Below are 230,686 nucleotides of genomic sequence, written 5' to 3' on the forward strand. Positions count from 1 at the left end.
TCTTCCAGGGTTCAAATCGCGCTCGGGAGTCTTTTCACTGCTCACTTCGGTCGCAAGAAAATGCCGCCTCCCGGATTTGAACCGGGGACAGCTCGATCTTCAGTCGAGTGCTCTCCCAGTCTGAGCTAAGGCGGCGCATATCCAGAGATGACGAGGGGCGAAAAAAGGATTTCGAAAGCCGGCGGCGGTCCGTTACTCGTCGGCGAGCCCTTCGATCAGGAACTCAGCGGAGGTACGGGTCGTCGCCATGGGCGTGTCGTGGACGTCACAGATGCGGAGTAGTGCTGTGATGTCGGGTTCGTGGGGCTGGGCGGTCAACGGGTCGCGAAGGAAGACGATGCCGTCCAGTGCTTCGTCGGCCACTTCCGCACCGATCTGGGTGTCGCCGCCCAGTGGCCCGGACTGCTTGCGCTCGACGTCCAGACCAGTTTCTTCCATGATCCGCTTGCCGGTCGTGCCAGTGGCGACGAGGTCGAACCCCGAGAGGATGTCCTCGTGGGTGCGGACGAAGTCGATCATCTCGGGCTTCTCGTCGTCGTGGGCGATGAGTGCGATCCGGGTCATACCTCACGTCTCGACCCCTGGGATAAAGACGTTGAGGAAATCCTCGGGAGACTCGCGGGCTCTCGGCGCGCCAGCACACAATCCACGTCCGAATCTTGCACTCCCGTCGCTGATCGTCTGGGAGCACTCTGGAGCGGTCGCTCGGCGACACGCCGGTCCTGATCAGACTTCGACGTCGACCTCACCGGTTTCATAGACGGTCACGTCGAGATCCTCGACAGCAAAAGAGAGGTCGGTCGTGTCGGTGTCATCCTCGAAGAGGGCGACCAGTTCATCGAGGTCGACATACGACGAGAGTCCGTCGAGGTCGTCTTCGTCGTACTCGGAGTGCTCGATGACTGCGTCGAGGACGAGATCGTCGACAGGCTGCGGGCGCACCCATTCGTCGTCCGCACCCTCGGGAATGACATAGTATTCCCCTGAATTCATATACTGGAAGGAACGGGCGACGCATATAAATGAACACCTACCAGTTTCGCGCCCTGAAAGAACGCATGCTCGCCGGACTGTCGCGTGTGTCGCGTCCGTGTGACGTCGATCTTTCCCGATGTCGGGTCTCCGACGGGCCGTGAATGCCGGGGTCGTTGCTGGCCCGCTGGCCCGTTCAACACGACCCACAGTCTTCGTTTGTGTCGTCTTCACAGACCGTGTTCGAGACGAGCTTCCAGAGGCCACGGCGGAGTCGTTCGGAGGCGGCCTGTTGTGAGATTTCGAGTTCACAAGCGAGTTCAGACAGTGACGTGTCCCGGGGGATCGAGAAGTAGCCGCGATCCCAGGCGAGCGAGAGCAGCTCCCGCTGGGAGGTCGTAAGCCCGAACTCGTCGTCGAGGGTGGCTGCATCCCGATCCCTGATCGAGACCACGGAGACGCCGATACCGAGCTGTTCACATCGGTCACATAGCATCGACAGCTCTTCCCGATCAGGGATCCGCAGTCGCACGTTCCAGCCATCGCCGTCGCTCGTCGCCGCGAGCACCAGCGCGTCGTGCTCGATCGCGGCGTTGTAGACGGCGACCGACGGGAGGCCTGCGTGGTGAATCGACCGGTACAGCGTTCCGGACGGCGTCGTCGAGAGCCGGTCGACCGTCGCCACGGTCCGGTCCGACCGAAGCGTCGCATCGAGTTTCGCCGGGGAAACACCGTGGGCCCAGAAGACGAGGCGGAGTGGGACCGCCCGCCCGGCGTCGATTCCTTCGACAGTGACCGACAGCTCGGCGTGCTCCTCGAACGTCGGGCCCAACAGATCGGCGTCGAACGTACAGCAGGCAATCATTGGACGGGACCCCCTTCGTGTCGGCTGGTCGTATCGATGAGGCATAAAACGCGCGGTTCGAACGAGACCGGGGTGTGAACGGCCGTGTCACTGGTCGATCGTTCCCAGAGAAGGGTAGGACCGCTTCAGGGTGCCCCCCTTTCCCAGACGGTGTCGACTGCCGGAGCAGGTGAATATGTCAGAGGCACGGGCTCCGGTCGGTCGGTATCGCGCCGACACCGTATCTCATGTCCGGTGGCCTGGAGTATAATGCTGTTACTTGTATATTCATGCACTATATACCGCGGTGGTGAGGCCGGTCCCGTTCAGGAGACGTTTTCGCCCTGGTAGTCGCCCGCGTAGGTGCCCGAGTGGTCGGCATCCGCGAGGACGAGCTGGGCGATGCGCGCGCCTGCCTCGAGTTCGATCTCGTGGTGGACTTCGAGCAGTCCTTCCCCTCGTCCCTCGTAGCCGGCGTCCCAGACGGCGGTGTCGAGCATACAGGCGTTCCGGAGCAGCGACGATCGCGGGAGCAGAAAGCCGACGTGGTTCTCGGGGATACGAACGGTCTCGGCGTACCGGACCACGTACCCACCCGGTGAGAGGCGATACCACCCGTCGTCGGGATCGATCGGTTCACGCTTGCCGATCGACTTGCCGTCCCGGCCGATCCGACCCGGCGATGTCTGTTCGAATACGGCCTCCAGGGTCAGGTCGACGCCGTTGGGCTGGCGTTGGTCGTCCCGGAGGTCGTCGAGTTGTGCGGCGACGAAGTCTCCACTTTTGAACATTATCCACGGGAATGTGAGGAAGGGAAAAGAGGGTTCCGTTCGCGGGTCTGGACGCAGCGGTTGGACGACCTGCATACTGGATATCACAGCTGTCGGTTCTATTGAGTCTTCATCCGTATTGTGTTACATATTCGTCATAGCGTTTAACATCTCCGAACACACACATGAACTGTGACGGGTGCTGCACTCGGCGACGTCCTGTACGGGTTTACCGGTGCAGTATTGGGCGTTTCAGATATCTATCCGGGAGTCGTTGCTCTCGCCGGGCTGATTACGGCCGGGCTGACCGTCGTCGGGGTACAGTATCGCGACGTCCCGGGCGGCGAGTGGTTTGCAGCGACGATGGGTTTGTCGAACGTCTGGATCGCCGGGGCACTGGTGACGGTCTTGAGCAGTAATCGGACGGCGCTAGTCCTCGCCGAAATCGTGATGACGGGGTGCAGTCTCGTCGTCCCCGTCGCCTGGACCGCGTTCGTGATCACGTACGTCGGTCTCGACTGGATGTCACAGAGCTGGCGACTGGCCGCATTGTTCGTCCCGCCGCTGGTCGGCATTGCCGCGATAGCGGCCACGCCGCTGACGAAGCTGTACTTCGCCGACGTCGCCGTCGTCCATCGGCCCGACGGCATCTCCGTCGTGAGCACGCCGCCGGGTATCCTGGCCTGGCTCGTGTTGGCGTACGTCTTCGTGTTGCTCGTCGTCGGCCTGGTGTTGATCGCACGATTGATCCTGCTGCGTGGGCTGTTCTCCCGGCAAGCGTCGTGGTTGTTGATCGGGACGATGCCGCCGTTCGTGACGGTGATGCTCGAACCCGCTGGGGTGGTCGGTGAGGAACACCTCCCGCTGGCTCCCATCGGGTTCGCCCTGATGGGCCTTGCCTATGGGTACGGGCTGTTCTATCACCGGCTGTTCGATCTCTCGCCCGGCACCTGGCGACTCGGGACCGGCGTTGCCTTCGAGGGGCTGTCCGAGGGACTGGTGATCGTCGACACACACGGCGACGTGCTGGGATGCAACCGGAGTGCCTGTGAGCGCTTCGGCTGGGAGCGATCCACAGTGTTCGGTCGGAACATCGCCGAATTCGACGCCCAGTTGAGCGGGGCAATCGGCAGGTCCGAGCCGACCGAGTTCCGGATGGACGGCCAGTGGTACGAGGTCAACAGCTCGCCGATAACGGACGCCCGGGATCGGGAGGTCGGGCACGTCCTGGTCATCAGGGACGTGACCGAGCGCCACGAACGCCGCCAGCAACTGGAGGTACTCAACCGCGCACTCAGACACAACCTCCGTAACGACATGATGGTCGTCTCCTCACGGGCGCAGGCGCTCGAAGATCGGTACGACGACCCCATGGCGCGGACGATCGTCGATACGGCCACGGATATCGTCGAAATGGCCGACAAGGCGCGAGCGGTCGAAGAGAGCTTGCGTGAGACCGAGGGGGAAACACAAGACGTCGACGTCGGTCCATTCCTCGGCCGGCTGATTGAGAACGTCTGTGGGGGAGACCAGGATGCTCCAGTCGCGATCGACGTCGAGCCGGGCCTCTCAGTGCGGACTGACGAATCCCTGCTCATGATCGTAGTGGCCAATCTGGTCGAGAACGCGATCGAACACGGCATCCGTGACGGGATGGACGCCGACCGGGCGCCCGTTCGAATCAGTGCCGACCGGGTCCTGGACGGTGTCGCCATCGAGGTCGCCGACGACGGTCCCGGGATCCCCCAGTCCGAACTCGACGTGATCGAACGGGGCACCGAGACCCCGACCAGCCACGGGCGCGGCATCGGACTCTGGCTCGTAACCTGGGGGGCCACTCGACTCAACGCGGACGTGACGTTCGACACTGACGACGGGACGACCGCCCGACTGGTCGTTCCCGATCGATGATTTCGCGTGTGGGCTCCCGATCGATGATTTCGCGTGTGGGCTCCCGATCGATGATTTCGCGTGTGGGCTCCCGATCGATGATTTCGCGTGTGGGCTCCCGATCGATGATTTCGCGTGTCGGTCCTCGTTCGGCGATGGCGTCTGCCATGGACGATCATCGCAATACGACGGAATCACGGGACGGCGAACCCGCAGCATTCGCGCCAACACCGGGGATTTATGTCCGTGCGTGGCCTGTCTCCGGACGATATGGGACAGACGCTCACAGAGAAGATTCTCGACGACCACCTCGTCGACGGGGAACTCGTCCCCGGCGAGGAGATCGGGATCGAGATCGATCAGGCACTCACACAGGACACGACGGGGACGCTCGTCTGGCTGCAGTTCGAGGCGCTGGACCTCGAAGAGGCCCAGACCGAGCTTGCCGCCCAATACTGTGACCACCAGACGTATCAATTCGACTTCAAAAACACCGACGACCACCGATTCCTGCGGTCTGCGGCCGGCAAGTACGGCGCGTATTTCTCGCGGCCGGGCAACGGGATCTGTCACCAGGTACACAAGGAGCACTTCGCCAAGCCCGGCAAGACGATGCTGGGCTCGGACAGTCACACGCCGACGCCCGGCGGGCTGGGCGAGCTGGCGATCGGTGCCGGCGGGCTCGATCTGGCGGTCGCGATGGGTGGCGGGGCCTACTACATCGAGATGCCGGAGATCGTCAACGTCCGGCTTGAGGGCGAGTTGCCCTCGTGGGCGACTGCCAAGGACGTCATCCTTGAGTTGCTCCGCCGACTCACCGTCAAGGGCGGCGTCGGCAAGGTCCTGGAGTTCAGCGGGCCGGGCGTCGAGTCGCTGACGGTCCCCGAGCGGACGACGATCACCAACATGGGGACGGAACTCGGCGCGACGACGTCGATCTTCCCGACCGACGAGGAGACCAAAGACTACCTCGAACGCCTCGGCCGCGGCGAGGACTACGTCGAGATCGGCCCGGACGAGGACGCCGAGTACGCCGACCAGATCACGGTCGATCTTTCGGATCTCGAACCGCTGATCGCGACGCCGTCGATGCCCGACAACATCGTCCCGGTGCGGGAGGTCGCGGGCGAGGACGTCGAGCAGGTCATCATCGGCTCGTGTACCAACGGGGCCTACGAGGACATCCTCCCGTCGGCGAAGATGCTGGAGGGTCGCGAGATCGACCCGACCACGGAGATGATCGTCGCACCCGGCTCCAAACAGGCTTCAGAGATGCTCGCCCGCGAGGGGTGGGCCTCCGAGATGATGGCCGCCGGCGTCAACTTCTCCGAATCGACCTGCGGGGCCTGTATCGGCATCGGCCACGTCCCCGCAAGCGATTCAGTCAGCCTGCGGACGTTCAACCGCAACTTCGAGGGCCGGTCGGGCCTGGAAGACGACAAGGTCTACCTCTGCTCGCCCGAGGTCGCCACCGCGGCGGCCATCGCCGGCGAGATCGTCGATCCGCGCGACCTCGCTGACGAACTCGGGATGGACGATCCCGGCTTCGAACTCCCCGAGGAGTACTACGGTGCGGACACGGACATCATCGAGCCCGAGAACGCGGTCGACGACGAACTCATCAAGGGGCCGAACATCGGCGAGGTGCCGCTGAAGGATCCGATGGACGAACGGCTCGAAGGGTCGGCGCTGCTCAAGATGGACGACAACATCACGACCGACCACATCATCCCGGCGACCCAGGACATCCTGATGTACCGGTCGAACGTCCCGAAGCTCTCGGAGTTCACCCTCTCGCGGGTCGACGAGACCTTCGCCGACCGCGCCCTGGAAGCCGACGGCGGCTTCCTCGTCGCCGGCGAGAACTACGGACAGGGCTCCTCACGTGAGCACGCCGCTCTCTGCCCGATGTATCTCGGCGTCGAGGGCGTCCTCGCTCAGAGCTTCGCGCGAATCCACAAGGCGAACCTGTTCAACTTCGGGCTCCTGCCCTTAGAGATCGACGAGGAAACGTACGAGAAGATCGAGCAGGGCGACGACATCGAGATCGTCGAGGACGTCGCCGGTGCCGTCCGGTCGGGTGCCGAGGAGTTCACGGTTCGCGTCAACGACGAGTGGGAGGCCACGGCGACGCTCGACGCCTCCGACCGCGAACGTGAGATTCTGGCCGACGGTGGCAAGCTGCCACACACGAAAATGAAGTACGCGGATGCGGGTAGCGACGGGACGCCGGCCGACGACTGAACCCTCCGCCCTTCGAACAACGCCGTGCTGATCTCCTCATTTGGCCTCGTGGACGCGACCATTTTCGCGGGAGTGTTGTCGGATTTATAGCAATCGAATCGGGACGGCGAGTGGTAGCGTATCTTCGAGTCCATATGTAGCTCACTGAGCGGTGTTTGAAGCGGTATGTACGAGTGATGACCCACAGCCATCAGCAAGAGCTCCCCGGAATAGCAGACGGTCTCAGAGCTGTCGGTTCCACTCGGCAGTGTCGAACTGCTCTTCGACGAGTTTCTGTGCGCTCGCGAGCTCGTCCTCAGTAAGCGCGCGCTTGGTCGCGCCTGCCTGCTCGCGGACCTCCCGTTTCAGTGCCCCGACGACGTCCGAACGCGTGGCGTCGGCGTGATCGGCGATTTTGGCGACGCGCTTCTCGGCAGAACTGATCGCCTTATCGGAAACTTTCTGTTCACCGATCCGGAGGACCCGGAGCATCTCCGCGATGTCGAGGTCGTAACTCATCGTCGTGTGATGCAGGACAGCACCGTCGGTTCGACGCTGTGCCGAGCCACCGATCTTGCCCTCGGCATGAGCGATGTCGTTCAGTGGCTCGTGGGCGGCGTGGACGCCCAGGTTTCGGAGCGCGTCGATAGCCCACCGGTCGAGGTCGGCATAGCTCCCCCGGATGTCGTCGCTCACCATCTCGGCGGGCAGGTACAGCGAGTAGGTGACGACCGCCCCCGGCTGGACGAACATCGCGCCGCCGCCGGTGATCCGCCGGACGACGTCGATCCCCTCGCGTTCGACGTACGCGGGGGCGACCTCGTCGGCGTAGGCCTGGAAGCGCCCGAGCGCTACCGCCGGCGAGTCGCGATACCAGATCCGTAGCGTCGGCCCGATATCGCCGCTTGCGACGCGGTCGAGCAGGACGCGTTCGAGCGCCTGCTGGGTGGCCTCGCTGTAGGTCCCCGAGTCGATAATCGTCCAGGGCTCGTCGGTCTGGCGTGCCCCAGCCGTAGATTCCTCAGTCATCGAGAGCCTCCATCGTCAGGTCGGCGACGTCAGCGGCCGAGAAGCCGATTAGCGTCGCGTCGACGCCTTCGACGGCCGCCAGGATCGTCTCGCGGTCGACGTCGACGGGATGGCCCTCGATCGCGGTTTCGATGTCGGCGCGCGCCGCGGGCGGTTCGACGAAGAAGTCGCCGGTGACTCGGACGTCGTCGATCCGGTTCTCGGCCTCGACGTCGACGCGGACGAGTTTGCCGTCGGGTACTTTCTTCGAAGCTCGTGGTGGCATAGTGGGGAGAGTGATGTGGGCAGAGTCAGTCCGCGGTGTGGATCGCCTCGCCACGGGCGTTCGCGGCGGCCTCCATGACGGCTTCCGAGAGCGTCGGGTGGGTGTGGACGGTTTCGGCGATGTCGGACAGGCGGGCGTCCATCTCGATGGCGAGAGCGACCTCGGCGATCAACTCGGAGGCGTTCGGGCCGACGATCTGTGCGCCCAGGATCAATTCCGTGCGTCGGTCGGCGACGATGCGGACGAAGCCTTCTGTGTCGCCAAGTGTTAGCGCCCGGCCGTTGCTCGCGAGGGGCATCCGGCCCACGACGGGGTAATACCCGTCGTCGCGGGCGTCGTTTTCGGACATACCGACAGTCGCGACCTCGGGGTCGGTGAAGACGACGGCAGGCATCGCCTGATAGTCCAGGACGGACGGTTCACCGGCGATGGCTTCGGCGGCCACTTCGCCCTCGCGGCTGGCCTTGTGGGCGAGCATGGGTTCGCCGACGACGTCGCCGATCGCGAAGATGCGCTCGCAGGTCGTCCGGCCCTGGGCGTCGGTCTTGACGAAGCCGTCGTCGTCGAGTTCGATCCCGGCCGCTTGGAGGTTCGCGGTGTCGGTGACGGGTTCGCGACCGCCGACAACGAAGACCTTCTCGGCCTCCAGGGAGTGACGATCGCCGTCCTCGTCTTCCGTGTGGACGACGATACCGTCGTCAGTCTCTTCCCAGCTCGCGGCCATCTCGCCGAACCGAAAGTCGATGCCGAACTCGGCGGCGCGCTCCCGGACGAGCCGTGAGATGTCGTCGTCGTAGCCGCTGAGCACGTCGTCGAACATCTCGACGACCGTGACGTCGGTCCCGAGCTTTTCGAAGACCGTCGAAAGCTCCATGCCGATGTAACCCGCGCCGATGACGACCAGCGAATCGGGCCGCTCGTCCAGGGCGAGGGCGTCACGCGAATCGAGGACGTACTCGCTGTCGAAGGGGAAGTCCGGAATCTCGATCGGCCGGCTCCCCGTCGCGACGATCGCGTTCCCGAAGTCGATGGCCGTCTCACCGTCGTCAGTCGTGATCGTCGCCCGCCGGTTGTTGACGAACTCGGCGACGCCATCGACGACGGTGACGCCCTGTGCGTGACAGAGTTGCTCGACGCCACCGGTAAGCTGGTCGACGACGTCGTCCTTCCAGCCCGTCAGCTGGTCGATATCGACCGTCGGGTCGGCGCTGACCCCGAGGTGTTCGGCGTTTGCGGCCTCGTAGGCGATGTCCGCGCCGTGGATGAGCGCCTTCGAGGGGATACATCCGTAGTTGAGACAGGTCCCACCGACGGCGTCGTCTTCGACCAGCGTCACGTCCAGGCCGAGTTGCCCGGCGCGGATGGCCGCGACGTAGCCACCGGGACCGGCACCGATGATGAGGACGTCGGTCTGTTCGGGGACGCCCTCGACGCTGCCCGGACTCGGGACGTCCGCCGGGGTGCCCTCGCCGACGGGTCGGACCGTCCGTTCGGACGCACCGCCCGTCAGCTGGCTGGCCCCACCGACAGCGTCGGCGGAGTCGTCGTCGGGTTCCGACGGTCCGTCCTCGGTGGGTTCCGGCGGTTCGGCGGGTTCGCCACCCTCGCCGTCTCCACTCTCGGAGGGGTCGTCGGGATCGGCGGCCTCGTAAGTGAACAGCGTCTCGCCGACTTCGACGTCTTCGCCCTCCGCGGCGTCGCACGCTTCGATCGCCATCGTCTCAGGGGCGGTTACCTCGACGATCGACTTGTCGGTCTCGACCTCGGCGAGAAGCGTGCCCTCGGCGACCGTCTCGCCGGCCGCGACCTCGAGGGCGACGAGTCGGCCCTCCGTGGCCCCGTCACCGAGATCAGGGACTGCAAAGGCTGTTGACATCTGAAATAATGGAGGGGAGTCCTCAGGCGTCCTTTTCGGCTTCTAGTTCCTCGAGGATCTCGTAGGCCTCGATCGCGTAGGTCATCGCCGGACCGCCGCCCATCAGGACGGCGACTTCGAGCGTCTCGATGACCTCCTCGCGGGTCGCACCGGCCTCGAGCGCGCCGTCCATGTGCCAGAGGACGCAGTGTTCACACCGCGCCACACACCCGACAGCCAGGGACATGAGTTCCTTGGCCTTCGTATCGAGCGCCCCCGGGCTCTCTGTGGCTTCGACGTAGCCAGCGAACCCTTCGAGGTTCTCGGCTTCGCCAACGAGTTGGTGGAGACTTTGCTTCATCTCGGCGAGTTCGTCGGATTTCGACATCACATATATATTCGACTGTAGCGGCATAAATTACTCGAAATATGGCGTTAGAGCGCCTAATACGCGTGAAATCGGCACATACTGGTGACTGTTGGCCCCGCCCCGATCGACGATATCGCGTTCGATCCGCGGGGGCACTCCCACGCCGACGCCATCCCACTGGTCGCGACCAGCAATTCGCCGTCGGGCTTGGACCCGTCGTCCGGCGTGACGATCGCATTGGCCGCGGTATCGATTGCCCGCTCTCTTCTCTGGTGGGCGAGGTCGCGCTTGCTATCCCACGTCTCAGTCGTGGACGCGACGGCGCATGCCGGTAGGGCTGCTTCGACGGTCTTGTCTTATTCGACCATTACTATGGGTTGGATACGTATAAATATAGGCGTAACACCGTTAGGACGCCCTCAAAATAGCTACTCTTGGTGACAGGGTCCTGCGTATCCTTGTAACATACGTACAACAGCCAGGCTCGGAAACTGGTGGCATTCCGACGCTCGCGCCCGGTGCGGTGGGCCACAAGCACTTATACCCGACCTGTCGCCTCCGGGAGAGACGATTCAACCGTTCGACGATACCCGCACCGTCGTTGCTCGTGCCGGTGTCTTTCGTTCCTGATTGTTTGTAGCTGATTTACTGATCGGAATCCTTATCCGTATTATTGGGTAGTATTTGGATGAATACACAAGACCATGAGCGCATCGACGACACGGACCGGACGGACGGAGTCGCGGCTGGCCGGTATCCCGGAGTACTTTGGACCGCAGTGGTTCGGTTCGACGATGGGGACCGGTGCCTTGGGTGTGGCCCTTGCGCTGGTCGCTGCCGAGTACTCGCTCGGGCCGGTCGCCACGCTTGCACAGTTTTTCGTCGTGTTGACGGCCATTCTGACGACCGTCTTCACCATCCCCTGGGTACTCCGAATCGTGACCCACCCGGATCAGGTCCGGACGGATCTGTCACATCCGATCCGGAGTCAGTTCTTCCCGACGATGCCGATTACGCTGATCGTTCTCGGTGTTGGCATTGCTCGGACGATGCAGGGTGTTCTTCCGGCCCCTGTTCTCGAATCAGTGCTGGTCGGGTTGTTCGTGACTGGCAGTATCGGTATCTTTGGGTTCGGACTCCTGTTGGTCACGATCATGTTTGTCAATAATAATATCGGCACCCACCACGGTGTATTCGCGTGGTATATTCCACCAGTTTCGCATCTCGTGATCCCGCTGTTGGGGTTCTGGCTGGTCGAAAACTACTACGCCGGGAGTGCACTCGGCCAGTTCATCTTCGTCGTCTCATTGATGGCGCTCGGCGTCGGGAGCTTCATGTTCATTTTCTTCGGCTCGATCATCCTCCATCGCTACGCCTACGAGTCGTTGCCGGAGGAGAAACTCGCGCCGACGTTCGTGATCGGGCTCGCGCCGACGGCCGTCCTGGTCATTGCCATCGGACGGTTCATCCGTGCCCTCCAGGCGGGCGTCGGATTCGACCTCGCCGTCGAGCCCATCGTCGCGAGCATGAAACTGCTCGCGATCGTTCTCTGGGGCTTTTCAGCCTGGTGGTTCCTGTTGACGGTTGCGGTCCTGGCTTATTACCTCAGCCGTCGCGATCATCCGTTTTTCTTCACCTGGTGGGCCTACACGTTCCCGACTGGTGCCTTTGCGATCTCGGCGGGTGTGATGGGCCACCTCCTTGAGGTTGCGGCCTTTGAAGCGATCCTGGCCGGTGTCACCGGGCTGCTCGTGATCGTCTGGACCGTCACGGCCCTTTTTACCACCCGGATGATCCTCCGTGGGCACGCCTTCACACCGGAGTGACATCCTTCGTGCCCGCCACAACGATCAACCGAACAGCAGCATCGACGCGAGCAAGGAGAGCAAGCTCACGACGAGCAGCGACGAGAAGACGACCAACACTGGTTTGATCCCGACCGACCGCATCTTCCGGAGGTCGATCTCCATGCCGAGACCGACGAACGCCACGAGGAACAACCCCTGGTAGCCCGACGTGAGGAGTGCAACGTCGTCCGAAGAAAGCAACCCGAGACTCGCGATTCCTGCCATTGCGAGAAAGCCGATGACGAACTTGGGAAACTCCTCCCAGAGGTATCGCCAACTGGCACCGCCGGCCTGTCCGGTATCGCGTTGTCGGGCATAATACACCGCATAGAGGACGGCGACGACCCCGATGAAGACGTTCCGGCCGAGTTTCGTCACGGTGGCCCACTCTCCGGCCTGTGGCGAATAGGCGAAACCGGCTGCGATGACGGGCCCCGTCGAAACCATACTGACTCCGGCCCAGGTGCCAAAGACGATGTCCGGTAACTCGAGGCGGCGACCGATGATCGGATAGACCGCCAGCGTGGCGGCATCGAACAGCAGAATCGTCGCGACGGCGTAGGCGATCTGCTCGCTTTTGGCGCGGACGCTGCCGGAGACGGCGACGATGGCTGAAACCCCACACACGGCGTACCCGGCCGCCAACAGCGACCCCAACCGCTCGTTGATCCGGAAGACATTGCGTGCGATCGCCTCACCGATCACAAGGCTGATCGTCAGAAACCCGACGACGAACACCAGCAGTGACGGCCCGACGCTGAACAGCTGTCCGATCGCGATCCGTGCGCCCATGAGGACGATACCGGTTTCCAGCCAGAGCTTGTGCGTTGCGATGCCGCCTTTCGCCCAGGCCGGAGTGCCGACCGTATTGGCGAGGAGTGCACCGAGCCCAACCGCCACGATCAATTCATTGATCGGCACGACTGTCCCCGCAAGCAACTGTGCGAGCCCACCGCCGAGTGCGAGCAACACTATGCCGGGAAACACCCGAGCGACTGATCGTCTCATCGTCTACTACAGATTGTGTACTCTCTATTATGTTACAAATCGGCTAGAAAACGATGACAAAGGTGACGACAATCATACCCAATAAAACGGCTTTCCAGCCCCGTTCAAGCGATTTCCACCCTCTGCTGAGTTGGCCGAACTGTGGACGCCGGACAAAATTGGATTCACTCATGCTGACAACAGCCTATAGAAGCGTCATAGATACCGGAAATATTTATATAATTGGTTCGGCAAACCCTGCTAAAAATACTGATAAATCGGCTTCGTCACGCCGGAACGACACGCCGAAACGGCGGCGGCCAGACGCGTCTTCGGGAACGTCGAGAACTGGTTCGACGGGGCTGAGTAGAGTGCGTCGCGCTGGAGTTGCCTGCGAGGCTACTGCTCGGAGAGGGTAAACCACCAGTCGTACTGCTCGTAGCCCTCGTCGTCGGCCTCGCTCTCGCGCTGTTCGACTGCCCCGCGACTCCCCGGCGGCGGCAGGAGGACGCGATCGTCGAAGCGGTCGTTTTCGGGCCAGTTCGCCGGCGTGGCGACGCCCTCGTCGTCGCTCTTCTGGAGGGCGTCCAGCGAACGCAGGATCTCGTCGATGTTGCGGCCGATCTCCTCGGGGTAGTACAGCACCTGCCGGACGACGCCATCGGGATCGACGACGAAGACGGCCCGGACAGTACTCGTCCCGGCACCGGACTGGATCATGCCGAGTTGTTCGCCGACCCGGCCGCTCTCGTCGGCAATGATCGGGAAGCCGATCTCGACGCCGATCTCTTCTTCGATCCAGTCGACCCACTTGAGGTGAGAGTGGACGCGATCGACCGAGAGGCCGATCAGATTGGCATCGCGTTGCTCGAACTCCTCGCGTCGGTCCTCGAAGGCGACGAACTCTGTCGTACAGACCGGCGTGAAGTCGCCCGGATGGCTGAAGAGCACGACCCACTCGCCCGCGTAATCGTCAGGGAGGTCGATCTCCCCGTGCGTCGTCTCGACTGCAAGGTGGGGGAACTCATCGCCAATCAACGGGATACCGCTCGCGTCATCTGTCTCGGATTCCATTGCATTATCTTGTACTGGATTCACAATATTAAAAACTTCGATTCGATTTCAGAAGGATATTTTGCTGAAGTACAAATCATTGCTTACTACCTGTCGAATTCGCCATCTCGATTGTGGCTCCCCGGACGATGGAGGCGGCGACCATCGTGGCGAACAACACCAAGGCGAATCGCCACCCGAAGTATGCGAGGAACGCAGGCAACACTGGGAGTTCGATCGCACGGTTGTACCGGAAGACGGCGATCACTCCGTCCGAGAGGCCCTGGTCGCGCAGGTCGGCGAGAAGCGCATTCCAGGCGTAGGCGGGGCCGTGGCTGCGTGTTCCAGCTACGGTCGCGACGAGATAGCCGGTCGGCGTGTGCCGACTCGACAGTCACGGCGATCGGATCGCGGGCGAGCAAGACGTGGCTGAGCGCGAGGGCAACCCGGATGACCACGAGAACAGGGGCGATTCGACCCAGGGTGGTACCACTTTTCGCGAGGGCCGCGCTCGGAAGCGACGACGGCGCGTGCAGCGTACGTGACGGCGACGACTCCCAGCAAGCCATAATCCAACCGGGACCCGCGTTGGGACGCACCCCCGGATCGATCGCCGGGGCGGCCCCGAACGCCGACTCAAATTGGGCTGGCGTCACGATGGTCCGAAGCAGGCCGACCAGCAAAACGACGGTCAGCATGATCGGTGCGGCATTGCGGAGGCTCTTCGACGCACGTCGCCCGGCCGCACGGAGCTGGTCGGCCCAGGTCCCGTCGCTCATCGTCCGGCCTCGCCCTTACCCCGCTGCTCGTCCGTCCAGTGGGCGGTTCCCGAAACGAGTCACTGCCGCGTTCACCCCATCGCGAGCGCTTGCCATAGAAGGAAAATCGCCCCCGCGCCCGAAAGCGTGCTCGCCACGGCGTACTGCCGAACTCGGTGGATATTTCGCGAACACTGGATCGTCCCATGACCGCTGGAATCGGCATGTGAGCCGACATGGGAACACTCCGGCAACATGTCGATCGCGACGTGAGCGAACACACCCGTCGAAACCCCATAGAACACTGCCTGGACAACAGCCGAGAGGTCCGGCGTCAGAATCGACAGCGGGATCGCCGCGATCGCAACTGCCGAGGCGGGGACGATCATCACGATCCGCGGGATTCCGGACTGTTTGAGTGCTTCCGACCCAGTGAAGCCGGCCGGGAACTTGTGAGCGAGGATCCCAAAGCCAAACAGCGCCGAGAGATCAGGTAGGGACCCGTAGACGACGCCCATGATCGACCCTGCCGCGAGGGCGTGTAACGTGAGTTCACTCACGGCGGCGTTCAACGGAAGGTCGTAGTGACTGAGGAGGTGGCCGAGTTCGTGGCCGGCGTACCCCAGGAGGTATCCCAGCGCGATGGCGAATCCGCCGTACTGCGGGTGGCGGCCGATGGCTTTCGGCGCGAGCAGTGCTGCGGCGCTCGCGAGCATCGCGCCGCTGGCGAGGCCGTAGGCCCAGACCTGTCGTTCCGGCGTACTGAAATCCACAAATAGACTGATCGTCACGCCCGCGACCATCGCGAGGAAGCCGAAAGCGACGACGAGGACGAGCGTCGTGCGTTCGGTCATGCTCCCGGCCGCCAGCACGCCGGCGAAGATGATCGCAGTGACAGCGCTGACGGCCAATGCATTGCGATCCCGTCGTGTTTGTCCGGTTTTCGTTCCTGTCATGGTGTGTCTGTCTCGGTCGAACCGTCTCTTGGTCGGTGGTTCGGCAAGTCACTAATAACTCTGGATCAGATATTAATAAGAATTACTATCTATATTTGATTTTTTGCTAATCTGCCCTTGGTCGCCGACCCGGACTTTGTCGGGAAGTTCCGTAGCGACGTCGAGGGGCCGCACGAGCGTGTATGGCCTACAACGACGGGTGTCTCGGTGGCGTGAAGTCCGGTGGAGAACTAGGTGTTTGACCAACCCGGCCGTCGGTCGTGACGTGGATCTGCAGGTCGACCCCGCCCGACAGACGCGGGCGTTCGCGGTCGGCGGCGACGCCAACGGCCGCGAGCCGATTCTCCACGTTTCGAAACACCAGGCCGCGACTGCCGCCGAGAACGTCCTCGCCCATCGCGACGGGGACGCGCTCGAGACCTACCAGCCCGTCCACCATCACGTCATGTTCTCCGGGCTGGGACGGCTCCCGTTCGTCCGGGTCGGTCACGTCCACGCAGTACCGGCCCGCACTCTTTTCGAAAAAAGACCTGTTTCAGTCGGAAGCGATCGGCGACGCAGCCGTGACGTCCGCGAGCCCGTCGAACGTTGGCGCGAGGAGTTCGCCCGCCCGCCCCTGGACACGTCGACCGCTCGCCGTGAGTTCTTTCAGCGGCTGGAGCACGGAGAGGTCCCCGATCAGGACGCCGCCGACGAGCATGCCGTCCCGGAAGGCCAGCCGTCGCCACTCCGTCTCGCCGTACGTGCGTTCGCGGTAGGTCTCCCCGAGGCCCGGGTGGCCAAAGGAGGCCATCGGGAACGAGAAGTGCGTCACCGTATAGGAGGGGACGAACTCGAAGTGCTCGCCGGCCCCGGCGGGGGCAAGCATGTTCTCGGCCGCGTGTTCGCCCTGTGCGGCGGCGCTGCCCCACGAGCCGTTCTTGACCGGCCGACCGAGCCGTCGGTCGTGGTACTGTGCGACGTCACCCGCCGCGTAGACGTCGGGGTCGTCCGTCTGGAGACGACCGTCGACGAGGACGCCGTCGTCGACCGGTATCGGCGTCCCCTCGAGGAACGCGGTGTTGGACTCGGTTCCGATGGCGACGCCGACGCAGTCGCTGTCGTAGACGTCACCCTCGGAGTCGACCGTCGCGACGACGTGGCCGTCGTCGTCGGTCTCGAAGTGATCGACGGTGGTCTCGAGGACGGGTGTGACCCCGCGTTCGTCGAGGGCGTCGTGGACGATTGCAGCGCCGGTCTCGGACATCGCTCGCGAGAACCACCGGTCCTCGCGGATCAGGTAGCTCGCGTCGACGTCCTGGGCGGCCGCGATCGCGGCGTAGTCGATGCCAAGCAGGCCGCCGCCGACGATCGTCCCGGTCTCGGCGGCCGCCGCCTTCTCCCGAATCCGGCGTGCGTCCTCGATCGTCCAGAACGACGTCACGCCCTCGGCGTCGGCGTTGGGCACGGGCAGCGACCGCGGTGTCCCGCCCGTCGCCACGAGGAGTTTGTCGTAGTGGTAGCGCTCGCCCGCCGCAGTCACGACCGCGTTGTCGTCGGTTTCGATCGTGCTCACGCGTGTATCGAGTTCGAGGTCGATGTCGCGCTCGTCGTACCACGCCTGGTCGTGGATCTGGACTGTCTCCTCGGGGACGGTCCCTTTGGCGTACTCCTTGATGAGGATGCGGTTGTACAGCGGCTCGCTCTCGGCAGTCAGGACGGTGATCGAAGCGTCGTCGGTCTGCTCGGCCAGGACGTCGGCCGCGGAACTCCCGGCGACGCCGTCGCCGATGATGACGTAGCTGTCGTCGCGATCCTCTCGAATGGACTGTGATGTCATGGTGGGTGTGTGGAAGGCGGTGTGATGCGTGCCGGCGGAACCGGCAGTGTTGTTTGGTACATGCATAATTAGGGGTTGTATACACATAAATCTGTGCGTAATAAATAACACGAAGGTTGAGTAGTAATGTATATTGGTGACAGAATATGGCGGATTTGACGACTCTAGTCTACAATAATTCGGATTACACTCGGTGTGTCGGGGCTGTTCGCCACCCGGCCGATACACTGGGCGCGGGCGCAGCAGTATTGTGCTGAAGTGGAAAACAAGCGTGGGATCAGTCCCCGTCGGCGTCGACTGCCGGCGCGCTCGCGCCGATGCTGCCCTCGGGGACGCCGACATCCGCTGTGACGACGTCACATTTCATCATAAACAGGACGTAGATCGGTGCGTCGACGTTCCTGCACAGCTCGTAGTTACCCTGGCCCTTGCTGAGGATGACGTCGGCGGCTTCGAGACCGCGTTGCCGGCGATCGCGAGTCGCAGGGCCGCCGAAAGCGGTCGTCGGCCGCGTCGGTCGCCTGTCGCAGCATGCACGGCCCGTAGTCGAGGTTCGCGTCCATACTGGATGTCTCTCTGGTCGTAAACGATAATACTGACGACCGTCTCGCGATTGCCGCCACCGCTGACGCTCAGATCTCTTTGATCGTCGGAATGAGGCTCGTCCGGGTCTGTTCGGAGACGGATTTGATCTGTTCGAGCTGTTCGGGCGTGAAGGGGACCTCGACATCGTCGGTCTCGATCGCGACCGAGTCCGAGCGCTCGCCGCGCAGGGTGAGTCGACCGTCGTCCATCTCGGTCACGAGCACGGTATCGGAGGCGTCCTCGACGCGGGCGATCTGGTCTTCGAAGGCCGACGTGCTGACGGTAAAGAGGTACGTGTTCTCGTCGTCGCGTTCGATCGTCTCGAGGAACGCCGCGAGACTGTCCTCGCCGTAGGTCGGCGAGAACAGGAAGAGGTTCAGGGCCGTCCCGAAGACGAGTGTCCCGGGTCCGTCACCGTCGACGCGGTCGGTCGCTCGCGAGAGCGCCGCGTCCCAGACGTCCGGTTCGAGCAGGTTCGCCCGGATCGGCCCGTCCGCGTCGTCGTCGATCGCCTCGACCGTCGGTTCGCGGTCGGGGTCGAAGTCGACGAACGTCAGCCGGTCGCCGACGTCGTCGACGTCGAAGTCGTAGAGTTCGGCCATCGTCTCGGCGACGAACGCCTTCCCGGAGTTAGTCAGCAAGAAGACCACGCTCCCGCCCCGATCGAGCCAGGACTCGACGACGGCAAAGCCGGTCAGCGGCTTGCCCGACCCGCCCGGGCCAGAGACAGTCGTCGTCTCGCCGAGGGGTAGTCCCTCGGGTAGCACTTCCCCAAACCAGTCGTGAGCCGGCTCGAACGTCGCTCCCATCAGGTTGGCTAGCCGATAGAGAATCAAAATCCTCTCGGGCGTTGACTCAATCTTGGGACCACTCCGAGAACAGGGACGGCGTGGCCTCCAACAACGGCCACGAACGTGATCGAGCGTCTCGCCGCACGTGACGCTTACTCGGGGACTGCGAGCTGGTCGTCGTGTTCGAGTCGGTCGATCAGTACGTCGCGCATCAGTTCCATGCTCGTCGCGACTCGCTCGTCGCTCAGCGTGTAGTAGCTGTGGACGCCGTCGTTGCGCTTTGTTACCACTCCCTGATCGCGCATCAACTTTAGATGCCGTGAGACGGTTGATTGTGGGATCCCGGTCGCCTCTTGGAGTTCGGTGACTGTTCGTTCGCTGTCGTCCATGAGCAGATCGAGCAGTTTGAGTCGCTTCGCGTTAGAGAATACCGTACAGAGATCCGCTTGCTGCTCGTACAGCGAATCTTCCGTGTGCTCGATCATCGGTGACCCGCCTACGCCCGTGAGACTGATACGTGTTTCTCCCCGCTGAATCGATCGCCGAGCGGTACTTGCCCATCTCTCTGTGACGGCGGTTTGTGCTAGGCTCCGTCTATACTCTTCATATCCGAATATTCGGAAAACCAAATACTAAGTGTGAGAAGGTGATAGTCTCGATGATGGCACAGACATTCCAGGAGATAGTGGTCACCGAGGCGACTGCGGATCGGGCGCTCGAACGCATCTTCGGGCTGAACACATCCGAACAGGCCGTCTATCGGGCGTTGCTCGCAGCGGCGGAGCCACTGAGTGCCGAAGCACTCGCTGCGGAACTGGACTGTGCGCTCGCGACTGCCTACCGGTATCTCGAGACGCTGGAGGAACACAAACTTATCACTGAGGTCACAACCCGGACAGGCACCCAGCAACCGGCTGTCTACGAGGCCGTCGGTCCTGATCGAGTGGCAGAGCGCATGGAGAACTGTCTCGAGCGCGCCTATCAACAGTTCTCGGCGGAAATCGACTCTGTTGTCCTGGCTGATGAAGGCTGTCCGCCCCTGGACTTCCCCACCGTCTGAGGCTTCCGTTCTCCGACGAAATCAGACCGACAGCTTACAGTTCGATTTGTGAGCCGACGCCGATGCGACGGTAGTCCTCGCCGAAGGCGTCTTCGAGTGCTCGCTCGGCCACGTGACCAGTACAGTGCGTCGGCGCGATCCGCTCGATCCGACCGTCGAGCCACTCCACGATAGCTTCGATCGTCTCGGGGTCGGGCGACCGGAGATGAGTCCCACCGACGACCGTCCGGACAGGGTCCTCAAGCACAGCCTCGGCATGGGCGATCGTGTTCCGGAGGCCAGCGTGACAGCAGCCGAGGACGAGACTGATGCCGTCTTCACCCTCGACCGCCAGCGCCTGGTCGTCCCGGACCGGGTCCTCGACGCGCTGGCCGCCCTCGTCGACTCGTTCTCCCGTTCTACTATCGGGGTACTCCCGCGGAATCTCCCCGAGCGCGACGATTCCGTCCGCCACCTCAATTGGGTCTGTGTGGGTGGTGATGTCGGCGTGGGTTTCGAGCCATTCGCGGGTGTAGGGGAGCCCGATCGACTCCTCGCCATGGTATTTCGCCTCGAAGGCGTCGGGGTGGACGTAGATCTCCCTGAGTTCTTCGACGAACGCCGGCAGTCCCTTCGTGTGATCGTAGTGGCCGTGGCTCAGTACCGCCGTCTCGAAGGGGCCGACGCCGAGCTTGCGGGCGTTTGCGGCGGCGATTCCCGACTGTCCGGCATCGAACAGGCGGTCGCCGACCGCCGCCGAGAACCCCCACTCGGCGCGGATCCCCTTCGGCCGCGAGCCGCTGACTCTGTTGTCCGCCAGTATCGTGACGGTGGTCATACGTCGTGGTGGTCGTCTCCGTCGTGGTCGTGATCGCCGTCGCTGTGGCTGTGACCGCCACCGCCGTGTCCGTGCCCGCCGTCCTCGTCATGATGGCCACCGCCTTCGTGGTCACATCCGTCGTCGTCCGGCCCGACCGGTGTCAACTCGCCGTCCCGGAGTGCCTCGATGGCGTCCCCGACCGTTCCGTCGGCGTCACAGTAGACGTCGATCCCCATCGCGTCGAAGCGCTCGGCGGCCTTCCCGCCGAGATTGCCACAGATCAGCGTCTCCGCGCCCGTCTCGGCGACGACGTTCGGCGGGGATTTATCGCCGCCGTGGTGGTGGCTGTCGTTGTCGACGACGTCGACTGTCTCCGCGTCGGGGTCGTACACCGCGAAGGCGGGTGCGCGACCGAAGTGATGGGATACTGATGCGTCGAGACCGTCACCGTCGGTGATCGGCATGCAGATTGTCATGTGTTGTTGGTTCGAATTGCTGGTGTCGCGATGGTTCGTCGTTTGATTCACTGTTCGTCTCCGCCGACCTCCCGCGCCCGTCCATCACGGTCGGCGCTGGGACCCTCGATTCGGCCACCGTGATTCTCGCGGCGGTCGGCCACATGGTCGGGTCGATCGAAGTTGGGCGCGTATGGCTTGATGTCGAGCACCGGCGTCCCGTCGATGGCGTCGAGTCCGTGAACCCGCAATTCCCGACCCTCGCGTTCCAGCAACTCGACGGTAGTCGTCCCGATCGGGCTCGGGCGATTCGGACTCCGGCAGGCGAAGATCCCACGTTCGGTTCCGTAGCGTCGCGGCCCTCGAAGGCTCGGCTCGCCGGATTCGTGGAGGTACCACAGGACAGTGACGTAGTCGTTGTCCTCGATACGGTACAGCCCCTCGGCGTAGTCTTCGTCGATGACGATCGTACTCTCGTGATCGGCCATCTCCTCGGGACCGACAGGTGTCTCGAAATCGTTGCGTACCGTGCCGATCTGTGTCACTTCGAATGTCATGGCCAGGTGATCGGTTTCAGTCGTCGGTCGATGCTGGTTGGCGCTGTCGGGCAGACTGTTCCGCAGTGTGGGTTTTCTCGGCCGGCGCTTCGGGCACGATCAACTGCCGGTCGCGGTGCCCGCGGACGGACGCCTCGACGCCGTAGACCGTCCGGATCGTCTCGGGTGTCAGGACTTCGGGCGGCCCGACGGCGTGGATCTCGCCGTCTGCGAGCAGCGCGATCCGATCGCAGTACCGGGCGGCGAGGTTGAGGTCGTGAATCGCGACGATGCCGGCCACTTCGCTGGCTCGAATGTGCTCGACGACGAGGTCCATCACCTCTAACTGGTGGCGGAGGTCCAGCGCACTCGTCGGCTCGTCCAGCAACGTGACCGACGGATCGCCGACCAGTGCCCGCCCGAGACGGACCTTCTGGCGCTGGCCACCGCTGAGCTCGCTGACCTGGCGATCGGCGAGATTCCCGATGTCGAGCCGATCGAGGACGCTCGCCGTTGCCTCTCGGTCGCGTGCGCTCGGCGACCACCCACCGTGGGGTCGTCGGCCCTGCATCACGGTCTCGAAGACGGTCGCCGGGAACGCACCCGACTCGGCCTGCGGGACGTAACTGCACCGCCGGGCGCGCTCGTCGCTGGTCAGTTTCGCCACTGGATCACCGTCGATCCGTACCGTTCCCGCGTCCGGCTCCAGAATCCCGTTGAGACACTGCAACAGCGTGCTTTTGCCCGAGCCGTTGGGGCCAAGCAGTCCGAGCAGTTCACCCGACTCGACCGAGAGATCAACGGCCGAGAGGACCGGCTCGGCGTCGTAGCTGAACCGCAGGTCTGCGATCGTGAGTGTCACCAGTAGTCCCTCCCCTCGATCACGAGGTAGATGAACAGGGGCGCGCCCAGAAACGAGGTCAGGATCGAGACTGGCAGGACGACCGGCGCGACGATCGTCCGGGCAACGGTGTCGGCGACGACCAGCAGCGTCGCGCCGACCAGCGCCGAGGCCCCGAGCAGATATCGCTCGTTGCCGCCGATCACCATTCGGACGAGGTGCGGGGCGACCAACCCGACGAACCCGATGATACCGACGAAGGAAATGATGGTTGCGGTCACGACCGAGGCCAGCGCCATCCCGCGGATCCGCACCGATTCGACGTCGACGCCCAGGCTGGTCGCGGTTTCGGTCCCGGCGTCGAGAACGTCGTAGTTCCAGGCGTTGCGGAGGAAATAGGCGAACCCGGGCACGACGACGGCGGCCATCAGCCCGACCTGGGGCCAGCTCGCCCGGCCCACGTCGCCGAAGGTCCAGTAGACGATGGTCGCGACCTCGGTGTCGCTGGCGAAGTACTGGATCGTCGTCATCCCGGCGGTGAACAGCGACCCGAGCGCGACGCCGGTCAGGATCATCGTCTCGGGGGTCGCCCGGCGGTAGGTCACCAACAGGAGGATGACGCCGGTCGAGACCATCGCCGCGACAAAGGCCGCGATCGTCGTCAGATAGGGCCCCAAAGAGCCGACTTTGGAGAGGCCATCCGCGCCGGTCCCGATCAGGACGATCGAGGCGGCCGCGCCGAAGGCAGCAGCCTGGGAGATCCCCAGTGTGTACGGCGCACCCAGCGGGTTCCGGAGGACCGTTTGCATCGCCGCGCCCGCGATCGCCAGCCCGCCGCCGGCGACGACCGCCGTGAGCACCCGGGGCACTCGGACGTTCCAGACGATCGAACGCGCGAGATCGCTCTCACCGCCAACCAGGGCACTGCAGACGTCCACGAGTGGGAGCGAGACTGAGCCGATCGCGAGTCCGGCAAGTGACGCGATCACCAGCAACCCCACTGAGACACCGAGAAACCCGAGTCGCCGGGCGGTCGATTCGCGGTGGGCCGCCAGGGCTGGTTCAGTCACGTCAGATCACCGTTCCATCGATCCCGTTGCATCACGTCAGATCACCGTCTCGTAGGCCGGGTACGCTTCGAGCAGCGATTCGTACAGTGGAGCGCCGAGCATCGTCTCGAAGATCGTCTCGACGGTCGATTCGAAATCCACGTCGCCGAAGCGATCCGGGTACAGCGTTTGCCCGACGAAGTAGGCGTTCGCCAGGATCGACCCGTAGTTGTGATGGTAACTCGCGTGGGGGAGGATCGTATAGATCTCGCCATTCACCGCCGCCGAGAGGTCCTGATACGCCGGGTTGGCTTCGAGATCCTCGACGGCGAGCCCGAGATTGTCGGCGGCGACGAACATCCGCGCGGGATCCCATGCCAGCAGTTGCTCCTCGCTCACCTGGACCGAGGCGGCGTCGGTGTCGATCTCGCCGGCGACGTTTTCGACCCCAGCGAACCGAAATGGCGGGAATCGCTTGCGAGTCGTCTCGATCCCGTGGCTCCCCTTGTAACTGATCGCGCCGACGTAGGCCTGCTCGGCCTCGCTGTCGGCCAGATCGGCCGCCCGGTCGGTCAGATCGGCGACCGTCTCTTCGACGAACGTGATCACTGCCTCGGCGCGATCGGCTTTGTCGAGGATCTCGCCGAGGAGCCGCCAGGTGTCGAACATCGTCTCGCGGGCCGCGTTGTCGACGATATCGACGATTTCGAGCCCAACTACTGGCGTCTCGGTCTGCCTCTGTAGCGTCTCGGCTCTCGATGGATCGCCGTAGTAGCAGATCACGTCCGGGTCAACCGCAAGGATCGCTTCCGGGTTACCGCCGGCGTTCGGCCCAGCCGAGCCGATAACTGGCCGCTCCTGGAGGCCCGGATTCGCCAGGTTGTACGGGGCCGACAGCATCGACTCGGTCTCGTCCTCGACGCCAACGACACGATCGGTCGCATCGAGATAGGCGAGTTGCCTGAGTGCGCCCGGGCCGACGCCGACGATATCCTCGACCGTCCCGGGGACGGCCACCGTCCGGCCGTAGCCATCGGTAATCTCGTTTGCGTCAGCCTGCGTGCCAGCGCCCGATGCTCCCAATCCGCCCGTACAGCCTGCCAGCCCCACCAACGAACCGGCACCGATCGTCTGAAGCACGCCTCGTCGTGTCACCATTACCTGTCGAAGCGGTAATCGATGCCGGAATAATACTTTTTCGGATTTGAATAATACTACTGGGGGCTGGCGCTACCCAATTACTTTTTACACTGCTGGGGTAGGTTCCCCCATGGGGTCCGGTGTCTCGGAAACGCCGTCGTCGTCCGATACCGCTCGCGGGCCGCGCCGTCGAGGCGCTGATTTTTGCTCGCGTCGGCCAGATGACCTTCGGGAAGACCGTGCGGTAACGCCCGTCGTATCCAACGTGTTGCTGGTCGCGATCGCGATCATTCTGGGCGTGACCGTCTCCGTATTCGCGCTCGGTCTCGTCGAGCAGTTCGAGCAAGCGCCGCCGACGGCCGTTTTCGAGACCGACTATAGCGCCGACAACGGTATCGTTCTCCAGCACCGGGGTGGTGATGTCCTCACTGTCGACGGACTGTCGGTTCAGTTGGGCGACCGGTCGTACCCGGTGACGGATTACGTATCGAGCCAGCGCCTCAACGCGGGTGCCGACGTCGGCCCGCTGTATCCTGCTGACGCCGCGGAGGCTCGTCTCGTCTGGGAACAAGATAGCTCTTCGTCAATCGTCTATACGGCGACACCACCTCGGGAGGGCACCGTTCCGTCGTATCTCCGCTTCGACACAGCGACCGTCCAGTCCTACGGCAGCGGCCAGGACTACGATGACGAGTTCATCTACACGACGGGCGCGCGAGAAGCAGTCCTGACAAACAATACCTGGAAGCTGGTCGAGTTCGACCACAACGTCACCGAGCAGACCGTGCTGGAATTCGACTTCCGGTCGAGCACCGAGGGCGAGATCCACGGGATCGGGCTCGAAACCGGTACATCGATCTCCGACGACCGGATCTTCAAGCTGTTCGGAAACCAGTCCTGGGGTATCGAGTACGACGAGGTGGACTACGCGACGACGGACGGGTGGGTTCACTACGAGATCCCCGTCGGCCAACTCTACGGGCCGTCCCAGTACGGGCAAGCCGACTATCTCGCGCTCGTCAACGACATTGACGACACGGACATCGCGACCGACTCGCAGTTCCGGAACATCCGGGCCTACGACGCCCCCGACCTCGGTTCGTCGATCCAGTTCGAATTCAGCGTCAACGGCACCACCACGACCGAACCCGTGCAGAGTTACGGGTCCCAGGACAAGGACTTCGGCGTCACCACGACCGACGGCAACGCTACGATGCGACTCTCGAACAACACGTGGGCCTCCGTCCCGATCAACAATACCGTCACCGCGGACACCGTCCTCTCTGTGGAGTTCAACGCCACGAACAAAGGAGAAATCCAGGGCATCGGCCTCGAAACCGGCGATTCAGAGGCTGAATCGCGGTTCGTGCGCTTCTACGGAAATCAGTCGTGGGCGCAAGCGGCTACCCCGTATTACTCGGATGGCGACGGCTGGGTCACCTACGAGATCGACGCTTCCTCACTCGTGTCTGCCGGCACGGATGTCTCCCATCTCGTGTTCGTCAACGACGACGATAGCGACGCCAGCGGCGTCTCCCGCTTCCGGAACGTCACGATCGACGAGGATCCCTGACCACCTTTTTCTCCTCGGGTTGTGCTCACTCCGTTCGCACACCACTCGTCGAAAAAGCTGGACCAAAAAGGCGGAGTCTCGCGTCTTCGCCGCTCGACTCCGTTGAAACGCGGCCATAGTACTTCACACATGAGTTGAATATTGGAGAGTGGGAAGCCCACGCCCGCTCGGTTCGGGGGACTCGCTGCGCTCCTCACTCACTGCGTTCGCTGCGGTGCTTACTTCGTCCACCGTCCCCGAGCGGGCGTCCCCTTCCATTCCCACCCGTTTCGGCCGCTCAGTGGGGCGGTTCGGGTGGGACTGAAAGGGGCGGCTCGCTGGAGGAAGGCGGCCGACGCAAGCACTGGACCGAGCGAAGCGAGGGAAGCGCACAGCGAGGCCCCCGACTCCAGCGAGCCGGGGCTTTCAATTTCCCAATTCAATTCAATCGTTCTCTGTTTCACTAAGGCCGCGTATGCTTCTCAGCCGTCGGAATCAGACTTCTTCGATCGCGATTTCCGCTTCGATACCTTCGATCCCGCCACCACCTTTTTCTCCTCGGGTTGTGCTCACTCCGTTCGCACACCACTCGTCGAAAAACGTGGGCGAAAAACTGTTCGCTCGTCCCTCGCGAGCAGCAACTCAGACTTCCTCGACCGCGATCTCGGCTGCGACACCCTCGATCTCCCAGGTCTTGCGGTGGCCATCTCCAACCGATCCGAACGCATCGGCCCTGACCTCTTCGGCGATCAGGTCCTCACGTTCTTCGACTAGTTCGGCCACGCGATCGTCCGCGATATCGTACTCGACGGTAATCCGAGCGTCCATCGCCAGGTCGAGATCTTTCCGCATCTCCTGGACGCGCCGGACGACCTCGCGGGCGTAGCCCTCGCTCTCGATGTCCTCGGTCAGCGTGGTATCGACGTAGACGACCCCGCCCCCATCCAGGGCCTCGAACTCCGTACTCGCGACGCCGTCGGGCGTGTTGCGGACGAACTCGACCATTTCCGCCGTGAGATCGACGCCCCGACCCAACTCGCTCGCGACGGCCGATTCGAGGGCCTCGATCGAGGGCTTGGCGACGCTGGCGTCGTTGAGCGCGTTCATGATGGCTCCCGCTTCGTCACCGAAGGCCGGGCCGAGTTTGCTCATGTCAGCCTCGGCACTGTAGGTGAGTTCGCCCCACGCCTCGTCGGGGGCGACGACTTCGATTTCGCGGGCGTTCAGGCGGTCGGCCAGCAGTTCGGCCTGCAACTCTATCGAGCCGCCGACCTCCTGGTCGTCGACGTCGACGACGACGCGCTTGACCGGCCAGCGGAGTTTCCGCTCGGCCTGCTGGCGGGCGTTCGAGCCCGCCTCCTCGACCGCCCGGACGACGCTGATCTCGTTTTCGAGGCTGACATCCCGCAACGTGTCGTCGGGTTCCGGCCAGTCGCACATGTGGACCGTGTCGTAGCCGGCGTCGCCGGTCAGGTACTGGTAGATTTCATCGGCGATGAATGGGGTAAAGGGCGCCAGGAGTGCGACGGTCTCCTCCAGGACACGATAGAGCGTCGCGTAGGCGGCCGTCTTCGAGCCGTCCTCGCCCTCTGCCCAGACGCGATCGCGGACCGCCTGGACGTAAAAGCGGGAGACGTCCTCGACGACGAAGTCCATCAGCCCCTGGATGGCCCGATCCTGGCGGCGATCCTCGAAGTGTTCGCCCATCTCGCTTTCGACGGTCTGGAGCCGGGAGAGCACCCACTCGTCGATCTGTTCGAGTTCGACGTCCTCGACGGTGGTTTCATCGGGCGAGAAGTCGTCCATCCGCATGTACGGCAGCGGGAACCGGAAGACGTTCCAGAGGATGTTGAGGTTGCGCTGCATCGAGTCCATCCCGTCCCAGGAGAAGCGCATGTCCTCGCCCTGGGGGTTCTGGGAGAGCAGGAACGCCCGCATCGGGTCCGCGCCGCCCTCGGCGATGGCCTCCTGTGGCTCGACGGTGATGCCCTTGGATTTGGACATCCCGCGACCGTCGGGCATCATCGCGTAGCCGTGCATCAACACCTCGTCGTATGGGATCTCGCCGACTGCCGCGGTCCCCATGCCGAGTTGGGACCAGAACCACCCGCGAGTCTGGTCGTGGGCCTCCATGATGAGGTCTGCCGGCCATAGCTCCTCGAAGTCCTCAGTCTGTTCGGGATAGTCCAGCGTCCCCCAGGAGGCAACTGAGGAGTCGAGCCAGACGTCGAAGACGTCCGGCACGCGCTCGTAGGTCCGGCCGTCTTCGGTGATCGTCAGGTCGTCGACGGTGCCCTTGTGGAGGTCGACAGCATCGGGCTCGATATCCTGATCGACGCGCTCGGCGAGTTCTTCGCGGTCGCCGATCACGATGGCGTCGTCCATGGAGCCATCCCAGTCCTCCGCAGTCCAGATCGGGATCGGGATCCCCCAGTAGCGCTGCCGGGAGACGTTCCAGTCGGGTGCCTCCTCGACGAAGTCCTGGAAGCGATTGTCCCGCGCCCAGTCGGGGTGCCACTCGCTGTCCGCGATGTTGTCCAGCATCTCGTCCTTGATGTCCGTCACCGTGATGAACCACTGGTCGGTGACGATCTGGATGATCCCCGTGTCACACCGCCAGCAGTGCCCGTAACTGTGGTGGGTGGTGTCCCGCGAGAGGAGGTTGCCGTTCGCGTCGAGGTCGTCCATGATCGCCGCGTCGGCGTCCTTGACGAATTCACCGGCGTATTTGCCAGCGGTGTCATCGTAGACGCCGTCGCCACCGACGGGACAGAACACGTCCAGCCCCAACTCCTGGCCGCGCTCGAAGTCCTCCTCACCGTGGCCCGGCGCGGAGTGGACCAGCCCGGTCCGGTCGGCCTCGACGTAGTCGGCGGTGTAGACCTGCAGGGCGTCCTTGCCTTCGGGCGCGTCGGGGACTTCCTCGCGAAGCGGGTGCTCGTATTCCCAGCCGACCATCTCCTCGCCAGTCGCCTCGTCGACGATCTCGTAGTCGTCGTACCGACCCTTCGAGAGGACGTCCTCGATGCAGGACTCGGCGATCCAGAGTACTTCAGTCTCGCCGTCTTTGGTCGCTTCGACGCCCTGGTAGGTCAAGTCCTCCTCGACCGCGACGAAGGTGTTGGCGGGGATCGTCCAGGGCGTCGTCGTCCAGATGACGAGGCTGCCTTCCCGATCCGTCAGGGAGAACTTCACGTAGATGGATGGGTCAGAAACGTCCTCGTACTCGACCTCGTTGTTGGCGATGGCAGTCTCACACCGGGGACATTGGGAGATCGAGCGTTTGCCCTGTTCGACCAGTCCCTTCTCGTGGGCCTGCTCGAAACCCCACCAGGCGGCCTCCATGTACTCGGGGCTGAGCGTCTTGTAGGGATCGTCCCAGTCCATCCAGACGCCGAAGGACTTGAAGTCTTCCTGGAGCCCCTCCAGTTGCTGCTCGGCGAAGTCCTTACACTCGTCGATGAAGTTTTCCTCGCCGAATTCCTGGATATCCTTCTTGTTCTCGAAGCCGAGTTTCTCCTCGACTTTCGTCTCGATCGGCAGGCCGTGCATGTCATAGCCCGGCCGGTCGGTGACGTCGTAGCCCTGCATGCGGAGATACCGAATGTAGGCGTCCTTCAGCGTCTTGTTCCAGGTCGTCCCCATGTGGGCCGCCCCGGAGGTGTAGGGGGGCCCGTCGACGAAGAAGAAGTCCTCGCCGTCGGCGCGGTGGTCCTTGGTCTGCTCGTAGGCGTCGACGGCGTCCCAGTGGGCGAACACCCGCTCGCGGACGCTGTCGGGGTCGTACTGGTCTGCCACCTCGCCGAAGCGCTCGTACGTCGGCGGATCGCGATCCTCAACGTCTGTCATACTTCTTCACTCCATCGCCGGGATTAAAGGCAAATCGATCCCGTCATGGGGAACGTTCACGTTGGGATTGCTTCTTGGGATGTAGGCTGCGTTGGAAGCGCGGTTGTAAACAGCAAGAAAGCCCCCGCTCGCTCGACTGTCCGGGACTCGCTGCGGTCCTCGGCTTATCGCCTGCGGTCCTTGGCTTCGTCCGGGCCAGGTCGAGCGAGCGGCCCCTTTCAGTCCCACCCTTGTCGGCTGTGTCACAATCGAAGCGGGTGGGACTGAAAGGGGCTGCGCGTTCCGGGAAGGCGGGCGAAGTAAGTAGCGAGGGACCGCAGGTCCCTCGGACCATGCGAATAGCGTGGGAGCAAGCTCCCACGGACAGTGCGAGCGGGCCGCAGGCTGGAAGCCGAGGACCGCAGCGAGCGCGTGGCCGAGCAGAGCGAGGCCACGTATACTCGAGCGGCGACCCACGGGAGCCGTGAGAGCCCCTCGACTGGAACGCGCAGGGGCTTTCGAGCTGTAGACGACGGAATAGCACTATTCAGCCGTCATGGGCGAATCTGGTCACCGCTCAACCCCCGGATTTTTCGCGCCGGGGTTCGACAGTCGACGCATGGAGTACCGAACTCTCGGATCGACCGACGTCGACGTTTCGGCGGTCGGTCTCGGCACGTGGAACGTCGGTCCTGTCTGGAACGACGTCAGCGACGAACAGGCCAAAGAAGCCATCCGCACGGCACTCGAGGCGGGCGTCAACCTGATCGACACCGCCGAGGTCTACGGCGGCGGGCGCGCCGAGCGACTCATCGGGGAGGTGCTCGAGGAACGCGGCCGCGAGGGGGTCTTCGTCCCGACGAAGGCCGCCCCGGACGAGGACGGCGGCCACTCCGAAGACGGCCTCCGTGAGTCCATCGCCGGCTCGAAAGAGCGGCTGGGCGTCGAGACGCTCGATCTCGTGCAGTTGCACTGCCCCGAGACACAGGCCTTCTACAACCCAGACACCTTCGAGACGCTGGAAGACCTCCGTGCGGAGGGTGAGATCGACCACGCGGGCGTCAGCGTCGAGAAGGTCGAGGAGGCGACGAAGGCCATCGAGTACGACGTCGTCGAGACGGTCCAGATCATCTTCAACCCGTTCCGACACCGCCCCGCAGAGCGGTTCTTCGAGCGCGCGGCTGCAGCGGACGTCGGCATCATCGTCCGCGTCCCGCTGGCCTCCGGGCTGCTCGCCGACGCCTTCGACGGCATCGAGGACTTCGACGAAGGCGACCACCGCAAGAGCGCCGCCGAGGGCGGCGTCGATGCCGGGATCGGTCGCGCCGGCGGGGAGACGTTCGCCGGCGTGCCCTTCGAGGCCGGCCTCGACGCCGTGGATGACCTGCGGCCGTACGTCCCCGAGGAGATGTCGATGGCGCAGTTCACCCTCCGGTGGATCCTCGACTTTGACGCCGTCTCGACGGTCATCCCCGGTTCGACGTCGCCCGCGCACGTCGAGGCCAACGCCGCCGCGGCCGACCTTCCCGAACTCTCCCACGAGACTCACGGCGCGGTCCGGGACATCTACGAGGCACACCTCTACGACCACGTTCACCATCGGTGGTGAGGCCGTCGTTCCGTCGTGCAGGGAAACCAGCTGACCAGCGTCGTCGGCCAACGTTTTAGCCGCCGCCGACCCCAGCAAGGATATGGAACCGACCGACGCCCACCGGGCGACGTTCGAACTCGGGATCAAGTTCGGCGCGCTCTACCACCAGTTCGCCGGGACGCCGATCAGCCCCGCGAGCGCCGCCGAGCTCGCGAGTGCCATCGAGAGCGCGATCGAGAATCAGCCACACTGCGAAGAGGTGTCCGTCGGGATGAAGACCGAAGCCATCGAGACGGCGGTCGACCCGGACGTTGGTTACACAGAGTTCACCGGCGAGTTCGCCGACGTGGAGATTCTCGTGGACTACGAGGGACTGGAGGCGAGGGGTGTCATGGAGATGGACGACGGCTACCCCCGGATGCGACTGGTCGGGATCGACGATACGGCGTGATGGCCTTCTGACGGCCGTTCCGTGTATAATACCCTCTCGAATCTGTTTTCAGGTGTGGTTGAAACGACCGGGACGGGAGTTGCGTGCAGCGAACGACTACGGCTTCGTCCGTCAATACTGACTGCTGAAAACTATTTCATAGCTAGCCCACAGTCGACTCACGCCCATTGCAATCGACCCGACCAAAGACTATTTGGGCCTAATGGTCATTGAAACACTATGAACCGCCGACAGGCGCTTGCGGCTATTACCACGAGCACACTGTCGCTGGCCGGCTGTCTCGCAAGCCAGACGACCGGGCCGGCAGGTGCGGCGGGCACGGCAACCCCACCGCCACCCCCTGCTGATCTTCCGCCAGCCAACACGGGCCTGCGTGGTGATTTCGACCCGGAAACAACGTACCGGGAGATCGAGGTGGGCAGTCGGGACGGCGTTGATGAGGACTATGTCCCCCACGAACTCCTCATCTGGAATGCGACCGCCGGCCAGCGGACTGTCAATCTCCGGATTCTCGACCGGGTGGCAGAGGAATCAGTCCACCGAGAAGCGTATACGATACCGGCAGCGGAAGCACTCAGAACCACGCTGTTGGAGCCATCGCAATACTTTGTCCAGCTTTGGGGCCCCGCCATCGACACCGAGACGCTGCTGGTGCCATGTATCATCTTCGACTGCAACTACAGCACCACCAGCATCAGTCTCTACGAGGACGGGCATGTTGGATCGGTCGTCTCCTCGACACTGGCCGGCTGTCCGTCGTATGACTGCGACGCTCCTATCCCTGAGTAGATCGGGTCGCCTGTTTTCGGAGAGTACGCAACGCCGTGTTGCGTGGTTTCTGACTCTCTCGACGGCCTAGAGCTAAGTCACGTGAGGGCGGAATCCACCTATGGCCCTCGCAGCGATCGACCGCATCGACGACGCCGTCGACATGACCCGCTCGTTTCTCTTCCCGTTCGACGGTGGGCGGTGGCTCCGTCTCGCCGTCATCACTTTCTTCTTGGTCGGCGGCAGCGGCGGTGGGAGCGTCTTCTCGACGACAGGTAACGTTCCCGCAAGTACGGGCTCGACTACTGGCGGATCGATCCCGGAATTCAGCGTCGAGCTCCCCGAGTTCACGGCGACTGCGGTCGCTGTCGCCCTCGGTGTCATCGCAGTACTCGTCCTTCTCGGGCTGATCGTCGGCGCGATCGGCGCGATCGTGGAGTTCGTCTTCGTCGAGTCGCTGTCGAGCAACGAGGTCAACATTCGGGCGTACTTCGGCCGCTATCTCGGTCGCGGACTCCGGCTGTTCGCCTTCCGGCTCGTCCTCGGAGCCGTCACGTTCGCAATTTTCGGCGGGGCGTTCTTGCTACTGTTCGGTGACGTGATCGCGGCACTGTTCGCGGGCGAAGCCGTCTCGCCGTCGATCGCCCGGATCGTCGCTGGCGTCCTTCTCTTGTTCCTGCTTGGCCTCGTCGTCGGGATTCCAGTCGCACTGGCCAACGGCTTCACCACCGAGTTCGTCGTCCCGATCATGCTCCGTGAAGATCGTGGCGTGCTCGCGGCCTGGCGGCGCTTCTGGCCGACGCTCACCGAGCAGTGGACCGAGTATGGCGCGTACGTGTTGGTCGCCTTCGGCCTCCACATTGTCACCGGAATCGCCGGGAGTATCGTTCTGGGGCTCGTCGCTGTCGCGTTATTGGTTCCGTTCGCTATCGTCGCCGTGCTGGTCGGTGTCGGTGTATTGCAGGGCGGGGTGCTCACGGCCGCGTCGATCGCGGTCCTGGCCGGCTTGCTGATTGCATACCTGTTGGTGGTCTTCGTGGCAGCGGCCGTGATCTACGTCCCGATCCGGGTGTTCCACCGCCAGTTTGCGCTGCTGGTGCTCGGGGACACCAACGCCGAGTTCGATGTCCTCGCCGACCGTCGCCCCTCGGGCGCTGATTGAGGGAATATCACCCCGAATTTCGGGCAATCTTTTAACCGAGAGCGTGTGAAGTGGTGGCTATGAGTCAATCGACGCTCGATGACGACGATCTCTTCGGCGAGGCAGCCAATGAAATGCGCAGCGATGTCGAGGAACATCTCGAAGCGGCTCGGGACGAACTTCCGGATCCCGACGCGATCTGGGATGTCGAGGCCGACAACACGCTTGGCGTCCTCAACGCCCTCCGGTCGGAGCTGGACCCGGGTGAAGCTGAGACCCACCTTCGGGACGCCAAGAAGTGGTACACGATGGGTGAGCGGGCCGATGCCTTCGACGATGCCGGCGATCTGGAGGACGAAATCGACGCTGTCGAGGGGGTCATCACCGATCTCTCGGCCGCTCGCGAGCAGGTGAGCGACCTGGCGGGCACCGTTCCCGAGATCCGAAGCGCACTGGAATCCGCAGACGAGGAGAGCGAAAGCGACGAATAGGGACTTACGCCTTCGGGCGGTCGCGCTCGGCCACGTCTTCGAGCAGTGTTACCAGCTCGTCCCGGGCCGAACGGAGGAGTTTCTCGCCGCGTTCGGCGTCCGCCACAGTCGGATCGCCGACGACGCCGTTGGGCGCGAATTCCTCGACATCGTAGGCGAGATTCACGCCGCCCGTCCACTCGCCCCAGCGCTCGGCGGCTTCCTCGCGGGCTGTTTCCATCTTTTCTTCATCAATGAGATCGGGCGCGACTTCTTCGAGTACGCTGGTCTCCATCGGCCCGGCGTGTCCCATCGAGATGTCCCCGGGATCGACCGCTTCGAACCAGGTGAACGGGACTGCGTAGGCGTCGTCGTGGCGGGAAATCCGGGCACAGACTTCCCGGAGTGGGTTGACGTTGCCGCCGTGGCCGTTGACGATCACGACGCGGTCCCAGCCGTGGTGGGCGAGACTGGCGACGGTCTCGCGGACGGTCGCCCGGAAGGTGTCCTCGCTGACCCACAGCGAGCCGGGGAAGGCACGGTGTTCCTCGCTGACGCCGACGGTGATCGGTGGGGCAACGACGGCGTCTCCGGGATAGGCCTCGACCCCTGCGTCGGCGACGGCCTCGGCAATGATGGCATCGGTTCCGAGGGGTGCGTGCGGGCCGTGTTGTTCGGTGCTTCCGACCGGGAGGATGGCGAGATCTGTCTCGATGGCTTCCGCCTGGGCCCAGGTCGATTCGGCAAGGCGCATGCTCCTATGGCGCGTGCGCTACGTGAAATTCGCTTCGGGTGCGAAGCGAGACCCAGTAAGTCCAATCGATCTCACGGGCGGACCGATTCGGGGATCGAGACGTGATCTCCAGTTTCGATGCCAGTTTCATTGGTCCAGCCGAACGGTACTTCGAGCACGTACTGGCCCTCTCCCCAGTATTGTTGCTGTGGGTCGCTGGGATCTGCTGGCAACTCGGCGTGATGGATCGTCGTGATCGTCCCGTTGGTATCGATGAAGACGATGTCGATCGGGAACGCCATGTTTCGCATTACGTAGGGATAGGTGCCGGATTCGGCGTGGACGAACAGCATCCCCTCACCGTCCGAAAGGGACTCGGTCCGGCTCAGACCGATATAGCGTTCGCGGTCGGTATCGGCGACCCGAACGTCGACGGTTGCGAGTTCGGTGCCGTTCTCGTCGCTGATCGAGATCGTCGGCTCCTCGTAGGACAACGGCGATAGAATGGGGGCAAGCGGGCTCGTGGGGCCAGTGAGCGAAAGCACTGTCGCCAGAGCAAGCAGCACGACGACGAGTACGTCGACGAGTCGACTGTAGTCCACGTCCCACTGGACGGGCGCGAGGTGTGAAAGCGTTTGGATTAGAATCTGACACTCGTTCTGAACTGCGCGGTGACGCCTTCTCTTTGCCCCTTCGTAAGGGTTATTTCGCCGTACACAGTTCCTTCGGATGCGGGTCCGTGGTCTAGGTTGGTTATGACGTGGCCTTTACAAGGCCGAGGTCGGTGGTTCAAATCCGCCCGGACCCATTCTGCGACGAACGGACGTGAGGAGCGAATGGCATGGCGGTTTGAGCCCAGAGGACGAGCGAAGTGAAGTCCTCGTGGTTCAAATCCGCCCGGACCCACTTCTGACGGCGACTGCGACGAGTGAAACGAGGAGCCAGCGCCGTTTGTGTGGTTACAAGGATTTGAAAGAGAGAACACGCAGCGCGAACGTAGTGAGCGACCGTGTTCGCGTGGTTCAAATCCGCCCGGACCCATTTTGCGGCGAACAATTCGTGAGCCGCAAATGCGGTGATACGGATTTGAAGTAGACCACGAGCGAGTGAAACGAGCGACGTGGGCGTGGTTCAAATCCGCCCGGACCCACTGAGTTTTCGCGGCGCTCATTTACGAGCGCCGGGTATGCGAGGCGGCCGGCGGATTAGAAGCAGACGAGTCGCGCGCAGCGAGAGCGAGACGTGACCGGAGGGAGCGTCTCGAAATGGCGAGCGGTGTAACCGCGAGCGAAGCGAGCACGTCTCGGCGTGGTTCAAATCCGCTGAGAGAGCACAGCTCTCTCAAGCCGTGCTTCACGTTGTTCGGCACGACGCCGAGAGAGCGGAGCTCTCTCGAGCCCTCGTTCACTCCGTTCACGAGGACGCCCGGACCCACCGCTGACGGTGACCGCACCATCGAGTCACCACGAAATTTCAGAGTTCCGTGTCCCGCACCCAGAAAAGTGTTATACGGCCGTCGCGTACGGTCGGTAGATGCTGCTGGTCCTGTGCGTGGATCTCGACGACGACATCGGCCGGAAGACCGGCATCGAAACGCCGGTCGTGGGTCGCGACGCCGTCGAGAGCGCCGCAGTCGAGTTCGCGACGGCCGATCCAGAGGACAGTGACCTCAACGTGTTGTTCGAGGGGATCCACCTCTACGACGAACTCGATCGCGCCGGCGAGTCCGTCGAAGTCGCTGCTGTGACCGGGATCGAGGGCAGTGACGTCGCTGCCAATCGGGCCGTCGGTGTGGAGATCGACACCGTCCTCGCGGGATTGACGACCGGCGAGGACGTCCGTGCGGTCATCGTCACCGATGGCGCACAGGACGAAAGCGTCGTGCCCGTGATCCGTTCGCGGGTCGACATCGACGGCGTCCGTCGGGTCGTCGTCCGCCAGGCCCAGGATCTGGAATCGATGTACTACACCATCAAACAGGTGCTCAACGACCCCGAGACTCGGGGGACGATCCTGGTCCCGCTCGGGATCCTGTTGCTCATCTATCCGCTCGCCGTCATCGCGAACTTCCTCGGCATGCCCGGCGACGTGTTCGGGCTTGCGTCGGGGTTGCTCGGCATCTACATCCTCTCGCGGGGACTCGGACTCGGGGACGCCGTCGACGGCGTCGTCGATCGAGCTCGATCCGGGCTGTACGCTGGCCGGGTGACGATTGTCACCTACGTGGTTGCCGGGGTGTTGCTGGCGATCGGTGGCGCGAGCGGGTTGGAGATGCTCGACACCGTCCGCGGCGGGCTGGAATCTGCGACGCTGGGTGCGACTCAGGCTGTGGCCGCGGTGCTCGCGGGGGCGATCCACTGGCTCGCCGCCGCCGGGATCACTAGCAGCCTCGGCCAGGTGACCGACGAATATCTTGCCGGACGATTCCGGTGGCGATATCTCAACGCCCCGTTCTACATTCTCGCCATCGCCGGTGTCATCCACGCCGTCAGTCTGTACGTCCTCGGCCGGGTCTCCCTTTCGTATCTCGCGGCGATGCTCACCGCCGGGACGCTGTTGGGACTGTTCAGCACGCTCGCGTTCGCCATTGCCGAGGATCGCCTCGAGAGCGCCGAGTCCCAGGCTAGCGCGTGAGTCCGTCGTCAATCCGGGTTCTTTTTGTCATCCTTCCCGTCATACCCTCACGGGGGCACGTAGCTCAGTCCGGACAGAGCGTCGGACTTCTAATCCGACGGTTCGTGGGTTCGAATCCCACCGTGCCCGTCCATCTTTTTACTTCGTCGGGTTCGCTCGCTCCGCTCGCGAACCGCTCCTCGCAAAAAGCTGGGCCAAAAACGACCCGAGCGGTCGCTTCGCTCCCGCTCGGTGAACCGGCTCGCTTCGCTCGCCGGATGCGCTACCGCTCCGATCATACGCTTGGCAGACGGTTTCATTGTTCGCGCTCGTTCGCTGGCCCCGCTGCTGGCCGTGCGTTCTCTACAGAGATTGTCCGTGTCCCCATTCGACACCAGTGATCTCGGACAGTTGGCGTTCGTGTGGCATCGCTGTGTCTGTCGGTGAACCCTGGCTTTGTCTGGGAACTATTCGTCATATTTTTCCGGACCTGAATACTCGCTCCGTTTTCCATATTTGAGAATGGAAGTTACATTTACATATGTGCCGTTCATCTACCCGTCTGGGTCAGGACATGACCCCGTCACTGGCTCCACCCACCAAGCCTCGATAACTTGCGGAAGGTTTCCGTTTCATCATGGCTTCTCGCCATGGTGAATTCGAACGATGCTCTCGTTCGATGCCACACATTGCTCCATCCGGACCTCCCCCGGTCCGGTATTCTCCCATCCCGAACAACGGAGGTACTAATCCGCGTTGTGAGGCCGCAAGAATAGCGGATTTCGTGTTTGGTTTCGATCGCCTGACTGAACTCCAGTGGGCTGCCGATCCGTTATTCCTCGAAGACGAACGTCCCGTCTTCCTGAACCACTTCACCGTCGACTTCGATGAATGAGTCCTCGCTCATGTCGACGATCATGTCGACCGACCTTTTTCTTCGTCGGGTTTCCTCGGGTAGCGGCGCTACCCTGCGGGAACCTCTCCTCGAAAATGCTCGACTAAAAAAACCGAACGCTCACTCCGTTCGCGTTCGGCAATTATCCCTTGAAGCCGTCTTCGAACACGAACGTCCCGTCTTCCTGAACCACTTCACCGTCGACTTCGATGAATGAGTCCTCGCTCATGTCGACGATCATGTCGACGTGTTGGGCCGACTCGTTTTGCTCGTTGCCAACGCCGACGTTGTCCTCGTAGGCGCGGCCGACGGCCATGTGGACGGTGTCGCCCATCTTCTCGTCGAAGAGCATGTTGTAGGTGAAGCGGTCGATATCGCGGTTCATCCCGATCCCGAGTTCGCCCAGGCGGCGGGCTCCCTCGTCGGTGTCGAGAATGCTCGTCAGCAGCTCCTCGTTCTTCGAGGCGCTGTGCTCGACGACTTCGCCGTCTTCGAAGACGAGTCGTGCGTCGGTAATCTCCCGCCCACGGCGATAGACGGGCTTGTCGAAGAGGACGTCACCTTCGACGCTGTCGGGGATCGGGGCGGTGAACACCTCGCCGCCGGGGAGGTTGTGCGTGTCCGTGTCGTTGATGACGTGGTTGCCGTCGACGGACATGGTGACGTCGGTGGTGTCGCCGCTCGCGATCCTGACCTCGCTGGCGTCCTCGAGGATCTCGACCAACTGAGCCTGGAACTCGCGTTGTTCGTCCCAGTCTTTGAGGATCGCATCGTAGACGAAGTTCTCGTAGGCTTCGGTGCTCATCTCGGCGAGTTGGGCGTCGGCGGGCGTGGGATGCTGGGTGAGCGTCCAGCGGTCGGTCAGCCGCTCGTTGAGAATCGGCTGGTGGGCCTTCTCGTAATCGGAGTTGACCTCGGGAGCGACGTCCTCCAGTTCGGTGACGTTTACGTGAGAGCGAATGACGGCGTGACAGTCGGCCGCCTCGACCAGGGCCTGTTCGTGGGCCGGTGTCTCGAAGTCGACGTCGGCGGCGTCGGCCGCCTGGAGATAGCTTCGGATGGCCCGTCCGCTTCGATTGGTACGCATCGAAACGGGGTGTGCGCCGCGATCACCGGCGATCTCGTAGAGTGCAACAACCAAATCCTCGGCGGCGGGCTCGCTCTTGATGAGCAGGTTGTCGCCCTCGCTCAGATCGAGCGCGTCGGCGACCAGCTGTGCGTGTTCGCGGATGCGTGGGTCCATGACGGCAGGGACTTCTCGACCGCCGGCCAAACCAGTTTCGTCCCGTGGCTGGGCCGGTTACCCACCGCGCTTGCCTTCACGCATGCCCTGGCTGAAGCCGGTCGCGATCCGGCGGACGAACAGGTAGACGAAGAAGACGAACGCGAGGACGACGACGACGATGCCGACGAGAACCGGGTCAACCATGACTCGCGGTTTCATCTCGGCGATAATAGATGTTTCGTCGTTTGTTGTCATGTGATCGTCGTCGGCACGCCGTTCGATCCCCTGGGTTTGCGGTCGCACCGCCCGACGGCGCGATGCCTGGCTGTGTCCAACAATGGGTTCGGACGGGAAGTCAAACGAGCGTTTGACCTTCCGGTGTTCACTTTAGCCGTCCGGCCGTTGGTCGATGTGCGTTACTCCCGCTTCGGCCCTCACCCTGCGATCGACCCACTCACTCCCCAGCGACGCGCCGTCGCTCGATGATTTTCCCCGTCGGCTCCCGGAGTTCGATCACCACGTCACCCGTTTCCTGGCGAAGTTCGGCGTACGACGGCGCGCTCGCCCGCGGATCGGTGTGACTTCCCGGATTGAGGACGTGGAGATCCCCGAGTCGCTCGATCGCTGGTCGGTGGGTGTGTCCGGTGATAACGAGATCGGCACCTCGCTCCCGAGCGAGCAACGGCAGCGACGTCGGCGTGTGTTCGTGTCCGTGAATGAGAAGCAGTTCTCGGTCGTTCCATTCGATCGTCTCGACGGCAGGCAATCGATCCCGAAGTGGAGCCGCGTCACTGTTGCCGTGGACGGCGATCAACTCGGAAGTTCGGGCCTCGAAGGCCTCGTAGACCGCCGCCGTCGTGAAGTCTCCCGCATGGAGCACTCTCTCGGCATCAGCGAGTGCATTGGCTGCCCGTCCGGCGAGCTGTAGGTCGTCAGTCCCGTGGGTGTCTGCGAAGACGGCGATCATAGCCGGCTATCGGGACGGACGAGCGAAAACGATCCCGGAACCGATCGCTCGCTTAGCGCTTGCGTCGGAGCCAACTCAGAGATCCCGTCGCTGGAACCAGTACTGGCTGAGGCCGACTGCCAGGACCGCACCGGCCAGTAGCAGGCCCGCCCCGGCGACATCGTAGGTCCCCTGGACGAGGACACCCGACGGGTCGAAATATCGCATCGGTGAGAGCCCGCCGAGCCACTCGTAATCGGTCGTCGAGATGATCGACTCCGCGAGCCAGCCGAAAAAGACCAGCGCGAGCGCGACCCGCCCGGCAGTTCGACCTCGGCGGACGACCACCCCGAGCAACAGGCCAATCGCACTCCAGAAGAGGAGATACGGGATGGAGAAGGCGTGGACGATCGCGAGATCGGCGAGCGGAAGCGTCTGGTCGATAGCCACCGATGCCACGTACAGCACGACCGGGACGACGGCGTTGAGGACGAGGATCGGGACGAGAAGCGCGAGGTACTTCCCGAGGAGGACGCTTCGCCTGGCCACGGGGGCGGCCACCAGTGTGTCCATCCGCTCGTCCCGGAGGTCGCCGGCGACCGTCCCGGCGGCGGTATAGGCGAGATAGCCCCCGAGACCGACGATCCAGCCGAGCGTGTAGAACTCGCTGGCGAGGAGTCCTTCGATCGACTCCAGGCTCTCGAAGCCGAACAGTTCGGTGACGACCGGTGGCATCGCGTCGATCAACTCCGAGAACCCGGCCTCGATCATCTGCGGGCCGAGCCAGACGTACATGAGGCCGAACAGCGTGAACAGCACGGCGATGACGCCCGTCACCCGGAGTCGATTGCGCCCCTCGAAGCGGGCGACCACGAGCAGCGGGTTGTCGTCGGGTTCGCGGGTCGCGGGCCCCGCTCTCTCGGTACTCATTGCACGTCGACCTCCCCGAACAGCCAGGCACTCCCGGCCAGGAGCACGACCGCGGCGGAAACGAGGATCGCTCCCCCGGCGGGATCGTACGTGCTCTCGGTGAGGATCGCCAGGGGATCGTAGTATCGCATCGGCGCGATACCACCCAGCCACGCGAGATCCGTGTTGCTGAGGAGCATCTCGAAGAGGAACGTTCCGATGATCGTGCCGGCCGCCACGCCCTCGGCGAGAATGCGGCGCGGCGCGGCGACGGAGACGAGCATGCCGAACGCACCACACGCAAGCAAGTAGGGGATCGACAGCACGTGGACCGCGACGAGGTCGGCAACGGGAATCGTCTCCTCGATCACCTGCACCGCTCCCGTCACACCCACAAAGACGACGACGTTGACGACGACGATGGGCGTCAGCAGTGCGAGGTATTTCTCGACGAGCAGTCGCCACCGGGCGATCGGCGCGGCGAGTAGCGTGTCCATCCGCCCGGTCTCGACGTCACCCGCGATCGAGCCGGCCGCGGTGTAGGCGACGTACGCCCCGAGGCCGAGCAGCCAGACGTACTCGTAGAGTTCGAGTGCGATGAAGCCCTCGATGGTCCCCATGTGTCCCAGCCCCATCTCCTCGACCATCACGGACGGGTACTGCTCAAGCAGGGCCGCGATATCGACGTCCCCGAGGATGCCGGGGGCGATAAGCGTCATCATCCCGCCGAAGGCCGCAAGCCCCAGCCCGATGACCGCCGAAGCGGGAACCAGCCGTTCGGACTCGAAACGCGCGGTCTCAAACATCGGCCTCCTCCGCCCCTTCCTCGATCTCGCTGTCGACGGGCTTGCCGTTCTCGACTGCTTCGACACGCTCGGCCGGGTTCTCCCCATAAAATCGCATGAACACGTCTTCGAGTGGGGCCTCCTCGATCGTCAGATCGAAGATTTCGTACTCGAGTAGCTGCCGGAGCATGGGTTCGTAAGCCCCAGTGTACGTGAACGTGACGCTCGTCGCCTCACTCTTTGCAATGGCCGTTTCGCCGTCGCCTTCGTCCCCATCTTCACTCCCGTCGCTGCTGACCTCGATATCGTGGACGCCGTCCAGAGCCAGCGCGTCGGGGTCGAGATCGCCACTCAGCCGCGCCCGGACGATCTTCCCACTGCGATCCAGCAGCGACTCGACGTCTTCGAGTTCGACGAGATGGCCGTCTCGAATGATCGCTACTCGATCGCAGACTTTCCGGACCTCGCTCAGAATGTGCGAGGAGAAAAAGAACGTCTTCCCGCGTTGCTGTTCGGTGCGGATGAACTCCAGGAGTTGTTCCTGCTTCAAGGGATCAAGTCCGGAGGTGGGCTCGTCCATGATGAGCACATCCGGGTCGTGCATGAACGCCATGACAATGGCGAGCATCTGCTTGTTGCCGCGGGAGTACTCCCGCACCTTCCGGTCCAGCGGCGGATCGAACAGTTCGAGCATCTCGTCGCTTCGGATGTCTCCACGGAGCGACCCGTGATAGTCGAGCAAGCGGCGACCGGTCACGTTCTCGTTGAAACTCGGCTCGCTCGGCAGGTAGCCCACGTCCGCGCGAACCTCCCGGAGCGCCGCCCCGTCTCTAATGTCGGCTCCCAGAACGGTCGCCGTCCCGCCGGTTGGCGACTGAAACCCCATCAGCGTCCGGATGGTCGTCGTCTTCCCCGCGCCGTTCGGGCCGAGAAACCCGAAGACTTCACCCTCCTCGACGGCGAAGGAGAGATCCTCGACGCCCCGTACGTCGCCGTAATACTTCGTCAATTCGCTGGTCTGGATGGGCGGCATGTGTATTGTTTGGACCACTGACGGCTGGAGTATAAATCTAGTACTTGACGGTGTGCTTTCAGGCTCCTTCTAGGACGTCCACGTTGTAGGAATACTGTTTGAGCTGGTGCTTTTCAGCGTGCGTTGAGAGTGCCGCCGGTGGAATCTGGTCGTCTTCCAGTTGTGTCGCATAGACTACAGTTACTGCCTTCTCGCTCGAACTGTCGGTACGGCTGACCACGACAGCCTCGTCGGGGTCGTCGTGGTTGGCGTTGACCACGCGATCTCCTGGGACGAACGGGTTCTCGGCGAAGTCCAGATTCGTGTGCTTATACGTATACAGCTTGAGGTCTTGATCGTCACAGTACGACGAGAGGAGCGCCGCGTCGATGTCGCGCCAGTCACCCGGGCCTTCGTCGAGGGTGCTCGGAAACGCAACCCGGACAGCCTCCCCATCCATCGACTGCCCGTAGATCCCGACCTCCGTTTCGGGGGGAAGCACCTCGACCACGACCGCGACCGACGCGTCCGAATCGGCGGCTTTCACGACGCGGTCGCCGGGAGAAAACGGGTTCTCCGGCTTTTGATTCATGTGAGCCGTGTTCGGCCCGAGATCCATCAGCTCGTTCATCGGCCGCGATGAGAGGTGATCGAGTTTCTCCGGTTCCGTCCCCGAATACGATTCCTGCGTGGTCACTTTCGATTCGAGTGTCTCGACTCGCTCCCACCCGAGGAGGATCAGGCCGTCCTCGTTGTCCCGGTGCCACACCATGACGATAATGTCGTCGTCGGGATCCTGATCGAGTAAGTGGGAGGGACGGAACGCGGAAACGTCTCGGGAAGTCTTCACATCGACTTCGTAGCCGAACACCTCGAAGTCGTACGCTGCGTAGCTCTCGGGATTGCACTTTCGAAGTGGCTGCTCGTTCTTCCATTCCCACATCTCGACGGGTAGGTATTCACGACAGAACTGCTCGAACGCAAGCTCGCCGAGATTGCCACGGCGCTTGGTCGGGACATCGTCCGCCTCCTGCTTCACTGCCTGGTGGTGGGCTCGCTTCCGGTCGATTCCGTCGGGGGTATACAGGTACACTCCTTGGAGATCTAAGAGAACAAGAATGAATCTTTTCCCGAGCCCGATCATTGGCCGGCCGTGGCTGCGGTTGGCAGTGAGAAGCGGGGCAGATACTGAATCAGGATGAATTTGAACCGCGCCGAGACGTCGCTTCGCTCGCGGTTACACCGCTCGCCATTTCGAGACGCTCCCTCCGGTCACACCTCGCTCTCGCTGCGCGCGACTCGTCTGCTTCAAATCTTTGTGATCAAATTACCGGCTCGCAAATTTGCTCGCCGGAAAATATGGGTTGGGGCGTCCTCGTGAACGCAGTGAACGAGGGCTCGGAAGAGCAAGCTCTTCCGGCGTCGTGCTGAACAACGTGAAGCACGGCTCGAGAGAGCTTGCTCTCTCGGCGGATTTGAACCGCGGTCGTTCCCGTTCGCTCGTTGCACTCGCTCACCTCTCACTCCCTGCTTCAAATCCGCCCCAAAGACAGACTTGCGCCTCACGGTATTGTTCGGCGCAAAATCAGTGGGTTGGGGCGGATTTGAACCGCCGACCTCCTCCATGTCAAGGAGGTGTCATAACCAACCTAGACCACCAACCCTCGTATGCTCGTTGCATTCTCCGATAGACTGCAGGCACAATTGAAGGTTTCGAAACGTGGGCACGCGAGCGGAGTCCTATCGCTTGCCGTCGATCGACCGATGTCGGGACGGATCGGGGAGTTGAAACGCCAAGAGTACAATGTCGAACCACGACATGCTCGGACCGGATTCCCCGGTACGACGGCTGGTGCACACTGTGTTCGTCGTCGTGGGCGCGCTGGTCATCGGTCAGGCGATTCACCTCTCTGTCGTCACCGGGGAGCAGGCACTGCTGGCCGTCGAGACGCTCCTCATGGTGGGTGGCGGCACGGCCGCCGTTGGCATCGGGTACGCCGTGCGCCCGTCGCCGCGTTCGATCGCCACTGGTGATCGAGGGAGTGAGCCATCCGGTGAAGCGGACGACAACACGTTCGATAGCGACCTCTCGCCAGTCGGTGACGAACTCGAAGCCGTCGAGGAGGCCGACCGCTCGGACAGGAACGCTTAACTGTCCGCTCGCTAGTCTTCCGCTATGGCGACGGTACGTGAACAGATCCCGCGACCGCTACGTGCCCCGACGAGTCTGGGACTGCTCGGTGTCGGCATATTGGGACTCGCAATCGGGTATGCCGTGTCGATGTTCGGGCTGATGTCGCTCATCGGTCTGGAACCGTACAGTGATCCGATTCCGACCGTCGAAGCCGGCAAGATTCTGCTCATCGGAATCGTGATGATCGCGGCCGGCTACGGCGGTTTCAAGGGCTTTTTCAGGGTCGCCTACTGACGGCTTGCTTCCGTCGATCAGTGTCTCAGGACGCGACGTGCATCACCGCGCCGACGATCACGATCTCTCCGATGAACAGCCCGATCATCACGGGGATGATTCCGGGATACGGATAGAACTCGAGCAGGTGGCCGACGACGGCGATCACGAGGACGGCCGGAAACGACAGGAGATGGAGTAGCGAGGAGAGATACGCGCCGAGCGTGGGCGCATCGCCGTGGCTGGCGTAGAGGCCACGCTCCTTGATCGGCTTCTCGCGATCCGGCGTTTCCCTCGTCACGGACGCCTAAACGGTCCCGATGGGCAAAAACATCCCGGTCACACGCCGGGTGCCGCGGGTCTGACGGGATCGAGTGCTGCACAGCCGATCCCGGCCTGGACGCGGGCGGCCCGTCTCCGGCAGGCGTCACCAGTCGAAATATCCGGCGACGAACAACGTGGCGAAGTAACTCCCGAGAAAGATGACCAGCAACGCCATCAGCGTTCCCAGCAGGGCCTGCCGGAGGAAATAGACGAGTGCGATATCCGCGCCCCCACGTCCGTACGGCAGCACCCACACCGGCAGGACCGACGCGAGAAACAGCGTCCCGATCGCGGTCACGAACGCGATCAACAACGCCCGAATACTCCGGGACAGCGACGTCGAGAGGACGACGGTGTAGACGCCGGCGAGACAGAGCACCACGACGGGCACCCACCCCGGCACTGCCGGCGGGAGCAACCCCTCGTTGCTGTACATGAACGCGCCCATCCCCGCGAGCGCACCGGTCCCGACCCCGAGTGTTCGGTGTGAAGTGACGCGAGTGACGAATGCGACCATGCGCTCGATGGTTCGACTGACGGTCATTGGTCACCCCGCTCGATGGTGATCGAGATCGACCGATCGTGAATCGCTCCCCGGAGACGGCCACTCAGGTCGAACGTATCGCTATCGAGCGCCGCGGCCACAGTTGTCTCTCCGGACTGGTGATGGATCCGTAGTGGTACGTCGATCGTTCGATTGCCGCCTGCCGGGACGGTGCGTTCGGTGAACAGGGTTGCGTGCGCCCTGGCGACGATTCGGCCGTCGATTCGACCGGTGATCCCGGCCGGGGCCTCGATGTCGACTGCGACGGCCGTCGGGTTGTGAACCGCGACCCTGACCTGGACGATTCCGTCGCCATCCGCGACACTGACGTCCGTGACTGTCGCCGTCACCGAGCCACTCTGCTCGTAGGCGAGGTACGCCTGCCCGGTCGCGACGAAGATCACACCGGTCAGAACAAGGACCAGCACGAACGAAAGGGCGAGCCAGCCGTGACCGCGACCCGACGCGTCCGTCGTCGCCCGTTCGTCGTCAGGTTCGAACCTGTTTCCGTTCCGACGAGTGCCGTCGCGCATCGTCGTTGACGGTTCTATCGGTCCCCACCGGAGGACCCATAGAGGTGGCAGGCGAGCGTTCGATCCTCCGCCTCACGGAGGTCGGGTATCTCGGTCTCGCAGACGGATTCGATCCGGTCGGCCAGACGATCACGGGCGCTGTCGTAGTCGCCGTCGGTCAACACGTCCCGGGCAGCGTCCCGGAGTGCCGACTCGACGGCCGCCGGCAGGTCGAGTGCCTCGACCGGAACGCCCTCCGAGAGTTCTTCCGGGTCGATGCGATGGGGTTCCGGGACGTCGAGGACGAGACCGTGTCGCAGCAGGGCGTCGACCTCCTCCTCGACGTCGTCTGATTCCTCGTCTTCCGGGATGTCCGTCGGCCCCAGGGTCTCCCGCTGGATGCCGAGTTTGAACTGCAGGCACCGTCGGAAGGCGTCCTGACTGCCCGTCCAGTCGTCGGGCGGGATCACGGACGGACACCGCGGGTGGAACTTACAGCCGGTCGGCGGGTCACGGGGGCTCGGCACCTCGCCCGTGACGTTCGCCCGGTCGCGTTCCGCGTCGGGATCGATCACCGGGACGGCGTCGAACAGCGCCTCCGTGTAGGGGTGTTTCGGGTCCGTGACGATGTCGTCCGTGTCGCCGATCTCGACGACGTCCCCCAGGTACATGATCGCCGTGCGGTCGCACATGTACCTGATCAGCGAGAGGTCGTGGCTGATGAACACGTACGTGAGGTCGTACTCCTCTCTGAGGTCCTGCATCAGGTTGAGGACACTCGCCCGGATCGAGACGTCCAGCATCGAGACCGGCTCGTCGGCCACGACGAAGTCAGGATCGACGACCAGCGCCCGCGCGATGGCGACGCGCTGGCGCTCGCCGCCCGAGAGTTCGTGGGGGAACGACCGGAGATACGGCTCGGCCGGTGCCAACCCGACGTCTTCGAGCACCTCGATGACGCGGTCGCGACGCTCGTAGTAGTCCTCGCCGATGTCGTTGATCTGCAGGGGCTCCGCGACGGCGTCCTCGACGGTCATCCGGGGGTTGAGACTCTCGAAGGGGTCCTGGAAGATCATCTGGACGCGCTGTCTGAACTCGCGTTGCTCCGCGGCGGAGAGGTCCGTGACGTCCATGCCGTCGAACTCGACATCTCCCTCGGTCGGATTCAGCAGTTTGACCAGCATCTTCCCCAGGGTGGTCTTCCCACAGCCCGATTCGCCGGCGATCCCGAGGACCTCGCCCTCCTCGACGGACAGCGAGACGCCGTCGACGGCACGGACCGGCTGTGGTTCCCGACCCAGGAGCGTATCGAGCAGGCCCTGGGAACTCCCGAACAGCTTCGAGACGTCCCGTACCTCCATCAAGGTTGAATCTATCGTTCCTGCCATGTCTCGTCCTCCGTCGCTCGGTTGCGTAGCTCCTCGATCTCGTCCACCCGGTGACAGGCCGACCGATGCCCGTCAGTGGTCGCCTGACTGAGTTCCCCTTGTTGGCTTTCGACGTCGAACATTGGCGGGTGGGACTTCTCACACGCGTCGACCGCGAACGGGCAGCGATCGATGAACCGACACTCGTCGGGCGGATCCACCAGCTGGGGTGGCGTCCCGGGGATCGAGAGCAACTGTTCGTTCTCGGCCGTGATCGTCGGGAAGGAGTTCTCCAGCCCCAGTGTGTAGGGGTTGGCGGCGTTCTCGAAGATGTCGTGGGTCGTCCCGCTCTCCATCAGCCGACCGCCGTACATCACGCCGATCCGGTCGCACGTCTCGGCCATGACGCTGATGTCGTGGCTGATGATCAGCATGGCCGCGTCGAACTCCTCTTGCATGTCCCGGATGGCGTCGAGCACCCGGTCCTGGATGATGACGTCGAGCGCCGTCGTCGGCTCGTCGGCGATCACCAGATCGGGGTCACAGGCCATCGCCATGGCGATGATCGCGCGCTGGCGCATCCCCCCGGAGAACTCGTGGGCGTAATCGTCGGCCCGTTCGGGTTCGACGCCGACGCTTTCGAGCAGTTGCATGGCCCGCTCCCGGGCCTCCTCGTCGGTGGTTTCCGGTTCGTGCAACTGGATGGCCTCCGTGATCTGGTCGCCGACCTTGTACACCGGGTTCAGCGCGTTCATCGCGCTCTGTGGGATCAGGGAGATGGTGTTCCAGCGGACCTGCCGGATCTCGGTCTCGTCGAGGGCGGCGAGGTTCATCTTCCCGTCCTGACGCACCGGGATCGAATCGTCGGCGATCGCCTCGTTGGTTGGCTCGCCTCCCTCGTCGGTCCATTTGGGCAACACCCAGTCGAGCCAGATCTCGCCGCTCTCGACGTAGCCGTTGCGGTCGAGCAACTGCAGGATGGACTTTCCGAGCGTCGTCTTGCCGCAGCCGGACTCGCCGACGAGGCCGAACGTTTCGCCGGGTTCGACGGTGAAGTTGACGTCCTCGACGGCGTGGACGGCCCCGTCGTCAGTGCTGTATCGTACCGAGAGATCGTTGAATTCCAGCAGTGTCATAGTCACTCACGTTGTGGGTTGGCGACGTCTTCCATCGAGAAGCCCATGAAGTAGAAGGCGGCCGCCACCAGCGCGATGGCGATCCCCGGCGGTAACAGCCACCACGGGGCGGAGAAAACCTCGTTTTGGGCCTGGATGTTCTGGAGCATCAGTCCCCACGACTGGGACGTGAAGTCGGCGAGACCGAGATACGCCAGCGACGCCTGGGTCAGGATCGCGTAGGCGGCGTCCTGGGCCAGGTAAACGAAAGTCAGCGGCAACACGTTCGGCAGGATGTGCCGGAAGACGATGCGAGCGTCGCTTGCCCCGGCCACCTTCGCGGACTCGACGTAGGAACGTTCCTTCAGGGACAGGGTCTCCCCGCGGATGACGATGGCGTTGTTCACCCACGACTTGATCACGATCGCGATGATGATGTTCGTCGTGTTGACTCCACGGATGGCCACCAGCAGGATCACCAGCGGCAGGAACGGGAGACTGTAGACGATGTCCGCGATGCGCTGGATGAGTTCGTCGATCCACGTGTTCCCGTAGAATCCGCTGATCAGTCCCAGCGGGACGCCGACCAGGCTCGAGAGGATCCCGGCGGCGAGGCCGATGTACAGGGCGTTCGAGGCCGAATAGACCATCAGCGTCGCGATCCCCTCGCCGAGATGGTTGGTCCCCAGCGGGGCGAAGAAGGGATCGCCGAACGCCGGCGGATGCGGGAGCGACCGCGTCTGTTCTAACGTCATTCGGCCGCCTTCCGTTCCGAGAAACGCCTTCCATTCCAGGCTATGTGGCGCGAACACGGACGGGAACAGCGCCCAGAGGCCGAAGACGACGAGGATCAGGAGTCCGACGATCCCCATCCGGTGTTGGCGATAGCGCTCCCAGCCCCGCTGGAACCGCTCGATGCGGGGGCGATAGCGACGGGCGAGCGATTCGAAACGCGACGGTTCGTCAGTGTCTGTCGCCATCTATTCGTTGCCTCCGAATTTGATCCGCGGGTCGAGATACGTGTACACGACGTCCTGCAACAGTCGCGCGATGATGATCAGGATTGCCAGGATGAAGAACACCGCCTGCACGACCGGGGTGTCCTGCTGTATCACTGCGGTGACGACCACGCTGCCCATCCCCGGCCAGTTGAAGACGTTCTCGATGATGATCGATCCGTCGAGAATGAACGCCAGGGCGACGATCGCCGATGTCGCCACCGGGATCAGGGCGTTTCTCGCGGCGTGTTTGACGATGACGGTCCGCTCGCTGAGGCCTTTGGCCTTCGCGAGGTAGACGTAGTCCGCGTCGGTCACGTTGTTCATCTGGGTTCGCATCACCAGCATCGACCCGACCCAGGTGATCGCGGCGACGGTGAACGCCGGCAACGCGAGGTGACGCAGGAAGTCGACGATGACGTTGACCGCTGTCAGGTCGAACTCCGGGAACTGCGTCACCATGTACTTGCCGGGCAGCAGGCCGAGTTGATAGTTGAAAACCCACATGAACAACCAGGCGACCCAGAACACCGGGATCGAGTAGATGAACAGGCTCCCCGAGAACAGCGACTGGTCCTTCATCGTCCCGCGCCACCAGCCGAGGTACATCCCCACGAGCGGGCCGACGACGTAGCCGACGATGTAGACCGATCCGAAGAGGATCAGCGTCCGGGGCAACCGCCGGGCGATCAGGTCCCAGACGGGCACGTTCCAGTTGATCGACCACCCGAAGTGTCCCATCTGGTAGTTGATCATGAACCGGGCGTACTGGACCCAGATCGGATCGTTCAGTCCCCACCTCGCCTCGAGTTGGGCGATCTGCTCGGCCGTCATTCCCGGGCTCCGCATCTGGCTGATAAAGCTGCCCGGCATCGACTTGACCAACAGGAACAGCAGTGTCATGATGACAAGCAGCGTCAGATACGACGCGACCAGTCGCTTACCGAGGTACCTGGCGCTTATCCGACTCATCGCCTCACCTCACACCTACCGACGCCGTGCCGTGTCATTGCAGGGCTCTGTCTTGCTACGATGTCGCGTTGTGATTAATGTGCCGAATCGGCTCGATTCTGTCGACGAAACGACCGAACGGGCTATTCGTTCTCGTAGATGTTCAGCATCTGGGTCGTCAGTGCCGGGCCGCCGACGCCGGGGATGTTCTCGATCGCGCCGGAAAACCGCTGGTGGAGCGGCCAGAACACTTTGCTGTACTGATAGACCATGTACGGCGAGTCGAGGTAGATCCGCTCGACCGCCTGGCGGACCAGCGCATTGCGCTCCTCGGGGTCGATCGTCCGGCGTGCTTGATCGATCAGGTCGTCGGCGCCCGCGTGGTCGAACAGCCCGTACCCGGTGTTGTTGTTGAGTTGGCGCTGGTCGTTTTCCTGCTCGGACCCTTCCTCGACGACCGAGTGATCGTCGGCGTTGTCGCTGTGGAAGAGATTGTAGAGCGAACTGACGCCAAGCGGCGACGTGTTCCCCCAGCCGAGGTGGGTGACGTCGAAGTCCTCCTGGGCGTACAGCCGCGGGAGGAGTGCGTTGAACCCGACGGTTTCCCGCTTGATCGGGATGCCGAGCTCCTGCATGTTCTTGACGTAGACCTGGTCCATCTCCGTCAGCTCGGGCACCAGCTCCGGTGGGTAACTGATGTACGTCAGCGGCTCCCCGCGGATCTCGGTGATCGTCTGGCCGTTGACGCGGATCTCCTGGTCGACGCCATCGACGTCCTGGAGGACCGAGGACGTCACCTCGCCGAAGGAGTAGTCGTGTCGCGGCGCGGACTGACTCGCCGTGACGCCGGTCAGGCTGCCGGGGTAATCCTTGCCGGCGAACGTCCCGCTCTCGCCGGTGACGAGCTGTCCCTCTGTGAGGAACGACCGGACGGTTTCGAGGTCCGGTTCCCCCTCGCCATCCCCGCGGAACTCGAAGGCGTTTGTCGCCGGGTCCTCGAGGATCTCGGCACCCGTCTCGGTCTCGGGACGGACGGCCTCGTAGGCGGGCGGCATGATGAAGTCACCTTCGAGGACGTAGTTCTGATTGAGTGTCCGCACCCACTGGATGTCGTCCCAGAGGAACTCCAGAGCCTGCCGGAAGGCCGCGTCGTCGAAGGGGGTCCGGCGAAGGTTGAACATGAAGAAACCGTAGCCGGTGTCGCCCCCGCGGACGAGTTGTCTGTCCTCCTCGCGGGCCTTCTGGATCTCCCCTGTCGGGAGCGTGTTGTATATCGCGTCGATCTCGTCGTTGAAGAAGTCCTGGACGTACGCCGACTCGCTGCTGTAGACGAGATACCGGAGCTCATCCAGGAACGGGCCACCCTGGACGAACGTATCGTGTTCCGCCAGCCAGTCGAGTTGGCCGAGCTGGTACTCGTCCGGGTCCCGGAAGGTCAGTTCGATGGACGTGTCGGGTTCGTACTGCGTCAGCTCCGCCATTCCCAGGCCGACCGGCCCGCCGCTGTCGACCTGCTGACCCGGCTGGTACTCCGTGTAGTCGTCGACGTCGCTCCAGACGTGTTCGGGCAGCAGCGGCAACTGGAGCTGGTTGAGCGCGTAGGTACCGACGACCTGGTTCATCGAGAGATGGACGTCCCAGTCGCCTGATGCCTCCTCGACGGAGTCGATCGCTTTTAGATCCGAGGTGTACTTGCCCGGCTCCTGTTCGAGCAGGTACTCGTAGGTGAAGATCACGTCGCTGACCGTGAAGTCCTCGCCGTCGCTCCAGGTCAGGCCGTCCCTGACGTTGAAATAGACGTCCGGGTTCGGGTCCTCGCCCTCGGTGTTCTCCATGGTCCAGTCGGTGTATACCCAGGGCTTCACCTCGAAGGTCGTCCAGTCCAGGAACGTGCCGTACTCCCAGATGAAGTCCATGATCGCCGTCGCGTAGGACGACGACGTGTTCAGGACGTTGACGCTCGGCGGCGAGGACGGCAGCGACATCGTCAGCGTGCCGCCCTGTGGCGGCGTGTCCGGCCCCTCCGTCGTGTCTGCAGGCCCCTCCGTGTCCGTGGTGTCCGACTGGCTGCATCCCGCGACGCCCGCTGCAACGGCCCCCGCACCGACGGTTTGCATGAACCGCCGTCTGTCGACATTGCCTTGTGATTTCTTGTCAGACATATCCCCCCATAGCGGACCCCTGGTCTTAAAATGTCGGGATACATTCGAGACAGATGTCCGCGCTTTAGGAGGATTAAACACAGATATTCACTCTAAAATGGAATGAAGTGTAACAGTATCCCACTTCTATTCGTGTTCGTTCGAAATATTAATCCTCAATTATAATTTGTGGACATCTATCCGACTGCTGCGGCCACGCCGGTCGTCGGGGGTGAGCGTATCGGCCGGCGCTACCGGCTGCGAAGCCGTGACCGGACGAATATGCCGAAATAGAGCGTCGTCATCCCGCCCATGAGTGCAAGTGACAGATACATTGTCGTCGAGATTTCCCCTCGTCCACTCCCGGCCCATCCGACGCCTAGCAGCGACCAGATGGTCGCCAGTCCGGATCCGAGGGTCAACAGGCCGGCCGCGAGCAGTTCGTCCTCGCGCCACCGGAGTGCCGCGAGCGCGCCGAGGAACACGACTGCCGTCCCGACGCCGATGACCGCCATCGTCGACGACATGCCAGTACTGTGGAGCTGTATCGTCCTCAACGTTCCTATCTCACTCCGAATCGTCCCGGCCGGTCGTCGTCATTGCGTAGCGACGCCCGTCGGAGCAGGCACATGTCGATCCCCCGCTCCGGCTATCGACGACCGGCGTTCAGTCGTTGATCCGGACGGCTTCGAGTCGCACGTCTTCTTCGGGCTCGTCACGCGGGCCGGTGTCGACGTTCTCGAGTGCTTCGAGCGTGTCCATGCCGTCGATTACCTCGCCGAAGACGGCGTGATCGCCGTCGAGATGGGGCTGGGCGTCGAACGTGATGAAGAACTGCGAGCCGTTGGTGTTGGGCCCGGAGTTGGCCATCGAGACGACGCCGGGGCCGTCGTGGCCCAGATCGCTGTCGAACTCGTCGTCGAAGGTGTAGCCCGGGCCGCCGCGACCGGTCCCCGTCGGGTCGCCCATCTGGACCATGAACCCGTCGATGATCCGGTGGATCGGCGTGTCCTGATAGAACGCATCGCCGCGGGTCTCGCCGGTTTCGGGGTCCTCCCAGGTCGGGGTTTCGGGGGCTGGTTCGGCGTCGGCCGCGGGGTCGTGTTCCGCCAGGTTGACGAAGTTCTGTACGGTGGTCGGGACGCGCTCGTCGTACAGTTCGATCTCGATGTCGCCGTGGGTCGTCTCCAGTGTCGCTGTCAGGTCTCCCATGGACGGGCCAACGAGTGGGGCATGCATAACCGTGGTGATACAGGGAACGGTGACCGTGAGGGGCTGACAGTCGGTGCGTTTCCATCACCCGCGGAAACCGACCGGTTCGGCCGACTCGGTGGCTCGGAAATCAGCGGACGATGGGTTTTACTACTGTCAATCGTGAATGTAGTCTATGAGTACGGAGCGGCCGTCAGACGAGCACAGCGCGGCGACTGATTCGAACTCGGGTGGGGCGTCCATCGAGGACGGCGTCGAGTGGTCGTTGCTGAACTGGATCGTCATTGGCGTCTTTGCCGGGCTGACGCTCGTCGGAATCGTCCTCTCGACCGGCGTCCTCGGGTGGGCCGTCGCAATCCCCACCGATGGCTCAGACCCGAATCCAGTGACGATCCCGGTGTATGTCTACCTCTATGCCGGTTTCGGGGCACTTGGGTACATCTTCACGAAGCTCATGCACAAACTGGATCGCTACACCGAGTGGAATCAGTGGGAGCACGTCGTCGAGATGGCGATGCGGATCCCGGCGGCGTGCATTCTGGCGGCGGGCGTCTACCTTCTTCTGGGGAACTTCGGCAGCGTCGAGGGCGTCGACGGTGCCCGGTTCGCCGCCGGCGTGGCCTTCCTCGTCGGCCTGTACGTCAACGTCGCGCTGAAAGCCCTGGGGAGCCTCGCGGACCGGATTCTCGGCCGCCGGCCTCGCCAGCCGCAGTGATCTAGTTCCGGACCCGGTTTAGGGCTTGACCAACACCTTGATCGCCTCGCGCTCATCCATCGCCCGGTAGCCCTCGGGCACGCCGTCGAGGTCGACCGTCTTCGTAAAGATCGGCGAGGGGTCGAGCGTCCCACCGAGGACATCCGCGAGCAATTCGTCCGCATAGGCCCGGACCGGCGCGATCCCCCCGTTCAACGAAATGTTGTCCATGAACAGTCCGAAGATGTCGAGTCCGTCGTCCTCGATCCCGTGTGGGACGCCCACGTACCCTACGGTCCCGCCAGGCCGACAGACCTCGATCGCGGTGTTCATCGCACCCGTCGATCCGACACACTCCATGACGTGGTTCGCGCCGCCGTACGTGAGCTCCTGGGCACGCTCGACGGCCTCCTCGCCGCGCGCGGCGATCGTGTCTGTCGCGCCGAACGATTCGGCGAGTGCGAGGCGGTCCTCGTGGTGGCCCATCGCGATGATCCGTTCGGCACCGAGCCGGCGGGCGGCGAGGACGCCACACAGCCCAACCGCGCCGTCGCCGACGACGATGCACGTCGAGCCGGCGTCGACGCCCGCACTGACCGCGGCGTGATGGCCCGTCCCCATGACGTCCGTCAGCGGGAGGATCGCCTGGAGCGTCTCCTCGTCGTCGGCATGGCGGTCGGGCACGCGCACGAGCGTGCCGTCGGCGTGGCGCGCTCGGACGTACTCGCCCTGTGCGCCGCCGTCCTCGCCACCCCAGAACCCGCCGTTCACACAGGAAGTGTGGAGTCCCTTCCGGCAGAACTCACACTCGCCACAGCTGGTGACGAACGGCGCGAACACCCGATCGCCGGGCGCAACCGAGCGGACTTCTTCGCCCACTTCCTCGACGATCCCCATCGGTTCGTGACCGATACGGGAAGGGACGTCGCGGTCCTCTTGCCCGCGGTACGGCCAGAGATCCGACCCGCAGATCGCGGTGTGGGTCACGCGGACGACGGCGTCGGTCGGCGCGTCGAGTGCCGGTTTCGGGACGTCTTCGATAGCGATCTCGCCTGGGCCGCGAAAGACGGCTGCGCGCATGTCCATCGCGACGGACGCGATCGTCTTAAATTCGGGACTGGCCGGTCGAGCTCACACCGTCGCGATCATGGCGACGTTACACACGACCACAACCCCCGTGACGCCGCCGAACCCTGCGAGGGCGGCGTACCCCTGCTGTTCGTCGACAAGATACCAGGTCGCAGCCAGGACCGTCAACGCAGCGAGTTTGAGTCCGACGAGGCCCACGACCCCCAGTGTTTCGAGGAGCGCGCGTGCGAGTGCGTTGCCCTCCGAAAGCCCCTGGCGAAGCCCGATCGTCGTCGTTACCACGTCGAGGATTGACGCCGTGAACACGGCTGTCCAGAGAGCCACGGACAGCGTTCTGAGCGAGAGCCACTCGACGACGTATTCGACCGATTCGATACGATAGTCAGTCGAAGCCGCCCTCTCGGACGGCGTCTGGTGCTTTCCCATCGGTGTACCCCCCGAACGGCGGATCCCAGTCCCCTGGATGATGGGTCCGCCGCTCCTCGGAAAGCAGGCTCCAGCCCCCTATTGCTGGATCTCACTCTCCCGGCTGATGGACCCTGTCCCCGTCCGGTATCTCTTCATGTCATACACCAATTATTTTATCCTTTCGGTTTCAGTCCCGAACGCTTCTCACAGCCCCGCGAGCGTGACCGTATTGAGCCCGACGACGACCAGCGTCACTATCGCAAACCCACCGAGGACGAGCCGAGCCGACTGTTCGGCCAGGTAGTGCCAGGCGATCACCAGGGCCACGAGGGCGACCAGTTTGAGTGCGCCGATCCCGGGGGTCCCGTAGGTAGTCATGAACGCCCGCGCGACCGCGTTGCCCTCGGGGAGGCCGGCGGCCGTTCCCACCATCGTCGTCACGACGTCGAGTGCGGACCCGACGAGGACGACGGTCCAGAGGACGACGTCGGCCTCGAACAGTGGACGGGGTTCCAGAAACGCCTCGAAGGTCGCCAGGCCGTCCTGGAACCACGTCGGAACGACTCGCTCGGGCAGCGTTCGGAACTCGATCATGTCCGGATGGCCGCCTTCATCGTGTGGGTCCCACTGTCGGCGGTGGTGACTGCCGGTAGTTCAGATAGAACGTTCGTCCACAGCCGTCCCGTCCGGGCCGTGGCCCCGCACGGTCACCGGCTGTGGATGACTGCGAGCGGGCGTTCCCGGTAGCGGTGGCTTCACCGCCGACGTCACCGAGACAGACGAATTCGATGCCGTCTCCGGCTTCAACGTCGGCAGTCGTGGCGGCGTACTCGTGATCTGCCAGTGGGTGACGCGTCACGGAGGCGTCCTGCAACGACGGGGCTCGATCGATACTCGTCACGGCCCCACAGTACGGACAGTGATACGTGACTTCGACCATATCTCCACCGTACGGGGCCGACGAATATAGTTGCCCGGTCGCCGAGGCTGTCAGGTGATCGATGCGAAGCGTGTTTTCTCGCACTGATTGAGGCCCGAAACCTTATGAGACGTGCCATACCAACTTTTGGCACGCAGATGTCAGCCAGTGTTGCTCCCATCGTCCTGGTGGTCGACGACGAGCCGGACGTCGCCGACGCGTACGCAGCCCAGCTGGAGGGCCAGTACACGGTTCTGACAGCCTACAGCGGCCAGGAGGCCTTGGAGACGCTCGACGAAACTGTCGATATCGTCCTGCTTGACCGCCGGATGCCGGGACTCTCTGGCGACGACGTCCTCGAACGCATTCGGGATCGCGGCCTCGATTGCCGGGTCGCCATGGTAACCGCCGTGGATCCGGACTTCGACATCATCGAGATGCCCTTCGACGCGTACATCACCAAGCCGGTCTCCCGTGACGATCTCTTCGAGACCATCGACCGCCTGTTGACGTTCCAGACCTACGAGAAGCAGTTCCAGGAACTGTACCGGGTGATGTCGAAGGTGGCGACGCTTCGGGCGAACAAGAGCGAGACCGAACTTCAGCACAACGACCCCTACCAGCGACTGCTCGACCGACGTGATCACCTGCGAGACCGCCTCGACGAGACGATGCTTTCGTTCGACGACGACGACTTTACGACCGCGTTCAAGGAATTCAACGACGCCGACTCGGAGTGACGGTGCGGGACGTTCTGTGGCGTCTGTGACCGGGTAGAACCGAAAACCCAAGTGTGCGGACGACAAAAGGTAACATATGACGCCCGTCTGGGGCTGGATCGTCGCGTACATACTCGGGTTTTTGCTCTTTCAGTTGCTCATCTACTGGTATCTCGGCGAAGACGGCACGTCGATCGAACGGACGACACCGGACAGTACCGAACAGGAACGCGGACCGCGCCCGTCGATCGAGACACGGGATACCGACGAGGGGGATGTCGGTGAGACGGTTCGCTGTCGGCACTGCGGGGCGGCAAACGAGTTCCATCCGAGTTACCGCTTCTGTCGGGTGTGCGCAAGGGAATACCGCTAGGTGGCCGTTTCTCGCGTCATGAGCCGGGCGACCGCCGCTATCACTCTTGAGAACCATGAAGAAACATCTATGTGCTGACGGTGTCTTTTTCATGTATGCGTCTGGCAAGTGGCGTGCCGGGATTTGACGAACTCGTCGAGGGGGGACTGTTGCCGAACCGGCTCTACGTCGTGAGTGGGCCGCCGGGCAGCGGGAAGACGACCTTTTCATCGATGTTCATCACCCAGGGTGCCAAAGAGGGGGATACCTGTCTGTACGTGACGATGCACGAGACGAAGTCCGAACTGAGCAAGGACATGGCCGGCTTCGAGTTCGGGTTCGACCGGGCCATGCAGTCGAATACGGTCCAGTTCCTGAATCTCGTGACCGAGAGTGGCAAACGGACGATCTCGCAGTTCGGGAGCGACGGCGGGCTGACCAACCGGCTGGTGGCCTACATCGAGGCCAACGACATCGACCGGGCGGTCATCGACTCGACGATGCTGCTGCAGCACTTTTTCACCGACGTCTCCGAGGAGATCACGGGCTTTCTATCGGCGCTGAAACAGACCGACGCCACCATCGTCCTGATCTCGGAGATGACTGACCCCAGCGCGTACTCGGACGAACACTATCTGGCGCACGGCGTCATCTTCTTCCACAATTTTCTGGATTCGGGGAGCATGACGCGGGGGGTCCAGGTGATCAAGATGCGCGGGACCGCCATCGACTGTGACATCCGCGAGATCGCGTTCTCGTCGGAGGGCCTGCGGGTGTTCCCTGATAGCAAGGTTCAGACGTAACATGTACGAACGCACGTACGGCACCGACTGGGAGACGCTCGGGAAGGACGAGGCTGCCGAGCGGGCGTTCGCCCTCGGCGTGGCGGCCGAGATCGGCGCGGGAAATCCCGAGGAATACGAGCGAGTCCTGCAAGCGGGGGGGACGTCCTACGATCGGAGCCTCATCGAACTCGCCTATCAGGAGGGCAAACGGAAGGCGGCCGGTCGACGTGGCGACGTCGAGGAATCGACCACGGTCTGGGCGGAACTCGTCGAACCGGACGGCGACAAGACGACCGTCGACCCCGAGGACGAACCGGAGCGCCGCGATTCGCTCCCGCCGGCACTGGATTCTATCGAGATGCTCGAACAGCGACTCGAAGACGGGCTCGAACGCGAGGAGCTGCCCGACTTTCTTCGGAAGTAACCTCGACCTCGGTCAGTGCCGCCGGCGTTTTTCTATCGCTGTCGCCGGAATCCCCGTCCAGCCACGGCTCTCACATCCCCCTTCACAGGGGAAACCACCCGTCAGGTCCCGGACGACGGGCGGCTGTGGCGGGCATCGACGGGCCGAGTTTCCCCGTCCGCGTCGGTGGACGGATTACCACTCGTCGTTCGTTCGGTGGCGATAGATCACTGCCCCGACGGCCAGCAGGATCGCCATCAGGCCGACGGCGACCCAGAGCAGCGTCGGACCCGGGAGATCGGGGACATCCTGCCCGGCCCCGCCGTCGTCGGCTGGGCCATCGTCGGGAACGCCGTCGGCGGGGGCGTCGTCGGCCGGCGCATCGTCGGCGGGAGCGTCGTCGGCCGGCACGTCACCGCCGCTCTTCTGGACAACGAGCGAGCCAGCTTCCACCGGCGGGCGGATCTGTTCGCCGTTGTCGTTCCGGAAGTCGTGGATGGTGATCGAAAGCGTCGACGCGCCCGGGTCGGTTCCTGTCAGCGTCAGTTGCCCCAGCGAGACGTTCGTCGACACCGGCTGGACTGCCCGACCGAGGTCTGCCGCCCGGAAGGTCACCGTATCGTTGGTACTGGCGCGGATCTGGAACGCGCTGATGTCACCGGGCTCGACCGACTCGATGTTGCCGACCGTCTCGTTTTCGACCCCGACCGTGAGATTGTACCGCTGGACGCCGTTCGGTGCATCCGCGAGCGTCACGTCGACCTGGGTGCGTTCGTCGACAGCGATGGTTCGTTCGCCAACCGTCAGCGTCCCTGCCGCGGCGGCAACGCCGACGGCGGCGGTCAATACCAGGGCGATTCCAGTGAGGATTGCAATGTCTGTTGTGGTGTCGTATTGCATAGCGTGTGTGAAACGGAAAGATGGTGGTTGGCGAACGATACGTGGACGGCTCGCCTAGACCTGGAAGGCGAGTTCGATCGCGTCCGCGAAGGTCACCTCGCCGTCACCGTCGAAGTCGAGCGCGGCCTGCTGCTCGGCCGACAGGGCGTCGTAATCGACGAACGCCAGCGAGATGGCGTCGGTGAAGTCGACCTCACCGTCCCCGTCGATATCCTCGAAGAGGCCATCGTCGTCCGGATCAAGCGGCGGATCGTCGGCCGCCGCACCCGGGAGCGGGTTCTCGAACAGCAGGTCCAGTTCGAGACTGAGACGACTCTGATTTATCGGATCACCGTTGTCGTCGACCAGTCCGTGGATCTCGAGGGACAGTTCGTCCGCTTCGACCGGCCCGGTAAACTCGAAGGAGGTGAGTTTCCGCTGCTCCTCGAAGGACCCGATCGTCTCACCGAGGTCGGCAACCCGGAACGAAAGCGTGGTATTCGTCCGCTCCAGCACCTGCACGGTGTCCGGTGGAAGCAGGTGTGCCCTGAGCTGGTCGTGCGTTCCACTTGCCTCATCGGCAATGTTGATCGTCACATTGTAGGACTGCAGGCCGTTGGGCGCACCGTCAAGCAGGAGTTCGGCCTCGTTGGAGGTCTGCTCGACCAGCTCGTCGAGTTCAAGGTCGAGTGTCGTCGTGTTGTCGGGTCTGACGACTGCCGTCGTAAAGGTCGGTTTGTACTCCTCGGCACTGGCGACCACGTTGTACGGGCCAGGTAGGAGTCCCGAGAGTGTGTAGGTCCCGTTCGCATCAGTCGTGGCCGAGACGTCCGGGCCACCGACGGCGACGGTCGCGTTCTCGATCGGCAAGCCCGTGTCGTCGTCGACTACCGTCCCGGTGATCGTCCCGTTTTGGGGTGGTGGCGTCTGGACGGTGATCGTCGTCGGTGCGAGGTCATTGACCGCGACGGTGTGGGGACCGGGCGTCCCGAAACTCGTCTGGAAGGTCGTGTTCGTCGTCGCATTGGCACCCACCGAGACGTTGCGGGTCTCGGCAGTCTGGTTGTCGACGATAAACGCGACCGTCGCGTTGGCCGCACTCGACCCGACGTTTTCGACTGTCGCCGTGACGCTTACCGACTCTCCGACGTCGACGGTCGTGTTCCCGACGCTATAATCCGTCACCGAGACGTTGCCGGCGGCGTTCCCGGCATTGCTCTGGGCCGCGACGAAACCAGCTCCGCCGCTGATGACACTGAAAAGCACTACCACTGACAATGTAAGGGCCTTGAGTTTGTCGTTCATTGTGGCTCCCCCCTGTCGTGGATACGCGCGTTTGTCCGCACTATTCGGCCGCCAGCGGGGCTGGCGACACCGGTATATCGTGACTTGTTGTTCGTGATTCGCATGCGTCTGTGGACGTCCGCAGTAACTGGCTAGCTGTGCACGGTGACTGCCCCACCTTCGAAATATGGCCGCACGGAGACCGTGAGGGGGGACGTAGGCTGGATGTTGGCTGGTTTTCGTGTCGTTGGATGAACACCTCGTTCAGATGTCGCCACTGGGGGCGGCCCGATAAATCCGGACTCCCGTTGCGACTGTTCCATCTGTTTCATTTATATCAGGTCTGTCGTACTGACTGTTCAGCGCATTCACAAACTTCTCCGTCATGCGATTTTTATTAGTTATAGTTGATACTTACTTTATCCGGTGGCTTCGGCGAGTCGCTACCGTAGGTATTAGTGTCATCGTACCGTACGTTTCAACGAAAACTCGTGTCTCCTCCGTCTGGTCGTGGCGATCGCTCGTGGCGGTTCAGTAGGCCACCAGTGACGAAGCGCCAACACGGCGGTGGTGTCTCCCACACAGGACAGCAGCTCCCGACGATCGCACCCATGCGTGATCTGGCCGAGACTGCCGTTGTCGTTTGCCTTCTCCTGTCTAGCGTGGCGTTTACCGGTGTTCACGCCGCACCTGCTGGAGTGACAGTCGAGGACTTCGCGTACTCAGGGCCCGGAAGCGTTCCACTCGAGGACGGGTTGTTCCTGTGGCAATCCTCGTCCCACGAATTCACGGTGACGGTCTCGACGACGGTGACCGTCGAGGCCGACGTGTGTCTGGTTGCCTCGTTGTCCGGGGTTGCTGACCGGCGGAACCTGACCTGCAAAGCAGTATCGTTACGGCGCGGCGTCACCGAACGGACGTCGTTATCGGTCAGTTCCTGGCCCGTCGACGTACACGGGGTGCAGTCGGTTGGCGTCGTCTTCAGCACCGAAAACGGGTCGACGATATCGTCCACTTCGTCCGTGACGGTTACCGTGTTGCAGGCGAACGCGTCGCTCGACAATGACAGCCTGACCGACGAGCGAGAGGTCGCCCTCGGGACCGATCCGACCGTCGCGGACACGGACGGCGACGGACTCGACGACGGACGGGAGGTCGAAATCCACGATACCGCCCCCACGAACCCGGATACAGACGGTGACGGGCTGGTTGACGGTTCAGAGGTGACCGTCTACGGCACTGATCCCACCGATCCCGATACTGACGACGACGGATTGGCCGACGTGGACGAACTGCTGGCGGACACGAGTCCGACGACCCCCGACACCGACGGTGACGGACTGACAGACGGCATGGAACTCGACACGTACGGGACCGATCCGACCGTCGCGGACACGGACGGCGACGGCCTCGACGACGATCTCGAATGCGCCGAATACCTGACGGACCCGACAAACTCGGACTCCGACGACGACGGCCTCGGGGATGCACTCGAGATCCGCACGTACGACACCGACCCGAGAGGGGCCGACACGGACGGCGACGGTCTCGACGACGGCGTCGAAGTCGGTGCGTACGGCACTGACCCGACTGTAGCCGACACGGACGGCGACGGCCTCGATGACGGTGCGGAAATCAACCGTTTCGGGACCGACCCGACCGTCGCGGACACGGACGACGACGGCCTCGACGACGGTGCGGAAGTCACTCGTTTCAACACTGACCCCACGAGTGCCGACACGGAGGGGGATGGGCTCGACGACGGTGCGGAAGTCAACCGTTTCGGCACCGACCCAACGAGCGCTGATACGGACGGCGACGGCGAGGGTGATGCCGCCGAGGTGTCTACCGGCATCTTCGGCCTGTCGTGGGTACCGGTCGAGGGCCTGCTGGTTGTCGGGCTGACGCTCGCCGGTGGGATTCTGGTACTGTCCGCCCGGTCTTCGTTCGCCATCCCCTTCGATCATCGACGAACCGATACGTCCCCGGAAGACGACAGTCCCGATCACACGAAACAGGGGCTGGATCCGGGTGGATCTCACGCGAGCGATAGAGACGTGGATGCATCCTCGGAGAGAGATCTGGACGCGAGTGCGGATCCCCTGGAGGAGGCCCCAGGGGGTGCGGATCCATCGAAGGACGAGACGGAGGCGGGTGATGGGCTGGCAGAAACCGACACGGACGATGAGAGTGCTCCGGCGATGGAGGGTCGCGAAGACGCCACGCGGGGGGATTCAACAACTGGGGCGGACAGTGCTGGCCCGGTCGAGGAACACGCCGAGGAGACGGCGTCGGTACCGCCGGCGTTTCTCTCGAACACGGAGCGGGTGCTGGCGTTGCTTCGGGACAACGACGGGCAGATGCGACAGTCCGCGATCGTCGACGCGACGGACTGGTCGAAATCGAAGGTGAGCCGCGTCCTCTCGGAGATGGACGAGGAGGGCCAGGTCGTGAAGGTGGACATCGGGCGGAGCAACCTCATCGTCCATCCCGAGAACCTGCCGGACGGTGCCAAACCACCGTTCGAGGAGTGATCGGTCTGCGTTCGATTCGCTCACATATCCCGGCCACTCAATCCGCCGCCCGGTTGGGCCGTTTGGCCCGTTCCACGCTCCGATCGTCGGCGCGCTCCGCCAGGGAGACTTTCAGGATCGACTTCGCGATGGCGGCCCCGCCCGAGAGCGGGGACAGCGTCGTCTCGCCGATCCGCTCGCGGTAATCGATCGGGATCTCCGTGACGCGATAGCCGCGCACGACCGGTCGAAGGAGCAGCTCGGCCGATAGCCCGGTGTTTTCCGTCCACTCGATGGCTTCGATCACTTCGCGACGGTAGGCCCGCATCCCGGTGGTCGTGTCGTGGAGGCGCTCGCCGACCAGCGCACTCGCAAGCCACGCGAAGGCGTGGTTTCCGAACCGATTGAACGCCGGCATCGTCTCGGCACCACTCGAGAGGCGGTCGCCGCTGACCACGTCGTAGCCGTCGTTGATCGCGTCCAGAAAGTCCGGGAGGCGTTCCATCGGGTAGGTATCGTCGCAGTCGGTCGTGACGATCACCGGCCGGTCGGGCGTCGTGATCGCCGTCTGTACTGCCACGCCGTAGCCCTGTGGCTCCTGTTCGATCACGCGCGCGCCGTGCTCGCGAGCGACTTCGGCCGTCCCGTCGCTGGAACTGTCGACACAGACCACTTCGGCCTGGCCGTCGGTCACCCGCTTGATGTCTTTGAGCACGGTCCCGACCGCCTCGGCCTCGTTGTACGTCCCCATCACGACGCTGACGTCCGCGAACGTGTACGTGCCGTCCCCGCTGGCTTCCTCATCGCTCATTACGCCACTGTTCGTCCGGGGATACTTGAGGCTTTAGGTTGGCCTAAAGAAGGCGTTTGTTAGCGACCCGTCCGCTACACCGGCGAGTTCAGCGCGCCGAAGTACACCTGCCAGGCCAGCAGTGACTTGGCCACGAGACTCAACACGATGTAGCCGACTTCGCCGAAGCGGTAGTCCTTCCACTTCCAGATGCCCCGGTACTGCAACAGCATGTTGATCGCAAAGAGGTTGAACAGGACAAAGAGTGAGACGTAGATCACGATCACGAAGTCCGGCGGGCTCCCCTCGCCGAAAGTGAAGGTGCCGATGATGGTGACGGCAATCGCGATCCAGGGGACGATCCCGGCCAGCGAACCGACGACGAAGGCGCTCCAGTCGGTCTCCTCGGTCAGGCGGTTGTGCCGTTCCATGAGGAGGCCACAGAGGTTCATCACGGCGACCAGGCCGAACAGCGCGATCAGCGTGCCCAGGTCCCAGACCCCGGCGAGCATCGCGATCAGGACGATCATCAGCGACGCGCTGACGGCGTACTCGTACCATCTGTAGGGGTTCATCCCCTGCTCCAGATAGGCGACGTACCGATCGTACAGTACCGTCGAAATCAATGCGTGTGCGATCGCGGAGATGAACAGGAACCCGGCGGCCAGGTACGCCAGTTCGATCGTCCCGATCGATTTCATGACGGGCGAGAGGGTCTCGGTAGTCGTATCGAACTCCTGGTAGACGGCCGTGACCGTCCACTCCCGGGAGGAACTCAGATACACCATCAGTGCGCCTTGCAGGAAGTGCACCACGGCCATCGCCGCGTTGAACCGTCGGAGATTCCAATCGCTGGTGTTTGTCTTGGCCATACCCGTTCGTCTCATCGAACTATAATGATTCTTTGCCCGACTGTCCGGTCTCTGTGCCGGCCAGGAAATCCCGGCACGTGCCAGGGGTGGCCTGATTCGGCTGGTGAGAGCTGACGAGTCGTCGCCGATAGCTTCCCTGAGGGGGTTATCAATTCTGATTCGTCGAGGGGGACACTCAAGTCCACGTTTCTCCCCATCACATATAATGAACAGTGCTCGAACTGACGACGAGAATCGTGTGGTGCCGGACGATCCGGATCTCCTCTTGCAGCTGACGGAGTATACGGACGACTCGTTGTGGATGTTCTCGCCGGACTGGAAGGAGGTGATCTTCGCCAATTCGCGGTACGAGGACATCTTTGGCGAACCGCTTTCGACACTCGAGGACGACCCGAGGAGTTTCCTCGAAGCCGTCCATCCTGACGACCGCGACAGTGTCGTTGCTGCGATGGAAGAGTTGTCCGGTGGCGAACCCGCCGATCTGGAGTTTCGGGTCGACCCGGCGGACAACTACGAAACCTGGGTGTGGGTGCAGGCACAGCCGGTGTATGACGACTCGGGGGAGATAGCTGCCCTCGCCGGGTACACCCGTGACATCACGCGCCGGAAGGAATACCAGCGGGAACTCGAACACCACCGGGAGGCCCTGGAGAAATCTAACGAGAGCCTCCGGGAGTTTGCCTACATCGCTTCCCACGACCTTCAGGAACCACTTCGAATGGTGTCGAGCTACGTCGACCTGCTCGAACGGGAATACGGCGACCAGTTCGACGACGAGGCCGAGGAGTACATGGAATTCGCCGTCAACGGCGCAAAGCGGATGAAGCGGATGATCAACTCGCTGCTGGAGTACTCCCGCGTCCACACCCAGGCCGAGGAGTTCGACGAGGTCGACGCCGCCGAGGTGTTCGAAAGCGCCCGCCAGGACCTGGAGCTGCTGATCGCCGACCACAGTGCCGAGATCACGGTCGGGGATCTGCCGACCGCCAGCGCCGACCGCGATCAGCTCGGCCAGGTCTTCCAGAACCTCCTCAAGAATTCGATCGAACACGCCGGCGAAGACGGAACGCCACAGATCGACGTGACGGTCACCGACCGCCCGGAGGCCTACGAGTTCGCCGTCGCGGACAACGGGCCGGGGATCCCGGCCGACGAACAGGACGACGTCTTCGATATCTTCAGGCAAGGGGCGAACGCCGAGGCCGGCAACACCGGGATCGGGCTGGCGATCACCCGCCGGATCGTGCAACGCCACGGCGGCGAGATCTGGATCGAATCGGAGCCCGGCGAGGGCGCGGCGTTCAAATTCACCATCCCCAAGGGACTGAACGTCGCCGAATCGGAGGGTGTCGACCATGAGTGAGACCGGCCAACCGGTCGAGATCCTCCTCGCCGAGGACAACCCGGGTGACGCCAAACTCACGCAAAAGGCCTTCGAGGAGGGGAACATCCTCAACAACCTGCACATCGTCGAAAACGGTGTCGAGGCGATGGACTTCCTCAAACAGCGAGGCGACTACGAGGACAAGGCCCGGCCCGACCTCGTCCTCCTGGACCTCAACATGCCGAAAAAAGATGGCTGGGACGTCCTCGAAGAGATCAACGATGACCCGGAACTGCGCCGGATCCCCGTGATCGTGCTCACGAGTTCCGAAGCCGAGTCGGACATCGTGAAATCCTACGAGCTTCAGGCCAACGCCTATCTGAGCAAACCCGTCGATTACTCGGGGTTCATGGACGTCGTCCGGAGTCTCGAGGAGTTCTGGCTGTCAGTCGTCAAGATGCCCCCGAAGTGACCCATGTCCGACGCAGGCACATCGATCGACGTCCTGTTGATCGAGGACAATCCCGGCGACGCCCGCCTCGTCGAGCACCATCTCAACGAATCCCACGTGGCCGACATCGTCGGCGACGTCACCCTCGAACACGAGGAGACGCTCGCCGAGGGGCTCCGGGCGATCGAAGCCGGCCGACACGACATTCTGTTTCTCGATCTAGGGTTGCCCGAGAGTACCGGGCTGGCGACGCTTGGGGCCGTCCAGGACGAGGACCCCCGCGTTCCGATCGTCGTGCTCACCGGCCTGGACGATCGGGAGACCGCCGTCACGGCGATCCAACGCGGGGCCCAGGACTACCTGCTGAAGGACGACCTCGACGCGGACGATCTCGCCCGGTCGCTGCGCTACGCGGTCGAGCGACACCGGCAGGAAGCCCAGCTTCGCCTCCAGAACGAGCGTTTAGAGGAGTTCACCAGCGTCGTCTCCCACGACCTGCGAAACCCGCTCAACGTCGCCCACGCCCGGGTGAACATCCTGCGGGACGAGGCCGACAACGACCACCTCGAGACCGCCTCGCGGGCGCTCGATCGGATGGAGGCCCTAATCGAGGACCTCCTGACGCTGGCCCAGCAGGGCCGGGCCATCGACGACCTGTCGACCGTCCGCCTCGACGTCGTCGCCGAGGACTGCAGGGAGAACGTCGACACGTCGGACGCGGACGTGATCGTCGACACTGACGCGACCGTCCGTGCCGACGGGAGTCGCCTGCAGGAACTCCTCGGCAACCTCCTCAGAAACTCGATCGAGCACGGCGGGGCAGCCGTGACGATCACGCTCGGCGACCTCGCCGACGGGTTCTACGTGGCGGACGACGGCCCCGGCATCTCCGCTGACGACCGCGAGCAGGTGTTCGAGATGGGGTACTCGACCTCCGAGGGTGGGACGGGGTTCGGTCTCATGATCGTCGAGGGGATCGCCGAAGCCCACGGCTGGGACGTCCGCGTGACCGAAAGCGAGGCCGGCGGGGCGCGGTTCGAGATCACCAGCGTCGACGTGCACTGACTCCGTCACCCATCACGTCACAGCACACTCTCGAGGTGGTCGACAGTCCGCAACGCGAGCGCGGCGATGGTTAGCGTCGGGTTCATCGCGCCGCCGGTCGGGAAGACGCTCGATCCCGCGAGCCAGAGGTTCGCGAGGTCGTGAGTTTGCCCTCGGGCGTCGACGACGCTCCCGTCCGGATCGGTTCCCATCCGCGTCGTGCCCATGTGATGGAACGCCGGCCCGGTATTCTCGGGGCCGATCTGCCAGGTGATCTCCGCGTCGAGTTCCGCAAGGATCGTTTCCTGGATCGCGTTGGCTCGCCGGAGCGTCCGCCGGGTGCGATCGTCGAGCCCCCAGTGGATCTCCGGGACGGGATTGCCGTGGTCGTCGGTCCGCGAGGGGTCGAGGCCGACGTAGTTCTCTCTGCGCGGCGTCTGCTCGACAAGGGCTCCCACTGTGAGGTGGCTGCCATACGTGTCACTGATCCGCTCCCGTAGTCCATCACCCCACCCGCCGTCGGACAGTGCAACTCCAACGGGTGAGGGGCCGCCGTAGTTGCGGAATTCGAGTTTGATCGGCCCGAGATCGTCCGCGCCGGCGTCAGCCGCAGGGATTCCCCGGTCCGTTCCGGCCGCCGGCTCGTCGTAGAACTGGTGGGATTCGGTGGTGTTGAACCCGACGTGGTGCTGGCGGGTCTCCCGGTCGATCACGCCGCTCGTGCCCGCAAACAGGTGCTCGTGGAAGTACCGCCCGACGAGCCCGCTCGAATTCGCCAGGCCGTCGGGGTACTGCGGTGACTCCGACAGCAGGAGGAGTCGGGGCGTCTCGACGCCGCCGGCCGCGAGGACGAACTCCCGCGCCTCCTGGCGGTGCGTCTCGCCATCGGGCGTGGCATAGACAGCTGCCGTGACCCGCTCGCCCGCGTCGTCGTGTTCGAGGCGCTGGACGGGGACCCGGTCGATCACTCGCGCGCCCGCTTTCTCGGCCTTCTCGACGTGGCTGGTGGCGTCGTACTTCGCGCCGGAGGGACAGACGGGCTGGCAGGTGCCATAGCCCACACAGGCCGACCGGCCGTCGTAGCCCTCGGAATTGCGGGCGTTGGGTACCGAGTGAGTGGTAATTCCCAGGGCCTCACAGGCCTCGGCGAAGATCGAGTCGCTGTGAGAGGGGTCGAACGCCGGCATCGGATGGGGCTGCTCGCGCGGGGGTTCGAAGGGGTTGTCGCTCGCGCCGGCCACCCCTAGCGCCGCCTCGGCCTCGGCGTAATAGGGCCGGAGGTCGTCGTACGCGATCGGCCAGTCGGCGGCGACACCGTCCCGCGACGCGACCGCGAAGTCGCGTTCGTGGAGCCGCATCACCATCCCCTGCCAGTGCAGTGTCGACCCGCCGACCCCTTTCACGCGGGTGTGGTTGAGTGGATAGTGTCGATCGCCACTCGACGTGAAGGCGTCGCGCTCCCCGCCCATCCCCCAGATATCGGGCCGGCCGTGGGCCGGGCGCAGGGCGTCCTCCATCTGTTCGATTCGCTGCTCGGGGTCGAATCGCGGGCCAGCCTCCAAAACGGTCACTTCGTGGCCACCGGCGGCCAGTCGATGGGCGATCAGCGCGCCGGCCGGTCCTGCCCCGATCACGCAGACGTCAACCCCGTCGCTCGGCGTGCGATCGGCGCTCACGACTCCGGCCCCCGTTGATAACTCGCGAGTCCGCCCGGGTGACCCGGGGGATTCTCGATCCCGACCAACTCGCCGCCGGTCGGTGAGGCGTACAGCGCGAGCAACAGGTCGTTGATCACGAAATAGCGCAGGCGCTCGGTGTCCCCTCCATTCGGATCGGGATCGGCCTTCTCGGCCCCCATCCGCCGGAGTGCCTCGTCGCGCTCGTCGGGCGACAGCGCCGCGAAGTCGCTCTCGTACCACGCCTGACAGTACTCGTCGAGGTAGGCCACGGCGTCGGCGATCCCCTCGGCGTGTTCGGGGCGGTCGGCCGTCCGGCCGCCGGCGTAGCGTGCGACGAACGGTTCGATCTCCGTCACGCCGTCGGGGTAGAGCACCTCGGCGGCGGCCGAAAGCGTCTCGCGGTCGTGGTCGGAAAGTGACGGTTCCTCGCCGGCATCAGCCTGCTCGTCGTCCGCCGCGGGCGCGGTACAACCGGCCAGCGACGCCCCGACGGCCGACAGCGCCGCGATCGCGTCCCGTCTGGTGAGTTCGTGGCTCATGGATCAGGGTTCCTGTGTCTCGTTCGTCGCTCGCAGTTCTGTCCGGACGAATACCCCGTCGGGTGATTCTTCGGGCACGTACGTCGCCGCGCCACCGCAGGCCTGGGCGTCGAAGCAGTATTCGACGCGGGGGGTCAGCGCGCGCACCTGTCCGCCCTCGGCTTCGACTGGAACCGACAGCCGGTATTCGAACCCGCCCACCCCGTCGTCGGCGAAGACCGTCACGTCGACCGCCTCACGTCCGTCGATCGCAGGCTGTTCCTCGCTGCCGGCTTCGAGCAGGCCGACCGCTCGGACGGTGTCGCCGATGACGAGCCGGAACTGCAACTCGTCGCCAGTCTCTCTCGGGACGTAGTGGGCCGTGCCGTCGTCGGTCTCGACGGTGACGGTCGCGCTCGTGACGCGCTCGGGGAGGCCGACGCTGGCGTTCAGGGTGACGGTCTCACCTGTTCGCTCTTGGACGCGCTGGAGTCGGGCGGCTTCCGGCGAGTCGCCGAGCGGGTCCCAGACGCCCCGAAAGCCGAACCGGTAGAGATCCCGGTCCGGGAAGGCGTCGGCGATCGCGAACGGGCGGTCGGCCATCGCGTAGACCGTCCGGCCGTCGTAGCCCGGATCGTTCCGCAGCGCCTGGAAGGGGTGGTTGAGCCAGGGGCCGTAGGGCGTCGGCGTGAGGACGACGGCGTTGGCCGGTGGTTCGGGCTCGAAGGGCGCGTAGGTCAGTTCGTAGGTGTCGGTCACGTCGACGTTGCGCTCGACGGGCGCGGCTGCCCCACCGGCCGTGATCCCGCCGAGGACGAGCGTACTCACGAGGGTGATCGCGGCGAGGGCTGCCAGCGCCGTTCGGCGGTCGAGGCGAGCCTGCAGTGCCTCACTGATGGCGTCGAACGCAGCCAGTGCGGCAACGGCCCCGAAGGCGGCCGTCGGGACCAGCAGGTCGAAGTGGTAGTACGGACCTAGCGAGGCGATCAGGCCGTCACCGGCCGCGTCGAGGTCGCCGAGCAGGTTGTAGTTCCCCCAGAAGTACAGATTCCCGACCGGGACCGAGACGCCGACGGCCGCCAGGGTGGCTTGCCTGGCGTCCAGCCCTCGCCGGGCCGCCACGGCGAGGCCTGCGATCCCGAGGGCCGCGCCGACGATCCCGCCGGCGATCCAGCGGTCGACGAACGTCGCGAGGACGTTCCAGTTGGCCTCGGCGGCGAGGCCGGGCGTGTACTCGACGCCGTGGTTGAGGAGTTCGCGATGCCCGAACCCGAGGCCGTCCAGCGGGGCGAAGGCCTCGTAGGGGAACGTCAGGGGTGATCCGGTGACGGCGGCGTTATACGCGAGGGTTAGTCCGACGCCGACCAGCCCCAGCGCGGCGGTCGCCGCCTGCCGGGGAATCGCCGTCCGCCAGTCCCAGGCGAGCGTCCACAGCGCGTGAGCCACGAACGGCGTGGCGAACAGGACGGCGGTGTACGGTCGGGCGAAAAAGGCGAGGCCGATCGCCGCACCTGCCGCCGCTGCCCACCGCCAGTCGCCGGTCCGGTCTGCCCGAAGGTACCCGTAGGCGAAGGCCAGATTCAGCAGCGTCGTCGGCGCGTACGGCAGGAAGGTTGCGGTATCGAGGAGGAAGAGGGGGGAGGCGAGCACGAAGACGGCGGCGAGCAGGCCGGTCCGGCGGTCGAACACTTCGCTCACGACACCCGCGACGCCCGCGAGGATCCCGGCCGCGATGGCGGGCAGCGCCAGCCGATAGCCCCCGAGCAGTTCCCCGAGGGCGAACATCCCCGCGGGGACTGGGTTGTACTTCGGGTAGAACCCCTCGCTCTCGACGAAGAACCACGGCCGGAAGACGCCCTCGACGGGCGGGGTGAGGGTGAGTTTGCCCTCCAGCAGCATCGCGGCCTGCTGGAGGTAGACGCCCTCGTCGTGATTCAGTGAATGGTATGGAAAGAGGTTCGTCGAGACGAGCCAGACGGCGAGTGCGCCGGCGATTGCGATCGTGAGCGTCGCGAGATGAAAGCGGCGTCGGTCCATCACTCGGCGGGGAACCAGGCCAGGGGGTGGTCGGTCGCCAGGCGAACCCGGACGCGCTTGTCCATTCCGAGTTCCTCGGCGTGGTTGTGCTCACAGTGCAGGATGGCCCCGGAGTCCAACTCGACGGTGTAGACGAACGAGGGGCCGGTGTACTGGCGGTCGACGATCCGACCGTTGGTGCCCGCCGGGTCGGCCGGCACGGCCCGGATGTCGTCGGGTCGAACGAGCACGTCAACATCGGCTCCCTCGTACTCGGTGTCGAGGCCCTCGATCCGGTCGGCGTCGAGACAGCCAAGCGGCGTGTCGACGCAGCCCTCGGCGAAGGTGCCGGAGACGAACCCGGCCTGGCCGAGGAACTCGGCGACGAAGCGTGATTCGGGTTGCTGGAAGACGATCTCCGGGCGACCGATCTGCTCGACCCGGCCGTCCCTGACGACGGCCACGCGGTCGCTGATCGAGAGGGCCTCCTCCTGGTCGTGGGTCACGGAGACGGCGGTGACGCCGGTCTCCTTGATGATCCGGCGGACCTCCCGGCGCATCTCCTCGCGCAGGCCGACGTCGAGGTTCGAGAACGGCTCGTCGAGCAGAAGCACGTCGGGTTCGGGGGCGAGCGAGCGCGCGAGCGCCACCCGCTGGCGCTGGCCGCCCGAGAGGTCCTCGGGACTGGCCTCGCGATAGTCGTCGAGGCCGACGAGTTCGAGGAGGTCCGTCACCCGCTGGTCGATTTCGTCGTCAGAACGATCCTGAATGCCGAAGGCGACGTTCTCGCCGACGGTGAGATGGGGAAACAGCGCGAACTCCTGGAAGACCAGCCCCACGTCGCGGTTCTCCGGTTTGACGAACGTGCCCTCGCCCGCGACAGTCTCGCCGGCGACCCGGATCGCGCCAGCGTCGGGTTCGTCAAGCCCCGCGAGCAGTCGGAGCGTCGTCGTCTTCCCGCAGCCGGAGGGGCCGAGCAGCGTGAGGAGTTCGCCGTCCTGAACGGTCAGATCCAGGTTCGCGACGGCGGTTTCGGCCCCGAACTGTCTGGTGACGCCGTCGAGTTCGAGGACTGCGCGGCCCTTCTCGGCTGGTTCGGACGCGCCGGTGGACCGGGGCTGTGCGTCGACGGGAGTCGAGTGTTGTGATGCAGTCACGTGTTCGAACCCTCCTGGGAGAGGATGACAGCCATCGAGAGCGCGGAGATGACGATCAACACGAGCGCGGGGACGGCTGCCCGGCCGTAGAGACCCGCCTCCCGGACGCGCCAGATGTAGGTCACTAACGTATGGTCGAACCAGAACGGCCGTAAGAGTAGCGTCGCCGGCAGTTCCTTCATCGTCGTGAGGAACACGAGGGCCGCCCCGGTCGCGATCCCGGGGGCGATCAGCGGCAGCGTCACCGCCCGGAAGGCCTCCGTGCGGGTGCGGCCGAGCGTTCGGGCAGCCTCGATCAGGCGGCCGTCGACCTGCATCGTCGCGGTCCGGATCGCGCCGATCGCCTGCGGGACGAACCGGACGACGTACGCGAAGACGAGAATCAGGAGTAGGTCGTACGCTGTCTCCCGATAGGACAGTGGGAGCGTGTTGAGCGCGAACAGCACGAGTGCAAACGCGAGGACGATCCCCGGCGTGGCGTAGCCGACGTAGGAGAGCCGGTCGGCCAGGCCGGCCAGTCGGGACCGGCCACGCGCGGCGGCGACTGCCACCGGCATCGCGACCAGCAGCGAGGCCCCGGCGGCGAAGAGGGCGAGATAGACCGAGTTCCAGCCATACGTCCAAGAAAAGGCCAACCCGCCGGCGGTGTAGCCGCCCGCGTCGCTTGAGAGCCATAGGCCGAAGACGATCACGGGGAGGGCGATCGCCAACCCCGCGATGACGGCGGGAAAGAGCGCGGCGACGTACCGCCAGGTCCCGAGTTCGATGACTGCGCCACCACTTGCCCCCCGGCTCTGGTACGCTCCCTCATCGTCGGCCCCGACCTTCGATTCGAGGTAGAGGATCCCGACGGTCACCGCGAGTAACTGGAGGGACAGCAGGGCGGCCCACGGGCGCATCGTGGTGTTGTAGCGTGCGTAAATCGCCTGGGTGAACACCTCGACACCCATGAAGTTCGGCGTCCCGAAGTCCGCGAGCGTATAGAGCGCGACCAACAGCGCGCCGGCGGCGATCCCGGGCGCGATCTGCGGCAGGGTTACCCGCCGGAACGCCTCGAGTCGACCGGCGTCGAGCGTCCGAGCCGCTTCGATGAGGGAGGTGTCAAGCGACAGTAGCGACGCGCGTGTCGTCAGGAGGACGTACGGATAGGTGTAAAGCGTCAGGACGAGTGCCGCGCCGGCGAAGCCGCTGATCTCCGGCAGTTGTTCGATCCCGACCGGTGCGAGCACGCTCGTGAGGACGCCACCGGTCCCGAAGGCCGAGAGGACTGCGAGCGCCCCGAGATAGCTGGGGACCGCCAGGGGGAGCGCGGCCAGCACGGTGAACAACCGGGCGAAGGGGAGGTCAGTTCGGGCCGTCAATAGTGCGATCGGGACGCCGACGAGGACGCTGCCTGCCGTGACGATGGCCACGAGTGCGACGCTACGGAGCAGTATCTCGATGGTCCGTGAATCAAGGGTGAGTTCGAGCGCACGCGGGCCGAGGTCGAAGACCTCGAGGAACAACCAACCAAGCGGGGCCACCAGCGCGACCGCGATGGCGGCGGCGAGCAGCGTGAGTTCGGACGGCCGGCCGATACCGGGGACTCTCGAGAAGCGCTCACGGAGGTCCTCGACTCGGCCCTCGCGGCTCATCCCGACACGCCGGCCTCGGACATCAGTTCGAGTGTCGGTTCGAGATCGGAGAGGTCGGCGAGGTCGATCTCGGGCGGGTTCAGCTCGTCGACGGTCGGCAGCCCGCCGACCGGCTCGACGCCGGGGATCATCGGATACGCGTAGCTCACGGTGGCGAAGAACTCCTGGGCCTCCGCCGAGAGCAGGTGCCGGACGAAGTCCGTGATCAACGCGTCCTTCTCGGTGCCCTCGATCTGGAGGATTCCCGCGACGTTGACTAAGGCCCCGGCGTCACCGCTCGTGAAGGCCAGATCCAGCGGCGCGTCGGGGCGCTGGTTTTTCACCCGCATCGCGTAGTAGTGGTTGGCGAAGCCCGCGGTCAGTTCGCCGTCGGCGACAGCCTGGGTGACGACGTACTCGTTGGGATAGCGTTCGGTCCCCGCGTTTCGCATCGATTCTAGCCACTGCCGAGTCGTCTCGGCCCCCTTCTGGAGGCGCATCGCGGTCACGAAGGCCTTGAACGCGCCGTAGGTCGGTGCCCATCCCATCGTTCCCTGCAGGGCGGCCGTCTCGGGGAACTGCGCGACTGTCTCGGGAATCTCGCTTTCCTCGATCGTCTCCGTGTTGTAGGGAACGCTCCGGGCGCGGCCGGCGACGCCGACCCACGAGCCGTCTGCGCCCTGGAAATCCTCGGGGACGGGTTCGAGTGCTTCCGCGGCCAGGGGTTCGTAGGCGTCGTTTTCGGCGACGTAGCCGAGAGAGGCGGCGTCGATTGACCAGAAGACGTCGGCCTGGGAGCCGCCGGATTGGACCGCTTCGACGATCGACTGGGCCTGGGATGACGAGGGCGCGTCGTCGGTGAACCCCGTGAACTCGGGGTAGATCTCCTCTAACATCTCGATGAACCGCTCGTAGATGCCGCCCTCGCCGCCGCCCATGTAGATATTCAACGAACCCGAGAGATCCGGTAGGTCCTCGATCGACGTGCCGCCTGGGGCCGGTCGCCCTTCCACGAGCGTCCCTGATCCGCGGAACTGCGCGAGCGACGGAACCGACAGTTCCTCGCCGCTCCCCTCCGTCGTCTCGCTCTCGAAGGGGTTCGCACAGCCTGCCAGCCCGCCCAGTGCGCCTGCCCCGACCGCGCCGAGGAACTGCCGCCGACTCGCCGATCTCCGTGTCATGTTGGATTTAGGTTTGCCTAAATACGTAAAAAGGCCGTGATTTCGGCCGGGGTTCGCCGACGTCTTTCCCTCCGCATCGCGGCCGGGACGGTCGTCACGATCGGTCATTCGGCGATCACCGCCGCTTCGCGTCGGTCCGCGTCGGCGTCGAGTGCATCCAGGCAGTCCACCCAGTCGTCGAGGTACTCGCCACAGTACGCGAGGAAGTCGGCGTTCTCCCACTCGTCGTCGGCGCTCGTCTGGAACTCCTCGGCCACCGCGCGGGCGACCTCGGCGTAGGAGTCAGCGTTGTCGCCCGCGCGATCGACGAGTTTCCAGACGTGTTCGTTGAGTTCGAGGCCGGCCACCTCGTTGGCCAGGTCGCCGAAGGTCGACCGCGGTGCTTTGTTGTGGTCACACAGCGGCGCGCCGTTGTAGATCCGCCCGCCGAGGACGTCGGCGGCACGTTTCAACAGCAGTCCCGACCAGATGTCGTCGAAGCGCCCGACGTCCCAGGGGTTGTCGTCCATCGGGAACTGGTAGAACGCCGGGACGACCTCCCGGCGGAAGGCCAGGTTCATCGAGCAGACAGTGAGGTAGTTCTCGCGCCCCGCCACGAAGTCCTCCCCGAAGTCCCCCGTCGTGGTTCGGGTCGTCGCCTGCCCGTTCAGGTCGCCGTCCATGAGGATCCGGACCGCGTCGAGGTCCGGGACGTTGGTCCACAGGCCTTGAGAGGCGACGACGCTATCGACATGCTCGGTCGTGACCGTCCGCTCCTCGTCCATCGCGCTGTAGGGATAGCCACGCGGGTAGAGATCCTCGGCCTCGTGGAGGACGTTCACCCACTGTTCGTCTGACTCGACGGCGGTGAGCTCACCCTCGTAGGCGAGGTTATCGAGGTGGGTTTCGAAGAAGTCGATATCGTCGTGTGGGGCGGTGTCGTCGTCGAGGAAGACGCCATACTCGAAGCGTTCGTGCGCCCAGAGATATAGCAGGCCGAAGGAGGTCTGGGCGTGGCTGGCGTCGGGAATCAGGTGTGCATACTCGGCGATTCCGTGTTCCTCGAACCAGTCCTCGCGGTCGGTTCCATCGAACACTGCCCCCGCAAGCCCCTCCTCTTCGAGCATCGCCTCCATCGCCGCGGTGTCACAGAAGTCCTCGGTCACGAGGACGACGAACAATCGATCGAGGTCGAACCCGTGCTTGCGGGCGTTCTCGGCGTACGCCCGGAGGAACTCGTGGTTTCTGATCGTCGGCACGACGACGCAGATATCCTGAGTAGTCATCGTACCTCCCGGTTGTTTAGGGTGGCCTAAAAGATTGGCGATCGGGACAAATACGTGTCTACAGCCCCGAATTCGTTGATTCACACTGTCACGAGTCCCGGCCTATGCGTCGTCGCTTTCCTCGGCTGACGGCGTGCCCTCGAACGCCGCGGCGTCCGGGATGTCGACGTCGGTCTCGGCGGCGAGTGCGTCGATGTCGGACTGTTCCTCGGCGATGCCGGTCGTCATCAGCAGTCGGATGGCCCGGCGGACGCTGATGTCGACCTCGTGGATGGTGTCTTCCGGCGCGAGGACGAGTCGCCCGCCGGTGATGTTCGGGCTGTGCGGGACGAAGACGTTGTACGCCTCGCCGGTGACTGCGTGGGTCGAGGCCGGACTCTCGCCGGTGACGAACCCGATGGCGAACAGCCCTTCGCGTGGATATTCGATCAGCACGACGTTCTCGTAGCGGTTCTCCCGGTTGCGTAGCGCCTGGGTCATCTGGCGGACGCTCGTATAGATGACCCGCACGACGGGGACGATGCCGAACACCCGGTCGAACCACGCGAACGCCCAATCGCCGATCGACCGCTGGGTGAGATACCCCAGCCCGGTGATCACGACGACCAGCGTCAGGAAGGTGATGACCTGCGCGACCAGCGTGATGTTCGCCGTGTACTGGGAGAGTGCGGTCGCCGCGACGATCGGATCCACGAACCCTGACAGCCACCCGATCAGTAGTCTGAGCGCGACGATCGTGACCACGAGCGGGGCGACGAGGAACAGCCCCGCCACGAAACTCCGTCTGAGTGTGTGCGTTCGTGACACGGTGTGAGCAACGCTTCGCAGTGACGCCTCTAACGTCTAACGGTGGGATGACGTTGGCCCGACGACGGTCCGTGTGGGGTGGCCGCGAAGACAACCGAGCGAGTGGGGGTCGTCAGTCCCGGAGGCCCAGCGACAGCGCGATCGCCGCGACGACCAGCAGGGCCGTGCCGGGCAAGGAGACGCCGACCGTGAGTGTCTCGTAACCGACGTAGGCGACCGCCGCCACCAGCGATGCGACGGCGGTCATGATTCCGACGTGGAGGAACTCGGCGCGTTCGACGCTCCCGCCGTCGAGTTCGGCCCCGGCGGTGAACGAACCCAGCGCGAACTCCCAGACGAGGACGCTTCCAACGACCGCCGGAAGCAGCCACTCGACGGTGATCCCCGCGAACGCGGTGGCGACGACGGCGGCGACGATCATGGCCGCCCCGAGTCCAGTCACCGTCCGCATGTGTCGCGTCAGACCGATCGCGAGGCCAGCGATGCCGATCACACATCCGACCAGCGCGATCGTCGTGATCGGGGCCACGAGCAGTGTGACGCCGAGTGCGGCCACCAGCGCACCCGCCCTGAGGACGGCCCCTGGCTGGTGGGTGAACCGTGACGCTTCGCTCATGCCGACCACCTCGATCCGGCCCGCGTGAGTGCAACGCCCAGTTCTTCCTCGTCTGCCCAGTCGATGACCCGGACGCCGGCCTCCCGTAACGCCTCGATCCGGTGGCGCCGTTCGAGGCGGACGAGTCGTTCGCCGACGGTTTCGCCCGTCGTCACGTCCGGACTCAGCACCGTGACCGGATGGCCGTACGCGCGGAGTCGATGGATCACGAAGTGGTAGGTGGGGTCCGTGAGTGCCGAAACCAGCACGACCTGGGTCTCCTCGGGGAACCGGCGGTGGAACTCCCGGACCCAGCGCGGGCTGAACGTATCGCTGTCGGGTGTCGTCGCCGGGAACGCGTCGTCGGTCGCCAGCACGCGCTCGACGCGTTCGCGGTGGTCGTACCCGGTCCCGGGCGCGATCCACACCGGCGTCGGTCCGAGTGCCGCGATCCCGACCCGGTCGCCGGTCCCCAACAACGACCCACATAGCCGTCGAGCGGCCGCGATCGACCGTTCGAGTGCTGTCGGCTCGTCCGGCGCGGGTGCCGTATACGACGATCCGGCGGTCTCGATGGCGATGGCGACCGACGCGGCGTGTTCCTCCCGGAACTCGATCGTCGTGAGTTCCTCGCTCGGCGACCGCGCCAGGCGTTTCCAGTCGATGCGATTCGTCGGGTCGCCCGATCGATACTCCCGGGTCGCGTAGAACGCCACGCCGTCCCCGCCCTCGGCGGGGATCCGGCCGAGTGACTCGCTTGCGTGTTCGAACAGTGGGACCTGCACCGGTGTCGCCTGTAGCACCGGAATACAGTACAGCAACGTGTCGGCGTCTTCGACGGCCTCAACGAGTTGCGTGCGTGCCGACCGGCCCGCATAGTCCCGGACGATCGCGTAGACAGGACCGAACTCGTGTGTCCCTCGGCGGGCAGTCACTGTGTACTCGACGGTCGTTGCCTCGCCGGGCCGAAGTGCCGTCCCACGCCGCGGTGATCCCTCGACCACTGAGAGTCCTTCCGGGACGCCGTCGACGACCCGGAGATCGGGCAGCGTCCGGTCGCCGTCCTTGCGAACCGTCGTCGTCACCGTGACCTCGTCTCCGGGATCGGGATGGCGGGGATCGAGCGTCCGCTCGACGGTCAGCGTGGCGTCCGGCGGCGTCACGAACCGGGCGAACGCCAGGACGCCGATCGGGACGGTCCCGGCCAGGATGATCCCGGCGTTCTGGACGAACAGGCCGAGGCCGACGAACGCGACGCCGAGCGGGACCAGCGGCCGGAAGCGCGCGCTGGTGACGCCGTCGTATACCTGGCTTCCGCCGACCATCTCCGCCGCGAGATCGCTCGTCGAGTGGGTCTCCTCGGATCGCCGGTCGTCGTCGAGGACGAGCCGTCCTTCGCCCGCCTCATCGACGAGGTCGGACTCGCCTTCGAGTGTCGCGACCGTCCGCCTGACCAGCCGCTGGAAGTCCGAGGGGTCGTCGCTGAATAGGCCACGAGCGCGTTCGGACAGCGACTCGGGGACCGACGCGTCGGCGTTCCGGAGGAACACGGAACTCGCCTCCTCACGCGGCCAGTCGCCGGCATCGATCGCGGCCAGTGCGGCCTCCGGTGTCGTCCCGCGCTTTCGGGCGAGAATCCTGGCCGCGAGTTCGCGAAGCCGATCGTGGATGTCGGCGCGATCCGGGAGGTATCCGGTTCCACTCCCGTCAAACTGTCCCAGCGTCCGGTCGAATTCGGTTCCGGGTGTCGGCGGCGTGGGCGTCCGTTCGACCGCTGGGGGCTCGATGCGACTCGATGTCCGCCAGTCCCGGTAGACCAGCAACGCCATCACGCCGGCGATCACGCCGCCACCCCCGTACAGGACGGCCGTCAGGCTCGAGGTGCCGCCCGCCCCTGCCGTTAGGACTGCCACGCTCCCGCCGGCCAGCGACGCGAGGCCGATCACGACCGCGAACCGGCGGAGACTCTCGTTCACGATCCCTCACCTCCCGTGTCTGCGTCTGTCTCGTCGGCTCCGTGGGTGGCTTCGATGTGTTCGAGTGCATCGACGGCACGCTTCCGGCGTGCCTCGGTCAGCGGTGCGTCGCCGTACCGGACTTCTTCGAACGTCTCGGTGAGCACGTGAACGTCCTCGGGATCCATCCCTCCCTCGATCGCCGTCGCCTCGAACTGTCTTGGGGTCGCCTCCTGGGGATCGCCGACGCCCAGCAGCGTGACCATCTCCCCCCAGGCGCGATAGATCGCGTTGTCGGCCGCCCGCGGTGTCTCGGCGGCCTCGACGCGGTCGGCGGTGTTGCCGGCGACCGCTGCGAGATTCGAGAGGTCGGCATCGACGGCCTCCGCCTCGCCCCCCTCCTCGGCCGACAGGACCGACCGAAGCGAGTCGGATCGCCAGGCGAAGAAGGCGAGCACGGCGAAGACGCCCGCGCCGAGGACGATTCCGGTTGCCCCGCCGACGGGGAGCACCATCGGCGTCTCCGATCCGTCGCCGAAGCCCGTGGTCCCCTCTGTGGTCTGGGTTGTTGCTGTCCCCGGTGGCGTCTCCGATGGCGTCGGTGCCCCGGCTGTCGGGAAGTCCCCGAGCTGCACGAACACGAGCCAGAGCGCAGCGGCGAACACTGCGGTCCCGATCGCCGTGCCGACGAGCCACTTGAAACTCTCCCAGGGGTCGCTGACGAACTGCACGAGCGTCGCCAGCAACCCGACGACGGCCATCGCGGTCAGGATCGCCCGGAGAGTCGGCGCGTCGATGTCCCCGGGTTGGGAACTCCCGCCATCTAGCGGCGGCTGTTCGAGGCCCACTGTGTCGCCGCCCTGCTCGGCGGTAAACAGCGGCCCGACCGCCACCGCGGCGAGGACCACGGCGACGATAGCGAGGAGGGCAACGACCCCCCGAGTGTGGTTCCTTGCCATCCTCCTCAGGCGGTCGCGTCCGCCTGAACTGTCGGGACCGGCGTGTCCTCGACGATCTCCCGGACGAGCTCGCGCTTTTCGATCTCCTGAACCGTGGCCTCGGGCGTGAGCACCAGCCGGTGAGCCAGGACTGGCTCGGCCATCCGGGTGACGTCGTCCGGAACGACGTAGTCACGCCCCTCGATCACGGCGAAGGCCCGACTCGCCTCCAGCAGGCGCTGGGTCCCACGCGGGGAGACACCGGTTCGAATGTGGTGGTGCGAGCGGGTCTCCCGCGTGAGGTCGAGCATGAACTCCCGGAGGTCTCCCTCGACGCTGACCGTCTCGGGAACGTCCCGGAGGGATTGGACTGTCCCGGATTCGAGTAATTTCTCGACCGACGGCGTCGCCGCGTCACGCGCGAGTCGGCGATCGAGGATCGTCCGCTCGCCACTCCGATCGGGATACCCGAGCTGGGTCTTGATCAGGAAGCGGTCCTTCTGTGCCTCCGGCAGTTCGAACGTCCCGCTCTCCTCGATCGGGTTCTGGGTCGCGATCACGAAGAAGGGGGCGGGCAGCGGGTGGGTGTCGCCCTCGATGGTGACCTGGCCCTCCTCCATGGCTTCCAGCAGCGCCGACTGGGTCTTCGGCGGCGCGCGGTTGAGTTCGTCCGCCAGCACGACGTTCGCAAAGAGCGGCCCCTGGCGGAACTCGAACTCCCGGTCGCGCTGGTTGAACACCTGGCTCCCCATGACGTCCGCCGGCAGGAGGTCCGGCGTGAGCTGGACGCGCGAGAACGACAGCCCCAGCACCGTCGCCGTCGAGCGCGCCGTCAGCGTCTTGCCCGTCCCCGGTACGTCCTCGATCAGCACGTGTCCCCCGGCGAGCAGCCCCACGAGGAGGTCTTCGAAGAACGTCCGGTCGGCGACGACCGCCTCGTTCAACAGGTCGATTACCTCCCGACACTGCGTTGCCGCCGCGTCGATATCCATGTCGTGTGGTGACGGCCCGTCCACGTTTATAATTGTATAGGATTTTCTGCCGGAGAAGTGGGTGATGGGACTGGATTGGGAGTGACGGCAGGACTGTCTGGTTCGAACGGCTCGATCACTGGAACGTGCAGCGTGTCATCGAACGCGTCGGACGTTTTGTCTATCCAAGAGTAGTCTCCTCCAAGTGTCCAATACGATAAAACATTTATCTAACTGTTGAATATCATGACTATGGGAGAGCCACTATCGCGACGCTGTGTCCTCCATTCTGTTGTTGCTGGAGTCAGTATCACCTCCCTTGCAGGGTGTAGTGCGCTCGATTCCGAGCCTTCCCTCATCCCAGTTGAGATCGCAAACTACACCCCTGAACGACACGAAATTACCGTCGATATCATTGATCGGGATGCCGAGGACCGAAGTGATGGGACCGTTCTCCGTGAGGTATACAAATTAGAACCATATGAGGACGGCAAAGAATACACTGTGCCCGACGTGCCGACGGTGCCGAATCGTCCGTACATCGTCCGAGCAAAGATCGACGCAAAGACCCCACGGCACTACCACTACATCCCAGATTGCAAAACAAGAGAAAACCGCGAGGACAAACTGTATCTATCCGTGCAACCGACCGAGAACGGAGCCACGGTCAGGTTTTACCAGGACGGATGTCGATAGCGGGGGAAACCGGCGGACGAACGCCCATCACATCCAGTCGGCAGTCGCAAATCCGGGACCGGGCGGATCGACGCAAGTGTCTGCTAGCTGACCGCTAGTAGGAGCCACTGTCCGTCTACAACAACGGCTTTAGGGCGTAGGAACCGCTCGAAGAAGACAATACATTCTACCGCGATTATATCCTCCATGGCGACAGCGAACACGCTGACGACGAGGCGCATGACAACACCTGCGAGCGCCCATCGCCGCTGACGCGACGGCGGCTCTCGCCGGACCGGGGCGTCTCTATGGATAAGCTGATACAGTATCTCAGAGTGTTTCAAATAGGCGTACTTTATATCTGAAACGGGGCGAAACGCTCTCAAACCTGCTGTTCGAGCGGCACTGTGAAATCAATGATGTGCTACGCATGAGCGGTAATTGAGGAACGATTTTAGTTACTTGAGATCACTCTCATATTTCGTTTGTTTAATTATCAATTGAATATACTGTACATCTGAAAATATATTCTAAAACCATAATCTATTAATACTATCTCTTTGATCTTTGGTTGCGTTATGGCACCTGAAAACCACAAACCGGTTCACGACCCCCCGAGACGAAAAGTACTGAAAGCTCTTCTTGCAGCTGGCGTCACTAGCCCGATCCTTAATAGAACGGCTGCCTCCGTACGTGGTCAATCCAGCAACAGTCTGAGTGAGATGAATGAACTCGACTACCATTTAGAGTACAGTGTTGAAGGGCATGATGGTGACAACGTAACTACGACTGGGTCTGTTCGATATGAAGAAAAGAAGTACGCAGCCGATTCATCGTTCTTCACCTGGCAGTCCGGTTCCTGGGTAAATACTGGTGGCACATCTCGAAAGAAGCCAATATACACTGGTCAAGTTTTCGCCCCAGGAACAAAGAACAGCAAACTAGAGATCGGGAAAGATGAAACATCGACTGATCTAATATTTGATAATCTTTACGCGTATATTGACGATGAAGACGATGATAAGGAGATTCCGAATAGAGCGTATCAAGAATACGTCTTCGATTGGGTCTGGTACCTGGTTGATCAAGCAATTCCATATGATATGCCACCACGTCCCCCGGTCGTCTCTGAAAACTCTAACAAAACGGAAACAGATCCGGGACCTAACGGTGCGTCGATTACTTACTTCGATCCGACTCCATCGATAACAGAAGAATCCTATAGTGTAACGCACTCAGCTGATTGGAAATGGGAGACAAGTACCACTCTCGATCCAGGCTGGAATTTCACATATGCCAACCGGGAAACCGATGTTGGCGAGTACATGTGGAGCCAAGAGGGTGGGTGGATGTTTACGAAGGAGTCCCTTCACCAGATGTCGCTGGGCACTGGGTTTTGCATCTATAGGGAAGACGATGATGTCTGTGATACTCCAGATTGCCCAGACTGCCCCCCGTATGTCCCTTCGAATGCGATGGACTCTTCGATGAGTGCGATGTCGGCTACCGAAGAAGTGACTAAATCGGATTCCGGGTCGTGTTGCACGCTCGAAAGCGTTTCTCGACCGATCTCGGTTTCCTCTGACCATCTTGAGTCCGCGAAAAAGAAAGCGCGTGAATACGCGAAGCCGGTTCGCGACAATCCACGGAAGAAGTTCGAGGCGGAAGCTGTTCGTGGCTTTGAGCAAGCGCCGAAGATGGACACTGACTTCCGTTCGCTAGTTGCGTACCGGAGTGCGTCCGCACACGGACGTGGAGTTGGCGTTCGACAGAACAGTTTCAACGGCAAGATCAACGCCAACAACGCGACAAACCGCGCCAACCAGATGGAGAACAAGGCGAATGCTACTGCAAACAAAGTCCGCTACACTGGCGACACCCTAGATTCGGTCATCGGTGAAGTCGGACAGATTGAGAAATCTATCCAATCCGCAATATCGTGGGCAGACAGCGCTACGAGTGCGTTTAACGTTGACTGGTTCAGCGATGATGAGAAATTGAAGTATGCTGTGTCCGGACTTGAGTTCGCCGCCGGTAACCTTGACGACGCCGAACACTACATCAAAAATCGGAACGCCAGTCGTTCGCGACGTGCCGACCACAGCAGCGCACTCCAGTCGCTGTACGACTCACTCCATAGCCAGATTGTAAACGAATTGAGTGGTGTCGGTGACGCTCTCTCAGAACATGTTAAGTACGCGCGGAAGAACGCTGTGGCTTATCAGGAGCGGGCAGAAGATCGTAAGTCTGACGAGTACCTCGCTGCGGCTGTCATCGATCTATTCTACGCGTACGCCTACGTCTCCGCAATTCCGGCGCTGAGGTCGGCTGACTTCGATGACGTTGACAAAGAGAAGCTGGAAGTGGAGCAGGAATTAACAGCTGATCATTATAATCGCCGCGCTACTCAAGATTTGAAGAGTGCCGAACGACTGTTAATGCGGATGGCAAGCTTGGAGTATAATACTGGTATCGAGTCGTTCGGCCTTTTTCAGGAGGCGGATGACCAGGCGGAAGCTGAGCAGGCATACCGACGCGCGATCATCACGGAAGAATTCCTCAGCGCAACGGACACGCTCTACGAAGAATTCGATCTTCGAGGGAGATCAAAAAGAAGCCACTGAAGTAGGGATAGTTGATTGATATTGGATGGGTGGGTGTGTGAGTCGGCGGAGTCTTCGAAATTAACGGGCTCTTCTCGGAAATTCTGATCGTTCCCCCCATTCAATAGCTTTGGCTTTGCTGTGGAGGGTGGAGTCGCTTGCATGGCTGCTGTACCGCTATGCGACGAAACATCGAATTTTTATCAGGAGAAATTTTGCCGACTGGCCATATGGCTAGATTCGGAACAGCCGTGCGAGTTTTTCTTGTATCTCTTCTATCTTCCGCGGCGGAACTTTCCCGAGACGCCATGACTCCGAGTCGTCGCCCTTCGGTTTCACTCGCCCCTCAAATGAGACGGTAGTTATCAAATTCAGGATCACTACTGAGTCGCTGTCCAATCCATCAATTGTTCCGGGCAGTCTCACTTCACGAGAGAAGCTTTGCTTGTCACGCGATGAAACTGGGGCAACGACTACCGCTCTATCATCAGAATTCGTGTATTGGACGACAACTGCGGGATGGGGATCTTCAAATTCGCCCGGTTCGGCGTCTGCAGCAGGCCTAAAGTCAACGTGAATGAGATCCCCGTATTCCGGGAAACTCAATCGGTAATCACCTCTGCTCCCATTTCCGAGACACGGCTGATCGTTTCCCCATCAAGCGATTGCTCGTCATCTTCTCCGTTTCCGCCTGACTCTAGTTTCTCCATGTCTTCTATTTCGGGTTCCAAGCCAACTGACTCTCTCCTCTCCCCCAGAGATTTTAGTTCGGCTTTCCATGAGCCATCCCGGTATTTTTCAGCATTTGCTTCAACCTCTGGACGAAGCTCATCCACGTTTTCGCCCCGCATCGTCTCAAGAGAAATCTCTTGGCCGACAAAATCCCAAACCGTGTTGTAGAACTTCCGAACAGCATTATTAATGAATGCCTGCTGGCCCGATGACAGTTCATCCGCTGCGTCAGCTTCCGAGATGATACTGGTCAGCAACGTCCGGTATTCTTCAAGCGGTTCTAGAGTGTGTTCCAAGACGTCAAGCTTCGCTATTTCCTCACTCACTGAGACGAACTTCTTGTCCAGTTCATAATAGAACTCTGTCGAGTTCTGATGCCAATTCTCCCCGCCCCCGATTGCGTCAAGCGTTTGTTGGAGACGAGCGCTTGCCGTATACAAATCAGTGAATCGAGCTGCATATTCATCCTTTGGCGCATACTCATCGTAGAAGTCTACCAAGTAGACTTTCGTTTCTTCCGCCGTCACGATTCTATCGAATTCGTCGTCAAGTTCCCTGAGAAAATAGTACGCAAATGCTTCTGTCGAAAGGTGGTCTTTGCTTGGCAGTCTACTTTCATCCAGGTACGCGATATCATCTCCGGGCCGAGGACCTAGCGCCACTCCAGTGTCTGTGGTAACGTCCTCAGGGGCAGGACCGTATTTGAACCAACCGAACGTCAGTCCCAGATTGCGGTCCTCATTGACGATATACTGGAGTTTGTTCAGACGAATCGTATCGAGATGGATCTCGCCTTCGGAAAATCGCCCCTCCTGTTTACCGAGATAGAGCGCATATTGGATCCCCTCTTTTATATCCAAAAGGAGGGATTCCTCGTCTCCGGGAGTGAGCATGTGTATTCCTCTTAGCGTCTAATCACTTTATGTCTTTCATCGTATTTTCCCGGTCGATCTGTCTACCTCAAGCCAGTCTCTATATAAGACTTCAACACGACCCATCCCGGAAACCCGGAAACGACCCCGACCGCTTATGACGCTCGCCGCGAAATCGTCGCCTGATGATCGAGGACGCCCGCGTGCTCCGCGAGGAGTTCGTCCCGAACGACGTCGTCCACCGCGACGGCGAGGTCGACGCGCTCTCGGCCGTCCTCGAACCCGTCGTCGAGGGCGAACCGCCCGAGTCCGCGCTGCTCACCGGCCCCTCGGGAGCCGGCAAGACCACCATCGCGAAGTTCGTCGTCGGCCGCCTCCGGGAGACCGCCCTCGACGTCGAGGCGATCCACGTCAACTGCTGGCAATCGTACACTCGCTTCAAAGCCCTCTACCGGATTCTCGAGGGCCTCGGCCGGACGATCGACGTCCACCGCCAGTCGACGCCCCACGACGAACTCCTCGATCGGCTCGAAGCCTACGACGGCCCGCCCGTCATCGTCACGCTCGACGAGGTCGACCAGCTCGAGGACGGCCACCTGATCTACGACCTCTACCGCCTCCCCGCGTTCGCGGTCGTCCTGATCACCAACGACGAGGAAGAGCTGCTGGCCGGCCTCGACGAGCGCGTCCGGTCGCGGCTTCACACCGCCGAGACGATCCATTTCGACCGCTACGACGTCGAAGAGCTGACCGACATCATGGCCGACCGCGTCGACCACGGGCTGGCTTCGGGGGCCGTCGACTTCGACCAGCTCCGGTGGATCGCCGACGCCGCCGCCGGCGACGCCCGCGTCGGGTTGAGTATCCTCCGGAGCGCCGCACGGCGGGCCGACCGCGACGGTGCCGATGCTATCGCCGCGTCCCACATCGAGGCCGCGATCCCCGAAGCCCGCCGGGAAGTCCGGTCGCGGGCCCTCGACGCACTGCACAAGGAGCAACGGAAAGTATTCGAGATCCTCCGGGAGAGCGACGGGCTCCCGCCGCGGGAGGTCTACGATCGGTACGTCGCGGCGGTCGAGGATCCCCGGACGAAGCGGACGGTCCGGTCGTGGCTCCAGAAAATCGAACAGTACAACCTGGTCGAGGCCGACGGGAGTGGCCCGACCCGGACGTATCGCGTCATCGCCGAGGAGTAGCTGTGCGTTCGTCCACCTTCGGGGAGCGATGGAACCCATGGCAGAGTGGTGACGACCCGACAGTCAGGGTCGAACCCACGTCACGGAACTGATAGTCGGATGAAAACTTATGCAGGCATCGAACGAACTCCCGGGTCATGCGCCGGCGTACCTTCCTCGGGACGGTCGTCGCCGCCGGGCTGGCCGGGTGTACGGCCCCCGCGAGCGAGGAGACGCCCGGGGTAACGACGACCGTCGCGGGGCCGACGGTGGTGACCCCGCCCGAGCCTGACCCGGAGCGCGAACCGCTCCAGTCGGAGGGCTCGCAGCTCGTGACGGCCGCGGCCACCGACCGGGTCTACGCGCTGGGCGCGGGCGGTGGGGGCGGTGACGAGGAGTGGTTGTGGGACAGCTTCCAGTTCGTCTCGGAACCGGACGCCGACGGCCCCGCGCTCGTCGAGGGGACACTCACCAATAATGGCGACTTCGAGCACGTAATCGCCTTCGAGAAGCTCTCGCCGTTCGGTGGGAACGGCTGGTTCCGGCCGGACGGCTATCTGGACGTGTCGATCCCGGGCAGGGACCGCAACCTCGTGCAACTGCTGGAACCGACCGCAGCACACGACTTCGTCGACGGGGAACCGTCGTTCCACCGCGACGGGGAAGGCGTCTGGCGGGTCCAGGAGCACGCCGATCATGATATTCCGGACTACCTGCGCCTTGCCCCGGGCCAGACCATCTACGGGCAGTGGGCGCTCGTCGCCTCTACCGTCGAGGACGCCATCCGCGTGCCTGTCCCCGGGCGATACAGCACCACCGGCGCCGAAGTCGCCCTGTCGATCGCCGTCTGGGACCGGACAGCGCCCGGGCCGAGCGAGGAATCCATCCACGCGGGCCGGGACGTCCCGCCGCCGCCTCCCACCCGCGAAGACGTGACTAAGAGGGTCTGGTATCACGAGGCCGGTCCCGAGACGCCGGTTTTCCTCCACCCGGAGACGGAGGCGGGAACCCTCCCGCTACGGGTTGACTTCACGCTCGTCAATCACACCGTCGAGCAGGCGTTCGGGCTCAACCCGTACAACTGGGGACTGTACAAATTGCACGATGACACGTGGTATCATATCGCACCCCAGAACATTCCGCTGCCAGGGGGATCGCTCCAGCCCGGGAGCATCGCTCGGAAAACACATACACTGTTCAACGGCCATCGGCTCGGCGATCCGCCCGGTCCCACAGTCACGGACGACAGCTACCGGCGGACGGTTCCGCACCTCGGGCCGGGGCTGTACGCCTACGCGCGTGACCTCATGTTCGAGGACACGTACCGCTGCTACGCGGCGCTACTCGAACTCGACGGCGACCCGGTCGCGGTGACGCCGGCCACGGATCTGTCCATCGAACGCGGCGGTGACACCATCGAGGCGGTCCATCCCGAGGTCGACACCAGCCGGCGGAACCACCGGCTCACCGTCGAGCGCGCCCCAGAGGCCGAGACCGACGAGCGAGTCCTCCCGGAACAGATCATGACCGTCGATTACGCGACGGGGCTCCGGAACGCCATCGGCCTGCTCGAGCCCGGCGTCGGGACCGTGCGCCTCGAAACCCCGACGTACGAGGTCAGTATAGCGGGAGACATCGCGGATCGCTCGCCCGTGATCCTCGAATTGCCCGACGGGCCGGTCACGATCCGGGTCGGGATCGAGGACCTCTGGGAGTGAGTCCCATGTGACGCTTCCGGAAACCCGCATGGCGGCCCGGCATCCGGAACCGACCCGGAAACGACGCCGATAGCGGTGCAGTCCCCCGGTTTCACCCTGTTTTCGGCCGATCCGGAAACCATGAAACGACACACCAGCCGGTTTGACGGTCCCGGCGGATCGTTGTCGTATGGAACACGACGCGATCACCGGACGGATGGGAACGGACAGCCGGCGAGGCGGCTCGTCGATCGGGGACCCGCGATGGCCGGCTTCGAGTCGCGAGGACCTCCCGGGCCAGCGTGCCCGACAACGATCCAGTGGCGAGATCGACGACGCGGCGACCGCCGTGGACGTTGACGACGGCCTCGCCCTCCCGGAACTCCCGACGCTCGAAGACGACCTCTATCTGCTGGAACCCGACGCGGGAACCGCGCGATCGCGACGCGACGCCGTCGTCGGCCCGCTTCACGCGCTCGCACTCGATACCGCGCTCTCGGCGGGCGGCGACGTTGTCTGGGTCGACGCGGGGGGCCACGCCACGACGCACGCCTTCGCCCGCGTCGCCCCGGCCGAGCGTGCGCTCGATCGCGTCCACGTCGCCCGCGCGTTCACGACCCACCAGCACTACACGCTGGTCGAGCAACTCGGCCGGTGGCTCCGGGGCGACGGCGATTCGCCCTTCGGCGCGCCGGCGACCGACCGCCCCGCGGTTGTCGTCGCCCCGGCACTCGACGCGCTCTACCGCAAGGGGGAAATCCGGGATGGCGACGCCGGACGCCTCCTCTCCCATTCGCTGGCGACCCTCGCCGCGATCGCCCGCGAACACGACATCCCGGTCGTGCTGACGCGGTCCAGGGCCGACAGCGACACCGACCCGATCGAGGCGGCTGCCACGACGATCGCCCTCGAAGAAACCCAGTTCGGCCCCCGATTCGCGTGCGACGATCTCGACTTCGAGACGCTGGTCTACCGCGTTGAGGAGGGCGTCCACCAGACGACGATCACCTACTGGGCGGAGATCCTCCGGGCTCGGCATCCGGCCGTCGCGTCCGGCGGCTCCGTCAGGGCAAGTGGATCCGGATCGACCGCACAGTCACTCACTATCGGGCCGGCGGCAATCAGGTGACCACGATGGGACGGACCAACCCCACGTTCCGGGACGTGCTCCGGTCGGTCGAGGACCGCTGGGCCCCCTTCCGGCGGGCGCTGCGCTACGAGGACCAGCAGCGCTTCGATCGCCTCCTCGGGCACGCCCGGACGCACGCCGACGCGGCGGGCAATTTGAACCACCATTCCCCGATCGTGCCGGTCCTGCTCGCGATCTCGCTCGCCCAGGAACGGCGGATCGACGACCTCGAAGCGCGACTCGACGAACTCGAAGGGGAGATCGGCGAGCAGGCGGATCGCGTCGACGCCCTCGAAGCCCAAATCGACGATTTCGGGCACCAATACGACGAAATCTCGGCGGGGAATGGGACATCTCCACACGAAAGAACAGGGTGAGGTTTCGGGGGATGGTCTTCACGATCGACTTCCTCGGCGACGGCGACCCGCTCGTGTGGTCCCTCGACGGCACCGTCGATGAACCGGCGTGGTCGGCGTCGCGCGCGGCCGCGTATCGCCCGACGGTGTACGCGGTCGCCGCGCGTGGGATGACCGAACGCGATCCCGACCGCGAGGCCTGCATCGCCGATTTGAACGATCTCCGGGCGGATCTCGACATGCATCCGGCGGTTGCAGACCTTCGTTTCGAGTGGAGGTCGCCGGGGTTTCGCTTCGCCGACCAGCCCGTCCTCCGGATCGACGTCGACCGGGTCGATGCGGTCCGGGAAGTCGCTCGCTTCGTCGAGAATCGCGGCCCACCCGGTCGGGTTCCGTACCGGGCGTTCGACGTGGACTTCTCGCCGGAGTTCCGGTACTGTCTCGAAACCGGGATCGACCCGACGCCGGGGCGGCCCCCGCGCGTGCTTCGGCTGGATCTGCCCCGGACTGCCGCGGCCGAAGGTGACCTCACCGAACTGGCGATCGGCGCGCGAACGACGGCCCCGACAGCTTCGTCGGCCACGGACGCGACCTCGACGGCCACCGCCGAGCCCGCACTGCCGGGGACGCAGCCGGCCGGCGACACCGTCGAGGAGGTGCTGGTGACCCTTCGACGGCGGCTGGCGGTCGAGGATCCGGACGTGCTTCAGGTCGAACGGAGTGACATCCTCCCGTTGCTCGACGAGGCGGCCACCGAGCACGGCGTCGACCCCGGCCTCCAGCGGGTTCCGGACGGTACGCCGCGGGCCGAGATCCCGGCCGTCCAGCAACTCGCGGGGGCGTCAACGTTCGAATCGTACGGGCGGCGGATGCACTCTCCGGCGCGGTACAACGTTCCGGGACGGGTCGTGATCGATCGCTCGAACACGTTCTTCCTCGGCGAGACGAACCTCGCGGGGGCGCTCGATCTCGTCGCCCGGTCGGGCAAGCCGCTGCAGGAACTGTCCTGGGCGTCGATCGGGAACGTGCTCACGGCGATCCAGATCCGGGCCGTCCGAAAGCGGGATGTCCTCGTCCAGTGGCGGGCCTGGCGACCGGAGCGGTTCAAGACCGCCCGGACGCTACACGACGCCGATCGGGGCGGAACCACGCTCTCACCGATCGTCGGCGTTCACGACGCTGTCCACGAACTCGACTTCGCGTCGATGTACCCCAACATCATCTGCGAACACAATCTCTCGCCCGAGACGGTCCGGTGTGGGTGTCACGATGGCGAGGACGTGCCCGAGTTGGGCTATTCCGTCTGTGATCGCGAGGGCTATCTCCCCGACGTCCTCAAGCCGATCATCGACGATCGTGCCGAGAAGAAACGCCGGCTGGCCGAGGACGACCTCTCGGCCGCCGAGCGGCGCGCACTCTCCGGGCAAGTGGACGCCCTGAAGTGGATCCTCGTCTCGTGTTTCGGGTATCAGGGGTTCAGCAACGCCAAGTTCGGCCGGATCGAGGTCCACGAGGCGATCAACGCCCACGCACGCGACGTCCTCCTCTCGGCCAAAGAACGCCTGGAAGCCGGCGGCTGGTCGGTCCTGCACGGCATCGTCGATTCGATCTGGGTGACGCCCCGCGAGGGGGCGACCCAGGAGCCACTCGAGGAGATCGCCGCAAAGATCACCGACGACGTCGGGATCGCCCTGGAGCACGAGGGGGACTTCGACTGGGTGGCGTTCTGTCCCCGACGCGACGGCGAGGGCGGGGCGCTGACGAAGTACTTCGGCAGTCGGCGCGATCCGGACGGGGACGACCCCTTCAAGGTTCGCGGGCTCGCCTGCCGGCAGCGCTCGACGCCGCCGTGGGTCGCGGGGCTTCAGCGGTCGCTCATCGAGACGTTCGACGGGACGCGCGATCCGAGCGCGGTGATCGACACGCTCGCGGCCCACCTCGCAACTCTTGCGGCCGGCGATGTCCCGACGACGGACCTGCTCGTCCGGAATCGCGCCTCGAAGGACGTCGACGCCTACACCCACCGGACCCGCACCGTCGCCGCGCTGGAGCGGGCGGATTCGATCGGGCTTGACTCCGCGCCGGGCCAGGACATCGTCTACGTCGTCCGCGACGACGACAGAGAGGGGATGGACCGAGTGCGGCTGGCGTCGGAGATCGACGACGAGAGCGACTACGACGCGGGCTACTACCGCGAGGCGGCGATCAGGGCCGCGGTCGGCGTCCTCGGCCCGCTGGACTGGACGGACGCGGACGTCCGGGACGCACTCGCCGGCGAGCGGGACGCGACGCTGTCGACGTTCGACGGGATGGAGCTGGATCCCGACCGCCGGATCTAATCCCGGTTTGGCCTCTGGGACTCGTGCTCGGTCGATTTCCGCTCACTGATGTCCCGGACTATCGACAGGATCGACCGGTCCCCGTGGAACGTGACTGTCGTCGCGTTGATCTCGACGGGAATCGTCTCCCCGGATCGGGTTCGGTGCTCGGTTTCGAACACCGCCTGGCCGGACGCCATGACTGCCTGGACGCGCTCAGCTACCTCGCCCGGTTCCGATGGCACGTTGAGGTCCGCGGGGGTCATCGTGTGGAGTTCCGCTTCCGTGTAGCCGTACCGTTCGACGGCAGCTTGATTGACGAACGTAAACGGCCCGCCATCGGGGTGAACGAAGATGGCGTCGTCCATCTCGTGGAGGATGGATTCGAGTTCCTGCTCGCGTTTCTTCCGGTCGGTGATGTCGCGGTTGTTCGTGACGATCCCGTTGATCGGCTCCGTGTCGAGCTGGTTCGAGCCGTTGACCTCGAGCCAGCGCCACCCGCCGTCGGCCGTGCGAAACCGACACTCGACGGTGATGGTCCCCTCGGGCTCGCCGGCGAGTTCGGCGAACGCGGCCCTAACCGTATCCACGTCCTCGGGGTGGACGTAGTCGAATCCGCTCTTTCCCAGTAGTTCTCCCGGCTCGTACCCCAGGATTCGCGTGACTGCGGGACTCTGGTACTTGACCGTCCCGTCCGCATCGAGCACGGTGATGATGTCCGTCGACTCCTGAAGATAGGCCTCGTACCGTTCGAGTTCGCGCTCCCGTCGCCTTCGCTCGGTGATGTCGGTGATAAACCCCTCCAGTATCTCGGTATCCTGTCCGGTGGCGTCGACCATCTGCCCCCGCTCCCACATCCATCTGGTATCACCGTCTTTCGTTCGAATGCGATACGTGACCTCGAACGGTCGGTCGGCGTCGACAGCGTCCTGGACGCGGTTCCACATGTCCTCGCTGTCTTCCGGATGCAGAACGTCCTCGCTCCAGTCGACGTCGCCGCGCTCGATGGCGTCGGCAGTATATCCGGTGAGAGTTTCGCATTCCCCACGGACAAACTCCATCGGCCAGCCGGGTTCGTTGCGACACCGATAGGCGATGCCGGGGAGGTTGCTGATCAGCGTTTCCAGCCGCCGGCGCTGCTCTCGCCGCTCGGTGATGTCGCGAGTGAACCCGACGACCCGGACGACGGCCCCTTCGTCGTCGCGGACGGGTTCACCCTTCATCCACACCGCGCCCGGATCGTCGTCGCCACGCAGGATCCGGAACTCGACGTCGATCGTCTCGCCGTTCGAGAGGCGGGCCATAGCGTCTTCGACGAGCGCTCGATCGTCCGGATGGACGCCGTACAGGAAGTCCCGTGGGTCGTCCCGGATAGCGGATTCCGACCGGTTCCAGACGTCCTCGTAGCCGGAGATGAAGACGAGTTCCTCCCACTCGCGGTCGAACATCCACAGACAGTCCGTCGTGCTTTCGGAGAGCTCCGTCAGTCGCTCGCGCGTCCGTTCGGCCGCCTGACGGGCACGATATTGTTCGACGCTATTGGTGATACGATTCGCCAGCACGGTGTACTGGTCAGTCCCGGCTTCCTTTTGCATGTACTCGGTCACACCGGCGGAGATCGCCTCACTGGCGACTTCTTCTGATCCTTTGCCAGTATAGAGGATGACGGGTAACTCCGGGTGGCGCTCACGGACGGCTTTGAGAAATTCGATACCGTTTCGCCCGGGCATGTCGTAATCCGAAACGATACAGTCGGCCGCGAAGTCGTCCAGGACATCCAGACCGTCCGCGGCGCTCGACGCGGTTTCGACCACGATTCGGTCGTCCTCCCGTTCGAGAAACGTCGCGGCCAGCTCGGTGAGATCCGGCTCGTCGTCGACGTGGAGAATCCGGATCGTTTCGGAACGACTCACCATGTATGTCTCTCGTTCCGGGACAACAACGCGTATTTACTTAAGGTGCCGCCCCAGGACGGCAACTTGCCGCACGCCCGTCTCGTCGATCACGTCCGGTGGTCGGTGGACTATCGGACTTCGACCGTCTCGCCGATAGAGGGTGCCGTCGCGTCGAACCCGTCGCCGGCGAGTTCGGCGGCGAACTGCTCGCACCTGTCACCGTGATTGACGAGGAGTTGCGTCTCGCGGTAGGCATCGAGGAACGCGTCGAGGCCCGCACGGTCGGCGTGCGCGGAGAAGTCATAGGACTCGACCTGCGCGGCGACTGGCATCCGCTGCCCGTCGATCTCGGCGCTGCCCGTCTCCAGCAGGTCCCGGCCCGGCGTCCCCTCGACCTGATACCCCGTGAGCGCGATCTTGTTGACCGGCCGATCCCGAATTTCGGGGATGTAGGTCATCGCGGGGCCACCGCTGAGCATCCCGCTGGTGGTGACGATCGCCGTGTTCTGTGCCGCGATGCGTTTCCGCTGGCCGTCGCGACCGTCGACGAACCGGGCGTGTGATTTGGCGCGCTGGAGGGCGTCCGGATCGCGGACGAACTCCGGATGCCGGCGGAGCATCTTTGTCACCCGCTTTCCCATCCCGTCGACATAGCAGGGGATGTCGTGGGCTTCACAGATCATGAGCATCTCCTGGGTCCGACCGATGGCGAAGGCGGGGATCACGACGGTGCCGCCCTCCCACAGCGTCGTCTTGACGCTCTCGGCGAAGCGCTCCTCAAGGGTCGCCCGGTCCTCGTGGGAGACGTCCGAATAGGTGCTCTCGGTGAGCACCACGTCCGCGTCAGGGCGTGCGGTGGTTCCTGCGACCAGCCGTTGGTTGTCAGTGTGAAAGTCGCCGGTGTACAGCAGTCGGGTTTCGCCGTCGTCGACGAGGACGTGCGCGCTGCCGGGGATGTGGCCGGCGTTGAAGAAGGTGACCTCGTGACCGGCTACCTCGAAGGGCTCGCGATAGCCGTGGGTCTCGCTGACCTGGGTGACGCGCCTGACGTCGACCTCCGTGAAGGGACAGTCGTAGGTGCCGCCGTGGAGCTTCAGGGTGTCCCGGGCGAGCGTCAGCGCGAGTTCCCGGGTCGGCGGCGTCCAGTGGATCGGCGGGCGTCGGCTCCCCGAGAGCAGCGACGGGATCGAGCCGACGTGATCGAGGTGGCCGTGGGAAGCGACGACGGCCTCGGGGTCGACGGTGCCGACGGGAAACTGCGGCGGCGTCTCGGTCTTCATGCCGTAATCCAGCAGCAGCGACTCGTTGACGAGGATCGCACTGCGACCGACCTCGCCAGCGCCACCCAGAAACCGGAGCTTCATTCGCGTCGTCGTTGTGCGTCGCCGGGTTTGGGTTCGTCGTTTCGCGTCGTTGCTCGGTCCGGGGCGGCGCGTTCGCCGGCGGCCCCCTCCCACTCAGTAGCCGACGGCGTTACCGTCCTTGCGCGGTTCGGTCGCGGCCGAGAGTGTCCCGCCGTCGTTGCGGACGAGCTGTGCGCCGCCGAAGTACTCGCCCGTGAGCACCCGGACGTCGTGGCCCTTCCGGACGAGTTTCGCCGCCGTCTGTGAGTCGAAGTGGGGTTCGACCGCGAGCGTGCCGTCCTCGCGGTAGCGCCAGCGCGGGCGATCCAGCGCGGCCTGGAGGGGGAGGTCGTGATCGACGAGGTTCGAGAGCACCTGGACGTGCCCCTGGGGCTGCATGTATCCGCCCATCACGCCGAAGGCCGCCCAGTCGTCCGCGCCCAGGCGGGCGAGCGCCGGGATCAGGGTGTGGAACGGCCGCTTGCCGGGTGCGAGCGAATTGGGGTGGTCGGGATCCAGCGAGAACGACGCCCCGCGGTTCTGGAGCGCGATCCCGGTGTCGCCGGCGACCAGCCCGGAGCCGAAGCCGGCGAACCGGGAGTTGATGAACGAGACGACGTTGCCCGCGTCGTCGGCCACACAGAGCAACACCGTGTCGGCGTCCTCGGCGTTCGCGCCCGGGACGCCGAAGGTCACGTCGTCGCTTGCCGTTTCGTCGATGTCGGCTGCGCGTTTCTCCGCCCAGGATTGGGAAGCCAGCGGCGGGTGGTTCTCGAATTCCGGGTCGGTGATGTAGCGGTGGCCGTCGTGGAAGGCTCGCTTGGTCGCCTCGACGAGGTAATGGACGGACTCCGGCGAGTCGATCGGGTGATCGCCGGCACCGACTTCTGCGGCGATGTTCAGCGCCTCCAGCGCGATCAGCCCCTGGTTGTTCGGCGGGAGTTCGAACACCTCGACGTCGCCGTAGGTGCTCAAGACGGGCTCGACGAACTCGGGTTCGAACGCGGCGAGGTCCTCGGTCGTGAGGAACCCGCCGTGATCCTGGACTTCCCTGGCGATGGCTTCGCCGATCTCCCCCTCGTAGACGACGTCGGCCCCCGCCTCGGCGACCCGACGCAGTGACTCCCCGAGTGCCGGCAGGTGAACCGTCTGGCCCACGCTGGGTGCCTCGCCGTCGAAGAGGTAGGTCCCGCGGGCGTGGTCGTCCTCGAACAGGTCCTCGCCGTGTTCCCACGCCGACGCGATCCGCTCGGAGACTGGATACCCCTCCGTGGCGTACCGGATCGCCGGCTGGAGCGCTTCGGCGAGGGACACCCGGCCGAAGCGCTCGACGGTGGCCTCCCAGCCCCGCGCGGTTCCGGGCACGGTGACGGTGTGGGGGCCGGTGAACGGCATTTCGACGTCTTCCGGGGCGGTGTCGTCCGCGCCGGCGACGGCCTCACGGACGGCGTCGATCGTGGCCTCTTGGGGGGCCGGGCCAGAAGACCGCATTGCGCCGACCTCGCCATCCGCGGTCCGGTAGGCCGCGAAGACGTCGCCACCCAGGCCCGTCGAGGTGGGTTCGACGACGTTCAGCGCCGCGGCGGTAGCGACGGCGGCGTCGAAGGCGTTGCCGCCGTCTTCGAGCACTGACAGGCCGGCCTGGGCGGCCAACGGCTGGCTGGTCGCGACGACGCCCCGCTGGCCGTAGACGGTCGACCGACGCGAGGAGAACCGATCGAGATCGGGGGATGGCATACCCCCATCGTGGGCTTCAGGGATCAAAAAGTCACGTCCACTCAGCGTTTGTCGGCGTCAGGTGGCGACGGCGCGTCGAGTCCGAGGGCAGCCACACCTGCCAGGACGGCCAGTGTGCCCCCGAGCAGAAACGTTTCCGTCCAGCCGACGGCGACGACGGCGGCACCCGTGACGGTCCCGCCGAAGACGCCGCCCCAGATCTTCCCGGAGTAAAGCAGGGCGTAGTTCGCACTCGAGTGTTTCTCGCCGTAGTAGTCACCGACGACGCTGGGGAACAGCGTGAACTGCGGGCTCCAGAAGAAGGTGGCGACGACGACTGCCACGACGAAGGCACTCCCCATCCCGCTGACGCCGAAGTACGCGACGGCGAACAGGCCGAGGCCACAGAGCGTGAACGCCCCGGCCATCGCGTTGGTCCGATCGACCCGGTCGCTGACCTCACCCAGCACGAGTCGGCCGATGCCGCCGGCCAGCGGAAGGAGGGTCGCGGCTGCCGTGGCGATCACGCCCGCGAGTCCCAGGTGGTCGGCGTAGGAGACGATCTTCTCGGTCAGCATGAGGCCGGCCCCAGAGACGGCGACGAACATGGCGTACATGAGCCAGAACTGCCGGGTTCGGACCATTTCCCGCCAGGTGAACTGTGGGCCCGTGTCGGTGACGCTGCCGTCGGACAGCCATCCCTCGGGTGGGTCCCGGAGGACCAGCGCACCGACGAGCACGACCGCGAAGATCACGACGCCGACCTGCTGGAGGACGCCGACGTATGCCGTCACGGGCGCACCCGCGCCGGTATTCGCCCGAACGTAGGGGACCAAGGCGGCGCTCCCCCCCGCGAAGGCCATCGTACCGACCCCCGCGGTGAGTCCACGCCGGTCAGGGAACCACTTCAACGCGGTGTTGACGGCGACGGTGTAGACGATGCCGACGCCCAGGGCTCCCAGCGAATAGGCGAGATAGATCTCCCAGGTCGTCTCGGCCACTGAGAGGCCGAGGTAGCCGCCGCCGGCGAGGATAGCCGCGGCGACACTCACCGCGCGGGGACCGTGTCGATCACGCCACCACCCGACCGGGAACTGGCTCCCGGCCTGGACGACGACGAACAGCGTGAACACCGTCGACAGTGCGGCGCTGTCGATCCCCAGGTTGGTCGCGACTGGATCCCGGAGACTGCTCCAGACGTACTGGTAGGGGCCGACGACGGCCATCATGGCCGCGGCCGCGAGCACCAGCCACCACCGCGAGAACCCGAGGACGTCACGGGCACGGGCGGCGTGGTCGACCTCCTCGTTCATCGCCGTCCCCCTCGATCGGTTCCCGTCATGACTCCGGACGTTCGGAGCCACGGGCCCCGATCCGATTATACCTGTCGTCACGCCGGCCGGCGACTCGACCGCCCACACCGGGCCGCGTCTCGACCGTTCAGATCCGGCCGGTGATGGCGCTCGCTCACGCTGTTTGGCCGCTCAAGACAACAGTAACCCAGAATCAGGGTCGGCCGGGCCCGCCCGGCGTTGCTGAATCAGTTGCCGCCACGCTCGCTGCGGGCGTCGATCTGCTTGCCTTCGAGTGCTTCGAGCAACTCGGAATACCGATCCCGGATCGTGACCTCGCTGACGTCGGCCGTCTCGGCGACTTCCCCCTGGGTGATGCGGTCGCCGGTCAGCAGCCCGGCGGCGTAGATCGCGCCGGCGGCGAGGCCGGTCGGGTTCTTCCCGCTGTGTTCGCCCGTCTTTTTGAGTTCCGAGAGGAGGTCCCGTGCCTGTCGTTCGAGGTCGTCGTCGAGGTCGAGGTCGGACGTGAACCGTGGCAGGTACTCCGCCGGGTCGGCCGGGGCGATCCCGAGTTCGAGCTGGCGGGCGAGATACCGGTAGGCGCGAGCGTACTTCTGGCGGCGGACGCGACTGATCGGTTCGAACTCGTCGAGACTCCGGGGCGTTCCGGCCTGGCGAGCGGCCGCGTACAGCGAGGCTGTCGCCATCCCCTCGATCGAGCGGCCGGGCAGGAGATCCTCGTCGAGCGCGCGCCGATAGATCACGGACGCGGTCTCGCGGACGTTTTCCGGCAGCCCCAGCGCACTCGCCATGCGGTCGATCTCACCCAGCGCTTGTTTGAGGTTGCGATCCCTGGAGTCCGTGGCGCGAAAGCGCTCGTCCCAGACCCGGAGGCGACTCATCTTCTCGCGCTGGGACGACGAGAGCGTGCGGCCGCTGGCGTCCTTGTCCGCCCAGCCGATGCTCGTCGAGAGCCCCTCGTCGTGGAGGAGCTTCGTCGTCGGCGACCCGACCCGGCTGCGCTCGTCCTTTTCCGAGGGCGTGAACGCCCGCCACTCCGGCCCGTGATCGATGGCGTCACTCTCGACGACGATTCCACACTGCTCACAGACGCGCTCGCCGCGCCCATCGTCGGTTGTGACTGTGCCGCCACACTCCGGACACGTGTCGACGCGACCGGACTGTTCGCTCTCGAGGTCCCGTTCGCTCGCCTGGTGCTCGGATACCGTTCGTACCGAATTGGTTCGTGACATGATCGTCCTGGCGCTCGCTTCCTGTATCCATCCGTAGTCGATGCGAGCATTTAGGTGTTACGTCTATTTTTTATCCTAGTAAAAACAGAGTCGGGACTCCGATCGTACTATGTGTAACCGAATTCCGCCGTCTGGACCGGGATATCGATCGTTTCAGGGCTCGACTGGCCGGCCCATCTCCTCCGTCTGTTACGATATGCGTAGAAACGTCCAAAGGATTATTCAGACGGAGGGCCAATTGCTCCTAATCGATGGCGTGTGTACACGACAATGACAGGGGAACAATCTGAGTCGACTGCGGAGGATCGATCCGTCGTCGAGGAGGTTGTCGGGTTACTCGAGACGCTGGATTTTACCGAATACGAGGCCCGGTGTTTCGTCGGGCTCGAGCGGATCTGCCAGGGGACGGCAAAGGAGGTCAGCGAGGTCGCCGACGTCCCACGTGCCCGTGTCTACGATTGTATGGATGGCCTCAAGGAACGTGGGCTGGTCGACGTCCAGCAGGGAACGCCCCGGGAGTTCCGGGCCGTCGATCCCGACGAGGCGGTGTCGATGCTCGATCGGCGGCTCTCGACGGTGCTCGATCGGATCGGCACGCTCCTCCCACGACTTCAGCCGCCGGCCGCAGAGACGGAGGACGGCGACGTCTGGGTCATGGAGGGCGACGCCGAGGTCAGCGAGCGCATGGAAGGCCTGCTCGACGACGCGACCGACGAGGTCTTGCTTGCCATCGCGGTCGAGGAGTTGCTGACCGACGAGTTACTCACGGCGTTGCGGGCGGCCAGCGATCGCGGCGTCGAGATCGTCATCGGCTCGCCGGCCGAGTCCGTCCGGGAGCGACTGCGAACGGCGCTGCCCGATGCCCGTGTGCTGGAAACCTGGACGTGGTGGGACTCCCACCCGATCCAACCCGGGGCCGTGAGTGCGATCCTCATGGTCGACGGCGCTCAGTTGCTCGTCAGTGCCGACATCCAGACGTCGCTGCCCGGCGTTCGCAAGCACCGCGCGGTCTGGACCGACGGCGATACCGCGCCACTGGTGGGAATGATGCGCCCGCTGCTCGCCGACGCGATCCAGCGCGGTGAGGAACGGGCGGAAGCGACATCGTAACGGTCTCAGCACAGTGCCTTCGCTTGGGCGTTCAGTACTGTATAGGCGGGTTAGCGGACCAAAATTCAGCCTCCTCGCTGCTCAGTTGAACACTGTCAATCGAGACGGGCTCGTTCTCAAATATTACCGGAAAATTACACGTAGCTGTACCAATCCAGATTCAGATGTTTGGCGTTGTAGATGATCTTGGTGTCGTCTTCGACTGGCGTCCCCCCACAGGTCAGTCGAACGTTGTCCTCTTCTTTCTCCTTTTCTGTGATGATTTCCTGATCGGGCATTTCGATCTCGCCTTCGAGAACCTCTGCACCACAGACCGCACATTTTCCCTCACGGCAATAAAACGGCCAATTAAATCCCTCGTCTTCGGCTGCATCGAGAATGAACTCTCCCTCTTCGACCTCCAGGACGCCGTAATCTTCGTCCTCGAGGTCGGCGGCGGCAGCCTTCTCGAAAATGTCTTCGTCCTCGATACTCCATTCGTTCTCGTCCACGACATCGAAATTGAGGTATTCTACTTCGGGCATCTCCAAACAATTCAATCCCCTGGAATATAGTACTTTATCAATCTATTTGTCGGTTCTTTTGATAATCTTCATCAATATTCCACTCTTTTTCGGGGGCGACATTGGCTTAGCCCGCTCAGCAGCGTTACGACGAATCGCAGCGTACCGCGACGTGAAATCCACAGAAATCTGACTGGCAACACTTCGATTCTGCCGCCGTCTTGCGTTCGACATTGCATGCGAAAGCGACAACGGGTACAAATAACCCTGGCATTTATATATCTAATATATGTAATTAGGACTGCCTCAACCATTGAGACCAGTGGAGGCACCAACACGGAGCTCTACAATGTCACAGAACCGACCCGCAGAACCCGACATCGATGAACTGTCCGATACAACCGTCCAGCACAAGACCGGTTCGGGCTACTCGATCACTGGACACACGACCGACGACGGCTTCGCGGTCCACTACGAAACGCCGGACCGGCACGAACCGTACGGCGACTGGGACTGGATCGCGGTCTACCGCGGCAACGAAGTGCCCGACGACGCTGACCTGGGTAATTACATCAACTGGAACTGGACGTGCCCGAATGAGCAATGTGGCCACACCGGCATTGCGACGATCCCGAACGCGGCCCACGAATCGGGAGAGGCCTACACGCTTGTGTACTTCACCTGGAAGTGGAACGTCGTCGCGACGGACACGATCACCGCCCCCGCCTGAGGCGGACTCCTGCCTCGATTTTTCGTCCGTTCGCACCGAATCTTGCGGTCGATGCTTCGGCACATCCACCGTTGAAACAGTCTTTTACTGATGGGCCCACTCGGGGAACTTCCAGAACGCTCTGGCGCGCCAGCGATGGAGACGACTGAGCGTACAGTGCTGAAAAGCGGCTTGAGTTGTGTTGAAATAGTGACCAAAATTTGAGGGGATCATCATCGCAATGTAGCGCAATCCCTCTCTGGACAGCATCCCGGCCAAGCAAGGTCTCGCCCAAGACGTTTGCCACAGCCAAATCAAGCTAGCTCCCCCCACTGCCACCTAGACAACTCCAGAATTAGCAAACCGATCCCCAAATGTCTTTACTAACAGGGGCGAACACCAGTGTAATGCAAGACGGATTCGATCTTCCTGAACGAGCCCCCGGGATGTATCGCCCAGTGCGTTCCGACAGGGGCGTCCCGTTCGGGAAGTTCTACAAACCGGATCCGCTGCCGCCGGACCTCGCCCTCTCCGATACGGTCCTGAAGCACGTCGAGCGGGCCGCTCACGCACTCGGCCGGCTCGACGGATTCCGCACTCAAGTCGACGCAGCAGCGACCGTTTTTCGACCGCTCCTGTACAAAGAAGCCGAACAGTCCTCACAGGTCGAGGGAACACAGGTAACGACGACCGACATGTATCGAGCAACAGCCGCCGGGGATACTGCCGCTCGAAGCCGCGATGTCCAAGAGGCACTCAACTACGTCGAAGCCCTCCGGGAAGCGAGTGCTCGTCTCCTCGCGGCGGGGCGCTCCCGGGAGAACATCACCGCGGATCTCATCAAAGACCTTCACGAGACGGTCATGGAAACCGGATATACTGACGAGGCGGATCCACTTCCCGGCCAGTTCCGTCCTGACTATGCCTGGATCGAGGAGTCGAACGAGCCCTGGAAGCAATCCGTTCGATTCGTCCCGCCGAAGGCTGCCATGGTCGAATCGATGATGGCCGACCTCCTCTCGTACGTCCAGTCCTCCTCAAAATATCCAGCGATCGTCGACGTTGCACTCGTCCACTACCAGATCGAAACGATCCATCCGTTCACGGACGGCAACGGTCGGGTCGGTCGCCTCGTCGCATTGCTCCTGTTGGTCGCCTGTGACCTGCTCACGACACCGCTGTTTTACATGAGCGCATATATCAAGGAAAACCGCGAGGAGTACACCGATCGATTGCTGGCCGTCAGTGAGGACGGTGCCTGGGAGGAGTGGCTTCAATTTTTCATCACTGGAATGAGGGACCAGGCCGAAGAAGTCCTCAGCCGTGCGAGCCTCCTCCACGAGCTACACGAATCGTACGGAGCACGATATGCGTCTGGCCCACAATCCGTGCAACGACTGCTGGAAGTGCTCTTTGAACAGCCGTATCTGACTGTGCCGACCGCCGCAGAGCGGATCGACATGTCGTACCCAGCAGCCAACAGTGCCGTGGAGCAACTCGTCGAAGATGACGTGCTTTCCCAGGTGGACACGAAAGAGCGAAACCGGGAGTTTGTCGCCATGCAAATCATGGACATTGTCGAACGAGACGCGGCCAATCTACCCGCCCCGTCATCCGTACTGCGGTCATAGTTTGTAGGGGTAGGCAGGCGTCGGTCTCTCCGTCCATCGACATCGAACAATAACGTAAGCAGGATGAAAGATATATTACGAATCTTCGCATAATTGTCCCATGCAGTTCGATCACAAGGGTTCTTCCAACCAGCGTATCACTATAGAGGACGTCGACCATTTCCCGAACAAAGAGAAGGGGATGTTCGGAGAATTTCTAAGCGGGATTTACCTTAAAAGTCAAATCAGGCAAACTCCTTCACTTCTCGCCGATATTGAGATCGAGAACGCTGATACCAAAATCTGGATTTCACATGTGAATGGCCCGAGCGTTGTCCAAAGATTGAGTTTTCTGGATGACGACAGCGATAAAGAAGTCTCATGGGAGCCTGATTTCAGCTTCGAGGCCACGCTACCAGACTACGATGTCAGTCGACGTATCTTTATCGAGGCGAAGACCGGATCTTCTAAGCTTAAAGGAGATCAACGTCGAGCAATACAATTAGCTGCCGAGCAGAAAGCTCCTGAGAGGAAGACTGGACTATCTCAGCCCACAAGTCCAGACAAGAGGCTGGTGTACTTTTGTCAGGTGCAATTAGAGCGAACCGCGATAGAACTCACCTACAATCGGATTTCACCGGATCAGTAACCGCACCGAATAAATCGATATGAAATCTGTTTCAGCGTGATCCTTTTCGATCTATACTGATTGAGTTGAATGACGCCGATCTCGGGATCGTCATCTGCCACGAGGGCCGGCCGGTGAGGTACGAACGCAATGACGACTACTTCGAGTGGCGGCGAGTGAACGAACTAGCTCGGGGAACTTCCAGAACGCTCTGGCGCGTCAGCGATAGATGCGCTGGTACGAACGGCCGTGAGATGGTGGATTAGGAGCTACTGAAAATATCCGGTCAAATATCATCTCTCCCCAGTGGTGCACGCCGTGCTATTCAGTATGAGTATGATTGATGTGGGAGTCCTCCGTTTATCGGCTCTTCGTGTTAAGAGGTTTCGCTATCGGTAAGAGCAGAGAGCGCCCGATCAAGGGTATAGTCATCCATCAGCTTGGCCCGTTCAGCATTGACCTCGTTCATCTCGTCCTTCGATCTAGTGTTGATTCGGAATTCCGAGCCGACTTCTTCATCTGAGACGTAGAATACGGCGTCTTCTTCAAACACGTACCCGGCGAAGAGGTCGACATCGCCATCCTCGTACCGGTCGGTGAACAGCCGGTACTTCCACGGCTTGTCGCCGTCCTGATTCGCCTTCTTGACCTGCACTCTGTGAAGGTCATCTTCGCTGTCCGCGACGAGGTCGTATTTGTATTCTCCGTGGGTATACGAGACGCGACATCCTTGCTCAACCAAATCCGCCGCAACCTCGAACTCTGCTAATTCACCCTGAACGTGCCCTTCGTTTCTTGCCATTATTATCAAATCTCAACGTCAGTTGACTTAATGATACGGGCGCACTCGCCAAGCTGGGTGAAATCCATTATCTCTGAGACATTTACCGTCGGAAGAGTTCGTTTCAGCTTGAGGATTGGAGCGGAGCCGGCAAGACGAATTGGAGAGTTACACCACTTTGATCAGCTAGCTCTAGCAGCCTCTGCTTGGCGTCTGCATCCCTGTCCCGTCGAAACAGGTCGTAGTTAGAGAAGACAACGCACCGGCAATCAATGTGGCCGGAAAGAGTCCCGAGCCGTTCAATGTCATCAGCAATTTCGTGGTACTTGCTGTCCTTGTCGTCGGGCCGGTAACGAAGGTAGTTCGTGTTCTTGACGTACTTGAATTCGAGTGCTGTAGACAGATCGGACGGATTGAACTCCTGTGTCCCGCCAACAACCCGAATCTCAATGCTGTCCGAGAACATACCCATGTCAAGCCGTTCTTGTCCGCCAATTGGGAACGCTGTCCCTCCAACCTCGCACTGTGCGCGATCAATCTCTGTGGTTTCTCGATAGTGCGCAGTATATGCTTCGTGGTTCGTGATATTGCCCTTCGCTCCTGACGACTCTTCAACCATCACAGTAACTACAGAAACTGGTTGCAGTAGTGTATTCAATCGGGAACGGATATCCTCAGCGAGGGCTCGCTCATCGCTAAAGTTGGCTGGATTTTCCAGGAATGACTCTGCAGTAGACTCGATTGCGAGATCGAGAGCCTGACGAATACGGGACATAATGATCTTAAGATCTGGAACTGACAAAAGATTCCCCCCACATCTCCGATCCATCGTCGAACATAGTCTGCGTAGACGCTCTTTCCATCACTAAGGGCAATTCTTTCCCGCCGTTCTATTGTAATTCCTCGTTTAAAACTGGCGTCAGTTGTTCATGGAATTCCACCAGCCGGTCAACGGCCCACACTTTGAGATCCTCGTCTTCCAGAGCGTCGTCCAGTGGGCCCACCTCACGTTTGACATAGAGTCGCGTGTACCCGCTACTGCCGTACTCTTCTGAGTGGATCTCTCCGGAAATGTCCAGTGAACGGTCTTCGATTGCCGACTGCATCGTCTCAAGCATTTCCTCGTTCCGTGCGGACTCGTCAAACTGAAAGTTCATCACGACGTGGAACTCCTTGTCGCCAGGATCCCCTTTGAAGTGCCACACGAATTCGACATCCGTGTGGCCGGCCGGAATCGTGAGCCAGCTGTCGCTACTGGCACTCCTGCTGGTGACCCCGGGGAGTTCTTCTTTAAATCGTTCAAGCACCTCGCCGAAGAACCGTCTATACTTCTTCTGTTTCGCTGACTCTTCCTGCTCCTTGATTTCTTGCGTCTCGTCGGCACCGATGATCGTCGGGACGAACATCTCGGTGTCGTTCTTCTCGTAGTAATCGAATTCGACGCAGTTGATCTTCAGGTCGTGTGCGTCCCGTAGCCACCGCGTCATTCGCCGGACATCGTCGGTCATCGTGTACGCGACCAGCATGAGCTGGGGCGACTCCAGTCCCTCAGTGAACTCCCGTTCGAAGTCGTCGATGTCAAATCCCGAGTCTTCCTCGTGATCAAACGCCCCGTAGAGTTCCTCCAGCGACTCGTAGTCGGTAAGCTCGAAAAATTCGTCTTGGTCCAGTCGGGCCAACGAGGACGCATAATCAAAGAGTTGGGTCACGGCAGATCGGGGCGACCGGTCGCGTTTGAACTCGATCGTCGTGAGCGTCCCGCGTTTGTCACAAACAAGTAGATCCGGCTCCTTGCCGGTCGGCAACTGGAGCTTACTCCCAAGAACGACGTTCTCTCGGGTCGTGAGCGTCCCCATCACTAGCCTCGGATCACTGTGGATCACCTTGTGTAGGTCGTCCTCTAGATGTTCCTCGCTGTACTCCACCTCCTCCAAATACTCGATCTCGTCATCCTCGCGGCGGAAGCCGATCAATGACATTACCGATAGATGCGAGGAGCCACCCAAAGGACCTTTCCCCGTGGACGTGTCAGTCGAAATATTTATTTTCCGAGCTGCTGCACTGCTTCGTCGTCTAATCTCGGCGCATTTCTTCGAGGACGGAAACAAGCGTACAGCGTGGACAGTGACACGTCTTTCCCTGAATCAACACGGGACGGGCCCAGCTGTCCAGGAGTCCGAACGTGTCGCTACAATTCTTCGGCATATCCAACGCTTCGAAACCGAAGAACTCGCTGAGTGGCTTTCCAATGGCGAAATCGATGACGGGAAACTAAATCCTTAATGACAAAGGGTAATGTTAATACTCCGGGTAAAATAGCACAATGAGACTGAAAGAATCACCAGACGATGACTCACGGGATCTCCGAGCCCGGGTTCGTCGCATTATCGACAAGGATCAGGGCCTCTCCGACGAACTTGCCGAATAGGCTTCAGTCGGTTCTTCTTCGTTTACGAGTGTTGAATGGGGTCACTCGGAGAACAGTCTTGAGCATCATCTATGCGTATGTCGGCACGAACGGCCGTGGGATGGTGAATCAGGAGCTACTAACGAATATCGAGTTTTCGGCAAACAGTTCAAGCTGAGTAGGTGGCCTGTGACTTGCGGCTGTTAACTGGAACGAGATCATGCTAGCTCTCGGTTCTGCACCGTTCCGAGTTACGCCGGCGCTATATTTGGATCAGTTGCCTCCCGAAGCGGGAGGTGAATGTCGATTTCGTCGTAGTGAACAATGGGTTGCTTCGCTCGCCCCTTGTCCACGAACTCAACGATACCATACTCTTCGAGCCGCTCTAGGTTCTCGGACACCTGCTTGATGTCCCGGTCAACCAGCCGAGCGGCCTCACGGATGCTCACCGGCTCGCCCTCTGCGATCGCCTGTAGCAGGTCGATCGCCCGCGGTGTAAAGACCTGTGCTAGCTGATCGGTCGTTTCGAAGCTAAGCCGCTGTGGGGCCTCTTCAGCCGAGACATCCTCGGCGAGCGCCTGGTCGAACGCGTTACGGGTGCGCTGTTGGACGGTACTGATCGATTCGACAGTCACGATGAGCGTGTTTCGGGTCATGAGTTGGTGATTTTGTCGCAGTGTTGTTCGGCCGCTATACAAACTGGTTCTCCATGTTGTCGTAGCCAGAGAAGTCGTAGTCTTCGTCGAGTCCTTTTGGTGTGTGTCGTTCGTGGACACCGTGGCAGTGATCGTAACGTACGTCACGCCATCTCTGGTGCCGTAGTGGAGAGTTACTTGGTCCCATCCGGAAGCTTCTCACACTCTGGCACAGACAGCGCAGGGACACGGAAGACGCTTCTAATTACCAGATTACTGACTTTGGTGAGCGATTTCTGGATGGGGACGTTGAAACAGAGGAACTAGAGATTCAAGACAGCTAATCGATCACCGCGTACTGTGTGTTTAACTGGAGTGAAACAATATTGAGACGGAGGGGTGAAACTGTAGCCACACAGTACTTAATAGGATTGCACTGGAGTAATATTTTGGCTCGTCAAGAGATCCCCCTTGCTCAACAACTCATTTTCAACCCATTCTGTCATATATAAGACGATACACTCGGCGGATAGTAGGCCATCCGAAATCGCCGTTTTCTACTAGTAATGATGTCTGGAGTGCGGTATAGAATATAATGGCGAACAACAGAAGAGCAAATGATGGCATTACTCCGGGATTGAGCGATACCTCGAAAACCCCATCAGTTATCTCCAGCTCACTCAACCCATCCAGAATATATATCACAACAAAAATCCCTCCAAAGAAGCTCGTAAATGTGGTTAATCGATTGATTTTTGCTATCAATTGATCACTAGGCATCCTGTTTCTTGATGGGTCAGTTGCCAAATCGTCTGGAACAGGCCACCGCGACCCAGGATGATTCAGCCAATATATTTTTGTCTGTTTCCCAGCCTCTGCATTCAATAACACTCCTCGGTCAACGAGAGAATTTAGTCGTTTGCGAGCGGCTTCATCACTCATATCAGTCATATCGGCCACTGCTGATTTGCTCAGAAACGGTTTGTTCGCTTGCACGAAGCACCGGAGTATTGCTTCATCTGGTACAGTTACCGAGGAGATATCACGGAGGACATCCCGTTCAATGAAATCCGGAAGTTCGGATTCAGTCATGATTCGTTCGATGTCTTAGTCCACGGCCCCCTTGAAGATCGCCATGAATTACCGGATGGCAACCAGCAATTGGTAGTCGCCAACTGGCCACTTGACGGGCTGTATATTATCCGAGAGCAGGAATGACGATCTGTGTTCCAAAAACTCAGCGATCGATCCAAATCAACCCCATCCGAGTCAGGAGAAGGGGTGAAATTCGGATCCCAGTTTAGAAAATACAGTGACCGTGAGGGGCTACTGAAAGCAAAACCGACAGGATCCACTTCTCAGCGGAGATCGGTCACTCCGGCCAGTCACCTTCAGATGTGTCTTTCAGAGTTCCTGCATAGGGCCGATCATGGGGCAAACAACCACGCCGATACCCAAACAGACACATGGAACTAATCGACATACATCGTCGGGTTAAAGCGAGTAACTACAAACCATGGCAGATATATTTTCTAGGGATCTCTGTCCTAGCTGCAGTCAGCCTCTACTTCGATATCGGATTGATTCACTCTTTCCTCCGGAATATCGAGTCCTATCTCTCACCGTTGGACTGGATGGTTATTTTGGGGATCCAAGGCGTTCTAATCGGATTTGTCGCGGAATTCTTTTACGAACAAGGAGACGGGTATGCCAAGGTCGTCAACGACTTGTTCGGGTCAAAAGACCAGACACTTCTATTCCGAGTCGGGATAATGACTGTCGTATCTGGTATCATAACGATGGTCGTTCCGACCGTGCTTAGAGCGGTAACTGAATTTCTTATTATTCAGACAACAGGGGCAGTAATCCTGCTTGGGATTGTACTAATTCACGTAGAGATCCGTGATTGGAATGCAAAGACTGAATGGCCCGCGATCGTAGCAGGGGGGCTACTTGCAATCGTACCGAGTCTTGTGATCTGATTTTGCGTCTTCTTAGAAGGAGCGATCACCCAAAATCAATATATTCCTGAGAGCCGCATAATTTTCCGCATACGGTCCATGACTGTTCTGAGCATGATAGGAGGGACGGAATTTGCTATTCACAAACGCACTTCAATATCATCGGTGTAGTCGTTGAAAATTCAGAGAGGAACCGTGGCGAATAGCCCCACTCAATATCTGTTTCAATCGGAGATCTGCTGCCTGTGTCTTAAGGCCGGAGCTGACTCTGTTGACTCCACTTAGGGTACGAAGTTCTCCAAGGACGAGTTTCTCGACTCCGTCTCGAAAAATGGGCCACTGATTTGAATTACTACGTTGATTTAGCAGGGGGGCTACTGCACCACCACATGATAAGTGCTCTCGCTTAATTTGCTACATCCATGGACAGTTATGCTTGTGATGGAGGAACTACTCTTCCTTCCCTCGATTCAGCATACTCTCGCGAGGAGGTTTCTATAGATCTCACAATGTGTGGACTTCTCGTCGAGAAGGCCGAAGAGATGGCCCGGTTGTATGCTACTCATCGAGATTGGACGACTGTTGAAGAAATTTGGTTCAACGAGAAACGGGACGGACGCAGTACGCGCGGGAGCTCACGCAAAATATATCGAGTCTTGAGTTCTCGCTTCAAAACAGCGTCTTCCGTTCTTCCGTCAATATCAACGCTTCCGTCCATTTTCGAGAAATGTGAAACCGATCGAGACAAGGCACAAGTCCTGTACTTCTATCTGATTGAGGACGACCCACTCGTTCGATATACTATTCATCGATATGCGAACCGGATAGTCCGTAATGGCGTTGCTGGCCTCGATTTCACTCAAGAATCAGTAGAACGGATTTTGACTGAGTTCCATTATGAGGATGGAGATGAGTTTGACTATGCCGAATCGACAACACGCCGATGGGGTGAGGGACTGCGGTCAGTGATGCGCAATATTGGTGTTCTTGAAACACAGCAGACCCTAGAGGGCAAGATTCCGAATATCGGTACAGCTCCATTGCTCGTCGCTTCGGGGTACTCGTGGGAAACCCACGGGGACGATTGGTTCTCTCAGCCCACGGGCTGGCTTTATCTCTTCCAGCCCGAGCAGTACTGGGACTCACTGGCTGAACGCCTCAGTGGACACCCGAGTTGGGAAGCGAGTGGTCTCCATGGCAACCTGCGTCTCCAACCCGTTGGCGACACGTACGGCTGGGCCGAACCGAGAGAGGGCAACGCATGACCGACGAGTCCTGGTTCGCCGCCGACGTCGGATCTGACTTCGAGGAGTCCGTACGGATCGACCGCGAAGAAGACGGGCGTGATCACCGGCTGGAGTCCATCACCACCTACCACGTGACCGACGAGGCTGAGGACTTCATGTCGGACTTCTTGGCGCGGTTGCTCGGTCGGTCGGAGGACATGCGGTCGGGCGCAAACTACTGGCTCTACGGCTACTACGGCAGCGGGAAGAGTCATCTCCTCAGCGTGCTTCGGGGCCTGATGGACAGCGAGTGGCTCCGCCGGCGAGAGGAAATCTGGAGCCAGCTGGCCGAAGGACGGAAGTTGTCTTCGCTGCGAGCCACGTGGGAGTCCATTCACGACGAGTACGAGGTCATCCCGATCTCGGTGAATCTCCTGAAGCACCAAGGGCAGAAGGAACTCAGCTTCAGTGAAATCGTCCTTCAGGCCGCCCACACATCGGAACCCCTCACCGGTGTCGAAGGAGGATTCTCGCCCCAGCTCGATGTGGCGTACTTCGAGGACTGGTATCGGACGACCGGCGCGTGGCCCGACCGCACGGCCCACGCCCGGGCCGCACTCCGCGACACCGTCGCCAACCCGGACAAGTACGACTGGGAGGACGTACAGCAGTACAACGCGCTGGCCGACGTGGTTCTGCCGACGCTCTTCGAGAGGGAGACTGGAACGGCCGATGGATTGACCGACCTGACTCCCTCGGATCTCGATCCCGAGGCGATGGTCAGCCGGCTCGAACAGCTGCGAAGCGACCGGGAGGACGAACTCGGGCGGCCAGTCAAACTTGTCCTGTTGCTGGACGAGGTGAGCCTGTTCATCGGAACCGACTTCGACCGCCTGACCGAACTGCAGACGCTCGCGGAGAGTGTCGACGAGGTCGGCGACGGCGACATCCAGTTGGTGGCGACCGCACAGGCCAAGATCGAGGACGTCCAGCCGCAGTTCGCGGCCCGCGGTGCCGACTTCAGCATCGTCAAGGATCGATTCCCGCACCGTTTCGGGCTGCCCAGCAGACACGTCGGGGAAATCTCGACCCAGCGGCTGCTCAAGAAGACCAAGGACGGCCGACAGGCAACGGAACGCATTCTCGAACGCACCAGCAACGAGCCAGAAACGCTGCTCGTGTATTCGGGCATCGAGCAAAACACCGAACCGCCGCTGGACGACATCGACCGCGAGCGACTCCTGGACTTCTACCCGTTCCTGCCGTATCAGCCGGCGCTCTTCCTTGAGATTCTCTCGAACCTCCGGCAGGAGGCCCGCGATCCCGCCAAGTCGATCTTCTCGGGGACGGCACGGGCCATTCTGGCCCTCGTCCACGGCCTTCTGCAAGAGTGGATGGAGGCCGGCGAGGAGACACACCTCGTTTCGCTGGTTGATTTCTACGACCTCATCGAACCGGAACTCGAAGACATCACGCCGCAGGACGTCGCGGTCATCGAGGAGATCGAGGAGCAACACCGGCAGGGCGAGCTGGAGAAGATCGACGTGGCCGTCGCGAAGGCCGTTCTGCTCCTCCAGCACGTTCCCGAGACGATTCCGATGTCCGAGCGGAATCTCGCGGTGGCCATCCTAAGTGACCTCGACGGCCCGACCCAGTTCCAGATGGAGAACCGGGTCGAAGACTCGCTCCAACGTCTCCGGAAGTTCATCCGGCCGACGCACGACGAGATGGGGCCGAAGTATGCCTTCACCCACCCGGAGGAGCGGGAGATCATCGAGGCCGCCGAACAGAACCTCGACGATCCCGACTGGGATGCCATCATCGAGTCCGTCGACAGCTACCTCTGGGACGATGTCGTTCGCGATCTCTCGCTCCCGACATCTGTCGAGTACGCCGACACTGGGGAGCAGTACCCTGTTCGCTACGAGTTCAGCGTTGACGGCATCGCGTTCGACACGACCGTCGAGGCCGACGACGCACTTGATGTCGAGGTCGCCATCGAAGGGCTGTCACCCGAGGTATCGGAGGTCGACTATGATGGCAACCCACTCGAATGGACGATCGGCGAGGACGGTCTCGACGATCTCCGCGACAACCTCATCGAGTGGTGGTCGCTCAGGGCCGCCGTCGGCGCCCACACGCTCCCGCAGTCTGTGGAGCGTGATCTCTCGGATCGGGCGACGCGCGTCCGAAGCAAGCTCGTCGAGGCACTCAAGAGCGGCTCGTTTGCCGTCAAGGATCGGACTGGCCTTCGTGGACTGGCCTCGGCGGTCGAAGAGTTCGTCGACGTTCGCTATCCCGACGACTTCCACCCCGTGATGCTGCAGATCGGTGATGAACACCTACAGGAACTCCGGGGACTCTCGGCCCAAGACCCGCTGCCCGCGTGGGCCCAACAGATCGAGGTTGCCACTGAGGATCCGGAGACCCACGGCGGTTCCATCCAGAACAACGTGCGGGCATTCACCGGCCAGCAATTGAAGCAGAGCGACGGTAGTCTCGCGATGATCAAGATTCTTGACGGAATCGTAGAGAAAGAAGAACAGCAACGCGAGAAGACCTCCGAACTCGCAGTGTATGGCGATGCCCGGCCGGCGTTGTGCGCCATCATCTGGGGGCTCTGTCGTAAGGGGGACTTCCTTCCCGTCGACGAGACGGGGGACTCGCTCGAACTCGACTCGGTCATCGATCTAAACGAGTTGACGACCACACGCCTCAAGATTGCAGGAGGGAGTGGTGTCCGCGAGGCACTCGAGGCCGGTGGCTTCATCGACTCGACGGAGACGATCCCGGACGGGATGGTCAGGCTCCAGTCCGCGAACGACACGCTGGCCAGCCGCCTCGGGAGCCTTATCGAGGACGTGGAACTGGTCGCAGAAAGCGACGTCCAGACGCAACACGTTCAGGGTCTGCTCGACTCGTTCGTCGACGCTCTCGAATACAGACAACAGGACGCTAACGACCGCCACGAAGCCGTCAAGTCCCGCGATACCGACTGGCAGCGGGTCGTCGAAGCCACCAACGATGCCCAAGAGTGGTACGACGATGCCACGGAGGTGTGGAACCTCCGCTTGCCGGCACTTGCACAACTCGACGCCCAGCTCACTCTCGCTCGACAGTCTTTCGACTGGCTGACCGACGAGTGCGAAGCTGCCAGCCGGAAACTTCGGGACAACATCGCGGAGTACGACGACGAGTGGTGGACACACGACGGATGGGACAGGTTCAACGATGCCCGCACTGTCTCGCCGTCCTTGGACGACGCCATCGAGGACACATGGCAGACGTTCCAGAACTCGACTGACGTGGATACACTCGTTCGCAAACTCGATGACCACCCGTGGATACGACCGCCGAGCGAATTCGGATCGAACGTCCGCCCTGCCTTCGAGAACGAATACATCACGCCGCTTCGCCGTGCTGTGTCATGGTACGAGGACATCTCGGAGGCCGTCGGCACCGTGACTGGCGGTACGACGGGGACTGAGGCGGATGCCTTCATTCGTGCGACGGACACGCTGGTCGACACGGAGCCACTCCGCGTGGTCACGGGCAGTGAGATCAGCGAACTGCGGGCCACGTTCGAAGAGTTGCAGACGGTCGTCGGCAACCAACGGCCGTCGGAGGTCACTGCAGTCGGCGTCCTCCCGTCGGATCGAGAGTCGCTGGACGCTGAACTCGAGCGGTTGGCGGAACGGCGTGATCTCAGTATCGAGCGGACGGAGACGGGGGTGATCGTCCGATGACAAGCAAGCGGCCGCTCCACGACTTCACGGAGCGGCTCGCCCGATTCGCGGACGGGCGTCGCGGCATTCGGAACCCGTTCGTGATCGTGCCCGTCCAGCCGAAATACGAGCGACGCGTCGCTGACCGCCTCGTCGAGTGGGCAGACGACGCGCACGATACCGAGGGGTTCCCGGCGGACGGAACCGTGCAAGTCCTCCGGCTTGACGAGTTGCTCGTAGAGACCGACGTGTTTGACCTCGCGGTCGACCTAGGTGAGGAGGCCGACCCCGCGACGATCGAAGACACGATGCAAGACCGACTCGCTGAAGAGTTGGTCGAGGTCATGGTCGAAGAAATCTCCGCTCCCGACCAGCAGCGACACGTGGTCATCCTAACTCATCTCGGCAGTCTCTATCCCTTCACGCGGGCCTCGGAGTTGCTCGACGAACTCGACCGCCGCAACGTCCAGTCGACGATCGGCATCCCGTTCCCCGGGGACATCGTCGGCGGGAAGCTGAGCTTCTTCGGCGAGGAATCGCGCAACTACTACCCGGCACACCAGATCGACGGCCGCATCGAGGAGGTGCATCTCCAATGAGCGACCACCGAATCCACGATATCTTCCAGCAGTCACCGACCCGCGAACTCGAGGAAGTCCAGAAGGTCAATGCCAGAGCGCAGGCCGAAAACGACGTGCGCGAGTTCTACGAGACCGACAGCGCACGGAGCGTCCTCACTACGCTCGGCAACCTCGTCGACAAGTACCCACAGGAGGAGCCGCGCTTCCTCTACATCTCCGCGACGTTCGGGTCGGGGAAGACCCACCTCCTGAAGCTCGCCGGATTCGCCGCCGACACCGAGTCGAAGTTCGCTGACCTCGGTGAGGAACTGGCGAGTCGGTGGCCGGGGTTCCAGTCGTTCAGACAGAGCATCGCCGACTCCCACGTCGACCGCCTGAAGCCGGTCTTCCTCAACCTCCTCAACAGAGACGCGTCACAGGAGCCGCCACTCCCCTACCTCATCTACGAGGTCATCGGCCGCGAACTCGGGTATCCGAACGATCCGAACTGGCTGCTCGAATGGGCGTGGCAGCTGGACATGAACCACGGCGACTGCTGGGAGCTACTGCAGGAGATCGAATACGACGGGCGAACGTTCGACGAGGTGTACGACGAGCGGGCCTCGCTACGAAGCTGGCTCTACGGGGCTGTTCCGACACTCGATGACACGCCGTATCGCTCCAGTAGCGAAGTAAAACAGTCGATCGATACTGCGATCGAGGAGATCGACCCGGACGAATTCGATCCGGACGAACTCGTCGACCGGGTCGAAGCGGCACAAGAGGCCCTGAGTACGCCCGAGACGGAGACGGAGCTGTTGATCGGCCTCGACGAGGTGGCACTGTTCATCGGCGACGGCCGCCACCGCTACCGGGAGTTCCAAGAAACGATGGAGGCCCTGACCAACCCCGCGACGGGGCCGAACCCACCCATCGTCGGGACGGGCCAGTATCCCTTCGATCGCATCCACGGGGAGTTCGAGGACTCAGACGTCACCGACGAACCGTGGTGGGGCAAGCAGGAGCCGCTGGAGGGGGCCGACACCGAGATCATCGTCCGCAAACGATGGCTCCAGAAGGACGGCGACGGCGAGCAGGCGGTCGACGCGGCGATTCATGAGCTTCCCGACCTCACGCTTGATACGTACGCGGACATCACGGGCGCGGATCCCGATGCAATCGAGTCGTACCCGTTCCGCGAGTACGACCTCGGACTGTTGCGCACGGTGATCCAGCAGCTGATGCCGCGCGGTCGCGTGACCGAGGAGGAGTACGTGCAGGGGCGAGCCCTGCTCATCCTCGTTCGGTCGCTGTTCACGCGGTTCGAGTGGGGCGAGAAATCCGTCGGTGCGCTCGTCACGTGGGACGAGTTGTACGACCTGCTGGTCGAGGAGACGACGTACGTCCCGCTGTGGGTGCAGGAGATGGTCGAGAACAAGCTCGTCCCGTCCGCAGGTGGAGATGAAGATGCCTTCTCGGTGCGAGTAGCGAAGGCGCTGTACCTCCTGAATCAGGTGCGCTCGGAGGTACCGTCCACGCCGGCGAACCTCGCCCGACTGATGGTGGAATCGGCCGACGCATCGCTCGAAGAAGTCCAAGACGATGTCGAGTCGGCGCTGGCCGACCTCGTTGAGGACAGAAAGGTGCTGACCGAGACGAGCGACCGAGGTGACGAGGAGTACCTGCTCGTCTCCGAGGAGCAGGAGGACATCCTGACGCGGGCGAAGACACGTGCTCAACAGATTTCGTCGCATCGCCTGTCGGCCAAGCTGGAGACGTACCTGCAGGAGGGGAGTGACCACCTCCTCTCGGCTGGCAGTCGACACGAGGTCGATCTCGACGGCGAGCGCCGGGTGCCGCTCCGGTTCGATTACTCCGTCCTCGATCCGATCGAGCGGGCTCCCACGCCGGAGTTCGATGCCATTCGCGTCCGGCTTGTTGCCGACCGCCCCGACACGGTGGCCGATCAGGTGGACGCGTGGCAGTCGACCAACGAGGGACAGGACGGGGGCGAACACGTCCTCGTAGCCGTGGAGATCTCGGAGTCCACGGTTGAGCGTCTGCGGGACGTGATGGGAATGCAGGAAGTCCTCTCGGAGGAGACGGAGACCTATCCGGACTTGGAGTCCGACCATCGCGACGATCAGCGTGCGCTCGAATCGACGGTTCGCGACCAGCTCAACGAGGCCGACATCTACGTCCGAGCCGGCGACACGAGGGGTCGTTACGGCGACGTGTTCGAGCAGGTCGTGACGAATCAGGTGCAGTCGGTGTTCGGTCGGACGAGGCACGCATTGACGAACGGGATCACCGAGGTCGACGATGCAAAGCAGATGGCGCGGTTCTTCCGCGGTGTTGATGACTGGCCGCTGTCGAGCGAAGACGCTGTCACACTCGGTGTGGACACCAACCGGGGGGAACTCGCGGACGGGTGGTGTCAGGAGTTCCTCGACGACTACGAGAACACGCAATCGCTCCGCGGTGAGGACTTGCTCGCTCAGACCGTCCAGCGCGGGGGCAAATACCGCGGGACGCCACGGGAGTCCATCGCGGCGCTGCTGATCACGCTCGCCACGGCCAACGAGATCGCTCTCCGCCGCGACGACGAGTACATCACCGAGCCCGAGGAGATCGGACGGGCGGTCAGGAACAAGACGAATCTGACCGGTCTACAGATTCGATTCGAGTCGCTGGACGGCATCGATCCCGACCAGATTCGGGAGACAGTCCGGACGCTCATGAGCGAATCACCGGAGGGTAGCGACCCGGATGCGTGGCTCTCGGAGCTGGCTGAGTGGGTCGACGAGAATAGCGTTCTCGTGAAACGCGTCCTTCGGGGCGTCAGCAGAGAGTTTGGCGAAGGTGCATCACTGGATGAGTTGGAAAACGCCCTCGAACCGGCACTCGGCGGAGAGGCACTCGAGACCGAGGACTTCGCGACCGACGAAGTCGAGCGAGAGGCCGAACGGTTCGCTCGTGCCAGAGGGCTGTTCCGTCCAGATGAGGACGATACGACGCTGTGGGCGCGGTTCAGCGAGCGCACGGCCGAGATGCAGCGGCTCCACCCCGGGGCAGACGTCACCGGCGATATGCAGAGCATCGCCGGCGGTAACGAGGTACCCGACGCTGAGCGTCTGCGGACGCTGATCGATGAGGCAGACGCCCACAGGCAGCGCGTCGTCCGAGAACAGTACGAGCGCATCACCGGTGAGACGCCAGCCGACGAGGAGTCGGAGAGTGTCGTTTCCAGCCTCGCGACGTGGTTGTTCGCTCACGACGGAAGCAGCAAGGAAATCGCCGACCGCGTCTCCGTCGAATTCGGGGGTGTGACGATCGACGACCTGTACGATCTCTTCGAGACGGCGTGGGAAGGTGACTCATTCTCGGAAGAGGAACTCGTCGATCCAGCGGTTGTCCAGCAAGCCGAGCGATACTCGAGGGCGCGGGAGCTCCTCGAATCACCCGAAGGCGAGGTCAGTCTTTGGTCGAAGCTCCAAGACGCGTCGAGGCGACTTGAAGAGGAGTATCCGAACCACCCAGTCACAAGCGACGTGGAGGAGACGCTATCTCGGTCACAGCCGCCGAGCGTGGATGAAGTGGAACGGCTTCTTGATAAGGCAGAGAGCCCATTCGAAGTCGACGAACGGCTGGCAGAGCTCGCCGACGAACTGCAGACCGAGTACCCAAATCACGAAGTTACCGCAACAGTCGTTAACGCCGTTGAAGGACCCAGCCAGCCGAGCGACGAGCGCGTGGGCGAATTGATTGAAGAGGCTGAACAGCTGCTTGAAGGTGTGGATGAGCAGTTGCGGCGGATTAGAGAAACGATGAACGAACTTGACGATGGGTCCGTTGTGGTGGTCGAGTCTCTCGATTGATATCCGTTATTCCCGGTAACTCACCTGTGGACGTCAGTCACAATGTGGTTCTCCTGGAATTCAAACTTTCTCTGCCGATCGCAGCTCGTCGGCGACTGTATCCGGTAGGTGTACGTCCCCAATATACGCTGAACAGCCATCGTTGAACGAATCCTCGTCAATACCACACAGTTCGAACGTTTGGATCAGGAATTTCGTTCCCCACATACGTTCGATATCTCTCTTTTCTGCTTCAGCAATCACTCGTCGGTCATTCGAAACGAGAATGGGATCAGTGACCGTTTCAGCGAGTCGGATGAGTGTCCAGTCTGGCTCACCGAGTTCTACTGACTTCGAGTCCAAACGGTCTGTATCCACGCTCTTCGACCTTAGCCAGTCTGGCTTGGTATATTCGTGATGTGGAGTGAACTCACCCTCCCAAATCCGTTCTGTGGTGAGTATATCGTACTCGGCACTCCAGAAGGAGAGATCGTGGAACCAGCTGCCCGACGCAAACGCCGAGAGAACAGAATTATCGAGTATGAGATGCCCGCTATTCATTCATTAGGTCCGGACCAGAATGGAGTTCCTCAACGGTGTCAGGTCCATAATTCGGACGGACATCGTTTTGTTCCAGGAGATTGACGAACTGTTCCTGAGTCATCCTGGCCAACTCAGCGCCACGGCCAACCGAAATGTCTGATTCCTTGTATACTCTCAGTGCGCCACGTCTAATGGCGAGCCTCGCTCTTTCCTCGCTACTCAGTTCCTCAATTGCAGGGTACTCAACGTTGGGGTGCAGCACCTCAGTTAGACCACTTTCGCCGTAGAGTACATCGGTGGCTAACGCGTCACGAGACAGCCGTTTCCCGTTCTGATCTCGTTTGATTTCCCTGTATAGACGGGCATAGGAGGCGATCGCCACTGATCCAAGCTGATACTTCTCCTGCTCGTTTAGTTCGAGTGGTGGAAGGGAATCCTCGCCAGTCGTATCGTCGGACTGTATTCCTGCCTGGATCACCTCCATTACGTCCTGGAGTACGTCCACGACAGCCAAGACGAGGAGAAGTGCGTTTCTATGACGAGGGTCCACTTCCAGGGCTTTCCTGGCAATCTTTGCAGCCCACTGGTTCAATAGCTGTTCAAGGAAGGTGAACAGGATCGCTGAAGCGACGGGGAACTGGACGTCGAACGCATCCAGGCTTCCGAACTCCTCGACAAAATGCTCCTTTAGAACGTCTGCACCGTCTTCGAATCGCTGTTCTGGTGGTAGTTCCAGCAATTCCTCGATAATTCCCTCAATGAACTGCTCTGGATCATCGAACGTAGCTGAGGTAGCTTGCTGTAAGCGCTGGACGAGCATCACCAGTGGCTGGGTTGGATCAACAGATCCGGGGCCCGACCCGCCACTGGAACCAGGAGCATCGTCGCCCAGCATCGATAGTGTACTCTAATCTTGGGGGACACGAATATCTATCGCACCCTTCGTCGTCTGTAGAGCTCCCACTGATGGGCAATCTTCACGAGACAGCCGTGGTTCTGGAAGAGAGGTCGGTTGACTCTCGTTTAGACGGGAATTGGACATAAGGAGTACCAAGCTTGACAAAGAAGAGCGTGTGTATCGCGAAGATGTCGTCACCGAGCGCGAACGCGTCGAGGCGAATGTTCGCTACCAGTTCGAAGAAAGATATTGCACTCATCGATAGGAGTGATGTCAAGGAAGCGCTGTCTCGGTCACAGCCGTCGACCGTGGACGAGGTAGAGCAACTCCTTGAGGAGGCCGAGGATCCATTCAAAGTCGACGAACGGTTGGCGGAAATCGCCGACGAACTGCAGGCCGAGCACTCCGGTCACGAACTGACTACGGAGGTCATCGACGTCGTCGAAGGAAGCAGTCCACCGAGTGACGAGCGCGTAGGGAAGCTGATTGAGGAGGCCGAACAGTTGCTCGCAGGCGTAGACGAGCAATTGAAGCAGATCCGAGAAACGGTGGACGATCTCGAAGATGGCTCCGTTGTGTTAGTCGAGTCTCTCGAGTGACGGAAATGCTACGGTTCACCTCGCAGAATATTAGTAGCCGGCTGTGACTGTCGTCCACTACGAAATAGCCTATACGCCGTCGAAAGCTTCCTCAACGATTGACTTTAGGTCGGAGAATTCATCATCTACCCCTATTTCGTACATTACTTGTGCAATGTCACGGGCATTTTGGACTTTCCCGTCATCGTAGTTGTAGTCCTCCAGAATATCCTCTGCCTCGTCGTAATGTCCTATATTGATGGATTCTGAAACCTCTAACACATCTTCAATCGCATCCGCGTGGAAGTAGTTCTCTATCTCCCTCCTTTCCAGAACCCATCGATCCAAGTCAATTCGGTCTGCTTCATCTACCAACAAGGCTGATTGGTCGCCCAATTCACCACCCTCAGACGTTCGATCACTATCAATGAGAATACCGGAATTTCGGTTAATATGTTTCATGTTTTCTAGTTGATGTCGAAGATTGCCTCCGCCTGCTGGCTGAACTGTAACATTGATACCATCCCAATCATCAAATTCGTGTTGACAGATAACCTCAATAACCGCAGCATCAGAGGCTCCCTCTGTGTACAGAACGTAGTCACTCTGGAGGATGTCGCTGTTTTTAGCGCCGATTGCCTCTATGGCTTCGAATCCATCATCTTTCACGTGCTTGAACTCTGCTTCCCCATCATCGTTCGACGCAACGATGAGACTACCATTCTCGTGAGTATCAATCAGAGATTGTGAGTGAGTCGTGATGATGACCTGATTTCCTTGTGACGCGATTTCTCGGAGTGCTTGATCCATTTCTCTGACCGCACTCGGATGGAGCGAATTTTCAGGTTCTTCGTAAAGCACGTAGTAGCCGTCATCAAGTTCTGAATCAGCATACGACTTCATCATCGATAGAATAAACTGATTCCCCACACCGGAGCCTCGCTCAGAGAGTGGCATCCACTCATCTACGTTGTCGTCTCGAACCTCGATTTTCGGTGAGACAGCTTTAGAAAGGTCAATATCTCCGAGTTCTATTTGAACATCATTTATGTGTGAGTGTTGATCGGAGAGTACCTCATTCAGTGAGGCTTTGATTTCCTCTAGTTCATCCTCAAGTTCGGAACGAATCTTTTGTTTCTGTTCGTTGAGATTGTCACTGCTAAACACGGGGGACATCACTCTGGTCAGCCATGACCCTTGAGTTAGGGATGTTTCGCTTTCGTGGTCGCGTTCGGCAAGGACAGTCACCGTCTCAGATAACTGTTCTTTGATATACTCACGGGAATCTGATTTGCTGAGTTCCTCTTCGTCGATCTGTATAGCGCCCGATTCAATCTCCTCGCCATTGATATACAACCCGTCCGGCGTCCGTCCACTGGAAGACGTATAGCGGGCCGTTATCGAAAGATTATCACCGTCGAGATAGTCGTCTGTCAACATTTCCTTCAGAGTGTCGGAGATCTCTTCGAATTCGCAACAAAGTATAATCGTATTGCTCTCATCGAGCATATGGAAGTCTGATTTGTCCGGCGTGTCGAACTTCAGAAGAAGGTCTATGGCCTCCAACACCGATGACTTCCCGACATCGTTCTTCCCGATTATGATGTTGTACTCTCCAAATTCGAGGGTCTGCTCTTTGATTGCTTTGTAGTTCCGAACGGAAAAAGACGAAATTCTCATCGACATACTTGCGCCGAGTGGTGTCAGGGATGTAAATCTATGTGAGAGGTCTAGTTAGTTGTCAGCCTGCTTCTCCCTCCCGCATCACAGCGAAAGTCGTGTGGCATCTATTCGATGGACAACATTCAAGACACTTCCGCGGGTCTGAACCAAACATCGGCTGACTCTCATATGGAAGGGGATTCTACGACTCCACGAAAGGCCCAACTCGACAAGGAGGAACGCGAACATCTCGAAGATGTCGTCACCGAGATGCGCGAACGCGTTGAGGCGAACGTTCGCTACCAGCTCGAAGAGTACGATCTTGAAGAGCGTCCCAACAAAGATACGTCCCTGAGCGACGAGGAAGAAGGTCTCGTTGAGGCCATCAAACTCGAAGCCGTCGACGGAAACGACTGGGATGACGGCTACGAGCAGTATATCACGGGCGTCGGTTATACCATCGTCAATCGACTCGCTGCCCTTCGCTGTATGGAGGTTCGTGACTTCATCGACGACGAGGTGACGCGATTCCGTGAGGATGGACTCACGCCGGCGGCCGACCGATTAGTCACCGAGGAGTTCATGCTCGAAGAGGAGGCCGTCCTCGAAGCCTATCGAAATGCATGCGACGATCTCGCCGAGGAAATCGAAATTCTCTTCGACCGCTCTACTGCCTATAGTCTGATTGACCCCGATGATGACACTTTTGAAGATCTCTGTGTGATGCTTGACGAGGTTCCCAACGAAGTATGGCGGGCCGATGATGTTCTTGGATGGATTTATGAATACTACAACGTCAAACTCCTTGATGATCTTCGACGAAAGGGAGAACGTCAAGGTCTAGAGCCGGAAGATGTTCCACCCGCTAACCAGTTTTACACCCCACATTGGGTTGTTAGAATGCTCACTGACAATTCACTGGGCAAACTATATTTAGAAGATACAGGGGAACTGCAGAATGTCGTTGATTCTCAGGAATCAATCACTCCTCAAGAGCGCAAAAACCGTCCCCTGTCACCTGAGAAATCAGCAGAGTTAGCTGATTTTTGCACCTATATTGTACCGTCTGAAGAAGGAGGTAAACCCCCTGAATTTGGCGAGCCTGCAGACATTCGCGTAATAGATCCAGCTTGCGGTAGTGGCCACTTTTTGTTATATGCCTTTGATATTCTGGAACGTATTTGGAGGAAGGAAACGAAAGTCGATCATAAAGATATACCTCGTAAGATTTTGAAACATAATCTCTATGGCGTTGACCTTGATATGCGAGCCTGCCAACTCGCTGCCTTCAATCTCTATCTGAAAGGGAGGACACGTACTGAAGCAGAAGGTGGCAGTGACTTTGAAATGCCCAAAGTGAGTATTGTTTGTGCAGATGCGAAGATCGCCGACATAGAGGGGATCGAAGATGTATTTGATGAGGTTATTTCCAATAGTTCGAGTATCAAATCAGCTCTAAGTGAAGACGATGTCGAAGAAGCCTTAAATAATATTGTAAGATCTTTTGAAGACATTCACGGCCTTGGTAGCCTCCTCGATGTTCGAGGAACCCTTGGAGAAATGTTTAGTGACGATAGTGAGGGGCTTCAATTAACTTTCGAGGATGATTTTACAGCTGATTATACTTTAAGCGGTTTTCTACATACACTACAGGAAGCTATTGCAGAACATGATAACAACGAATCGTTCCTTGCACAGGATTTGAGAAGCTTCATTCGGTTAATCGATATACTCGCTCAGGAATATGATGTTGCTCTGATGAATCCCCCCTATGGGTCGCGAAAACGGATGCCCGATGAAGTAACTGAATATGTTGAAGAACATTACAGGTACAACCCCGAATATTATATAAATTTCTTCGAAGTCTGTGATAACATAACAAAAGAAAACGGCCGTATCGGTATGCTTATCCCCCGGTCGTTTATGTTCAAAAAATGGTTTAAACAATTCCGAGAAGACTTTGTTGGTGGAGAGGGGGTTTTTGATTTCCTTGCTGAATTTGGGTTAGGAATTCTTGATAATGCTACTGTCCGTACAGCTGCTACTGTTGTTAGGTCAGGAGTTGAAGGGGATGATACTGGATCATTTATTCGGCTGTATGATGTTGAAAGCGAAAGCAAAGAAGAAGCTTTCTTGGATACAATCTCAAAGTCAGATGATATCAAAAGAAAAAGGTTATATAATGTTCAGCTATCTGAATTTTCGATCGTGCCCGAAACTCCCCTGAGTTATTCTATACCTTCGGAAATCCGGTATCTACACGACACTGATTTGAAAATAGATGCTGAGGTAGCAGAGATCGATGGAAACAGTATCTCTACGATTGCAACAGGCCTCCAGACGGGTAACAACGACCGGTTCCTACGAAAACACTGGGAATCAATCTCTGACGATTTCCGCCCATATGCGAAGGGAGGTGCAGACGCTTGGATTATTCCACCAGCCATCCATACGGTGAACTTCAATGGAGGAGGAAGGGAGATCCGCGCTGCTGGACGTGCCCGATTCCAGAATAGTCAGTTCTATGGCAAAGAAGGGCTAAGCTGGACATACATTAAGGATACAGGGAGGAGATTTGGCTATCTGCCAGAAGGTTATGTATTCGATGTTGCCGGATCAATGGTATTCCCCGAGGAGGATTACTCTCCTTGGAGGTTGATGTCTGTTCTAAATAGTGACCTATATCACTGTCTCTTCCTTTCATTGACTCCAGAAAGACAGTGGAACCAAGGTGATGTTGGCCGAATTCCTTGGATCAGCGACCTAGATGATGAAGAGGAGCTAATAGATATTTCCAAGGAGCAGTATCAGCTAATGATTTCCCAGCGAGTATATGATCCTACTAGTCCTTTCTATATCGGCCCGGCCCTATTACCAGATCAATCAAATGTCGAATTCTTCTATAACCATCCTGTTTTAGATAAAATCGAAGAAATTTCAAAGACCGATTTTAGTGGGTCGAATCCGGCAGTATCGGTTACTGAAGCAGTTCAAAAAGCGCAACAACGGAAAAGTCGAAAGAGTAGTCAGCTTGAACAACTTGCTACCCAAGTAGACGAAATAATCTATGATGAGCTGGAGATACAGGATAAGGTGAGGCAGAAAATCATCTCTGAAATAGCTCTTCGCACAGGAGAGGATCCAGAAAATCGTGAAATCTCTTCAGCTCTGGTGGAATCCGTTGGAGATACTCAACATCAAATAAAGCTTCTACTTCATCATTTTGCAGTTGAATCTATCCAACAGAAAAGCGATGGGATTGTGCCAATTTCTTCTGAAAGAGGTCATCCGAATATCTTTGATGCAGTTAAAGAAAGAATCGAAAACGCATATGAAGGACACGCTGAAGATCGATTAGCGGAAATTGACGACTTACTTGGGAGCAGATCAGCAGACGAGGAGGCATATCCGAACATTCGCCACTGGGTCAGTAATGACCTATTTGAGTTCCATACCGACACGATGGAAAATACACCGATCATCTGGAAAATGACCACTTCTGGTCTGACGTCAGATAGAGAAGAAGATGGATTCGCCTGCTTTATTGATTATAAGCAACTTGATGCAGCCCTATTTGATCGTCTAAGCAATCAGTATCTTGAACCACGAAAAGCAGAACTCAGGGAACAACGTTCTGCTGCAAATCAACGTCAAAATAATGAATCACTTTCCAGTACTGAGCGAGCAGAAGCTACTGAAGAGTTCGAGTTTTGTACGAATGCTCTTGAGCAGATAGCAGTATTTGAAGAAGTGATTCAAGAACTTGCGATGGCCAATACTCGAGACTGGGATCAAAGCAAACAAAATATAGCCTCTAATTTAGAGTCTAAAGTAAAGGATTTCCGTGAAAAGACCGAAAAGCGTCTCCGTCTTCTTGAAAAGTTGGCCCAGAAAGATGACGTAAGCCTAGCTGATATATTTACGAAAACATTCTATCCTACTGCACAGCAGGAGAGAGAAGAGTGGACAGGATCACTAAAGGAACTCGAAGAAGCCTGTAGGGCCTACAGCAGGGACGCGTCAGAGCCTGTTGAAGCACACTATTATGATTATCTCTCATATTTTGATGAGGTAATTGGGTCAACCCACTTTGCAAGCAACGGTATTTTATTTATGACATATTACTTCGAAGATGGCACTAAATATCTGGAAGATGGGACACCGAAAGAGGATTTATCCGAAGAAGGCCAGATCCTTGCGGAACTAGCAGTTGGCCTTGAAGACTATATCAATCTTGCAGAAGAAATTAATGAGGATTGCGAACGGCTTACGAAGTCAATCCCTTCGAATTGGGAAGATCGAGCATTATCTGAGATCTTGACACAGGGTTATCAACCCAAATATAAGCATGGTGTAGAAATAAATATAATACCTCTGTCAGACAAAAATATTGTACCGGATATTGTTGAGGACAAGGTGATTTGAGATGACTATAATCGGGTATCAAAATATCTATCACAATCCTGAACTTATGGACTTACAAAAGATGCTATCCGACTTTTTCCCAACAGACGATCAAGGTATCCCATGACCCAAGGAGAGATCTGTCAGCTTTTGTCAGAACTGAGTGGGAGCGCAACTCAGGAAAAAATAGCTGAGCTAGCCCAAGAAAAATATCCTGATCGCACACTCGCTGCTTATGTTGGGGAATTTCTACACATAATGAAAGAAAAGGGGCTAGTGGAGATCGTCAACGGGTATTGGAAGATTACTGATATGGATTCAGTACCGAAAATTGAACACCGAATCGACGAACTTGATGCCGTTATTAGTGAAGAGACTCTAAGAAATGACTGCGGGATTACTATTTCAAACCTTGTTGGTTCACTTCGATTAGAGAGGGAGCTAGATTTAGGGGCCCTCAATTCAGATCTGGAAAATACAGACTATCATCCGGAGACATATCCAAGTATGATCTATCGTCCCGATATAGATAGCAGTATGAGCGTACTAACTCCTTCGAGTGGGCGATTAGCTATTGTGGGGGCTAAAAACAAAGAAGAGTTATTAAAAGGGGTCGATGATTTTCTCGGAAAATTAGCTATGCTTGGTATTGATGTCGATAAAAATACAAATGATTTACTCGTTCAGAATATTGTCGGTGACTTTGATATAGGACGAGAAATAGATCTTTCAGCCCTGTCTATTGCACTTGGCCTTGAGAATATTGAGTATGAGCCTGAACAGTTTCCGGGAATCATATATCGAGGGGGTGGAAATTCCACGGTTCTTCTCTTTAACTCCGGGAAATGCGTTATCACTGGCTCAAAATCTTATTTGGAGCTTGTTCAGGCCAGAGATGATATAATTAGGATCCTCTCAAAACATGGCCTTGAAACGGATCTTGAAGAGTACAACGTAATCTCTTCGGAGGAGAATGGTTCCGATAGTAGTAAAGAATAACATCGATGCAAGCTACCCAAACTCTCCCTGACGCTGCAAAAGACACAATCCGCCGCAAATTCGACCGCGCAGAGTCGAACGACCCGATCGTTCTCTGGTGGGACGACGGTAACTACCTCGAAGACATCCTCCAGCAGGCCTGTGCCGAACTCGGCGTCCCGCTGAAGACTGCCGAAAAAACACCGCTGGAACTCCGTGCTGACCCAGTCGACGGTGAGCAGGTCTGGTACGTTCCACACGTCAAAGAGCCAGCCGACAGAGAAGGTGACTACGACTGGTTTCGGGACGTCCAGCACACGGGGAGCGAGGTGGAGATGAGCATCGAGGATCTCACCGTCCACGTCTTCGGGAGCGAACAGCTCCAAGCGTGGGAACTGAAGAACGCCACCCAATCCGACAACCCTCAGCAGCGCCGGGAGATCGCGCGAATCCTCCACGACCAACTCACCGGCGGCCAGCTCCCGACGCTCGAACAACTCCGTACCCAGATCGTCACCGGGGGCTATACCGATCCGGTGGCGTTCGTGCTGGAGAACGGCTGGGCAGATATCGACGACGATCCCCAGACCGTCGACCAGATGAAGGACTTGCTGACCAGCGAGGGCGTCGACGCGGTCGCCGACGAGAGCGAGCCTACGACCATCGAAACCCAGACGCGTCGGTGGGCGGTCGCGGAGTGGTTGATTCACGCTGGCGCCGACGCCGACCGCTTCCCCAGCAAGTTCCGGGCCGAAACCGCCGGCGCTCACGACCTGCCGGAACTCAAGTCACTGCTGAACAACACGACCTCGCCCGATCTGATCGCCGACCGCTACCTCGGGGAGGCGGTGTGGCCCGACGTAGTCGATACCATCGACGATCCGTGGGAACTGTCGAGTTGTATCGTAGACGCTGCACTCGAACGCCGTCTCTGGGATGAGTGGCACGCGTCCTTCGACGTCGGTGACTACGAGGAGTGTCTCGATCGTGCCGAGGAACGGTACGAAGCCCTCCTCGGGAGCGAGGACATCCACGGGAACTACCGAGGCGCATACGGCCCGGATAGCCCGTGGACGCAAACGTGGGAGCAGGCCGCCGAGGTGGCCCGTCTCGCACATCAGCTCGACACGTGGGACGAGAACGTGAACGACGACGTCGTCTCCCTGTACGCGGACGAGGATGACGGTACGTGGCAGATCGACAACGCCATCCTTAATCTCGTCGTCTCCGGCGAACCGGAGACTGACCTTCCCGGCAACCACCCGGCGACCAAAACGCTGGACGACCTCCGCACCCAGCTCCAGTCGGAGTACGTCGACTACCTCGAAGACCTCGGCGACCTCGTCACTGAGACCATCGAGGCTGGCGCTCCATTCGTCGACGAGGATCACGCCTACCAGTTCTTCACCAAGGAATCCGACGGCCTCGAGAGCGGGCAGACGGTCGCGCTGTTCGTCATCGACGCCCTTCGACTCGACCTTGCCCGTCGCCTCGCGGACGAACTCCGCGAGTACGTGGCGACCATCCCGGCCGACGCGCCCGAGTTCGCCGTCGAAGAGAGTGTCTGGCTCGGGACACTACCCTCGGAGACCGAGTTCGGGAAGGCCGCCCTCACGCCCGGTGAAGTCCAGATGTTCGACATCTCGCTCGTCGATGGCGACCTATTGCCGCTCCGCAACAACCGTGAAGTCAACACAAACCGACGCAACTCGCTGCTGGATGGTGACGGCTGGACGGTCACGCGCGAGGAAGACGAGGGCTGGCAGTCGACGCGTGTGGCCTACTTCAAGAATGACCTCGACAATATGGGTGAGAAGGAACTCAGCGATCTCGAAGAGATGCTTGCCCAGCGTGTCGACTCTCTCGCGGAATTCATTGGCACGAAGGTCGAACAGGGCGAGTGGGATCAGGCCTACGTCCTGACCGACCACGGGTTCGTCCTCCTGCCTCACGACGTAACCCCGGGGAAAATCTCACGACCGACGGAGTCGACAGACTCCGGTCGTCGGTGGGTTGCCGGCGAGAACGTCGACGAGGACTCGCCCGGTGTGCTGCTCGACGCCAGCACTCGGTTGGGATATCTCGACGCCAACGTCAGCGCCTTCGCGAGCCCGCTCAGGCGGTTCAGCAAGCAGGGTGTCGGCGACGCCCGCTTCTACCACGGCGGTCTCCTTCCACAGGAGTTCGTACTCGACTTCATCAGCATCACGCAAGGGTGAATTCAGCTCATGACTCTGAAATCCGATGTTCACGACGATGTGAAGTCTGCTTGCAGAGACTACATATCCTCGATAAAACAAGGTGAAGACGAGATACCTACCGACACAGTCTTCAAACTGACCGGGTCTGGAGTGAGATTCAGAGAAACTACAGAAATTAACCGCCCTTCACTTGCGCTGAGGCGAAATCCGGGAGAACACTATTCTGGTGAATTTGAGTCTATTGCTGAACATATTGCTGATGAGCTCCCGTTTGAGATGGTTCCAGAAGTCGATATAGACGGGGAAGGGAATCAATTCGTCGTCAATGAGGAGTTATCGGGGAAAATAGAGGATAGTCTAAGGGGCTTCGCCGGACTTGTCTTGGATTACGCTAGCAGCTTTGATTTCGATGATGCAGCCTTTGAGGCTGCTTACGATCGCCAGTTTGAACCAGATTATGCAGATCGAGAGAAGTATGAAATTCTTGTCCCGCTACGAGGCGGTAGAGCAGGATCGGATATAACTCTCGGGACAGGGCTTCAATTCGATAGCCAATTCGATGGCCCATATAATTTTTCTAACATAGAAATAACGGATGTCTCTGATGCTGAGTGGAACGGAATAGCGACATTCGATGCTCCTTTTGATGCGCCAACCAACACTCAACTCCCGGAACCCACTCAAGACTACTCTTACTCGAATGTACTGCGAGTAACTATCAAAAGAAGGCGCAAGAACGTCCGAGAATATATTCTGAATAATCGAGGAGGGGATCCTAGTAAACTCGATGCTGAATCCGTCTCCGTACTAACGGTGGACAACCTTTCATCCAAGATTCACGATCATCTGATGAGGGAATTAGTGGATACTCTCGAAAGAACCCTTCACCACTACAAACCACGCTGTGACCCCGGGTTTGGAACGGGATATATACTGTCTCCGAGTTGGCTGGCATACCGTGGGATTGCTGTAGATATTGTTGATGAAGTAAATGTCGAGCGGGAGGCGGGGCACGGAGAAATAGTACTCGATGACGGTCAAAAAGGGTTCAGCGCGTTTTGGGACAGATATTCCTCTTACTTTACTGGTCAGGATTCTCACTACGACAAGCCCCTTGTGAGATTTGAAGAGATGTTCCATAAGCGGAGAGACGAAGATGCAATCCTTGATTGTTTGATCGCTTTAGAAGGTACGCTTCTAAGAGGGACACAAGGATCTTCCTACACATTCCGGATCGGGCTACGTGGGAGTTTCCTACTTGACGGGTCGAATCGATTATCGTGGAACCGTGAGAAAATTAGGGATTTTCTTTCGGGGCTCTATGCCGTTCGAGGAGAGATTGTACATCAAGATAGATCGCTCGCGGATGCAATTGACGAGGTCAATAACAGTGAACTCGACAATTATAGCGCCTCCGCTCTTGCTGAAGAGGCTCGTGTGGTTTTTGCCAAAATTCTACTTCGATATATCGACCATGACATCGACCACGGGTTATCGATTAATGAGGTGAATCAAGATTTGGATCAGGCCGCACTTGACGCATCTTACTCACCGGGGCCATGATACCAAACCACGGCGACGGATGTGATTTAGCACCCACCATGGGAGTAGGATCACCTATGACAAATAACATTCAAGATGTCGTGTTACATTTTAATCGAGGAATCACTCGATGACGGACACGACATTCTCTTCCGGCCAACAAGTGATTCTCAACGGCACGTCCGCGGAGGTCATCCAGACGCGGACAGTTGGTGACATCGAGTATCTTCGAGCATACATCGACGGCGAGGGCGTCAAGACGGTCTGTCTGGACGACGTCGATATCCAGCCACACCAAACCGGGCTGGAGACCCTCTCCGGGCAGCAACTCGATGATCTTCATCCGGATCACGAGGCCGTATCTGCCCAGTGGTTCGACCTCCACACGCAGGCGACGAAGCTGAAGCTCGCCCACGAGCAGGGACAGTTGCTGAGCATTTCCAACTCGCTCGTCCGGCTGGAACCCTACCAGCTGGCGTGCGTCAATTGGGTGATGCAGAAACTCCGACAGCGTGCGCTCATCGGGGACGACGTCGGTCTCGGGAAGACCATCGAGGCGGGGCTCATCCTCAAAGAATTGAGTGCCCGAAACCGGGCCGACCGCGTCCTCTTCGTCGTCCCTGCCCACCTCCAGAAGAAGTGGATCCGGGATATGGATCGCTTCTTCGACGTGGATCTCACCGTCGCTGACCGGGCGTGGGTCGAAGGCGAGCGTCGGCGTCTCGGAGAGGAGGCCAATATCTGGAATCAAGACCAGCAGCAACTCGTCACCAGTATGGCCTTCCTGCGGCAAGAGGAGTTCCGGTCGGCGCTCCGAGACGCGTTCTGGGATGTCGTCGTGGTCGACGAGGCCCACAAGGCCGCGAAGCGGGGCGACTCCCCGAGCAAGACGGCGAACATGGTCGAGACTGTTGCGGGCAACTCCGACTCACTCCTCCTCCTCAGTGCGACGCCTCACGACGGGAAGGGAGAGGCATTCCGGTCGCTCGTCGAGTACATCGACCCCTTCCTCGTCGCCGAGAACCGCGAGCTCTCGCAGGAGACAGTCGACCGTGTGATGATCCGACGCGGCAAGACGGACATCTACGACGACGACGGCGAGCGCATCTTCCCCGACCGGGAGGTCAACTCTGTCTCCGTCTCGATGACCCACGACGAACGGCAGTTCTACCGCGCCGTCACGGACTACGTCAAGAACGTCTACAATCGCTCTGAGAAGCTGAACGAGCCCGCGGTCGGGTTCGCGATGGCGCTCATGCAGAAGCGGCTGGTCAGCAGCGTCGGCGCGATTCACGCCACGCTCCGCCGGCGGCTGAACGATTTGCTCGATGAACAGACGGCGACGGACGAACTCTCCGAGGAGGCCGAGGCCTACCTCGACGGCGAGGATCTGGACGAGGACGACAAGCAGCGAGCGGAAGACGAGATTGCCGGGCTGACCGTCGCCAGCAACGATGAACAACTCCAAGAGGAGATCGACACGCTCCGCGATCTCGTCTCACTCGCCGAAGACCTGCCCGTCGACTCGAAGGCCCAGAAGGTACGGCGGTTCATCAGCCAACTCCTCGAAGAGCAACCAGACGAGAAGCTCCTGCTGTTCACCGAGTACCGGGATACGCTCGACTACCTCCTCGACTTCGTACAGGACGAGCCGTGGGCCGAAGAGATTCTGGTCATCCACGGTGACGTCGACAAAGAGGAGCGGGCCCGCATCGAAGACGAGTTCAATCACGGCCAGTCGCGACTGCTGTTCGCGACCGACGCGGCGAGCGAGGGGATCGACCTCCAGCATAGCTGCCACATTATGGCGAACTACGAGTTGCCGTGGAATCCCAACCGGCTCGAACAGCGCATCGGCCGGATCCACCGCTACGGGCAGGACAGGGAGGTCAAGGTCTGGAACTTCCTCTTTGATGACACTCGTGAGAGTGAAATCTTCGAGATGCTCCAGACCAAAGTCGAAGAGATTCGCTCGAAGCTCGGCAACACGGCGGACGTGCTCGGAATCCTCGACGACATCGACGTGGACTCGCTCATTATGGAGTCCATCCAGAACGACGAGCCGCCGAGCGCAACCAAGGAGGAACTCGAGGACCTGATCGAGGAGCGCCAGCGCACGCTCGAAGAGTGGTACGAACGGAGTCTCGTCGACACCAGCACGTTCGACGCGGAGAGCCGCCGGCAGATACAGGAGGTCGTCGACGAGTCCGAAGACGTCTACGGGAGTGCCGGTGACATTCGGGAGTTCTTCGAGCAGGCAGTCGAGGCCTTCGGCGGCGAGTTCGAGAAGCGCGGCACCAATCTCTATCAGGCCGAATTACCCGAGGACATCCGACCCCCGGATGAGGATGCGACCTTCGGCCCGTTCACGTTCGACCGCGAATTTGCGATGGAGCACGAGGAAATCACGTTCGTAGCGCCCGACACGGACGTCCTCCAGCGACTCATGGCACGCGTGCTGGAGTTCGATCGGGGAGATGTCGGCCTCAAACTCCTCCCGTTCGTCGACACGCCGGGAGTTACCTACAATTATCGCGTAGCGTTCGAGGATGGCACCGGAGAGGCAATCCGGGAGGAGACAATCCCCGTCTTCGTCGACGCGGAGCAACGGGATGCCCAACAAGGGCTCGGTGAGCGCGTCGTCGAGGGCGAGACGGTGTCTGCGAAACCAGGGGTGGATGACATCCGGACAGTAGTGGACGCCGAAGACGAACTTCGTGAAGCCGCCGACCGCTATGTGAGTGCTCGGGTGAACGAGATCAAGTCCGACCTCAGTTCCAAACGCCACGAAGAGACTGCCCGGGAACTCGAAAACCTCAACGAGTACGCACAGTCCGAACGCGAGCGCATCGAGTCCTTTATCGAGGAGTACGAACGCAAGTCCGAGGCCGGCTCGGATATGGACATCGCGATCCGGGGCCAGCGTGAGCGTCTCGAAAAACTCGAAGAGCGAATCGAGACGCGTCGCCAAGAGCTGAAACGTCGGGAGCAGGTCATCTCGCTGGCGCCCGAGGTCGAGAACTACTGTTTGACACTACCACTCTGACAACTAAATCATAGACGCACCTATCGAATAGTAGGATTCTCTCCCTGATCGCTCCTATTTGATTCTCGTTCGATTTTAACCAGATCCGAGAGAGATTCCATCGAGAGTGGATCGATGGCTACGACAGTACCTTTACCAGAATAAAAGAGACTCGGTTCAATCTCTCGATCGGGATACAGCTGTCGGACGACATGATAGTAGACGCTTAGCTGTTTGCGATACTCGGTTTCGGCGTCCCGGGTACGGTCGGTCTTGTAGTCGACGATCTCGACACGATCGCCAGTCACGTGAAGCAAGTCGATCACGCCGGAGATAGTCACTTCCTGCTCGCCGACCGACACCGGCAGGTACGCGTCCTCTTCGACGTGCAGCTCTCCCTCCAGCTCATCGATGAAGTCTCGAACTCGCCGTTCGTCATCACTCGCAGGCTCGACAGCCTCGCCGTCGGCATACTGTTCGGCGAACTCGTGAACTCGATTCCCGAACTCGATCCCACGACCGTCGTCGCGATCCTCGAACACGCGATCGTCCATCAGTGCGTGTGGTGACTGGCCAGCCGGCACGTCGGGCTCCGGGATCGACACCTGCAATCGCGTCTGTTCGGTCCGATCGATCCTGGACTCTTCAAGGTCCGGCTCGACGGATTCGGGTTCCAGCGGCAAATTCTCGAACAGCGGACTCGGCTCCGCGCCCGCCGAAAAGAGCAGGTGATCCTGCGCTCGCGTCATCGCGACGTAGAGCAGACGGCGCTCCTCGTCGTAGTCACGACCCAGACACGCCGACAGCACGCGATACCGCCAGTTGTCGTAGAGGTGGGGCTGACCGTGGGCTGTCGAAGACAGTTTCGTCTGGCGCAGGCCGATCGGATCCTCGAAGCGAATCCGATCGTCGCCGCCGCCCGCTGGCGGGAAACTGTACCGGTTGATATTCGCGACGATCACGATCGGGTGTTCCAGCCCCTTGGCCGCGTGGATCGTCTGGACGGTGATCGAGTCCCCGCCCGGGTTGTCGTCGATCTCGTGGGTCGCCTCAGCGTCCAGACTCCGCTCGATGAAGCGGATCATCCCGCCGAGATTCCGCGTCGTCCCGTCCGAGACATCCTGCAGGAGGGCGACGAGCGAACTCGCGTAGGCGTCCTCAAATCCGTAGCGCTCGAAGACCTGCCGGGCGATCGCACCGATCGACTCCATCGCCGCGAGTCGGTCGCGAAACGCGTCCATCGCGTCGGGATACGTGTGCTCGTCGAGAATCTGCTCGACCTCTGCGAGCGTGTAGCCCGCCCGTTCGAGGACGACCGCCCAGCCACGTCGCGAGTCCTCGTCGGCGAGAATCCGGAGCCATGCAAGCAGCAGGATCGCCTGATCGGTCTCGAAGAGCTTCACGCCGCCCTCGTAGGCGACCGGGACGCCGAACTCGTCGGCCGTGGTCTGTAACTCCCGCCCGAAGCGTCGCGTTCGGGTGAGGACCGCGATGTCGTCGTAGCGTGGCGTGCGAAGGTCGCCGTTCTCGTCAACCGCGTAGTCGTCGTTGCCGACGATCGTCTCGATCCGATCGAGGATCGCCTCGTGTTCGCTCGCACTCGTGAACGCCGCGATCGTCGAGTGGTCCCGATCGGTCGCCGCCTCGAGGCCGTCGATATCCTCGACGGTTCGGTCGACCGACTCGCTACCCGTCGCGGGCACCGTCAGGGCGTGCCGCGAGAGGTCCAGAATCGACTGCGTCGAGCGGTAGTTCCGCCGCAATGGGATCGTGGTTACCTCCTCGATGGGGAAGGCGACGCGTTCGTGCTCGCCGTTGAGTTCGCGTTTGTACGCCCGGAGTCGTCGTTCGAACGAGCGAATGTTCTCGACGGCGGCGTACTGAAACCCGTAGATCGACTGTTTCCAGTCGCCAACGACACAGAGGTTGTCGGTCCCGGCGAGCAAGAGTGTGAGCTTGAACTGGATCTCGCTGGTGTCCTGGAACTCGTCGACCATCACCTGCTCGAAGGCGATCGACTCCCGGAGCGCGTGATCCTCACACAATTGGACGAAAGCGAATAGCTGGAGGAAGCTGAAGTTGAGGTAGTTCCGCCGGACCGCGAACTGGATATACTCGACGTACACGTCGTGGATGAACTCCGTCAGCGCCTCGCGGTCCTCCACGAACGCTTCCTCCGCCCACCGGTCGTCGATCGAGGGATAGCCCTCTCGCAACTCGTCCTCGCTGGGGGCGTCCGGGAGGAAGCAGCGATCGCGCTCGAACCCGCTCAGGGAGGTGCGAAGGTTCGACTGTGTGGCTCCGTTCGCTCCCTCGTTTGGTGCGTTCGCCTCGGCAAACAACTCCTCGAAGGCCCCGAAATCGCCGTCCAGAGCGGCCGCACCATCGCGATACCACCCGTCAACAGTGGGGAAGACGCCCTTCGCGGCGAGTTCCCTGATCAACTCGAGCAGGGCGGTCGGATCGTTGAGCACCCGGAACACGGCCTCGTGTTCGGGATGGGCGTCGACGAACTGCGAGAGGAAGGTCCGAAAGCGATCGGCCTCGATGACCTCGTTTTCGAGCAGCTGCGTCGATTGGGTGATCTGGTCGTCGATGCCGAGGTACGAGGGCGCGTCGGCCCCGTATTCGAGGAGCAGGTCGTGACAGAAGCTGTGGAACGTGCTGATCGGTGCGTCCCGGAGCGCAGACATCGAGTAGTCACACCGCGCGACGACGCGCTCTTTCATCTCGGTGGCGGCGTTGTTCGTGAACGTGACCAGCAGCACGTCGTCAGGCTCGTACCCCTCACTCAGTAGGTTCGCATACCGACGCGTGATCGCGAACGTCTTGCCCGTCCCCGCGCCGGCGTCGACGACGTGAATCCCCTCGATCGCCTCAATCAATTCGCGCTGCCGGGCGTTCGGCGTGGGCTCAGTCATCGAAACCACCGCCCTCTGTCAGCAGCAGGTCACGATGGGTCACGCGATCCAGGTTAGGATCGCCGACCGGGAACGACGACTCTCGATACTCGTTGATCAGGGCGATCTGCTCGTCGAGGAACGCCTCGAACGCCTCGACATCGTCCCGGAAATAGTTCTCGCCACGCAGGTCGAGCAAAGTTTTGAGCGCGCTCTCGATTCCCGACGTGACATACTTGTACTCGCCGACTCGGTCGCGAGCGTACCTGACGAATGCATCCGCAAACTCGGTATCGAGGAGTATCTCCTTCTCGTCGACGTCGGGAAACGTGTGCGAACCGAGGAACTGGGCATACGCGTCATATCCCAACTTTTCGAGTGTTTTCCGTCGATCGTTGCTCTCCGCGACGCCCTCACAGAGTGCGTCGAACGCCGTCTGTGAGCCGACCCACTCGTCGAACGCCACGGGATAGTAGGTCACGCGGACGAGCGCGTCCTCGACATCGGCGGTTCCAGTAATGGCATCGTCGACCAGGTCAAGGAAGTGATAGAACACGAAATCGATCGGCTCGTCGGGACGAACCCGACGGTGATGGGCGAGATAGAGCATGGCCTGAAAGTCGGGTTTGTCGTGAATCTCCTCGATCGACGAGCGATCCACGACCTGTGACGCGGATTTCGCCGACCCGCTTTTGTAATCGAGAAGTTGCGTCGGGGAGTGAATGAGATCCACCTTGCCTCTCCCGCCGAGTTCCGGATTTTCGAACCACTGCTCGGTGATCGGTGAATCGATCGGGTGATCGAAATAGTTGGCGACGAGATTCCCAAAGGGCAACACCTCGTACTCGCTGTAGTCACGCTCGACCGGTGGATTCTCGTCGATGAATCGCTCGATCAGGTCAAGCCCCACGTCGAATTCCGTTTCGAGGACGTCACGATCCACCTGATCGACGAACGGCCGGAGTTCGTCGAGAAAGAGATCGACGAGTTCAGCTCGATCCGCATCGGCGACTACGTCCGGGTGGTTGACGTAGAACTCGGCGAAGTCGTGATAGCAATTCCCTTTCCGGAAGTAGTCCCGATCGGGTTGCTCGACCACCTGATCGAAGAAGTAATCGCGCGGACAGTTGACGAACGTGGACAGACTCGACTGGCTGATCGTCTCGATCGACTCGGGCGCTGCGCTGACGGGGTCGTGCTCGAACCCGGTCGAGCCATCTCCTCGCCGATACGTGTGCGGGATCGTCTCGAAATCGTCGAACGTCTCGATGTCGTCGTCCAGAAGGTCGTGGAAGTACAGACACGGCCGGACGGGTTCGCCGGCGCTGGTCTCCTGAACGAGATAATACTGTTCGCGACCGTTCTGGAGGAGGAGCTGGAACTGCCGGAGGTGCTCACGGTCTTTCCGTTCGGTGTCGATCCACGGCCGATCGATGACCTGGTGGGTCCAGTCTGCATCCAGTCCGAGATAGAAGACGGCGGGCCGGTCGACGTAGGTCGAGGTGTTCGCGTCGGCGAGCAGGACGCCGCTGTCCTCGCGGTCGATCGGTACGTCGAACGCACTGAAGTAGAATTCGAGATCGTCGAGTCGGCCGTCCGTGACCGTCTTGTCCACCAACCCGAGCACGTCGAGTTCGTCCCGAACGACGTTCAGTGACCGGTCCGACAGCTCCTCGAACTCCCGGATCGCTTCGCCGAACGTCCACTCGGGGACGTTCGCACAGAACGCCTGCATCGGTTCGGCCGCCGCACTTTCGAGTTCACCCAGGAGTTTGTCCTCGTCGTCGACGGGGAGGTCGATTCCGAGCCCGCGAGCGATCGGTCGCACGTCCCCGACGCGGGCTCTCGAATCGGCGTGCGCTAACCTGAGTAGTTCGAGGAACGTCCGCAGTCCCTCGTCGTCCGCGAAGCCTGGCCCGCCGTGGAAGGGGATGTCCCGCGCTTCGAGTGCCGATTCTATCAACGCGGGGAAGGGTCCGCCGCGGTCCATGACGATCGCCACGTCGTCGGCGTTGTCGCTGGTCACGTTGTCCACGATCGCCTCGACGATCGCTGTCCGGGACGCGAAGCTGTGGAACGCCGGCAGGTCGAAGGCCTCGCTCGTGAGCGGGTCGATCACGTCGTACTCGGCGGGCAGGATCGACCGGTCCAGCGCGCTGAACTGGGATTCGCCGATGACGGCGACCTCACGGTCGTCGTCGATCCGGTACTCCTCAAGATCGCGATGCGCACTCTCGACGGACGCGATGACCTCGAGTACCTCCCGCGTTTTCGGTGTATCGTAGCGTTCGAACTCGAGGATCGCCTGTCGATCACCTGTCTCCTCCCAACAACCGAGGATCAACTCGACCAGATGAGCGGCCTGTTTCCAGGGCAGTGCCGTCGACTCGATCACGTCGAGAAAGAGCTGTCGTTGGTCCTGCGGTCGGAACTCGTCGGCCGCGAGCATCTGTGGCGTGGCCGCGAACCGACCAAGTCGTGGGTGGTCCAGCCGTCGATTGAGCGCAAGACTGAGCGGCGCGTCGACCGTCAACACGAGATCGTAGCCCGCCACCGCCTCGAAGAGATCGTCGATAGAACGAGCCCGTTGAACTGGCATACTCTGAGTCCTCCCTGACGTAACAAAAAAGGGGCGTCCTGTGCCACTACCACACGTGCATCGAGAGGGCCATGTCGGGGCTGCCTTGCTCGCCTACGCGCCGGTCGGGTTCATCGTCTTCGTCGTGGGCTTCGAGGGGGCCGCAATGGCCGGAGCAGTCGGGGCCGGTCTCCTCGCCATGGTTCCGGATTACGACCAGCGTGTCCCCGGTATCTCTCACCGCGGAATTACCCACACGGTCTGGTTCGCTGCTCTCGTCGGGATCGGGCTCGGTCTCATCGGGCTCGCGATCGGCTCGAATGACGGCATTCTGGCGGCGATCGATCTCGGCGTGTTCGGATTACTGGTCGGGACGGTCACGATCCTCTCACACATCGCCGCAGACGCTCTCACGCCGATGGGTGTCGAACCATTTGCGCCCGTTCGTAACGACCACTACTCCTACGATGTCGCCCGAGCGGCGAATCCGATCGCGAACTATGGACTGTTGGTACTGGGTATCATCGCGACGGGGATCGCACTAGCAGTGGTGAACGTCCTTTCGAATATCTGAGAGCCTTGTTCTGATCCAATGGGATCACAAGCTCTCCTGACTGGGAATCAGGTTCGTTCAGCTACTCGGGCCGAGAGTCCGTTACACCCGGATCTTGCCAGTCTTCAGCGTCGTGTTCATCCCACGGGATCAGATATACCCCTTTCTCTGCTCGGTCTTGACAGTCCAAGTCATCCATCAAATTGTTCCAGCGTGCTTCTATTGTCTCGCCAGGTTGGTCTTCGAGGGATTCGTCAAGCCGGTCGATCAGTAGTTCCTTGTGGCGGGCCCAGCGTTCGCCGCCATGTTCACCGAAGACGTTTTCGCGCCCTTCGCCCCGAAGAAGGCGAACGAGCGTCGTCACCCGTAACGCACGGTCATCACAAATATCGAACTTCCCCTCAAGTTGATCGCACATTCGGCCGGCCCAGTCTGATGCACCCATGCCACAATCATCTCAATTTACCCGTATATATTCTCCCCTGGACTACTTTCCGGCAGTCGTCGAAGTTTGCTAAGTTCAGCGCAAGTCGGTAATCGTGTTGCACGAAAGAACCGGTCTGTTCCATTCAGTCGTGTTTAGATGATGCTTCAAAAGTTCACTGTCGCCGCTCACATCTCTGGGATGTCGGGAACTACAATTTTCAAGTCCAGAGCACTGTCTTGATCTCGTCAATCGCCTTAGTGCGACCCCATCTTTGTCCTTGATGATGCGAGCTCTCTCGGAGTACCGCGCTCATTTGAAATATCCAATCTACCGTTCTGAAATGTCCGAATGATGAATGACACTGATAAGTCATGAAAACACCCTTCGACCATTCAAAATCGCCCGACTGAAGCCGTATCCTTCCATCGCATGGTTGAACTCCACCCGAGCTACCGATCCGTTTCACTGCCCAAAATCACAAAACCGGCGATATGAATCGTCTACCTATTGAAATCGTCGGCCACAGAACCTGCAAAATCTGGATGGGCCCGCTCGGATTGTGAACCACGCCCTGACGTGCTCGCTTCGCTGTGCGCGTCAGGTCTCATTCAAATCCTCGCTCTTTTAGTAGCGGGCGCTCGCGAGTTTGCTCGCGCCACGCACATGGGCCCGCTCGGATTGTGAACCGGAGGAAGACATTCCTGCTCGGACCTCCGGTCCTGCGCGGGCTGTGACTCCCAGGGTTCAAATCCTCCCTTTTGTATGCTTCGCTCGTCACGTCCGTTCCTCGCAGAAGCATGGGCCCACTCGGATTTGAACCAAGGACGAAGCGGTTATGAGCCGCTCTCTCTAACCAGACTGAGATACGGGCCCTCATTCCCGATTTTCCATTCCGCGAACTAAACTGTACCGTCTCCGATTGCCGCGACGTCACTCCAACGACCCGCCGTCGCCCAACCGCCACACGCCTCGACACCGCCCGTCACCCGCCGCCGCGATGTCGAACCCCAGCGACTCGTAAAACGGCCGCACATCGGTATCGAACTGGGCGACGAGTCGATCCCGCTCCTGCATCGCTCGCTCGACGAGCACACTTCCGATCCCCTGATCCCGACGTCGCCGGCGCACGGCCACGTTCACGATTTCCTCGCCGTCGAGTACCACCGCACCGACGACTGGCGAACCGTCCTGATCCTCGTCCGGTACAGCGACGAAGACATCCCCACGCTCGATGGCTGTCTGTACCTGGTCGTGGTCGGTCGCCAGGTCGGCCCCGTCGAGGACGTTCAAGACGCCGACGAGATCGCCATCCTGGGCGGTACGAACCGGCATCAGCCACCCTTGATCAGCCGGACGATGCGGACGTGTTCGGCGTCGACCGCTTCGTCCTCGGGCACTGGCCGGTCGTCGACGAGCACCGACACCTCGTGTGGACTCACCTCGAAGTCCGCGAGCAACTCGCCGTAGGTCGTCCCCGGCTCGATGTCGAACTCGCGCGTGATCTCGTCGACCAGCTCCACCGTGACTTCCATGTTCGTGGGTTCGGCCGGACGGACATGAGCGCTTCGGGGTTCGTTACTGTCTCTGAGCCGGACGGCCCGCTCACACGTAGCGAGCCTCCGCTTCGTTCGGTCTCGCATCACGCGACCTCCCAGCCACGGTTCGCTCAGCTCTCCGTTCGCATTTGTCGAGGTTTCACTCACGACGGTCGGTCGACCTCGCATGCTTTATCCCACCCGGGACCCACCCATCGTCTATGAGCGAGGCCGAGTCAGCCCGGGCGGGTCGACAGGAAGTCTGGATCGAGAAGTACCGCCCACAAACCCTCGAAGACATCGCGGGCCACGAGGCCATCGTCGAGCGACTGGGCAGCTACGTCTCACGCAACGACCTCAGCCACATGCTGTTCGCCGGGCCGGCCGGCGTCGGCAAGACGACCGCTGCGACCGCCATCGCCCGCGAACTCTACGGCGAGGACTGGGAAGAGAACTTCCTCGAACTCAACGCCTCTGACGAGCGCGGCATCGACGTCGTCCGCGACCGCGTCAAGAGCTTCGCACGCACTTCTTTTGGCGGCTACGACTACCGAATTATATTTCTCGATGAGGCCGACGCACTCACCGCAGACGCCCAGTCAGCGCTTCGCCGGACGATGGAGCAGTTCTCGAACAACGTCCGCTTTATCCTCTCGTGTAACTACTCCAGTCAGATCATCGACCCGATCCAGTCTCGATGTGCCGTCTTCCGCTTTTCGCCGCTCGCCGACGAGGCCGTCGAGGCCCAGATCCGCCAGATCGCCCAAGAGGAAGTCATCGACGTTACCGAGGACGGGATCGAGGCGCTGGTCTACGTCGCCGGCGGCGACATGCGAAAAGCGATCAACGGGCTCCAGGCCGCCTCGATGTCCGGGGATACAGTCAACGAGGAAGCGGTCTTCGAGATCACGTCGACGGCCCGGCCAGAGGACATCCGCGAGATGGTCGACCTCGCGCTCGACGGCGACTTCACCGCCGCCCGGTCGCGGCTCGACACCCTGTTGACCGAGGAAGGGATCGCCGGCGGCGACATCATCGACCAGCTGCACCGCACTGTCTGGGAGTTCGACCTCTCGGATGCGGCGGCCGTCCGCGTCCTCGACCGTGTCGGTGAAGCCGACTATCGGATCACCGAGGGCGCGAGCGAACGGATCCAACTCGAAGCCTTGCTCGCCTCACTCGCGCTCGACGGCCGTGACTGACAGAAATATAAAAAATTGGTGCGGAAAAATTGCGGTGAGAAGCGGCGACAGACGGTGGTTTTACACCGGATTGACCCTTCCGATAGTTTTTTCATAATTGGAGCTGACATGTACAGTCGATGTCCGCCTTCGACATCAGGTCCCCCTCCGTCTCCGACGACGGTCTCGGTATTGTCCTCCATCCCGGGCCGTACAAACGGCTCGTGTATCACGTGCTGGGCTTTCCGCTCGGCATCCTCTCGTTTCTCGGCGTCGTGATCGGTGTCTCGCTCGGGCTCACTCTCTCGGTTCTGTTCGTCGGCATCGCGATCCTCGCCGGGACGGTCGTCCTCCTGCGTGTCTTCGCGATAGTCGAGGCACGCCTGGCCGCGACATTCCTCGACGAGACGATCCAGTCCCCTCGGAAGCTGGATACCTCCCCTTCGGAGCCCATTTCTCACGTTCGGAATGCGTGCACAGATGAGCAGACCTGGCGCGCGTGTGCCTTTGCGCTGGTTCGGCTGCCAGTCGGCGTGATCCAGTTCACCGTGGTCGTGACGCTCACAGCCCTTTCGCTCGCGCTGGTGACCGCACCGTTGCACTACGATGGCGTTCAACTCTTCCAGTTCGGGCCCTGGTGGCACCTGGGATCGCTTTCGGAGGCACTGCTTGCCGTTCCGGTCGGCGTGTTGCTCTGGGCGTTCTCGCTGCACGTCTTCGATCTGCTCGGCACGGCCATGGAGCGATTCACACGCACCTTGTTGACGCCTGTCGAGTAGCCAGACCGACGCTTGCGTGTGTCTCAGACGTCTTCGATCACCGCGTCCCCGAAACCGCCAGGTACGAAACAATGACGCGGCTGGAGCGCCCGTTTTCGGCCCACGGACACCTTTAGCTGCCCGAACAGCCCCTTCGGAACTGATTTAGGGCCGGACGGGCCACAATACAGTCAACGAATGAGTGATCTCGAGGAGGAATACCGGCTCGAATACTTCGAGGAGCACGGGTTCCATCGCAAGGAGTGTATGGAGTGTGGGGATCACTTCTGGACGCTCGACGGGGCGCGGGAAACCTGCGGTGAACCGCCCTGTGACGAGTACAGCTTTATCGACGATCCCGGATTCGACGAGGCATTCGAACTCGGCGAGATGCGCGAACAGTTTCTCTCCTTTTTCGAGGAGCACGATCACGAGCGCATCGACCCCTATCCCGTCGCGGCCAACCGCTGGCGGGAGGACGTCCTCCTGACCCAGGCGTCGATCTACGACTTTCAGCCACACGTCACTAGCGGCGCGTCGCCGCCGCCGGCGAACCCACTCGCCGTGAGCCAGCCCTGCATTCGGATGCAGGACATCGACAACGTCGGCGTCACCGGCCGACACACCATGGCCTTCGAGATGATGGGCCATCACGCGTTCAACGCTGACGAGGGGACCGACTACGCCTACGAGGGCGAGGTCTACTGGAAGGACGAGTGCGTCGAGTACTGCATGGACTTACTCGCCGAAGTCGGTGCCGACCGCGAGGCTGTGACGCTGATAGAGGACCCCTGGGTCGGCGGCGGCAACGCCGGACCCGCCTTCGAGGTGATCTACGAGGGCGCGGAACTCGCGACGCTCGTGTTCATGCAGTTCGAGCGCGACCCGGACGGCGATTTCGAGATGAAGGACGGCAACACCTACAGCCGGATGGATCGCCGGGTCATCGACACCGGCTACGGGCTCGAACGCTGGACCTGGATGTCCCAGGGCACGCCGACGGTCTACGAGGCCGTTTACCCCGACATGATCGACTTCCTGACGGACAATGCGGGGATCGATCATACTGCCGACGAGGAGGAGATCGTCCACAAAGCGGCGAAGCTCTCCGGTCGGATGGATATCGACGAGGCCGAGGACGTCGAGGCTGCCCGCGACGACATCGCCGCGGAGATCGGCGTCGCGACCGACCGCCTCCGCGAACTCGTCGAACCCCTCGAATCCATCTACGCGATCGCCGACCACAGCCGGACACTCGCGTACATGCTCGGCGACGGGATCGTACCGAGTAACGTCGGCACGGGCTATCTCGCGCGGATGGTATTGCGGCGGACGAAACGCCTGGTCGACGAGGTCGGCGTCGACGCCCCGTTGGACGAACTCGTCGACATGCAGGCCGAACGGCTTGGGTACGACAACCGCGATACGATCCGGGACATCGTCCGCACGGAGGTCGAGAAGTATCGCGAGACGCTCGACCGCGGCCATCGACGCGTCGAGCAGTTGGCCGAGGAGTACGCCGACTCCGGCGACCCGATTCCCGCCGACGAACTTGTCGAACTCTATGACAGCCACGGGATGCAGCCCGAGACAGTCGAACAGATCGCCGCCGATCGTGGCGTCGCTGTCGAGACGCCCGAGGACTTCTATTCACTGGTTGCCGAGCGCCACGAGGACGCCGAACGCGCCGGGTCGACCGAGGAAAGCGACACGGACGAGCGTCTCGCCGACCTCCCCGAGACCGAGAAACTCTACTACGACGACCAGACTCGCACCGAGTTCGAGGCGGTCGTTCTCGACGTCTTCGAGCGTGCGGACGGGTACGACGTGGTGCTCGATCAGACGATGTTCTACCCGGAAGGCGGGGGCCAGCCCCCGGACCAGGGGACGCTCTCGACGGACGACGAGACGGTCGAGGTGACCGACGTCCAGATCCAGGACGGTGTCATCTTACACCGGACAGATGCCGACCCGGGGACGGGCGACTTCGTTCGCGGTCAGGTCGATGGACGGCGGCGACGACGGCTGATGGCCCATCACACGGCCACCCACATCGTCGTTCACGCCGCCCGGCAGGTTCTCGGCGACCACATCCGCCAGGCCGGCGCACAGAAGGGAACTGACTCGGCACGCATCGACGTCCGTCACTACGAACCGGTCTCTCGCGCGGCGGTCAAGGAGATCGAGCGGGTCGCCAACGATATCGTCACCGACAACGCCCAGGTCACCCAGGAGTGGCCAGATCGCCACGAGGCCGAAGCCGAGTACGGGTTCGATCTCTACCAGGGCGGGATCCCGGCCGGCGAGCAGATCCGCCTGATCCACGTCGAGGACGACGTCCAGGCCTGTGGCGGGACCCACGTCTCGCGAACGGGCGAAGTCGGGGCGATCAAAATCCGCTCGACGGAACGCATCCAGGACGGCGTCGTCAGGCTGACGTTCGCCGCCGGCGAGGCCGCCATCGAAGCGACCCAGGCGACCGAGGACGCCCTCTACGAGGCGGCCGAAGCGTTCGACGTGGATCCGCAGGACGTCCCGGAGACGGCCGAACGCTTCTTCGCGGAGTGGAAAGAACGCGGCAAGGAGATCGAAGCGCTCCGGGCTGAACTCGCCGAGGTTCGCGCATCGGGCGCAAGCGAGGGCGAGGAAGTCGATCTCGACGGGACGACGGCGGTCGTCCAGCGCGTCGACGGCGAGATGGACGAGTTACGGGCGACGGCCAACGCGATCGCCGATTCGGGGTCGGTGGCGGTCGTCGGTTCGGCGGCCGACGGCGCGCAGTTCGTCGTGGCCGCACCCGAGGGTAGCGGTGTCGACGCTGGTTCGGTCGTGAGTGAACTCGCCGATCGCGTCGGCGGCGGTGGCGGCGGTCCCTCGGACTTCGCCCAGGGTGGAGGGCCGGACGCCGACGCCCTCGATGCGGCACTCGACGCTGCGCCGGACGTCCTGCGGCAGGTCATGCGTCCTTCGGACCGCTGATGACGTGTGACTGGTGTTGACAGAGGGCTTGTTCACGCTGAGTAAATTGTCTCACCCCTTTACAAGTAACCGGCAACAAATACCGACTGGGTCGGCACGCCGGCCCTCTCCCCCACGAGATTGTCAGAGGCACCCCGAACTCCTCCCCCCGGAGTTCAGATACGCAGACGGTGTCTACCCCCCCCCCTGATTTCTATTTGGTGGTGTACTGGTCGGTTACACGTATTGCGTTTCGAGATATCCGAGGATCTCGCGCACCAGTCGTGGTTCGAACGTCCAGTAGCCCCGATACTCGTTGGGCCCGATCTCCTCGGCGACGAGCGCGGCCATCCGGTTTTCGTCGCCGTTGCCGTCGTGGACAACGAACCACGAATCCTGGAGTTCGGGAGTGGATCCGGCGTGGACCGACAACCTGTCGGCGAAGGCGGGTGGCTCCCAGCCGCCGACTCCGTACACGTGGACGTCAACCCCCGAGTCGGCTAACGTCCGGTATGCGTCCGCTGTCCCGCGCTCGTCACGCAATCGAGAGAGCTGCTGGAACGATGAATGAAGTATGCCGCCATCCGTTTCGAGCGCCAGTGACTCGATATGTCTGGAGATGTGGATCAACAGAAACTTCTGCTTGTCAGAGACGGTGAAGGTCACGTCCGAGAGGTGGGCAACGACTTCCGGCGTTTCGACCTCCTCGAGCGGGACTGTCCCGGTCACGTATAGATCCGAGTTGACCAGCAACAGCGTCTCGCTGATCTCGTCCATCTGTGAGATTGCCAGCGATCCGGTCTGCTTGTCGCGCAACAATACAACGTCGCTCGGTGCGTCCGGATCTTGATTCTCGGTGACGGCGACGTTATCGTTGTCGAACATCCCGTCCAGCATCCGGTAGAGCGGATCAACCGATTCACGGTTGAGGACGGTCACCGACTTCTCCCGGTCTTCGACGGCGTCGATGAACGCTGAGATCCCCATTAGCCTTGGATTGGGCACGAAGAGATTTAGCTTCGGTGGTCCGCACAACGTTTCCGTATTGATCCGGCAGTCATTTCTCCGCCCGTCTACACCACTCGGATATGCCCAGCGTCGACGCGGATGGTGTTTCCCTCCGGTACGAGACCAATGGGTCCGGGCCGGCTGTCGTCTTCGTCAACGACGTCGGCTTTGGCGCGTGGCTCTGGAGTTACCAGCACGCTGCCGTCGCCGGCCCCTACGAGGCGACCGTCTGGGATCTCCGTGGCACCGGCGAGTCCGACGCGCCCGAGGGGCCGTATGCCCTGTCCACGCTCGTCTCGGATCTCGCGGCCGTCGTCTCGGCGACCGGATCCCGGCGTGTCCATCTGGTCGGGGCCGGACTCGGGGGTGTCATCGCGCTAGAATACGCCCGCCGTCACGACCGGGTCGCAAGCCTCGCCGTCCTCGGGACTGCACCGGGGGACGCCGTCGATGAAGATGCCCTCTCGGCCATGGCTGCCCCGACGGACGACCCTGCGGCGCTGGCGGCGTCACTCGACACTGCCTTCGCGCCGGGCGTCCCCGAGGCCCATCCGGACGTCATCGAGCAGATTGCCGAGTGGCGGGGGACCGACGACGCCGAACCGGCACGCTGGCGAGACCAGCAGGCTGCGTGGCTCGGGGCTGCGCTCGACGATCTCTACGAGATCACGACGCCGACGCTAGTGATGAGCGGTACTGACGACGCCGTGGTCGATCCCGAGGCGACGGCTCGCCTCGCCGAGGCACTCCCGCGTGGTGAGCATCGCCGCGTCGAAGGCGGGCACCTCTGTTTCCTTAGCGAGAGCGCGACTGTCTCCGACGAACTGCTCGCGTGGCTCGACGAACACGCTGACTGAGAACACGCGATCGCGATCGGTCGATGTCGGAACGGGGACTCACTGCCGAGCGGGGACTGTGCGGGCGGACGAACCGGCAGTCACTCGATGCCTTCGACGTTTAGGTCGTCTTCGACCGTCTCGAGCCACTCCCCGTCCGCCAGCTCCGTCATCTGCTCGCGAAAGTCGTCCTCACAGAGGCCGACCGTGACGCCGTCTTTCTCGACCGCGACGTCCGCGTCGCGGTCGCAGTAGTGACACTGCATACTGGGTCCTTGGGGCCCAGAGACATTCAAGGCACCGTTCTCGTCAGACGGACGGCAGACGCCCGGTGTTGTCCCGGGGCGATCCGTCTCGACCGTCTGGACACTGTCAGACTGTCGACAACGCGGCATCGAGCGCCGTACAGAACCGCTCGGACGTGGCACGTCCCAGCCCCGCGATACCGAGAGTCTCCCCGTGGGCGTCGCTCCCTCCGGTTGCAAGGAGATCGTGGGCCTCGATCGCGTCGTCGATCGGCGTTCGATCGACCGCCCTCTCGTAGGGATATTCCCGTTCGATCGCGTCGAGACTCCCAGCGTGCGCCAGCGCGGCGTCCGGATCGTCGTACCGGAGCGGGTGGGCGAGACCGACCAGCGCCGCGGCGTCGTCGAGTAGTTCCCGTCCGCGCTCGACGGTGGGGAGGTCCCTGGCGACGTAACAGGGTTGGTCCGTGCCGATGAGCTGATCGAAGGCGTCCTGGACTGTATAGTGGCCGTGACTGTCGGCGACTGCCTGCGCGATGTGCGGCCGGCCGACACCCGGGTGCACGTCGAGGCCGAGGTCGATCCCGAGACGGCCCTCGACACAGTCGACGATCTCCCGGGCACGCTCGATCCGGTCGCGCTGCAGGCGCTCGGTTTCCGCACGAAGCGCCGGCGTCGGATCGACGCCGTATCCGAGCAGATCCAGTTGCTGGTCGCCGGCGGTCACCCGGAGTTCGACCCCGGCGATCACCGTCACGCCATCGCGCTCGACGACCGGCGCATCGAAGGGGGGGAGGCGATCGTGATCCGTCACGGCGACGGCCCGCAGGTCGGCCGCCCGGGCCGCGTCGCTGACGGCGTCCGGCGGCAGGGTTCCGTCGGATCTGGTCGTGTGGACGTGCAGGTCAGCGACAATCATCGATGGTGGGTGGCTCCCTCGTCGCTCGTTCGGAACACGTCCTGCCGTCTGGCATATCAAAACGTTGGTCCCCGTCGTACCTATCGTTTGGGTTCACGTTGACCGCCGGCCACATCTCACACCGGTTGTCGGTGGGCCGGAAGCTGCTGTTCCACCAGCGGCGACCCGGTCCCGAAAGCGGGATCGGATGCTTCGCGAACAACCGGCTGCTCTCACGCTGTCGAGGGGGATCCTGTTTTCCTATATGAATGTTGGGGGGACGTGGTTGCCGGTCACACAGGCTCCGTTCATATATCCACCAACGGGCGGATGATAACATATGGCAACGGAAACAAGTCATACCGTGACGCGAGGCGTCCAGCCGACGAACGTGGTCAAAGGCGGTCTTGCCGGGATTGCCGGGGCACTCGTGATGGGTGCGTTGATGATCGTGATGAACGAGGCCGTGATCGCCGTGGCGATCCCATCGCTGTACACGCTGGCTCCCCCACCGAGCGTTCCGCTTGGGATGGCAGTCCACGTGTTCCACGGCGCGATGCTGGGGCTTGCCTTCGCCGTCACCGTCGGCATGCTGGGAATGGACTCGAACGGCCAAGTCGTCGGCCTCGGGATCGCCTGGGGCGTGTTGACGTGGGTCGGCCTCGCCGCGCTCCTCATGCCCGTCTGGCTCAGTGCCGTCGGGTCGCCCGCCTCGCCGTCGTTCCCCAACTTCGCGATGCCGTCGTTGCTCTGGCACGGTGTCTACGGGCTCGTGCTGGGCGTGGGCTACGCGGTGGCTGCGGACGGCAACTGAACGCGGCTCGAACCCCGACGACGCGCTATTTTTGATAAATCTTCCACTGGGGAGTATCTGTGTCGACCTCCACCATCGCTTCGACCTTCTCGCGACTGATCGAATCGATGAGCGCGGTGGCGTCCTGGACCCAGTTTGCGAACGCACCAGTAAGTCGCCGGGTCACCACATCCGCATCGTTGGGCGTGTAGACGTAGATCTGCCCCCCTTCTTCGAGGAGGCGTCGGTGCTTGTCGATGACGCCCAACTCGACGAGGTGGTCGAGATGCCGGGCGACGACACTTCGGTCGTACCCGACGTCTTCGGCCAGGTCCGGCACGGTCAACTCGCCACCCTCCATGACGCAGAGGCAGATATCCAGTTCCGTCTCGGACATGTCAAAGACTGTCCGCAGCAATTCATCGAGAGAGGGCTCCTCGACGCTCACCTGTTCTTCCTCGACCGGTTGCATCGGGCCATCACAGCAACTGATCTCCCCGTCGCCGAACCCGAGGTTCCCGCAGGTCTCACATTCGAACAGCGTGGCATCTGACGGCGGACTCATTTGGCTGTGGTATGGGATGTGATTACAAAAGTTACAGGTCGATGGATGGGGTTGTGGGGTATTGATCGTTCGTCCGCTGGCAGCTGGACGGAAGCGCTACGATCGGTGCAACCGCTGGTCGAGAGCAATCGCGACAAGGAGAAGCGTGGGTGTCCGCCCCGCCCTGTCCTCACCCGCCGACACCGGACGCCCGGCGTGCCCTACGGGGATGACGCCCGATCATCCGACCGCAGGTTTGTGATCTCGATTTCGTCTTCGAGGACAGGCGTCACGAAATCCGAGTCCGCAACGACGAGATGGTCGCCAGTTGATCGAGCAGTGGCGGCGATGAGCAAGTCCCGAACCGGCCGTGGATTGCCGTTGTCGTAGTGCCGGTTTTGCAACCTGAGCGCTTCGAGGGCGATTGATTCGGTGAGGTCGATCGCGGTCACACCACCAAAATCCTGGCGGAGCGCGTACACATCGGCATCTCCCTGGCCGAGATACCCTTCGATCACTTCGAAAACGCAAATTGTTGAAGTGACGTACGGCTCGCCTTCAGATTCGACGAACTCCACGACATCGTCATCGCCGGCCAGCATATCGGCGATCACTGAGGAATCCAGAAACGTCATCGATCGAGCCCGAAACTCTCCCGCGACCGATCGATCGACTCCCGGACTGCCTCGGCGTCCTTGTCACTCCAGGCCCCCACGCGAATCGGTTCGTCCTCACCGGCCAGTCGTGTGAGAAACTCGTCCCAGGTTTCGTCGCTCCGCTTGAGGCGACTGAGACGGTCTTTCGTCTCTGAATTGATCGGGATTGACGTCCTGCTCATGTGAATTTATTTTGAATGCAGAAAGGTAATGGTTTCGCCGGTCACAATCGTCCCACGTTCTCGCCGTTGTGCCTCAGTCGTGTGCGTCCCGCGGTAGTGATCTGCAACTGTGTCGAGGTCACCTTGTCCTATTGACTCGGCAAGCCTGACAAAACCGCATCGACTGAGGGAGGATCTTCGGCCCCGTCACGCCGGAAGAAGAGTAAATGCGGCAGCTATTGAAAAGAACGCAGTTTTCTGATGCTTCTTAACTTTCTCTTCTTCACAGTGGTCTCTTGTGTGCCCTAATAGATAATTTAATAGAATTGAACTGGCCGCAAATACGGCAGCAATGACTCCAATAAACCCAGTTGCTATACCTGTACTTGGCACAGGAGAACATCTGCCCTATTATTTTGCTCTTTTGCCGTCTATAAATCCGATTCGGGGCTGAGAACCGGACAATTAGAAGAGATGCTTGGTAAGTGATGACTCAATTATAGGGCGGTAGAAAGTCAGTGGGACTTAGATTCTCGTTGTGTTGGGCCTCTTGATGAATAATATACATACCAGCATCGAATCCTCTTGGATGGAGTCTCATAATCCCCATCAGTAAAGGCATCAAGTAGGGTGTGACGGGATTTTTCGCCACCCCTCGATTCCATGCAAGCATGAATGTGAGGTCACGTGAAGTATACCTCGATTCTGGACGCTTATATGAGAGAACACCTACAGACGTAGATCTAATAAGGGAAAATACCGTTAGAAGAATACCCAATATTGTGAGAAGACACGACAATTGATATCCAAGAAAGAGTGTGGCTACAGAAAGTGCAATTCCAATCTCCGTCTGCCAAGAAGCCATCGCGTCCTCTCGTGATTGTTTGATTTCTCTTTTGAGTTCAGTTGTTGGCTTATTTAGTGAGGGTATTTTCCCCGAATCAATCATAATATTGCGTATTTTTTCTCTGAAATCCTTGATATCTTGTGATAGGCCGGTCTTCTCGAAAAAGTTCTCAATATATCGGTCAATAATCATTCTATCATCGATCCCTTTTCGACCGGACGAGATATGAATATATGGGGAAACCGTGACTAATAATTAACTAACTAATTTATTTCATATATTTATATATTAAAATAATTAAAGTATAAACCGTAAATACCACAGGTTGAATTTGGAAGCAAAACTGTCCCCGACAGCTACCGTGAGGACCACCCCGACCACATCTGTCCCGACGACGACGCTCGATTGAAAACGGTCACGTTCACCGACGACGTACCGGAGTGGCTGCTCGATCAGGCCGAACGCGCCGAACGTGAAACGTCGACCGGCAGGTTGGGCTCTCCGGCGGCGAGAAAGATGCGATCGACTTCTCGGAGAGGAACGCTTCGAACCCTTACGCCTAGACGGTGAAGGCCATGACTTGTGACGAGGGCGTTGACGACTGGATTAGTTGAGCGTACGCGCGAGTGAAGCGAGCGCGTTTCACTGCGAGCGAGCCGTCGGCTCGCGAGCAGGACGTTTTTCGCCCACGTTTTTACAAGGAGTGGTGCGCCGCAGGCGCACCCGACGCCGTAAAAAGGTGGTATGGGACCGCTCGGATTTGAACCGAGGTCAACGGCACCCAAGGCCGCAAGGATACCAAGCTACCCCACGGTCCCGTATGAACCTCTTACGACGACGCGAGGTAAAGCGTTTCGTTCGAAATATTGCCAGAGTCGAGACCACTGGAGACAGCGTGAAAGCCTCACCCACATCAGCTGCCCGACCAGGAGACACGAGTGGGCTGAAGGGGGTGACCCTCCTGACTCGAATGGTCCGGGGCTTTCACGTTGTTTCCACCGACAGTCACCCCGTTCAATCCCTCTCCCGATCTCACTGGCCGGAAAGCACATACACCCACGGCAAGATGTACAGGTATGGTAACAGGTATCGAAGTCACGGCGCTGTTGATCGTCCTCGGCGTCGTCTTCGGCGCGTACTGGATCGTCAAGGCGATCAAACCGTTCGTCTGGAACGCGGTGATCGGCCTCGTCGTGTTCTTCGTCGCCGAGATGGCCTTCGGACTGGAGGTGGCGATCTCACCGCTGGTACTCTTGATCGTCGCCATCGGGGGCTTGCCCGGCGCGATCGTCGTGATCTTGCTCTCGGTGCTGGAGGTCGCGTTCGTCCCCGCCGTGATCATCGCGGCATTCTGACCTGCTCATCTCGAGCGCTCGTAACAGGTAGCGGACTGAGTTGTCTGTGGATCCCATCAATCCATCGTCACGTGTTGACAACCCGCTTCCATTCGGATTCCGGGCGAGCCGTCGGTCCCGTTCTCGACCCATAGCTCGATGCCCGCGCGATTCGGGTCATCGCAGGGCAACTCGGCTTGCTCAAAGCCGGGCCAGTCACGTTCGAACCGGGTTCCATCGACGGACACGATGACTGTCTCGGGATCGGTCGATGGCGAAAACGGGACGTTCTCGTCGGCTTCGTTGCTATCCGAGAGACGGTACTCCTTCTCGAAGAGGATGTCCTTGCTCTCACTTCGGATCGTCACGCTGACGTCGTGGCTCTTCTCGCGTTCACCCAGATAGACAGTCACCCAGTGAGCCGGGTCCGAGGATGACGCCTGTGTGAGACAGCCACTGAGGATCGCCAGCGCTGCACTCGCACTACCGAGAAACGTTCGCCGAGTACTGGAGGGCATCGGGGGAACTTTCAGGAGTGATTTCCCTTACTGGTTACTATGAATACTATATAGATATCCATACACACTGGCGTCGTTGCCTCCCGATTCCGTTGTAATCCACCATTCCCCTTTTGACATCCTCCATCGACGTTACAGTCCCCAGAAAAGGGCGATGCCGAGCGTCGTGACGACGGCGAAGATCGCTTGCAGGGGCGCACCGGCCTTGACGTAGTCCATGAACTCGTAGCCGCCGGGCCCGTAGACGAAGAGGTTCGTCTGGTAGCCGATGGGTGTCATGAACGCCGTCGAGGCGGCGAAGGTCACCGAGAGCACGAACGAGAAGGGATTGGCTCCGAGCGCGACGGCCGCCTCGACGGCGACGGGGATCATCAACACCACGCTCGCGTTGTTCGAAATGATGTTTGTCAGCAGTGCCGTCACGACGTACATCAACCCGAGGACGACGATGGGCGGCAGCGAGGGGGCAACGGCGACGATCCCGTCGGCGAGCAGCGCCGCGCCGCCGGTCACCTCCAGGGCGATCCCGAGGGGAATGACGCCCGCGAGCAAGAAGATGACGTCCCACTCGACGGCATCGTACATCTCGGCGGGTTTCAGACAGCCGGTGAGTACCATCCCGAGCGCGCCAGCCAGCGCCGCCACGGCGATGTTGATCGGGGTCAGTGCCGCCAGGCCGACGACGGCGGCGACGATCCCGATGGCGACGGGGATCTTCGACTCGCGGTAGTCGGGTCGGTCGACCTCCTGGGCGACGATGAAGTTGCGGTTGTTGTTGAGGCGGTCGATGCTGTCGGTCGCCCCCTGGACGAGCAGGGTGTCGCCGACCCGGAGTCGCGTTCGATCCATCCGGTCGCGGATGACGGCCCCGCCGCGGCGCAGGGCGAGCACGGTCGTGTCGTAGCGTTGCCGGAAGTTCGCGCTCGCGAGCGTTTCGCCGACCAGGAACGATCCGGGGGCGACGACGACCTCGACCAGGTTGTGGCCTTCCTCGGGGGCCTCCAATTCGGTGTCAGTGACGGCCACGTCGCCCAGCAGGTCGAACCCGTCGACGTCCATGAGCTCCACGAGGGTGTCCCGATCGGTCCGGAGCGCGAAGACGTCGCCGGCCTGGATCACCTTCTGGCCCAGTGGCTCCAGAAAGACCGCGTCCTCCCGGATCAACTGGACGACGTCGACATCGAAGTCCGTGCCCTCGAGGGCCTCACCGACGCGCTGGCCGACGACCGGCGAATCATCGCGGACGACGACCTCGGTCAGGTATTCGGCCATGTCGTACTCGCTGGTGAGGTCCTCGGCGGGTTTGATCCGGGCTGGGACGAGTTGTCGCCCGATCGTCATGAGATACACCAGCCCGACGGCCATCATGATCACGCCGAGGTGGGTAAACTCGAACATCGAGAAGGCGTGAAGCTCCGGAATGCCGAGATCGCGGCCCAGCCGGGCCGAGAGGTCGCTGGCGAGGATGTTCGTCGAGGTCCCGATCAGCGTGAGCGTCCCGCCGAACATCGAGGCATACGACAGCGGCAGGAGGAGCTTCGAGGGCGAGGTCTTGCCTTTCTCGGCGAGATCAGTCACCATCGGCAGGAGGATGGCGACCGCGGCGGTGTTGTTGATGAACCCCGAGATCGGGCTGACGATCCCGACGGTCGCGCCCAACTGGCGGGTTTCGTCCTCGCCGGTGAACGCCCCGACTTTCCGGCCGAGGATCTGGATCACGCCGGTCCGTCGGACGCCGGCGCTGAGGATGAACATCGCCAGCACGGTGATCGTCGCGACGCTGGCGAATCCTGAGAGCCCGCGCTCGACGGCCGTCACCTCGCTGCCCGGCGCGCGCAGGACGTACACGGCCGACTCGAGGACGCCCCACTCGACGAGCATCGTCGAGACGGGTTCGACGACCAGCAGTGCGATCATGATCCCGATGGCGGTGACGTCGACCGGGACGGCCTCCGTGGCGAACAACACGAGTGCAGCGAGGATGATCGCGAAGACGATCACCATCCCGGGATCTAGCCCACCTAGCACGTCCGTCACACAGTCGTCGGTGGACAAAAATCCATCTGCCGACGACCTCAGTTCTGATCCCACACCGGGTTGGCGTCCGCAATCGCCGGGATGTCGAGACAGCGACGTCAGATCCTGTTCGCAATCAGGAACTTTATGTCGTCGTGGCGAGGCGACACACGCATGGCAGTCCCCGACACCGCAGAGACGGTCCAGGCGGTCATCGACGAGATCCGCTCGGCCGTCATCGCCGACCCGACGGTCCTCGAAGAGATCACGGCCGGGATCCTGGCTCGTGGACACATCCTCTTAGAAGACGTGCCCGGGACCGGCAAGACACTGACAGCGCGGTCGTTCGCGACGGCGCTGGGCCTTGAGTTCTCCCGGATCCAGTTCACGCCGGATCTGATGCCGTCCGACATCACTGGGTCGTACATCTTCCAGGAGGGCACAGAAGAGTTCCACTTCACTCCGGGCCCCGTGTTCGGCAACGTCGTCCTCGCCGACGAGATCAACCGCGCGCCACCGAAGACACAGTCGGCGCTGCTGGAGGCGATGGCGGAGGGCCAGGTGACGGTCGACGGCGAAACCCACGCCCTCCCGGAGCCGTTCGTCGTCATCGCGACCCAGAACCCCGTCGAACAGGAGGGGACCTTCGAACTCCCCGAGGCCCAGCGCGACCGCTTCATGATCAAGACCTCGCTTGGCTACCCTGACGCCGACGGGACCCGCGAGTTGATCGACCGCCGCGCGGATCGGGATCACCCGGATCCGACGGTCGAGCGCGTCGCGGACCGAACGGACGTCCTTGACTTCCAGCAGGAACCAGAGACGATCACCGTCGAGGATCCGGTGCGGGATTACATCGCCGACCTCTGCCGGGCGACCCGGACGGACGGACGTGTCGAGGTCGGCGTCTCCCCGCGGGGTGTCCAGCGACTGTTCGAAGCCGCTCGCGCCCGGGCCGTCATCGACGGCCGGGAGTTCGTCGTCCCCGACGACGTTCGCCGGATCGCGCCGCCCGTCCTCGCCCATCGCCTCGTCCTGACGCCGGAGGCGAGCGTCGAAGGCGTTTCCCGACGCTCCATCGTCGAGTCGGTCCTCGATCGCGTCTCGGTGCCGGCGATGGAGGAGCCCCCCGCCGAACAGTAGCCAGCTTCCGAGGGCCCGTTCATCAGGCGAACAGTAGCCAGCTTCCGAGCAGGATCGCCCCGAGCGCGAGAACCACGGCCAGCATCGCCGGGGCCGAGAGGACGGGTGCGAACAGCGTCGCGACGACGAACCCGAGGACCCCGATGCCGAACCCGGCGGCGGCGACTGCCACACTCCAGCCCACGCGAACGAACTGCGGGAGGGGACTGGCCCCGTCACGACCGATTTCCCAGCCGAGGTGCCGGCCGTAGTGGCCGACGTCGGTCACGAACGCGGCCATGGCGAACAGCGCGAGTGCCGACACGCCGTCGAGTACGGAGCCGACGCCGAGGCCGGCCTGGAGTTCGACGCCTGCGCCGGTCACGATCGCGCCGACGGCCAGCGCGATCGAAACAGTGTGAGTCGCGCCGGCGGTGAGCGTTGCGCCGGTCCCATCGTCGGCGAGTTCGATACCGCTGGCCCACGTGAAACTACCCCCGATGCCCAGCACGACGGCCGTCCCGAACAGGACGACGATCACGTCCTCGATCCCGGTACCGAGGCCGAACGCGACGAGCACGAAACCACCGATACCGACCAGGGCGCCGGACAGCATCGGGACGGCGGCGTTGTACGGCTCGCTCGCCCGCATCCACAGTTCGCGGACCACCGCGGCGAAGACAGCCAGGCCAGCCCCGGCAGCGATCGTGACTGCGAGGGGGACGCGCACGACGGCGGACCCGGCGAGGAGGTCGACGACTGTCTCTATCTCCTGGACGTATCGACCGACAGACATCGCGCCGGCAAGGACCACAGTGGCGATCCCGAGTCCGACCACGAACCCTCGTCTGACGGTCCGATACGTGCCGATGTTCTCCGGGCGGGTGATAGCGGCGGGTGGGAGTGCGAACACCGCAGCGCCGACGGCGACTGCGGCGAGGACGAGCGAGACGCGAAGCCCGAGACTGCCTGTCCCGCCGATCCACACCAGCCCGGATAACGCCGCGCCGACGCCACCGACCGCCTCGACCGCGAGTAGCCCGATCGCCCAGCCGAACGCGGCGAGCGAGCCGTACATCGCGGCGACGCCACCTCGCTCGATCGTTCTTTCCGTCCGCCCGGCGATCGCGAGTAGGCCGAGCCCGATCCCGATCACCGTCGTCACCGCTGCCAGGATCCCGGCCGTCGTCCCGACCCGAGCGAGTCGAAGGCCGATCAGTCCGACGCCGATACCGGCGATGCCAGCACACAGGCCGGTGGCGAGCCAGACCCGCCAGTACGAACCCGTGAGTCTGGCCGTCCCGACGACGAGTCCGAGGCCGACGAACATGCCGGACACGGCGATCGGGTCATGGATGCCGAGCGAGAGGACGCCGGCGACCCCGGCGATCACGACGGCCGTGCTGATCGTGTCCGGAACGCGCTTGTCTCGTGTCGTCATCGTGTCGTCACCGTCCCGATCGTGTTGCGGAGCACGATGCCGAGCGGTCGCGTGCGGTCCCAGTCGACGACCCGGGCCCCGGCCGACCTGGCACGGGCGAGTCGGGTCCGACGAACGAGCGCCTCGAAACGACCTTCGGTGCTGTCGTCGGCTATCGGGTCCGGGGAGACGACGCGAACGGTGTACCCCTGGGTCCGTAACCGTTCGATTAACTCGACCGGCCTGTCGTCGACGAACGACGAGAACAGGTAGAGTTGGGCTTCGCCGGGCAGCGTGGTTTCGATCTTCGTGAACGGATCTTTTGACATGCCAAAGTGCCAGAATGGAACGTTCGTGAGACGCTTGCTCGATCGCGCCGCTTCGAGCAACGTCGTGGCGGCCTCCCGGGTCCCCGGGTCAGTCCCCGGCGGGACCGAGGAGTGGTTGTCATCGCCGACGGCGACGACGCCGGTCGGATGACCGGCCTCGACGAGCGTCTCGAAGGTTCGCTCCGCAGCGTCTGCGGATAACTCGGCGGCGGCGAGCCGATCCTGAGAGGCCCCGCGGAACTGATTGTGTCGGACGTCGACGAGACAGACGATCCGGGTCGCCCGCTCGGCACGATACTCGACGGTCGTCAGATCCCGCGTCCGGGCGTAGCGACGCCAGTCGATCGAGCCGATGGCGTCGCCCGGTTCGTAGTCTCGCACAGAATAAAACTCGACGCCACTCCCGCCGTCGTCAGTCGGGACCGTGCCGGCGAAATCGTTTGCGCCACCGCGAAGCGGGACGGTTTCGATGGGTGGCAGACAGCTGAGCGCCTCCGCGCCGGTCGCCGCAACGTTCCAGGTCTCGACGACAGTTCCAGTGAGATCCCGCGTCCGGACATCCACCGCCTCGAACGTATGCTCGCCGCGATGGAGCTCCATGTCGTACTCGATCGTCACGGTCTCGCCGGCGTCGAGACTCACGCAGGCCCGTGGCGTTCCATCGACGACAGGGAGTTCCGCTGGCACGCCATCGACGAGCCGAAGGTCGACGATCGGCTCCGAGCCGACGTTCTCGACGGTCGTCCGGACGGCAACGACGTCACCCGGATCACCGGTGAGCGGCTCCTCGCGTGTCGCCGTCCCGTCGCTATCGCAACCGTCGCCATTGCGGACCATCTCACGGTGGGCGCGAATTTCCGCGTCTTCCCGGGTGCCGATGACGCTCGCGGCGGCATACCAAAGCGGGACCGTCGCGGCGACGATCAGGAATGGACTCCCGGCGACGAATCCGATGCCGGCGACCAGAAACGTCGTGACAATCGCGCCGTCTGACCGATTGATCCGGTCGACCGTGCGATCGGTCATCGCGGACCCTCCTGAACCGACGCCATTGCGGGCGATTCGTCCGTCTCCGCCGTGCCAGCGGTCTGTGCTGCGTCCGCTGGCGTCTCCGTCCCGATCGTTTCGATCGCGGCGAGTGTCCGTCGGACCCGATGCGTGTAGGCTGCCCCTGGATCGACCATCCGGCGCAGTTGTTCGGCAAGGGGCTGGGACACCGCCGGCGAGAGAAACGCGGCCGCAACCCGGTCGTCAGTCCACTCGCCCGTCTGGATCGCGTCTCTGGCGGCCGCCCTGCCAAGTCCCCCTCGCGCAACCAACGTCCGGACCGCCCCGTCGAGCAAGCGCTGGCGGACCTCTCTCGTACGGTCGTCACGCTGACAGCGATACCGGTCGGTCGCGCTCGCTTCGATCGGGTCGTCGGCCTGTATGTCCCGGATCGATCGAATACTCCCCCGTTCCGGTGGGTCACCGTCGACGAGGGGATCGACGGTTCCGTAATTCAAACGCCGCCGCAGCCCCCATCCAGCCGACACGAGGACGAGGATCCCGCCGACCACCGGTAGCAACACCGCAAGCAGGTGTAACACGCTGAAGATGGATCCGGACAGCGAGACGTAGCCACCGATGAGTAGCGTCAGGACAGCCGCCGTCCCGCCAGCGAGGACGACCGCGACGCCAGCGCGCTCGGGGTCGCCAATCCGCGCCCGGAGGTGACTGACGCCTCCGGCCAGCGCCCTGAGCGCACTCATTCGTCACTCACCTCGTCTGAGTCGCCGTCCGCACGGGGTTGGTCGTCGCCCTGCTCTGTCTCGAAGGCGATCAACTCCTCAGCGAGCGCCCGGGCGCTGGTGACGCGCTCCGGTGAGGGCTCCCGACCACCGTACTCGACCGCACGGACAATCCCCAGGAGTCGCCGGACGCTGTCGACCGGGAACCCGGTCCTGATGGCCCGACGTGCGACCGTCCCGGGCGTTACCGTCTCGCGCCTTCGTATGTCGAGCCGATCCAGGAAACTGTGCCACGCTGCGCGGATCTCCTCTCTTGGGGTGAGCGAGGGGGGTGGCTCGTCCGTGCCTGCCGTCGCTTCGTCTGCATCGTCGTCGACTGTGTTGGTCTCGTCGTCACTGAGCCATTCGACGATCCGACTGCTCGGCGACCGCTCGGTTCCCGTACGATCCGGCGAGCCACTGACGACTCTTCGAAGCGACCCAAACGACGACAGTGTCGCCGTGATCCCGCCCAGGGACGCTGCCGTGAACGTCGCCCCGACGGCAGGGAACTGCCACCCCTCGCCGAAACCGGACAGCGACGGGCGTGAAATCGCCGGGACGGAGGGACGCCAGTTGCCCAACAAGCCCCACAGACGGCCAGCGGAACCGGAGAGTCCTGCGAGTACAGTGCCAAATCCGACAAAGACTTTGACGAACCCCTTGGCCCGACGCCGCTTGCGGAGTGCGACGAGTTTGAGATACGACAGGACGCCGCCGATGATGAGCCCGGGAACCACAACGACAACGGCTGCAAGCCGGAAATAGAGGTTGCCGACCGTTGCCGTTGCCGATGCCGCACCGACTGTCGCCGTCACGGTGGCTGAATCTTCGATCGGCAGCCAGACCGTCGTCCGACCGCTTCTGTCGGTCGTTCCGGCTACGGAACCGCCGATCTGGACGGTTGCGTTTTCGATAGGCTCGCCGTCGGCCGAAACGACCACCGGAGCGGGGAACCCGGGGAACAACACGGGTGTGGCAAAATCGACCGTTGGTTCCGTGACCGAGACGGTTCGTTCAGCCCTGACTGCACGCCGCACGACACTGATTTCGACCGGACCCGGCGAGTCGGGTAACGGGACCGCCGCGTCCCCGTCGTCATCGGTCCACGTGACCACTTCATCGTCGACACGTACTGGCGCGCCGACGAGTGGCTCCGTCGCGACAGCGGCGGTGATCGAGAGATTGCGAGCCGGCGCTGCCGCCGACCGCTTGTGGATCGTCGCATCCGTTTCGATGTCGACAGTACGGTTCACGTCTTTGCCCTCGACGGAAATTGTCATCGACTCCTCGAAGGGCACCTCGACCTCGACCTTTCCGTGCCGGCTGGTTTCGCCAACAACCTCACCGTCGACGGTGACGTTGTCCGTCCGCGTGGATCCGCTACTTTCGGTCTTGACGGTCATCTGGGTTCCCGGAACAGGTGAGTCGAGAATATCGATTTGTTCCTCGTCGTCCGCCTCGCTATCTGCCTGCTCCGTCGAGGTGGACTGGTTCGTCGACTCGGTTGGGATGTCCGATCGCTCGTCGCCCGAATCCCATTCCCCTGGGACAACATCTTCGCCTTGCGATCCAGGCGGGTCGAGTCGTGGATCTGCGGCCGGAAGCGCGCTGGCGACCACGATCAGGCAGACGACGGTACCCAGCGCGAACACCGCACGACGCGTGTCCGTCATACACTACCCTCCAGTTCTGCATCGGCAGCCAACTCCTGTAGTCGCCGAATCCGCTCCGCAACTGGTGGGTGTGTGCGTCTGTCGGTTCCGGCGCTGCGCTGGTCCCCCTTCGGGACGCCCGACGGCGTTTCTCCGTCGAGCCACGTCCGCAGCCGGTCGCGTCGATCTCCCGCCGGCGGTCGATCGGGCGTCGGAATCGATCGAGCCACCCGGTCGGCGATCAGCGGCGACGGAATGACCGAGAGTGCCTGCATCGTGGTCGTTCGGAGATCCGTCTCCGGCGTAGTCCGGCCCGACGCCGACAGCGTCGAGAGCGCGGTTGCCAGCGCCAGTGGCCGACCGGTGATGTGCGCTGCCGCGGCATCGGCGGCGAACTCCCGGGCGTGTGAAAGCGTTCGCGTCGCCCAGTCGGCGACGGTCGGGAACACCCACAGGAGTGGCGCGACGAAGACGTAGGTCAGCGTGACCAGCGGGAGAAACCAATAGAGGGCGATCTTTCCCCGGAACGAGACGTCCCCGGGCGACTGGATCGCCCGGCGTGCGAGCCGTGCCGATCGATACGCGCGATCGGCGATCTCCAGAAACAGCGTCGTGACCGTCATCAGTGTCACGTCCCGGTTGGCGACGTGTGCCACCTCGTGGGCGAGCACAGCCGTGAGTTCGTCGGCGTCGAGTTGCTCGATCAGCCCGGTCGATACCACGATCGTCGCGTCGGTGAACCGACCCACGGTATAGCAACTGGGCTCCTCGGCGTCGAGGACTCGCACGCTGGGTTCGGGCACGTCGGCCGTCATCGCCAGCCGGCGGACGATCCGTGCGACAACGTGATCGCCGTCGTCGCGTCCGGTCCGTGTCTGTTCGAGGACGCGGCGGTAGCCGTAGTACAACTGTGCGCCGAGAAAGCCAGCCACGAGGACGGCCACCGTCGACCACGAGACCGGGAGCTGGAGGAGGTCGAAGCTCACGGTTCCGTGACGCGCGTAGACGACCGCGCCCGCGACGACCCCGGGCAGCAGGACGCCGTACGCCCACAGGATCGCCACCACGAACAGGACGTTCATCCCGACGAGGACCGCGAGGACGGCACCGATCCGGACTCGGTTGTGCATGGAGGGGATTGTTTGAGTCTTGCTCTGTCGGTCGCAAAAGCTTTTATGTCTGAACTTTTGATCGACATCCGGCCCCGCTCTCATCGGACACGCCGCCCCCTCAGAGTTCCTCGTCAGCGAACTCGACTTCCGCGACGATGTCGAACGGATTTCTCCCCTTCCGAATGCCATCGAGCAACAGGAACGCCCGATCGGGCGAGAGGAAGTGTCGCGTCACGGCCCGACCCAGTGGCGTCGGTTCCAGTCCGTCGATGAACTCGTACTCCAGCAGCTTGCCGATGGCGTGCTTGGTCGGCACCTCGCCGAGCATCCGGTCGTTGAGGCGCTTGGCGGCACTCCCGCCGACGACGACGTTCGCCAGCGTCTCCTCGACGGCCGTCACCTCGCTGCCCGCCACCCCAGGACGTACACTGGCGTGGCGAGCAGTCCCCAGTCGACGAGCATCGTCGAGATGGGCTCGACGACCAGCAGCGCGAGCATGATCCCGATGGCCGTGACGTCCACGGGGACGGCCTCGGTGGCAAACAACACGAGTGCCCTCAGAATGATCGCGAAGACGAGGATCATCCCGGGATCCCACTTCGCACGTCCATCACCCGGTCGGCCGGCGGGAAAATGACTGCGACAGTTCCTCCGCTGACAACTCCACCACGGCGATGATGCGTATGGGGTCTGGCGCGCCAGGCTTCCACGGCTGGCCCACAAAGTGCGCCCCATCGCTACCAGCAGACCCTGGCCACCACAACACGTTTGTCGTCGGCTGGCCAAGACGATGGCAATGGGAGAACGGTTCGACCACGGGGACGGTCCGGCCGAGCCGAGAGACGCCGAGCAGATAGATTCTGCCCGTCTCCGTGAGGTGCTGGCCGACCATCCCGTCCGGCTGGCTGTCCTGTTCGGTTCGCAGGTGACCGGGCAGGCTGATCCGGCCAGTGACGTCGACGTCGTCGTCGAGTTCGAATCGACGGTCGACGAACGCGGGGATGCGTTGCTCTCGTTGCTCGCGGATCTCTCGGTTGCGCTGGATCGCAACGACCTCGACGTGTCCCTCGTCGAGGATATCGACCCACGCGTCGGTCGTGCAGCGTTGACCCACGGGACGGTCCTCATCGGCACCGCCGGCCGAATCGAGCGGCTACGGGAACGGTTCGCCGAACGCGTCGCGGACCGACGATCCGAGCAGACGTTGCGCGAGCGGTTCGACCAGACGATCGAAACCCTCGACCGGATCGTCGAGACGGGAGGGTGAGACGTGTCGAACCCTCACGACCCCGAGCGAGTGGAGACGATCGTCGAGAAGGCCGAATACGTCGAGACGTGTCTGGAGATCCTGGCGGCGAACCAGTCGGTTACCCGGGAGTCGTTCCGTGAGAACCCCGAAACGCGCGACGTGGTTGAACGTCGCTTCGAAAAGGCGAGCCAGGCCTGCATCGACGTCGCGCGGATGCTGGTCCGTGACCTCGACGGGAACGCGCCCGGATCCAACGCCGCCACGATGCGGCGACTCGGCGGACTCGACGTCCTGACCGACGACACGGCCGAGTCGATGGCGGAGGCCGCCATGTTCCGGAACATCCTGGCTCACGAATACGGCGACGTACTCGATCAGGACATCGTCTACGACGCGCTTCAGGACCTGGGACGATATCGGGACTTTCTCGTGGAAGTCTACGGGTATCTGGACGAGCTCGGCGCTCTCTGAGACAGTGCCATATCCGCTACAACTCCTCGTCGGCGAACTCGACCTCGGCGACGATGTCGAACGGATCCCTTCCCTTGCGAATCCCGTCGAGCAACAGGAACGCCCGGTCGGGCGAGAGGAAGTGCCGTGTGACGGCCCGGCCCAGCGGCGTCGGTTCCAGTCCGTCGATGAACTCGTACTCCAGCAACTTGCCGATGGCGTGCTTGGTCGGCACTTCCCCGAGCATCCGGTCGTTGAGGCGCTTGGCAGCACTCCCGCCGACCACGATGTTCGCCAGCGTCTCCTCGACGGCCGCGCTCTCGTCGTAGCGATTCGTGACCGGTTCCATCTCGCCTTTCAGCAGCTTGAACGCGACCTCGTCCTCGGTCATCTCCTGGCTGTTGTGATAGACGCCATCGGGTTCGACCAGCAGATACACCGTCCCCTTGTCGTGGTAATCGGGCCGGCCAGCCCGCCCGAGCATCTGTGAGAACTCCTGGACCGTGAGCCACTCGATGCCCATCGCCAGCGAATCGAAGATGACCTGGGAGGCCGGGAAGTCCACGCCCGCTGCCAGCGCTGCCGTGGTCACGACCGCCGCCAGTTCCTGGTCGGCGAACAGCGACTCGACTTCACCGCGGCGCTTGTTGTCCAGGCCGGCGTGGTAGGGGGCTGAGGAGTACTCGAGCCGGCGGGAGATCTCGTGACACCGCCGCCGGGAGTTGGTGAAGATGATCGTCTGGCCGCGATACCCCTTCGAGGATTTCGTGTCGAAGGCCCGTTTGGCGAGCTTGTTCTCGATGTCGACCTTCTCGTAGTCGTCGGCGAAGGTGACGTGACGCTCGATCGGGACCGGGCGCTCCTCGAACTCGATGAGCTTGGCCGATAGCGAGTCCGCGAGCGACCCCGGGTTGCCCACGGTCGCCGAAAGGTAGATCCACTGGGTGTCGCCCGACTGAGAACTCGAAGCTGACCCGCCCCGTCCGCCGGAGCGATTCGAGCGGGCTGCCGTCTTCCCACCCGATTCGCAGTAGTATTTCAGCCGCGAGATGAGCCCGTCCAGCCGGTGGCCCCGCTCGCCCTCGCCGAGGGTGTGGACCTCGTCGATGACGACGGTCCCGATGTCCCCGAGGTCGTGACCGACCCGCAGCGCGTGGTCGATCCCTTCGTAGGTCCCGACGATGATGTCGGCGCTGGGATCGAACCCACCGCCGTCTCCGCGGATTCGGCTCGATCCGACCCGGAGGCTCACGTCGGCGATATCGCCGTACTCAGCCTGGAAGTCCTGGTATTTCTGGTTGGCCAGTGCCACCAGCGGGACCAGAAACAGCATCTTGCCTTTCCCGTTGAGTACCCGATCGATACCGGCCATCTCGCCGATCAGCGTTTTCCCGGTTGCGGTCGCCGAGACCACGAGCTGGTCCTGCCCGTCGGTGACGCCGTTCTCGACGGCGAGGCTCTGGACGGGCAGGAGTTCGTCGAACTGCCCCTCCAGTTTCTGCTGCATTCCCGGGTGCAACGAAAGGGAGTCCGTCGGCACCAGATCGATGTCCTCGACCGTGGCGCTGATCTCGTCGAACTTCGTGAGTTCCGGGTCGAGTTCGCCCGAGAGGAGATTGACGATGCGTTCGAGGTCCTGGACATCCAATAAGAGTTCTTCCAGCCGATCACGGGCCGTCCCGGTCACGTCGCCGTGGTAGGCGAGTTCGCGTTCGAGTTCCGTGATCGCACACGACGGGCAGATGTCCTCGCCGTCGGCGTCGATCGCCGTCTCGCTCGTGATCGGCGAGTATTTGCCAGCCGACGCGCAAAAGCGGCAGGTCCGGACGACCTTCGCCTCCAGTTGATAGGCGTCGAGTAGCTCGCGGACGACGCGGCGACCGCGGGCGGAGGTCTGCTCGGAGACGCGAATCCGCCCCGCTCGGCGGGCGAGTTCCACGAACTGGTCGGGGCTGCGGAGGTCCTCCTGGCTGCCCCGCTTGATCCGGAGTCGGGCCGGGCGTGGACCTGCTTCGGTCTCTTTGACCTCCAGGCGACCGTCGAGGACGCGCTCGCCGTCGCGCTGGACGACCACCTGAAAGTCCTCGCCGTCCTCGTGGAGGAACAGCGTATCGACCTGCGTAACCTGCTGGGACACACCCTACGTAGGGCAACGGCGGTACTTGAGTCGCTCGGAGACGAGTTTTGCCACCACAATAGGTCAAGACGTTCCGTCAACGACGTGGGTTTGTGAGAAGAGTCCTGGGTGCACTTCGAATTCGGTTTGCTCAACCCGTCTCATTCGGAGTCGTATGATTGACTGTATTGGTAGTAGGCGACAGTAAAAATACCGAAGACGAAGATGGCACCAACTACGAATCCGAGCCATACGGCGTATCTATTTACGGAGGACATGGAACCACCGACCGCACCACCCACGATCATCATCGCATAAATCACGACGAGACCGAGGATAATCCTGGTGACGAAGTTCTCCTCGACAGGAGTTTTTGACATACTATCAATATCTGATAATGAATGAAAAATTTTCCGTTGAGAGTTCGGGAGTCTGCCGGACTCACTGATACCGGCCGCGTCCCTCGATCTCGCGGAGACGATCCAGCACCGCCCCGCCTTCGTCTGCCGTCTCGCGATAGGCGTCCTCGGCGGCCGATCGCAGTGCCTCGGGGTCGTCAGCGGTTCCAGCCAGCGACTGGGCGAAGACGTGGAGGTCCATCGCGTGATCCTCGGCGTGGCCGGTGTAGTAGCCCAGGCCGAAGTCGATGAGGTGAGTGCGATCTTCTGAAACTCTGACATTTCGCGTCGTCGGATCGCCGTGGACGAACCCCGCGTCGTGGATCGTCGCCAGGTGTCGCCCGACGTCCCGGACCCGATCGAGTGTCAGGGCCTCACGGAGATCCCGCTCGCCCACGCGCTCGAAGACCAGGACGCCTTCCTGCGGGTCGACGTCGTGGACGACCGGCGTCGGGACGCCGACGCGGCGCGCTTCGCTCGTGAGTCGGGCTTCTTCGCGCGTTCGCTCGGTCCGGAGGCGCTCGTCGAGCGTCGGATGGCGGTAGGTCCGTGGCTGGCGCTCCTTCCTGACCCGGCCGTCCTCGACGGTGACGGTCGCTTCGGCCCCCTGGACGGCATCGTCGGCTCCCGCTCCGTCCCGGGCACCGACCGTCCCGTCGTCGCTCGACCCGCCCCACGAACCGACGGCCTCGTCGGATCGCCAGGTCACGTCAACCTCGTCGGGCCGGAAGTCCGGCCGGACGCGTGAGTCCTCGATCGGAATCGTGTCGCCCGCGTCGTACATCTTCGCGCCGAGGACGGCGATCATCCCCGCGTTGTCCCGGAGAAATCTGGGTTCGGGCGCGTAAAAATCAGCCCCGCGCTGGTCGCACATCTTGCCGAGCATCTCTCTGAGGCGCTCGTTCTGCCCGACACCCCCGCCGAGGACGAGTTCGTCGGCGTCGGTCAGGGAGAGGGCCCGCTCCGCGACTTCCGTCAGCATCGCGAAGATGTTCTCCTGGAGCGAGTAGCAGACGTCCTCTACTGCCTCCCCATCGTCAATCGCTTGCTTGGCGGCGCTCATGATTCCCGAAAAGGAGAAGTCCATCCCCTTGACGACGTAGGGCAGGTCGATGTACTCGCCGTCTTTTGCCCGCTTTTCGACCTTCGGCCCGCCGGGATGGGACCACCCGAGGTGGCGGGTGAACTTGTCGATGGCGTTGCCGACGCCGGTGTCCATCGTCTCCCCGAGGACGCGATACCGCCCGTTTCGATACCCCAGAATGTGGGCGTTCGCGCCGGAGGCGTTCAGACACACCGGCGCGGAAAAGCCCGAGCGATGACGGCCGATCTCCAGATGCGCAACCATGTGATTGACGCCGACCAGCGGGACGTCCAGCCGCTGTGCCAGTGCCCTGGCGGCCGTGGCGACGATCCGCAGACAGGGCCCCAGTCCCGGACCGCGTGAGAAAGCGACGGCGTCGACCGGCGATTCGTCGGGGTCTTCGCCCGCGTCGGCAGCCTGCTCGCGGGCGATGTCGAGTGCCCGTTCGACGACCTGCGGGATCGCCTCGCGCATGTGCTCGGCGGCTTCCCGCGGGTGAATCCCGCCGCTGTCGGGTTCGTAGGCGTCAGTCTCGATAACGACGGATTCACCGCTGTCCGTCCGTTCGTAGACGGCGGCACTCGCCGCCCACGCCGTGCCTTCGATGCCGAGAATCCGCATGCGCCGTGTGGGCGCTTACTCCCACTCGGTGTAGCTACACCGGCCGCAGTGCGTGCGGTCACCGTGCTGGGCAAGGAACGCGTCGCCACACCGCGGGCACAGTTCACGGTCGGTGGTTCCGTCGTCGTTGTAGAGCTCGTGACGCGCCATTTCAGGCCTCCTCTGCCTCGGACTCGCCGTCCTCAGCCACGATCTTGTTGCGTTCGAGCATGTGGTCCTGTTCGACCTCACGCGCGAACTCCGGGTCGTCGTACACCTTCGCGTAGCCGACGGTCTTGCGCATGCCGAAGGTCGTATCGAGTTCGTGCACGACGACTTCCGCGGCGTCCTTGTTGAGCATTGCAGCCAGCGAGTCCCGGATAGAGAGCCGCGACGGCGTCGCCTCCTCGTGGACGACCTCGAATCGGACGTCGGTCCGATGCAACATCGGATTGTCCTCCTCTTCGATGATTTCGATGTCCATGGTTCGTTGTTCATATGTCCCCTACAAGCGTGTATAAGGATTTCGAAGAGTCCGGTTCCTCGTTGGCCGTCCCGCCGTTCCGTGCCGGGCCGACCGTTCCCTGGTCGATCGCTCACGTCCCGGCGGCGAGTTCGGCGAGCAGGTGCGAGAGGTGCACGCGGTCGTCGGTGCCCGCCGCGAGGTCGCGGTCGATCTCCCCGGCCAGGTCGTGGAGCCGGGCCAATCGATCCCCGGCGTATCGTGAGCGACCCACTCTGAGGATCGCTTCGAGCACTTCGACGCCGCTGTGACCCTCGTCGACCAGCAGGTCGTCGAGCGTCGACCGTGCGTCGGTCACGTCCCCTTCCTCGGCGGCGGACAGCATCGCCGCCACCTGCTCGTCGGTCCGGACCTCGCCGAGGGACTCGTAGGCCGCGTTCATCGTGATCTCGCCCGCTTGCTCGTAGGTCGTCTGGGCACCGAGGATCGCCTTCCGGAGGTCACCGCCGGCGTAGCCCGCGACGTATTCCAGCCCCTCGTCGTCGTAGTCGGCGTCTTCGGCCTCGACGATCCGGCGGAGGACGGCCTCGGTCTCGTCGTGGGTCGGCGCGCGGACCGTCACGGGGAAACACCGCGAACGGATCGGTGGGATCAGCGTCGAGGATTGGCGGGTGGCGATGGCGAACTGCGTCGCCTCGTAGTACTGCTCCATGACCCGGCGCAGCGCCTGCTGGAAGTCCTCGCGCATCCGCTCGGCGTTGTCCAGCAGGATCGTCTTGTACGATCCCGAGACCGGCGTGTAACTCGCAGCCTCCTTGAGAACGTGATTGATGAGGTCGGCCTTCGAGGATTCCCGGCGGCGTTTGGGCGTAATAAACCGCTCGAATCGGGGGTCTTCGGCGAGTTCCTTCTTCGTCAGGTCGAAGAAGTCCGCGACGTTGATCACCACGAGGTCGGCCTCAACGTCGGCGTGGGCCTCGCGGGCGAACGCCCGGACTGCGGCGGTCTTGCCGGCACCCGCCGGACCGTGGACCAGCAGATTCATCGGATCGTCGAGTGCACCCCGGAGCTGGTCGCGTACCTCCGGCTGTGGCAACTCCTCGATCGTCGGCGCGTGTCGCTCGGTCCACAGCGGCCCGTCCATTGGCTCGTCGTAGGCAACCCCCGGACAAGTATTCCGCGATCGATCCGGGTGGTCACGTCCGGTCCCGCCGGCTCCTCGCCGCTCACTCGTATCGCAGGGCTTCGATCGGATCGACGCGAGCGGCCCGCCAGGCCGGGTACAGCCCGGCGATCACGCCGATACCGATCCCCATCGCGATGGCGATGGCGACCCACTCGACGGGGATCGTGAACCCGACCTCGGCGTAGGTCGCACCCGCGTACCCGACGCCGAGTCCGAGCGGGATACCGATCACGGCCCCGAGCGAACCCAGCAGGACGGACTCGACGAGGAACAGCCCGACGATCTCCCGGTTGGTCGCGCCCATCGACTTCATGATCCCGATCTCCTTCGTGCGCTCGGTCACGCTGACGAGCATGATGTTGGCGATGCCGAACGCGCCGACCACGAGCGCGAGCACGCCGATCCCGGTGATGAGTCGCGTGATGTCCTGAAGCACGGCCTGGATGCCGCCGACGACGTCCTCGGTCGACTCGACGGTCACCTGGCTACCGTCGCCCGCGAGTTGTCTCGCATCCGACTCCGTCTGAATGTATGTCTCGATCGCGTCGCGGGTCTCCGAGACGCGGCCGGCATCGGCCACGATCGTCACTTGTGAGTACGCCCGCTGCTCGACGCCGAGGGTCGGCGATTCCTGGGTCGTCCGGTAGTGTGGGTCGACCGGAACGTAGAATTCCGGTCCGGGCGGCGAGAGTGCGGTGAACCCACCGCGAGCCCCGGTGGTGATGCCGACGACCGTCAGCGAGGTTGTGCCCTCTCGGAGGAGTTCGACCGTGTCACCGACGGTTACGTTCGGCTCGAACTGCGCGGCGGCGATCTCGTTGAGGACGATCTCGTTCGTGCCGGACTCGAAGACCCGGCCCTCGACGATCGTGCCCGCCAACGCCCCGCGACTCGTCGCCGTCAGGCTTCCGGGCGTGACCGTCTGGTTCGCGTATGTCAACGACGAGACGGGCACCGACCCCCGTGGGATCACGGTCCGCGTGCCGTCGATCGCACGGAGCTGTTCGAGATCGTATGTCGTGACGGCCGGGGTCGTGAGGCCGATCCCGCTCCCGGGTGGCCCGCCACCGGCCAGGAATCCGCCACCGGAGGCGACGTAAATCTCGCTCGCCGATGTCGACTGGAACTCGCTCACGACGTCGGTCTGGACGCTCGCACCGAAACTCGCGAACGCGATCACCGTCGCGATGCCGATGACGATGCCGACGACCGTCAACGCCGACCGGAGCCGATGGCCGGCGATCGCTCGCACTGCCATCCGAACCCCTTCTCGCCAGTCCATTAGTCGTCACCTCCCAGGTGCTCGGTCCGCTCGCGGACGCCGTCTCTGACGTGGACGATCCGGTCGGCGTGTTCGGCGATCCGACGCTCGTGGGTCACCAGCAGAATCGTGTTGCCCCGGTCGTGGGCGTCCGCGAACAGCGACATGATCTCCTCGCCGGTGTCAGTATCGACGTTCCCGGTCGGCTCGTCGGCCAAGAGGAGCGCGGGGTCGGCTGCCAGGGCGCGGGCGATAGCAACTCGCTGGCGTTGGCCGCCGCTGAGTTCCTGTGGCAAGTGATCGAGTCGGTCCCCGAGTCCGACGCGTTCGAGGAGAGTACGGGCGCGTTCGGCCCGCTCGCGTCGGTCCCATTCGGCGAAGACGAGGGGGAGTTCGACGTTCTCGACGGCGGTCAGCCGGGGCATCAGGTTGAACGTCTGGAAGACGAACCCGATCTCGGTCCCACGGAGTCGTGCGCGCCCGCGCTCGGAGAGGCCACCGACATCGGTCCCGTTGACGGTAACCGTCCCCGAGGTCGGCGTGTCGAGCGCGCCGATGAGATTCAACAGCGTACTCTTCCCGGAGCCGCTCGGCCCCACGATGGCGGTGTAGGAGCCGGCCGGGAGCGTCAGATCGATCCCGTCGAGTGCCGTCACCGTTCCGCCGAGGTCGTACTCCTTGCGGACGTCCGCGAGTACCACGACCGGGTCGGGCCCCCTCGCGTTCTCAATCCCCTTCGCGTCCTCCATATACGTCTCCTACGCGCTGTACCTCCATGAACCCTCGATTCGGGCAGGTACGCCGTCTCCCCGTTCACCGACCCCCGACAGCAGGCGCACAGACGTTTTATGGGTCGGAACCGGACGACTGGTTATGGATCGGATCGTCTCGTTGGCCCCGAGTGCCACGTCGACCGTCACCGCCCTCGACGCGGGCGGTCGGCTGGTCGGGGTCACCGCTCACTGCGATGTCCCGGACGTCCCACGGCTCGGTGGCTGGCTGAACCCGGATCTCGATCGGATCGCCGAACTCGATCCTGATCTCGTTCTGACGAACGACCCGCTCCAGGCTGACCTCCGCGATGCGTTGCGCGACGACGGGTTCACGGTCGCCCACGCGGAACCGACCACGCTCGATGCCGTTCTGGAGACCTTCCGGACGATCGGCGACGCGATCGGTTTCCCGGAACGCGGTCGCGTCCTCGAAGAACGCGCCAGCGATCGCCTCGACCGGGTCCGGGACGCGACGCTCGATGGTGACGATCGGCCGGTCGTCTACTGCGAGGAGTGGGGCGATCCGCCGATGGCGGCCGGCAACTGGGTACCCGAAGCCGTCCGCGCCGCGGGCGGTCGCTACCCTTTCCTCGACCCGGGTGAACGCTCTCGGGAGATCGATCGGGCGGCGGTCGAGAATGCTGACCCGGATCGGGTGATCGTCCATCACTGCGGCGCGGCCGAACCGTCGACGCGGCCGCTGGTCGAACGCGAATGGGACCTCGACGCCGAACTCCACGCGATCGACGACTCGTTGCTCAATCAGCCGAGTCCCCGGCTCCTCGACGGGATCGAGCGACTGGCGTCGATCGTCTCCGATGCCACTGTCAGTGATGTGAACGGGGTCGCAAGCGTGGCCAATCGCTGAGATCAATACCGGCTTCCTGCTGCCCTTTTGGGCATCGTCGTGATCGAGCTGACACTCTCGTCCTTGACGCGACCGTTCCGTTCGGGCCGACAGTCCGGCTCTCCCCACGTTGGCGTTGAACTCGCTTGGCGTGGCTCAGTGGCGGTCTGTCTGTTGATTATCTATCAGGGCCTTGCCATTCCCTCTCCCGATGCGGATACCGACGACCGTTTTGTGTTCGATCGAGATGGGACTTCATCGACTTTGGCTCGGTACGATTGCTGTCGTTTGCTTCGCTGACCGCGAGTCGACGAACCTCGGCAACGATATTCCACCGATGCAGGTCACCATCCGACAGCCAGGTCGACATGTCTTGTCGATTTATTTACCTACCAATTGTATTGTCTTGGTGGCGATTTACCGGCATTATGATCCGCTTCTTGATTGTATGTCTGTTCTGGACATCCGTTCTAAATAGAATGATTTATATGCATGGAATTGCGGTATAGTTCTGTTGGTAAAACACAATGGGGCGACACAACATCGAAGACGCGGCGGAGGAATCGAGCGATAACGACCGACTCGGCCAGTTCGATCGGCGGAGCTATCTGAAAGGAGCGGCCGCGACAGTGGCGACAGGACTCGGCGTCGGATCCATCGCGAGTCCCGCCGCTGCGATCACCGAGAACCAGACCGGGACTCACGACGGGTACTTCTACTCGTTCTGGACGAACGACCAGGGCTCGGTCGAAATGACGCTTGAGTCCGGTGGTAGTTACAGTGTCGACTGGTCGGACACGGGTAACTTCGTCTGCGGCAAGGGCTGGCAGACCGGCTCGGACCGGGACATCGAGTATACTGCGAACTACAACCCGCAGGGCAACTCCTACCTGTGTCTCTACGGGTGGACGACGGACCCGCTGGTGGAGTACTATATCATCGAGGACTACGGCAGCTACAAGCCCGGAGACCAGTCCCAGGGGACTCACACCACTGACGGCTCCACGTACGAGATGTACACGTCCGAGCGAGTCGAGAAACCCTCGATCGAAGGGACGGCGACGTTCACGCAGTACTGGTCCATTCGACAGAACTCCCGGACGAGCGGCACCATCACCACCTCGAATCACTTCGACGCCTGGGAGAGCGCGGGCCTGAACATGGGGAGCCACGACTACCAGATCCTGGCCACTGAGGGCTACCAATCCAGCGGCAGTTCCAGCGTCACAGTCGGCAGTTCCGGCGGAGGCGGTGGCGGCGGAGGCGGTGGCGGCGGAGGCGGTGGCGGCGGTTCCGGCAGCCAGCAGCCCTACAACGGAACGCCGCACAGCATCCCCGGCACCATTCCGGCCGAGGAGTACGACCAGGGTGGCTCGGGCGTCGCCTACAGCGACAACACGTCCGAGAACGAGGGCGGTGCGATGCGCACCGGCGAAGGCGTCGACATCTCCTCGAACTCCGCGGGTTCGGGCTACTCGATCGGCTACATCGAGTCCGGCGAGTGGGTCGAGTACACCGTCGACGTCCAGCAATCCGGTGACTACACCCTCGATGCGCTGGTCGCCTCTGACTCGGGCGGCGGTTCCTTCCACCTCGAAGTCAACGGACAGAACGTCTCCGGGAACGTCAGCTTCGGTGCGACCGGCGGCTGGGACTCCTGGGAGACGGTTTCGACCTCCGGGGTCTCACTCGACGCCGGACAGCAGGTGATCCGCGTTTCCATGGACGAGAGCTGGTGGGACCTCAACACCTTTGATCTCTCGCTTGACGGTGGCGGAGGCGGCGGTGGCGGTGGCGGCGGTGGCGGCGGTAATGGTGGCACTGGTGGCGGTGGCGGTACCAGCGGCGATCTCGTTGCGGAGATTGATCCGAACACCACCTCGGCCAGCACCGGCGACCTCGTGCAGTTCAACATCAACGACACCACGGGGTCAGGCAACTACATCTCCTCGCTGGAGTGGGATCTCGGCAACGGCGTCACCGGCAGTGGTTGGTACATCGACGAGCGCTACCAGTCCGTCGGCTCCTACACTGTCACGCTCACCGCAACCGACAACGAGGGCCGGTCCACGACCGACGAGGTGACCGTCACGATCTCGTGAAAGCGACGATTCGAGCTGTATCGTCAACAAGAGGATCCCCTTTCGCGCTCACGGCGAGCGAACGGGGACTGAAATATCAGCATAGATCACCTATTGCCGGTAGTCACCGTTGAAAGTCACCCTTTCGCCGGTGGTAATCTCTCGCTACTGACTTGTATTTCTGCTTGTGTCCCCGAATTCGATATGACTCGAAAATAGAATGATTTATGTGGTTGGACTCGTGCTATATGTCTGTTGGTAAAACACAATGGGGCGACATAACATCGAAGACGCGGCGGACGAATCGAGCGACAACGGCCGAATCGGCCGGTTCGATCGGCGGAGCTATCTGAAAGGAGCGGCCGCGACAGTGGCGACAGGACTCGGCATTGGATCCATCGCGAGTCCGGCCGCGGCCATCACCTCGAACCAGACTGGCAACGACAGCGGGTATTACTACTCCTTCTGGACCAACGCCGAGGGCACAGTCGAGATGACGCTGGGAGACGGCGGCAATTACAGTGTCGACTGGTCGGACACAGGCAACTTCGTCTGTGGCAAAGGTTGGCAGACGGGTGGCCGCCGTGACGTCGATTACACGGCCAACTACAACCCGTCGGGTAACTCTTACCTGTGTCTATACGGGTGGACGACGGACCCGCTGGTGGAGTACTACATCATCGAGGATTACGGCAGCTACAAGCCGGGCGACTCCTATCAGGGGACCCATACTACCAACGGGTCGACCTACGAGATCTACACGTCCGAGCGGGTGAACAAGCCCTCGATCGAGGGCAATGCAACGTTCACGCAGTACTGGTCCGTTCGGCAGAACTCCCGGACGAGCGGGACGATCACGACCGGCAATCATTTCGATGCCTGGGAGAACCACGGGCTGCCCATGGGCAACCACGACTACATGATCCTGGCCACCGAGGGTTACCAGAGCAGCGGCTCCTCGGAGGTCTGGGTCGGTGCCGACGGTAGCGGCGGTAGCGGCGGTGGCGGTGGTGGCGGTGGCGGAGGCGGCGGTTCCGGCGGAGGCGGCGGTGGTTCGAGTGGCTCCTCGAATCCGCCGGCTAGCGGCACCTACAGCATCCAGAACGTCAACAGCGGGAAGGGCATGGACGTCGCCGGGCAGTCGACGTCGGACGGTGCGAACGTCCAGCAGTACAGCTACTGGGGCGGCGAGAACCAGCAGTGGAACGTCGAGGATACGGGCGGCGGGCAGTTCCGGATCCAGAACGTCAACAGCGGGAAAGTGCTCGACGTCGCCAACCAGTCCACCGAGGACGGTGCGAACGTCCATCAGTACTCGGACGGCGGCGGCGACAACCAGCGCTTCTACCTGAACGACCAGGGCGGCGGCCAGTATCATATCCAGCCAGTCCACAGCCAGAAGGCTGTCGAGATTACGAGTTCCTCGACATCGGATGGTGCGAACGTCCAGCAGTACGACTGGCACGGCGGTAACAACCAACTCTGGACGTTCGAGTCGGTCTAGTAGGGCTGTCGGGTAGATTATCGACCACTCATTTTTCGCTGTCGTCCACGCTTCGACAGCTGCTGGTCGAACACCGTTCCGTGAAAATCGTTGCCGGTGGGATTTGAAGCGAGTGAAGACGTTCCGGGATGCTCGCTCACTTCGTTCGCTGTGCTTCCGGGGCTGCGGCTCCCCGGTTCAATTCCCCACGTCAAGTATACGACGAGCGAAGCGAGTCGTTTCACCGGACGCGAACGAAGTGAGCGTCCGGCTTTTGGATACTAAAGTTTTCGAGGAGTGGTTCGCGCCACGCACGAACCCGACGAGAAAAGTTTAGCGGGCCGGATGGGAATTGAACCGGAACCAGAGGTTCCTGCTCGCTACGCTGCGCGGGCTGCCACTGGTAGGGCTCAATTCCCACCGGCTTCGAACAGCATGCGCTCGCGAGATTGCGAGCGCCAGCGTGAACGGGCCGGATGGGAATTGAACCCATGACCGTCTGGTTAAAAGCCAGACGCTCTGCCTGACTGAGCTACCGGCCCTCACTCGCTCATGGGGGAGTTGCCGGCTAAGTCCTTACGGTTGCCGTCGGTCAGGCTCCTCGACCGCGTCGTAGTGATCGGCCAGTGCCGCGGCGATCAGCGACCCGGGCGATTCGTCCTCGAGCGAGGCCCGTCGCCGAAGTTCACAATAGGCGTCGACCGGCAACCGGATCGTAAGCTCGCCGAGTGGATATCCGGCCTGACCGAGGACGACCGCCGGATCCGCCCCGTCAGTGATCTCACTCGCGAGCGTCCGAACCTCCCGGACAGTCAAGCCGTGATCGAGGATGGCAAACGCCAGCAGGAACCGGGACGTGCCACTGACGCGGGCGATGTGTTTGGCCGCCGTGGGGGCGATCTCTCCCTTTGCGACGTGGCGGCGGATCGACCGGGGTAAGTCGTGGACCCGGGACCACTTCCGGATGAACGAAACCGTCGTTTCGCCGCCGGCCCGTTCGGCGGCCGCCTTGTAGGAACCGACGCCCCGGACCAGCGCGGCACAGGCGGCCGCACCCCGGAGCATGTAGACGCTGTCCTCGTCACCGACGGTATTCTCGGCGAACGCGCGGACGGTTGTTGCGGCCGCTTGAATGCTCTCGTCCTCGGTTGGATCGAACTCGACGGCGCGATCCGCATGTTCACCTGTCGCGTCTGGGTCACCCCGGATCACCGGCTGGCCGACCGGCGACTCCCGATCGGTGGGCATTTCCGGCCCCTGCGTCTCGTCACTCATTCATATGCTTGAGTGGGATCGTATAGCTAAAAACGTCTCGCCGCGGGGCAGCCTTCAATCGTCAGAGGCTGTCCGCTCTCGCTCCGCCGAAAGATGCTCCCAGACTTCCGCACACCCACATCCGTCTTCGACGTTGTCCAGATGGTCGGCTTCGCTATCGGTATCACTCATTGCTCGATCCCTCCGCAGGAACGCGATGCCACGTTCGCTTTCCGACTGTCTGCCGTCTACTCATCACCCTTTTGTACCATTCACAACCGTATAAGGCCGCTCTCAGTGGTAATGCCTTCCCGAACTCCCGTTTGGCGGTGATCCTTTCCCGTATCTATGAGGCGCTCCGCGTTCGTCAGTCTCCGTCGTGGTGGCTTCTCGACAGTCGGTGACATGCTCGAACGGAGCCACTCTCGATACGGTTCCGACCGGATTGGGAAGTGCAGTTGTTTCTGTCAGGGCTTCCCTGGCGCTTCTTGGGGGTTGCCACCGATCGGACAAATCGTCCCTGGGATTCGGTGCGTTCCCGTCCGAGTTGGCGCTCCTCTGTTTGAATCGAGGAGGCCGACCCTTCTCTCAGTAGATAATATGCAATATACTCCGGTTTCGATGAGAGCCAACGTGCTATCGCGGTCGGTTTTGCGCCCCACTCGACGGCATCCTGCCCGGCGAAGCGATCCCGAGGATGCCGTTCCAGTACATCAGCCGACAGGGCGATACGCTGCTGGAAGGGACGGTCTTCGACTGGCTAGCTGAGACGGGCTGACTCGACATACTCGACGGCGGCCTCCGGCGTCTCGACGGCTTCGACGCCCTCGATGTCGTGCGTATCCAGCCCCCCGACCGGCTTGCCGGCGTCGAGTGCCAGCGCGATCTCAGAAAGGGTGCCCGTCGACCCGTCGATCGCGATGGCGGCGTCGCCGTTACTCACGACCAGGGCGTTGCGTGCGTTGCCGAGCCCTGTGGCGATCGGCGTCTCGATGTACTCGTTGGCCATCTCGCGGTCCTCGCCGGGGAGAATCCCGATCGGATGGCCACCTGCTTCTTTCGCCCCGCGCGCGGCGGCTTCCATGACCCCACCGAGACCGCCACAGACGACCTCGTGATCGTGCTCGGCCAGCAACCGACCGACTTCACGAGCCTGTTCGTACAGTTCGTCCCCAACCGTGCTCCCGCCGATGACGCTGACGCGCATGGACGGAAACCCGGTTGGCTGGTCCGTAGCGGTATCGGTTTGACCACGCCCGAACATGTTTGCCGGCAGCCCCAAGCGTCGGCCGGTCGAACGGCCGGTATGAGCGACGACCGACTCGCGGACCTCGCGGGATCGACACTCGAACTCGACGACCTCATCGACTACCAGGACGGGGCGATCGTCAGCCGGACGCTGGTCGACCGGGAGGCGGCGACGCTGACGATCTTCGCCTGTGACGAGGACCAGACGATCAGCGAGCACACCGCGCCCCACGAGGCACTCCTGCAGGTGCTGGACGGTACGGCTGAGGTCACGATCGACGGGACTGACTACGAACTGCAAGCGGGCGAGTCGATTGTCTTCCCCGCCGACACGCCCCACGCGGTCGCCGCCGAGGAGCGCTTCAAAATGCTGCTGACGATGATTCGGTAGGCCGCTTCGCCGGCCAGCCACCGAACGACGTCAGGGGGCCCGAAAGACACGGATCGTGTCGCGGTTCGTCCGCTCGACGAGGAGCTGGGCGAGCCCCAGGTCCGAAAACACCGCCTTCCAGTCGCGGTGATAGAGCGGGAAATCGTCGTCGACGTGGCTGACGTCGACGGCGTCGGGTCCCCGATTTGGCCGGTTTCCCTCGTTCTCGGCGGTGATTAGCAGGTCGTCGGTGACTCGCGTCAGTTCCTCGAACACCCACGTGTCGTCGGGATGGACGTGCTGGAGCGTCTCGACGGAGTAGACGACATCGTAGGCGTCGTCGGGAAACTCCGGGAGGTGGTCCTCGATCGCGCCGCTGAGGAAGGTCCCGGTGTCGGCGAGTCGCGGGTACTCCTCGGCCATCACCTCGAAGGATTCGTCGTTGATGTCGATCCCGGCGAGGTCCTTGTAGCCGACGCCGAGTAAGTGGTCCAGGTGGCGACCCGAGCCACACCCGATCTCGAGGATGCTCGCGTCCTCGTTCGCGTAGTACTCGATGACGGTCGCGAGCGTCTCGCTCACCTCGTTCTCTCCGATCTGGGCGTAGTACTCCGGCGAATAGGCTCCGTCGCGTTCGGCCCAACTCCGGCGGTTGTCCTCCGGGTCCATGCGAGTTATGTCGGGGTAGGGAAGTGGGAGAGAAAAGGCCGACGAACCGGCTGTGACGATACTGGCTGTCTCTTCGGGCGTTGGAATTCCCTGCACTCATAATGATACTTCAGAGTACGATCAGTCACGAGATCGACGTGGTGAGAATTACGACGAGCGAGACGCTGATCGTCGGTGAGTGCACGTTCACGCAGGCTCCGCTCGGGTACGACGCGTTCTCGAAACTTCGGGATCATGTCGAGGAACCCCGATGGACGCCCGAAGACGGGGGCGATCGGGTCGAGACGTATGCGCTCTTTTCTCGGAGTGGGTTCACATTGGCAGTCGAAGAAGCCGCCGAGGAACGCGACGATCTCAAACTGTTCAGTGCCGGTGACGTCGTCGAAGCGCTCTCATGAGTGGGTTTTGGGGGTGACTGTGCGGAAGAACTGCACAATCGTCACTGGTTCTTCGCTAACTGAGCGAAGCAACGGTCAGATTATCGATATTGTCACTGGTTTGCGTGCAAGATAGAGGGCGCAAGTTTAGCAATAGGTTGTTCGGTTTGCTGGTTGGAGTGGGTCTTCATTCTCTCGGGGTAGAGGCGTTCACATCAAAGACTTCCATTCGTGGCCGCAGTCATCACATCTCATGTTCGCATTTTTGAACTCGTCACTCCATCCGAGTTCAGTGACGTCTTCAGACCCGCATTCTGGACATTCAGAGTACACAATAACTGAGCCACGTTCTGATCGGAGATATTTTTCGGTTGAAATCAGTGCCCTGAATAGAGCAATTCCTTTGCTAACTGTATACTCTGTATGAGTCACGGCTGTGCCTGACAACTCTGAAACAGATACTGCTGTGTCACTGTCTACGCCAAGACCTTGCGGAAAATATCGATCAACAGAGACACTCGTGTTGGACTCGACTCGCATTGACCAGCTCGTTATGAATCGCGGTGGCGAGATCGTGCATCGCCGTTACTTGGGCTTCAGTGGCAATCCCGAACCGATAGTAGGTCTTTGTCCGGTTCTGAGTCCACAGTTCGGCGAGGCACTCTCCAAACACTTCGTCGTAGAGTCCGACCTCGGCACCCCGCTGGTACAGTCGCCGGTGACTGCTGATGACCTCGGAGGCCGCCATTGCACCATCGTGAATCAGGCGGAACTAAATCGTCCGTTCTATCGCGACGAACGACGACTCGATAACGGCGGGGCTTGAGAGGAAGCAGACTCCGAGCTACAGCGCTTCCTTGTACGCTTCAAGCGCCTCCTCGATGTCTGCCTCGGTGTGCGCCGCCGAGACGAACTGCGATTCGAACTGGTTCGGCGTCAGGAACACGCCCTGATCTTTCATCGCCGGCCAGAACAGCCGCTCCCAGCGCTCGGTCTCGGCCCGATCCACGTCCGCGCCGTTCTTCGGGCAGGCGTCGTAGCTCGGACAGGACTCGCGCTGGCGACAGCCCGACCCGCAGTGGTTCTCGCCGCTGGCCCCGTCGCGGGTGAAGATCACCTTGAACATCGAGTCCGACCCGACGACGGTGTACTCGGGGGCGCGATCCGCGACGATGTCGGTCAGGCCCTCGCGCATTTGCGCTCCCAGCTCGTTGACCTGCTCCCAGACGTCGTTCTCGGCGGCGTACCGCAGCGTCTCCAGCCCGGCAGCCATCGTCACCGGGTGGCCCGAGAAGGTGCCCGACTGGAAGACGTCGCCGGCGGGCGTGAACGACTCTACGATCTCGCTTTTCCCACCGATCGCACCGACCGGGAACCCGCCGCCGACGATCTTCCCGAACGTGGTCACGTCGGGCTCGATGCCGAACTTGCCCTGGGCGCACTGCGGGCCGCCGACGCGGAAGCCCGTGATCACCTCGTCGAAGATCAGGAGGGACCCGTAGTCGTCACAGAGGTCCCGGAGGGTCTCGTGATACCCCTCGACGGGATGGACGATGCCGTGATTGCCGAGGATCGGCTCGGTCAGGACGGCCGCGATCTCGTCGCCGTGGTTCTCGAAGACGCCCTCGACGTACTCGGGATCGTTGAACGGGACGGTGATCGTGTGCTCGGCGAAGCTCTCCGGGATGCCCGGACTCGACGGACTCGTGTGACAGCCCTCGCCCTCGACGAGGGTTGACTCCTGGGCGCCGTGGTAGGAGCCCTGCATGATGACGATCTTGTCCCGTCCCGTATAGCCGCGAGCGAGGCGGACCGCCGAGACGGTCGCCTCGGTCCCCGAATTGACGAAGCGGACCATCTCGACGCTCGGGACGTGTCTGGCGACGAACTCCGCGAGTTCGACCTCGACCTCCGTCGGCGCGCCGTACATCGGGCCCTCGGCGGCGCGCTGCTGGATCGCCGACTGGACCTGTTCGGGCAGGTCGTGGCCCAGCAGGAGCGGGCCATAACCCATCACGAAGTCCAGGTAGCGGTTGCCGTCGGCGTCGATGACGTGACCGCCGTCGCCTTTCTCGACGAAGAAGGGGTACGGCTGGATCGCCCGCACGGAGGAGTTGACGCCGCCCGGGGCGACCGACAGCGCGCGATCGTACAGCTCGCGGGAGCGCTCGTGGTTCATGGCCGGTCGTTGCCGCCGGGGAGAAAAGTAGGTGTGGATTCTGTGGGACGTGGCGACCCCTGGGCCGTCGGTTCAGATTGAACCGTCTGTCTCGTCACTCACCGGCCGGCTGTCGTACTCCCAGATCAACTCGAAGTACCGGCCCAGCCCGGCGACAAAGGAGCCGTTCTCGGTGACGGCGGCCTGTCGCATCGACAGCGGGATGTCCTTTTCCTCGACCAGCATGATCGCCTCGCCGGTCTCGTAGTCCATACTGGGATCGACGATCGTGCCGCGCCAGGGCAGGGACTTCTCGCTGAATCGCAGTTCGATGTCCGGATAGTCCGCCTGGAGCGTCTCGATCACGTCGGCCTGGACGCCACGATTCTCCGCCGAGAGGTGGTCAGGATCGAGCAACAGAACCCGGATCGGGACATTGTTGTCGTAGGCAGTTTCGAACGCGGGACGAACTCCATCGAAGTACGCGAAACTCTTCGTGATGACGGCGATCTCCTCGTCGGCCGACCCGTAGAGTCGGCGGGTTTCGGTCTCGCTTGGCTCGCCGACGTCGACGACGTGAAACAGGTCCTCGGTGGGCGTGACGTCCTCGCTGGCGCGTTCGTAGACGGGGCCGAATTCCGCAACGAAGCGCTCGCGGAAGGAATCGATCTCTTCACGGGCCGACTCGAAGGACTGCCGGCGGTTCTCGACTGCGCGGTCGAGGATCGTCTCCGGATGTTTGGGCTCGTACTCCTTCGGTCGGCCCGGTATCTCCTTGACGTAGCCTTCGTTCGACAGCGTCTCGAGCACGTCGTAGATCCGGGCGCGCGGGATCCCCGTCGCCTCGGCCAGGTTCGGTGCGGTCGTCCGCCCGAGCGTGAGCAACTGCGTCAGCGCCGTCGACTCGTACTCCCGCAGATCCAGGGTCTCCTGGATCTCCCCCTCGGTATCATCTGTCATTGCCCGTTCTTCGAGACGCCTGGCAAATAAGGGTAGGCCATCTCGCCGGGCGCACAGCCGATTGCCGGTGATCCGTCTCAGAAGTCCGACAGCGTCGCCTGGAGGCCGGCGACCATCTCGGACTTCCGACGGAGCGCAGTCAGCGACACCGGCAGTTGCTCGGTCACGCTGGTCACTGCATCGCGGAAACTCCCGGCCTCGCCGTATCGGCCCGAAAGCGCGTCGGGCAGACCCTCCGGATCCTCGAAGGCGTTGCGGACTCCTTCCCGGACCTGCCAGACGCCGACCGGGGCCCAGTAGTCATCGGTCACCTCCCGGAGCACGAGACACTTGGCCTGTCGATCGATGTCGACGAGGTGTTCGAGGACGCCGAGTCGGGATGCGTAATAGGCCCCGGCGGTCTCCTCGACGTAGCTCGTCCGCCCTTCGTAGCCCTCGTGGGCGCTGGCGAGGTAGTGGGTCTCCCCGAGGGGATTCCAGACGCTCTCGGGGGCTTTCATCTCGACGAGCTCGAACTCCCAGTCGCCGGGCGTGAGGATGATCCAGTAGCGGTTGCCCATGTACTCGTTGTACCAGACCTGGGTCTCGTCGATGGTGTTCGCGTTGCGGATTTGGCCATGCAGATACTGCCCGACCGTGTCGTCGACGGCGGTGATCGACCACCGTGTCGGGACGAGTCGCCGGTTGGCTCCTTGCCCCAGCGCGCCCGCCGAGAGGATGGTGTTGACGTCGTAGACGTCGAAGCCCTTCCGGTAGAGATAGGTCATCGCGCCCTCGGCGCGCCAGTCGTCGTCTTCGAGGGTCTTCTCGACGGGACGGGGGACGTGGGGATTCTCGGCGAGTGTGGCTTCGGTCGCCCGTGCCCGCGGGCCCGTGGGCGTGGAGATGTCGTCAGTGGTCAGGTCGAAATCGGGCGTCCCGTCCAGCCCGATCTCGACGTCGACGGGCCGGTCGGCGATGGCGACTTCACGCTGGGTGCCGACGAACCCATCCCAGACGTCATTCACGTCCACCTTCGCCGAGCGCTGGGAGTTGAGCAGGCCCGTCCGACGCTGGAGGACGTCCTCGATCCCCAGGCCGTTGGCGTACCACTGGCCGCTGGTCGCAAAGTCCGTGGGGTCGCCCTCGTCGGCGACCGGCGAGAGCACGCCGGAGGAGACGTTCGGGTAGCCCGACCGCCCGACGAAGATCTCGGGCGCGGTCGAGCCAAAGAGCGCGTCACCCTGCAGGGTTTCTTCGAGCTGGCGCTCGACGTCTTCGAGGTGATCGGTGATCGCGTAGGACTTCTCCTCGGCGAGGCGTCGCTTCTCGGCGGCCTCGTCGCGCTCGAATCCCTCGATGTAGTCCTCAAGCCGCATCCCTTCGGAGTACGACGACGAGCCCTAAGAATCTACGGACCGCGCTCGAACGGAGGGCTCCCCTTTTGGGGGGACACTCTCGCACTGCCCGCTGTCAGCTTCGGGACTCGGGAGTCACGGCTTTCTGTCGGGACGTTCGACTGGCCGTGTCAGGACGCGCTGCTCTCGGATCTAATCAATGTTCCCGGTGAACCGATGAGGGGCGTTCGAATCCGTCGTGTATCCCACGGTCGAAACCGGATGGCGTTTGGAGGGCCGTATCCGTTCGGGGACGGGGCGGCGGACCGCCACAGTCAACGGGAATACACGGAGGACCGGCGATGTCAGAGGCACCGAGTCCTTGGTGGGCCGGTAGTCACCGGGAACCTCGCATCCCTACGTAGAGACCACTCTTACTTATATACAGAACCAGACCTTCCGGTCCGGCAGGTCGGGAAAAGACTTAAATATGGATCAGGTTAGCAACTGTGGGCCGAACAGCATCAGCATGAGGCTTCCGAACATCACCAGCCCGACCGAGACAGTCACGGTCCGAACTGCCCAGCGTTTGTTCACGGGCGTCCGGGCGACGATCGACTCCGTCCCTGTCCGGAGTAAATGACCCCCGTCCAGAGGGAACAGCGGGATCAGATTGAAGACGGCGAGATTGAGATTGACCCATGCGGTCCAGAACAGCAGGTTCGCGACGACGAACACCCCGCCACCGAGACCGGCGAGCGGCCCCGTGACCGTATAGAAGTCGGTGATCGGGCCGAGAAAGCCCGCGAAGTTGAACGTGAGTCCGGGGGCTGCCACGCTCGCCAGGGGGAGTGTGATCAGCAGGATGATCTGCTGACCCAGCGGGATGTCCAGATCACCGTTGCCGCCGAGGATACCGAGATATGTTTCGGCGGGATAGGACTGGATACCGAAGTCGTTGACGACGATCCCGCTGATCCCGGGCTGGATGCCGACGACTCCGAGAAACCCCGTCCCGTCGCGCGGGTTCTCCTCGAGCGTGACACTGTACGTCCGGCGCTCGCCGTCGACGTACGCTTCGATGTCGACCGTCTCGCCAGGGTCGGTCCCCTCGAGTGCGTCGAGCAGCTGTGACTGTCCGATGATCCGCGTTCCGTCGAAGCGCGTTATGACGACTGACTCGCCGGCCGGCCCGCCGTCGTCGGCGAACGGCCCGCCCTCGGCGACGCGGCTGACGTACGCGCCGATCGGCCCGGTCGTCTGATTTCCGTCGGCCGTTTCGAGTGTGGCGACCGTCCGGTTCTCGACGGCATCGACCAGCCCGCTGACCGTGTGGACGGCCGTTCCGTTGACACTCGTGATCGTGTCACCGCGATCGATCCCGAGCGGCCCGTCGAGGACGGCCACGGTGACGAACACCGATCGCTGGATGCGTTTCGTTTCGTCCTCGTGGAGAGACACCGCGACGGTCCGCCCGTCGGCGTCCCCGAGTGCGTCACGTAGCGTCGACTGGTTGGTCACCTCGGTCCCGTTGATCCCCGTGATGACGTCACCTTCCCCGAGGGACGCGTCGGCGGCCGGTGATCCAGGGAGTGCACCGCCGACAGCGACGCCGCCGACGGCCTGGATCGACCCCGCGACCGGGCCAAAGAGCAGGAGGAAGGCGAGTGCCGTGATCACGAAGTTGTTGGTGACTCCCGCCGCGAACATTCGCGTTTGCGCGCCGCGATCGGCTTTCGCCCGGCTTTCCTCGTCGGGTTCGACGAACGCCCCCAGCGGGATGATCGTAAAGAGGGCAACGCCCATCGAGTCGATGTCGATGTCCTCGACCCGGCAGAGCAGGCCGTGGCCCCCCTCGTGGACGATCATCCCGACGAGCAGTCCGAAGATGATCTCCGGCGCGGCCGCAAGCGGGAGGAAGTCGTTGAGGCCGGGGATGACCAGGGCGTTTTTCGGCTCCTGGATCGGATTCGCTTCCGGTTGCTGGAGACTCGAGATCCCCGAGAACAGGACTGTCAGGAACATCCCGGCGAGGATGAATAGCCCGAACCCGACGCCGATGTTCCCGAAGGCCCGCCAGAATCGCTTCGGCCGGGCGAGCCAATCGAGTGCGGCCCGTCCACGCTTGGTATGGAGCGTCGTGATGGGCCCGGAGACTTTCAGGAACGCGGGCAGATACCCCCGGCGATCGAGCGCCGTCGCCCCCAGAGAGTACGCGAGAACGCCCGCGAGAACCAACGTGAGCGTATCGACCATTGTCAGTAGGAATGACCGCTCCTGCAAAGAGGATTGCGTTACCGTACCCATCTCCGCAGCGATTCCGGGCGTGGTGAGCGCGAGACGTGGCCGAGCGTGTCGGTTCGATCGGCGGTTACCGCTCGCGCCGTAACCGTCCGACGACGAACTCCTGGTCGAGTTTCGCGAGGAACGGCCCGAGCTTCGGTCCTTCCGTCAGGTCGAACAACAGTCGATAGCCGGCGGCGAAAAAGTCGCTCACGTCGAGGTCGTACGCCTCGGCGAGTTCGTAGATCTCCGCCTGGATCGCCTCGCCGTCGGCTCCCGTCGCAACGAAGTCGGCGAGGTCGTCGAGGGCGGCCGCCGTCTCGGCGTCGAAGTCCACGTCGGGCATCTCCTCGCGCTTGAGGTCGTAGTTGAACGCGTTGTCCGTCCGCCGCGCCCAGGCGCGGGCACGATCAACTCGCTCGAGCGCTTCCTCGACCGCCCACTCAGGGGCGTCTTCGGGGATGTGGCCCTCGCGGCGGGCGATCTCCTCCCGGAGGGCGGGGTCGTCGGTCATTCCGAGCACCGCGGCGAAGGTGTAGGGGATGCGAATCCGCTCCTCGCGCGGTTCGTCGACCGCGATGGGATAGACGCGCTCGGCGCGTTCGCGATCTTCTTCGTCGGCGTCCTGTCTGCCGAAATAGACCGCTTCGAGCCGATCGAACTCGTCGACGAGCTGGTCGAGGTGGGCGATTGAGAAGTCCCGCTGCTTGCGGGGATCCTTACAGAAGAAGTACCGGAGGACGGCCGGCTCGACGAGTTCGAGCACCTCGGCGGCGGTAACGACGTTCCCCGCGGACGAGGAGAGTGCCTCGCCGTCGAGGGTAAACCATTCGTAGACCATCGGCACCGGGGGCTCGACCTCGAAGACGTTCCGGGCGACGTCGACGCCGGAGGGCCAGGATCCCTCGGCGTGATCCTTCCCGAATGGCTCGAAGTCCACACCGAGGACGTCCCACTGGGCCGGCCATTCGAAGCGCCAGGGGAGTTTGCCCTCCCGGAGACTCACCTCGCCCTCGTGACCACAGCCCTCGATGGTCTCCTCGCCGACCGTCACGTCCCGACACTCGTAGGCGACCGTCCCGTCGGCCGGCTCGACGTCGGTGATCCCGTCGGTCAGGATGCCACAGGACGCACATTCGACCTGAAACGGGACGTACTCGTCGTCGACGCTCGCCTGATAGTCTTTGAGAACTTCGCGCGCGCGATCCTGGTTTCGAAGGACGTGTCGCGTTAGCTTCTCGAACTCGCCGTCTGCGTATAGCTCGGTGTTCGAGACGACGTCGATCGGGACGTCGAGCAGTTCCGCGCTCCGTGCGAGAAGCGTCGTGAAGTGTGCCCCATAGGAGTCACAGCACCCGAAGGGGTCCGGGATCGACGTGTAGGGCTTGCCCAGGTTCCGCCCGAGTGCGCCCGCGTCGACCTCGCCAAGCCCGACGATGTTCCACTCCAGGTCGGCCAACTGTCTGGGAATCTTCCGGAGGCGATCCCTGTCGTCGCTGGTGAACACCTGCCGGACTTCGTGGTCGCGCTCCCGCAACACCTCGGCGACGACGTACCCGCGGACGATCTCGTTCAAGTGACCGATGTGTGGCACGCCCGACGGCGAGACGCCACCCTTGATGACGATCGGTTCCTCGGGGTCGCGCGCCTCGATCGCGTCGGCGACCGCATCGGCCCAGAAAGTCGCCGTCCCGTCCTCGATTGTCGCATAAGGATTGTCTTCGGTCATTCTCTGTCGGCCTCCCCATCCGCTACGTATACAGTGTCTATCATCGTATACGCCTCACTCCACGTCGTTCGGAACGATCTCGGTCCCGTCGTGGGCGTCGTCTTCGACCGCATCGAGCACGCGTTGGGGGTCGCTGCCGTCGAGGACGATCGCCCTGATGCCCGAGCGCTCGATGAGTTTCGCCGCAAGGAGATCGACTGGCGCGTTGGACCCGGCGTTCATCTCGATGTCGGCGATCACGTCGACGAGTTCGCCGACGGTCAGCGTCTCGAACCTCGTGGCGTCGGGGTCGACGGCTGGATCGGCGTCGAAGACGCCCGGGACACTCGTCGCGTACACCAGTAGGTCGGCGTTCACGTACTCGGCGAAGGCGGCGCTGACGGCGTCCGTCGTCTGCCCGGCGACGGTGCCACCCAGGACCGGAATGTCGCCGCGACGGAGTGCTTCCCGGCCTTCCTCGTAGGTCGCTGCCGGTTCGGGCGCGGCCCGTTCGCCGAGTGCTGCGATCAACAGCCGTGCGTTCAATCGCGTCACGGCGATCCCGATGTGATCGAGTTCCATCTCGTTGGCATCGAGTGCCCGTGCTGTCTCGATGTATTCCCGTGCGACGCTGCCCCCGCCGGTGACGACGCCGATATCGTGGCCGGCGGCGTCGAGTTCCCCGAGCACCCCGGCGTAGCCCGCCACGCGATCCGCGTCCAGGTCCGGCGCGAGCACGCTTCCGCCGATCGAGACGACGATTTTCATTGCATCGCCGTAACTCCGATTCACTCTTAAGCGTTATCAAGCACGTCCCACCAGTCACGTCGCGCGAGATGTCCTGGGGCCGGTTGCCGGTCGAAACTACTCTGGTTTCGACGTCAGCGCGGCCGAACACACACGGTATATATCTCTAGATAACTATTGAAAGAAACTTCTATAAAACTCTATAAAACGTCTCATGGGTTCTAAAAAGATTATAAAACGTCTCCTCCGACCCTCAAAACGGCTGAAACGGCTCAAAGTTACCCGAATGTTCGCCCCTTTATATGTAGCTGTAGTCGATACACAAGATCGAAGTGATTCACATGAGCGCCAAAGCAACGCCCTCCCCGGAACGCGAGGAGTCGACTGCCAGTAAGGAACAGCGGCTACGCGCGTTCTTGAAGCGCAAAGCCAGCGACGGCGAGATGTATTTCAAGAGCAAGTTCATCGCCGACGAGGTCAATCTCTCGCCCAAGGAGATCGGTGCACTCATGGTCAAACTGAGCGAGTCGGCCCCGGACCTCGACGTCGAGAAGTGGTCGTATACGAGCGCGACCACCTGGCGCGTCGAAGCAGCCTGACTCACCGCTGTCGGTCCCTGACGCCCGCCCGTTGGTCCCCAATCGCCAGGGCGTCGGTATTTTACGTCACCAACTCTTCAGAGCGACGTAGATGTCACCCGACGAACCGGCCAACAGCCCCCCGAGCGTCGGGGCGTTGACGTCGGTATTTCACGTCTACCGGGTCGAACGTGACGACGACGAGATCCGGTACATCGGCGAGCCACTCATCTCACCGGGAAACCTATCGACTGAAGTCGGCCCGCTGTTCGCCCGGCGGGGATACGATGTCTCGGTGACGCGGCGTCACGGCGACGGCGGACCCGCCCCATATGCCCTGGTCGCCGAGCCCGAATCGGTCGGGATCGACGGCATTCCATGGGGCAACATCGTGATGCTCGTTCTCACTGTCGCCACGACGCTGTACGCGGGCACGTGGTGGTATTACATTGATATCGCCGGTGACCCGCTCAATCTGCTCCGGGCCTGGCCCTTTACCGCCGCTGTGCTCGGTGTGCTTGCGACCCACGAACTCGGCCACTACGTGATGAGTCGCTACCACGGTGTCGACGCGAGCCTCCCGTATTTCATTCCGGTTCCGCCGCCGATCGGGACGATGGGGGCGATCATCCGGATGCGCGGGCAGATCCCGTCCCGGAAGGCGCTGTTCGATATCGGCGTCGCCGGCCCGCTGGCCGGACTCGCCGCGACGATTGCCGTGACGGTGGTCGGTCTCCATCTCGATCCGATCGCCGTCCCGGAGCAGGCGCTCCAGGCGGCCGACGAGGGCGCATCGATCAAGTTCAACGACCCATTGTTGCTCACGCTGCTGGCCGATCTGGTGGGGCAGCCGACGGACTACCCCCGCGGACTGGCCGTCAATCCGGTCGTTTTCGGTGGGTGGGTCGGGATGTTCGTGACCTTCCTCAATCTGATCCCGGTCGGCCAACTCGACGGCGGGCACATCCTCCGGGCCGCGCTTGGCCAGCGCCAGGAGACGGTCGCCGCCGCAGTCCCCGGCGTCCTCTTCGCGATGGCTGGCGGACTGTACTTCCTCACGGAGTACACCCAGTCGACGATCCTGTGGGGGATCTGGGGCGTGATAGCCCTGGTCATGGTCCAGGCCGGGTCGGCGACCCCGCTTCGCGAGGGGTCGATCGGGATGAAGCGCCTCGCACTCGCCGGGCTCACCTTCGTGCTCGGGGCACTGTGTTTCATGCCCGTGCCGATCGAGATCGTCGTCCCGTAACCAGCCGCTGCGTTCTCACCCGGGGCCTGAGGCGAACGCGATACGCTTTTCGGGCAGTGCGAAGTAGCTGCAGGCAGTACCCGTGGTTTCGCTCCCAGAACCGATCGCGTCGTTCGTTCGGTGGCTCCCCAGCGAGTTCTCGACGGCGAGCGTGCTCAAACGCGAACTCAAGGCCCGGCTCGTCCGGCCGTTCGTCCGCCAGGACTACGAGACGATCTCCTACGGTGAACGCGACTGGGATACACTCGTGGTCCTCGACGCCTGTCGGTACGACGTCTTCGCGGCGAACAACCCCTTTACCGTGCCGGCCGAGCGTGTCAACTCGAACGCGAGTCACACCAGTGACTTCCTCTCGGCGAACTTCGCTGGCGACCACCCCGACACGGTCTACGTGACTGCGAGCCCGCAAGTGGCCAATCACGGCGGCGACTTCGCCCACGTCGAACACGTCTGGCGAGACGGCTGGGACGAGGCAACCGACACGGTCCTGCCCGAGACGATGACCGACCGCGCACTCGAAGTCGCCCAGACGCACCCGGAGAAACGGCTTATCGTCCACTACATGCAACCCCATTACCCCTTCATCGGTGAGGCGGGGGCGGATCTTGCCGCGCAGGGATCGTTCCTCGACGGGCGGGCGGATCGGGCCTATCCCTCGGTCTGGGAGCGTCTCGACGCCGGGGCAGCCGACGAGGCCCAGGTCTGGGACGCCTACGAGGAGAACCTTCGGATCGCACTCCCCGAAGTACAGCGACTCGTCGAGGCACTCGACGGCAAGACCGTCGTCACCAGCGACCACGGCAACCTCTTCGGCGAGCGCGTCTCGCCGCTGCCGATCGACATATACGGCCATCCCCCCGGGATCGCTGACGAAGAACTCACTGCCGTCCCCTGGGTCGAACTCCCCTTCGAGCAGCGACGGGAGATCCGCAAGACTGAGACACGATCGGCCACCACCGACGATGGCGATGTCGAAGAACGCTTAGAGTCGCTGGGTTACGTCTGAGCGGTGTCCGTTCGCCTCGCTCACGCTGATTCGCCGTGCGTGTATCCGCGATCGGGAAGCGGTTCGCCGTCGAGCGTGATTTCGCCCTCAGCCGTTACTCGGCCGATCGACGAGATTTCCGTCGGTGACGCCTCACGAGCGGCGTCGAGTTTTTCCTCCGGGATCGTACACACGAGCTCGAAGTCCTCGCCGAAGGAGACGGCCAGCTCCTGGCGTTCGTCCGGATCGGCGACCTCGGAAAGTGCCTCGGCGATCGGGAGCGGCGACTCGACGGCGAAGCCGACGTCGCTCGCCTCGGCAAGCTGGTGGAGCGATCGCGCGAGTCCGTCGCTGGAATCCATCATCGCGCTCGCGTATGCGGCGAGTGCGCGTCCGGCGGCCACCCGGGGCTCGAATCGGAAGAGATCGTTCGCTCGTTCGTACTCGCCCGCCTCGAAGAAGCCGAGGGCGGCCGCACTCCGCCCGAGCGTCCCGGTGACACAGACGATATCGCCGGGGGACGCACCCGAGCGCAATACGGGATCGTCGGCTCGCCCGACCGCCGCTGTCGCCACCGTCAACTCGTCGTGTTCGTCCAGGTCGCCCCCGACGTAGGCCCCGTCGACCGCCGCGCAGACGTCGCGCGCGCCGTCGACGAACGCCGTGATCTCCTCGCCGTCGAACGTCGGCGCGCCGTAGACTGCGACCGCCGCCGTCGGCTCGCCGCCCATGGCGGCGACGTCCGATAGTGACGCGCCGACGGCCCGCCACCCGGCGGTGTAACGGGTCGTCCCCGGCGGGAAGTCCGTCGACTCGTGGAGCATGTCGATCGTGACGACGAGTCCGTCGACGACTGCCGCGTCGTCGCCTGCGGGATCCAGATGCTCGGCAATCAGCCCCAGTGCGCTCCGCTCGTCCATGGACGGCGTTCGGTCCCGTTCGTAATACGCCCGGCGATCGGTCGCGATGGGTGGGTCGCCGCCTGTCCCGGGCTGAACCGGTCCGCCACCCGGTTCCGGTGGGTTCAAATCGCCCCCACTCATGAGTCGCTTCCATGGACGGCGATCGGAAGACGACCCTTGCCGGGTTCGCCGGCGCGCTCGCCGTACTCGGGTTGCTGTTCTGGGCCGTCGGCATCGACGCCTTGGTCGGCCATCTCTCGCGTGCCCGTCTCCCGCTCGTTCTCGCTGTCGTGACGATGACCGTCGTCTGGCTGTCCTGTTGGGGGATGTCCCTGCACACGGTCCTTGGCGCACTCGATTCGCCGGTCCCGGCTCACACGGCGATCCTAGTGTTCTCCTCGGCTGTCTTCTCGAACGCGATCACGCCGTTCGGGCAGGCCGGTGGCGAACCGGTCGCGGCGTTGCTCGTCTCGGAGGCCGCCGACAGCGAGTACGAGACCGGCCTGGCCGCGATCGCGAGCGTCGATACGCTGCACTTCGTGCCCTCGATCGGCCTCGCGACTGTCGGACTGGGGACGTTCGCCGTCGAGTCAGTCAACCTCGACCAGAATCTCTATTTTGCGGCGGCTGCGGTCGGATTGCTCGCGGCAACTTTCCTCGGTGCGGCACTCCTTGGCTGGCAGTATCGCTACGAGATCGAACGCGTCGTCGTCGGGGTGTTGACGCCGGTCATCCGTCGTGTGAGTGGGGTGCTCCCCCGCGTAGAACCGCCCGAAGGGAATGTCATCGAGGATCGTATCGAGGGATTTTTCACGGCGATCGACCGGGTTGCGGGCAGTCGCCGAACGATCTTGCTTGCCTCGCTGTACTCGACGGCGGGGTGGCTCTCGCTGTCGACGGCGCTGTGGCTGTCGTTGGCCTCGCTCGGCCACGTCGTTCCGTTCGTCGCCATGCTGGTCGTCGTCCCGGTCGCCTCGATCGCGGCGATCACGCCACTCCCCGGCGGGCTCGGCGGGATCGAGGCCGCATTTATTGCCCTGATCGTCTCGACGACGGGGCTCGCCGCGTCGGTCGCCGGGGCGGGCGTCGTCATCTACCGGCTCTCGACGTACTGGCTCACGCTGTTCATCGGGGGCACGACAGCAGCGATTCTGGGCGAACGGTATCGATCCTCGTAACGTCGGAACTCCCATTTGGGCGTGTGAACGCGCCCCAGACGTGGTTTCCGGACAACGATGCGCTTAAATGACGCCACGGGGAAGGATACGTCAATGACGACGCTCTACGATGTCCCGGCCGAGGACCTCATCGAGGCCGTGGCCGAACAACTCGCCGAGGATAGTGCGATCGAAGCGCCCGAATGGCTCACCTTCACCACCACCGGCACCGGCCGCGAACTCGCCCCCGAGCAGGAGGACTTCTGGGAGACCCGCGCCGCGAGCCTGCTCCGGAAGGTCGCCGTCGACAGCCCGGTCGGCGTCGGCACGCTCGCGACCGCCTACGGCGGAACCAAACAGGGGACCAACCGCTACCAGGTCCGTCCGAAACACCAGGCCGACGGGAGCCGCAACATCATCCGGACGGCGCTCCAGCAACTCGAAGACGCGGGCTACGTCTCGACCGCCGAGGGCGAGGGCCGACGGATCACTGCCGACGGACAGGCTCTCCTTGACGAGACGGCCGAGGAGGTTATCGAGGACCTCGACCGACCGGAACTCGAACGCTACGCCTAGGGTTCCCTGGGACCCTCACAGCCCGATCGTGACATCGATCGCGGAGTAGCGAAATCGTTTTCCCCCCGACTCGACAAGTATCTACAACCATGAGTGGCGAGCCATCCGACGACGAACTCGAACAGCTTCGCGAGGAGCGAATGGAGCAGCTTCGCGACCAGGCCCAACAGGAGGGTGGCGGCAACCCCCGTGAAGCGGCCCAACAGCGCGCCGATGCCCAGAAGAAGGCCGTCCTGCGCCAGCACCTGACTGACGACGCCCGCAAGAGACTCAACACCCTCAAGATGTCGAAACCGGACGTCGCCGAGCAGGTCGAAAGTCAACTCGTCGCCATCGCACAGAGTGGCCGTATCCAGGGCAAGATCGACGACGAAAAGATGGAAGAACTCCTCCGGGAACTGACGCCTGACTCCAAGAGCTTCGACATCAAGCGCCGGTAGATGCCCCTCGGGCTCTCGTTCAGCGGCGGGAAGGACTCCGCGCTCGCGGCGTTGCTCGCCGACTCCTTCTTCGACGTCACGCTCGTGACTGCCACCTTCGGCGTGACCGACGCCGCCGAGAACGCCCGCGAGGCCGCCGACGCGCTCGGATTTGCCCACGAGACCATCGAACTCGACCGCGCCGTCGCCGAGGGCGCAATCGAGCGGATGGTCGACGATGGCTATCCACGCAACGGCATCCAGCAGGTCCACGAGGCGACCCTGGAGGCGGTCGCCGAGGCCGGCTTCGATGTCGTCGGCGACGGGACGCGGCGGGACGACCGCGCGCCGGCGGTATCGCGATCCGTTGCGCAGAGTCTCGAAGACCGTCACGGCGTCCAGTACGTCGCGCCACTCGCCGGCTACGGTCGAGAGACGATCGACGATCTGGCTGGTGAGTTGCTCCGGATCGAGACTGGGCCGAGCGAGCGACTGGCGAAGGGCGACTACGAGCACGAGCTCAGAGCCGTGCTGGCGGATGTATATGGGGAGAGCGCTATTGACGATATTTTCCCCGAGCACGTCCAGTCGGTCGTGCGTGGACGGCGGGAGTGAGTCGATTCAGTGGATGTCCACACCGCAACCATACTGAGGTAATTGCGCAGTCCGTTTGCGTCCCATTCTCCGTTGGTCTTATTGACCTGTTTCAGGTAGTGGCCAGTATGCTGTTCCCCGAGGAGATTGAGACGGAACGTCTCCGTTTGCGACGGCTCTGTCACGAGACGGTCGACGTCTTCGAATACCATACGTTGTGTTCTGCTCATGAGCCAGCGATCGAGGAAGTGACCGCGTACCTTCCATGGGACCCTCACGAGACTGTCAAGGAAACAGCCGATTATCTCGATGAACTCGAAGCCAAGTGGGACAACGGAACGCGGGCGGAGTACATCATTCGTCCGAAAGAGGGGGAGGCAGGCGCGGGTAAAATCGTGGGTTCGGGGGGCCTCATCGTCGATTGGGAGACACAAACCGGAAAGCCGGCGATCTGGCTCCGCAAGCAGTTCTGGGGCAACGGCTATGCCGGCGAACGAGCGGAGGCGATGCTTGAACTGGCTTTCGAGCGTCTGGATCTCGATCTCGTCGCAATCCCCGTGCAGGACGGCAACGACAGGTCCCGGGCGGCGGTCGAGAAGTACCTCTCCACGTACGGCGGGCAGTACGACGGCCTCATCCGCAACTCGACAGTCCGACCTGACGGGACGATAATCGACCACCACCGATACACAGTTACCCAACAGCAGTATCAGGAGCACCACTCGAAGGCTGATTCGTCTGTATCGCTTGGATCTTCGAACCGAGCCCAGCGGGAGCCCTGAGCGTCCGAGCGCCGGACTGATGATTTGGAACGCTCACTAAACCGAATCCTCATCTGAACACTATTTTTCGGACGCGGCCACGAAGCGGTATACACGCTCGTGCCTGATGCAGGCAGCTGTAATGACATGGATGGCGCGTCACAACATCTATTGCGGTGGGGGTAGAAATGAGAGTAGGATGGCCGCAAACAACGACAAAGTCCAGTTCCGGGGGGAGACCGAGAAGGCGGCCTCGAAAGTCGTCGATCAGATCCGTCTCGGCGGCATCAACGTCAGTGAACTGGCCCGAGAAGGCCTCAAGGAGAAGCTCCGAGAAACGCTGTCGGACGAAGAAAAGATCGAAATCCACCGCCGATACGAGCAGGGCGAAATCTCCGAGGAGGTGGCGGAGATGTTGATCGGGGACGGCATCGCGGAAATCGAGCGGGAGGCGGCCGTCTTCGAGGACGCGATGGAACTAGACACGAGTACGTCTGAAACATTTGCGTCCAGCGGCGACGCAGATAACGAAGATCGCCCTGAATTCGAAGGCCAGCCGATGTTCAAGGGCGATTTCCACGGTGAGTACGAAGGCGATACAGATGGGTGATGACGACCGTATTTAAGCAAATATCAATATTTGACTATATTCTTCGACGCGACCGGAAGGAAGGGTTCAAACGCCCGCTGGCCGAACGCAGGGGTATGTACGACGGTATCAAAGGGTTTCGCGACTTCTATCCCGCGGAGATGGCGGCCCACCGTGAGGTCATCGATACGGTCGAGGACACCGCCGCCCGCTACGGCTTCCGCGAGATCGCGACGCCCGCTTTGGAGGAGACCCGCATGTACGTCGAGAAGAGCGGCGAGGAGATCGTCGAGGACCTCTACAGCTTCGAGGACCAGGGCGGTCGCGACGTGGCGCTGACGCCCGAACTCACGCCCACCGTCGCCCGGATGGTCGTCGAGAAACAGCAGGCGCTCTCGAAACCGATCAAGTGGTACTCCACCCGCCCGTTCTGGCGCTACGAAGAGCCCCAGCAGGGCCGTTTCCGGGAGTTCTACCAGACCAACGTCGACATCTTCGGCAGCGAGGAACCCGAGGCCGACGCCGAAATTCTGGCCTTCGCCGCCGACGCGCTGACGAACCTCGGGCTGGACGCCGACGATTTCGACTTCCGTGTCTCCCACCGTGACATTCTGGGCGGTCTCCTGGAGGCCTTCGACGCCGACGTGGACCAGCGGGCCGCGATCCGGGCCGTCGACAAGAGCGCGAAGATCGAGGAAGCGGAGTACTACGATCTCCTGACGGAGTCCGGGCTCTCCTACGACCAGGCCGAACAGTTCGACGCCCTGCTCGCGACCGACGACCTCGACGAGTTGACCGACTTCGCGGGCACAGATCGCGTCGCCGACGCCGTCGAGAATCTCGAAGCCGTCCTTGCGGCCGCCGAGGACTTCGGCGTCCGGGAGTACACGACGATCTCCCTGGAGACGGCCCGTGGACTCGATTACTACACGGGCGTCGTCTTCGAGTGTTTCGACTCCGTGGGCGAGGTCTCGCGGGCGGTCTTCGGCGGCGGCCGCTACGACGACCTCATCGAGAGCTTCGGCGGCCAGCCGACGCCCGCGGTCGGCGTCGCGCCGGGCGTGATGAACTCGACGCTGCCCCTCTTGCTTCAGCGGGCGGGCGTCTGGCCCGAGGAGGAACTCTCAACGGACTACTACGTCCTGCAGGTCGGCGACACCCGCTCGGTCGCGTCGCGGATCGCTCGCGAGCTCCGGGAACGCGGCCACGTCGTCGAGACCGACGTCTCCGATCGATCCTTCGGCGGACAACTCGACTACGCCGACTCGATCAACGCCGAGACGGCGATCATCGTCGGCGAGCGCGACCTCGAAAACGACGAGATCACGATCAAGGACATGGCCTCGGGCGACCAGGTTCAGGTGCCCGTCGCGGACTTCCCGGGCGACCACGACCGGCCGACGTACGACGATCTCGCCTGAGCTGTTGTCATCTACTGAGGTCCGTTCGCTGACGAACACTTCTTTGGGTGTCGATACCATAGATCGCGTCGATGGCGGTCGAACTCCGTCCGGCGACGGCGCTGCTCGTCCTGGGAGCCGTGCTCCTGGCCGGATCGTTGGGCTCGTTCGTCGTGACCGAGGCCGTCGGCGAGTCCGCTGTCGACCCGACGTACCTCTCGCTGGAAGACACCGATCGACAGCTGTGGTCGTATACGAGCACGGGCTACTCTTTCGATCGGGCAACGCTCGCGCTGAACGCACTCGTCTACGGCGATCCGTCGGCCGTCCGCGGGCAGTTCCTCGGGCGGGACATGGCTGACTGGAACGTCACGGACGAACCGACGGAGCCGATCGCCGCGGATCCGACCGCTGCCGAGGCGACAGATCCGGCGGTCCAGTGGGATCTCACGACCGGCTCGAACCGGTATGTCTACCTGGCCGATGCGGGCGGTGACGGGACGGCCGGCGAGTGGCTCACGGTGGACTACCAGGTCCACGACGGCACCTACCTCGGGAGTCGTCACCACATCCGGGCGTATACGGCTCCCGACGGCGACGGCGAGTGGACGGCGATGCAGGCCCACCACGAACACTGGGACTGGTTCATGGGCAGACACGTCGTCACGAGCGTCGAGAAGTCACAGTCCCATCTCGAACGCGAACTCGTCGCCGGGTCGAGTGCGCCCGAGATCCGGCGGATACCCGTTGGAGGGGACCAGTCTGACTTCGATCGCTGGTTGACGATCGTCGACCTCCGTGAACTGGGTGTGACAGCAGGGTCTCTCCTCCCGGTTGCTCTCCTGTTTGCCGTGTCCGGACGCTTCCAGACCGGAACCCGGCGGCTTCGCGAGCGGCTCCCGACAGATGACGCGCGGATGCTCGTCCTCGCCGCCGGCATCGTGGCGGTGACGCTTTCGGTCCGAGTGCTCGGCATCCAACTCGAGCGCGCGCTCGACGTTGCGCCGAAGACGATCGCCTTTGGACTCTATCCCGTTCTCTTCGTCGGCCTTCCGACCGTGACGTACCTGCTTGCCCGACAGCTCGATCGCCCGCGGGCCTTTGCCGGCGCGTCACTCGGGTTCGTGGCCGCAGTCCTGATCAATTACTCGTATCTGGGGGTTTCACACCTCTCGCTCACGATGCTCGTCTATCGCGGTGCGCTGGCGGTCGCGCTGGGGCTGATCGCCGCCGGGAGTTCACGCGACGAACGCCGTGATCCCGAGCAGGTGAGTCACGTCCGACTCGGCGTCTTACTGTGGCTCGTGGCGACGCTGCTGCCACTGCTGCGTCACACGCCACTGCCGGTCTGATCAATCGGGGCTCCGATACGGTCGCTCCCACGCCGGGGTGAGTTTCGCGTAGACGGCGATGCCGACGAACAGCACGAGGTAATGTGCCCACTGTGGGAGCGTTAGCCAGCGAAACACGGCCGCCGAGGCGACGATCCACGACAGCAACACGGCCGCGTCGACGAACAACTGATCGCGGTTGTGGCCCAGATACGCGAGCAGTCGACGCGATCGCGACTCGATTCTCGGTCGGTCGGTGTCAGTCACTGGCACCCAATACGCACTGCCGGCCCAAAATCCTTCACCTCGATTCGGGCGTCGACTCCGCGTCTACCGCTGCTCCGTCGGGACACTCCCAGGCCTCGTTTTCGATCGTCTCGACCGCCTCGGCGAGCGTCCGCTCGCGGCGATCGAGATGGACGTAGCCCATGCCGGTCCGGGCGGCGAACTCGCGGTCGCTGTCGCGGTCGCCGACGTAGACGTACTCGCCCTCACCCAGTGCGTCGGCGACCGGGTCGAACATCGCCGGATCGGGCTTGAGTCGGTCGAGTGCTTCCCGTGATTGCCCGCGACCGACAGCCACGTCGAACGCCCCGTCGTAGCCCGTGGTTTCGAGGAACGCCTCGACGACTTCCTGGGGGGAGTTACTCACGCAGAACAGCGTTTCGTCGGTCACCCGCTCGATGGCGTCGAGGTCCTCGAAGGGCATGAGTTCGCCGGACTGGATGGCTGTGATCTTCCCCTCAGTGTAGTTGCGGGTTCGTGCCGCCCACAGGCGGTCCGGTTCGACGTCGAACTCGGTAGCGACGGCTTCGAGGTCAGCCAGCGCGTCGGGGTAGAGCTTTCGTCGGTTGGACTCAGTGGGTTCGATGTCGAGTTCGGCCAGGGCGTTGTCGAGTCCGCGGTCGAGCCACGCGAGGTCGGCTGCCGAATCCAGGAGGACGCCGTCGAGGTCGAAACCGACGTTCATCGTTTGGTTGTCCGTTCGTCGAAGCGAAATATTCCTCGGAATCCGAACGTGGCCGAACGAAATGTCTGTCAGAAATTATTTCAACGGGCACGATCTTTGGGGGAGATGAAACAGCTGATGGTCCCCACACGAAGACAATATCTACAGACGATCGCAGGGCTCGGAGTGACTACAATCGGTTCGAACACCGCCTCCGATGGGACAGCGGACACTACTGGGGAGGACTGGGGGCAGCTCGGATACGACAACGGGAACACGGGCCACGCTCGCGGGCATACAGGACCGACCGAACGCGCCGGCGTGGCTTGGCGGGCCGATATCGAGGGGCACTACTACGAGTCGGCCCCGGCGGTCGTCGACGGGACGGTCTACGTCGGCAGCGCCGATGGACAGATGTACGCCCTCGATGCTGCGGACGGCTCCCAGGAATGGACATTCCAGACCGAACTGAACATCTATTCCTCGCCCACAGTCGCGGATGGGGTCGTCTATTTCGGAAGTACTGACGGGAATGTCTACGCTGTCGACGCGACGGACGGCACCGAAGTCTGGACGTTTGAAACCCCATATAGTGTCCGCTGTTCGCCAGTCCTCGCCGATGGGACGCTCTTTATCGGCAGCAAGTACCGGCTGCTGTACGCTATCGACGCCGCCAGCGGTGTCGAGCAGTGGGCGTACGGAACGGGAACGAGAGCTGGACCGTCCGGGTCACCGGCCGTCCGCAACGGGACTGTCTACGTCGCCAGCGATTATCGCCTCTATGCGATCAATGCCGAAGACGGCACACGCCGATGGGAGTTCGAACCAGAGGGCGGAATCCATGCGTCGTCGCCGGCAGTCGCCGACGGGATCGTCTATATCGGTGGCGACAGGGGCGCCGTCTATGCGATCGATGCCGACGATGGCACGGAGCAGTGGACGTTCCAGACGGGCGAGGAGCGAACCTACCGGACGGGCAGATGGATCTGGTCGTCGCCGGCCGTCACGGACGGGACGGTGTACGTCGGTTCGGGGGACAAACACGTCTACGCGATCGATGCGAGCGACGGTCACGAGGAGTGGTCCTACCGGACGGGGAGAACCGTCAATACGGCACCGGCCGTCGCGGACGACACTGTCTACGTCGGGAACGTCGAGTCGACGCTGTATGCCCTTGACGGGACTGACGGGACGGAACGCTGGACTCTCGGGTCGATTGATATTCACTATTCCTCGCCGGTCGTTGCCGATGGCAGCGTCTACATCGGAAGCCCCGATGGACACGTCTACGCGCTCGATGAGGATTCTGGTGGTGGTTCCATCGCCGTCGATGGGGTCGACGTTCCGCTCCCTGCCGCAGGAGGGCTGGCAGCGCTCTCTGGTGCGTTCGGGTACGCTGCCTATCGAAAGGTCTCGGCAGACGACGATCGAACTGATTCGACAGACGACCATTCGGCTGACGACGAGATTGACCAGATCGAAGCCGGTGTCGAAACCTCGAAGGCTCCCACTGTCGACCTTAGTCCGTGAGTGATCGATCGAGACGCGCCTTCCGGATCGCACACGACGGTCGCCCCGGGTATCGCTTCTCGGGCCAACTCGACGTGGCGACGGTTTCGGATACGATCATCGACGTTCTTCGGGAATGCTAGCTCCTCGAAGAACGTCCCGTGGGTTGTCTCAACCGACAGCGACGGCAAACACTGCAAGTACGCCTTCCGGATGCTCGAACACGTCCGGGATGGCGGCTGCTATCGCTGTAGCGCCCGATCCACGTATTCGCCGATCGCCGATTTGAACTGCTCGCGAGTGAATCGATCGCGAGCGAGCGACGGGCGGTCGTCGGTGCTGATCGCGGTGTTGATCCGGTCGACAGCAGACTCCACGGAGTCGAACAACCGGTCGGCCCGGCCGTCGAGAATCTCTCGCTGGCCGCCGCCATCGGGTGCGAACGTGACCATCCCCGCCGAGACGTACTCGGCGACGGACATCCCGAAGTGTTCGTCCGGTTTGAGATTCAGCCCGTAGCGGTGGGTTCGAAGCAGGTTTTCGAGTCGCTCGCGCGGGACGTCACGCTCGAAGACGACGTGTGACCGCTGGTCTGCCGCCGCCGCTACCTTCTCAGCATATTCTCGATAGGAACGCGGTGCGGACCCGACGATGTGAAGGTGGATATCGTGGCCGCGGTTACGGAGCCGGTCGACGACGGTGATCGCATCCAGGACCCGTTTGTCGGGCGCGATCCGCCCGACGACGACGATCCCCTGCTCGCGGTCGTCCCACTCAAGACCGCCGTCTATGGCGTCGACCGGGGGGTGCAGGACGTCGGGTCGAACGCCGTAGATGTCCTCGACAACGTCGGCCGTCCACGCCGAGTTTGCCAGCAGCGTCGCGTCCTGCAGATCATCCCGTTCAGGGCCGGCAAGTCGGCCCCAGAGCGGATTCAGCCGACCGGGGTCGGCGTCCTCGCGTTCCCGCAGATGAAACTGCGGATAGTGGATGTACTGGACGGACGGCCCCGAAAAGGCGAACTCGTTTGCGGTACTCACCGCCAGGTCGAACGCGGCCGCGTGTCGTCGGAAGTGTCGCTCGACGAGCACGCTTCGGACGGCCAATTGTGGCCCGATCTTCGGCGCGAGTCGGCCGAGAGTGCTCGCGAGCAGCCCATTGGCCGGTGGCGTCCGTACTGCGAGCCCGTCGAGGTCCGCGTCGAAGCGATCCGCCAGCACGTCAGGATCGGTCTCACTGAGGGTGAACAGCGTGACCTCGTGGTCAGTAAGCAGTGCTTCACAGGTCGCCAGACACACCGCGTCCGCGCCCCCCTGGAAATCGAGCGTGTTGTGAACCACAGCGACCTGCACCATAGGGGGCGTTCGCCCCGGAGAGGAATATACTGCCGGCTCCGTCCGTCACCGGTAGCCGAGTGCGTCGAGACGTGCCCTGTCGTCCTCGGCACCGTAGACGCGACTCACTGGGAGCGGTTCCGGCGGCGATAGCTTCGGCGAGTACGTCTCCCTCCCGCCGCCCGTCGTCTCGGCCCACGGGACAGTCAGGACTGCCGGGACCGGCAGGTGCATCGGATGGCCGTACAGCCCCCACTCGCCGAAGAGATTGGCGTGATCCGCGGTGATCGCGACGCGACCGGTGACATTCTCGGCGAGAATCGCGACCTCCTCGAGGACGTGTCTGAGATTGGCCTCGTAGGCGTCCCACACCCGATCGCTCGAAATCTCGCCGCGCCGGAGGGCGACCCAGGGGTTCGCGGGGTTGCTGTGGTCGCTGTTTCGAACCATGCCGTCGTCCGCCGAAAGCGGGTCCGGGACGAACGGATGGTGGGGCTGCATGTAGTGGACGACCAGCCGATGGGGGTCACGCTCGCGGGCCATCGTGATCGCCCGGTCGGTGACGGCCCGAGCGGGGACCGTTCCCTGGTCCTCGTCCCAGGCGTACTTCCAGACTTCGTCCAGGGCGGCGAAGGCGTCGGCCTCGACGTAGCGGTCGGTCCAGGTGTTGCCAGTCACCATCATGGTCCGGGCCGTTTCCGGATGCCCTGGAAACGTGTTTTCGAGCCACTCCGAGGACGAACTCCCGACTGATCGCATCGACTCGACATCCTCGATCAGGTCCGTTTCGAGGGCGACCGATCGGAGGACATCGACCCGGCAGGCGTCGAGCACGACGAGCACGTCCCACTCTCGATCGAGGACGTTCGTCCCCCTATCGAGTCGCTTGCCGATCGCCTGCAAGGCCCGGAGGTACGCGGTTCCGAGCCGACCCATGCCCGGTTCTGTCACGGTCGTGGTTCGTTCCAGGCGGACAAAACGGCATCGCCCCGCCTTGGGTGGGCCGCGGAACGATCCCCTCCGCCGGGACGCATTAGTACGTCCCGCCCGGGGTAGGTCCATGGACTGTCTGTTCGTAGGTGCCGGCGCGATCGCCGACGAGTACGCCGCCGGCCTGGCGTCGACGTCGCTCTCCCTTGCCGGGGTCTGTGATCTCGACGCCGAATGCGCGGAAGGGCTCGCTGCGGAGCACGACTGCCCGGCGTTCACTGATCTGGAAACAGCACTGGCATCCGTCGACGCGCCAGTGGTGGTGAACCTGACGACCCACGCGGCCCACGCCGAGGTGACCCGGACGGCGCTTTCGGCGGATCGACACGTCTACTCCCAGAAACCGCTCGCGCTCGACGCCGAGACCGCCGGCGAGCTACTGGAGATGGCCCGTGAGCGCGATCGCGCACTCGGTGTCGCGCCGGAGAACCCTGACGCCCCGTCACAGCGCCGGGCTGCCCGCGTCCTGGCCAGCGGACGGCCGGGTCCCGTGCAACTGGGTTACGCCCACGCCCACGTCGGCCGCGTGACTGACTGGCACGACCGGCCCGACTCGTTTCTTTCGATCGGGCCGCTGTACGACGGTGGCGTCTACCCGCTGACGCTGCTCGTCTCGTGGTTCGGCCCGGTCGAAACAGTCCGCGTCGCCGACGCCCTCGACATCTGGCCCGAGCGCGAGTCGAAACGGCCCTCGACACCCAGCCACATCGAGGCGACGCTCGCCTTCGAATCAGGACCAACCGTCCGGCTGACGGCCAGTTTCTACGCGCCCCACCGGAGTCGAGAGTTCTACGGCCTCGAAGTGCACGGCGACGACGGATCGCTGTATCTCGAGGGCACTGGCGCGATGGAGACCGCCGTCGATGATGTTCAGTTCGGTCGCGTCGGTCGCGAGTACACCGCCGTGCCGCTCCAATCACCCACGTCGTCGGTCGAATACGCCGACGCTGTCGAGCGACTCGCTGACAGCGTCACCGCGGGAACGCCTTCCCGGGAGACTGGTCGACGGGGTGCCCACGTCGTCGCCGTCTGCAACGCCATCGAGGTTGCTGCTGCCAACGGCGAACCGATCGACGTGCCGGCCTATGGGACCACAGCCGATCCACTGCCTGCGACAGCTGTTCGGCCGGAGACTGCGGACGAGCGTTCGACCGGCAGTGACGGGATTCGACTCCCGCCGGTCGGCTTTGGCTGTTCGCGGTACCGTGACGGCGAGTACGTCGACCGCCGGGACTCCATCGCCACGGCGCTGGACGCGGGCTATCGCTTCCTCGACAGCGCTGAACTCTACGGCAACGAACATCGGATCGGCGAGTTGCTCGCGGCCCCGGGCGCGCCGGACCGGGAAGCCGTCTTCGTCCTCGGGAAGGTCTGGCGGACGAACCACTGTCGCGAGCACATGATCGAGGCCGCCGAGGGGAGTCTCGCGGAACTCGGTCTCGACGCCTTCGACAGCTACGGCCTCCACTGGCCCGACGCCTGGGCACACCGCGGGTCGCTCGACCGACTGGCGGAGTTGCCGGTGGAAAAACAGGAGGCCCGCTCCTTCCCCGAAACCGACGACGGCGATATCGAGACGGCCGACATCTCGCTCGAAACGGCCTGGGAGAACCTCGAAGCTGTTTACGACCAGGGACTCGCCCGGACGCTTTCTGTCTCGAACGTCACCCGATCACAACTGGAGACGATCCTCGAAACCGGGCGTGTTCGACCCGAAATCGTCCAGATCGAGCGCCATCCCTACCAGCCACAGAATGAGCTCGTCTCGTTCTGTCAGGAGCGCGGTATCCGGGTGGTCGCCCACTCCCCACTGTCCGCCCCCGGCCTGCTGGACGAGCCGATACTCGCAGAGATTGGCGAAGAACACGGCCTCTCGCCGGCCGAGGTCGTCATCGCCTGGAACGTCTCGGAAACCGTCGTGCCGATCCCGTCGAGCACGACGCCGGCCCACATCGTTTCGAACCTGGCCGCAGCCCGAAAACGCCTTGCGCCCGCGGAGAGCGAGCGGATCGACGCACTTCGCGATCCCGATTTCGAGCGGTAGGGTGGGACAAACCGCTTTCCTGGCTCGCCCGCCGATGCGGTAACGTGGGCCGCGGGCACCACGATTATGTACTCCTTTGCCGATATGTGTGGTATGGCAACAACTACACAGTCAGGCGTGCAACTCAGAACGGAGTCGCTTGGCGGCCTTCACTGGATCGGCATCCTCGCGGCACTGGTCAGTGCCGGGGTCCATCTCTTGCTCGGCGTCAGGATGGCTCCCTCGGGGATGGGAATCAGCTTCATCCTTGCAGGCCTCGGGTTTCTGGGCGCGATCGTCCTCATCCTGATCGACTATCGCCGTCGGGCGGTCTACGCCGTCGGGATCCCGTTCGTCCTCGCCCAGATCGGCCTGTGGCTGCTCATCAACTTCGTCAACGGCTCGAAGTCCTTCCCGGCCGATATCGGGACGCTCGGGGCGGTCGATAAGGTCGCACAGCTTGTGCTGGTCGGCATCCTCGTCGCACTGTTGCGATCCTGATTCTTCCCCGTCAACTCCCAGGAAGGGGGCGATATGGGTCACAACTTTAGGGTGGTCCGGCCCTATTGCCGAGACGACTCCTGTATGAACCCGCCGACGGTGCCCCAGCTGAACGCGAGTGCTCGGTGTCCCGCCACAAAGAGCCCTCGCCTGGAGCCTGGAGGGGCGCATGACTGACCGACCGCCCGAGAAGTCGGCATCTGTCGGGCTAGAAGTGGGGCTGCCCCTCGTCGGTGCGCTCGCAATCGGCGTCGTCCTTCGGGGGCTATATCCGCCCGGCGGGATCGACACCCGGCTGCTGGACCCGGCCGTCGTCGCCGGGCTCTGCCTGGGCGGCCAGCTATGGTATGTCAGCCATCGCCTCGTCCCGGCTCGCACTGCTGGCGAGCCCCTCGCCCGGCTGTTCGGGCTGGCCAATTCGCTCACCCTCCTTCGTGGCGCGCTGTATGCAGTCGTGGCCGGATTCGTCGTCGTGCCCCCTGATACGCCACTCGTCTGGATCCCAGCGCTGGCCTATGGAAGCGGTGTCGTCCTCGACAAATTGGACGGGACCGTTGCTCGTACGCTCGGTCAGGAGACAACACTGGGGGAGCGACTCGATATGACGTTCGATACGTTCGGCTTCGTCGCCGCGCCGGTGGTCGCTGTCGTCTGGGGGCGACTTCCGGTCTGGTATCTCTCGCTCTCGGCTGCCAGGTACGTCTATCGCGCCGGCTTAGCGTGGCGAACGCGCCGTGACCGGCCGGTGTTCGACCCACCTGACAGCAACGTCGGCAAGTACCTGGCCGGCGTCCAGATGGTGTTTCTCACCGCGGCGCTCGCGCCGGCTGTGCCGGGACACCTTGTCTGGACCGCGGCCCCGCTCGTCCTCGCCCCGTCGCTTGCTGTCTTCGCCCGTGATTTCCTGGTTGTGACTGGTCGGCTTTCGGGCCAGGAGCGCTGAAGTGCGTCCAGACCCTCTGTGCTGACGTGCTCTTTCCGACGCATCTCCTGGTGGCCGCCCTGCTTTCACGGGCGTCCCGTCTGTCGATGCCGTGGCTGGTGGTCGGCGCGGCGGCTCCCGACGTCATCGACAAACCACTCGGCATGGTCGGGGTCGTCGAGCTGTATCACTCGGTCGGCCACTCGGTGTTGCTATTCGCCATCGTCGTGCCTGTCGCGGTGTCGAGTGCTGCCGGTCTGGGGGTCGCGGTCGGCTGGGCATCACATCTCGTTGCCGATGGTCTGCACGTCGTCGTCAACGGCCGTCCAGATGCCCTCCTGTCGCTGGGCTGGCCGGTCGTGACGCCGCCCGACCCGCTGGCGATCCCGCCAGGGGCATTTTTCGGATACTATGTCGGATCGGCGTCGTTCTTCCTCGAAGTCGGCCTCTGGGTGCTCGGGGGCGTCGCCGTACTATCGGGATCGCGGGCCGTCTCACGTGTTCGTGGCGACGGGCTGTGACATGGCTCCGGTCACCTCGGCCGGAGAGTCCATGTACGCCCAGCCAGTAGGCACGGCAAGCGTATGGAACAGCTACTTAGCGATCTCATCCAGTGGATCGTGGCGTTCGACACCGCTGCCGTCGATGTCCTCCTCGACCTTCGAAGCCCGCTGCTCACCAAATTCATGAACTCGATAACCGGGCTCGGATCGGTGGCGGCCGGACTGGTCTTTCTCGGCCTGGTCTATCTCGCCGAGTGGCGCGAGGAGTTTCGACTCATGTTCGTCGCCATGGCGCTCAGCGGAGTGATCGTCATTACGCTGATGTTCACCGTTCAGCGCCCCTATCCACCAAACCCAGTCTGTCTGACCGACGGCTCCGGAACGGTCGTCCACTCGTTCCCGTCGGGTCATGCAGCTGCCGCTGCAATCTACGCGACGGTCGCCCATCGATCCGAGACGATCCCGTTTCGAATCACTGCGATCCTGGCGACGGCGCTCGCGTTTTCACGATTTTATCTCGGAACACATTACCTCTCGGACACATTGGTCGGCGTCTTCATCGGGATCGGAACCGTGCTGATCGCCGAGCGACTCATCGAGTCCGGTCGCCTTTCTCCCCTCTTCAGCCGTCTGTCAGCTACCCACGGCTGAAGCCGTGGGCTTCCGCGCTGTTACCGCTGTGAGCCGCCCGCGCGTTCCGGGGGAGAAATCACAGCAGTCCGAACAATGATTACCGACCCGCTCGTACACTACCCAGTGACGACAGCAACCCAGGTCGCGCTCATACAGATCGACGACTACGGTCCCTGGACTGTCACGCCCGAGCCACGGCGTGAGATGGATCTGCAGTACTTGCAGGCGTCGCTGTTCGCTGACTTCGCTGCGTTCGTGGACGGGGCTGGCGGGTACGCCTTCTATGGGCGATTCGACAACATGTACGCCGTCGGCAACGAGATCGATCCGGCGGACTTCGAGCGGTTTCAGCGCCGGGTCCGAAACCGGTATCCAGTCACTGTGAGCATCGGCGTCGGGCTGGCCGAGTCGCCCGTCGAGGCGCTGGGCGAGGCAAGCGAACGCCTCCAGGCGGCGGGCAGCGCCCAGGACGGCAATCGCCGCGAGGCACTCGTCATCGGTGACGACGAACCGGCTGATACCGGAATGGTGACTGTTGGTCACTTCGACGTCGTCGACGTGACCGGATCGCTGACGGATCGTGAGAACGCCATTGACGTGTCGCTTGCAATCAGACGAGCCACGCTCGAACTGGCAACGTATCTCCGGACCGAGTACGACAGTCTCGCCCACTTCGTCGGCGGCGACAACATCATCGCCATCTGTCCCGACATCCCCCCGCAGGCGTTCGACAACGCGATCGAACACGTCCGTGTGGAGACGGACATCGAACTCCAGGTCGGCATCGGCCGCGGCCCGACCGCCCAGGCCGCCGGTGAGCAAGCCAAAGAAGCACTCGAACAGTGTCGAGCGACCGGGGCTCGAATACACGGCGACGGGCAACTCCCGGCGGACGACTGATGACGGGCGAGTCGCTGTACTTCACCGGTCCCGAAGCGCTCGACCTGCGCGAACGATCGGTCGAGGTCTCGGCCGATGAGGTGCTCGTCGAGACGCACGTCTCGGCCATCAGTCCCGGGACAGAACTGCTTATCTATCACGGCGAGGCCCCGCGTGATCTCCCGGCCGACGAAACCCTCGACGCGCTGGATGGCGACCTCTCGTATCCGTTGCGATACGGCTACGCCGCCGTCGGCGAGGTGATCGAGACCGGATCGGCCGTTGATCCGTCCTGGCAGGGTCGAGAGGTCTTCGGCTTCAACCCACACGAAACCCGATTCAGCGCCGAGCCCTCGACCCTCATTCCGGTCCCTGACGGGACTGTTGCCGAGGAGATGGTCATGTATCCGACCGTCGAGACGGCGACGACGCTCGTCCTCGATGGCGGGCCGCGAGTCGGCGAGCGGGTGGTCGTCTTCGGTGCCGGCGCGATCGGGCTGTGTGTGATCGGGTTACTGGCGTCGTTTCCGCTGTCGGAACTGGTTGTCGTCGACCCGCTTTCGGCGCGCCGCGAACGTGCCCGGCAACTGGGTGCCGATACGACCCTGGCACCGGATGACCTGACGGCAAATCGCTGGGACGATGCGGCTGGGCCGGACGGCGCCGACCTGGTGTATGAACTCTCGGGTACCCCGTCGGCACTGGACGACGCCCTCGCGGTTGCGGGCTACGATAGTCGGATCGTCGTCGGCTCCTGGTACGGCACCAAGTCACCGACACTCGACCTCGGCGGGGATTTCCACCGCGACCGCGTCTCGATCGAGTCCAGCCAGGTGAGTACGATCGACCCGGATCGTCGCGGCCGCTGGTCGTTCGATCGCCGCACCGAAGTCACACTCGACAATCTGGCGTCGCTCCCGGTCGAATCCCTGGTCACGCACCGGATCCCGTTCGAAGAGGCCCCCGACGCGTACCGACTCCTCGACGACCAGCCCGAAGACGCCCTACAGGTCCTGCTGACGTACCACTGACAGGGCACAGTCACAGACAAATGACCGAACCATCGAACGAACCCAATCCAATGACATCCCACACCTACGAACTGACGGTCACACGCGAATTCGTCGCACAGCACTTCCTCACCGTCCCCGATCCGGGGCCGGAAGGCGTTCCCCACAGCCACCACTTTACCGTCGAAGTTCGCTTTGGCGGCCCCGAACTCGGCGAGTACGGCTATCTCGTCGATATCGACGACGTCGAGGCCATCCTCGATGATCTCGAAGACCGCTATCGCGATGCGCTTCTCAACGATCTTCCCGAATTCGAGGGGCTGAATCCGAGCGTCGAGCACTTCGCCCGCCTGTTCGGCGACCGCGTGGCAGACGCCCTGGCGAATCCAAACCTGGAACACCTTCAGATCCGGCTCTGGGAAGACGACGTTTCCTGGGCGAGTCACGCACGCGATCTCGAATGAACCACACCGAGACCCGGTATCTCGAAGCCAAGCGGTCGCTCGACGATTGCGCTCGCTCGCCTCGTGTTCGCGATCGGCTGCTGTCGGCACTCGCCTCCGAGCCCCAGATCCTCGATATCGGCTGTGGCACGGGGACGACGGTGCCACGGCTGATCGAGTGGGGCATCGATACCGCCACCTACCGGGGTGTCGACGGCGACGCTGGCGTGATCGAGTTCGCGCGCGCTGTCCGGCCTGCCGAGCTCCGGCGCATCGGCCGCAGCGTCACCCACGAAGAGCGTGGGTTCACTGTCGCGGATCTCTCGGTCGCCTACGAGACCGGCGACGCGCTCGCGGCACTCGAGGCCGCCGAGGCTGTCGATCTGATTGTCGCCCAGGCCTTCGCCGATCTGGTTCCGATTCCCGAGTTGCTGGCCGGGATCGAATCGGCACTGGCCCCGGGTGGCCTCGCGTATCTCCCGATCACCTTCGACGGCGGGACGATATTCCAGCCCGACCATCCCGCAGACGAAGCCGTCGAAGCGGCCTATCACGACGCGATCGACGCCGAGCCCGGCCGGGACGTCCACGCCGGTCGGCACCTGGCCGACGCCTGTCGCCGTGCGGACGGCGATCTGCTCGCGATGGCCGCATCGGACTGGGTCCTTCGTCCTCGCGACGGGTCCTATTCCGCCGATGAAGCCTATTTCCTTGGGTGTATTCTCGACTTCGTCGAGACCGCACTTTCGGACGCGGATGTGACACAGTCTGCGGACTGGATAGCCACCCGCCGGGAACAACTGGCTGCCGGCGAATTGACCTACGTCGCCCACCAGTACGATCTTCTGTATCGGGCCGCGGAGACCTGACTGCCGTCGAAAGGGCGAAGGCCCGCGCCGTCGAATTTGGCCCGTGACCGACGTTTCGAGACGGGCGTTTCGAATCGCCTACGACGGCCGCCCGTTCCACGGGTTCCAGCGCCAGCCCGACGTGGCGACTGTTTCTGACGCGATCCTCGACGCGCTCCGGGAGCTGGATGTCCTCGAAGACGGTGACAACGTCCCGCCCGGCTATGCCGCCGCCGGACGCACGGACGCCGGCGTCTCGGCACTCGCCCAGACCGTCGCCTTTGATTGCCCGGACTGGCTCTCGCCCGCGGCGCTCAATAGCGAACTCCCGGCCGACGTCCGGGCCTGGGCGAGCGCCGACGTGCCCGCCGAGTTTCACGCGACTCACGACGCCGTCGCCCGCGAGTACACGTATCACCTTCACGCCCCGGACGCATCGGTGTCGCGGGCAGGGGATGCCCTCGACGCCCTCGCCGGCGAGCACGATTTTCACAACTTCACGCCCGACGACACCGGGACCGTGCGCGATCTCACTGGCGAGGCACGGAGTGAGGGTGACTTTCTGGTCGTGACTCTCCGCGCCGACGGGTTCCCCCGACAGTTCGTCCGGCGGGCCGTCACCGTCATCGACGCCCTCGCGAGTGGTGTGGCCGAACTCGACCGGATCGAGCAACTGCTCGGGGACGACCCGGTCGAGGGGCCCGCGGGCGTCGCGCCGGCTGCCCCCGAAGCGCTGGTCCTGACTGCTGTCGAGTACCCGGGTCTCTCCTTCGAACGCGACGAGTCAGCACTCGCGAGTGCGCGTGCAATCTTCGAAACGAAAGCGATCGATCACCGGACGAACGCCCGGGTCGCCTCGAGGATCGCCGACGGGATCGATCAGGAAGAGTGACGGACCGGTTTACTCCATCGCGTCGGCGGTGACCAGCGTGTCGCCTTCGAGGTAGTGCTCGATGTGGTGGGCGTCCTCCTCGACGGTGACGATGTTCTCGCGGATGATCTCCGCCGTGGTCGGGTCGCCGAGGTTGTCGAACAGCTCGACGTGCTCCCGGAGGGTCTCGATGATGTCGCCGTACATCTCCAGATCGTTTTCGAGAGAGGTCCGGATGTCGTAGACGTTCTCGTCTTCCGGTTCGACGGGGGACTCGGCCTCCAGCGTCGCGCCGCTGGCGTGGGGCACCCCACCCAGTGCCTGGACGCGCTCGGCGAGTTCGTCGGCGAAGGCCTCGGCGTTCTCGGCCGCGTCGCCAAGGAACAGATGGAGGTCCCGGAACTCCGCGCCCTCGACGTTCCAGTGGTGCTTTCGAAGCTGGTGATAGAGGACGTACGTCGCTGCCAGGTCCGTGTTCAGTGCGTCGACGATCTCCTCGGCGCGATCCGCGTCCATTCGCAGTCCGTCGGATCCTTCGACCTCGCCTGCCGTCTTGAGTACGTGCTCGCTCTGGCTCATACACGACAACGTACTGGTGGGAACTACTTAAAGGTTCCCGAACACGCAATCATATTTTTCTAAATGACGACTTTCCTTTTCTACTCTGTGTATTTTTATTCGGAATATGTATTCCTCCTGTGTCGAACACGCTGTCCCCACGGCGGGTTTTGTGGCTACCCCCCTGAAACGCCGACGGGCAAACTCAGTGCAGAAGACATATATAACTGAAAGATCAGAACGGACTCATGCCTTCCCGACGAACACTGCTCGCTTCTATCGGGGCCGGTGTTCCGCTCGCTTTCGCAGGGTGTCTGCTTGACGACGGCCGCGTCGAAGCCTACGTCCAGTTCAAAAGCATCGGGGGCGTCACCGAGTCGGATGGCCGACGGGAGAACGTCGACATCCTCAGTGTGGATGCGAGCTACGAACCCAATGTCGCCCCACCGGATGTTCATCTTCACGATGCATGGGCCGACCGGTTCCCGGAACCCCGTATGCCGGTCGTTTCTGACGACCTTCACACGGATCTCACCGACCAGTTCGATTCCGTGCGCTACGTGGTTGGGACGACCAGCCCGGAATGGGGTGACGACGAACCGGTCGGCAGTTTCAACGTCGCGACGACGCGGGAGAACTTCAACCGGGTCCAGGTCCATACAGCGATCACAGCCTCTTCAGACGGGACGTACCTCACGATCCACTCTGTCGACGGGCTGTGGGAGTTCGGTTCGACCGAGGCACCGACTCCCGACTGAGGAGGGCCCGCTGCTTGCGATCGGAAGCGCTGGCCCGGCTATTGGGCCAAATGTCCAGAAACACAGCCTGTAACCGGCGGACAGAAACGCGACGCGAACTGTGGACTACCGGTTTTCCTTGTACGCGCTGACGAGGTCCTGCATCGACGCCTGGGCGTCGCCAAACAGCATGCTCGTGTTGTCCTTGGCGAACAGCGGATTGGGAATGCCAGCGAAGCCGGAACTCAGACTGCGCTTGTTGACCACGACGGTCCCGGCATCCCAGACTTCAAGGACGGGCATGCCCGCGATCGGGCTGTCCTCGTCCTCGTTGGCCGAGGGGTTAACCACGTCGTTGGCCCCGGTGACGATCACCAGGTCGGTCTGGGAGAATTTCGGGTTGACCACATCAAGTTCCCGCATCTTGTCGTAGGGCACGTCAGCTTCTGCCAGCAGCGCGTTCATGTGGCCGGGCATCCGGCCCGCGACGGGATGGATGCCGAACTCCACGTCGACGCCGTCCTCCTCTAAGAGTTCGGCGAGTTCCGCGACGGCGTGCTGGGCCTGGGCGACCGCCATGCCGTAGCCCGGCACGACGACGACCCGCTCGGCGACTTCGAGCAGCATTTCGACCTCCTCGGGCGAGGTCTCGGTGATGTTACCCTCGTAGATATCCTCGACGTCTTCGCCGCTGTCGCCGCCCATGGACCCGAAGAGCACGTCCAGTAGCGGGCGGTTCATCGACTCACACATGATGAACGTGAGGATGAGGCCGGCCGCGCCGACCAGGGTCCCCGCGACGATCAGCGCCGTGTTGTTCAGGACGAAGCCGGTCGTCGCCGCCGCGAGTCCGGACATCGAGTTCAGGAGGGCGATCACGACCGGCATGTCCGCGCCGCCGATCGGGTACACCAGGATGATGCCGAACAGCGAGGCACCGGCCACCAGCACCCAGTAGGACGGGAGCCACGCCGACAGCGGCTCGCCGCCCAGCGGCCCCGTCTGGACCACCAGGAACGCCCCCGCCACGACGGCACCGACGAGGAAGAGTCCCTGGAGTACCTGCCCGGCGGTCCCGCTGATGGGCGGGTCGCCGACCAGCCCGTGGAGCTTCCCGGCGGCGACGAGGCTGCCGAACAGCGTCGCCGAGCCGATGATGCCCGCGATCGCCGCCGAGACTGTCAGATCAGCCGTCAGCGTGGCGGTCGTCGCCGGGTCGACCGTATCGATCAGTTCGGCCCCGGCGACCACTGCCGAGGCCCCGCCGCCGAACCCGTTGAACAGCCCGACCAACTGTGGCATCTCCGTGGTCTCGACGCTGACGGCGAGCCAGACGCCGATCGAGCCGCCGATCAGGAGCGCTGCGGCCAGCAACAGCGGCGAGAGGATCTCGAAGTAAAGCACCGTCGCCAGGACGGCCAGAACCATTCCACCCGAGGAGAGCTTGTTCCCCCGTTCGGCCGTCCGCGGGTGGGTCATGTCCCGCAGCCCCTGGATGAACAGGATCGCCGCGGCCAGATATGCAAGCTCGATCGCCGCCGGCGGGAGGCTCCCGAGCACGCCGTCGGCCATCTAGCGTCCACCCCGGTTGAACTCGGCGAGCATGAAGTGGCTCACGAGGTAGCCGCCGACGACGTTGATCGTCGCCATCACGACCGCCAGAAAGCCCAGGACTGTTGCCAGCGTTGTCTCGCCAGACCCGGCGACCAGGACCGAACCCAGCAACGTGATCCCCGAGATGGCGTTCGCGCCGGACATCAGCGGGGTGTGGAGGTTCGTCGGGATCTGGGTGATGATCTCGTAGCCCAGAAAGGCCGCGAGCACGAACAGCGTGAGGTTGGTGACGAGACTCATGGCTCTCCCCTCCTTGTGTGGGCTGTCCCGCCGCGGGGTGACTTACACATCGTTCCCTCCGTCCGTCGGTGCGTCCTGTGTCTCTGCATTCGTGTCGTCACCGTGCTCGTCGTCCGCGTTAGTGGCTCCCTCCTCGCCATCCATCGAATCGTCCCCGTCGGACTCGTCCTCGTGGGGGGCTCTGACCGTCCCGTCGTGGGTGAGCAGCGTCGCGTCGACGATCTCGTCGTCGATGTCGATCGTCAACTCGCCCTCCTCGACCAGAAGCTCGAAGAGATTCCGGAGATTGTTGGCGTACAGCTCACTCGCCGTCCGGGGCAGCGTCGAGGGCAGGTTCGTCGGCCCAAAGACCGTGACCCCTTCGTACTCGACTCGTTCGTCGGGTTGGGTGACATCGCAGTTACCGCCGCCGTCGGCTGCGAGGTCGACGACGACCGAGCCGTGATCCATTGCGGCGACGGCGTCTTCCGTGACGAGTCGGGGGGCCGGTCCACCCGGGACCGCCGCCGTCGTGATGACGACGTCGGCCTCGGCGACGACCTCGGCGAGTTGGGCGCGCTGTTTCCGGTAGAACGCCTCGTCCATCTCCTGGGCGTGGCCCTCCTCGTCGGCGGCGTCGTCGGCGTGAACATCGAGTTCCACGAAGTCGGCCCCGACGCTCTCGATCTCCTCGGCGGCTTCGGGCCGGATATCGTAGGCCCGGACAGACGCCCCGAGTCGGTCGGCGGTGGTGATCGCCTGGAGGCCGGCGACGCCTGCGCCGATCACGAAGACATCGGCGGGCTGGACGGTTCCCGCCGCGGTCATCTGCATCGGCACGAGCTTGTCGAGTTCGCTTGCGGCCTGCACCATCGCTTTGTAGCCCGCGAGGTTGGCCATCGACGACAGCGCGTCCATGCTCTGGGCGCGGCTGATCCGCGGGATGAGTTCGAGGGCGAACGCGCTAACCTGCCGTTCGGCCAGAGTCTCCAGAACCTCGTCCGAGACGTCGTAGGGGCCAAGCAGGCCGATGACGGTCTGGCCCTCGCTGTAGACCCCGGCATCGCTGCCTTCGATAGCGCCGAGTGCTTCCACCTCGAAAATGACTTCGGCACCGTCGAACACCGCGTCCCGGTCGCCGAGGACATCACAGCCCGCGTCGTCGTAGTCTTCGTCCGCGAACCCGGCGGTTTCGCCCGCTCCCGCCTCGATGAGGACCTCGTGGCCGTCTTCGACGAGATCTTCAGCCACTGACGGGACCACTGCGACGCGCGTCTCATTGCCGGACGCGGTCGGGACGCCCACGATCATCGGTATGTGGACGACCCCCGCTGTAGTCGAGTTCTCGATACAACTGCGTTCGTGTGTACGGACCGATACATAGCGTGATGGCGTCCCATAGCGTAGTCGGTAGTGGAGCCACTGGCTTTGCGGTATTATGGCTTTCGCAAAAAATACGCCAACCGAAACAGGGAGTTTCAAATTCCGAACCGGAAACCGCCTGCCTGCGCGACGATCGCTCACTCGATGCGTTTGCCCGCCGCTAAATACTCCTCGAGCAGCGACGGGAACGACCGCCCCCGCAGGTACCGCAGGCCGAAGTCCTCCGCCCAGTTGATGATACCAGTGTCTTCGGTGACGACGCCCGCTTCGAGTTCGCGGGCGAGGATCAGCAAATCGAAGTCCTCCCTGGAGTCGAGCACGCCCTGCCGGAGCGCCCGTCGGTACTCGTCCCGGAGATCCGAGATGACCTGGTCGACCTCGCTCATGTGTTCGTTGTCGGTCGCCGGGTCGTCGCGGGACTGCTCGGCCTTGCGGACGGCCTTTTCGGAGACCCGGAGGCCGCGGTTGACGCGTTCGCTCATCTCGTCGATGAAGCCGTAGACGATTTCGGCCGGAATCATGAGTTCGTACTGGGCCGGGCTCTTCGTGATGACCCAGGTGTTGAGTTTCGCGATCGTCTCATCGCTGACGTCCCGATCTTCGAGCATCGTCGTCAGCTCGTCGTTGATCGACGGCGGCATGTAACACGAGATGTTGTGTTCGAGCTTCGCCTCCGCGACGAGGTCGAGCAGGCGACCGACCGCTTCCTCGATCTCCTCGTCGTCCTCTCGGATCTCCGGGGTGATGAACACCGACGTGTCGAGGACGAATCGCTGTTTCAGCGGACGTTCGGCCATAGTGGGACGTTCACATCCTGCCCCCAAATGTGCTCCGGCGAGGGGTACTGTCCCGACAACTGGCAACGGCGAAGCGATCATGGCCGTCGATCCCAGACAGCGTACCTTTTTGACTCAGGTCCCCGTAGTTCCACTATGCACTGTCCGGACTGTGACACCCGGATGCTCGCGTTCGCCGTCCCGGCCGACTTGCGGGACTATCTCCCGGGAGAGCAACCCGGTGCGGCGATCTGTCCCCGGTGTCTCCAGCTCAGGCCGGCCACCGACCCGCCCGAGGCGGTCCCCGATTTCCGGCAGATAGACGATTCCTTCCCGGCCCAGTCAGCGGCTGCGATCCCGATGGCTCTCGTCGTCGGCCTGCTCTCGTCGCTCGCGATTCACCGCCAGGAGATCTCCGCCCTGCTCGAACGCGTCGAACACGCGGGTGTCGACCCGCTGCTCGTCGTCGACCGGCTATCGGTCGCCGACGGCGTCGAGACCGAGATCGATCTCGAGGGACGACGCAGACAACTCGAACAACTGCTGTGAGGCGCCCGGACACCCAATCAGTTGGGTAGCCTGCATAATTGCCCTCCGGTCCTCCCATGTATTGCGGACAATACGACGCGTCCGCACCGAACCCCCGAGACGCCATTCGACGATCGATCCCCAATCCAACTGGCGTTGTGTCGACGCCGTGTCGGCACGCCCCCCTGGGCCGACACGGTATCCACTTCACGTCGACACGTTCTCGCACCACACCGAACGGACGATCAGACGCCCGTCGAGTACCGCAGAATGCCGGCGACGCCGCCGAAGGCCGTCAGCAACTGCTCGCCCTTCTCGAAGTCAGTCGAGACGAAGACCGTCTCTGTCCCCCGCTGTTCGGCGATCCCGATCAGATGCTCGATAGCGTCCTCGCGCTCGCCGGTCTCGACGGTTTCGCTGCAGGTCGAACAGGTGTGTTCCGGCGTCTCGGCGCTCCGATCGACGAGTTCGTGTTCCTCGTGGTCGTTCGCACACTCGTAGGTGACGGCGTCCTTCCGGAGGTCCTCGCTGATGAGGAGTTGCTCGACCGACCCCATCATGAGGTTCTGGCGGGTCTGGTCGAACCCGTAGGTCGCCAGATCGCCGTCGTGGAGTTCCTTGAAAAAGCGCTCCATGACCTGCTTGTCCTGGAGCATCTCGCGTTCGGCCAGGACCTCCTCGGCGGCGTCGACGAGGTCGTGAAGGCCCGACTCGTCGGTGTAGGCGACGTCGAACTTCCCCAGGACCATGTCCCCGATCTCGTGATGGAGGTAATCGCCGTCTAAGAACTCGTCTTTCGTCGGCGAGGGGCCGCCTACGAGAATCCCGTCGAGGTCGTGTCGCTCGGGAACGAACAGGTCGTTGGCCATGCCGGCGACTTCTTGATAGAAGTTGTCGATCGCCTCCAGCCGCAACCGGGCGAAGCGCTGTGCGGACTGGCCACCTTTGCGCTGTTTGCCCGGCACGAGCGAGGAGGCGGACTTCACCGGATCGACACGCTTGCCCCGGAGCCACCCGACGTTGGCCTCTCGCCGGTCGAGGACGATCAGGCCGAACAGCCCCTTGTCTTCGAGCATACCCTCCAGTGGTTCGAGCAGGAAATCCGAGTCACAGTGGTATCTGAAGGACTGGACGGGCTGGGGTGGGCTCTCCAGGACGCGAGTGATCATGTCCGTCCGGCCACCGCCGGTGTCGACGGCCCCGGAGAACAGCACGAGACCGTTCTCCGGCGGCTTGTTGTCGTAATACCGGAGCCGGTCCTTGATCGACTTCAGGGCGTCTTGGACGTTCGTCCGGGTGTCCTTTGACTTGATGTTGCTGGCTTCACTGTGTTCCTGGGTCACGTGAGCCACGACGTCGCTGATCTGGGTGTCGTCGGGGACGTAGATCGTCACCAGCTGTGTGCCGGACCCGTCAAAGTCTTCGAGTTCCTCGATCACCTTCCGGAACTCGTACTTCTGGCGGTCTGTCTGCCCCTCATGTCCTTCCTGGCTACTCATTGGGAGTCTCTAGTCGGATCACCGGTAAGTATGCTTTGACCGCCTCCGTCAGCCACTTGCGAGCACGTCTCAGCGGGAACCCGGGATGCCCCTCACAGCGGGTACCTGTGTGTCCCCTTTCAGTGGGCATTCGTGCGTGTCGTTTCGGTGTCTGGTGTAAACTGAGGGATCGTCCGCCGGAAGACGGAGCATATCAATTTCGTGGGAGCTACACGGACGCGGGGCTTTATATACTTCCCTCGTGATTATCAAGCCAAGCGAATGACGGGGCACGTCTTCACTGTCGCAGGCGGCAAGGGTGGGGTCGGGAAGACGACGACGGCCGTCAACGTCGGTGTCGCACTCGAGGACGCCGGCTACGACGTCGTCGTCGTCGACGCCGACCTCGGCATGGCGAACCTCGCGGCGATGGTCGACGTCGAGTACGACAGCAGCCTCCACGAGGTCCTCGCCGAGCGCGCCGCTGTCAGCGACACTCTGACCGAAGCACCAGGTGGATTAACGGTCGTTCCCGGCGAGCAGAGCCTTGAGGCCTTCGCCGACGCCGATCCCGCGAAACTCCGGAAGGTCATCAAGACGCTGAGCAACGCCTACGACGTGGTGTTGATCGACACCGGCGCGGGATTGAGCCACGAGGCGACAGTTCCACTGGGGTTGTCCGACAGCGTTCTGCTGGTCACGACGCCCGACACCGTCGCGGTCGGCGACGCGAACAAGACCGCCGGGCTGGCCGAGCGTGTCGACGGCGAGGTCATCGGGTCGATCCTGACGCGAGCGACCGGCCCGGAGGACGTCGAACTCGTCGCCGAGGATCTCGGCGCGGACCTACTCGCCATCGTCCCCGAAGACTCCGAGGCGACGACCGACGAACCGCTGGTACTCAACTCCCCCGATAGCCCCGCCGCGGAGGCCTACCGGCGGCTCGGTGAGATACTTGAGGACATCCTCATCGGCGAACCTGCCAGGTCGATCGACGAACAGGACACCGTCTGGTTCCCGAGCGAGGACGAAGCGGCCGACGAGGAGGAAGCGGACGAGGACGAGGAATCCGGCGGCGTCTTCGGCGTCTTCGGTCGCTGAGGATCGGTTTCACTCTGCTCCGACTGTTCTACCGGCCGCCTACATCGAGTTCGGTGCCTCAACGCCGAGCGCGTCGAGTGCGTTGGCGACCGTGGTCCGCGCCGCGGCCACCAGCGCCAGCCGCGCCGCCCGTGTCTCCGGGTCGGCGTCGAGCACGGGACATTCTCGGTAGAAGGTGTTGAACGCTTCGGCGATGTCGCGGGTGTACGTCGCGACGACGTGTGGCCGGAGCTCCTCGGCCGCCTGCTCGATCACGCCGGGGAACCGCGCGATCGCACGGAGCAAGTCGCGTTCCGCCTCAGTGGTCAGCGTCGCCGCACTCACCGTCTCGGGCACCTCGTAGCCGGCATCTTTCCCCTCGTCGATGATGCCACAGCAGCGGGCGTGGACATACTGGACGTAGGGCGCCGACTGGGCCTCGAAGTCCAGCGCCCGGTCCCACTCGAAGGTGATGCCCTTCGTGGGCTGTTTGGCAACGACATCGTACCGGACGGCCCCGATCCCGACCTGGTGGGCGATCCGCTCGACGTCCGCCCCGTCGAGGTCGTCGCTCCGCTGGCGGTCCTCGAGGCGGTCCTCGACCTCCTCGCGGGCGCGGTCGATCGCCTCGTCGAGCAAGTCGTCCAGATCGACGCCGGTTCCCTCACGGGTACTCATGCCGCCCTCGGGCAGGTTGACCCACGAGTAGAAGACCTGCTGGAGGCGGTCGGTGTCGTGGCCCAGCAGATCCAGCGTCGAAGAGAGCTGATCGGCCTGGAGTTTGTGATCCTCGCCGAGCACCGTCACCGCCCGGTCGAAGTTATCGAACTTCCACTCGTGGTGGGCGAGATCCCGCGTGGTGTACAGCGAGGTCCCGTCCGACCGGAGGAAGACGAGGTTCTTCTCGAAGTCCGGCAGGTCGAGTTGCCAGGCATCCTCCTCGAAGACGGCGGCGTCGAGTTCCTTGAGGCGATCGACGAGGTCGTCGGTCGACCCGTCGCGCATGAACCGCGTCTCCTTGACGAACTCGTCGAACTCGGCGGGCAGCCGTCCGAGGGTCTCGCGCATCCCGCCCAGAACCGTATCGACGACCTCGCTCACGCGCTCGTAGGTCTCCTCGTCGCCCTCCTCTAAGCCCTGGAGGATCGCCCCGATCTCGTCCTCGGCGGCTTCCTGCTCCGACTCGCTGGCTTCCTCAAGGTAATCGTTAGCCGCCCGGTAGTACCGCACCATCTCGTACTCGGGGGACTCACGCTCGGGTTCGGGGAGGTCGCTTTCGTCGAAAGTCTCGTAGGCCCAGGTGAAGACCGCGATCTGGCGGCCGGCGTCGTTGACGTAGTAGTGGCGTTCGACGTCGTTGCCGGCGTATTCCAGCACGCGAGCCAGTGCGTCCCCCACGATGGGGTTGCGCGCCCGGCCGACGTGGACCGGGCCGGTCGGGTTGGCGCTGGTGTGCTCGACGACGACAGAGTCGCCGGTGTCTTCGAGCGTGCCGTAGTCCGCTGCCTGGGCGGCTTCGAGCGTCCCTTCGAAGTAGCGATCGCTCGGCAGGAAGTTGACGTAGGGGCCCTGGGTCTGGACGCTTCCCACGTAGTCGTACTCGGCTGGGTCGATCTCGCTCGCGATGTCGGCGGCGATCTTCGGTGGCGGTGCGCCCGCCACGTCGGCGAGTCGATAGGCAGCGCTGGACGCCAGGACGGCCGGGACGTCTTCCGGGGGGCGTTCGATCCCCAGATCGTCACTCGGCAGGTCGAGCGCCGAGAGCGCCTCGGACAGTGCGACCTCGACCTCGTCGCGGAATGTCAGGAACATACCCACGGTATTCCACCGGCGACCATAGGGATTACGAGATGGCGAGGCGAACGCTTCCGGATCCCGGAGGGTACGGCGTTCATCGGAACGAACGACACTTCGAGTGA

Annotated in this window: 210 protein-coding genes, 7 tRNA genes and 4 pseudogenes; 89 read left to right on the forward strand and 132 right to left on the reverse strand. The window is 62.5% G+C overall.

Annotated elements, in window-relative coordinates; all coding sequences use genetic code 11:
• Positions 1–61: 61 nt before the first annotated feature.
• The 5 genes from HUTA_RS08775 to HUTA_RS08795 form a co-directional block, all read right to left on the reverse strand.
• Positions 62–135: transfer RNA gene (locus tag HUTA_RS08775), tRNA-Phe, on the reverse strand.
• A gap of 57 nt (positions 136–192) precedes the next feature.
• Positions 193–564 carry a methylglyoxal synthase gene (locus HUTA_RS08780; RefSeq protein ID WP_015789542.1) on the reverse strand — a complete coding sequence of 124 codons (372 nt, stop codon included), beginning with the start codon at positions 562–564 and terminating at the stop codon, positions 193–195.
• Positions 565–726: 162 nt separating this feature from the next.
• Positions 727–993 (reverse strand): HalOD1 output domain-containing protein, encoded by a 267-nt coding sequence (locus HUTA_RS08785; protein WP_015789543.1) that lies wholly within the window; start codon positions 991–993, stop codon positions 727–729.
• Positions 994–1,168: 175 nt separating this feature from the next.
• Positions 1,169–1,837 carry a helix-turn-helix domain-containing protein gene (locus HUTA_RS08790; protein WP_015789544.1) on the reverse strand — a complete coding sequence of 223 codons (669 nt, stop codon included), beginning with the start codon at positions 1,835–1,837 and terminating at the stop codon, positions 1,169–1,171.
• A 305-nt stretch (positions 1,838–2,142) separates the two neighbouring features.
• Positions 2,143–2,607 carry a deoxyuridine 5'-triphosphate nucleotidohydrolase gene (locus HUTA_RS08795; RefSeq protein ID WP_049941272.1) on the reverse strand — a complete coding sequence of 155 codons (465 nt, stop codon included), beginning with the start codon at positions 2,605–2,607 and terminating at the stop codon, positions 2,143–2,145.
• A 171-nt stretch (positions 2,608–2,778) separates the two neighbouring features.
• Between HUTA_RS08795 and HUTA_RS08800 the strand changes: the two genes are divergently transcribed.
• Positions 2,779–4,497: a histidine kinase N-terminal 7TM domain-containing protein gene (locus tag HUTA_RS08800; RefSeq protein WP_015789546.1), complete on the forward strand. Its 1,719-nt coding sequence runs from the start codon at positions 2,779–2,781 to the stop codon at positions 4,495–4,497.
• 249 nt (positions 4,498–4,746) lie between these two features.
• The gene (locus HUTA_RS08805) at positions 4,747–6,720 is read left to right on the forward strand and encodes an aconitate hydratase (protein ID WP_015789547.1); all 1,974 of its coding nucleotides are present in this window, start codon (positions 4,747–4,749) and stop codon (positions 6,718–6,720) included.
• A 222-nt stretch (positions 6,721–6,942) separates the two neighbouring features.
• On the opposite strand, the gene HUTA_RS08810 is transcribed toward HUTA_RS08805, so the two are convergent.
• The 5 genes and pseudogenes from HUTA_RS08810 to HUTA_RS08825 form a co-directional block, all read right to left on the reverse strand.
• Entirely contained in the window at positions 6,943–7,728 is a 786-nt protein-coding gene (locus HUTA_RS08810) for a lipoate--protein ligase family protein (RefSeq protein WP_049941273.1), read from the reverse strand.
• On the reverse strand, positions 7,721–7,993 hold the full coding sequence (locus tag HUTA_RS08815) for a hypothetical protein (protein ID WP_049941274.1): 273 nt from the start codon (positions 7,991–7,993) through the stop codon (positions 7,721–7,723). Before HUTA_RS08815 ends, HUTA_RS08810 begins: the two co-directional genes overlap by 8 nt.
• 25 nt (positions 7,994–8,018) lie before the next feature.
• Positions 8,019–9,392, reverse strand: coding sequence for a dihydrolipoyl dehydrogenase (gene lpdA, locus HUTA_RS08820; RefSeq protein WP_049941440.1), 1,374 nt, complete (start codon positions 9,390–9,392; stop codon positions 8,019–8,021).
• Between the two features lie 264 nt (positions 9,393–9,656).
• A pseudogene (locus HUTA_RS15885) lies at positions 9,657–9,869 on the reverse strand (biotin/lipoyl-containing protein); the annotation flags it as partial.
• A 22-nt stretch (positions 9,870–9,891) separates the two neighbouring features.
• A complete protein-coding gene (locus tag HUTA_RS08825) occupies positions 9,892–10,236 on the reverse strand; it encodes a carboxymuconolactone decarboxylase family protein (protein WP_049941275.1) in 345 nt (114 codons plus the stop codon).
• 686 nt (positions 10,237–10,922) lie between these two features.
• Here HUTA_RS08825 and HUTA_RS08830 point away from each other — a divergent pair.
• Positions 10,923–12,044, forward strand: a complete 1,122-nt coding sequence (locus tag HUTA_RS08830) for a TDT family transporter (RefSeq protein ID WP_015789550.1) — start codon at positions 10,923–10,925, stop codon at positions 12,042–12,044.
• Positions 12,045–12,068: 24 nt separating this feature from the next.
• Here the strand turns inward: HUTA_RS08830 and HUTA_RS08835 are convergent, their stop codons facing one another.
• From HUTA_RS08835 to HUTA_RS08845, 3 genes are all read right to left on the reverse strand, one after another.
• Positions 12,069–13,073, reverse strand: a complete 1,005-nt coding sequence (locus tag HUTA_RS08835) for a YeiH family protein (RefSeq protein ID WP_015789551.1) — start codon at positions 13,071–13,073, stop codon at positions 12,069–12,071.
• Positions 13,074–13,451: 378 nt separating this feature from the next.
• The gene (locus tag HUTA_RS08840; protein ID WP_015789552.1) at positions 13,452–14,126 is read right to left on the reverse strand and encodes a peroxiredoxin; all 675 of its coding nucleotides are present in this window, start codon (positions 14,124–14,126) and stop codon (positions 13,452–13,454) included.
• Between the two features lie 829 nt (positions 14,127–14,955).
• Positions 14,956–15,819 (reverse strand): ZIP family metal transporter, encoded by an 864-nt coding sequence (locus HUTA_RS08845; RefSeq protein WP_015789554.1) that lies wholly within the window; start codon positions 15,817–15,819, stop codon positions 14,956–14,958.
• A gap of 310 nt (positions 15,820–16,129) precedes the next feature.
• Here HUTA_RS08845 and HUTA_RS15890 point away from each other — a divergent pair.
• Positions 16,130–16,309: pseudogene (locus HUTA_RS15890) on the forward strand (NAD(P)/FAD-dependent oxidoreductase); the annotation flags it as partial.
• 45 nt (positions 16,310–16,354) lie between these two features.
• Here the strand turns inward: HUTA_RS15890 and HUTA_RS08855 are convergent.
• From HUTA_RS08855 to HUTA_RS08865, 4 genes are all read right to left on the reverse strand, one after another.
• Positions 16,355–17,638, reverse strand: a complete 1,284-nt coding sequence (locus HUTA_RS08855) for an NAD(P)/FAD-dependent oxidoreductase (protein WP_015789556.1) — start codon at positions 17,636–17,638, stop codon at positions 16,355–16,357.
• 277 nt (positions 17,639–17,915) lie between these two features.
• Positions 17,916–18,368 (reverse strand): ARMT1-like domain-containing protein, encoded by a 453-nt coding sequence (locus HUTA_RS16050; protein ID WP_342626751.1) that lies wholly within the window; start codon positions 18,366–18,368, stop codon positions 17,916–17,918.
• A complete protein-coding gene (locus HUTA_RS08860; protein ID WP_015789557.1) occupies positions 18,271–19,032 on the reverse strand; it encodes a hypothetical protein in 762 nt (253 codons plus the stop codon). The genes HUTA_RS16050 and HUTA_RS08860 overlap by 98 nt, the downstream gene beginning before the upstream one ends.
• Positions 19,033–19,166: 134 nt before the next feature.
• Positions 19,167–19,499, reverse strand: coding sequence for an ArsR/SmtB family transcription factor (locus HUTA_RS08865; RefSeq protein ID WP_015789558.1), 333 nt, complete (start codon positions 19,497–19,499; stop codon positions 19,167–19,169).
• Positions 19,500–19,675: 176 nt separating this feature from the next.
• Between HUTA_RS08865 and HUTA_RS08870 the strand changes: the two genes are divergently transcribed.
• Entirely contained in the window at positions 19,676–20,074 is a 399-nt protein-coding gene (locus HUTA_RS08870) for a helix-turn-helix domain-containing protein (protein ID WP_143920352.1), read from the forward strand.
• Positions 20,075–20,108: 34 nt separating this feature from the next.
• Here HUTA_RS08870 and HUTA_RS08875 read toward each other — a convergent pair whose 3' ends face one another.
• Genes HUTA_RS08875 through HUTA_RS08900 form a run of 6 tightly spaced genes read right to left on the reverse strand, consistent with a single transcriptional unit; the run spans position 20,109 to position 24,912 of the window.
• Entirely contained in the window at positions 20,109–20,891 is a 783-nt protein-coding gene (locus HUTA_RS08875) for an MBL fold metallo-hydrolase (protein WP_015789560.1), read from the reverse strand.
• Positions 20,888–21,400, reverse strand: a complete 513-nt coding sequence (locus HUTA_RS08880) for a NifB/NifX family molybdenum-iron cluster-binding protein (protein ID WP_079891699.1) — start codon at positions 21,398–21,400, stop codon at positions 20,888–20,890. Before HUTA_RS08880 ends, HUTA_RS08875 begins: the two co-directional genes overlap by 4 nt.
• Positions 21,397–21,885, reverse strand: coding sequence for a tRNA (N6-threonylcarbamoyladenosine(37)-N6)-methyltransferase TrmO (gene tsaA, locus HUTA_RS08885; protein ID WP_015789562.1), 489 nt, complete (start codon positions 21,883–21,885; stop codon positions 21,397–21,399). The genes HUTA_RS08880 and tsaA overlap by 4 nt, the downstream gene beginning before the upstream one ends.
• Before the next feature lie 16 nt (positions 21,886–21,901).
• Positions 21,902–22,726: an ABC transporter ATP-binding protein gene (locus HUTA_RS08890; protein WP_015789563.1), complete on the reverse strand. Its 825-nt coding sequence runs from the start codon at positions 22,724–22,726 to the stop codon at positions 21,902–21,904.
• Positions 22,723–23,775: a FecCD family ABC transporter permease gene (locus tag HUTA_RS08895; RefSeq protein ID WP_015789564.1), complete on the reverse strand. Its 1,053-nt coding sequence runs from the start codon at positions 23,773–23,775 to the stop codon at positions 22,723–22,725. The genes HUTA_RS08890 and HUTA_RS08895 overlap by 4 nt, the downstream gene beginning before the upstream one ends.
• Positions 23,776–23,811: 36 nt before the next feature.
• Positions 23,812–24,912 carry an ABC transporter substrate-binding protein gene (locus HUTA_RS08900; protein ID WP_015789565.1) on the reverse strand — a complete coding sequence of 367 codons (1,101 nt, stop codon included), beginning with the start codon at positions 24,910–24,912 and terminating at the stop codon, positions 23,812–23,814.
• A gap of 112 nt (positions 24,913–25,024) precedes the next feature.
• Between HUTA_RS08900 and HUTA_RS08905 the strand changes: the two genes are divergently transcribed.
• On the forward strand, positions 25,025–26,467 hold the full coding sequence (locus HUTA_RS08905) for a type IV pilin (RefSeq protein WP_079891700.1): 1,443 nt from the start codon (positions 25,025–25,027) through the stop codon (positions 26,465–26,467).
• A gap of 621 nt (positions 26,468–27,088) precedes the next feature.
• On the opposite strand, the gene ileS is transcribed toward HUTA_RS08905, so the two are convergent.
• Complete coding sequence (ileS, locus tag HUTA_RS08910; RefSeq protein ID WP_015789567.1) at positions 27,089–30,295, reverse strand: isoleucine--tRNA ligase; 3,207 nt, start codon at positions 30,293–30,295, stop codon at positions 27,089–27,091.
• Positions 30,296–30,893: 598 nt separating this feature from the next.
• Here ileS and HUTA_RS08915 point away from each other — a divergent pair.
• The 5 genes from HUTA_RS08915 to HUTA_RS08935 all read left to right on the forward strand — a co-directional run bounded on the left by HUTA_RS08915 (position 30,894) and on the right by HUTA_RS08935 (position 34,716).
• The gene (locus HUTA_RS08915) at positions 30,894–31,883 is read left to right on the forward strand and encodes an aldo/keto reductase (protein ID WP_015789568.1); all 990 of its coding nucleotides are present in this window, start codon (positions 30,894–30,896) and stop codon (positions 31,881–31,883) included.
• 82 nt (positions 31,884–31,965) lie between these two features.
• Positions 31,966–32,316: a dihydroneopterin aldolase family protein gene (locus HUTA_RS08920; RefSeq protein ID WP_015789569.1), complete on the forward strand. Its 351-nt coding sequence runs from the start codon at positions 31,966–31,968 to the stop codon at positions 32,314–32,316.
• 219 nt (positions 32,317–32,535) lie between these two features.
• Positions 32,536–33,105 carry a hypothetical protein gene (locus HUTA_RS08925; RefSeq protein ID WP_015789570.1) on the forward strand — a complete coding sequence of 190 codons (570 nt, stop codon included), beginning with the start codon at positions 32,536–32,538 and terminating at the stop codon, positions 33,103–33,105.
• A 100-nt stretch (positions 33,106–33,205) separates the two neighbouring features.
• On the forward strand, positions 33,206–34,246 hold the full coding sequence (locus HUTA_RS08930; RefSeq protein ID WP_015789571.1) for a DUF7544 domain-containing protein: 1,041 nt from the start codon (positions 33,206–33,208) through the stop codon (positions 34,244–34,246).
• A gap of 59 nt (positions 34,247–34,305) precedes the next feature.
• Positions 34,306–34,716, forward strand: a complete 411-nt coding sequence (locus HUTA_RS08935; protein ID WP_015789572.1) for a DUF5790 family protein — start codon at positions 34,306–34,308, stop codon at positions 34,714–34,716.
• A 4-nt stretch (positions 34,717–34,720) separates the two neighbouring features.
• On the opposite strand, the gene HUTA_RS08940 is transcribed toward HUTA_RS08935, so the two are convergent.
• Entirely contained in the window at positions 34,721–35,449 is a 729-nt protein-coding gene (locus HUTA_RS08940; RefSeq protein WP_015789573.1) for a creatininase family protein, read from the reverse strand.
• A gap of 71 nt (positions 35,450–35,520) precedes the next feature.
• On the reverse strand, positions 35,521–36,030 hold the full coding sequence (locus HUTA_RS08945; protein WP_015789574.1) for a DUF192 domain-containing protein: 510 nt from the start codon (positions 36,028–36,030) through the stop codon (positions 35,521–35,523).
• A 131-nt stretch (positions 36,031–36,161) separates the two neighbouring features.
• On the opposite strand from HUTA_RS08945, the gene HUTA_RS08950 reads away from it, so the two are divergent.
• The 3 genes from HUTA_RS08950 (at position 36,162) to HUTA_RS08960 (ending at position 38,191) form a co-directional block, all read left to right on the forward strand.
• Positions 36,162–36,236, forward strand: a tRNA-Val gene (locus HUTA_RS08950).
• A 725-nt stretch (positions 36,237–36,961) separates the two neighbouring features.
• Positions 36,962–38,062: a DUF373 family protein gene (locus tag HUTA_RS08955; RefSeq protein ID WP_015789575.1), complete on the forward strand. Its 1,101-nt coding sequence runs from the start codon at positions 36,962–36,964 to the stop codon at positions 38,060–38,062.
• A gap of 53 nt (positions 38,063–38,115) precedes the next feature.
• Positions 38,116–38,191: transfer RNA gene (locus HUTA_RS08960), tRNA-Arg, on the forward strand.
• An 887-nt stretch (positions 38,192–39,078) separates the two neighbouring features.
• Here the strand turns inward: HUTA_RS08960 and HUTA_RS08965 are convergent.
• The 8 genes from HUTA_RS08965 to HUTA_RS09000 all read right to left on the reverse strand — a co-directional run bounded on the left by HUTA_RS08965 (position 39,079) and on the right by HUTA_RS09000 (position 45,477).
• On the reverse strand, positions 39,079–40,179 hold the full coding sequence (locus HUTA_RS08965) for an aminopeptidase (RefSeq protein ID WP_015789576.1): 1,101 nt from the start codon (positions 40,177–40,179) through the stop codon (positions 39,079–39,081).
• A gap of 57 nt (positions 40,180–40,236) precedes the next feature.
• Positions 40,237–40,365 carry a DUF7859 family protein gene (locus HUTA_RS16000; RefSeq protein ID WP_275737548.1) on the reverse strand — a complete coding sequence of 43 codons (129 nt, stop codon included), beginning with the start codon at positions 40,363–40,365 and terminating at the stop codon, positions 40,237–40,239.
• A 250-nt stretch (positions 40,366–40,615) separates the two neighbouring features.
• The gene (locus HUTA_RS08975; RefSeq protein WP_015789578.1) at positions 40,616–41,128 is read right to left on the reverse strand and encodes a metallophosphoesterase; all 513 of its coding nucleotides are present in this window, start codon (positions 41,126–41,128) and stop codon (positions 40,616–40,618) included.
• A gap of 75 nt (positions 41,129–41,203) precedes the next feature.
• Positions 41,204–42,037, reverse strand: a complete 834-nt coding sequence (locus HUTA_RS08980) for an ABC transporter permease (protein ID WP_015789579.1) — start codon at positions 42,035–42,037, stop codon at positions 41,204–41,206.
• On the reverse strand, positions 42,034–42,822 hold the full coding sequence (locus HUTA_RS08985) for an ABC transporter permease subunit (RefSeq protein WP_015789580.1): 789 nt from the start codon (positions 42,820–42,822) through the stop codon (positions 42,034–42,036). The genes HUTA_RS08980 and HUTA_RS08985 overlap by 4 nt, the downstream gene beginning before the upstream one ends.
• Positions 42,815–43,834 carry an ABC transporter ATP-binding protein gene (locus HUTA_RS08990; RefSeq protein ID WP_015789581.1) on the reverse strand — a complete coding sequence of 340 codons (1,020 nt, stop codon included), beginning with the start codon at positions 43,832–43,834 and terminating at the stop codon, positions 42,815–42,817. Before HUTA_RS08990 ends, HUTA_RS08985 begins: the two co-directional genes overlap by 8 nt.
• 58 nt (positions 43,835–43,892) lie before the next feature.
• Positions 43,893–44,906: a hypothetical protein gene (locus tag HUTA_RS08995; protein ID WP_049941277.1), complete on the reverse strand. Its 1,014-nt coding sequence runs from the start codon at positions 44,904–44,906 to the stop codon at positions 43,893–43,895.
• 496 nt (positions 44,907–45,402) lie between these two features.
• A tRNA-Val gene (locus HUTA_RS09000) sits at positions 45,403–45,477 on the reverse strand.
• A 140-nt stretch (positions 45,478–45,617) separates the two neighbouring features.
• Between HUTA_RS09000 and HUTA_RS09005 the strand changes: the two genes are divergently transcribed.
• Both HUTA_RS09005 and HUTA_RS09010 read left to right on the forward strand, forming a co-directional pair.
• Positions 45,618–45,965 (forward strand): hypothetical protein, encoded by a 348-nt coding sequence (locus HUTA_RS09005; RefSeq protein ID WP_015789583.1) that lies wholly within the window; start codon positions 45,618–45,620, stop codon positions 45,963–45,965.
• A gap of 24 nt (positions 45,966–45,989) precedes the next feature.
• A complete protein-coding gene (locus HUTA_RS09010; RefSeq protein WP_015789584.1) occupies positions 45,990–46,241 on the forward strand; it encodes a hypothetical protein in 252 nt (83 codons plus the stop codon).
• 25 nt (positions 46,242–46,266) lie between these two features.
• Here the strand turns inward: HUTA_RS09010 and HUTA_RS09015 are convergent, their stop codons facing one another.
• The 10 genes from HUTA_RS09015 to HUTA_RS09060 all read right to left on the reverse strand — a co-directional run bounded on the left by HUTA_RS09015 (position 46,267) and on the right by HUTA_RS09060 (position 55,384).
• On the reverse strand, positions 46,267–46,521 hold the full coding sequence (locus tag HUTA_RS09015) for a hypothetical protein (RefSeq protein WP_015789585.1): 255 nt from the start codon (positions 46,519–46,521) through the stop codon (positions 46,267–46,269).
• A 126-nt stretch (positions 46,522–46,647) separates the two neighbouring features.
• Complete coding sequence (locus tag HUTA_RS09020) at positions 46,648–47,088, reverse strand: hypothetical protein (RefSeq protein WP_015789586.1); 441 nt, start codon at positions 47,086–47,088, stop codon at positions 46,648–46,650.
• On the reverse strand, positions 47,085–47,621 hold the full coding sequence (locus HUTA_RS09025) for a hypothetical protein (RefSeq protein ID WP_015789587.1): 537 nt from the start codon (positions 47,619–47,621) through the stop codon (positions 47,085–47,087). Before HUTA_RS09025 ends, HUTA_RS09020 begins: the two co-directional genes overlap by 4 nt.
• Before the next feature lie 14 nt (positions 47,622–47,635).
• The gene (locus tag HUTA_RS09030; protein WP_015789588.1) at positions 47,636–48,988 is read right to left on the reverse strand and encodes an ABC transporter ATP-binding protein; all 1,353 of its coding nucleotides are present in this window, start codon (positions 48,986–48,988) and stop codon (positions 47,636–47,638) included.
• Positions 48,973–50,103: an ABC transporter ATP-binding protein gene (locus tag HUTA_RS09035; protein WP_015789589.1), complete on the reverse strand. Its 1,131-nt coding sequence runs from the start codon at positions 50,101–50,103 to the stop codon at positions 48,973–48,975. The genes HUTA_RS09030 and HUTA_RS09035 overlap by 16 nt, the downstream gene beginning before the upstream one ends.
• 2 nt (positions 50,104–50,105) lie before the next feature.
• Complete coding sequence (locus HUTA_RS09040) at positions 50,106–51,062, reverse strand: ABC transporter permease (RefSeq protein WP_015789590.1); 957 nt, start codon at positions 51,060–51,062, stop codon at positions 50,106–50,108.
• On the reverse strand, positions 51,063–52,052 hold the full coding sequence (locus tag HUTA_RS09045; RefSeq protein ID WP_015789591.1) for an ABC transporter permease: 990 nt from the start codon (positions 52,050–52,052) through the stop codon (positions 51,063–51,065).
• Between the two features lie 122 nt (positions 52,053–52,174).
• On the reverse strand, positions 52,175–54,193 hold the full coding sequence (locus HUTA_RS09050) for an ABC transporter substrate-binding protein (RefSeq protein WP_015789592.1): 2,019 nt from the start codon (positions 54,191–54,193) through the stop codon (positions 52,175–52,177).
• Positions 54,194–54,423: 230 nt separating this feature from the next.
• Positions 54,424–54,699 carry a hypothetical protein gene (locus tag HUTA_RS09055; RefSeq protein ID WP_049941279.1) on the reverse strand — a complete coding sequence of 92 codons (276 nt, stop codon included), beginning with the start codon at positions 54,697–54,699 and terminating at the stop codon, positions 54,424–54,426.
• A 139-nt stretch (positions 54,700–54,838) separates the two neighbouring features.
• The gene (locus HUTA_RS09060) at positions 54,839–55,384 is read right to left on the reverse strand and encodes a peptidylprolyl isomerase (RefSeq protein WP_015789594.1); all 546 of its coding nucleotides are present in this window, start codon (positions 55,382–55,384) and stop codon (positions 54,839–54,841) included.
• A gap of 175 nt (positions 55,385–55,559) precedes the next feature.
• Here HUTA_RS09060 and HUTA_RS09065 point away from each other — a divergent pair, with 175 nt between their 5' ends.
• A complete protein-coding gene (locus tag HUTA_RS09065; protein WP_015789595.1) occupies positions 55,560–56,099 on the forward strand; it encodes a hypothetical protein in 540 nt (179 codons plus the stop codon).
• 18 nt (positions 56,100–56,117) lie between these two features.
• On the opposite strand, the gene HUTA_RS09070 is transcribed toward HUTA_RS09065, so the two are convergent.
• From HUTA_RS09070 to HUTA_RS09085, 4 genes are all read right to left on the reverse strand, one after another.
• Complete coding sequence (locus HUTA_RS09070; protein ID WP_049941443.1) at positions 56,118–57,158, reverse strand: zinc-dependent alcohol dehydrogenase family protein; 1,041 nt, start codon at positions 57,156–57,158, stop codon at positions 56,118–56,120.
• 51 nt (positions 57,159–57,209) lie between these two features.
• A complete protein-coding gene (locus tag HUTA_RS09075) occupies positions 57,210–57,593 on the reverse strand; it encodes a DUF5658 family protein (RefSeq protein WP_015789597.1) in 384 nt (127 codons plus the stop codon).
• 186 nt (positions 57,594–57,779) lie between these two features.
• Positions 57,780–58,169, reverse strand: a complete 390-nt coding sequence (locus HUTA_RS09080; RefSeq protein ID WP_015789598.1) for a DUF5658 family protein — start codon at positions 58,167–58,169, stop codon at positions 57,780–57,782.
• Positions 58,170–58,185: 16 nt separating this feature from the next.
• Positions 58,186–58,515, reverse strand: coding sequence for a hypothetical protein (locus HUTA_RS09085; protein ID WP_015789599.1), 330 nt, complete (start codon positions 58,513–58,515; stop codon positions 58,186–58,188).
• A 137-nt stretch (positions 58,516–58,652) separates the two neighbouring features.
• Between HUTA_RS09085 and HUTA_RS09090 the strand changes: the two genes are divergently transcribed.
• The 4 genes from HUTA_RS09090 (at position 58,653) to HUTA_RS09105 (ending at position 60,774) form a co-directional block, all read left to right on the forward strand.
• Positions 58,653–59,234 carry a response regulator gene (locus HUTA_RS09090; RefSeq protein ID WP_015789600.1) on the forward strand — a complete coding sequence of 194 codons (582 nt, stop codon included), beginning with the start codon at positions 58,653–58,655 and terminating at the stop codon, positions 59,232–59,234.
• Between the two features lie 76 nt (positions 59,235–59,310).
• Complete coding sequence (locus HUTA_RS09095; protein WP_015789601.1) at positions 59,311–59,586, forward strand: DUF7577 domain-containing protein; 276 nt, start codon at positions 59,311–59,313, stop codon at positions 59,584–59,586.
• 95 nt (positions 59,587–59,681) lie between these two features.
• Positions 59,682–60,368 (forward strand): RAD55 family ATPase, encoded by a 687-nt coding sequence (locus HUTA_RS09100; protein WP_015789602.1) that lies wholly within the window; start codon positions 59,682–59,684, stop codon positions 60,366–60,368.
• Between the two features lies 1 nt (position 60,369).
• Complete coding sequence (locus HUTA_RS09105) at positions 60,370–60,774, forward strand: hypothetical protein (RefSeq protein ID WP_015789603.1); 405 nt, start codon at positions 60,370–60,372, stop codon at positions 60,772–60,774.
• A 174-nt stretch (positions 60,775–60,948) separates the two neighbouring features.
• On the opposite strand, the gene HUTA_RS15600 is transcribed toward HUTA_RS09105, so the two are convergent.
• Both HUTA_RS15600 and HUTA_RS09115 read right to left on the reverse strand, forming a co-directional pair.
• Positions 60,949–61,653 carry a hypothetical protein gene (locus HUTA_RS15600; RefSeq protein WP_015789604.1) on the reverse strand — a complete coding sequence of 235 codons (705 nt, stop codon included), beginning with the start codon at positions 61,651–61,653 and terminating at the stop codon, positions 60,949–60,951.
• Positions 61,654–61,707: 54 nt separating this feature from the next.
• Complete coding sequence (locus HUTA_RS09115) at positions 61,708–62,937, reverse strand: carboxypeptidase regulatory-like domain-containing protein (RefSeq protein ID WP_015789605.1); 1,230 nt, start codon at positions 62,935–62,937, stop codon at positions 61,708–61,710.
• Positions 62,938–63,461: 524 nt separating this feature from the next.
• On the opposite strand from HUTA_RS09115, the gene HUTA_RS15785 reads away from it, so the two are divergent.
• Positions 63,462–65,450 (forward strand): helix-turn-helix transcriptional regulator, encoded by a 1,989-nt coding sequence (locus tag HUTA_RS15785; protein WP_218915296.1) that lies wholly within the window; start codon positions 63,462–63,464, stop codon positions 65,448–65,450.
• Between the two features lie 37 nt (positions 65,451–65,487).
• Here the strand turns inward: HUTA_RS15785 and HUTA_RS09125 are convergent, their stop codons facing one another.
• Together HUTA_RS09125 and heR are read right to left on the reverse strand one after the other, a co-directional pair.
• Positions 65,488–66,240 (reverse strand): dolichyl-phosphate hexose transferase, encoded by a 753-nt coding sequence (locus tag HUTA_RS09125; protein WP_015789608.1) that lies wholly within the window; start codon positions 66,238–66,240, stop codon positions 65,488–65,490.
• Positions 66,241–66,314: 74 nt separating this feature from the next.
• Positions 66,315–67,091: a heliorhodopsin HeR gene (gene heR / locus HUTA_RS09130; RefSeq protein WP_015789609.1), complete on the reverse strand. Its 777-nt coding sequence runs from the start codon at positions 67,089–67,091 to the stop codon at positions 66,315–66,317.
• 205 nt (positions 67,092–67,296) lie between these two features.
• Here heR and HUTA_RS09135 point away from each other — a divergent pair, with 205 nt between their 5' ends.
• From HUTA_RS09135 to HUTA_RS09145, 3 genes are read left to right on the forward strand one after another with little or no spacing between them, the layout of a single operon-like run.
• Complete coding sequence (locus tag HUTA_RS09135) at positions 67,297–68,454, forward strand: sensor histidine kinase (protein ID WP_015789610.1); 1,158 nt, start codon at positions 67,297–67,299, stop codon at positions 68,452–68,454.
• The gene (locus HUTA_RS09140) at positions 68,447–68,887 is read left to right on the forward strand and encodes a response regulator (protein WP_015789611.1); all 441 of its coding nucleotides are present in this window, start codon (positions 68,447–68,449) and stop codon (positions 68,885–68,887) included. Before HUTA_RS09135 ends, HUTA_RS09140 begins: the two co-directional genes overlap by 8 nt.
• 3 nt (positions 68,888–68,890) lie before the next feature.
• Positions 68,891–69,931 (forward strand): sensor histidine kinase, encoded by a 1,041-nt coding sequence (locus HUTA_RS09145; RefSeq protein WP_015789612.1) that lies wholly within the window; start codon positions 68,891–68,893, stop codon positions 69,929–69,931.
• Positions 69,932–69,948: 17 nt separating this feature from the next.
• Here the strand turns inward: HUTA_RS09145 and HUTA_RS09150 are convergent, their stop codons facing one another.
• The 12 genes from HUTA_RS09150 to HUTA_RS09205 all read right to left on the reverse strand — a co-directional run bounded on the left by HUTA_RS09150 (position 69,949) and on the right by HUTA_RS09205 (position 84,626).
• Positions 69,949–71,586 (reverse strand): GMC family oxidoreductase, encoded by a 1,638-nt coding sequence (locus HUTA_RS09150; RefSeq protein ID WP_015789613.1) that lies wholly within the window; start codon positions 71,584–71,586, stop codon positions 69,949–69,951.
• A complete protein-coding gene (locus HUTA_RS09155; RefSeq protein ID WP_015789614.1) occupies positions 71,583–72,128 on the reverse strand; it encodes a gluconate 2-dehydrogenase subunit 3 family protein in 546 nt (181 codons plus the stop codon). Before HUTA_RS09155 ends, HUTA_RS09150 begins: the two co-directional genes overlap by 4 nt.
• 3 nt (positions 72,129–72,131) lie before the next feature.
• The gene (locus HUTA_RS09160; RefSeq protein WP_015789615.1) at positions 72,132–74,144 is read right to left on the reverse strand and encodes an ArnT family glycosyltransferase; all 2,013 of its coding nucleotides are present in this window, start codon (positions 74,142–74,144) and stop codon (positions 72,132–72,134) included.
• Positions 74,144–75,280, reverse strand: coding sequence for an ABC transporter ATP-binding protein (locus tag HUTA_RS09165; protein WP_015789616.1), 1,137 nt, complete (start codon positions 75,278–75,280; stop codon positions 74,144–74,146). The genes HUTA_RS09160 and HUTA_RS09165 overlap by 1 nt, the downstream gene beginning before the upstream one ends.
• Positions 75,277–76,914: an ABC transporter permease gene (locus HUTA_RS09170; RefSeq protein WP_015789617.1), complete on the reverse strand. Its 1,638-nt coding sequence runs from the start codon at positions 76,912–76,914 to the stop codon at positions 75,277–75,279. Before HUTA_RS09170 ends, HUTA_RS09165 begins: the two co-directional genes overlap by 4 nt.
• Positions 76,911–78,074 (reverse strand): extracellular solute-binding protein, encoded by a 1,164-nt coding sequence (locus tag HUTA_RS09175; RefSeq protein ID WP_049941282.1) that lies wholly within the window; start codon positions 78,072–78,074, stop codon positions 76,911–76,913. The genes HUTA_RS09170 and HUTA_RS09175 overlap by 4 nt, the downstream gene beginning before the upstream one ends.
• 104 nt (positions 78,075–78,178) lie before the next feature.
• On the reverse strand, positions 78,179–79,339 hold the full coding sequence (locus HUTA_RS09180; RefSeq protein WP_015789619.1) for a hypothetical protein: 1,161 nt from the start codon (positions 79,337–79,339) through the stop codon (positions 78,179–78,181).
• Positions 79,340–79,441: 102 nt separating this feature from the next.
• Entirely contained in the window at positions 79,442–80,146 is a 705-nt protein-coding gene (locus HUTA_RS09185) for a DUF502 domain-containing protein (protein ID WP_015789620.1), read from the reverse strand.
• A 112-nt stretch (positions 80,147–80,258) separates the two neighbouring features.
• A complete protein-coding gene (locus HUTA_RS09190; RefSeq protein ID WP_015789621.1) occupies positions 80,259–80,762 on the reverse strand; it encodes a DUF7519 family protein in 504 nt (167 codons plus the stop codon).
• Positions 80,759–82,717 carry a DUF58 domain-containing protein gene (locus tag HUTA_RS09195; RefSeq protein WP_015789622.1) on the reverse strand — a complete coding sequence of 653 codons (1,959 nt, stop codon included), beginning with the start codon at positions 82,715–82,717 and terminating at the stop codon, positions 80,759–80,761. The genes HUTA_RS09190 and HUTA_RS09195 overlap by 4 nt, the downstream gene beginning before the upstream one ends.
• Positions 82,714–83,655 (reverse strand): DUF4129 domain-containing protein, encoded by a 942-nt coding sequence (locus HUTA_RS09200; protein ID WP_015789623.1) that lies wholly within the window; start codon positions 83,653–83,655, stop codon positions 82,714–82,716. The genes HUTA_RS09195 and HUTA_RS09200 overlap by 4 nt, the downstream gene beginning before the upstream one ends.
• 5 nt (positions 83,656–83,660) lie before the next feature.
• A complete protein-coding gene (locus tag HUTA_RS09205) occupies positions 83,661–84,626 on the reverse strand; it encodes an AAA family ATPase (protein ID WP_015789624.1) in 966 nt (321 codons plus the stop codon).
• Between the two features lie 1,376 nt (positions 84,627–86,002).
• Here HUTA_RS09205 and HUTA_RS09210 point away from each other — a divergent pair.
• Positions 86,003–87,904 carry a hypothetical protein gene (locus tag HUTA_RS09210; RefSeq protein WP_015789626.1) on the forward strand — a complete coding sequence of 634 codons (1,902 nt, stop codon included), beginning with the start codon at positions 86,003–86,005 and terminating at the stop codon, positions 87,902–87,904.
• 213 nt (positions 87,905–88,117) lie between these two features.
• On the opposite strand, the gene HUTA_RS15105 is transcribed toward HUTA_RS09210, so the two are convergent.
• A complete protein-coding gene (locus HUTA_RS15105; protein ID WP_079891701.1) occupies positions 88,118–88,489 on the reverse strand; it encodes a type II toxin-antitoxin system PemK/MazF family toxin in 372 nt (123 codons plus the stop codon).
• Positions 88,486–89,508: a hypothetical protein gene (locus HUTA_RS09215; RefSeq protein WP_015789627.1), complete on the reverse strand. Its 1,023-nt coding sequence runs from the start codon at positions 89,506–89,508 to the stop codon at positions 88,486–88,488. The genes HUTA_RS15105 and HUTA_RS09215 overlap by 4 nt, the downstream gene beginning before the upstream one ends.
• Before the next feature lie 164 nt (positions 89,509–89,672).
• Here HUTA_RS09215 and HUTA_RS09220 point away from each other — a divergent pair, with 164 nt between their 5' ends.
• The 5 genes from HUTA_RS09220 to HUTA_RS09240 all read left to right on the forward strand — a co-directional run bounded on the left by HUTA_RS09220 (position 89,673) and on the right by HUTA_RS09240 (position 96,183).
• Complete coding sequence (locus HUTA_RS09220; protein WP_015789628.1) at positions 89,673–90,683, forward strand: Cdc6/Cdc18 family protein; 1,011 nt, start codon at positions 89,673–89,675, stop codon at positions 90,681–90,683.
• Positions 90,684–90,820: 137 nt separating this feature from the next.
• Positions 90,821–92,380: a hypothetical protein gene (locus HUTA_RS09225; protein WP_015789629.1), complete on the forward strand. Its 1,560-nt coding sequence runs from the start codon at positions 90,821–90,823 to the stop codon at positions 92,378–92,380.
• A 169-nt stretch (positions 92,381–92,549) separates the two neighbouring features.
• Positions 92,550–93,488: a P-loop NTPase family protein gene (locus HUTA_RS09230; RefSeq protein WP_015789630.1), complete on the forward strand. Its 939-nt coding sequence runs from the start codon at positions 92,550–92,552 to the stop codon at positions 93,486–93,488.
• Positions 93,489–93,493: 5 nt separating this feature from the next.
• Positions 93,494–93,865 (forward strand): hypothetical protein, encoded by a 372-nt coding sequence (locus HUTA_RS09235; protein ID WP_015789631.1) that lies wholly within the window; start codon positions 93,494–93,496, stop codon positions 93,863–93,865.
• A gap of 11 nt (positions 93,866–93,876) precedes the next feature.
• Positions 93,877–96,183, forward strand: coding sequence for a type B DNA-directed DNA polymerase (locus tag HUTA_RS09240; protein ID WP_015789632.1), 2,307 nt, complete (start codon positions 93,877–93,879; stop codon positions 96,181–96,183).
• On the opposite strand, the gene HUTA_RS09245 is transcribed toward HUTA_RS09240, so the two are convergent.
• The 5 genes from HUTA_RS09245 to HUTA_RS09265 form a co-directional block, all read right to left on the reverse strand.
• Positions 96,180–98,075 (reverse strand): PAS domain S-box protein, encoded by a 1,896-nt coding sequence (locus HUTA_RS09245; protein ID WP_169304889.1) that lies wholly within the window; start codon positions 98,073–98,075, stop codon positions 96,180–96,182. The two genes, HUTA_RS09240 and HUTA_RS09245, sit on opposite strands and share 4 nt — an antisense overlap.
• A 110-nt stretch (positions 98,076–98,185) precedes the next feature.
• Positions 98,186–99,421 carry an MBL fold metallo-hydrolase gene (locus tag HUTA_RS09250; RefSeq protein ID WP_015789634.1) on the reverse strand — a complete coding sequence of 412 codons (1,236 nt, stop codon included), beginning with the start codon at positions 99,419–99,421 and terminating at the stop codon, positions 98,186–98,188.
• 93 nt (positions 99,422–99,514) lie between these two features.
• Positions 99,515–101,137, reverse strand: a complete 1,623-nt coding sequence (locus HUTA_RS09255; protein ID WP_015789635.1) for a gamma-glutamyltransferase family protein — start codon at positions 101,135–101,137, stop codon at positions 99,515–99,517.
• A 41-nt stretch (positions 101,138–101,178) separates the two neighbouring features.
• Complete coding sequence (locus HUTA_RS09260; protein WP_015789636.1) at positions 101,179–102,429, reverse strand: OFA family MFS transporter; 1,251 nt, start codon at positions 102,427–102,429, stop codon at positions 101,179–101,181.
• Positions 102,430–102,656: 227 nt separating this feature from the next.
• Positions 102,657–103,661, reverse strand: a complete 1,005-nt coding sequence (locus HUTA_RS09265) for a transcription initiation factor IIB (protein WP_015789637.1) — start codon at positions 103,659–103,661, stop codon at positions 102,657–102,659.
• Positions 103,662–103,931: 270 nt separating this feature from the next.
• On the opposite strand from HUTA_RS09265, the gene HUTA_RS09270 reads away from it, so the two are divergent.
• Complete coding sequence (locus HUTA_RS09270; protein WP_015789638.1) at positions 103,932–104,771, forward strand: TrmB family transcriptional regulator; 840 nt, start codon at positions 103,932–103,934, stop codon at positions 104,769–104,771.
• Between the two features lie 134 nt (positions 104,772–104,905).
• On the opposite strand, the gene fer is transcribed toward HUTA_RS09270, so the two are convergent.
• Positions 104,906–105,295: a ferredoxin Fer gene (fer, locus tag HUTA_RS09275; protein WP_015789639.1), complete on the reverse strand. Its 390-nt coding sequence runs from the start codon at positions 105,293–105,295 to the stop codon at positions 104,906–104,908.
• Positions 105,296–105,623: 328 nt separating this feature from the next.
• Between fer and HUTA_RS09280 the strand changes: the two genes are divergently transcribed.
• The 4 genes and pseudogenes from HUTA_RS09280 to HUTA_RS16120 all read left to right on the forward strand — a co-directional run.
• Positions 105,624–106,004 carry a hypothetical protein gene (locus HUTA_RS09280; RefSeq protein ID WP_015789640.1) on the forward strand — a complete coding sequence of 127 codons (381 nt, stop codon included), beginning with the start codon at positions 105,624–105,626 and terminating at the stop codon, positions 106,002–106,004.
• A 386-nt stretch (positions 106,005–106,390) separates the two neighbouring features.
• Positions 106,391–107,614, forward strand: coding sequence for a Fic family protein (locus HUTA_RS09285; protein WP_143920354.1), 1,224 nt, complete (start codon positions 106,391–106,393; stop codon positions 107,612–107,614).
• 100 nt (positions 107,615–107,714) lie between these two features.
• Positions 107,715–108,242 (forward strand): hypothetical protein, encoded by a 528-nt coding sequence (locus HUTA_RS09290; protein ID WP_015789642.1) that lies wholly within the window; start codon positions 107,715–107,717, stop codon positions 108,240–108,242.
• Between the two features lie 74 nt (positions 108,243–108,316).
• Positions 108,317–108,415, forward strand: a pseudogene (locus tag HUTA_RS16120) (DUF7342 family protein); the annotation flags it as partial.
• Between the two features lie 182 nt (positions 108,416–108,597).
• On the opposite strand, the gene HUTA_RS09295 reads toward HUTA_RS16120, so the two are convergent.
• The 3 genes from HUTA_RS09295 to HUTA_RS09305 all read right to left on the reverse strand — a co-directional run bounded on the left by HUTA_RS09295 (position 108,598) and on the right by HUTA_RS09305 (position 110,981).
• Positions 108,598–109,023: a group I intron-associated PD-(D/E)XK endonuclease gene (locus tag HUTA_RS09295; protein WP_015789643.1), complete on the reverse strand. Its 426-nt coding sequence runs from the start codon at positions 109,021–109,023 to the stop codon at positions 108,598–108,600.
• A gap of 103 nt (positions 109,024–109,126) precedes the next feature.
• A complete protein-coding gene (locus HUTA_RS09300) occupies positions 109,127–109,621 on the reverse strand; it encodes a hypothetical protein (RefSeq protein ID WP_015789644.1) in 495 nt (164 codons plus the stop codon).
• Positions 109,622–109,892: 271 nt separating this feature from the next.
• Positions 109,893–110,981, reverse strand: a complete 1,089-nt coding sequence (locus HUTA_RS09305; RefSeq protein WP_015789645.1) for a DUF4268 domain-containing protein — start codon at positions 110,979–110,981, stop codon at positions 109,893–109,895.
• A gap of 46 nt (positions 110,982–111,027) precedes the next feature.
• Here HUTA_RS09305 and HUTA_RS15900 point away from each other — a divergent pair, with 46 nt between their 5' ends.
• A complete protein-coding gene (locus HUTA_RS15900) occupies positions 111,028–111,285 on the forward strand; it encodes a Fic family protein (RefSeq protein WP_242401921.1) in 258 nt (85 codons plus the stop codon).
• A gap of 375 nt (positions 111,286–111,660) precedes the next feature.
• On the opposite strand, the gene HUTA_RS09310 is transcribed toward HUTA_RS15900, so the two are convergent.
• Positions 111,661–112,065, reverse strand: coding sequence for an HVO_A0114 family putative DNA-binding protein (locus HUTA_RS09310; protein ID WP_008524527.1), 405 nt, complete (start codon positions 112,063–112,065; stop codon positions 111,661–111,663).
• Between the two features lie 468 nt (positions 112,066–112,533).
• On the reverse strand, positions 112,534–113,136 hold the full coding sequence (locus tag HUTA_RS15130) for a hypothetical protein (RefSeq protein ID WP_015789646.1): 603 nt from the start codon (positions 113,134–113,136) through the stop codon (positions 112,534–112,536).
• 374 nt (positions 113,137–113,510) lie between these two features.
• Between HUTA_RS15130 and HUTA_RS09320 the strand changes: the two genes are divergently transcribed.
• The 5 genes from HUTA_RS09320 (at position 113,511) to HUTA_RS09340 (ending at position 123,394) form a co-directional block, all read left to right on the forward strand.
• The gene (locus HUTA_RS09320) at positions 113,511–114,026 is read left to right on the forward strand and encodes a hypothetical protein (protein WP_015789647.1); all 516 of its coding nucleotides are present in this window, start codon (positions 113,511–113,513) and stop codon (positions 114,024–114,026) included.
• Positions 114,027–114,502: 476 nt separating this feature from the next.
• Positions 114,503–115,270 (forward strand): DUF1819 family protein, encoded by a 768-nt coding sequence (locus HUTA_RS09325; RefSeq protein WP_218915335.1) that lies wholly within the window; start codon positions 114,503–114,505, stop codon positions 115,268–115,270.
• On the forward strand, positions 115,267–118,977 hold the full coding sequence (locus tag HUTA_RS09330) for a hypothetical protein (protein ID WP_015789649.1): 3,711 nt from the start codon (positions 115,267–115,269) through the stop codon (positions 118,975–118,977). The genes HUTA_RS09325 and HUTA_RS09330 overlap by 4 nt, the downstream gene beginning before the upstream one ends.
• Positions 118,974–119,555, forward strand: coding sequence for a BREX protein BrxB domain-containing protein (locus HUTA_RS09335; RefSeq protein ID WP_015789650.1), 582 nt, complete (start codon positions 118,974–118,976; stop codon positions 119,553–119,555). Before HUTA_RS09330 ends, HUTA_RS09335 begins: the two co-directional genes overlap by 4 nt.
• A complete protein-coding gene (locus HUTA_RS09340) occupies positions 119,552–123,394 on the forward strand; it encodes a hypothetical protein (protein WP_015789651.1) in 3,843 nt (1,280 codons plus the stop codon). The genes HUTA_RS09335 and HUTA_RS09340 overlap by 4 nt, the downstream gene beginning before the upstream one ends.
• Positions 123,395–123,454: 60 nt before the next feature.
• On the opposite strand, the gene HUTA_RS15305 is transcribed toward HUTA_RS09340, so the two are convergent.
• Complete coding sequence (locus HUTA_RS15305) at positions 123,455–123,934, reverse strand: hypothetical protein (protein WP_015789652.1); 480 nt, start codon at positions 123,932–123,934, stop codon at positions 123,455–123,457.
• Positions 123,927–124,811, reverse strand: a complete 885-nt coding sequence (locus tag HUTA_RS09350) for a UPF0175 family protein (protein WP_143920355.1) — start codon at positions 124,809–124,811, stop codon at positions 123,927–123,929. Before HUTA_RS09350 ends, HUTA_RS15305 begins: the two co-directional genes overlap by 8 nt.
• Positions 124,812–125,035: 224 nt before the next feature.
• Between HUTA_RS09350 and HUTA_RS09355 the strand changes: the two genes are divergently transcribed.
• Positions 125,036–125,413, forward strand: a complete 378-nt coding sequence (locus tag HUTA_RS09355) for a hypothetical protein (RefSeq protein WP_015789654.1) — start codon at positions 125,036–125,038, stop codon at positions 125,411–125,413.
• A gap of 69 nt (positions 125,414–125,482) precedes the next feature.
• On the opposite strand, the gene HUTA_RS09360 is transcribed toward HUTA_RS09355, so the two are convergent.
• On the reverse strand, positions 125,483–127,078 hold the full coding sequence (locus HUTA_RS09360) for an ATP-dependent nuclease (RefSeq protein WP_049941287.1): 1,596 nt from the start codon (positions 127,076–127,078) through the stop codon (positions 125,483–125,485).
• Between the two features lie 108 nt (positions 127,079–127,186).
• On the opposite strand from HUTA_RS09360, the gene pglX reads away from it, so the two are divergent.
• The 5 genes from pglX (at position 127,187) to HUTA_RS09390 (ending at position 139,225) form a co-directional block, all read left to right on the forward strand.
• Positions 127,187–131,479, forward strand: coding sequence for a BREX-5 system adenine-specific DNA-methyltransferase PglX (pglX, locus tag HUTA_RS09365; protein WP_015789656.1), 4,293 nt, complete (start codon positions 127,187–127,189; stop codon positions 131,477–131,479).
• A gap of 102 nt (positions 131,480–131,581) precedes the next feature.
• Entirely contained in the window at positions 131,582–132,457 is an 876-nt protein-coding gene (locus HUTA_RS09370) for a TATA-box-binding protein (RefSeq protein WP_015789657.1), read from the forward strand.
• Positions 132,458–132,462: 5 nt separating this feature from the next.
• The gene (pglZ, locus tag HUTA_RS09375) at positions 132,463–134,655 is read left to right on the forward strand and encodes a BREX-5 system phosphatase PglZ (RefSeq protein ID WP_015789658.1); all 2,193 of its coding nucleotides are present in this window, start codon (positions 132,463–132,465) and stop codon (positions 134,653–134,655) included.
• 9 nt (positions 134,656–134,664) lie between these two features.
• Complete coding sequence (locus HUTA_RS15135) at positions 134,665–136,200, forward strand: hypothetical protein (RefSeq protein ID WP_015789659.1); 1,536 nt, start codon at positions 134,665–134,667, stop codon at positions 136,198–136,200.
• A gap of 109 nt (positions 136,201–136,309) precedes the next feature.
• Positions 136,310–139,225, forward strand: coding sequence for a helicase-related protein (locus HUTA_RS09390; RefSeq protein ID WP_015789660.1), 2,916 nt, complete (start codon positions 136,310–136,312; stop codon positions 139,223–139,225).
• 20 nt (positions 139,226–139,245) lie between these two features.
• Here HUTA_RS09390 and HUTA_RS09395 read toward each other — a convergent pair whose 3' ends face one another.
• Both HUTA_RS09395 and HUTA_RS09400 read right to left on the reverse strand, forming a co-directional pair.
• On the reverse strand, positions 139,246–142,125 hold the full coding sequence (locus HUTA_RS09395; protein WP_015789661.1) for a UvrD-helicase domain-containing protein: 2,880 nt from the start codon (positions 142,123–142,125) through the stop codon (positions 139,246–139,248).
• The gene (locus tag HUTA_RS09400; RefSeq protein WP_015789662.1) at positions 142,118–144,703 is read right to left on the reverse strand and encodes a PD-(D/E)XK nuclease family protein; all 2,586 of its coding nucleotides are present in this window, start codon (positions 144,701–144,703) and stop codon (positions 142,118–142,120) included. Before HUTA_RS09400 ends, HUTA_RS09395 begins: the two co-directional genes overlap by 8 nt.
• 55 nt (positions 144,704–144,758) lie before the next feature.
• Between HUTA_RS09400 and HUTA_RS09405 the strand changes: the two genes are divergently transcribed.
• The gene (locus HUTA_RS09405; RefSeq protein WP_049941290.1) at positions 144,759–145,256 is read left to right on the forward strand and encodes a metal-dependent hydrolase; all 498 of its coding nucleotides are present in this window, start codon (positions 144,759–144,761) and stop codon (positions 145,254–145,256) included.
• Positions 145,257–145,317: 61 nt separating this feature from the next.
• Here HUTA_RS09405 and HUTA_RS09410 read toward each other — a convergent pair whose 3' ends face one another.
• The 4 genes from HUTA_RS09410 to samp2 form a co-directional block, all read right to left on the reverse strand.
• Positions 145,318–145,680 (reverse strand): hypothetical protein, encoded by a 363-nt coding sequence (locus HUTA_RS09410; RefSeq protein WP_015789664.1) that lies wholly within the window; start codon positions 145,678–145,680, stop codon positions 145,318–145,320.
• A gap of 780 nt (positions 145,681–146,460) precedes the next feature.
• Positions 146,461–146,535, reverse strand: a tRNA-Ile gene (locus tag HUTA_RS09415).
• Positions 146,536–146,592: 57 nt separating this feature from the next.
• The gene (locus HUTA_RS09420) at positions 146,593–146,994 is read right to left on the reverse strand and encodes a GNAT family N-acetyltransferase (RefSeq protein ID WP_015789665.1); all 402 of its coding nucleotides are present in this window, start codon (positions 146,992–146,994) and stop codon (positions 146,593–146,595) included.
• Entirely contained in the window at positions 146,994–147,194 is a 201-nt protein-coding gene (gene samp2 / locus HUTA_RS09425; protein WP_049941291.1) for a ubiquitin-like small modifier protein SAMP2, read from the reverse strand. The genes HUTA_RS09420 and samp2 overlap by 1 nt, the downstream gene beginning before the upstream one ends.
• Positions 147,195–147,418: 224 nt before the next feature.
• Here samp2 and HUTA_RS09430 point away from each other — a divergent pair, with 224 nt between their 5' ends.
• From HUTA_RS09430 to alaS, 3 genes are all read left to right on the forward strand, one after another.
• Positions 147,419–148,399, forward strand: a complete 981-nt coding sequence (locus HUTA_RS09430) for a replication factor C small subunit (protein ID WP_015789667.1) — start codon at positions 147,419–147,421, stop codon at positions 148,397–148,399.
• A 119-nt stretch (positions 148,400–148,518) separates the two neighbouring features.
• Entirely contained in the window at positions 148,519–149,157 is a 639-nt protein-coding gene (locus HUTA_RS09435; RefSeq protein ID WP_015789668.1) for a sensor domain-containing protein, read from the forward strand.
• 177 nt (positions 149,158–149,334) lie between these two features.
• Positions 149,335–152,115: an alanine--tRNA ligase gene (gene alaS, locus HUTA_RS09440; protein WP_015789669.1), complete on the forward strand. Its 2,781-nt coding sequence runs from the start codon at positions 149,335–149,337 to the stop codon at positions 152,113–152,115.
• Between the two features lie 216 nt (positions 152,116–152,331).
• On the opposite strand, the gene HUTA_RS09445 is transcribed toward alaS, so the two are convergent.
• Complete coding sequence (locus tag HUTA_RS09445; protein ID WP_015789670.1) at positions 152,332–153,081, reverse strand: DICT sensory domain-containing protein; 750 nt, start codon at positions 153,079–153,081, stop codon at positions 152,332–152,334.
• Between the two features lie 101 nt (positions 153,082–153,182).
• Here HUTA_RS09445 and HUTA_RS09450 point away from each other — a divergent pair, with 101 nt between their 5' ends.
• Positions 153,183–153,959, forward strand: a complete 777-nt coding sequence (locus HUTA_RS09450) for an alpha/beta fold hydrolase (protein ID WP_015789671.1) — start codon at positions 153,183–153,185, stop codon at positions 153,957–153,959.
• Positions 153,960–154,039: 80 nt separating this feature from the next.
• Here HUTA_RS09450 and HUTA_RS15605 read toward each other — a convergent pair whose 3' ends face one another.
• The gene (locus HUTA_RS15605; RefSeq protein WP_015789672.1) at positions 154,040–154,204 is read right to left on the reverse strand and encodes a DUF6757 family protein; all 165 of its coding nucleotides are present in this window, start codon (positions 154,202–154,204) and stop codon (positions 154,040–154,042) included.
• A gap of 106 nt (positions 154,205–154,310) precedes the next feature.
• Positions 154,311–155,102, reverse strand: coding sequence for a PHP domain-containing protein (locus tag HUTA_RS09455; RefSeq protein ID WP_015789673.1), 792 nt, complete (start codon positions 155,100–155,102; stop codon positions 154,311–154,313).
• A 319-nt stretch (positions 155,103–155,421) separates the two neighbouring features.
• On the opposite strand from HUTA_RS09455, the gene HUTA_RS09460 reads away from it, so the two are divergent.
• The gene (locus tag HUTA_RS09460; protein WP_015789674.1) at positions 155,422–155,895 is read left to right on the forward strand and encodes a DUF6789 family protein; all 474 of its coding nucleotides are present in this window, start codon (positions 155,422–155,424) and stop codon (positions 155,893–155,895) included.
• Between the two features lie 25 nt (positions 155,896–155,920).
• Here HUTA_RS09460 and HUTA_RS09465 read toward each other — a convergent pair whose 3' ends face one another.
• The 4 genes from HUTA_RS09465 to HUTA_RS09480 form a co-directional block, all read right to left on the reverse strand.
• Positions 155,921–156,439: an ArsR family transcriptional regulator gene (locus tag HUTA_RS09465; RefSeq protein WP_015789675.1), complete on the reverse strand. Its 519-nt coding sequence runs from the start codon at positions 156,437–156,439 to the stop codon at positions 155,921–155,923.
• A 200-nt stretch (positions 156,440–156,639) separates the two neighbouring features.
• Positions 156,640–157,053 carry a PIN domain-containing protein gene (locus HUTA_RS09470; protein ID WP_015789676.1) on the reverse strand — a complete coding sequence of 138 codons (414 nt, stop codon included), beginning with the start codon at positions 157,051–157,053 and terminating at the stop codon, positions 156,640–156,642.
• Positions 157,050–157,256, reverse strand: coding sequence for a DUF7557 family protein (locus tag HUTA_RS09475; protein WP_015789677.1), 207 nt, complete (start codon positions 157,254–157,256; stop codon positions 157,050–157,052). The genes HUTA_RS09470 and HUTA_RS09475 overlap by 4 nt, the downstream gene beginning before the upstream one ends.
• Before the next feature lie 1,571 nt (positions 157,257–158,827).
• Positions 158,828–158,900: transfer RNA gene (locus HUTA_RS09480), tRNA-Pro, on the reverse strand.
• 258 nt (positions 158,901–159,158) lie between these two features.
• Here HUTA_RS09480 and HUTA_RS09485 point away from each other — a divergent pair.
• Positions 159,159–159,437 carry a pro-sigmaK processing inhibitor BofA family protein gene (locus HUTA_RS09485; protein WP_015789679.1) on the forward strand — a complete coding sequence of 93 codons (279 nt, stop codon included), beginning with the start codon at positions 159,159–159,161 and terminating at the stop codon, positions 159,435–159,437.
• 56 nt (positions 159,438–159,493) lie between these two features.
• Here HUTA_RS09485 and HUTA_RS09490 read toward each other — a convergent pair whose 3' ends face one another.
• Both HUTA_RS09490 and HUTA_RS09495 read right to left on the reverse strand, forming a co-directional pair.
• Positions 159,494–159,934, reverse strand: coding sequence for a hypothetical protein (locus HUTA_RS09490; RefSeq protein ID WP_015789680.1), 441 nt, complete (start codon positions 159,932–159,934; stop codon positions 159,494–159,496).
• 132 nt (positions 159,935–160,066) lie between these two features.
• Positions 160,067–161,938, reverse strand: coding sequence for an SLC13 family permease (locus HUTA_RS09495; RefSeq protein ID WP_015789681.1), 1,872 nt, complete (start codon positions 161,936–161,938; stop codon positions 160,067–160,069).
• A 186-nt stretch (positions 161,939–162,124) separates the two neighbouring features.
• On the opposite strand from HUTA_RS09495, the gene HUTA_RS09500 reads away from it, so the two are divergent.
• Positions 162,125–163,093: an AAA family ATPase gene (locus tag HUTA_RS09500; RefSeq protein WP_015789682.1), complete on the forward strand. Its 969-nt coding sequence runs from the start codon at positions 162,125–162,127 to the stop codon at positions 163,091–163,093.
• A gap of 22 nt (positions 163,094–163,115) precedes the next feature.
• Here HUTA_RS09500 and HUTA_RS09505 read toward each other — a convergent pair whose 3' ends face one another.
• The 6 genes and pseudogenes from HUTA_RS09505 to HUTA_RS16125 all read right to left on the reverse strand — a co-directional run bounded on the left by HUTA_RS09505 (position 163,116) and on the right by HUTA_RS16125 (position 169,942).
• A complete protein-coding gene (locus tag HUTA_RS09505; protein ID WP_015789683.1) occupies positions 163,116–164,513 on the reverse strand; it encodes a hypothetical protein in 1,398 nt (465 codons plus the stop codon).
• Entirely contained in the window at positions 164,510–165,847 is a 1,338-nt protein-coding gene (locus HUTA_RS09510; protein ID WP_015789684.1) for a DUF58 domain-containing protein, read from the reverse strand. Before HUTA_RS09510 ends, HUTA_RS09505 begins: the two co-directional genes overlap by 4 nt.
• Entirely contained in the window at positions 165,844–166,572 is a 729-nt protein-coding gene (locus HUTA_RS09515) for a DUF7269 family protein (RefSeq protein ID WP_015789685.1), read from the reverse strand. Before HUTA_RS09515 ends, HUTA_RS09510 begins: the two co-directional genes overlap by 4 nt.
• Positions 166,569–168,266 (reverse strand): DUF4129 domain-containing protein, encoded by a 1,698-nt coding sequence (locus HUTA_RS09520; protein WP_015789686.1) that lies wholly within the window; start codon positions 168,264–168,266, stop codon positions 166,569–166,571. The genes HUTA_RS09515 and HUTA_RS09520 overlap by 4 nt, the downstream gene beginning before the upstream one ends.
• Complete coding sequence (locus tag HUTA_RS09525) at positions 168,263–169,375, reverse strand: M48 family metalloprotease (protein WP_015789687.1); 1,113 nt, start codon at positions 169,373–169,375, stop codon at positions 168,263–168,265. Before HUTA_RS09525 ends, HUTA_RS09520 begins: the two co-directional genes overlap by 4 nt.
• A 100-nt stretch (positions 169,376–169,475) precedes the next feature.
• Positions 169,476–169,942 (reverse strand): annotated as a pseudogene (locus tag HUTA_RS16125) (hypothetical protein).
• Between the two features lie 211 nt (positions 169,943–170,153).
• Here HUTA_RS16125 and HUTA_RS09540 point away from each other — a divergent pair.
• A complete protein-coding gene (locus tag HUTA_RS09540) occupies positions 170,154–170,624 on the forward strand; it encodes a nucleotidyltransferase domain-containing protein (RefSeq protein ID WP_049941293.1) in 471 nt (156 codons plus the stop codon).
• Positions 170,625–170,627: 3 nt separating this feature from the next.
• A complete protein-coding gene (gene hepT, locus HUTA_RS09545; RefSeq protein ID WP_015789690.1) occupies positions 170,628–171,077 on the forward strand; it encodes a type VII toxin-antitoxin system HepT family RNase toxin in 450 nt (149 codons plus the stop codon).
• Between the two features lie 16 nt (positions 171,078–171,093).
• Here hepT and HUTA_RS09550 read toward each other — a convergent pair whose 3' ends face one another.
• From HUTA_RS09550 to HUTA_RS09585, 8 genes are all read right to left on the reverse strand, one after another.
• Complete coding sequence (locus HUTA_RS09550; RefSeq protein WP_015789691.1) at positions 171,094–173,193, reverse strand: DEAD/DEAH box helicase; 2,100 nt, start codon at positions 173,191–173,193, stop codon at positions 171,094–171,096.
• Between the two features lie 140 nt (positions 173,194–173,333).
• Positions 173,334–173,552: a hypothetical protein gene (locus HUTA_RS09555; protein WP_015789692.1), complete on the reverse strand. Its 219-nt coding sequence runs from the start codon at positions 173,550–173,552 to the stop codon at positions 173,334–173,336.
• A 61-nt stretch (positions 173,553–173,613) separates the two neighbouring features.
• A complete protein-coding gene (locus HUTA_RS09560) occupies positions 173,614–175,275 on the reverse strand; it encodes a bifunctional N(6)-L-threonylcarbamoyladenine synthase/serine/threonine protein kinase (protein WP_015789693.1) in 1,662 nt (553 codons plus the stop codon).
• Positions 175,276–175,290: 15 nt separating this feature from the next.
• Positions 175,291–175,425: a 30S ribosomal protein S27ae gene (locus HUTA_RS09565; protein WP_015789694.1), complete on the reverse strand. Its 135-nt coding sequence runs from the start codon at positions 175,423–175,425 to the stop codon at positions 175,291–175,293.
• Between the two features lies 1 nt (position 175,426).
• Entirely contained in the window at positions 175,427–175,738 is a 312-nt protein-coding gene (locus HUTA_RS09570; RefSeq protein ID WP_015789695.1) for a 30S ribosomal protein S24e, read from the reverse strand.
• Positions 175,739–175,850: 112 nt separating this feature from the next.
• Entirely contained in the window at positions 175,851–176,861 is a 1,011-nt protein-coding gene (locus HUTA_RS09575; protein ID WP_015789696.1) for an AAA family ATPase, read from the reverse strand.
• A gap of 82 nt (positions 176,862–176,943) precedes the next feature.
• Entirely contained in the window at positions 176,944–178,185 is a 1,242-nt protein-coding gene (locus HUTA_RS09580; RefSeq protein WP_015789697.1) for an ABC transporter permease, read from the reverse strand.
• A complete protein-coding gene (locus HUTA_RS09585; protein ID WP_015789698.1) occupies positions 178,185–178,913 on the reverse strand; it encodes an ABC transporter ATP-binding protein in 729 nt (242 codons plus the stop codon). The genes HUTA_RS09580 and HUTA_RS09585 overlap by 1 nt, the downstream gene beginning before the upstream one ends.
• Positions 178,914–179,037: 124 nt before the next feature.
• Between HUTA_RS09585 and HUTA_RS09590 the strand changes: the two genes are divergently transcribed.
• The 3 genes from HUTA_RS09590 to HUTA_RS09600 all read left to right on the forward strand — a co-directional run bounded on the left by HUTA_RS09590 (position 179,038) and on the right by HUTA_RS09600 (position 183,369).
• Positions 179,038–179,805, forward strand: a complete 768-nt coding sequence (locus tag HUTA_RS09590) for a cobalamin-binding protein (RefSeq protein ID WP_015789699.1) — start codon at positions 179,038–179,040, stop codon at positions 179,803–179,805.
• A gap of 506 nt (positions 179,806–180,311) precedes the next feature.
• Complete coding sequence (locus HUTA_RS16005; RefSeq protein WP_015789700.1) at positions 180,312–181,886, forward strand: glycoside hydrolase family 11 protein; 1,575 nt, start codon at positions 180,312–180,314, stop codon at positions 181,884–181,886.
• Positions 181,887–182,133: 247 nt separating this feature from the next.
• Positions 182,134–183,369, forward strand: coding sequence for a glycoside hydrolase family 11 protein (locus HUTA_RS09600; protein ID WP_015789701.1), 1,236 nt, complete (start codon positions 182,134–182,136; stop codon positions 183,367–183,369).
• Positions 183,370–183,816: 447 nt separating this feature from the next.
• Here the strand turns inward: HUTA_RS09600 and HUTA_RS09605 are convergent.
• The 3 genes from HUTA_RS09605 to HUTA_RS09615 form a co-directional block, all read right to left on the reverse strand.
• A tRNA-Lys gene (locus tag HUTA_RS09605) sits at positions 183,817–183,890 on the reverse strand.
• A 34-nt stretch (positions 183,891–183,924) separates the two neighbouring features.
• Positions 183,925–184,623 carry a DUF7119 family protein gene (locus tag HUTA_RS09610; RefSeq protein WP_015789702.1) on the reverse strand — a complete coding sequence of 233 codons (699 nt, stop codon included), beginning with the start codon at positions 184,621–184,623 and terminating at the stop codon, positions 183,925–183,927.
• A 739-nt stretch (positions 184,624–185,362) separates the two neighbouring features.
• Positions 185,363–185,809 carry a TIGR00725 family protein gene (locus tag HUTA_RS09615; protein WP_015789704.1) on the reverse strand — a complete coding sequence of 149 codons (447 nt, stop codon included), beginning with the start codon at positions 185,807–185,809 and terminating at the stop codon, positions 185,363–185,365.
• A 99-nt stretch (positions 185,810–185,908) separates the two neighbouring features.
• On the opposite strand from HUTA_RS09615, the gene HUTA_RS09620 reads away from it, so the two are divergent.
• A complete protein-coding gene (locus HUTA_RS09620) occupies positions 185,909–186,241 on the forward strand; it encodes a cupin domain-containing protein (RefSeq protein ID WP_015789705.1) in 333 nt (110 codons plus the stop codon).
• Positions 186,242–186,271: 30 nt separating this feature from the next.
• Here HUTA_RS09620 and HUTA_RS09625 read toward each other — a convergent pair whose 3' ends face one another.
• Entirely contained in the window at positions 186,272–186,889 is a 618-nt protein-coding gene (locus HUTA_RS09625; protein ID WP_015789706.1) for a class I SAM-dependent methyltransferase, read from the reverse strand.
• A gap of 101 nt (positions 186,890–186,990) precedes the next feature.
• On the opposite strand from HUTA_RS09625, the gene HUTA_RS09630 reads away from it, so the two are divergent.
• A complete protein-coding gene (locus HUTA_RS09630) occupies positions 186,991–187,287 on the forward strand; it encodes a hypothetical protein (RefSeq protein ID WP_015789707.1) in 297 nt (98 codons plus the stop codon).
• A gap of 484 nt (positions 187,288–187,771) precedes the next feature.
• Here HUTA_RS09630 and HUTA_RS09635 read toward each other — a convergent pair whose 3' ends face one another.
• The 7 genes from HUTA_RS09635 to pyrH all read right to left on the reverse strand — a co-directional run bounded on the left by HUTA_RS09635 (position 187,772) and on the right by pyrH (position 196,459).
• Positions 187,772–188,014: a hypothetical protein gene (locus tag HUTA_RS09635; RefSeq protein WP_015789708.1), complete on the reverse strand. Its 243-nt coding sequence runs from the start codon at positions 188,012–188,014 to the stop codon at positions 187,772–187,774.
• A gap of 96 nt (positions 188,015–188,110) precedes the next feature.
• Positions 188,111–189,445 (reverse strand): glutamate-1-semialdehyde 2,1-aminomutase, encoded by a 1,335-nt coding sequence (gene hemL, locus HUTA_RS09640; RefSeq protein ID WP_015789709.1) that lies wholly within the window; start codon positions 189,443–189,445, stop codon positions 188,111–188,113.
• A gap of 72 nt (positions 189,446–189,517) precedes the next feature.
• Complete coding sequence (locus HUTA_RS09645; protein WP_015789710.1) at positions 189,518–190,384, reverse strand: TrmB family transcriptional regulator; 867 nt, start codon at positions 190,382–190,384, stop codon at positions 189,518–189,520.
• Between the two features lie 77 nt (positions 190,385–190,461).
• Positions 190,462–191,742, reverse strand: coding sequence for a DNA repair protein NreA (nreA, locus tag HUTA_RS09650; protein ID WP_015789711.1), 1,281 nt, complete (start codon positions 191,740–191,742; stop codon positions 190,462–190,464).
• 453 nt (positions 191,743–192,195) lie between these two features.
• On the reverse strand, positions 192,196–193,956 hold the full coding sequence (locus HUTA_RS09655) for a site-2 protease family protein (protein WP_049941294.1): 1,761 nt from the start codon (positions 193,954–193,956) through the stop codon (positions 192,196–192,198).
• Between the two features lie 115 nt (positions 193,957–194,071).
• On the reverse strand, positions 194,072–195,712 hold the full coding sequence (lysS, locus tag HUTA_RS09660; protein ID WP_015789713.1) for a lysine--tRNA ligase: 1,641 nt from the start codon (positions 195,710–195,712) through the stop codon (positions 194,072–194,074).
• Between the two features lie 54 nt (positions 195,713–195,766).
• Entirely contained in the window at positions 195,767–196,459 is a 693-nt protein-coding gene (gene pyrH / locus HUTA_RS09665; RefSeq protein WP_015789714.1) for a UMP kinase, read from the reverse strand.
• A gap of 320 nt (positions 196,460–196,779) precedes the next feature.
• Here pyrH and HUTA_RS09670 point away from each other — a divergent pair, with 320 nt between their 5' ends.
• The 3 genes from HUTA_RS09670 to HUTA_RS09680 all read left to right on the forward strand — a co-directional run bounded on the left by HUTA_RS09670 (position 196,780) and on the right by HUTA_RS09680 (position 199,271).
• Positions 196,780–197,037, forward strand: coding sequence for a DUF7123 family protein (locus HUTA_RS09670; protein WP_015789715.1), 258 nt, complete (start codon positions 196,780–196,782; stop codon positions 197,035–197,037).
• A gap of 91 nt (positions 197,038–197,128) precedes the next feature.
• Entirely contained in the window at positions 197,129–198,265 is a 1,137-nt protein-coding gene (locus HUTA_RS09675; protein ID WP_015789716.1) for a site-2 protease family protein, read from the forward strand.
• 82 nt (positions 198,266–198,347) lie between these two features.
• On the forward strand, positions 198,348–199,271 hold the full coding sequence (locus tag HUTA_RS09680; RefSeq protein WP_015789717.1) for an alkaline phosphatase family protein: 924 nt from the start codon (positions 198,348–198,350) through the stop codon (positions 199,269–199,271).
• Between the two features lie 20 nt (positions 199,272–199,291).
• On the opposite strand, the gene thiL is transcribed toward HUTA_RS09680, so the two are convergent.
• Positions 199,292–200,170 (reverse strand): thiamine-phosphate kinase, encoded by an 879-nt coding sequence (thiL, locus tag HUTA_RS09685; RefSeq protein WP_015789718.1) that lies wholly within the window; start codon positions 200,168–200,170, stop codon positions 199,292–199,294.
• A gap of 134 nt (positions 200,171–200,304) precedes the next feature.
• On the opposite strand from thiL, the gene HUTA_RS09690 reads away from it, so the two are divergent.
• From HUTA_RS09690 to HUTA_RS09725, 8 genes are all read left to right on the forward strand, one after another.
• On the forward strand, positions 200,305–201,330 hold the full coding sequence (locus tag HUTA_RS09690; RefSeq protein ID WP_015789719.1) for a lysylphosphatidylglycerol synthase transmembrane domain-containing protein: 1,026 nt from the start codon (positions 200,305–200,307) through the stop codon (positions 201,328–201,330).
• 93 nt (positions 201,331–201,423) lie between these two features.
• Positions 201,424–201,885, forward strand: a complete 462-nt coding sequence (locus HUTA_RS09695) for a 30S ribosomal protein S19e (RefSeq protein ID WP_015789720.1) — start codon at positions 201,424–201,426, stop codon at positions 201,883–201,885.
• Positions 201,886–201,974: 89 nt separating this feature from the next.
• Positions 201,975–202,325 (forward strand): DNA-binding protein, encoded by a 351-nt coding sequence (locus tag HUTA_RS09700; protein WP_015789721.1) that lies wholly within the window; start codon positions 201,975–201,977, stop codon positions 202,323–202,325.
• Entirely contained in the window at positions 202,326–202,919 is a 594-nt protein-coding gene (locus HUTA_RS09705; RefSeq protein ID WP_015789722.1) for an alpha hydrolase, read from the forward strand.
• A 107-nt stretch (positions 202,920–203,026) separates the two neighbouring features.
• Positions 203,027–203,680: a GNAT family N-acetyltransferase gene (locus HUTA_RS09710; protein ID WP_015789723.1), complete on the forward strand. Its 654-nt coding sequence runs from the start codon at positions 203,027–203,029 to the stop codon at positions 203,678–203,680.
• Between the two features lie 178 nt (positions 203,681–203,858).
• The gene (locus HUTA_RS09715) at positions 203,859–204,269 is read left to right on the forward strand and encodes a hypothetical protein (RefSeq protein WP_015789724.1); all 411 of its coding nucleotides are present in this window, start codon (positions 203,859–203,861) and stop codon (positions 204,267–204,269) included.
• A gap of 95 nt (positions 204,270–204,364) precedes the next feature.
• On the forward strand, positions 204,365–205,669 hold the full coding sequence (gene hisS / locus HUTA_RS09720; RefSeq protein WP_015789725.1) for a histidine--tRNA ligase: 1,305 nt from the start codon (positions 204,365–204,367) through the stop codon (positions 205,667–205,669).
• Positions 205,670–205,740: 71 nt separating this feature from the next.
• Positions 205,741–207,000: a hypothetical protein gene (locus HUTA_RS09725; protein WP_015789726.1), complete on the forward strand. Its 1,260-nt coding sequence runs from the start codon at positions 205,741–205,743 to the stop codon at positions 206,998–207,000.
• Here the strand turns inward: HUTA_RS09725 and HUTA_RS09730 are convergent, their stop codons facing one another.
• Positions 207,001–207,246, reverse strand: coding sequence for a hypothetical protein (locus tag HUTA_RS09730; RefSeq protein ID WP_143920356.1), 246 nt, complete (start codon positions 207,244–207,246; stop codon positions 207,001–207,003). It abuts the gene before it with no gap.
• A 34-nt stretch (positions 207,247–207,280) separates the two neighbouring features.
• The gene (locus HUTA_RS09735) at positions 207,281–207,949 is read right to left on the reverse strand and encodes an HAD family hydrolase (RefSeq protein ID WP_015789728.1); all 669 of its coding nucleotides are present in this window, start codon (positions 207,947–207,949) and stop codon (positions 207,281–207,283) included.
• Between the two features lie 165 nt (positions 207,950–208,114).
• Here HUTA_RS09735 and HUTA_RS09740 point away from each other — a divergent pair, with 165 nt between their 5' ends.
• Positions 208,115–209,458 carry an outer membrane protein assembly factor BamB family protein gene (locus HUTA_RS09740; RefSeq protein ID WP_169304890.1) on the forward strand — a complete coding sequence of 448 codons (1,344 nt, stop codon included), beginning with the start codon at positions 208,115–208,117 and terminating at the stop codon, positions 209,456–209,458.
• Positions 209,455–209,580: a hypothetical protein gene (locus HUTA_RS16010; protein ID WP_280985282.1), complete on the forward strand. Its 126-nt coding sequence runs from the start codon at positions 209,455–209,457 to the stop codon at positions 209,578–209,580. Before HUTA_RS09740 ends, HUTA_RS16010 begins: the two co-directional genes overlap by 4 nt.
• A gap of 99 nt (positions 209,581–209,679) precedes the next feature.
• Here HUTA_RS16010 and HUTA_RS09745 read toward each other — a convergent pair whose 3' ends face one another.
• Both HUTA_RS09745 and HUTA_RS09750 read right to left on the reverse strand, forming a co-directional pair.
• The gene (locus tag HUTA_RS09745) at positions 209,680–210,792 is read right to left on the reverse strand and encodes a glycosyltransferase family 4 protein (protein WP_015789730.1); all 1,113 of its coding nucleotides are present in this window, start codon (positions 210,790–210,792) and stop codon (positions 209,680–209,682) included.
• Positions 210,793–210,837: 45 nt separating this feature from the next.
• Positions 210,838–211,707 (reverse strand): alkaline phosphatase family protein, encoded by an 870-nt coding sequence (locus tag HUTA_RS09750; protein ID WP_015789731.1) that lies wholly within the window; start codon positions 211,705–211,707, stop codon positions 210,838–210,840.
• A gap of 124 nt (positions 211,708–211,831) precedes the next feature.
• On the opposite strand from HUTA_RS09750, the gene HUTA_RS09755 reads away from it, so the two are divergent.
• The 10 genes from HUTA_RS09755 to truA all read left to right on the forward strand — a co-directional run bounded on the left by HUTA_RS09755 (position 211,832) and on the right by truA (position 220,415).
• Positions 211,832–213,805, forward strand: a complete 1,974-nt coding sequence (locus tag HUTA_RS09755) for an aldo/keto reductase (RefSeq protein WP_015789732.1) — start codon at positions 211,832–211,834, stop codon at positions 213,803–213,805.
• Between the two features lie 93 nt (positions 213,806–213,898).
• Complete coding sequence (locus tag HUTA_RS09760) at positions 213,899–214,285, forward strand: DUF7475 family protein (RefSeq protein ID WP_049941297.1); 387 nt, start codon at positions 213,899–213,901, stop codon at positions 214,283–214,285.
• A gap of 169 nt (positions 214,286–214,454) precedes the next feature.
• On the forward strand, positions 214,455–215,228 hold the full coding sequence (locus HUTA_RS09765) for a CDP-alcohol phosphatidyltransferase family protein (RefSeq protein WP_015789734.1): 774 nt from the start codon (positions 214,455–214,457) through the stop codon (positions 215,226–215,228).
• Between the two features lie 26 nt (positions 215,229–215,254).
• Complete coding sequence (locus HUTA_RS09770) at positions 215,255–215,728, forward strand: hypothetical protein (RefSeq protein WP_049941298.1); 474 nt, start codon at positions 215,255–215,257, stop codon at positions 215,726–215,728.
• Between the two features lie 63 nt (positions 215,729–215,791).
• The gene (locus HUTA_RS09775; protein WP_015789736.1) at positions 215,792–216,361 is read left to right on the forward strand and encodes a phosphatase PAP2 family protein; all 570 of its coding nucleotides are present in this window, start codon (positions 215,792–215,794) and stop codon (positions 216,359–216,361) included.
• Positions 216,362–216,436: 75 nt separating this feature from the next.
• Positions 216,437–217,243: a GTP cyclohydrolase III gene (locus tag HUTA_RS09780; protein ID WP_015789737.1), complete on the forward strand. Its 807-nt coding sequence runs from the start codon at positions 216,437–216,439 to the stop codon at positions 217,241–217,243.
• A complete protein-coding gene (locus tag HUTA_RS09785; RefSeq protein ID WP_015789738.1) occupies positions 217,243–218,253 on the forward strand; it encodes a zinc-dependent alcohol dehydrogenase in 1,011 nt (336 codons plus the stop codon). Before HUTA_RS09780 ends, HUTA_RS09785 begins: the two co-directional genes overlap by 1 nt.
• A gap of 50 nt (positions 218,254–218,303) precedes the next feature.
• Complete coding sequence (locus HUTA_RS09790) at positions 218,304–218,696, forward strand: 6-pyruvoyl trahydropterin synthase family protein (RefSeq protein WP_015789739.1); 393 nt, start codon at positions 218,304–218,306, stop codon at positions 218,694–218,696.
• The gene (locus HUTA_RS09795; RefSeq protein ID WP_015789740.1) at positions 218,693–219,544 is read left to right on the forward strand and encodes a class I SAM-dependent methyltransferase; all 852 of its coding nucleotides are present in this window, start codon (positions 218,693–218,695) and stop codon (positions 219,542–219,544) included. The genes HUTA_RS09790 and HUTA_RS09795 overlap by 4 nt, the downstream gene beginning before the upstream one ends.
• Positions 219,545–219,587: 43 nt before the next feature.
• The gene (gene truA / locus HUTA_RS09800; RefSeq protein WP_015789741.1) at positions 219,588–220,415 is read left to right on the forward strand and encodes a tRNA pseudouridine(38-40) synthase TruA; all 828 of its coding nucleotides are present in this window, start codon (positions 219,588–219,590) and stop codon (positions 220,413–220,415) included.
• Between the two features lie 9 nt (positions 220,416–220,424).
• Here truA and dpsA read toward each other — a convergent pair whose 3' ends face one another.
• The gene (gene dpsA / locus HUTA_RS09805; RefSeq protein ID WP_015789742.1) at positions 220,425–220,973 is read right to left on the reverse strand and encodes a DNA starvation/stationary phase protection protein DpsA; all 549 of its coding nucleotides are present in this window, start codon (positions 220,971–220,973) and stop codon (positions 220,425–220,427) included.
• Positions 220,974–221,200: 227 nt separating this feature from the next.
• Here dpsA and HUTA_RS09810 point away from each other — a divergent pair, with 227 nt between their 5' ends.
• The gene (locus HUTA_RS09810) at positions 221,201–221,710 is read left to right on the forward strand and encodes a hypothetical protein (protein ID WP_015789743.1); all 510 of its coding nucleotides are present in this window, start codon (positions 221,201–221,203) and stop codon (positions 221,708–221,710) included.
• 105 nt (positions 221,711–221,815) lie between these two features.
• Here HUTA_RS09810 and HUTA_RS09815 read toward each other — a convergent pair whose 3' ends face one another.
• From HUTA_RS09815 to HUTA_RS09830, 4 genes are all read right to left on the reverse strand, one after another.
• On the reverse strand, positions 221,816–223,261 hold the full coding sequence (locus HUTA_RS09815; protein ID WP_015789744.1) for an NAD(P)(+) transhydrogenase (Re/Si-specific) subunit beta: 1,446 nt from the start codon (positions 223,259–223,261) through the stop codon (positions 221,816–221,818).
• Entirely contained in the window at positions 223,262–223,543 is a 282-nt protein-coding gene (locus tag HUTA_RS09820) for an NAD(P) transhydrogenase subunit alpha (protein WP_015789745.1), read from the reverse strand. It lies immediately after the preceding gene.
• 42 nt (positions 223,544–223,585) lie between these two features.
• The gene (locus HUTA_RS09825) at positions 223,586–224,833 is read right to left on the reverse strand and encodes a Re/Si-specific NAD(P)(+) transhydrogenase subunit alpha (RefSeq protein WP_015789746.1); all 1,248 of its coding nucleotides are present in this window, start codon (positions 224,831–224,833) and stop codon (positions 223,586–223,588) included.
• Between the two features lie 209 nt (positions 224,834–225,042).
• Positions 225,043–225,702: an RNA ligase partner protein gene (locus HUTA_RS09830; protein WP_015789747.1), complete on the reverse strand. Its 660-nt coding sequence runs from the start codon at positions 225,700–225,702 to the stop codon at positions 225,043–225,045.
• 135 nt (positions 225,703–225,837) lie between these two features.
• Between HUTA_RS09830 and HUTA_RS09835 the strand changes: the two genes are divergently transcribed.
• A complete protein-coding gene (locus tag HUTA_RS09835) occupies positions 225,838–226,230 on the forward strand; it encodes a DUF6276 family protein (RefSeq protein ID WP_015789748.1) in 393 nt (130 codons plus the stop codon).
• Positions 226,231–226,454: 224 nt separating this feature from the next.
• Here the strand turns inward: HUTA_RS09835 and prf1 are convergent, their stop codons facing one another.
• Complete coding sequence (prf1, locus tag HUTA_RS09840; RefSeq protein WP_015789749.1) at positions 226,455–227,708, reverse strand: peptide chain release factor aRF-1; 1,254 nt, start codon at positions 227,706–227,708, stop codon at positions 226,455–226,457.
• Between the two features lie 261 nt (positions 227,709–227,969).
• Here prf1 and HUTA_RS09845 point away from each other — a divergent pair, with 261 nt between their 5' ends.
• Positions 227,970–228,788 (forward strand): MinD/ParA family ATP-binding protein, encoded by an 819-nt coding sequence (locus HUTA_RS09845; protein WP_015789750.1) that lies wholly within the window; start codon positions 227,970–227,972, stop codon positions 228,786–228,788.
• Positions 228,789–228,827: 39 nt separating this feature from the next.
• Here the strand turns inward: HUTA_RS09845 and argS are convergent, their stop codons facing one another.
• Positions 228,828–230,579 carry an arginine--tRNA ligase gene (gene argS, locus HUTA_RS09850; protein ID WP_015789751.1) on the reverse strand — a complete coding sequence of 584 codons (1,752 nt, stop codon included), beginning with the start codon at positions 230,577–230,579 and terminating at the stop codon, positions 228,828–228,830.
• Positions 230,580–230,686 lie beyond the last annotated feature (107 nt).

Origin of the sequence: Halorhabdus utahensis DSM 12940 (assembly GCF_000023945.1) — an archaeon.
Classification (GTDB): domain Archaea; phylum Halobacteriota; class Halobacteria; order Halobacteriales; family Haloarculaceae; genus Halorhabdus; species Halorhabdus utahensis.

Coding starts and splice junctions, on each gene's coding strand:
- HUTA_RS08780 (WP_015789542.1), bottom strand. CDS start 564: ATGACCCGGATCGCACTCATCGCCCACGACGACGAGAAGCCCGAGATG.
- HUTA_RS08785 (WP_015789543.1), bottom strand. CDS start 993: ATGAATTCAGGGGAATACTATGTCATTCCCGAGGGTGCGGACGACGAA.
- HUTA_RS08790 (WP_015789544.1), bottom strand. CDS start 1,837: ATGATTGCCTGCTGTACGTTCGACGCCGATCTGTTGGGCCCGACGTTC.
- HUTA_RS08795 (WP_049941272.1), bottom strand. CDS start 2,607: ATGTTCAAAAGTGGAGACTTCGTCGCCGCACAACTCGACGACCTCCGG.
- HUTA_RS08805 (WP_015789547.1), top strand. CDS start 4,747: ATGGGACAGACGCTCACAGAGAAGATTCTCGACGACCACCTCGTCGAC.
- HUTA_RS08810 (WP_049941273.1), bottom strand. CDS start 7,728: ATGACTGAGGAATCTACGGCTGGGGCACGCCAGACCGACGAGCCCTGG.
- HUTA_RS08815 (WP_049941274.1), bottom strand. CDS start 7,993: ATGCCACCACGAGCTTCGAAGAAAGTACCCGACGGCAAACTCGTCCGC.
- HUTA_RS08825 (WP_049941275.1), bottom strand. CDS start 10,236: ATGTCGAAATCCGACGAACTCGCCGAGATGAAGCAAAGTCTCCACCAA.
- HUTA_RS08830 (WP_015789550.1), top strand. CDS start 10,923: ATGAGCGCATCGACGACACGGACCGGACGGACGGAGTCGCGGCTGGCC.
- HUTA_RS08835 (WP_015789551.1), bottom strand. CDS start 13,073: ATGAGACGATCAGTCGCTCGGGTGTTTCCCGGCATAGTGTTGCTCGCA.
- HUTA_RS08840 (WP_015789552.1), bottom strand. CDS start 14,126: ATGGAATCCGAGACAGATGACGCGAGCGGTATCCCGTTGATTGGCGAT.
- HUTA_RS08845 (WP_015789554.1), bottom strand. CDS start 15,819: ATGACAGGAACGAAAACCGGACAAACACGACGGGATCGCAATGCATTG.
- HUTA_RS08855 (WP_015789556.1), bottom strand. CDS start 17,638: ATGACATCACAGTCCATTCGAGAGGATCGCGACGACAGCTACGTCATC.
- HUTA_RS16050 (WP_342626751.1), bottom strand. CDS start 18,368: ATGTCGAGGTCCCCTTCACGCCCGAACAGCTCGAACAGATCAAATCCG.
- HUTA_RS08860 (WP_015789557.1), bottom strand. CDS start 19,032: ATGGGAGCGACGTTCGAGCCGGCTCACGACTGGTTTGGGGAAGTGCTA.
- HUTA_RS08865 (WP_015789558.1), bottom strand. CDS start 19,499: ATGATCGAGCACACGGAAGATTCGCTGTACGAGCAGCAAGCGGATCTC.
- HUTA_RS08870 (WP_143920352.1), top strand. CDS start 19,676: ATGGCACAGACATTCCAGGAGATAGTGGTCACCGAGGCGACTGCGGAT.
- HUTA_RS08875 (WP_015789560.1), bottom strand. CDS start 20,891: ATGACCACCGTCACGATACTGGCGGACAACAGAGTCAGCGGCTCGCGG.
- tsaA (WP_015789562.1), bottom strand. CDS start 21,885: ATGACATTCGAAGTGACACAGATCGGCACGGTACGCAACGATTTCGAG.
- HUTA_RS08900 (WP_015789565.1), bottom strand. CDS start 24,912: ATGGTGACACGACGAGGCGTGCTTCAGACGATCGGTGCCGGTTCGTTG.
- HUTA_RS08905 (WP_079891700.1), top strand. CDS start 25,025: ATGGGGTCCGGTGTCTCGGAAACGCCGTCGTCGTCCGATACCGCTCGC.
- ileS (WP_015789567.1), bottom strand. CDS start 30,295: ATGACAGACGTTGAGGATCGCGATCCGCCGACGTACGAGCGCTTCGGC.
- HUTA_RS08915 (WP_015789568.1), top strand. CDS start 30,894: ATGGAGTACCGAACTCTCGGATCGACCGACGTCGACGTTTCGGCGGTC.
- HUTA_RS08920 (WP_015789569.1), top strand. CDS start 31,966: ATGGAACCGACCGACGCCCACCGGGCGACGTTCGAACTCGGGATCAAG.
- HUTA_RS08925 (WP_015789570.1), top strand. CDS start 32,536: ATGAACCGCCGACAGGCGCTTGCGGCTATTACCACGAGCACACTGTCG.
- HUTA_RS08930 (WP_015789571.1), top strand. CDS start 33,206: ATGGCCCTCGCAGCGATCGACCGCATCGACGACGCCGTCGACATGACC.
- HUTA_RS08935 (WP_015789572.1), top strand. CDS start 34,306: ATGAGTCAATCGACGCTCGATGACGACGATCTCTTCGGCGAGGCAGCC.
- HUTA_RS08940 (WP_015789573.1), bottom strand. CDS start 35,449: ATGCGCCTTGCCGAATCGACCTGGGCCCAGGCGGAAGCCATCGAGACA.
- HUTA_RS08955 (WP_015789575.1), top strand. CDS start 36,962: ATGCTGCTGGTCCTGTGCGTGGATCTCGACGACGACATCGGCCGGAAG.
- HUTA_RS08965 (WP_015789576.1), bottom strand. CDS start 40,179: ATGGACCCACGCATCCGCGAACACGCACAGCTGGTCGCCGACGCGCTC.
- HUTA_RS16000 (WP_275737548.1), bottom strand. CDS start 40,365: ATGGTTGACCCGGTTCTCGTCGGCATCGTCGTCGTCGTCCTCGCGTTC.
- HUTA_RS08975 (WP_015789578.1), bottom strand. CDS start 41,128: ATGATCGCCGTCTTCGCAGACACCCACGGGACTGACGACCTACAGCTC.
- HUTA_RS08980 (WP_015789579.1), bottom strand. CDS start 42,037: ATGAGTACCGAGAGAGCGGGGCCCGCGACCCGCGAACCCGACGACAAC.
- HUTA_RS08985 (WP_015789580.1), bottom strand. CDS start 42,822: ATGTTTGAGACCGCGCGTTTCGAGTCCGAACGGCTGGTTCCCGCTTCG.
- HUTA_RS08990 (WP_015789581.1), bottom strand. CDS start 43,834: ATGCCGCCCATCCAGACCAGCGAATTGACGAAGTATTACGGCGACGTA.
- HUTA_RS09005 (WP_015789583.1), top strand. CDS start 45,618: ATGTCGAACCACGACATGCTCGGACCGGATTCCCCGGTACGACGGCTG.
- HUTA_RS09010 (WP_015789584.1), top strand. CDS start 45,990: ATGGCGACGGTACGTGAACAGATCCCGCGACCGCTACGTGCCCCGACG.
- HUTA_RS09020 (WP_015789586.1), bottom strand. CDS start 47,088: ATGACCGTCAGTCGAACCATCGAGCGCATGGTCGCATTCGTCACTCGC.
- HUTA_RS09025 (WP_015789587.1), bottom strand. CDS start 47,621: ATGCGCGACGGCACTCGTCGGAACGGAAACAGGTTCGAACCTGACGAC.
- HUTA_RS09030 (WP_015789588.1), bottom strand. CDS start 48,988: ATGGCAGGAACGATAGATTCAACCTTGATGGAGGTACGGGACGTCTCG.
- HUTA_RS09035 (WP_015789589.1), bottom strand. CDS start 50,103: ATGACACTGCTGGAATTCAACGATCTCTCGGTACGATACAGCACTGAC.
- HUTA_RS09040 (WP_015789590.1), bottom strand. CDS start 51,062: ATGGCGACAGACACTGACGAACCGTCGCGTTTCGAATCGCTCGCCCGT.
- HUTA_RS09045 (WP_015789591.1), bottom strand. CDS start 52,052: ATGAGTCGGATAAGCGCCAGGTACCTCGGTAAGCGACTGGTCGCGTCG.
- HUTA_RS09050 (WP_015789592.1), bottom strand. CDS start 54,193: ATGTCTGACAAGAAATCACAAGGCAATGTCGACAGACGGCGGTTCATG.
- HUTA_RS09055 (WP_049941279.1), bottom strand. CDS start 54,699: ATGTCGTCGACGATGGCGGTCATCGGCGTCGGGACGGCAGTCGTGTTC.
- HUTA_RS09060 (WP_015789594.1), bottom strand. CDS start 55,384: ATGGGAGACCTGACAGCGACACTGGAGACGACCCACGGCGACATCGAG.
- HUTA_RS09065 (WP_015789595.1), top strand. CDS start 55,560: ATGAGTACGGAGCGGCCGTCAGACGAGCACAGCGCGGCGACTGATTCG.
- HUTA_RS09070 (WP_049941443.1), bottom strand. CDS start 57,158: ATGCGCGCAGCCGTCTTTCGCGGCCCAGGCGAGATCGCTATCGAAGAC.
- HUTA_RS09075 (WP_015789597.1), bottom strand. CDS start 57,593: ATGGGAAAGCACCAGACGCCGTCCGAGAGGGCGGCTTCGACTGACTAT.
- HUTA_RS09080 (WP_015789598.1), bottom strand. CDS start 58,169: ATGATCGAGTTCCGAACGCTGCCCGAGCGAGTCGTTCCGACGTGGTTC.
- HUTA_RS09085 (WP_015789599.1), bottom strand. CDS start 58,515: ATGGTCGAAGTCACGTATCACTGTCCGTACTGTGGGGCCGTGACGAGT.
- HUTA_RS09090 (WP_015789600.1), top strand. CDS start 58,653: ATGTCAGCCAGTGTTGCTCCCATCGTCCTGGTGGTCGACGACGAGCCG.
- HUTA_RS09095 (WP_015789601.1), top strand. CDS start 59,311: ATGACGCCCGTCTGGGGCTGGATCGTCGCGTACATACTCGGGTTTTTG.
- HUTA_RS09100 (WP_015789602.1), top strand. CDS start 59,682: ATGCGTCTGGCAAGTGGCGTGCCGGGATTTGACGAACTCGTCGAGGGG.
- HUTA_RS09105 (WP_015789603.1), top strand. CDS start 60,370: ATGTACGAACGCACGTACGGCACCGACTGGGAGACGCTCGGGAAGGAC.
- HUTA_RS15600 (WP_015789604.1), bottom strand. CDS start 61,653: ATGCAATACGACACCACAACAGACATTGCAATCCTCACTGGAATCGCC.
- HUTA_RS09115 (WP_015789605.1), bottom strand. CDS start 62,937: ATGAACGACAAACTCAAGGCCCTTACATTGTCAGTGGTAGTGCTTTTC.
- HUTA_RS09125 (WP_015789608.1), bottom strand. CDS start 66,240: ATGAGCGATGAGGAAGCCAGCGGGGACGGCACGTACACGTTCGCGGAC.
- heR (WP_015789609.1), bottom strand. CDS start 67,091: ATGGCCAAGACAAACACCAGCGATTGGAATCTCCGACGGTTCAACGCG.
- HUTA_RS09135 (WP_015789610.1), top strand. CDS start 67,297: ATGAACAGTGCTCGAACTGACGACGAGAATCGTGTGGTGCCGGACGAT.
- HUTA_RS09140 (WP_015789611.1), top strand. CDS start 68,447: ATGAGTGAGACCGGCCAACCGGTCGAGATCCTCCTCGCCGAGGACAAC.
- HUTA_RS09145 (WP_015789612.1), top strand. CDS start 68,891: ATGTCCGACGCAGGCACATCGATCGACGTCCTGTTGATCGAGGACAAT.
- HUTA_RS09155 (WP_015789614.1), bottom strand. CDS start 72,128: ATGAGCCACGAACTCACCAGACGGGACGCGATCGCGGCGCTGTCGGCC.
- HUTA_RS09160 (WP_015789615.1), bottom strand. CDS start 74,144: ATGGACCGACGCCGCTTTCATCTCGCGACGCTCACGATCGCAATCGCC.
- HUTA_RS09170 (WP_015789617.1), bottom strand. CDS start 76,914: ATGAGCCGCGAGGGCCGAGTCGAGGACCTCCGTGAGCGCTTCTCGAGA.
- HUTA_RS09175 (WP_049941282.1), bottom strand. CDS start 78,074: ATGACACGGAGATCGGCGAGTCGGCGGCAGTTCCTCGGCGCGGTCGGG.
- HUTA_RS09180 (WP_015789619.1), bottom strand. CDS start 79,339: ATGACTACTCAGGATATCTGCGTCGTCGTGCCGACGATCAGAAACCAC.
- HUTA_RS09190 (WP_015789621.1), bottom strand. CDS start 80,762: ATGAGCGAAGCGTCACGGTTCACCCACCAGCCAGGGGCCGTCCTCAGG.
- HUTA_RS09200 (WP_015789623.1), bottom strand. CDS start 83,655: ATGGCAAGGAACCACACTCGGGGGGTCGTTGCCCTCCTCGCTATCGTC.
- HUTA_RS09205 (WP_015789624.1), bottom strand. CDS start 84,626: ATGGATATCGACGCGGCGGCAACGCAGTGTCGGGAGGTAATCGACCTG.
- HUTA_RS09210 (WP_015789626.1), top strand. CDS start 86,003: ATGAATGAACTCGACTACCATTTAGAGTACAGTGTTGAAGGGCATGAT.
- HUTA_RS09215 (WP_015789627.1), bottom strand. CDS start 89,508: ATGCTCACTCCCGGAGACGAGGAATCCCTCCTTTTGGATATAAAAGAG.
- HUTA_RS09220 (WP_015789628.1), top strand. CDS start 89,673: ATGATCGAGGACGCCCGCGTGCTCCGCGAGGAGTTCGTCCCGAACGAC.
- HUTA_RS09225 (WP_015789629.1), top strand. CDS start 90,821: ATGCGCCGGCGTACCTTCCTCGGGACGGTCGTCGCCGCCGGGCTGGCC.
- HUTA_RS09230 (WP_015789630.1), top strand. CDS start 92,550: ATGGAACACGACGCGATCACCGGACGGATGGGAACGGACAGCCGGCGA.
- HUTA_RS09235 (WP_015789631.1), top strand. CDS start 93,494: ATGGGACGGACCAACCCCACGTTCCGGGACGTGCTCCGGTCGGTCGAG.
- HUTA_RS09240 (WP_015789632.1), top strand. CDS start 93,877: ATGGTCTTCACGATCGACTTCCTCGGCGACGGCGACCCGCTCGTGTGG.
- HUTA_RS09250 (WP_015789634.1), bottom strand. CDS start 99,421: ATGAAGCTCCGGTTTCTGGGTGGCGCTGGCGAGGTCGGTCGCAGTGCG.
- HUTA_RS09255 (WP_015789635.1), bottom strand. CDS start 101,137: ATGCCATCCCCCGATCTCGATCGGTTCTCCTCGCGTCGGTCGACCGTC.
- HUTA_RS09260 (WP_015789636.1), bottom strand. CDS start 102,429: ATGAACGAGGAGGTCGACCACGCCGCCCGTGCCCGTGACGTCCTCGGG.
- HUTA_RS09265 (WP_015789637.1), bottom strand. CDS start 103,661: ATGTCACGAACCAATTCGGTACGAACGGTATCCGAGCACCAGGCGAGC.
- HUTA_RS09270 (WP_015789638.1), top strand. CDS start 103,932: ATGACAGGGGAACAATCTGAGTCGACTGCGGAGGATCGATCCGTCGTC.
- fer (WP_015789639.1), bottom strand. CDS start 105,295: ATGCCCGAAGTAGAATACCTCAATTTCGATGTCGTGGACGAGAACGAA.
- HUTA_RS09280 (WP_015789640.1), top strand. CDS start 105,624: ATGTCACAGAACCGACCCGCAGAACCCGACATCGATGAACTGTCCGAT.
- HUTA_RS09285 (WP_143920354.1), top strand. CDS start 106,391: ATGCAAGACGGATTCGATCTTCCTGAACGAGCCCCCGGGATGTATCGC.
- HUTA_RS09290 (WP_015789642.1), top strand. CDS start 107,715: ATGCAGTTCGATCACAAGGGTTCTTCCAACCAGCGTATCACTATAGAG.
- HUTA_RS09295 (WP_015789643.1), bottom strand. CDS start 109,023: ATGGCAAGAAACGAAGGGCACGTTCAGGGTGAATTAGCAGAGTTCGAG.
- HUTA_RS09300 (WP_015789644.1), bottom strand. CDS start 109,621: ATGGTTGAAGAGTCGTCAGGAGCGAAGGGCAATATCACGAACCACGAA.
- HUTA_RS09305 (WP_015789645.1), bottom strand. CDS start 110,981: ATGTCATTGATCGGCTTCCGCCGCGAGGATGACGAGATCGAGTATTTG.
- HUTA_RS09310 (WP_008524527.1), bottom strand. CDS start 112,065: ATGACCCGAAACACGCTCATCGTGACTGTCGAATCGATCAGTACCGTC.
- HUTA_RS15130 (WP_015789646.1), bottom strand. CDS start 113,136: ATGACTGAATCCGAACTTCCGGATTTCATTGAACGGGATGTCCTCCGT.
- HUTA_RS09320 (WP_015789647.1), top strand. CDS start 113,511: ATGGAACTAATCGACATACATCGTCGGGTTAAAGCGAGTAACTACAAA.
- HUTA_RS09330 (WP_015789649.1), top strand. CDS start 115,267: ATGACCGACGAGTCCTGGTTCGCCGCCGACGTCGGATCTGACTTCGAG.
- HUTA_RS09335 (WP_015789650.1), top strand. CDS start 118,974: ATGACAAGCAAGCGGCCGCTCCACGACTTCACGGAGCGGCTCGCCCGA.
- HUTA_RS09340 (WP_015789651.1), top strand. CDS start 119,552: ATGAGCGACCACCGAATCCACGATATCTTCCAGCAGTCACCGACCCGC.
- HUTA_RS15305 (WP_015789652.1), bottom strand. CDS start 123,934: ATGAATAGCGGGCATCTCATACTCGATAATTCTGTTCTCTCGGCGTTT.
- HUTA_RS09350 (WP_143920355.1), bottom strand. CDS start 124,811: ATGCTGGGCGACGATGCTCCTGGTTCCAGTGGCGGGTCGGGCCCCGGA.
- HUTA_RS09355 (WP_015789654.1), top strand. CDS start 125,036: ATGTTCGCTACCAGTTCGAAGAAAGATATTGCACTCATCGATAGGAGT.
- HUTA_RS09360 (WP_049941287.1), bottom strand. CDS start 127,078: ATGTCGATGAGAATTTCGTCTTTTTCCGTTCGGAACTACAAAGCAATC.
- pglX (WP_015789656.1), top strand. CDS start 127,187: ATGGACAACATTCAAGACACTTCCGCGGGTCTGAACCAAACATCGGCT.
- HUTA_RS09370 (WP_015789657.1), top strand. CDS start 131,582: ATGACCCAAGGAGAGATCTGTCAGCTTTTGTCAGAACTGAGTGGGAGC.
- pglZ (WP_015789658.1), top strand. CDS start 132,463: ATGCAAGCTACCCAAACTCTCCCTGACGCTGCAAAAGACACAATCCGC.
- HUTA_RS15135 (WP_015789659.1), top strand. CDS start 134,665: ATGACTCTGAAATCCGATGTTCACGACGATGTGAAGTCTGCTTGCAGA.
- HUTA_RS09390 (WP_015789660.1), top strand. CDS start 136,310: ATGACGGACACGACATTCTCTTCCGGCCAACAAGTGATTCTCAACGGC.
- HUTA_RS09395 (WP_015789661.1), bottom strand. CDS start 142,125: ATGACTGAGCCCACGCCGAACGCCCGGCAGCGCGAATTGATTGAGGCG.
- HUTA_RS09400 (WP_015789662.1), bottom strand. CDS start 144,703: ATGCCAGTTCAACGGGCTCGTTCTATCGACGATCTCTTCGAGGCGGTG.
- HUTA_RS09410 (WP_015789664.1), bottom strand. CDS start 145,680: ATGGGTGCATCAGACTGGGCCGGCCGAATGTGCGATCAACTTGAGGGG.
- HUTA_RS09420 (WP_015789665.1), bottom strand. CDS start 146,994: ATGCCGGTTCGTACCGCCCAGGATGGCGATCTCGTCGGCGTCTTGAAC.
- samp2 (WP_049941291.1), bottom strand. CDS start 147,194: ATGGAAGTCACGGTGGAGCTGGTCGACGAGATCACGCGCGAGTTCGAC.
- HUTA_RS09430 (WP_015789667.1), top strand. CDS start 147,419: ATGAGCGAGGCCGAGTCAGCCCGGGCGGGTCGACAGGAAGTCTGGATC.
- HUTA_RS09435 (WP_015789668.1), top strand. CDS start 148,519: ATGTCCGCCTTCGACATCAGGTCCCCCTCCGTCTCCGACGACGGTCTC.
- alaS (WP_015789669.1), top strand. CDS start 149,335: ATGAGTGATCTCGAGGAGGAATACCGGCTCGAATACTTCGAGGAGCAC.
- HUTA_RS09445 (WP_015789670.1), bottom strand. CDS start 153,081: ATGGGGATCTCAGCGTTCATCGACGCCGTCGAAGACCGGGAGAAGTCG.
- HUTA_RS09450 (WP_015789671.1), top strand. CDS start 153,183: ATGCCCAGCGTCGACGCGGATGGTGTTTCCCTCCGGTACGAGACCAAT.
- HUTA_RS15605 (WP_015789672.1), bottom strand. CDS start 154,204: ATGCAGTGTCACTACTGCGACCGCGACGCGGACGTCGCGGTCGAGAAA.
- HUTA_RS09455 (WP_015789673.1), bottom strand. CDS start 155,102: ATGATTGTCGCTGACCTGCACGTCCACACGACCAGATCCGACGGAACC.
- HUTA_RS09460 (WP_015789674.1), top strand. CDS start 155,422: ATGGCAACGGAAACAAGTCATACCGTGACGCGAGGCGTCCAGCCGACG.
- HUTA_RS09465 (WP_015789675.1), bottom strand. CDS start 156,439: ATGAGTCCGCCGTCAGATGCCACGCTGTTCGAATGTGAGACCTGCGGG.
- HUTA_RS09470 (WP_015789676.1), bottom strand. CDS start 157,053: ATGACGTTTCTGGATTCCTCAGTGATCGCCGATATGCTGGCCGGCGAT.
- HUTA_RS09475 (WP_015789677.1), bottom strand. CDS start 157,256: ATGAGCAGGACGTCAATCCCGATCAATTCAGAGACGAAAGACCGTCTC.
- HUTA_RS09485 (WP_015789679.1), top strand. CDS start 159,159: ATGGTAACAGGTATCGAAGTCACGGCGCTGTTGATCGTCCTCGGCGTC.
- HUTA_RS09490 (WP_015789680.1), bottom strand. CDS start 159,934: ATGCCCTCCAGTACTCGGCGAACGTTTCTCGGTAGTGCGAGTGCAGCG.
- HUTA_RS09495 (WP_015789681.1), bottom strand. CDS start 161,938: ATGGTGATCGTCTTCGCGATCATCCTCGCTGCACTCGTGTTGTTCGCC.
- HUTA_RS09500 (WP_015789682.1), top strand. CDS start 162,125: ATGGCAGTCCCCGACACCGCAGAGACGGTCCAGGCGGTCATCGACGAG.
- HUTA_RS09505 (WP_015789683.1), bottom strand. CDS start 164,513: ATGACGACACGAGACAAGCGCGTTCCGGACACGATCAGCACGGCCGTC.
- HUTA_RS09510 (WP_015789684.1), bottom strand. CDS start 165,847: ATGACCGATCGCACGGTCGACCGGATCAATCGGTCAGACGGCGCGATT.
- HUTA_RS09515 (WP_015789685.1), bottom strand. CDS start 166,572: ATGAGTGCGCTCAGGGCGCTGGCCGGAGGCGTCAGTCACCTCCGGGCG.
- HUTA_RS09520 (WP_015789686.1), bottom strand. CDS start 168,266: ATGACGGACACGCGTCGTGCGGTGTTCGCGCTGGGTACCGTCGTCTGC.
- HUTA_RS09525 (WP_015789687.1), bottom strand. CDS start 169,375: ATGCACAACCGAGTCCGGATCGGTGCCGTCCTCGCGGTCCTCGTCGGG.
- HUTA_RS09540 (WP_049941293.1), top strand. CDS start 170,154: ATGGGAGAACGGTTCGACCACGGGGACGGTCCGGCCGAGCCGAGAGAC.
- HUTA_RS09555 (WP_015789692.1), bottom strand. CDS start 173,552: ATGTCAAAAACTCCTGTCGAGGAGAACTTCGTCACCAGGATTATCCTC.
- HUTA_RS09560 (WP_015789693.1), bottom strand. CDS start 175,275: ATGCGGATTCTCGGCATCGAAGGCACGGCGTGGGCGGCGAGTGCCGCC.
- HUTA_RS09565 (WP_015789694.1), bottom strand. CDS start 175,425: ATGGCGCGTCACGAGCTCTACAACGACGACGGAACCACCGACCGTGAA.
- HUTA_RS09570 (WP_015789695.1), bottom strand. CDS start 175,738: ATGGACATCGAAATCATCGAAGAGGAGGACAATCCGATGTTGCATCGG.
- HUTA_RS09575 (WP_015789696.1), bottom strand. CDS start 176,861: ATGGACGGGCCGCTGTGGACCGAGCGACACGCGCCGACGATCGAGGAG.
- HUTA_RS09580 (WP_015789697.1), bottom strand. CDS start 178,185: ATGGACTGGCGAGAAGGGGTTCGGATGGCAGTGCGAGCGATCGCCGGC.
- HUTA_RS09585 (WP_015789698.1), bottom strand. CDS start 178,913: ATGGAGGACGCGAAGGGGATTGAGAACGCGAGGGGGCCCGACCCGGTC.
- HUTA_RS09590 (WP_015789699.1), top strand. CDS start 179,038: ATGGATCGGATCGTCTCGTTGGCCCCGAGTGCCACGTCGACCGTCACC.
- HUTA_RS16005 (WP_015789700.1), top strand. CDS start 180,312: ATGGGGCGACACAACATCGAAGACGCGGCGGAGGAATCGAGCGATAAC.
- HUTA_RS09600 (WP_015789701.1), top strand. CDS start 182,134: ATGGGGCGACATAACATCGAAGACGCGGCGGACGAATCGAGCGACAAC.
- HUTA_RS09610 (WP_015789702.1), bottom strand. CDS start 184,623: ATGAGTGACGAGACGCAGGGGCCGGAAATGCCCACCGATCGGGAGTCG.
- HUTA_RS09615 (WP_015789704.1), bottom strand. CDS start 185,809: ATGCGCGTCAGCGTCATCGGCGGGAGCACGGTTGGGGACGAACTGTAC.
- HUTA_RS09620 (WP_015789705.1), top strand. CDS start 185,909: ATGAGCGACGACCGACTCGCGGACCTCGCGGGATCGACACTCGAACTC.
- HUTA_RS09625 (WP_015789706.1), bottom strand. CDS start 186,889: ATGGACCCGGAGGACAACCGCCGGAGTTGGGCCGAACGCGACGGAGCC.
- HUTA_RS09630 (WP_015789707.1), top strand. CDS start 186,991: ATGATACTTCAGAGTACGATCAGTCACGAGATCGACGTGGTGAGAATT.
- HUTA_RS09635 (WP_015789708.1), bottom strand. CDS start 188,014: ATGGCGGCCTCCGAGGTCATCAGCAGTCACCGGCGACTGTACCAGCGG.
- hemL (WP_015789709.1), bottom strand. CDS start 189,445: ATGAACCACGAGCGCTCCCGCGAGCTGTACGATCGCGCGCTGTCGGTC.
- HUTA_RS09645 (WP_015789710.1), bottom strand. CDS start 190,384: ATGACAGATGATACCGAGGGGGAGATCCAGGAGACCCTGGATCTGCGG.
- nreA (WP_015789711.1), bottom strand. CDS start 191,742: ATGCGGCTTGAGGACTACATCGAGGGATTCGAGCGCGACGAGGCCGCC.
- HUTA_RS09655 (WP_049941294.1), bottom strand. CDS start 193,956: ATGGTCGATACGCTCACGTTGGTTCTCGCGGGCGTTCTCGCGTACTCT.
- lysS (WP_015789713.1), bottom strand. CDS start 195,712: ATGACCGAAGACAATCCTTATGCGACAATCGAGGACGGGACGGCGACT.
- pyrH (WP_015789714.1), bottom strand. CDS start 196,459: ATGAAAATCGTCGTCTCGATCGGCGGAAGCGTGCTCGCGCCGGACCTG.
- HUTA_RS09670 (WP_015789715.1), top strand. CDS start 196,780: ATGAGCGCCAAAGCAACGCCCTCCCCGGAACGCGAGGAGTCGACTGCC.
- HUTA_RS09675 (WP_015789716.1), top strand. CDS start 197,129: ATGTCACCCGACGAACCGGCCAACAGCCCCCCGAGCGTCGGGGCGTTG.
- thiL (WP_015789718.1), bottom strand. CDS start 200,170: ATGGACGAGCGGAGCGCACTGGGGCTGATTGCCGAGCATCTGGATCCC.
- HUTA_RS09690 (WP_015789719.1), top strand. CDS start 200,305: ATGGACGGCGATCGGAAGACGACCCTTGCCGGGTTCGCCGGCGCGCTC.
- HUTA_RS09695 (WP_015789720.1), top strand. CDS start 201,424: ATGACGACGCTCTACGATGTCCCGGCCGAGGACCTCATCGAGGCCGTG.
- HUTA_RS09700 (WP_015789721.1), top strand. CDS start 201,975: ATGAGTGGCGAGCCATCCGACGACGAACTCGAACAGCTTCGCGAGGAG.
- HUTA_RS09705 (WP_015789722.1), top strand. CDS start 202,326: ATGCCCCTCGGGCTCTCGTTCAGCGGCGGGAAGGACTCCGCGCTCGCG.
- HUTA_RS09710 (WP_015789723.1), top strand. CDS start 203,027: ATGCTGTTCCCCGAGGAGATTGAGACGGAACGTCTCCGTTTGCGACGG.
- HUTA_RS09715 (WP_015789724.1), top strand. CDS start 203,859: ATGGCCGCAAACAACGACAAAGTCCAGTTCCGGGGGGAGACCGAGAAG.
- hisS (WP_015789725.1), top strand. CDS start 204,365: ATGTACGACGGTATCAAAGGGTTTCGCGACTTCTATCCCGCGGAGATG.
- HUTA_RS09725 (WP_015789726.1), top strand. CDS start 205,741: ATGGCGGTCGAACTCCGTCCGGCGACGGCGCTGCTCGTCCTGGGAGCC.
- HUTA_RS09735 (WP_015789728.1), bottom strand. CDS start 207,949: ATGAACGTCGGTTTCGACCTCGACGGCGTCCTCCTGGATTCGGCAGCC.
- HUTA_RS09745 (WP_015789730.1), bottom strand. CDS start 210,792: ATGGTGCAGGTCGCTGTGGTTCACAACACGCTCGATTTCCAGGGGGGC.
- HUTA_RS09750 (WP_015789731.1), bottom strand. CDS start 211,707: ATGGGTCGGCTCGGAACCGCGTACCTCCGGGCCTTGCAGGCGATCGGC.
- HUTA_RS09755 (WP_015789732.1), top strand. CDS start 211,832: ATGGACTGTCTGTTCGTAGGTGCCGGCGCGATCGCCGACGAGTACGCC.
- HUTA_RS09760 (WP_049941297.1), top strand. CDS start 213,899: ATGGCAACAACTACACAGTCAGGCGTGCAACTCAGAACGGAGTCGCTT.
- HUTA_RS09765 (WP_015789734.1), top strand. CDS start 214,455: ATGACTGACCGACCGCCCGAGAAGTCGGCATCTGTCGGGCTAGAAGTG.
- HUTA_RS09775 (WP_015789736.1), top strand. CDS start 215,792: ATGGAACAGCTACTTAGCGATCTCATCCAGTGGATCGTGGCGTTCGAC.
- HUTA_RS09780 (WP_015789737.1), top strand. CDS start 216,437: ATGATTACCGACCCGCTCGTACACTACCCAGTGACGACAGCAACCCAG.
- HUTA_RS09785 (WP_015789738.1), top strand. CDS start 217,243: ATGACGGGCGAGTCGCTGTACTTCACCGGTCCCGAAGCGCTCGACCTG.
- HUTA_RS09790 (WP_015789739.1), top strand. CDS start 218,304: ATGACATCCCACACCTACGAACTGACGGTCACACGCGAATTCGTCGCA.
- HUTA_RS09795 (WP_015789740.1), top strand. CDS start 218,693: ATGAACCACACCGAGACCCGGTATCTCGAAGCCAAGCGGTCGCTCGAC.
- dpsA (WP_015789742.1), bottom strand. CDS start 220,973: ATGAGCCAGAGCGAGCACGTACTCAAGACGGCAGGCGAGGTCGAAGGA.
- HUTA_RS09810 (WP_015789743.1), top strand. CDS start 221,201: ATGCCTTCCCGACGAACACTGCTCGCTTCTATCGGGGCCGGTGTTCCG.
- HUTA_RS09815 (WP_015789744.1), bottom strand. CDS start 223,261: ATGGCCGACGGCGTGCTCGGGAGCCTCCCGCCGGCGGCGATCGAGCTT.
- HUTA_RS09820 (WP_015789745.1), bottom strand. CDS start 223,543: ATGAGTCTCGTCACCAACCTCACGCTGTTCGTGCTCGCGGCCTTTCTG.
- HUTA_RS09825 (WP_015789746.1), bottom strand. CDS start 224,833: ATGATCGTGGGCGTCCCGACCGCGTCCGGCAATGAGACGCGCGTCGCA.
- HUTA_RS09830 (WP_015789747.1), bottom strand. CDS start 225,702: ATGGCCGAACGTCCGCTGAAACAGCGATTCGTCCTCGACACGTCGGTG.
- HUTA_RS09835 (WP_015789748.1), top strand. CDS start 225,838: ATGCACTGTCCGGACTGTGACACCCGGATGCTCGCGTTCGCCGTCCCG.
- prf1 (WP_015789749.1), bottom strand. CDS start 227,708: ATGAGTAGCCAGGAAGGACATGAGGGGCAGACAGACCGCCAGAAGTAC.
- HUTA_RS09845 (WP_015789750.1), top strand. CDS start 227,970: ATGACGGGGCACGTCTTCACTGTCGCAGGCGGCAAGGGTGGGGTCGGG.
- argS (WP_015789751.1), bottom strand. CDS start 230,579: ATGTTCCTGACATTCCGCGACGAGGTCGAGGTCGCACTGTCCGAGGCG.